The sequence below is a fragment of the Primorskyibacter flagellatus genome, from assembly GCF_048268605.1.
GTDB classification, from domain to species: Bacteria; Pseudomonadota; Alphaproteobacteria; order Rhodobacterales; family Rhodobacteraceae; genus Primorskyibacter; species Primorskyibacter flagellatus.
On sequence record NZ_JBLWVF010000001.1, the window covers coordinates 169,187 to 394,907 of the forward strand.

Annotated in this window: 214 protein-coding genes and 2 tRNA genes (1 of these 216 only partly in view); 122 read left to right on the forward strand and 94 right to left on the reverse strand. The window is 60.7% G+C overall.

The window, feature by feature from the left end; translation table 11 throughout:
* The 3 genes from ACN0WV_RS00835 to ACN0WV_RS00845 all read right to left on the reverse strand — a co-directional run.
* Window positions 1-633 carry the start of a sensor histidine kinase gene (locus ACN0WV_RS00835; protein ID WP_417603042.1) on the reverse strand. Its footprint begins 1,023 nt before the window's first position, so 633 of the gene's 1,656 nt are visible here — the first part of the coding sequence; its start codon is at window positions 631-633; the stop codon falls past the left edge of the window.
* A 20-nt stretch (window positions 634-653) separates the two neighbouring features.
* Complete coding sequence (locus ACN0WV_RS00840; RefSeq protein WP_417603044.1) at window positions 654-1,031, reverse strand: response regulator; 378 nt, start codon at window positions 1,029-1,031, stop codon at window positions 654-656.
* A gap of 92 nt (window positions 1,032-1,123) precedes the next feature.
* Window positions 1,124-1,747: a J domain-containing protein gene (locus tag ACN0WV_RS00845; RefSeq protein ID WP_084352470.1), complete on the reverse strand. Its 624-nt coding sequence runs from the start codon at window positions 1,745-1,747 to the stop codon at window positions 1,124-1,126.
* A gap of 74 nt (window positions 1,748-1,821) precedes the next feature.
* Between ACN0WV_RS00845 and ACN0WV_RS00850 the strand changes: the two genes are divergently transcribed.
* Window positions 1,822-2,079 (forward strand): BolA family protein, encoded by a 258-nt coding sequence (locus tag ACN0WV_RS00850; RefSeq protein WP_084352468.1) that lies wholly within the window; start codon window positions 1,822-1,824, stop codon window positions 2,077-2,079.
* A 129-nt stretch (window positions 2,080-2,208) separates the two neighbouring features.
* Here ACN0WV_RS00850 and ACN0WV_RS00855 read toward each other — a convergent pair whose 3' ends face one another.
* Window positions 2,209-3,030, reverse strand: coding sequence for a DUF4177 domain-containing protein (locus ACN0WV_RS00855; protein WP_417603047.1), 822 nt, complete (start codon window positions 3,028-3,030; stop codon window positions 2,209-2,211).
* Window positions 3,031-3,273: 243 nt separating this feature from the next.
* Window positions 3,274-4,785: an Asp-tRNA(Asn)/Glu-tRNA(Gln) amidotransferase subunit GatB gene (gatB, locus tag ACN0WV_RS00860; RefSeq protein ID WP_417603049.1), complete on the reverse strand. Its 1,512-nt coding sequence runs from the start codon at window positions 4,783-4,785 to the stop codon at window positions 3,274-3,276.
* 306 nt (window positions 4,786-5,091) lie between these two features.
* Here gatB and ACN0WV_RS00865 point away from each other — a divergent pair, with 306 nt between their 5' ends.
* Window positions 5,092-5,802: a transglycosylase SLT domain-containing protein gene (locus ACN0WV_RS00865; protein WP_084352724.1), complete on the forward strand. Its 711-nt coding sequence runs from the start codon at window positions 5,092-5,094 to the stop codon at window positions 5,800-5,802.
* Between the two features lie 12 nt (window positions 5,803-5,814).
* Here ACN0WV_RS00865 and ACN0WV_RS00870 read toward each other — a convergent pair whose 3' ends face one another.
* Both ACN0WV_RS00870 and pepN read right to left on the reverse strand, forming a co-directional pair.
* A complete protein-coding gene (locus tag ACN0WV_RS00870) occupies window positions 5,815-6,693 on the reverse strand; it encodes a lysophospholipid acyltransferase family protein (RefSeq protein ID WP_417603811.1) in 879 nt (292 codons plus the stop codon).
* Window positions 6,694-7,010: 317 nt separating this feature from the next.
* On the reverse strand, window positions 7,011-9,647 hold the full coding sequence (pepN, locus tag ACN0WV_RS00875) for an aminopeptidase N (RefSeq protein ID WP_417603052.1): 2,637 nt from the start codon (window positions 9,645-9,647) through the stop codon (window positions 7,011-7,013).
* 112 nt (window positions 9,648-9,759) lie between these two features.
* On the opposite strand from pepN, the gene ACN0WV_RS00880 reads away from it, so the two are divergent.
* A complete protein-coding gene (locus ACN0WV_RS00880; RefSeq protein WP_417603055.1) occupies window positions 9,760-9,957 on the forward strand; it encodes a hypothetical protein in 198 nt (65 codons plus the stop codon).
* Window positions 9,958-10,187: 230 nt separating this feature from the next.
* Window positions 10,188-12,329 (forward strand): malate synthase G, encoded by a 2,142-nt coding sequence (locus ACN0WV_RS00885; RefSeq protein ID WP_417603058.1) that lies wholly within the window; start codon window positions 10,188-10,190, stop codon window positions 12,327-12,329.
* Between the two features lie 166 nt (window positions 12,330-12,495).
* Here the strand turns inward: ACN0WV_RS00885 and ACN0WV_RS00890 are convergent, their stop codons facing one another.
* A complete protein-coding gene (locus tag ACN0WV_RS00890; protein WP_417603813.1) occupies window positions 12,496-13,647 on the reverse strand; it encodes an amidohydrolase in 1,152 nt (383 codons plus the stop codon).
* Window positions 13,648-13,941: 294 nt separating this feature from the next.
* Between ACN0WV_RS00890 and ACN0WV_RS00895 the strand changes: the two genes are divergently transcribed.
* Window positions 13,942-14,715: a gamma-glutamyl-gamma-aminobutyrate hydrolase family protein gene (locus ACN0WV_RS00895; RefSeq protein ID WP_084352456.1), complete on the forward strand. Its 774-nt coding sequence runs from the start codon at window positions 13,942-13,944 to the stop codon at window positions 14,713-14,715.
* A gap of 32 nt (window positions 14,716-14,747) precedes the next feature.
* Here the strand turns inward: ACN0WV_RS00895 and kynU are convergent, their stop codons facing one another.
* Entirely contained in the window at window positions 14,748-15,941 is a 1,194-nt protein-coding gene (gene kynU / locus ACN0WV_RS00900; protein ID WP_417603062.1) for a kynureninase, read from the reverse strand.
* Complete coding sequence (locus ACN0WV_RS00905; protein ID WP_417603064.1) at window positions 15,938-16,690, reverse strand: SDR family NAD(P)-dependent oxidoreductase; 753 nt, start codon at window positions 16,688-16,690, stop codon at window positions 15,938-15,940. The genes kynU and ACN0WV_RS00905 overlap by 4 nt, the downstream gene beginning before the upstream one ends.
* A 115-nt stretch (window positions 16,691-16,805) precedes the next feature.
* On the opposite strand from ACN0WV_RS00905, the gene ACN0WV_RS00910 reads away from it, so the two are divergent.
* The 7 genes from ACN0WV_RS00910 (at window position 16,806) to ACN0WV_RS00940 (ending at window position 23,984) form a co-directional block, all read left to right on the forward strand.
* Entirely contained in the window at window positions 16,806-17,756 is a 951-nt protein-coding gene (locus ACN0WV_RS00910) for an MBL fold metallo-hydrolase (protein ID WP_417603066.1), read from the forward strand.
* Between the two features lie 49 nt (window positions 17,757-17,805).
* Window positions 17,806-18,255, forward strand: a complete 450-nt coding sequence (locus ACN0WV_RS00915; protein WP_417603068.1) for a methyltransferase family protein — start codon at window positions 17,806-17,808, stop codon at window positions 18,253-18,255.
* Between the two features lie 140 nt (window positions 18,256-18,395).
* Window positions 18,396-19,967, forward strand: coding sequence for a Re/Si-specific NAD(P)(+) transhydrogenase subunit alpha (locus ACN0WV_RS00920; RefSeq protein WP_417603070.1), 1,572 nt, complete (start codon window positions 18,396-18,398; stop codon window positions 19,965-19,967).
* A 12-nt stretch (window positions 19,968-19,979) separates the two neighbouring features.
* On the forward strand, window positions 19,980-21,413 hold the full coding sequence (locus ACN0WV_RS00925) for an NAD(P)(+) transhydrogenase (Re/Si-specific) subunit beta (protein WP_084352444.1): 1,434 nt from the start codon (window positions 19,980-19,982) through the stop codon (window positions 21,411-21,413).
* Window positions 21,414-21,596: 183 nt separating this feature from the next.
* Window positions 21,597-22,037 (forward strand): putative quinol monooxygenase, encoded by a 441-nt coding sequence (locus ACN0WV_RS00930; RefSeq protein WP_417603072.1) that lies wholly within the window; start codon window positions 21,597-21,599, stop codon window positions 22,035-22,037.
* Between the two features lie 78 nt (window positions 22,038-22,115).
* Window positions 22,116-22,472, forward strand: a complete 357-nt coding sequence (locus ACN0WV_RS00935; RefSeq protein WP_417603074.1) for a VOC family protein — start codon at window positions 22,116-22,118, stop codon at window positions 22,470-22,472.
* Between the two features lie 234 nt (window positions 22,473-22,706).
* The gene (locus tag ACN0WV_RS00940) at window positions 22,707-23,984 is read left to right on the forward strand and encodes a DUF3422 family protein (RefSeq protein WP_417603076.1); all 1,278 of its coding nucleotides are present in this window, start codon (window positions 22,707-22,709) and stop codon (window positions 23,982-23,984) included.
* Here ACN0WV_RS00940 and ACN0WV_RS00945 read toward each other — a convergent pair.
* The 4 genes from ACN0WV_RS00945 to ACN0WV_RS00960 form a co-directional block, all read right to left on the reverse strand.
* Window positions 23,920-25,002, reverse strand: coding sequence for a YeeE/YedE family protein (locus tag ACN0WV_RS00945; RefSeq protein ID WP_417603078.1), 1,083 nt, complete (start codon window positions 25,000-25,002; stop codon window positions 23,920-23,922). The genes ACN0WV_RS00940 and ACN0WV_RS00945 overlap by 65 nt on opposite strands.
* 213 nt (window positions 25,003-25,215) lie before the next feature.
* On the reverse strand, window positions 25,216-26,178 hold the full coding sequence (locus ACN0WV_RS00950) for an ABC transporter permease (RefSeq protein ID WP_417603080.1): 963 nt from the start codon (window positions 26,176-26,178) through the stop codon (window positions 25,216-25,218).
* A complete protein-coding gene (locus tag ACN0WV_RS00955) occupies window positions 26,171-27,178 on the reverse strand; it encodes an ABC transporter permease (protein ID WP_417603082.1) in 1,008 nt (335 codons plus the stop codon). Before ACN0WV_RS00955 ends, ACN0WV_RS00950 begins: the two co-directional genes overlap by 8 nt.
* Before the next feature lie 117 nt (window positions 27,179-27,295).
* The gene (locus tag ACN0WV_RS00960; protein WP_417603084.1) at window positions 27,296-28,999 is read right to left on the reverse strand and encodes a peptide ABC transporter substrate-binding protein; all 1,704 of its coding nucleotides are present in this window, start codon (window positions 28,997-28,999) and stop codon (window positions 27,296-27,298) included.
* Window positions 29,000-29,233: 234 nt separating this feature from the next.
* Between ACN0WV_RS00960 and ACN0WV_RS00965 the strand changes: the two genes are divergently transcribed.
* The 3 genes from ACN0WV_RS00965 to ACN0WV_RS00975 all read left to right on the forward strand — a co-directional run bounded on the left by ACN0WV_RS00965 (window position 29,234) and on the right by ACN0WV_RS00975 (window position 33,327).
* Window positions 29,234-31,054 carry an ABC transporter ATP-binding protein gene (locus tag ACN0WV_RS00965; RefSeq protein ID WP_417603086.1) on the forward strand — a complete coding sequence of 607 codons (1,821 nt, stop codon included), beginning with the start codon at window positions 29,234-29,236 and terminating at the stop codon, window positions 31,052-31,054.
* Window positions 31,055-31,062: 8 nt separating this feature from the next.
* A complete protein-coding gene (gene argE, locus ACN0WV_RS00970) occupies window positions 31,063-32,229 on the forward strand; it encodes an acetylornithine deacetylase (RefSeq protein ID WP_417603088.1) in 1,167 nt (388 codons plus the stop codon).
* A gap of 300 nt (window positions 32,230-32,529) precedes the next feature.
* The gene (locus tag ACN0WV_RS00975; RefSeq protein WP_417603090.1) at window positions 32,530-33,327 is read left to right on the forward strand and encodes a glycosyl transferase; all 798 of its coding nucleotides are present in this window, start codon (window positions 32,530-32,532) and stop codon (window positions 33,325-33,327) included.
* A 121-nt stretch (window positions 33,328-33,448) separates the two neighbouring features.
* Here the strand turns inward: ACN0WV_RS00975 and moaA are convergent, their stop codons facing one another.
* Window positions 33,449-34,456 (reverse strand): GTP 3',8-cyclase MoaA, encoded by a 1,008-nt coding sequence (gene moaA / locus ACN0WV_RS00980; RefSeq protein ID WP_116597258.1) that lies wholly within the window; start codon window positions 34,454-34,456, stop codon window positions 33,449-33,451.
* A gap of 84 nt (window positions 34,457-34,540) precedes the next feature.
* On the opposite strand from moaA, the gene ACN0WV_RS00985 reads away from it, so the two are divergent.
* On the forward strand, window positions 34,541-35,020 hold the full coding sequence (locus ACN0WV_RS00985) for a hypothetical protein (protein ID WP_084352418.1): 480 nt from the start codon (window positions 34,541-34,543) through the stop codon (window positions 35,018-35,020).
* A 113-nt stretch (window positions 35,021-35,133) separates the two neighbouring features.
* Here ACN0WV_RS00985 and glmS read toward each other — a convergent pair whose 3' ends face one another.
* Both glmS and glmU read right to left on the reverse strand, forming a co-directional pair.
* A complete protein-coding gene (glmS, locus tag ACN0WV_RS00990; RefSeq protein ID WP_417603093.1) occupies window positions 35,134-36,957 on the reverse strand; it encodes a glutamine--fructose-6-phosphate transaminase (isomerizing) in 1,824 nt (607 codons plus the stop codon).
* Entirely contained in the window at window positions 36,958-38,313 is a 1,356-nt protein-coding gene (gene glmU, locus ACN0WV_RS00995) for a bifunctional UDP-N-acetylglucosamine diphosphorylase/glucosamine-1-phosphate N-acetyltransferase GlmU (RefSeq protein WP_417603096.1), read from the reverse strand.
* Between the two features lie 116 nt (window positions 38,314-38,429).
* Between glmU and ACN0WV_RS01000 the strand changes: the two genes are divergently transcribed.
* The 3 genes from ACN0WV_RS01000 to ACN0WV_RS01010 all read left to right on the forward strand — a co-directional run bounded on the left by ACN0WV_RS01000 (window position 38,430) and on the right by ACN0WV_RS01010 (window position 42,015).
* Window positions 38,430-39,104: an HAD-IA family hydrolase gene (locus ACN0WV_RS01000; protein WP_417603098.1), complete on the forward strand. Its 675-nt coding sequence runs from the start codon at window positions 38,430-38,432 to the stop codon at window positions 39,102-39,104.
* Between the two features lie 79 nt (window positions 39,105-39,183).
* Window positions 39,184-40,377, forward strand: a complete 1,194-nt coding sequence (locus ACN0WV_RS01005) for a DegT/DnrJ/EryC1/StrS family aminotransferase (protein ID WP_417603100.1) — start codon at window positions 39,184-39,186, stop codon at window positions 40,375-40,377.
* 57 nt (window positions 40,378-40,434) lie between these two features.
* Complete coding sequence (locus ACN0WV_RS01010) at window positions 40,435-42,015, forward strand: toll/interleukin-1 receptor domain-containing protein (RefSeq protein ID WP_417603101.1); 1,581 nt, start codon at window positions 40,435-40,437, stop codon at window positions 42,013-42,015.
* Between the two features lie 171 nt (window positions 42,016-42,186).
* On the opposite strand, the gene ACN0WV_RS01015 is transcribed toward ACN0WV_RS01010, so the two are convergent.
* The gene (locus tag ACN0WV_RS01015) at window positions 42,187-42,642 is read right to left on the reverse strand and encodes a CreA family protein (RefSeq protein ID WP_084352406.1); all 456 of its coding nucleotides are present in this window, start codon (window positions 42,640-42,642) and stop codon (window positions 42,187-42,189) included.
* Window positions 42,642-43,121 (reverse strand): pyridoxamine 5'-phosphate oxidase family protein, encoded by a 480-nt coding sequence (locus tag ACN0WV_RS01020; RefSeq protein ID WP_417603103.1) that lies wholly within the window; start codon window positions 43,119-43,121, stop codon window positions 42,642-42,644. The genes ACN0WV_RS01015 and ACN0WV_RS01020 overlap by 1 nt, the downstream gene beginning before the upstream one ends.
* A 146-nt stretch (window positions 43,122-43,267) precedes the next feature.
* Here ACN0WV_RS01020 and ACN0WV_RS01025 point away from each other — a divergent pair, with 146 nt between their 5' ends.
* The 31 genes from ACN0WV_RS01025 (at window position 43,268) to ACN0WV_RS01175 (ending at window position 71,751) form a co-directional block, all read left to right on the forward strand.
* Window positions 43,268-44,431 carry an isovaleryl-CoA dehydrogenase gene (locus ACN0WV_RS01025; RefSeq protein WP_417603105.1) on the forward strand — a complete coding sequence of 388 codons (1,164 nt, stop codon included), beginning with the start codon at window positions 43,268-43,270 and terminating at the stop codon, window positions 44,429-44,431.
* A 79-nt stretch (window positions 44,432-44,510) separates the two neighbouring features.
* On the forward strand, window positions 44,511-46,118 hold the full coding sequence (locus ACN0WV_RS01030; protein ID WP_417603107.1) for a carboxyl transferase domain-containing protein: 1,608 nt from the start codon (window positions 44,511-44,513) through the stop codon (window positions 46,116-46,118).
* A gap of 194 nt (window positions 46,119-46,312) precedes the next feature.
* The gene (locus ACN0WV_RS01035; protein ID WP_417603109.1) at window positions 46,313-48,265 is read left to right on the forward strand and encodes an acetyl/propionyl/methylcrotonyl-CoA carboxylase subunit alpha; all 1,953 of its coding nucleotides are present in this window, start codon (window positions 46,313-46,315) and stop codon (window positions 48,263-48,265) included.
* Window positions 48,266-48,639: 374 nt separating this feature from the next.
* The gene (locus ACN0WV_RS01040; protein ID WP_084352401.1) at window positions 48,640-49,005 is read left to right on the forward strand and encodes an NADH-quinone oxidoreductase subunit A; all 366 of its coding nucleotides are present in this window, start codon (window positions 48,640-48,642) and stop codon (window positions 49,003-49,005) included.
* Entirely contained in the window at window positions 48,996-49,613 is a 618-nt protein-coding gene (locus ACN0WV_RS01045) for a NuoB/complex I 20 kDa subunit family protein (protein ID WP_235866583.1), read from the forward strand. Before ACN0WV_RS01040 ends, ACN0WV_RS01045 begins: the two co-directional genes overlap by 10 nt.
* 61 nt (window positions 49,614-49,674) lie before the next feature.
* A complete protein-coding gene (locus ACN0WV_RS01050) occupies window positions 49,675-50,283 on the forward strand; it encodes an NADH-quinone oxidoreductase subunit C (RefSeq protein ID WP_417603112.1) in 609 nt (202 codons plus the stop codon).
* On the forward strand, window positions 50,283-50,456 hold the full coding sequence (locus ACN0WV_RS01055) for a hypothetical protein (protein WP_179141447.1): 174 nt from the start codon (window positions 50,283-50,285) through the stop codon (window positions 50,454-50,456). The genes ACN0WV_RS01050 and ACN0WV_RS01055 overlap by 1 nt, the downstream gene beginning before the upstream one ends.
* Window position 50,457: 1 nt before the next feature.
* Window positions 50,458-50,592: a hypothetical protein gene (locus ACN0WV_RS01060; RefSeq protein ID WP_417603114.1), complete on the forward strand. Its 135-nt coding sequence runs from the start codon at window positions 50,458-50,460 to the stop codon at window positions 50,590-50,592.
* Window positions 50,592-51,821: an NADH-quinone oxidoreductase subunit D gene (locus ACN0WV_RS01065; protein ID WP_417603116.1), complete on the forward strand. Its 1,230-nt coding sequence runs from the start codon at window positions 50,592-50,594 to the stop codon at window positions 51,819-51,821. The genes ACN0WV_RS01060 and ACN0WV_RS01065 overlap by 1 nt, the downstream gene beginning before the upstream one ends.
* 10 nt (window positions 51,822-51,831) lie before the next feature.
* Complete coding sequence (locus tag ACN0WV_RS01070) at window positions 51,832-52,119, forward strand: hypothetical protein (RefSeq protein ID WP_417603118.1); 288 nt, start codon at window positions 51,832-51,834, stop codon at window positions 52,117-52,119.
* Complete coding sequence (locus ACN0WV_RS01075) at window positions 52,116-52,418, forward strand: hypothetical protein (RefSeq protein WP_417603120.1); 303 nt, start codon at window positions 52,116-52,118, stop codon at window positions 52,416-52,418. The genes ACN0WV_RS01070 and ACN0WV_RS01075 overlap by 4 nt, the downstream gene beginning before the upstream one ends.
* Before the next feature lie 8 nt (window positions 52,419-52,426).
* Window positions 52,427-53,752: an NADH-quinone oxidoreductase subunit E gene (locus ACN0WV_RS01080; RefSeq protein ID WP_417603123.1), complete on the forward strand. Its 1,326-nt coding sequence runs from the start codon at window positions 52,427-52,429 to the stop codon at window positions 53,750-53,752.
* Between the two features lie 32 nt (window positions 53,753-53,784).
* Complete coding sequence (locus tag ACN0WV_RS01085) at window positions 53,785-54,801, forward strand: endonuclease (RefSeq protein ID WP_417603125.1); 1,017 nt, start codon at window positions 53,785-53,787, stop codon at window positions 54,799-54,801.
* 15 nt (window positions 54,802-54,816) lie between these two features.
* Window positions 54,817-55,041 (forward strand): DUF5337 domain-containing protein, encoded by a 225-nt coding sequence (locus tag ACN0WV_RS01090; RefSeq protein ID WP_084352389.1) that lies wholly within the window; start codon window positions 54,817-54,819, stop codon window positions 55,039-55,041.
* Window positions 55,042-55,048: 7 nt separating this feature from the next.
* Window positions 55,049-56,347, forward strand: coding sequence for an NADH-quinone oxidoreductase subunit NuoF (gene nuoF / locus ACN0WV_RS01095; RefSeq protein WP_417603814.1), 1,299 nt, complete (start codon window positions 55,049-55,051; stop codon window positions 56,345-56,347).
* A gap of 4 nt (window positions 56,348-56,351) precedes the next feature.
* A complete protein-coding gene (locus tag ACN0WV_RS01100) occupies window positions 56,352-56,681 on the forward strand; it encodes a hypothetical protein (RefSeq protein ID WP_417603127.1) in 330 nt (109 codons plus the stop codon).
* A gap of 130 nt (window positions 56,682-56,811) precedes the next feature.
* Window positions 56,812-57,207: a DUF5333 domain-containing protein gene (locus ACN0WV_RS01105; protein WP_417603130.1), complete on the forward strand. Its 396-nt coding sequence runs from the start codon at window positions 56,812-56,814 to the stop codon at window positions 57,205-57,207.
* Between the two features lie 5 nt (window positions 57,208-57,212).
* Window positions 57,213-59,228 carry an NADH-quinone oxidoreductase subunit NuoG gene (gene nuoG / locus ACN0WV_RS01110; RefSeq protein ID WP_417603132.1) on the forward strand — a complete coding sequence of 672 codons (2,016 nt, stop codon included), beginning with the start codon at window positions 57,213-57,215 and terminating at the stop codon, window positions 59,226-59,228.
* Window positions 59,225-59,635 carry a hypothetical protein gene (locus ACN0WV_RS01115; protein WP_417603134.1) on the forward strand — a complete coding sequence of 137 codons (411 nt, stop codon included), beginning with the start codon at window positions 59,225-59,227 and terminating at the stop codon, window positions 59,633-59,635. Before nuoG ends, ACN0WV_RS01115 begins: the two co-directional genes overlap by 4 nt.
* A 7-nt stretch (window positions 59,636-59,642) precedes the next feature.
* Window positions 59,643-60,680 carry an NADH-quinone oxidoreductase subunit NuoH gene (gene nuoH, locus ACN0WV_RS01120; RefSeq protein WP_417603136.1) on the forward strand — a complete coding sequence of 346 codons (1,038 nt, stop codon included), beginning with the start codon at window positions 59,643-59,645 and terminating at the stop codon, window positions 60,678-60,680.
* Window positions 60,681-60,728: 48 nt separating this feature from the next.
* On the forward strand, window positions 60,729-61,223 hold the full coding sequence (nuoI, locus tag ACN0WV_RS01125; RefSeq protein ID WP_084352375.1) for an NADH-quinone oxidoreductase subunit NuoI: 495 nt from the start codon (window positions 60,729-60,731) through the stop codon (window positions 61,221-61,223).
* A gap of 16 nt (window positions 61,224-61,239) precedes the next feature.
* A complete protein-coding gene (locus ACN0WV_RS01130; protein WP_417603138.1) occupies window positions 61,240-61,665 on the forward strand; it encodes a DUF4259 domain-containing protein in 426 nt (141 codons plus the stop codon).
* Entirely contained in the window at window positions 61,662-62,069 is a 408-nt protein-coding gene (locus ACN0WV_RS01135) for a carboxymuconolactone decarboxylase family protein (protein ID WP_084352371.1), read from the forward strand. The genes ACN0WV_RS01130 and ACN0WV_RS01135 overlap by 4 nt, the downstream gene beginning before the upstream one ends.
* On the forward strand, window positions 62,066-62,668 hold the full coding sequence (locus tag ACN0WV_RS01140) for an NADH-quinone oxidoreductase subunit J (RefSeq protein WP_417603140.1): 603 nt from the start codon (window positions 62,066-62,068) through the stop codon (window positions 62,666-62,668). Before ACN0WV_RS01135 ends, ACN0WV_RS01140 begins: the two co-directional genes overlap by 4 nt.
* A 169-nt stretch (window positions 62,669-62,837) precedes the next feature.
* Entirely contained in the window at window positions 62,838-63,143 is a 306-nt protein-coding gene (nuoK, locus tag ACN0WV_RS01145) for an NADH-quinone oxidoreductase subunit NuoK (RefSeq protein ID WP_084352367.1), read from the forward strand.
* A 5-nt stretch (window positions 63,144-63,148) separates the two neighbouring features.
* Window positions 63,149-65,443, forward strand: a complete 2,295-nt coding sequence (gene nuoL, locus ACN0WV_RS01150; RefSeq protein ID WP_417603142.1) for an NADH-quinone oxidoreductase subunit L — start codon at window positions 63,149-63,151, stop codon at window positions 65,441-65,443.
* Window positions 65,443-66,984, forward strand: a complete 1,542-nt coding sequence (locus ACN0WV_RS01155; RefSeq protein ID WP_417603144.1) for an NADH-quinone oxidoreductase subunit M — start codon at window positions 65,443-65,445, stop codon at window positions 66,982-66,984. Before nuoL ends, ACN0WV_RS01155 begins: the two co-directional genes overlap by 1 nt.
* Before the next feature lie 12 nt (window positions 66,985-66,996).
* On the forward strand, window positions 66,997-68,439 hold the full coding sequence (nuoN, locus tag ACN0WV_RS01160) for an NADH-quinone oxidoreductase subunit NuoN (protein WP_084352361.1): 1,443 nt from the start codon (window positions 66,997-66,999) through the stop codon (window positions 68,437-68,439).
* A 111-nt stretch (window positions 68,440-68,550) separates the two neighbouring features.
* Window positions 68,551-69,303 carry a biotin--[acetyl-CoA-carboxylase] ligase gene (locus tag ACN0WV_RS01165; protein ID WP_417603146.1) on the forward strand — a complete coding sequence of 251 codons (753 nt, stop codon included), beginning with the start codon at window positions 68,551-68,553 and terminating at the stop codon, window positions 69,301-69,303.
* A gap of 1 nt (window position 69,304) precedes the next feature.
* Window positions 69,305-70,078, forward strand: a complete 774-nt coding sequence (locus ACN0WV_RS01170) for a type III pantothenate kinase (protein ID WP_417603148.1) — start codon at window positions 69,305-69,307, stop codon at window positions 70,076-70,078.
* Window positions 70,079-70,083: 5 nt separating this feature from the next.
* Entirely contained in the window at window positions 70,084-71,751 is a 1,668-nt protein-coding gene (locus ACN0WV_RS01175; RefSeq protein WP_417603150.1) for a ribonuclease J, read from the forward strand.
* Between the two features lie 125 nt (window positions 71,752-71,876).
* Here ACN0WV_RS01175 and ACN0WV_RS01180 read toward each other — a convergent pair whose 3' ends face one another.
* The 4 genes from ACN0WV_RS01180 to ACN0WV_RS01195 all read right to left on the reverse strand — a co-directional run bounded on the left by ACN0WV_RS01180 (window position 71,877) and on the right by ACN0WV_RS01195 (window position 78,118).
* On the reverse strand, window positions 71,877-73,391 hold the full coding sequence (locus tag ACN0WV_RS01180) for a DEAD/DEAH box helicase (RefSeq protein WP_417603152.1): 1,515 nt from the start codon (window positions 73,389-73,391) through the stop codon (window positions 71,877-71,879).
* Between the two features lie 351 nt (window positions 73,392-73,742).
* Complete coding sequence (locus ACN0WV_RS01185; protein ID WP_417603154.1) at window positions 73,743-74,693, reverse strand: glycosyltransferase family 2 protein; 951 nt, start codon at window positions 74,691-74,693, stop codon at window positions 73,743-73,745.
* Entirely contained in the window at window positions 74,686-76,431 is a 1,746-nt protein-coding gene (locus ACN0WV_RS01190; RefSeq protein WP_417603156.1) for a glycosyltransferase family 2 protein, read from the reverse strand. The genes ACN0WV_RS01185 and ACN0WV_RS01190 overlap by 8 nt, the downstream gene beginning before the upstream one ends.
* 79 nt (window positions 76,432-76,510) lie before the next feature.
* The gene (locus ACN0WV_RS01195; RefSeq protein WP_417603158.1) at window positions 76,511-78,118 is read right to left on the reverse strand and encodes a peptide chain release factor 3; all 1,608 of its coding nucleotides are present in this window, start codon (window positions 78,116-78,118) and stop codon (window positions 76,511-76,513) included.
* A 139-nt stretch (window positions 78,119-78,257) separates the two neighbouring features.
* Here ACN0WV_RS01195 and ACN0WV_RS01200 point away from each other — a divergent pair, with 139 nt between their 5' ends.
* The 3 genes from ACN0WV_RS01200 (at window position 78,258) to ACN0WV_RS01210 (ending at window position 81,389) form a co-directional block, all read left to right on the forward strand.
* Window positions 78,258-79,037: an SDR family oxidoreductase gene (locus ACN0WV_RS01200; protein ID WP_417603160.1), complete on the forward strand. Its 780-nt coding sequence runs from the start codon at window positions 78,258-78,260 to the stop codon at window positions 79,035-79,037.
* 4 nt (window positions 79,038-79,041) lie between these two features.
* Window positions 79,042-80,193: a hypothetical protein gene (locus ACN0WV_RS01205; protein WP_417603162.1), complete on the forward strand. Its 1,152-nt coding sequence runs from the start codon at window positions 79,042-79,044 to the stop codon at window positions 80,191-80,193.
* Window positions 80,194-80,300: 107 nt separating this feature from the next.
* Window positions 80,301-81,389, forward strand: a complete 1,089-nt coding sequence (locus ACN0WV_RS01210) for an ABC transporter ATP-binding protein (RefSeq protein ID WP_084352340.1) — start codon at window positions 80,301-80,303, stop codon at window positions 81,387-81,389.
* Between the two features lie 35 nt (window positions 81,390-81,424).
* Here ACN0WV_RS01210 and ACN0WV_RS01215 read toward each other — a convergent pair whose 3' ends face one another.
* Window positions 81,425-82,090: a helix-turn-helix transcriptional regulator gene (locus ACN0WV_RS01215; protein WP_084352338.1), complete on the reverse strand. Its 666-nt coding sequence runs from the start codon at window positions 82,088-82,090 to the stop codon at window positions 81,425-81,427.
* Window positions 82,091-82,313: 223 nt separating this feature from the next.
* Here ACN0WV_RS01215 and ACN0WV_RS01220 point away from each other — a divergent pair, with 223 nt between their 5' ends.
* Genes ACN0WV_RS01220 through ACN0WV_RS01235 form a run of 4 tightly spaced genes read left to right on the forward strand, consistent with a single transcriptional unit; the run spans window position 82,314 to window position 84,744 of the window.
* Window positions 82,314-82,538: a twin-arginine translocase TatA/TatE family subunit gene (locus ACN0WV_RS01220; protein WP_084352336.1), complete on the forward strand. Its 225-nt coding sequence runs from the start codon at window positions 82,314-82,316 to the stop codon at window positions 82,536-82,538.
* 3 nt (window positions 82,539-82,541) lie between these two features.
* Entirely contained in the window at window positions 82,542-83,033 is a 492-nt protein-coding gene (gene tatB / locus ACN0WV_RS01225; protein ID WP_084352334.1) for a Sec-independent protein translocase protein TatB, read from the forward strand.
* The gene (tatC, locus tag ACN0WV_RS01230; RefSeq protein ID WP_417603164.1) at window positions 83,030-83,902 is read left to right on the forward strand and encodes a twin-arginine translocase subunit TatC; all 873 of its coding nucleotides are present in this window, start codon (window positions 83,030-83,032) and stop codon (window positions 83,900-83,902) included. The genes tatB and tatC overlap by 4 nt, the downstream gene beginning before the upstream one ends.
* Window positions 83,899-84,744 carry an ATP-binding protein gene (locus ACN0WV_RS01235; RefSeq protein WP_084352330.1) on the forward strand — a complete coding sequence of 282 codons (846 nt, stop codon included), beginning with the start codon at window positions 83,899-83,901 and terminating at the stop codon, window positions 84,742-84,744. The genes tatC and ACN0WV_RS01235 overlap by 4 nt, the downstream gene beginning before the upstream one ends.
* 135 nt (window positions 84,745-84,879) lie before the next feature.
* On the opposite strand, the gene ACN0WV_RS01240 is transcribed toward ACN0WV_RS01235, so the two are convergent.
* The 8 genes from ACN0WV_RS01240 to ACN0WV_RS01275 form a co-directional block, all read right to left on the reverse strand.
* Window positions 84,880-86,112: a LysM peptidoglycan-binding domain-containing M23 family metallopeptidase gene (locus ACN0WV_RS01240; protein ID WP_412780601.1), complete on the reverse strand. Its 1,233-nt coding sequence runs from the start codon at window positions 86,110-86,112 to the stop codon at window positions 84,880-84,882.
* Between the two features lie 21 nt (window positions 86,113-86,133).
* On the reverse strand, window positions 86,134-86,778 hold the full coding sequence (locus ACN0WV_RS01245) for a protein-L-isoaspartate(D-aspartate) O-methyltransferase (RefSeq protein WP_084352328.1): 645 nt from the start codon (window positions 86,776-86,778) through the stop codon (window positions 86,134-86,136).
* Window positions 86,775-87,560: a 5'/3'-nucleotidase SurE gene (gene surE, locus ACN0WV_RS01250; RefSeq protein ID WP_417603167.1), complete on the reverse strand. Its 786-nt coding sequence runs from the start codon at window positions 87,558-87,560 to the stop codon at window positions 86,775-86,777. Before surE ends, ACN0WV_RS01245 begins: the two co-directional genes overlap by 4 nt.
* 206 nt (window positions 87,561-87,766) lie before the next feature.
* Complete coding sequence (locus ACN0WV_RS01255; protein WP_417603169.1) at window positions 87,767-88,432, reverse strand: SDR family oxidoreductase; 666 nt, start codon at window positions 88,430-88,432, stop codon at window positions 87,767-87,769.
* A 62-nt stretch (window positions 88,433-88,494) separates the two neighbouring features.
* The gene (locus ACN0WV_RS01260) at window positions 88,495-88,758 is read right to left on the reverse strand and encodes an amidophosphoribosyltransferase (protein WP_235866582.1); all 264 of its coding nucleotides are present in this window, start codon (window positions 88,756-88,758) and stop codon (window positions 88,495-88,497) included.
* A 127-nt stretch (window positions 88,759-88,885) separates the two neighbouring features.
* Complete coding sequence (locus ACN0WV_RS01265) at window positions 88,886-89,836, reverse strand: mechanosensitive ion channel family protein (RefSeq protein ID WP_417603172.1); 951 nt, start codon at window positions 89,834-89,836, stop codon at window positions 88,886-88,888.
* 113 nt (window positions 89,837-89,949) lie between these two features.
* A complete protein-coding gene (gene purF, locus ACN0WV_RS01270; protein ID WP_417603174.1) occupies window positions 89,950-91,407 on the reverse strand; it encodes an amidophosphoribosyltransferase in 1,458 nt (485 codons plus the stop codon).
* A 198-nt stretch (window positions 91,408-91,605) separates the two neighbouring features.
* Entirely contained in the window at window positions 91,606-93,342 is a 1,737-nt protein-coding gene (locus ACN0WV_RS01275; RefSeq protein WP_417603176.1) for a trypsin-like peptidase domain-containing protein, read from the reverse strand.
* Window positions 93,343-93,500: 158 nt separating this feature from the next.
* On the opposite strand from ACN0WV_RS01275, the gene ACN0WV_RS01280 reads away from it, so the two are divergent.
* The 8 genes from ACN0WV_RS01280 to glmM all read left to right on the forward strand — a co-directional run bounded on the left by ACN0WV_RS01280 (window position 93,501) and on the right by glmM (window position 104,372).
* Window positions 93,501-94,430, forward strand: a complete 930-nt coding sequence (locus ACN0WV_RS01280; RefSeq protein WP_417603178.1) for a glycine--tRNA ligase subunit alpha — start codon at window positions 93,501-93,503, stop codon at window positions 94,428-94,430.
* A gap of 129 nt (window positions 94,431-94,559) precedes the next feature.
* A complete protein-coding gene (locus tag ACN0WV_RS01285; RefSeq protein ID WP_417603815.1) occupies window positions 94,560-95,078 on the forward strand; it encodes a DUF6446 family protein in 519 nt (172 codons plus the stop codon).
* A gap of 147 nt (window positions 95,079-95,225) precedes the next feature.
* A complete protein-coding gene (gene glyS / locus ACN0WV_RS01290; protein ID WP_417603180.1) occupies window positions 95,226-97,505 on the forward strand; it encodes a glycine--tRNA ligase subunit beta in 2,280 nt (759 codons plus the stop codon).
* A gap of 67 nt (window positions 97,506-97,572) precedes the next feature.
* The gene (locus ACN0WV_RS01295; RefSeq protein ID WP_417603182.1) at window positions 97,573-100,140 is read left to right on the forward strand and encodes a putative PEP-binding protein; all 2,568 of its coding nucleotides are present in this window, start codon (window positions 97,573-97,575) and stop codon (window positions 100,138-100,140) included.
* Window positions 100,141-100,287: 147 nt separating this feature from the next.
* Window positions 100,288-100,947: a cell wall hydrolase gene (locus ACN0WV_RS01300; protein WP_084352311.1), complete on the forward strand. Its 660-nt coding sequence runs from the start codon at window positions 100,288-100,290 to the stop codon at window positions 100,945-100,947.
* Between the two features lie 109 nt (window positions 100,948-101,056).
* Window positions 101,057-101,980, forward strand: coding sequence for a dihydroneopterin aldolase (locus ACN0WV_RS01305; protein ID WP_417603184.1), 924 nt, complete (start codon window positions 101,057-101,059; stop codon window positions 101,978-101,980).
* Window positions 101,981-102,019: 39 nt separating this feature from the next.
* On the forward strand, window positions 102,020-103,039 hold the full coding sequence (gene folP / locus ACN0WV_RS01310; RefSeq protein WP_417603186.1) for a dihydropteroate synthase: 1,020 nt from the start codon (window positions 102,020-102,022) through the stop codon (window positions 103,037-103,039).
* Window positions 103,029-104,372: a phosphoglucosamine mutase gene (gene glmM / locus ACN0WV_RS01315; protein ID WP_417603188.1), complete on the forward strand. Its 1,344-nt coding sequence runs from the start codon at window positions 103,029-103,031 to the stop codon at window positions 104,370-104,372. The genes folP and glmM overlap by 11 nt, the downstream gene beginning before the upstream one ends.
* 145 nt (window positions 104,373-104,517) lie before the next feature.
* Here glmM and ACN0WV_RS01320 read toward each other — a convergent pair whose 3' ends face one another.
* Window positions 104,518-105,447, reverse strand: coding sequence for a DMT family transporter (locus tag ACN0WV_RS01320; protein ID WP_179141445.1), 930 nt, complete (start codon window positions 105,445-105,447; stop codon window positions 104,518-104,520).
* Between the two features lie 126 nt (window positions 105,448-105,573).
* Window positions 105,574-106,596: a ketol-acid reductoisomerase gene (gene ilvC, locus ACN0WV_RS01325; RefSeq protein ID WP_417603190.1), complete on the reverse strand. Its 1,023-nt coding sequence runs from the start codon at window positions 106,594-106,596 to the stop codon at window positions 105,574-105,576.
* A gap of 131 nt (window positions 106,597-106,727) precedes the next feature.
* On the opposite strand from ilvC, the gene ACN0WV_RS01330 reads away from it, so the two are divergent.
* The 3 genes from ACN0WV_RS01330 (at window position 106,728) to ACN0WV_RS01340 (ending at window position 108,863) form a co-directional block, all read left to right on the forward strand.
* A complete protein-coding gene (locus tag ACN0WV_RS01330) occupies window positions 106,728-107,183 on the forward strand; it encodes an Lrp/AsnC family transcriptional regulator (protein ID WP_417603192.1) in 456 nt (151 codons plus the stop codon).
* A complete protein-coding gene (locus tag ACN0WV_RS01335) occupies window positions 107,180-107,638 on the forward strand; it encodes an Lrp/AsnC family transcriptional regulator (RefSeq protein ID WP_417603194.1) in 459 nt (152 codons plus the stop codon). Before ACN0WV_RS01330 ends, ACN0WV_RS01335 begins: the two co-directional genes overlap by 4 nt.
* 88 nt (window positions 107,639-107,726) lie before the next feature.
* Window positions 107,727-108,863, forward strand: a complete 1,137-nt coding sequence (locus tag ACN0WV_RS01340; protein ID WP_417603196.1) for an aminotransferase class V-fold PLP-dependent enzyme — start codon at window positions 107,727-107,729, stop codon at window positions 108,861-108,863.
* Window positions 108,864-108,995: 132 nt separating this feature from the next.
* Here ACN0WV_RS01340 and ACN0WV_RS01345 read toward each other — a convergent pair whose 3' ends face one another.
* Window positions 108,996-110,192 carry a UbiH/UbiF family hydroxylase gene (locus ACN0WV_RS01345; RefSeq protein ID WP_417603198.1) on the reverse strand — a complete coding sequence of 399 codons (1,197 nt, stop codon included), beginning with the start codon at window positions 110,190-110,192 and terminating at the stop codon, window positions 108,996-108,998.
* Between the two features lie 85 nt (window positions 110,193-110,277).
* Window positions 110,278-110,922: a pyrimidine 5'-nucleotidase gene (locus ACN0WV_RS01350; protein WP_084352296.1), complete on the reverse strand. Its 645-nt coding sequence runs from the start codon at window positions 110,920-110,922 to the stop codon at window positions 110,278-110,280.
* 99 nt (window positions 110,923-111,021) lie between these two features.
* On the opposite strand from ACN0WV_RS01350, the gene ACN0WV_RS01355 reads away from it, so the two are divergent.
* Window positions 111,022-111,672 (forward strand): GntR family transcriptional regulator, encoded by a 651-nt coding sequence (locus ACN0WV_RS01355; RefSeq protein ID WP_417603200.1) that lies wholly within the window; start codon window positions 111,022-111,024, stop codon window positions 111,670-111,672.
* Window positions 111,673-111,754: 82 nt separating this feature from the next.
* Here the strand turns inward: ACN0WV_RS01355 and ACN0WV_RS01360 are convergent, their stop codons facing one another.
* Together ACN0WV_RS01360 and carA are read right to left on the reverse strand one after the other, a co-directional pair.
* Window positions 111,755-113,656, reverse strand: a complete 1,902-nt coding sequence (locus ACN0WV_RS01360; protein ID WP_417603202.1) for a glycosyltransferase family 2 protein — start codon at window positions 113,654-113,656, stop codon at window positions 111,755-111,757.
* An 86-nt stretch (window positions 113,657-113,742) separates the two neighbouring features.
* Window positions 113,743-114,897, reverse strand: coding sequence for a glutamine-hydrolyzing carbamoyl-phosphate synthase small subunit (gene carA, locus ACN0WV_RS01365; protein WP_417603204.1), 1,155 nt, complete (start codon window positions 114,895-114,897; stop codon window positions 113,743-113,745).
* A gap of 185 nt (window positions 114,898-115,082) precedes the next feature.
* Here carA and ACN0WV_RS01370 point away from each other — a divergent pair, with 185 nt between their 5' ends.
* Window positions 115,083-115,544: a GatB/YqeY domain-containing protein gene (locus tag ACN0WV_RS01370; RefSeq protein ID WP_084352287.1), complete on the forward strand. Its 462-nt coding sequence runs from the start codon at window positions 115,083-115,085 to the stop codon at window positions 115,542-115,544.
* Between the two features lie 34 nt (window positions 115,545-115,578).
* On the opposite strand, the gene ACN0WV_RS01375 is transcribed toward ACN0WV_RS01370, so the two are convergent.
* The 3 genes from ACN0WV_RS01375 to ctaD form a co-directional block, all read right to left on the reverse strand.
* On the reverse strand, window positions 115,579-116,490 hold the full coding sequence (locus ACN0WV_RS01375) for a hypothetical protein (RefSeq protein WP_417603206.1): 912 nt from the start codon (window positions 116,488-116,490) through the stop codon (window positions 115,579-115,581).
* Window positions 116,491-116,492: 2 nt separating this feature from the next.
* Complete coding sequence (locus tag ACN0WV_RS01380; protein ID WP_417603816.1) at window positions 116,493-116,999, reverse strand: DUF2244 domain-containing protein; 507 nt, start codon at window positions 116,997-116,999, stop codon at window positions 116,493-116,495.
* Window positions 117,000-117,242: 243 nt separating this feature from the next.
* Entirely contained in the window at window positions 117,243-118,916 is a 1,674-nt protein-coding gene (gene ctaD, locus ACN0WV_RS01385; RefSeq protein ID WP_417603208.1) for a cytochrome c oxidase subunit I, read from the reverse strand.
* Window positions 118,917-119,213: 297 nt separating this feature from the next.
* Between ctaD and ACN0WV_RS01390 the strand changes: the two genes are divergently transcribed.
* Window positions 119,214-119,447 carry a hypothetical protein gene (locus ACN0WV_RS01390; protein ID WP_417603210.1) on the forward strand — a complete coding sequence of 78 codons (234 nt, stop codon included), beginning with the start codon at window positions 119,214-119,216 and terminating at the stop codon, window positions 119,445-119,447.
* A 144-nt stretch (window positions 119,448-119,591) separates the two neighbouring features.
* Here the strand turns inward: ACN0WV_RS01390 and lipB are convergent, their stop codons facing one another.
* Window positions 119,592-120,272, reverse strand: coding sequence for a lipoyl(octanoyl) transferase LipB (gene lipB / locus ACN0WV_RS01395; RefSeq protein WP_417603212.1), 681 nt, complete (start codon window positions 120,270-120,272; stop codon window positions 119,592-119,594).
* A gap of 148 nt (window positions 120,273-120,420) precedes the next feature.
* Here lipB and ACN0WV_RS01400 point away from each other — a divergent pair, with 148 nt between their 5' ends.
* The 3 genes from ACN0WV_RS01400 (at window position 120,421) to ACN0WV_RS01410 (ending at window position 122,298) form a co-directional block, all read left to right on the forward strand.
* Window positions 120,421-121,332 (forward strand): diacylglycerol/lipid kinase family protein, encoded by a 912-nt coding sequence (locus ACN0WV_RS01400; RefSeq protein ID WP_417603817.1) that lies wholly within the window; start codon window positions 120,421-120,423, stop codon window positions 121,330-121,332.
* A complete protein-coding gene (locus ACN0WV_RS01405; RefSeq protein ID WP_084352275.1) occupies window positions 121,329-122,135 on the forward strand; it encodes a metallophosphoesterase family protein in 807 nt (268 codons plus the stop codon). The genes ACN0WV_RS01400 and ACN0WV_RS01405 overlap by 4 nt, the downstream gene beginning before the upstream one ends.
* 77 nt (window positions 122,136-122,212) lie before the next feature.
* Window positions 122,213-122,298 (forward strand) — tRNA-Leu (locus ACN0WV_RS01410).
* A 350-nt stretch (window positions 122,299-122,648) separates the two neighbouring features.
* Here ACN0WV_RS01410 and ACN0WV_RS01415 read toward each other — a convergent pair.
* Genes ACN0WV_RS01415 through ACN0WV_RS01425 form a run of 3 tightly spaced genes read right to left on the reverse strand, consistent with a single transcriptional unit; the run spans window position 122,649 to window position 125,918 of the window.
* Window positions 122,649-123,899 (reverse strand): sulfatase family protein, encoded by a 1,251-nt coding sequence (locus ACN0WV_RS01415; RefSeq protein WP_417603215.1) that lies wholly within the window; start codon window positions 123,897-123,899, stop codon window positions 122,649-122,651.
* On the reverse strand, window positions 123,896-124,906 hold the full coding sequence (locus tag ACN0WV_RS01420; protein ID WP_417603217.1) for an ABC transporter ATP-binding protein: 1,011 nt from the start codon (window positions 124,904-124,906) through the stop codon (window positions 123,896-123,898). The genes ACN0WV_RS01415 and ACN0WV_RS01420 overlap by 4 nt, the downstream gene beginning before the upstream one ends.
* Window positions 124,899-125,918: an ABC transporter ATP-binding protein gene (locus ACN0WV_RS01425; RefSeq protein ID WP_417603219.1), complete on the reverse strand. Its 1,020-nt coding sequence runs from the start codon at window positions 125,916-125,918 to the stop codon at window positions 124,899-124,901. The genes ACN0WV_RS01420 and ACN0WV_RS01425 overlap by 8 nt, the downstream gene beginning before the upstream one ends.
* Before the next feature lie 207 nt (window positions 125,919-126,125).
* Here ACN0WV_RS01425 and ACN0WV_RS01430 point away from each other — a divergent pair, with 207 nt between their 5' ends.
* On the forward strand, window positions 126,126-127,244 hold the full coding sequence (locus ACN0WV_RS01430; RefSeq protein WP_417603221.1) for a mandelate racemase/muconate lactonizing enzyme family protein: 1,119 nt from the start codon (window positions 126,126-126,128) through the stop codon (window positions 127,242-127,244).
* Window position 127,245: 1 nt separating this feature from the next.
* On the forward strand, window positions 127,246-128,661 hold the full coding sequence (locus ACN0WV_RS01435) for a sulfatase-like hydrolase/transferase (protein ID WP_417603223.1): 1,416 nt from the start codon (window positions 127,246-127,248) through the stop codon (window positions 128,659-128,661).
* On the opposite strand, the gene ACN0WV_RS01440 is transcribed toward ACN0WV_RS01435, so the two are convergent.
* Window positions 128,642-129,310 carry a GntR family transcriptional regulator gene (locus ACN0WV_RS01440; RefSeq protein ID WP_417603225.1) on the reverse strand — a complete coding sequence of 223 codons (669 nt, stop codon included), beginning with the start codon at window positions 129,308-129,310 and terminating at the stop codon, window positions 128,642-128,644. The genes ACN0WV_RS01435 and ACN0WV_RS01440 overlap by 20 nt on opposite strands.
* Before the next feature lie 280 nt (window positions 129,311-129,590).
* Between ACN0WV_RS01440 and ACN0WV_RS01445 the strand changes: the two genes are divergently transcribed.
* The 4 genes from ACN0WV_RS01445 to ACN0WV_RS01460 all read left to right on the forward strand — a co-directional run bounded on the left by ACN0WV_RS01445 (window position 129,591) and on the right by ACN0WV_RS01460 (window position 133,634).
* Entirely contained in the window at window positions 129,591-131,162 is a 1,572-nt protein-coding gene (locus ACN0WV_RS01445) for an ABC transporter substrate-binding protein (protein WP_417603227.1), read from the forward strand.
* 107 nt (window positions 131,163-131,269) lie between these two features.
* A complete protein-coding gene (locus ACN0WV_RS01450; RefSeq protein WP_084349779.1) occupies window positions 131,270-132,217 on the forward strand; it encodes an ABC transporter permease in 948 nt (315 codons plus the stop codon).
* On the forward strand, window positions 132,207-133,094 hold the full coding sequence (locus ACN0WV_RS01455) for an ABC transporter permease (RefSeq protein WP_417603229.1): 888 nt from the start codon (window positions 132,207-132,209) through the stop codon (window positions 133,092-133,094). The genes ACN0WV_RS01450 and ACN0WV_RS01455 overlap by 11 nt, the downstream gene beginning before the upstream one ends.
* A gap of 96 nt (window positions 133,095-133,190) precedes the next feature.
* Complete coding sequence (locus ACN0WV_RS01460; protein ID WP_417603231.1) at window positions 133,191-133,634, forward strand: DUF1801 domain-containing protein; 444 nt, start codon at window positions 133,191-133,193, stop codon at window positions 133,632-133,634.
* On the opposite strand, the gene ACN0WV_RS01465 is transcribed toward ACN0WV_RS01460, so the two are convergent.
* From ACN0WV_RS01465 to ACN0WV_RS01475, 3 genes are read right to left on the reverse strand one after another with little or no spacing between them, the layout of a single operon-like run.
* Window positions 133,606-135,093, reverse strand: coding sequence for a M81 family metallopeptidase (locus tag ACN0WV_RS01465; RefSeq protein ID WP_417603233.1), 1,488 nt, complete (start codon window positions 135,091-135,093; stop codon window positions 133,606-133,608). The genes ACN0WV_RS01460 and ACN0WV_RS01465 overlap by 29 nt on opposite strands.
* An 18-nt stretch (window positions 135,094-135,111) precedes the next feature.
* On the reverse strand, window positions 135,112-136,617 hold the full coding sequence (locus ACN0WV_RS01470) for a sulfatase family protein (RefSeq protein WP_417603235.1): 1,506 nt from the start codon (window positions 136,615-136,617) through the stop codon (window positions 135,112-135,114).
* Between the two features lies 1 nt (window position 136,618).
* A complete protein-coding gene (locus ACN0WV_RS01475; RefSeq protein ID WP_417603237.1) occupies window positions 136,619-137,650 on the reverse strand; it encodes a succinylglutamate desuccinylase/aspartoacylase family protein in 1,032 nt (343 codons plus the stop codon).
* 219 nt (window positions 137,651-137,869) lie between these two features.
* On the opposite strand from ACN0WV_RS01475, the gene ACN0WV_RS01480 reads away from it, so the two are divergent.
* The 4 genes from ACN0WV_RS01480 to ACN0WV_RS01495 all read left to right on the forward strand — a co-directional run bounded on the left by ACN0WV_RS01480 (window position 137,870) and on the right by ACN0WV_RS01495 (window position 141,379).
* Complete coding sequence (locus ACN0WV_RS01480; protein WP_417603239.1) at window positions 137,870-138,802, forward strand: cation diffusion facilitator family transporter; 933 nt, start codon at window positions 137,870-137,872, stop codon at window positions 138,800-138,802.
* 200 nt (window positions 138,803-139,002) lie between these two features.
* Window positions 139,003-140,187: an HPP family protein gene (locus ACN0WV_RS01485; protein WP_143514451.1), complete on the forward strand. Its 1,185-nt coding sequence runs from the start codon at window positions 139,003-139,005 to the stop codon at window positions 140,185-140,187.
* 2 nt (window positions 140,188-140,189) lie between these two features.
* Window positions 140,190-140,846 (forward strand): 5-formyltetrahydrofolate cyclo-ligase, encoded by a 657-nt coding sequence (locus ACN0WV_RS01490; protein ID WP_417603242.1) that lies wholly within the window; start codon window positions 140,190-140,192, stop codon window positions 140,844-140,846.
* Window positions 140,847-141,028: 182 nt separating this feature from the next.
* Window positions 141,029-141,379, forward strand: a complete 351-nt coding sequence (locus ACN0WV_RS01495; protein WP_084349788.1) for a DUF488 domain-containing protein — start codon at window positions 141,029-141,031, stop codon at window positions 141,377-141,379.
* A 270-nt stretch (window positions 141,380-141,649) separates the two neighbouring features.
* On the opposite strand, the gene ACN0WV_RS01500 is transcribed toward ACN0WV_RS01495, so the two are convergent.
* From ACN0WV_RS01500 to ACN0WV_RS01515, 4 genes are all read right to left on the reverse strand, one after another.
* Window positions 141,650-143,266 (reverse strand): GMC family oxidoreductase, encoded by a 1,617-nt coding sequence (locus tag ACN0WV_RS01500; RefSeq protein ID WP_417603245.1) that lies wholly within the window; start codon window positions 143,264-143,266, stop codon window positions 141,650-141,652.
* Between the two features lie 57 nt (window positions 143,267-143,323).
* Window positions 143,324-143,767 carry a sugar dehydrogenase complex small subunit gene (locus tag ACN0WV_RS01505; protein ID WP_417603248.1) on the reverse strand — a complete coding sequence of 148 codons (444 nt, stop codon included), beginning with the start codon at window positions 143,765-143,767 and terminating at the stop codon, window positions 143,324-143,326.
* A gap of 284 nt (window positions 143,768-144,051) precedes the next feature.
* Window positions 144,052-145,710, reverse strand: a complete 1,659-nt coding sequence (locus tag ACN0WV_RS01510) for an alpha/beta hydrolase (protein ID WP_417603250.1) — start codon at window positions 145,708-145,710, stop codon at window positions 144,052-144,054.
* A gap of 143 nt (window positions 145,711-145,853) precedes the next feature.
* The gene (locus tag ACN0WV_RS01515) at window positions 145,854-146,264 is read right to left on the reverse strand and encodes a SufE family protein (RefSeq protein WP_417603252.1); all 411 of its coding nucleotides are present in this window, start codon (window positions 146,262-146,264) and stop codon (window positions 145,854-145,856) included.
* Between the two features lie 133 nt (window positions 146,265-146,397).
* Here ACN0WV_RS01515 and ACN0WV_RS01520 point away from each other — a divergent pair, with 133 nt between their 5' ends.
* Complete coding sequence (locus ACN0WV_RS01520) at window positions 146,398-146,904, forward strand: hypothetical protein (RefSeq protein WP_417603254.1); 507 nt, start codon at window positions 146,398-146,400, stop codon at window positions 146,902-146,904.
* A 111-nt stretch (window positions 146,905-147,015) separates the two neighbouring features.
* On the opposite strand, the gene ACN0WV_RS01525 is transcribed toward ACN0WV_RS01520, so the two are convergent.
* From ACN0WV_RS01525 to iolC, 4 genes are all read right to left on the reverse strand, one after another.
* The gene (locus tag ACN0WV_RS01525; protein ID WP_417603256.1) at window positions 147,016-147,804 is read right to left on the reverse strand and encodes an SDR family oxidoreductase; all 789 of its coding nucleotides are present in this window, start codon (window positions 147,802-147,804) and stop codon (window positions 147,016-147,018) included.
* Window positions 147,805-148,077: 273 nt separating this feature from the next.
* Window positions 148,078-148,917 (reverse strand): class II fructose-bisphosphate aldolase, encoded by an 840-nt coding sequence (locus ACN0WV_RS01530; protein ID WP_417603258.1) that lies wholly within the window; start codon window positions 148,915-148,917, stop codon window positions 148,078-148,080.
* Complete coding sequence (locus ACN0WV_RS01535) at window positions 148,914-149,756, reverse strand: 5-deoxy-glucuronate isomerase (protein ID WP_417603260.1); 843 nt, start codon at window positions 149,754-149,756, stop codon at window positions 148,914-148,916. The genes ACN0WV_RS01530 and ACN0WV_RS01535 overlap by 4 nt, the downstream gene beginning before the upstream one ends.
* A 14-nt stretch (window positions 149,757-149,770) precedes the next feature.
* Complete coding sequence (iolC, locus tag ACN0WV_RS01540) at window positions 149,771-150,751, reverse strand: 5-dehydro-2-deoxygluconokinase (RefSeq protein ID WP_417603262.1); 981 nt, start codon at window positions 150,749-150,751, stop codon at window positions 149,771-149,773.
* Window positions 150,752-150,883: 132 nt separating this feature from the next.
* On the opposite strand from iolC, the gene ACN0WV_RS01545 reads away from it, so the two are divergent.
* Genes ACN0WV_RS01545 through ACN0WV_RS01555 form a run of 3 tightly spaced genes read left to right on the forward strand, consistent with a single transcriptional unit; the run spans window position 150,884 to window position 154,084 of the window.
* Window positions 150,884-151,987 (forward strand): Gfo/Idh/MocA family protein, encoded by a 1,104-nt coding sequence (locus ACN0WV_RS01545; RefSeq protein WP_417603264.1) that lies wholly within the window; start codon window positions 150,884-150,886, stop codon window positions 151,985-151,987.
* A 21-nt stretch (window positions 151,988-152,008) separates the two neighbouring features.
* The gene (locus ACN0WV_RS01550) at window positions 152,009-152,899 is read left to right on the forward strand and encodes a sugar phosphate isomerase/epimerase family protein (protein WP_417603266.1); all 891 of its coding nucleotides are present in this window, start codon (window positions 152,009-152,011) and stop codon (window positions 152,897-152,899) included.
* A gap of 51 nt (window positions 152,900-152,950) precedes the next feature.
* Window positions 152,951-154,084 carry a Gfo/Idh/MocA family protein gene (locus ACN0WV_RS01555; protein ID WP_417603268.1) on the forward strand — a complete coding sequence of 378 codons (1,134 nt, stop codon included), beginning with the start codon at window positions 152,951-152,953 and terminating at the stop codon, window positions 154,082-154,084.
* Between the two features lie 33 nt (window positions 154,085-154,117).
* Here ACN0WV_RS01555 and ACN0WV_RS01560 read toward each other — a convergent pair whose 3' ends face one another.
* Window positions 154,118-155,119 (reverse strand): LacI family DNA-binding transcriptional regulator, encoded by a 1,002-nt coding sequence (locus tag ACN0WV_RS01560; protein ID WP_417603270.1) that lies wholly within the window; start codon window positions 155,117-155,119, stop codon window positions 154,118-154,120.
* A 337-nt stretch (window positions 155,120-155,456) separates the two neighbouring features.
* On the opposite strand from ACN0WV_RS01560, the gene ACN0WV_RS01565 reads away from it, so the two are divergent.
* Window positions 155,457-156,083, forward strand: a complete 627-nt coding sequence (locus ACN0WV_RS01565) for a LysE family translocator (protein ID WP_417603272.1) — start codon at window positions 155,457-155,459, stop codon at window positions 156,081-156,083.
* A 42-nt stretch (window positions 156,084-156,125) separates the two neighbouring features.
* Here the strand turns inward: ACN0WV_RS01565 and ACN0WV_RS01570 are convergent, their stop codons facing one another.
* Entirely contained in the window at window positions 156,126-156,878 is a 753-nt protein-coding gene (locus ACN0WV_RS01570) for a hypothetical protein (RefSeq protein ID WP_417603274.1), read from the reverse strand.
* A 147-nt stretch (window positions 156,879-157,025) separates the two neighbouring features.
* Between ACN0WV_RS01570 and ACN0WV_RS01575 the strand changes: the two genes are divergently transcribed.
* Window positions 157,026-157,901, forward strand: a complete 876-nt coding sequence (locus tag ACN0WV_RS01575; protein WP_417603276.1) for a glycosyltransferase family 2 protein — start codon at window positions 157,026-157,028, stop codon at window positions 157,899-157,901.
* Window positions 157,902-157,966: 65 nt separating this feature from the next.
* On the opposite strand, the gene ACN0WV_RS01580 is transcribed toward ACN0WV_RS01575, so the two are convergent.
* Together ACN0WV_RS01580 and ACN0WV_RS01585 are read right to left on the reverse strand one after the other, a co-directional pair.
* On the reverse strand, window positions 157,967-159,346 hold the full coding sequence (locus ACN0WV_RS01580) for a M20/M25/M40 family metallo-hydrolase (RefSeq protein WP_417603278.1): 1,380 nt from the start codon (window positions 159,344-159,346) through the stop codon (window positions 157,967-157,969).
* 66 nt (window positions 159,347-159,412) lie between these two features.
* On the reverse strand, window positions 159,413-159,745 hold the full coding sequence (locus tag ACN0WV_RS01585) for a 5-aminolevulinate synthase (protein ID WP_084349805.1): 333 nt from the start codon (window positions 159,743-159,745) through the stop codon (window positions 159,413-159,415).
* A gap of 290 nt (window positions 159,746-160,035) precedes the next feature.
* Here ACN0WV_RS01585 and hemA point away from each other — a divergent pair, with 290 nt between their 5' ends.
* From hemA to ispG, 3 genes are all read left to right on the forward strand, one after another.
* Window positions 160,036-161,259 carry a 5-aminolevulinate synthase gene (hemA, locus tag ACN0WV_RS01590; RefSeq protein ID WP_084350270.1) on the forward strand — a complete coding sequence of 408 codons (1,224 nt, stop codon included), beginning with the start codon at window positions 160,036-160,038 and terminating at the stop codon, window positions 161,257-161,259.
* Between the two features lie 127 nt (window positions 161,260-161,386).
* Entirely contained in the window at window positions 161,387-162,610 is a 1,224-nt protein-coding gene (locus ACN0WV_RS01595; protein ID WP_417603818.1) for a helix-turn-helix domain-containing protein, read from the forward strand.
* Between the two features lie 82 nt (window positions 162,611-162,692).
* Entirely contained in the window at window positions 162,693-163,823 is a 1,131-nt protein-coding gene (gene ispG / locus ACN0WV_RS01600; RefSeq protein ID WP_417603280.1) for a flavodoxin-dependent (E)-4-hydroxy-3-methylbut-2-enyl-diphosphate synthase, read from the forward strand.
* Window positions 163,824-163,946: 123 nt separating this feature from the next.
* Here ispG and ACN0WV_RS01605 read toward each other — a convergent pair whose 3' ends face one another.
* Genes ACN0WV_RS01605 through ACN0WV_RS01615 form a run of 3 tightly spaced genes read right to left on the reverse strand, consistent with a single transcriptional unit; the run spans window position 163,947 to window position 166,734 of the window.
* Window positions 163,947-164,633: a hypothetical protein gene (locus tag ACN0WV_RS01605; RefSeq protein ID WP_417603282.1), complete on the reverse strand. Its 687-nt coding sequence runs from the start codon at window positions 164,631-164,633 to the stop codon at window positions 163,947-163,949.
* Entirely contained in the window at window positions 164,626-165,381 is a 756-nt protein-coding gene (locus ACN0WV_RS01610) for a DsbA family protein (protein ID WP_417603284.1), read from the reverse strand. Before ACN0WV_RS01610 ends, ACN0WV_RS01605 begins: the two co-directional genes overlap by 8 nt.
* Window positions 165,382-165,414: 33 nt before the next feature.
* Entirely contained in the window at window positions 165,415-166,734 is a 1,320-nt protein-coding gene (locus ACN0WV_RS01615) for a M48 family metalloprotease (protein ID WP_417603286.1), read from the reverse strand.
* 60 nt (window positions 166,735-166,794) lie between these two features.
* Between ACN0WV_RS01615 and ACN0WV_RS01620 the strand changes: the two genes are divergently transcribed.
* From ACN0WV_RS01620 to ACN0WV_RS01640, 5 genes are all read left to right on the forward strand, one after another.
* Window positions 166,795-167,949, forward strand: coding sequence for a pyridoxal phosphate-dependent aminotransferase (locus ACN0WV_RS01620; protein WP_417603288.1), 1,155 nt, complete (start codon window positions 166,795-166,797; stop codon window positions 167,947-167,949).
* A gap of 131 nt (window positions 167,950-168,080) precedes the next feature.
* Complete coding sequence (locus tag ACN0WV_RS01625; RefSeq protein WP_417603290.1) at window positions 168,081-169,307, forward strand: N-acetylmuramoyl-L-alanine amidase; 1,227 nt, start codon at window positions 168,081-168,083, stop codon at window positions 169,305-169,307.
* Between the two features lie 107 nt (window positions 169,308-169,414).
* Complete coding sequence (locus ACN0WV_RS01630; protein WP_417603292.1) at window positions 169,415-171,937, forward strand: penicillin-binding protein 1A; 2,523 nt, start codon at window positions 169,415-169,417, stop codon at window positions 171,935-171,937.
* A 145-nt stretch (window positions 171,938-172,082) separates the two neighbouring features.
* Window positions 172,083-173,207, forward strand: a complete 1,125-nt coding sequence (gene prfB, locus ACN0WV_RS01635) for a peptide chain release factor 2 (RefSeq protein ID WP_084349814.1) — start codon at window positions 172,083-172,085, stop codon at window positions 173,205-173,207.
* A 179-nt stretch (window positions 173,208-173,386) separates the two neighbouring features.
* Entirely contained in the window at window positions 173,387-174,199 is an 813-nt protein-coding gene (locus ACN0WV_RS01640) for a DUF2189 domain-containing protein (RefSeq protein WP_417603295.1), read from the forward strand.
* Window positions 174,200-174,236: 37 nt separating this feature from the next.
* On the opposite strand, the gene ACN0WV_RS01645 is transcribed toward ACN0WV_RS01640, so the two are convergent.
* Window positions 174,237-174,998, reverse strand: a complete 762-nt coding sequence (locus tag ACN0WV_RS01645; RefSeq protein ID WP_417603297.1) for a helix-turn-helix domain-containing protein — start codon at window positions 174,996-174,998, stop codon at window positions 174,237-174,239.
* A gap of 298 nt (window positions 174,999-175,296) precedes the next feature.
* Here ACN0WV_RS01645 and ACN0WV_RS01650 point away from each other — a divergent pair, with 298 nt between their 5' ends.
* The gene (locus ACN0WV_RS01650) at window positions 175,297-175,641 is read left to right on the forward strand and encodes a hypothetical protein (RefSeq protein ID WP_084349817.1); all 345 of its coding nucleotides are present in this window, start codon (window positions 175,297-175,299) and stop codon (window positions 175,639-175,641) included.
* Window position 175,642: 1 nt separating this feature from the next.
* Here ACN0WV_RS01650 and ilvN read toward each other — a convergent pair whose 3' ends face one another.
* Both ilvN and ACN0WV_RS01660 read right to left on the reverse strand, forming a co-directional pair.
* Entirely contained in the window at window positions 175,643-176,203 is a 561-nt protein-coding gene (gene ilvN, locus ACN0WV_RS01655; RefSeq protein WP_084350271.1) for an acetolactate synthase small subunit, read from the reverse strand.
* Window positions 176,204-176,291: 88 nt separating this feature from the next.
* A complete protein-coding gene (locus tag ACN0WV_RS01660; protein WP_084349818.1) occupies window positions 176,292-178,046 on the reverse strand; it encodes an acetolactate synthase 3 large subunit in 1,755 nt (584 codons plus the stop codon).
* Between the two features lie 342 nt (window positions 178,047-178,388).
* Between ACN0WV_RS01660 and ACN0WV_RS01665 the strand changes: the two genes are divergently transcribed.
* A complete protein-coding gene (locus tag ACN0WV_RS01665) occupies window positions 178,389-179,369 on the forward strand; it encodes a YihY/virulence factor BrkB family protein (RefSeq protein ID WP_417603301.1) in 981 nt (326 codons plus the stop codon).
* A gap of 248 nt (window positions 179,370-179,617) precedes the next feature.
* On the opposite strand, the gene ACN0WV_RS01670 is transcribed toward ACN0WV_RS01665, so the two are convergent.
* The 4 genes from ACN0WV_RS01670 to ACN0WV_RS01685 all read right to left on the reverse strand — a co-directional run bounded on the left by ACN0WV_RS01670 (window position 179,618) and on the right by ACN0WV_RS01685 (window position 182,166).
* Window positions 179,618-180,436, reverse strand: coding sequence for an arginyltransferase (locus tag ACN0WV_RS01670; RefSeq protein WP_417603303.1), 819 nt, complete (start codon window positions 180,434-180,436; stop codon window positions 179,618-179,620).
* 86 nt (window positions 180,437-180,522) lie between these two features.
* Window positions 180,523-180,969 (reverse strand): RDD family protein, encoded by a 447-nt coding sequence (locus ACN0WV_RS01675; RefSeq protein ID WP_084350272.1) that lies wholly within the window; start codon window positions 180,967-180,969, stop codon window positions 180,523-180,525.
* Between the two features lie 97 nt (window positions 180,970-181,066).
* Complete coding sequence (locus ACN0WV_RS01680) at window positions 181,067-181,504, reverse strand: DUF2852 domain-containing protein (RefSeq protein ID WP_417603306.1); 438 nt, start codon at window positions 181,502-181,504, stop codon at window positions 181,067-181,069.
* Between the two features lie 191 nt (window positions 181,505-181,695).
* Window positions 181,696-182,166 (reverse strand): YbaK/EbsC family protein, encoded by a 471-nt coding sequence (locus ACN0WV_RS01685; protein WP_417603308.1) that lies wholly within the window; start codon window positions 182,164-182,166, stop codon window positions 181,696-181,698.
* 101 nt (window positions 182,167-182,267) lie between these two features.
* Here ACN0WV_RS01685 and ACN0WV_RS01690 point away from each other — a divergent pair, with 101 nt between their 5' ends.
* Together ACN0WV_RS01690 and ACN0WV_RS01695 are read left to right on the forward strand one after the other, a co-directional pair.
* Entirely contained in the window at window positions 182,268-185,075 is a 2,808-nt protein-coding gene (locus tag ACN0WV_RS01690) for a [protein-PII] uridylyltransferase family protein (RefSeq protein ID WP_417603310.1), read from the forward strand.
* Complete coding sequence (locus tag ACN0WV_RS01695; protein WP_084349822.1) at window positions 185,065-185,337, forward strand: hypothetical protein; 273 nt, start codon at window positions 185,065-185,067, stop codon at window positions 185,335-185,337. The genes ACN0WV_RS01690 and ACN0WV_RS01695 overlap by 11 nt, the downstream gene beginning before the upstream one ends.
* On the opposite strand, the gene ACN0WV_RS01700 is transcribed toward ACN0WV_RS01695, so the two are convergent.
* The 3 genes from ACN0WV_RS01700 to edd form a co-directional block, all read right to left on the reverse strand.
* Window positions 185,329-185,859, reverse strand: coding sequence for a hypothetical protein (locus ACN0WV_RS01700; protein WP_417603312.1), 531 nt, complete (start codon window positions 185,857-185,859; stop codon window positions 185,329-185,331). The two genes, ACN0WV_RS01695 and ACN0WV_RS01700, sit on opposite strands and share 9 nt — an antisense overlap.
* Before the next feature lie 109 nt (window positions 185,860-185,968).
* Entirely contained in the window at window positions 185,969-186,610 is a 642-nt protein-coding gene (gene eda / locus ACN0WV_RS01705) for a bifunctional 4-hydroxy-2-oxoglutarate aldolase/2-dehydro-3-deoxy-phosphogluconate aldolase (RefSeq protein WP_417603819.1), read from the reverse strand.
* A 166-nt stretch (window positions 186,611-186,776) separates the two neighbouring features.
* A complete protein-coding gene (gene edd / locus ACN0WV_RS01710) occupies window positions 186,777-188,582 on the reverse strand; it encodes a phosphogluconate dehydratase (RefSeq protein ID WP_417603314.1) in 1,806 nt (601 codons plus the stop codon).
* An 888-nt stretch (window positions 188,583-189,470) separates the two neighbouring features.
* On the opposite strand from edd, the gene ACN0WV_RS01715 reads away from it, so the two are divergent.
* The 3 genes from ACN0WV_RS01715 to ACN0WV_RS01725 all read left to right on the forward strand — a co-directional run bounded on the left by ACN0WV_RS01715 (window position 189,471) and on the right by ACN0WV_RS01725 (window position 191,622).
* The gene (locus ACN0WV_RS01715; protein WP_143514454.1) at window positions 189,471-189,719 is read left to right on the forward strand and encodes a hypothetical protein; all 249 of its coding nucleotides are present in this window, start codon (window positions 189,471-189,473) and stop codon (window positions 189,717-189,719) included.
* 167 nt (window positions 189,720-189,886) lie between these two features.
* Window positions 189,887-191,083 (forward strand): RSP_2647 family RNA methyltransferase, encoded by a 1,197-nt coding sequence (locus ACN0WV_RS01720; protein WP_417603316.1) that lies wholly within the window; start codon window positions 189,887-189,889, stop codon window positions 191,081-191,083.
* Window positions 191,080-191,622, forward strand: a complete 543-nt coding sequence (locus ACN0WV_RS01725; protein ID WP_417603318.1) for an RSP_2648 family PIN domain-containing protein — start codon at window positions 191,080-191,082, stop codon at window positions 191,620-191,622. The genes ACN0WV_RS01720 and ACN0WV_RS01725 overlap by 4 nt, the downstream gene beginning before the upstream one ends.
* Window positions 191,623-191,795: 173 nt before the next feature.
* Here the strand turns inward: ACN0WV_RS01725 and ACN0WV_RS01730 are convergent, their stop codons facing one another.
* The 8 genes from ACN0WV_RS01730 to ACN0WV_RS01765 all read right to left on the reverse strand — a co-directional run bounded on the left by ACN0WV_RS01730 (window position 191,796) and on the right by ACN0WV_RS01765 (window position 198,335).
* Window positions 191,796-192,479: a M48 family metalloprotease gene (locus ACN0WV_RS01730; protein WP_084349828.1), complete on the reverse strand. Its 684-nt coding sequence runs from the start codon at window positions 192,477-192,479 to the stop codon at window positions 191,796-191,798.
* Between the two features lie 62 nt (window positions 192,480-192,541).
* Window positions 192,542-192,970, reverse strand: a complete 429-nt coding sequence (locus ACN0WV_RS01735; protein ID WP_417603320.1) for an OsmC family protein — start codon at window positions 192,968-192,970, stop codon at window positions 192,542-192,544.
* Between the two features lie 87 nt (window positions 192,971-193,057).
* Window positions 193,058-194,242: a vWA domain-containing protein gene (locus ACN0WV_RS01740; protein ID WP_417603322.1), complete on the reverse strand. Its 1,185-nt coding sequence runs from the start codon at window positions 194,240-194,242 to the stop codon at window positions 193,058-193,060.
* A 6-nt stretch (window positions 194,243-194,248) separates the two neighbouring features.
* Complete coding sequence (locus ACN0WV_RS01745; protein ID WP_417603324.1) at window positions 194,249-194,416, reverse strand: apolipoprotein acyltransferase; 168 nt, start codon at window positions 194,414-194,416, stop codon at window positions 194,249-194,251.
* Window positions 194,413-195,780, reverse strand: a complete 1,368-nt coding sequence (locus ACN0WV_RS01750; protein WP_417603326.1) for a DUF2927 domain-containing protein — start codon at window positions 195,778-195,780, stop codon at window positions 194,413-194,415. The genes ACN0WV_RS01745 and ACN0WV_RS01750 overlap by 4 nt, the downstream gene beginning before the upstream one ends.
* Window positions 195,780-196,235, reverse strand: a complete 456-nt coding sequence (locus tag ACN0WV_RS01755; protein WP_417603328.1) for a GNAT family N-acetyltransferase — start codon at window positions 196,233-196,235, stop codon at window positions 195,780-195,782. The genes ACN0WV_RS01750 and ACN0WV_RS01755 overlap by 1 nt, the downstream gene beginning before the upstream one ends.
* 247 nt (window positions 196,236-196,482) lie before the next feature.
* Window positions 196,483-197,376, reverse strand: coding sequence for an AEC family transporter (locus ACN0WV_RS01760; RefSeq protein WP_417603330.1), 894 nt, complete (start codon window positions 197,374-197,376; stop codon window positions 196,483-196,485).
* Between the two features lie 119 nt (window positions 197,377-197,495).
* On the reverse strand, window positions 197,496-198,335 hold the full coding sequence (locus ACN0WV_RS01765) for an AAA family ATPase (RefSeq protein WP_084349834.1): 840 nt from the start codon (window positions 198,333-198,335) through the stop codon (window positions 197,496-197,498).
* Window positions 198,336-198,516: 181 nt separating this feature from the next.
* On the opposite strand from ACN0WV_RS01765, the gene dksA reads away from it, so the two are divergent.
* The gene (gene dksA / locus ACN0WV_RS01770; RefSeq protein ID WP_084349835.1) at window positions 198,517-198,939 is read left to right on the forward strand and encodes an RNA polymerase-binding protein DksA; all 423 of its coding nucleotides are present in this window, start codon (window positions 198,517-198,519) and stop codon (window positions 198,937-198,939) included.
* A gap of 75 nt (window positions 198,940-199,014) precedes the next feature.
* Complete coding sequence (locus ACN0WV_RS01775; protein ID WP_417603332.1) at window positions 199,015-200,196, forward strand: FAD-dependent monooxygenase; 1,182 nt, start codon at window positions 199,015-199,017, stop codon at window positions 200,194-200,196.
* A 70-nt stretch (window positions 200,197-200,266) separates the two neighbouring features.
* Here the strand turns inward: ACN0WV_RS01775 and xth are convergent, their stop codons facing one another.
* A complete protein-coding gene (gene xth, locus ACN0WV_RS01780; protein ID WP_417603334.1) occupies window positions 200,267-201,046 on the reverse strand; it encodes an exodeoxyribonuclease III in 780 nt (259 codons plus the stop codon).
* A gap of 386 nt (window positions 201,047-201,432) precedes the next feature.
* On the opposite strand from xth, the gene ACN0WV_RS01785 reads away from it, so the two are divergent.
* Genes ACN0WV_RS01785 through ACN0WV_RS01795 form a run of 3 tightly spaced genes read left to right on the forward strand, consistent with a single transcriptional unit; the run spans window position 201,433 to window position 204,145 of the window.
* Window positions 201,433-202,089 (forward strand): hypothetical protein, encoded by a 657-nt coding sequence (locus tag ACN0WV_RS01785; RefSeq protein ID WP_417603336.1) that lies wholly within the window; start codon window positions 201,433-201,435, stop codon window positions 202,087-202,089.
* Window positions 202,090-202,145: 56 nt separating this feature from the next.
* Window positions 202,146-203,228 carry a DUF6902 family protein gene (locus tag ACN0WV_RS01790; protein WP_084349838.1) on the forward strand — a complete coding sequence of 361 codons (1,083 nt, stop codon included), beginning with the start codon at window positions 202,146-202,148 and terminating at the stop codon, window positions 203,226-203,228.
* A complete protein-coding gene (locus tag ACN0WV_RS01795) occupies window positions 203,225-204,145 on the forward strand; it encodes a DMT family transporter (RefSeq protein WP_417603338.1) in 921 nt (306 codons plus the stop codon). The genes ACN0WV_RS01790 and ACN0WV_RS01795 overlap by 4 nt, the downstream gene beginning before the upstream one ends.
* On the opposite strand, the gene ACN0WV_RS01800 is transcribed toward ACN0WV_RS01795, so the two are convergent.
* The gene (locus tag ACN0WV_RS01800) at window positions 204,113-204,436 is read right to left on the reverse strand and encodes a HesB/IscA family protein (RefSeq protein WP_084350279.1); all 324 of its coding nucleotides are present in this window, start codon (window positions 204,434-204,436) and stop codon (window positions 204,113-204,115) included. The genes ACN0WV_RS01795 and ACN0WV_RS01800 overlap by 33 nt on opposite strands.
* A gap of 77 nt (window positions 204,437-204,513) precedes the next feature.
* On the opposite strand from ACN0WV_RS01800, the gene ACN0WV_RS01805 reads away from it, so the two are divergent.
* From ACN0WV_RS01805 to ACN0WV_RS01840, 8 genes are all read left to right on the forward strand, one after another.
* Window positions 204,514-205,677 carry a deoxyguanosinetriphosphate triphosphohydrolase gene (locus ACN0WV_RS01805; RefSeq protein ID WP_417603340.1) on the forward strand — a complete coding sequence of 388 codons (1,164 nt, stop codon included), beginning with the start codon at window positions 204,514-204,516 and terminating at the stop codon, window positions 205,675-205,677.
* A 107-nt stretch (window positions 205,678-205,784) separates the two neighbouring features.
* Window positions 205,785-207,635, forward strand: a complete 1,851-nt coding sequence (locus ACN0WV_RS01810) for a cation:proton antiporter (protein WP_417603342.1) — start codon at window positions 205,785-205,787, stop codon at window positions 207,633-207,635.
* Window positions 207,636-207,687: 52 nt separating this feature from the next.
* Window positions 207,688-209,433, forward strand: coding sequence for an arginine--tRNA ligase (gene argS / locus ACN0WV_RS01815; protein WP_084349841.1), 1,746 nt, complete (start codon window positions 207,688-207,690; stop codon window positions 209,431-209,433).
* A gap of 77 nt (window positions 209,434-209,510) precedes the next feature.
* Window positions 209,511-210,440 (forward strand): SPOR domain-containing protein, encoded by a 930-nt coding sequence (locus tag ACN0WV_RS01820; protein ID WP_417603345.1) that lies wholly within the window; start codon window positions 209,511-209,513, stop codon window positions 210,438-210,440.
* Window positions 210,416-211,450 carry a beta-N-acetylhexosaminidase gene (gene nagZ, locus ACN0WV_RS01825; RefSeq protein ID WP_417603347.1) on the forward strand — a complete coding sequence of 345 codons (1,035 nt, stop codon included), beginning with the start codon at window positions 210,416-210,418 and terminating at the stop codon, window positions 211,448-211,450. The genes ACN0WV_RS01820 and nagZ overlap by 25 nt, the downstream gene beginning before the upstream one ends.
* The gene (locus ACN0WV_RS01830; RefSeq protein WP_417603349.1) at window positions 211,450-212,247 is read left to right on the forward strand and encodes a segregation and condensation protein A; all 798 of its coding nucleotides are present in this window, start codon (window positions 211,450-211,452) and stop codon (window positions 212,245-212,247) included. Before nagZ ends, ACN0WV_RS01830 begins: the two co-directional genes overlap by 1 nt.
* Window positions 212,244-212,915, forward strand: coding sequence for an SMC-Scp complex subunit ScpB (gene scpB, locus ACN0WV_RS01835; RefSeq protein WP_417603351.1), 672 nt, complete (start codon window positions 212,244-212,246; stop codon window positions 212,913-212,915). The genes ACN0WV_RS01830 and scpB overlap by 4 nt, the downstream gene beginning before the upstream one ends.
* A 69-nt stretch (window positions 212,916-212,984) precedes the next feature.
* A complete protein-coding gene (locus ACN0WV_RS01840) occupies window positions 212,985-213,200 on the forward strand; it encodes a hypothetical protein (RefSeq protein WP_417603353.1) in 216 nt (71 codons plus the stop codon).
* 75 nt (window positions 213,201-213,275) lie between these two features.
* Here ACN0WV_RS01840 and ACN0WV_RS01845 read toward each other — a convergent pair whose 3' ends face one another.
* The 9 genes from ACN0WV_RS01845 to ACN0WV_RS01885 form a co-directional block, all read right to left on the reverse strand.
* Window positions 213,276-213,938: a DUF1236 domain-containing protein gene (locus ACN0WV_RS01845; protein ID WP_417603355.1), complete on the reverse strand. Its 663-nt coding sequence runs from the start codon at window positions 213,936-213,938 to the stop codon at window positions 213,276-213,278.
* 179 nt (window positions 213,939-214,117) lie between these two features.
* A complete protein-coding gene (locus tag ACN0WV_RS01850) occupies window positions 214,118-215,191 on the reverse strand; it encodes a 2'-deoxycytidine 5'-triphosphate deaminase (protein WP_417603357.1) in 1,074 nt (357 codons plus the stop codon).
* Between the two features lie 70 nt (window positions 215,192-215,261).
* Window positions 215,262-215,338: transfer RNA gene (locus ACN0WV_RS01855), tRNA-Pro, on the reverse strand.
* Window positions 215,339-215,416: 78 nt separating this feature from the next.
* Complete coding sequence (locus ACN0WV_RS01860; RefSeq protein WP_417603359.1) at window positions 215,417-216,469, reverse strand: MerR family transcriptional regulator; 1,053 nt, start codon at window positions 216,467-216,469, stop codon at window positions 215,417-215,419.
* Window positions 216,470-216,479: 10 nt separating this feature from the next.
* Window positions 216,480-216,782 carry an integration host factor subunit alpha gene (ihfA, locus tag ACN0WV_RS01865; protein ID WP_084349849.1) on the reverse strand — a complete coding sequence of 101 codons (303 nt, stop codon included), beginning with the start codon at window positions 216,780-216,782 and terminating at the stop codon, window positions 216,480-216,482.
* 83 nt (window positions 216,783-216,865) lie between these two features.
* Window positions 216,866-217,837 (reverse strand): beta-ketoacyl-ACP synthase III, encoded by a 972-nt coding sequence (locus ACN0WV_RS01870; RefSeq protein WP_417603362.1) that lies wholly within the window; start codon window positions 217,835-217,837, stop codon window positions 216,866-216,868.
* The gene (plsX, locus tag ACN0WV_RS01875) at window positions 217,834-218,940 is read right to left on the reverse strand and encodes a phosphate acyltransferase PlsX (protein WP_417603364.1); all 1,107 of its coding nucleotides are present in this window, start codon (window positions 218,938-218,940) and stop codon (window positions 217,834-217,836) included. Before plsX ends, ACN0WV_RS01870 begins: the two co-directional genes overlap by 4 nt.
* A gap of 21 nt (window positions 218,941-218,961) precedes the next feature.
* Complete coding sequence (rpmF, locus tag ACN0WV_RS01880; protein ID WP_084349852.1) at window positions 218,962-219,168, reverse strand: 50S ribosomal protein L32; 207 nt, start codon at window positions 219,166-219,168, stop codon at window positions 218,962-218,964.
* Between the two features lie 170 nt (window positions 219,169-219,338).
* Complete coding sequence (locus tag ACN0WV_RS01885; protein WP_417603366.1) at window positions 219,339-219,896, reverse strand: YceD family protein; 558 nt, start codon at window positions 219,894-219,896, stop codon at window positions 219,339-219,341.
* Between the two features lie 86 nt (window positions 219,897-219,982).
* Between ACN0WV_RS01885 and ACN0WV_RS01890 the strand changes: the two genes are divergently transcribed.
* From ACN0WV_RS01890 to ACN0WV_RS01900, 3 genes are all read left to right on the forward strand, one after another.
* On the forward strand, window positions 219,983-220,444 hold the full coding sequence (locus ACN0WV_RS01890) for an outer membrane protein assembly factor BamE (RefSeq protein ID WP_235866498.1): 462 nt from the start codon (window positions 219,983-219,985) through the stop codon (window positions 220,442-220,444).
* 59 nt (window positions 220,445-220,503) lie between these two features.
* A complete protein-coding gene (locus tag ACN0WV_RS01895; RefSeq protein WP_417603368.1) occupies window positions 220,504-221,160 on the forward strand; it encodes a GNAT family N-acetyltransferase in 657 nt (218 codons plus the stop codon).
* A gap of 221 nt (window positions 221,161-221,381) precedes the next feature.
* Complete coding sequence (locus ACN0WV_RS01900) at window positions 221,382-223,208, forward strand: ABC-F family ATP-binding cassette domain-containing protein (protein ID WP_417603370.1); 1,827 nt, start codon at window positions 221,382-221,384, stop codon at window positions 223,206-223,208.
* A 45-nt stretch (window positions 223,209-223,253) separates the two neighbouring features.
* Here ACN0WV_RS01900 and ACN0WV_RS01905 read toward each other — a convergent pair whose 3' ends face one another.
* The gene (locus tag ACN0WV_RS01905) at window positions 223,254-224,333 is read right to left on the reverse strand and encodes an AbrB family transcriptional regulator (protein ID WP_417603372.1); all 1,080 of its coding nucleotides are present in this window, start codon (window positions 224,331-224,333) and stop codon (window positions 223,254-223,256) included.
* Window positions 224,334-224,450: 117 nt separating this feature from the next.
* On the opposite strand from ACN0WV_RS01905, the gene ACN0WV_RS01910 reads away from it, so the two are divergent.
* The gene (locus tag ACN0WV_RS01910) at window positions 224,451-225,569 is read left to right on the forward strand and encodes an acetoin utilization protein AcuC (RefSeq protein ID WP_417603374.1); all 1,119 of its coding nucleotides are present in this window, start codon (window positions 224,451-224,453) and stop codon (window positions 225,567-225,569) included.
* Window positions 225,570-225,721 lie beyond the last annotated feature (152 nt).

A 225,721-nucleotide genomic window follows, 5' to 3' on the forward strand; every position in this document is an offset into this window, starting at 1 on the left:
ACTCATCGTGGCAAAATCGGCGTCCGCATACAGCAAGCTGCCATCGAATTCGATACGAATGGAAAAGTCGTTTCCGAAATGCGGATTGTCGTCCAGCAACAGCAATTCGCGCTGCCATTCCTCGGCGTTGAAGGCGACGGAAACAAGCCCCCGGAAATCTTCGCCTCGGTGGATCGGGATATAAGCGACAAAGCCCCGCCCGGAACCGTCATACAGATCGACCGCGCCGGACAGGGTGATTTCGCCGCTGTCGCGCGCCAATTCGGATGCGCGCAGTTGTCTTGCACCCAGCGCTGTCAGAGGAACTCCGGTATCGGGAGGCTGATCCGCTGGTGTCACAAACTTGACGACAAGGGTTTCGTCGATAAAGCGCACGGATCTGATGCCGGGGAACTGGTCGATATAGTCTTGGGTCTCTGCTGTGAACTCGTCTGAACCGGCATCGGACTTGCGCCACAATGCTGCAATGTGGCGGATCGCATTGACGCGAACCTTGACGTCCCGAGCAAGCGCGCGAAGCCGAAAGTCGGTTTCAATCTGGGCCAGGTCCCGAAATCGCAGCTCGCGCTGCTTGTCCAGCAAAAACCACGTCAACCCGGCAACAAGGGCGCAAAGTACAAACGCCGACATCATGTCGATTTGGCGTTTTCTTGTCACGAGGGCCGCAACTCCGCGTTGAGGGCGGCGTAGTCGACAAGGGCGTGTAAATCTTCAAGAGGCACGGGCTTGCGCAACATCCAGTCCACGCAGGGTGCCAGGATGCTGGCTTCGCCATTGGGAAACACGCCGGACCCCGTCAGCAGGATGATCCGCGCATCAGGACACGCCACACAGGTGTATTCTGCAACCGGCAGGGAAACGCCATCGGGCAGGTAGTAGTCCAGAATCACCAAGCCATAACCACGCCCGCGCAGACGGTCGATCGCGCTATTGATATCGAAGGCTTTGTGGACCTCGTGACCAGCATCACGAAGCGATGTGGCGAACACATCGCAAAGAACGCGATCATCCTCCACAACCAGGATCTTCATGGCCACACCTGCATTTTTACCACTGCGGCAACGCTATCCTTCTGACTGTTAACGTATCGTTAACCGTGCGTTCGGCGGTGGCGGGATCACGCCTATTTGAAATTGCGGCTTTCCTTGATCTGATCCCAAGCCCAGACCACTTCCTGAAGCTGGTCCTCCTGACTGCGGTCGCCGCCGTTCATGTCAGGATGCAGCACTTTGATAAGCGCCTTGTAGGATTTGCGGACGTCGGCCTTTGACCAGTTGTCACGCGCGTCGAGGATCTCGATCGCGCGTCGTTCGGTTGGCGGCAGACGGCGGGTGCCGACCCCTTGCTTGCCGGGATTGCGCGTCGCGTTGTTGCCCAGCACCTGATGCGGATCCTCGATGCCCAGCCGTGCCCAGGCGCGTGCCTCGGGGTCGCGGAAATCCTTGGTCTCGCGTTCCCAAACCTTGTCCTTGGTCGCCTGAGCGTTCAACTCGGCTTCGGTTTGGCCCTGGAAGAAGTTCCACTTCAGGTTGTATTCGCGTACATGGTCCTTGCAGAACCATTTGTATTCATCCAAGACATCAGGCGCTTTGGGCGCACGGAATTTTCCGGGCAGTTCGCAGCCTTCGTGCTCGCACAGACGGGTAGAGGTTTCGGACGCACCGGACATGCCGCGCCGTCCGCGTGGGTTCTTTTTCTTCGCGGTTGATACAGACATATCGAACCCGAAGGGATCTGGTTTGCTCATAGGAACACCTTTTCGACTCGGACGACCAACTCTAGACTATCCACCGACAGAGTGTAGGGGGCAGGCAGGAAAAAATGACCAGAACAGAAGAAATTCGCCAACGGCTGCAAAAGGCTTTCGCGCCAAGAGAGCTTGACGTCGTTGATGACAGCGAGAAGCATCGCGGACATGCGGGTTATCAGGAGGGCGGCGAAAGTCACTTCTCGGTGCGGGTGCGCAGCGAGGCGTTTGACGGGCTGTCCCGCATTGCCCGGCATCGCGCGGTGCATGAGGCGTTGGGGGCGACACTGATGTCGCAGATCCATGCCTTGTCGCTTGATCTGAACAGTTAGGCGGCTTTTGGCTGTATTTGCGGGAATCGCCTTTAGGTGGTTTTACGCTGACGTTCAGGCGACCTGTTCGCGCGGCTTGCAAATATCTGTGACAGAAAGCAGCGGTCCAACTGGACAGGAGCCGAACGATTATTCCTTCGCAAGACCGGAAGCGCGCGCCCGGATTTGTGCAGCCCGGCTGCGCAGGGCCGGGCCGGGATCTGTCTTGGGCGCAGTGCCGATGCGTGATGCGTCTGGCGATAGCGCTCTTGACGCGACTGTCGACGGGGTTTCGGTTTGGCGCGGGGCAGCGGGTACCGGGGCGGCCCAGGCTGACAGGTCCAGGGCGGGTACTGCAAATCTCTTTAATGACAAGATGTCTGATTTGGCGTCACCCGGTATCGGGGTGTTCATCTGCGCGCGGCCTTGGTCGGGCGTAGCGGTTCCCGTCACCAGCGTCGGTTTGCCATCGGGCCGGTCTATCGGCGTTGGTGGCGACGCTTTGCGTTGTGCCTGCGCTGCTTCATCCGTTCCCGCCGCAGTATGCGTCTTTGGCTGCGTCGCCAAAGGCGCATCAGGCGCATGACCGCCCGCCGGTTCGATAGATGTCGCATCTGCCGGTCCTTCTGGTTGTGAAAGCAGCATTACATTCGGCTGCGATGTGTCATCAGTCACCAACTGGCGCTTTAACAAAAGCGGCGCGCGGGGGGAGACATCCCGTATTGTCCTGCGCACAGCTTTCAGACGGCGGCGGAAAATCAGGACGTTGCAAAAGACCTGCGAGGTTGATGCCGCATCCAACGTCGGATCCACGGGCAGGACTTCAGCGCGCTGATATTCCCACCCTTCGGCACCAAGAGCATTCATCACCTGTGCAAGGGCGCGGGCATAGCGTTGCTCGGCACCGTCAGAGCCGTCTGCCTGTGCCTCTTCGAATGGGGCGGGAACAACCTTGTACTCAAATGCAGTCATGCTGGCTCCGCGATAGCGTTGCCAAAAACTAGCAATCCGAAGCCGATCCGCCAAGTCAGACGGCACTCATCGGCGTAACCCTTCGATATTGTGGCCGCAGACGCACAAAACAGGGGGTTTCAGACAGGTATTGACGATTTTCAGCGGCGCATATCCGCTTGGAAAGCGCGTCCGCACGCATAAGGCTCGGCTGGTCTGGGCTGCCGTTTCCTTTCTACAGCGCCGGAATTGGGTGCGCCCGGCCTATTGGCCGAGCTTTGTTGCCACGATCTCGTTCACGGCCTTGGGGTTGGCCTTGCCGCCGGTGGCCTTCATCACCTGCCCGACGAACCAGCCCGCAAGTTTTGGATTGGCCTTGGCCTTTTCGACCTGCGCGGGGTTGGCGGCGATGATCTCGTCCACCGCGGCCTCGATGGCGCCGGTATCGGTGACCTGCTTCATGCCGCGATCTTCGACGATCTGGGCCGGGTCGCCACCATCGGTGTAGACGATCTCGAACAGGTCCTTGGCGATCTTGCCGGAAATGTCGCCTTTCTGGATCAACTTGATGATGCCTGCCAACTGGTAGGGCGAGACCGGGCTTTCCTCGATGGAATGGTCTTCTTTCTTGAGGCGTCCGAACAGCTCGTTGATGACCCAGTTGGCGGCAAGCTTGCCGTCGGTATCGCTGGCGACTTGCTCGAAATAGCTGGCATTGGCAGTGTCGGCCGTCAGAACCGACGCATCATATTCGGACAGGCCGAAATCCTTGACGAAACGCGCCTTCTTGGCATCGGGCAGTTCGGGCAATGAGGCGGCAATATCATCCACCCAGCCCTGCTCGATTTCCAGCGGCAGCAGGTCGGGATCGGGGAAGTAGCGATAGTCATGCGCTTCTTCTTTCGACCGCATCGACCGGGTTTCGCCCTTGTCGGGATCATACAGCCGGGTTTCTTGGTCAATTTCCCCGCCCGCTTCCAGAATGGCGATCTGACGCTTGGCCTCATAATCGATCGCCGCCTGAATGAACCGCATGGAGTTCATGTTCTTGATCTCGCACCGGGTGCCGAGATGGCTGAAATCCTGCGTGTCCTGATATTTCTCATATTGGCCCGGCAGGCAGACCGACACGTTGACATCCGCGCGCAGGTTGCCGTTTTGCATGTTGCCATCGCAAGTGCCCAGATAGCGCAGGATCTGGCGCAGCTTGGTCACATAGGCGGCGGCCTCTTCGGGGCCGCGAATGTCGGGGCGGCTGACGATTTCCATCAGCGCAACGCCGGTGCGGTTGAGGTCCACGAAGGACATGTTCGGATCCATGTCGTGGATCGACTTGCCGGCATCCTGTTCGATATGGATGCGTTCGATCCGCACCAGTCGCGCGATGCCGGGTTCCATATCGACCAGCACTTCGCCTTCGCCGACGATGGGGTGGTAAAGCTGGCTGATCTGGTAGCCCTGCGGCAGGTCGGGGTAGAAATAGTTCTTGCGGTCGAACGCCGATTTCAGGTTGATCTGTGCCTTGAGGCCCAGCCCGGTGCGCACCGCCTGTTCGACGCAGAATTCGTTGATGACGGGCAGCATGCCGGGCATCGCGGCATCCACGAAGGCGACGTTGGAATTGGGTTCGGCGCCGAATTTGGTCGAGGCACCGGAAAAGAGCTTGGCCTTGCTGGCAACCTGGGCGTGGACTTCGAGTCCGATCACCAGTTCCCAGTCGTGTTTCGCCCCGGCGATCACCTTGGGCTTGGGGGCCTCATAGCTCAGATCCAGCATGGTCTATATCCTTCCAGAAGGGTCGATGCGGGTTCTAAGTCAGAGCCGGGACAGGAGCAAGAGGCAGTGCAGACGCGTCGAGAGGCGCAATCCGGTTGGTTGCGGTCCTGTGGTGGTGCAACTGGTGCCGGGCAAGGCTGATAGGCCCGGACAGAGGTCCCGGCGCAAAGGCCGGGACGCGGCTTGCGTAGGGCGGTGGTTGCGCATCTGCGGGTCGAAGGCGCGCTATCGGGTACAAACCGTGGTCGGATGCTTGCGCGTCGGGTGGCGTTTGGGCATTCTGTCACGATGCTCAGGTGCCTCATCATGTTGGGAGTATTGGCCGGACCGCTGCACGCGGCCGATACGGTGTTGCCTGATAAACCTGTGGGTGTCGCGCTGCTGCGGTCCGCGACGGTTCAGGGGAATATTGTAACGGCATCGGTGCTTGCGCCGACACGGTCATTGCGCCCCCAGCGCCGCATCGACCGTCTTCCTGCAACGCGCTGGCAAGATGTGAACAAGGGGCCGACATGGTCGCGCGCGGCCCTGTCGGCACTGTCCGCGCATGCCGAGCCGCTGGCCCGCACTGTGCCGCAAGATGTGGTCGATTGGTGTCCGGGCTACGCCAGTGCAAGTCTGGCCGATCGGCGGGCATTCTGGGTGGGGTTCCTGTCGGCGCTGGCCAAACATGAAAGCACCTACCGGCCCGAAGCTGTGGGCGGCGGCGGGCGCTGGTATGGATTGTTGCAAATTCTGCCGGCAACCGCGCGTGGCTATGGCTGCAAGGCCCGGACCGGAGCGGCGCTGATGAATGGTGCGGCGAACCTGTCCTGCGGATTGCGGATCATGACCCGGACGGTCCGCCGGGACGGGGTGATTTCGCGCGGAATGCGCGGTGTCGCCGCCGATTGGGGGCCCTTCCACAGTGCCGCGAAGCGCCGTGATATGGCGACTTGGTTGCGCAGGCAGAGCTACTGCAAATCGGTGCCATATGTGCGTCCGGTTGCCCGACCGGTTGATCTTGCGTCGAACTGACCGTTGGATTGCTCAGTTAGGCGTTACACGCCGTCTCATCCAGAACGGCCTGCGCGAGCTGTCCACCAGCGACACGGTCGGGGCATGCGCGCCGCCAAGCGCCAGAGTTGCGCGACGAAGAAGCTTTATCCCTTCGTCCGACCGGGCCGGAAGGGCGGCGGCAGAAATAGCCTCGCCGATGGTGATACGATACGGTTGGCGATGCTTGTTCAGCGTTTCGTGGAACAGGGTAATGTCGCGTAATGTCGGGTGGATCAGGTCAAACAGATAGAACATCGCCGAGTTGCGCGCCTGAATATTGACCGGGATCACCGGCAGATCGAATTTGCGCGCGATCATAGCCGCCGATGGCATCCACGGCCGTTCGTGCAGGCGCAGACCGGACCGTTTTGCCAGCCTGCCTGATGGAAAGATCACGCCCAGCCGATCCTCCGCCACAGCTTGACGCGTATAGGCCATTGTTTCGCGGGTCTTGCCGTGGCTGCGCTTTTCCGGTCGCCATTCCACTGGGGCGATCATGTCCTGCATCTGCGGCAGCACCCGCAGGATGTCGTGATTGGCGAAATAATACGCATCGGGGCGAATCCGGGCCAGTGCAGCGTGCAGGATGATGCCATCGGCAATTCCGGTCGGGTGATTTGCCACGACCATGGCTGCGCCTTGCCGGGGAATATTGTCCAGTCCGGCGACGACCACATCGCGCGCCAGCATCTGTGCCATCTGTTGCATGATCCGGGCGCTCGGTGTGTCGCGGAAACTCTCCGCCAGCGAAACGGTGCGCTTGTATGTCAGCAAGGTGTTCAGCGCCGCACGGGCCGGACGCGTGCCAAGCCGCCCGGAGAAAAGCCAAGGCGCGCGTTCCTCGATAAGGGGATCTATCCGGTCATACATGTTGACCTGTTCACGGTTCTGCGGCGTCAATTGGGTAAGATTGGCCCTGCGCTGCGTTTTTTCAAGTTCTGGAGCGAACTGAACGATTTTATCAGCGGGAAACGGCCTTTTAAGGGCACGCGCGTTGCGAGGCCGTACCCGCTATTGAGGTGATTAACGTCCAGCACCCTTTCTTGCGATCGTCTATGTAACAAGGGCGGTATTTTCAGACAGCGACCGCCGGACCGGTGCGGCAACCTTTCGGGTGCCCCCGTTGTGTTCCACTTGGGTACGAAGCCCACCGATGCCCGTGCGGGCACCGATGGTCCTGAACGTGTTCATCCCAGGATGCGTCCTACCATTTCGGCGGTGTCCCGGCTGAGATCGGATTTGGCCGCGATACGTTCGAGGTTTTGCCGCATAAGCGCCTGCCGATCTGCATCGTACCGGCGCCAGGCCTGAAACACCGAGCACATCCGCGCCGTGGTTTGCGGATTCAGCGCGTCAAGTCGGATCAGCCAATCCGCAAGCAAGGCGTATCCGTCCCCGTCGGCGCGGTGGAACCCGGCATGGTTCATCGCCAGAGCGCCCATCGTCGCGCGGAACCGGTTGGGGTTCTTGAGGTCAAAGTCGGGATGTTCGGTCAGCGTCTTGGCGACATCCGCTGCGCGGGCCGGATCCGCCTCTGCGATTTGCAGCATGAACCACTTGTCGATCACCAGCCGGTCGTCTTTCCACCGGTTGTAAAACGCGGCCAACGCATCCTCGCCTCTGCCGGATCGGATCAGGCAAGCCAGTGCCGTGAGTTGCAAGGTCATGTTGTCGGCATTCGTGTATTGCCGCGCTGCCTGCGCACCTCCGTCCAGCCGTGTCGTCAACCCCAGAAGCTTGCCGGCAAGCGCGCGACGGCCGGCGGGGCCGGCATCGGGCGAATATGCCCCCTCGACCGTCATCTCTGCCTGCAAGCGGGGCAGGGCATCCTGCAACGTCTCCGCCAGTTGCTGCGCGACGGTCTCGCGCGCCTGCCAGATGGCATCCGGGTCCGGGGTGGTACCCTGTTCATGCAGGGCTTGTGCCAGCTCGGATTCTGCTGGAAGCGAGAGCATAAGTGCCCGGAAAGCCGGGTCCGCCGAATCGTCCCGGACGACGCGGCTCATGCCTTCCAGCCAGCGGTCGTCGGTAGGGGAGCCGTTGCGGATCATCGCGATCAACCCGTCACGAGCAAGCTGTCTGCCGGCTTCCCAGCGGTTGAACGGGTCGGTGTCATGCGCCAGCAGAAAGGCGCGCTCGTCGGCGCTGGTTTCGCGTTCCAGCACAACCGGCGCAGAAAATTCGCGCAGGATCGAGGGGATTGGCCGCGCCGACAGCCCGGTGAACTCGAAGCTTTGTTTGGCTTGCGTCATCTCCAGCAGCGTTGTCGCCGAGACCTCGTCGCCATTCGGGCCCAGAAGGCCAACAGCGATGGGCAGCACCTGTGGTTCCTTCTCGGTCTGACCAGATCCCTCCGGGGTGTGCTGTTCGAATGTCAGCGTGTAAGTGCCGCTTGGGGTGTCCCCGCCCCGGACCTGATCCGGGGCCTCGGGGTTGTCCGCAAGGTCCCGGCTCGGGGGCCGGGACGCGTCGTCTGCGGCTGCCCAGCCTTCCGTAACCGTCAGGCGTGGCGTGCCAGACTGGGAATACCAGCGCTTGAATTGCGTCAGATCGCGGCCTGTTGCATCTTCGAACACCCGCAACCAATCTTCGATCGTGGCCGCGTCGCCATCATGCCGCTCGAAATAGAGGTCGAGAGCCTTCGCATAGGCCTCATCCCCCACCAGCCGTTTGAGCATGCCGATCACTTCGGCACCCTTTTCGTAGACAGTGGCAGTGTAGAAGTTGTTGATCTCTTGAAAACGCTCGGGCCGGACCGGATGGGACAGCGGTCCCTGATCCTCGGGAAATTGCCGCGCGCGCAGGTCAATCACGTCGCTGATCCGCTTGACGGGGGCGGATCGCATGTCGGACGTGAATTGGCTGTCGCGATAAACCGTCAGCCCTTCCTTCAGGCATAGTTGGAACCAGTCGCGACAGGTGATCCGGTTGCCGGTCCAGTTGTGGAAATACTCATGCGCGATGATCGCCTCTATCCGTTCAAAGTTGGCGTCGGTCGACGTTTCGGGACTGGCCAATACGGCAGAGGAGTTGAAAATGTTCAGCCCCTTGTTTTCCATCGCGCCCATGTTGAAGTCATCGACCGCGACGATGTTGAAGATGTCGAGATCATATTCGCGGCCGTAAACGTCCTCGTCCCATTTCATCGACTTCTTCAGCGCTTCCATCCCGAAGGCGCATTTGTGCAGATCACCGGGACGGACCCAAATGTTCAGTTCCACGTCGCGGCCCGACATGGTGGTAAAACGATCAGGATGGTTGACCAGATCGCCTGCGACAAGTGCAAACAGATAGCTGGGCTTTTTCCACGGATCATGCCATTCGGCCCAACCCTCACCTTCAGCCACCGGGTTGCCGTTTGACAGCATCACCGGCAGATCGGCCTCGATCCGCACCGTGAATGGGGCCATCACGTCCGGCCGATCGGGATAATAGGTGATCTTGCGAAACCCTTCGGCCTCGCATTGAGTGCAATACATGCCGCTGGACATGTACAGCCCCTCAAGCGCGGTATTCGTCGCCGGGCTGATCTCGACCTCGGCCTCCCAGGTGAAAGGGCCGTCTGGGACGTCGCAACTCAGCCCCTCTTCCGTGATCGTGGGCGTGACCGCCACGCCGTCGATATGGCTGGAGATCAGCACCAGATCCTCGCCATGCAGAAAGAACGTCTGATCCACCCTGTCCGGATTGGGCGCAAAACGTATGCGGCTGATCACGCGCGTGGTTTTGGCGGCAAGCCGAAAGGTGAGATGCACATCCTCCACCAACCAAGCGGGCGGGGTGTAGTCCTTCAGATAAATCGTCTGAGGGGGGGAGTCTCTCATGCACACATCTCCGTGAGAACTGAATTTTCGCCGAACTTTTGCACCACCACGCTGTTGACCAAGTAGCGCGCGCAAAGCCGCGAAATGTTGACGCCAAATACAGGAGCATACGATGTCAGCCCCCAAAACGAATGTCGAGACCCAGGAAAAAAACCATCGCCCCGCTTTGGGCGGGATGAAATTCGCGGTTGGCGCAGCGTTGGTGCTGTTCACCGCGTTCGTTATCTGGGTGTTTGCCGCCGCTGACGATCCGGAAGGCGCAGAGACCCAGATTGACGGGCGGACCGGGGAGGCTGTCCAATCCGACTGATCGACAAGACGGACCCATGACGGGCTTGACCCGTCATCTTGTGGCCTCAGGCCTCTCAGAACGGATCTGATGCCCCAAGGCAGTTTGCGGACTTCCGGGCTCAGGGCTACGATCTACGGTGCGACCGCGCATCGGATGGATACCTCCATGTTGCCTAACGGAAATTTTTGTCCTACTCGTTTTTGCACAATTGCCGGGGCGCGTGCCTCGCGTAGGCCAAGAGGTTTTCCATGACACATCGCATCGACCGCAATGGTCTGCAAATCGACGAAGTTCTGTACAATTTCATTGAGGACCGCGCGCTGCCAGGAACGGGCATTGCCGCCGATGATTTCTGGGCGGGGCTGTCGGATCTGCTGCATGAGAAAGGCCCCGAGAACCGCGCACTTCTGGACAGACGTGACGAATTACAGGCCAAGATTGATGCTTGGCATATAGCGCAACGCGGGCAGACGCTTGACCTGCCGACCTACAAGGCGTTTCTGGAAGAGATCGGTTATCTTCTCCCGGAAGGCGGCGATTTTGAAATCGACACCGCAAATGTCGACCCAGAGATTGCGTCTGTGCCCGGTCCCCAACTTGTCGTCCCGATCACAAATGCGCGGTTTGCCCTGAATGCGGCGAATGCGCGTTGGGGTTCGCTGTACGATGCGTTCTACGGCACCGATGCGATGGGACATGCCGCGCCCAAAGGCCCCTATGACCGGGGGCGCGGTGCGCGGGTTGTCGCAAGGGCGCGGGTGTTTCTGGATGATGCTTTCCCGATCGAAGGTGGCTCACATGCAGATGCGCGGCGCTATCACATCAGTGATGGCGCGCTTCTGGTGGATGATATGCCGCTGGCGCAACCGGAAAAATTCGTCGGCTATCGCGGCCACCCCAAAGCACCGGAGGCGCTGCTGCTGCGCAATAACGGCTTGCATGTGGAACTGGTCTTCGACCGCACACATTTCATCGGTGCGCGTGATCAGGCAGGCTTGGCGGATGTCGTGATGGAATCCGCCGTGACCGCGATCATGGATTGCGAAGATTCCGTGGCCTGCGTCGATGCCGAGGATAAAGCACAAGCCTATGGCAACTGGCTTGGCCTGATGAAGGGCGATCTGGAGGCCAGCTTCACCAAGGGTGGCAAGACCCTGTCGCGCAGGCTGAACAAGGATCAAAGCTACACCGCGCCGGATGGCAGCGAGCTGGTCGTGAAGGGCCGCGCTTTGCTTTGGATCCGCAATGTCGGGCATCTGATGACCAACCCGGCCATTCTCGACAAGGATGGAAACGAGGTTTTCGAAGGCCTGATGGACGCGATGATCACGGTGCTGATCGCCATGCACGACCTGAACCGCGACGGTGGCAATTCGCTGAGCGGGTCTGTGTATGTGGTCAAACCCAAGATGCACGGGCCCGAGGAAGTCGCCTTTGCCAGCGAGACTTTCGATCATGTCGAAAAGGTGCTGGGCCTGCCCGCGAATACCGTGAAGATCGGCATCATGGACGAAGAGCGCCGCACCACGGTCAACCTCAAGGAGTGCATTCGCGCGGCACGCCATCGTGTCGCCTTCATCAATACCGGGTTTCTTGACCGCACGGGCGACGAGATCCACACCTCGATGGAGGCCGGGCCGTTCAGCCGCAAGGATTTTATCAAGCGCAAGGCATGGATCGGCGGGTACGAGAACCAGAACGTGGATATCGGGCTGGAATGCGGGCTTCAGGGCAAGGCGCAAATCGGCAAGGGCATGTGGGCGATGCCCGACGCCATGGCCGCGATGCTGGAAGCCAAGATCGAACACCCGAAATCCGGTGCCAACTGTGCCTGGGTGCCGTCGCCAACGGCGGCCACGCTTCACGCGTTGCATTACCACAAGGTCGATGTCTTCGCCGTGCAGGACAAGCTGAAGGCAGGCGGGCGGCGCGCCTATGTCGAAACGATCCTCGATATACCGCTGGCCAGCTACCGGATGTGGTCCGAGGCACAGATCCTGCAAGAGGTCGAAAACAACGCCCAAGGCATCCTTGGCTATGTTGTGCGCTGGATCGATCAGGGGATCGGATGCTCCAAGGTGCCCGACATCCATGACGTTGCCTTGATGGAGGACCGCGCCACGTGCCGGATTTCCGCCCAGCACATCGCCAACTGGTTGCACCACGATGTGATCAGCGCAGAGCAAGTGACCACGGCAATGGAAAAGATGGCCGCCGTGGTGGACCGGCAAAACGCAGAGGATCCTTCCTATGCCCCAATGGCGCCGGGTTTTGACGGTGTCGCCTATCAGGCCGCCTGTGATCTGGTGTTCAAGGGACGCGTGCAGCCTTCCGGCTATACCGAGCCGGTTCTGCACGCCCGCAGGCTGGAAAAGAAAGCAGCCGGTTGAGCCGGGCAACTCGGTCGAAGCTATTCAGTGATCGCGTCCAGGCCATTTCTTCTGCCGGATCGTGCCTCTGCGGGTGCAGGGACAATCCGGCAGGTAGATCCAATCTTTCCGTATTCGTTCGTTTCGGACCACGTTCCAGAACGTGCCCGCGTTGATCACCCGGTTGTCACGCTATCCCGAGAAGGTCGCGCGCGATCCGTTCGAATATCGCAGCGCCGATCGGAATAAGGTTGTCGTCAAAGTCATAATCGGGGTTGTGCAAGGCCGCGCAGTCTTTCCCTGTGCCAAGACAGAGCATTGCAGCCTTTGCATTCCAGCCGAACACGCCGAAATCCTCTGAGGCGCGCATCGGCAAACCGTCCTCGCCATTTGCCACGTCGATTGCGGTCATTGCGGCGACTGCGACAGCGGTTGCATCGGGGTCGTTGATCGAGGCGGCAAAGTCGTCGCAGATCTCGAACGAAATAGTCAGCCCATCACGTCCGGCGATTTTCTCGGCAACGATGCGTGCCTTTCCTGCCATGCTTTCCAGTGCATCATCACTCGCGCTGCGCAGGGTCACATGGATCACCGCGTCACCCGGGGCGACGCCAAAGGTCGGCTCGCCGACGCGGACATGTGTGACGGTGGCCAGTCTGAATGCATCGTTCAGCGCGCCTCCGGCGCCGAGGGCGCTTAAGGCAGGGATCAGTTCAGCGACGGCGCGTGCCGGTGACATGCCGTCCTCGGGGTTGGCCGCGTGGGCGGTCTTTCCCTTCAGCTTTATCGCAAGACCGCGAGAGGCGCAGTTGATCAGGCCGGCCCGCGTTGCAACATGGCCAAATTCGCGGCCGGGCTCGTTATGGATTGCGAAAGCCCAATCCGGCGCGATGTCAGCGAAGGTCGGGTCCGCAACTACGGCGCGGGCACCGCTCCCGTCCTCTTCGGCGGGTTGAAACATCAGGACGACCCGTCCTGACGCGACCGGTTTGCGTGCGATCAGCCGCCCCAGCGCCAGCAGCATGGTCATATGCCCGTCATGCCCGCACAGGTGGCCTTGGCCGGGGATCTGGGACACCCAGGCCTTGTCCGACTGCTCTTGTATCGGCAGGCCGTCCAGTTCTGCCCGGAACAGGACGGTCGGGCCGTCAACGGCACCTTCGAAGACCGCAGCGACCCCGTGCCTGCCCAGATTTTGCAGAATTCGGTCCGGGGAGAGCGATTGAAGCGCTGCGACGATGGAACGGGCCGTTTCGACCTCTTGCCCGGATAATTCCGGGCGTCTGTGAAGGTCTCGGCGGAAGCGCGTCAGTTCAACAAGGTCAGCGTTTGTCAGCATCGGTTCGCCTGCATTTATCATTACCAAGACAGTAGGCATGGTTTCAAAATTGGTCAAAGCGGTCCTTGGGTGGTGATGTTCAGGCGCGGCAGGCAACATCTCAACGGCGCGCCATTTTCTGCGCCGCAGAGGGGGCGTTGGTTACGGGTGCGTTAAAGGGCGACCGACTGCCTTGAAACCGGGCAGCGCGGCCCATCTTGGGTGTGTGTCCGCCTCAAACTGTAGCATCCGGGCTTTTCTCTTATCCCTGAGAGCATTAGATTGACGCAGAAGCGTTCCGGAGACCTGTCCAATATGACACGACCCATTGTCGGCATTATCGGCAACCAGCATTTGCTCAACGATGACTATCCGGCCCATGCCGGTGGGGCGATGAACTCTGAGGCGGTTGCCTGTGTTTCAGGGTGCATTCCGTTGCTGATCCCGGCCGATCCGCGTTTCGTGACGGTGGCGGAATTGATGCAGACATGCGACGGCTTTCTGCTGACAGGTGGGCGGCCCAACGTCCACCCCGAGGAATACGGCGAGACACCGACCGAAGCGCATGGCGCGTTCGACCGGGCGCGCGATGCCATCACCCTGCCGCTGGTGCGGGCTTGCGTCGAGGCGGGCCAGCCGTTTCTTGGTATCTGCCGTGGTTATCAAGAGGTGAACGTGGCGATGGGCGGGACGCTTTATCCCGAAATCCGCGACCTGCCGGGCCGGATGAACCACCGCATGCCGCCCGACGGCACGATCGAAGAGAAATTCGCGCTGCGCCACAAGGTCACTTTTACCGAAGGCGGCGTCTTTCATCGGTTGTTGGGCACGTCCGAGGTGATGACGAATACGCTGCACGGGCAGGGCGTCAAGACGCCCGGCGCGCGTTTCGTGATTGACGGGCTGGCCCCCGATGGCACGGCCGAGGCCGCCTATATCAAAGGTGCGGCGGGCTTTACCCTGTCGGTGCAGTGGCATCCTGAATGGGACGCGGCCAATGATCCGGTGTCGCGCCCGCTGTTCACCGCCTTTGGCGATGCGGTACGGGCATGGGCGAGCGGTGCGCGCGCCGCGCTGAGAACTGCCTGAGCCACCCGACTTGCAGCGCGTCGTGCCCGCGTTCAGGTCACGGCGGCGCGCTTGTGATATTCAGGCCGGTCCCAAAGCTTTTGGTCCAGAATCTCCGCAAGGATCGTTGCGGCGGCGCTGACATCGTCCTGCGATATATAAAGCGGCGTGATACCGAACCGCAAAATGTCAGGGGCACGGAAATCGCCGATCACGCCTCTGGCGATCAGGGCCTGCATGACCGCATAGCCCTGTGGGTGACGAAAGCTGATCTGAGAGCCGCGCATCGCATGTGCCTCGGGCGTGGCGAGCGTCAGGTCGGGGCAGCGGGCGCGCATTTCGGCGATGAACAGATCGCCAAGCACCAAGGAGGCCTTGCGCAGCGCCTGCATATCCACCCCGTCCCAGATATCGAGCGCGGTCTCCAGCGCGGCCATCTGTAATACGGCAGGCGTTCCGACACGCATCCGCTCGATCCCCTGACCGGGGCGGTAATCCGCGTCGAAGGCAAAGGGCGCTTCATGCCCAAGCCAGCCGGACAGGGCCGGTTGCGCCGTGTCTGCATGCTGTGGAGCCACATAGATGAAGGCAGGCGCGCCGGGGCCGCCATTCAGAAACTTGTAGGTGCAGCCACAGGCGAAATCGGCTTTGCCCGCCGTCAGATCCACCGGCACAGCGCCCGCCGAATGCGCCAGATCCCAGATCGCCAGCGCGCCTTTCTCGTGCGCCTTGGCAGTCAGCGCGGGCATGTCGTGGCGGCGACCTGTGCGATAGTCGACCTCTGTAATCATCAGTGCCGCGACCTCTTCGGTGATGGCGTCCGCCACCTCCTCTGGTGCAACAACCCGCAGCTCATGGCCCTTGTCCAGCCCGGCGATCAACCCCTGTGCCATATACAGATCCGAGGGGAAATTGCCGCTGTCCGACAGGATGACCTTGCGATTCGGGCGCATGTGCAAAGCAGCGGCGAGGGCCTGATAGATCTTGACCGACAGCGTGTCGCCCAGCACCACGCTTCCCGTTGGCGCGCCCAGCAACGTGCCGATGCGATCGCCCAGAACCGAGGGTTGCGCCATCCATCCGGCGCGGTTCCAGCCGGTGATAAGCATCTCGCCCCATTCGTCCTTCACCGTCCGCGCGACCCTTTCAGTGGCAGCTTTCGGCAGAGGGCCCAGTGAATTTCCGTCCAGATAGATCACGCCTTCGGGTAGGTCGAACATCGCGCGGGTTGCAGAAAAATCCATCACATTTCACCTCCGGCGATCTGGATTGCCTGTCCGTTGATACTGCCGGAATTGTCACCGCAGAGCCAAAGTGCGGCCTCGGCGATCTCTGCCGGGGCGATCAGGCGGCCATGCGGATTGGCACCGACCATGACCTTGCGGGCGTCATCCTCTGACATGCCGGTGCGGGCCATGATGCGGTCAATATTTTGCGGCACGATATTGGTGTCCACATAGGCCGGGCAAAGCGCGTTGAACGTGTAGGGTTTGCCAAGATAATCGGCGGCCAACGCGCGGATCAGCCCGATCATGGCGTGTTTCGAGGCGCTGTAGCAGGGCGCGCCTTTCAGGCCACGAACACCGGCAATTGACGACACCGCGATGACGCGCCCCCAGTCGGTCTGATGCATGGAGGCAAGACATTCGCGGATCGTCAGAAAGGCACCATCAAGATTGGTCGCCATCATATCGCGCCAGAACGTCATGTCCGTCTTGTGCAGGGCGCGACCCTCGGCAATGCCGGCATTGGGCACACAGATCTGGACAGGCCCATGGGCGGCAACGGCTCCTGCGATACCCTCCACGACCGATGCTTCGTCGCGGACGTCCATCTCCGCCGGATGCAGGATGCCGTCTGCAACCTTTTCCAGCACCGCGCGGCGACGGCCGGTAATCGTGACCACGGCACCCCGTTCTGCCAGCGCGCGGGCGATTGCAAGGCCAATCCCGGTGCCGCCGCCTGTGACGAGTGCGTGTTTTCCTGCGAGTGTCATGCGCGTCCTTTCTTTTCCGGGGCAGAGTAGCGCAGCCGGAGGCAGGAGCAAGGGGCCGCTTTACTTACGCATTCATTCCTGTGAATGTGACGGCGAAATTCGCAGGGAGAGTCGCATGAAAACCTTTTTGATCGGCGCGGTGGCCGCAGTATTAGCGCAGTCTGTTTGGGCCAGTGAGGATATTGCGGATCAATATCCGCAGTCGGAACTTTACTCCAAGCCGGTCGAGGTGATCCCGCATGTATTCTCGGCCATCGGGGCAACAGCACCGCCGACCTATGAGAATTCCGGCCATAACAACAACCTCAGCTTCGTGGTGACAGGCGATGGTGTTGTGGTGGTCAATGGTGGCGCCAGCGCGCGTCTGGCCGCCGCTTTGCATGATGAAATCCGCGCGGTGACGGACCAGCCTGTGCGGCTTGTCATCAACGAGAACGGCCAAGGCCATGCGATGTTGGGCAATTCCTATTGGGCCGATCAGGGCGTCGATATACTCGCCCATGTCGAAGCCATCGAAGAAATCGAGGAAAACGGCGACTTCATTCTGCAAGCCATGCAGGGCTACAACCGTGACAAGGCAGACGGCACGCGCGTGGCGGTGCCGAACATGTCGTTCGAGGACCGCAAAACCGTCGAGATGGGCGATGTGACGCTGGAAGTGCTTCACCTTGGCCCCGCACACGGGCCGGGCGACACGCAGGTGTGGATTCCGCAATGGAGCCTGATGATCGCCGGAGACATCGCCTTTCACGAACGGATGCCGCCGATCTTTGCCGATACCTGCACCTCTTGCTGGATCGAGACCTGGGAGACCGCGCTGGTGCCACTGAACCCGACCTATGTCATTCCGGGGCATGGGCATCCGACGAACCTTGCGCAGGTCACGCGTTACACGCACGATTATCTGGTGGATTTGCGCGCAAAGATCGGGGCGCATCTCGAAGAGGGGGGCGATCTGGCCGGGGCCTATTACGTCGATCAGACGAACTGGGCGCATCTGGATACGTTCGAGGAGTTGGCGACAAAGAATGCCGGCCGGGTCTTTGAGGAAATGGAATGGGAATAGGGGCAGCGGACGAGCGGGCACCGTCGCCTGCCGATGTCCGGAGTATGACATGAAATGGCTTGATCTACCGCCCGTCTGGTTGGTCGGTGCACTGGGTCTGGCCTGGGCGCAAAAGACATGGACACCGATGGCGCTGAGCTTTGGTCCGGTCTGGGCCGATCTGCTGGGCGGCATGCTGGTTGGCGGCGGGCTGTTGTTGATGGTGCTTGCCGTTTACGAGATGCGGTCGAAACGGACCACCGTCGTGCCGCACCGCATTCCGGACGCGCTGGTGACCACGGGCATTTTCAGCCGCACACGCAATCCGATCTATCTTGGCGATTCGATGATCTTGACCGGAATGATCCTGTATTGGGACGCCGTGCTGGCACTGCCTCTGGTCCCGATTTTCGTCTGGTTGATCGAAACGCGGTTCATTCTTCCGGAAGAGGCGCGTCTACGACGAAAGTTCGTTGCGCAATTCGCACGATACGCGCAACAAGTCAGAAGGTGGGTGTAACTTCTGCTCTTAATATGCTGTGTAGCAGCATTGAACGGCGGCATGGCTGCTTGTCGCGGGTAGGTCAGCACTGTAGACCGATCAAGATGCGGCATTGCCGCTAGGGAAATTGCCCGTTCTGACGCAAGGGGGACAGGAACTTGAAGATAGGAACGCCAAAGGAAGTGTTCGACGGCGAGAACCGGGTCGCGATGACTCCGGACTCGGCGCTTCAGCTGCAAAAGCTGGGGTATGATTGTGTAATTGAAACCGGGGCCGGACTGGCCGCAGGGTTTTCGGATGCGACCTATGAGGCCGCCGGAGTAAAGATCGCCGCGACCTCAGAGGAGTTGTGGCAAGAGGCCAACATCATCGCCAAGGTGCGGCCCCCCAGCGATGCAGAGGCCGAACGGCTGACTGCCGACAAAACCCTGATTTCGTTTTTCTATCCGGCCTCCAACAAGGAGCTGATGGATCTGTGCGCCTCCAAGGGTGCCAGCGTCATCGCGATGGACATGGTCCCGCGCATCAGCCGCGCCCAGAAGATGGATGCGCTGTCCTCCATGGCCAATATCGCGGGTTATCGCGCGGTGATCGAGGCAGGCAATAATTTCGGCCGCTTCTTCACCGGCCAGATCACGGCGGCGGGCAAGGTGCCCCCGGCCAAGGTTCTGGTTGTCGGTGCGGGTGTTGCCGGTCTGGCTGCCATCGGCACCTCGACTTCGCTGGGTGCGATCACTTATGCCTTCGACGTGCGCCCCGAAGTGGCCGAGCAGGTCGAATCGATGGGTGCCGAATTTGTCTACCTCGATTTCGAGGAAGAACAGCAGGACGGCGCGGCAACCGGTGGCTATGCTGCCGTATCCTCGCCCGAATTCGCAGCGGCCCAGCTTGCGAAGTTCCGCGAGCTTGCGCCCGACATCGACATTGTCATCACCACCGCCCTGATCCCCAACCGCGAAGCGCCAGAGCTTTGGACCGAGGATATGGTCAAGGCGATGAAGCCGGGATCTGTGATCGTGGACCTTGCCGCCGAACGCGGCGGCAACTGCAAACTGACCGTGCCGGACGAGAAGATCGTGACCGACAATGGCGTGACCATCATCGGCTACACCGATTTCCCCAGCCGGATGGCGACGCAATCCTCGACGCTTTATGCCACCAACATCCGTCACATGATGACCGACCTGACGCCTGAAAAGGACGGCAATCCGGTTCACAACATGGAGGATGACGTGATCCGCGGGGCAACCATCGCTCACGCATCCGAGGTGACCTTCCCGCCGCCACCGCCCAAGGTAAAGGCGATCGCGGCGCAGAAGAAAGACAAGCCCAAGGAACTGACGGCAGCAGAGAAGCGCGCCAACGAGGTCGCGGCCTTCAAGACACAGACCAAACAGCAGGTGACCCTGTTGGCGGTCGGTGGCGCCTTGGTGCTGGGTGTGGGGCTGATCGCGCCTGCCAGCTTCATGCAGCACTTCATCGTCTTTGTGCTGGCCGTGTTCGTCGGGTTCCAGGTGATCTGGGGGGTGGCGCACAGCCTGCACACGCCATTGATGGCCGTCACCAACGCCATCTCGTCGATCATCATTCTTGGCGCGCTGATGCAGATCGGTTCCGGGTCGTTCCTGGTGATCCTGCTGGCCGCGCTTTCGGTCTTCATGGCCGGTATCAACATTTTCGGCGGCTTCCTCGTGACACGGCGCATGCTCGCCATGTTCCAGAAGTCGTAAGGGGGCAGGGTTATGGAATTCGGATTTACAACAGCGGCCTATGTCGTCGCGGCTGTCCTTTTCATCCTCTCTCTGGGGGGGCTTTCAGGACAGGAAAGCGCAAAACGCGCTGTCTGGTACGGCATCGTCGGCATGGCGCTTGCTGTTTTTGCAACGCTGATCGGGCCGGGCTCGGGGTTGTGGCTATTGTCCCTGATCCTGATCGCGGCAGGCGGCACCATCGGCTGGATCATCGCCAAGCGCGTCGGAATGACCGAGATGCCGCAACTGGTGGCCGCGATGCACAGCCTTGTCGGTCTGGCGGCAGTCTTTGTGGGCTTCAACGCGCATTTCGAACTGGGTCGGGTGCTGGCCATGGACGAAACCGCGCGACTGGCTCTTGACGGCTTTGCGGCGCTGATCGCCAAGAAAGACGGCGTCGAGCAGGGCATCCTGCGGGTTGAGCTCTACCTTGGCATCCTGATCGGTGCGATCACCTTCACCGGGTCGATTGTGGCGTTCGGCAAACTGGCCGGCAAGGTCACCAGCGCGGCGAAGAAGCTGCCGGGTGGGCATCTGCTGAACATCGGGGCGGCGGTTCTGTCGCTGCTCTGCCTGATCTGGTACATGAATACGGGCGGTTTCTTCCCGCTGTTCTTGATGACCTTGGCGGCGCTGTTTGTCGGCTATCACCTGATCATGGGCATCGGCGGTGCCGACATGCCGGTGGTTGTCTCGATGCTGAACAGCTATTCCGGCTGGGCGGCGGCTGCGATCGGTTTCAGCCTTGGCAACGATCTTCTGATCGTGGTCGGCGCGCTGGTCGGCTCATCCGGTGCGATCCTGTCCTACATCATGTGCAAGGCGATGAACCGCTCTTTCGTTTCTGTCATCCTGGGCGGCTTTGGTGGCCCCGCGGGCGAGCAGATGGCGGTTGAGGGCGAGCAGATCGCGATTGACGCGGATGGCGTGGCCAACGCATTGGACGAGGCAGACAGCGTCATCATCATCCCGGGCTACGGGATGGCGGTCGCCCAGGCCCAGCAATCGGTGTCTGAACTGACCAAACGCCTGCGCGACAAGGGCAAGAACGTGCGTTTCGCCATTCACCCCGTTGCGGGCCGTCTGCCGGGTCATATGAACGTGCTGCTGGCCGAAGCCAAAGTGCCCTATGACATCGTGATGGAGATGGACGAGATCAACGACGACTTCCCCGATACGGACGTCGCCATCGTGATCGGGTCCAATGACATCGTGAACCCGGCCGCACAGGACGATCCCAACAGCCCCATCGCCGGCATGCCGGTGCTGGAATGCTGGAAGGCCAAGCAGGTCTTCGTGTCCAAACGCGGGCAGGGCACCGGCTATTCCGGCATCGAGAACCCGCTGTTCTTCAAGGACAACACGCGCATGTTCTACGGCGACGCCAAGGACAGCCTGAACGCGCTTCTCGCCAAGATTAGCTAAGCGCGCTCTTTCCAAACCTTCATCGTGAGGCCCCGCTTTGATCAGCGGGGCCTTATTGCGTTCTGGCGTTGCTTGCGACGCGGCTTTCGTTGCCGGAAACGCGCAATGATGTTAACCTTGGGTCACCGCCGTACAGTGCCTTTATAGCCCTGCTGCTGTCGTCCAGATTTTGGAGATCCACCGATGACCCGATATTTCCATGGTTTTTTATCTGCCGCCGGCGTGATGTTCGTGCTTGCCGGTGCGGCGCATGCGGAGGGCCATTCGGACGAAAGCGCCGATGATATTCAGCTGCTTGTCGAGGCGACAATCAAGGATGGGAAAGAGGAGGCGTTCCAGTCACTCATGGCCGATATGATCACCTCGACCCAGACCGAGGACGGAACGCTTCGCTACGAATTTCAACGCTCGGGTGATTTGGTGCATCTTCAGGATCGCTATGCTGACAATGCCGCAACTGTCGCCCATATGCAGACCTTTGGTCCAAATTTCGGCGCACGGTTTTCGGATGTGTTCACGTCCACGCGGCTGGTTGTCTACGGTCCCGCCAACGAAGCTGTGCGTGCCATCTTTGATCCGCTCGGCGCGGTCTACTTCGAACGCGTCGGTGGGTTTCGTCGCTGACGGCTTTGGTGTTCATGTGGGCACACTGGGCGGATCGGCGCGTTCCATGGCTGATATGATATTTTGGGGAAAACGATCATGCACAAGGTCAACGGCATCGGCGGAGTGTTCTTCCGGGCGAAAGATCCCGCAGCGCTGTCGCAATGGTATAGCCAGCATCTAGGCGTAGATCCGGTGACGGATGCGCCTTGGCGACAGCGCGAAGGCTATACGGTTTTTGCGCCGTTTCCGGCAGATACCGACTATTTCAGCCGCTCTGGCCAGCAGTGGATGCTGAATTACCGCGTCGATGATCTGGAGGGTATGATCGCGCAGCTGAAACGCGCAGGCATCGAAGTTGAGACCCGTGACGAATGGAACAGTCCCGAGGTCGGGCAATTTGCCCGCATCCACGACCCGGAGGGCAATCCGGTGGAGTTGTGGCAACCCGCCTGAGCGTTTGCGATGCTTTGGACCGCCTTGTGGAGCAGTCGCAAATCCGCGCCGCGTTGACTGATGCCGCTATCCCTTTGGAAAAGCGGTGGAATGCTGCGTTTCTGGGCCGCACAGGCGCTTTCGGTATACAGTTGTATTCCTGTAACTTGTGGAATTAATTGAATATTTCTGTTTACAGCGCCACGCGCTCTGCCTATGCGAGGGCAACTGACTTGATCTGGATCTGCTTCTCCGATGCCCATATCCGACCATGATTTGCGCTACCGTCTCGCCAATGAACTGCACGCCCGGCCGTTTCCGTTTTTGACCACGCCATGTCGTGCGGTGTTTCTGGCGGTCAAACGACCTGACGACGCCGCATCGCGGGACCGCGCCGCCGATCTGGCGCATCTGACGGATCTTCTGGATCGTCACGGTGCCGCGCATCCTCAGCCGGGGGCCACGCATTTCTCGGGTGAGATCGGCAAACACTCGATCAAATGGGAAAGTCATACGGAGTTCGTGACCTACACGGTGTTCCTGTCCGGGCTTGGGCAACGGCCATTCGATCCCACCGATTTTGACATCTTTCCCGACGACTGGTTGCAGGCGGCACCGGGGGTCCGGATGACCTCGGCGATGATCCAGGTGGAACGTCGCATTTCCGACGAAGATGTGGCGGCCAAGGTTAGTGACTGGTTTGTGCCGGAAAGCCTTGCCGTCAGTGACGTGCTGGACGGCGAGGTGGTTATCGCCGGCGATTTTCGCATCGACTCTGCGGGCCATTCCCGGTTCGCCGCCTTTGTGGGCGAACAGACCGGCGAGCGGCGGGTCGGGCGCGTGGTGCAGCGCCTGTGCGAGATCGAGACCTATAAGACGATGTCGATGCTGGGCTTCGCGCGGGTGCGCGAACTTGCGCCGCAAATGAGCGTGATCGACGCAGAACTTTCCGAGTTGATGGTTCAGATGACCTCTGGCGACGATCCCTCAGAGGCAACGCTGGGCGGGCTGCTGCGCGTCTCGGCAGAGCTGGAGTCCTTGTCGGCGCAATCGGCGTTCCGCTTTGGTGCCACCGGTGCCTATGAGGCGCTTGTCAGTCAGCGCGTCGAGGTGCTGCGCGAAGAGCGGTTCGGCGGCCGTCAGACTTTTGCCGAATTCATGATGCGCCGCTTCGATCCGGCCATGCGCACCGTCAAATCCAGCGAACGGCGGCTGGAGGCGATGGCCGACCGGGCGATCAGGGCGGGCGATCTGCTGCGCACGCGGGTCGAGGTCGAACGCTCTGCCCAGAACCAGAAGCTGCTGGAAAGCATGGACAAGCGTGCCGATATGCAATTGCGTCTGCAAGAGACAGTCGAGGGTCTGTCGGTCGTCGCGATCAGCTATTACGCCGTGTCGCTTGCAGGCTATCTGCTTTACCCGCTTGCAGAGCTTGTCGGGCTGAGCAAGGGGCTGCTTCAGGCGGCGGTCACTCTGCCGGTTGTTGTGCTGGTGTGGCTGGCAATCCGTCGGATACGCGCCCGGATGGAGTGACACCGCGCAGCGCGACATTGACCGCCAGCGCGCCGCCCGCAATCGACAGGATCGCGAGGATCGCGGCGAAGGACAGTGTGGGGACGCCCGACAGGCCTGCGCCCACGGTGCAGCCGCCTGCCAATACCCCGCCCACGCCCATCAGCGCCGCGCCCGTCAGGTAGCGGCCGGTCTGTGCGGCGCTTTCGAAACTTTGCCAGCGAAAGCTGCGGAAAACCAGCGAAGACGCCAATGCGCCCACCAGCACACCGCCCAGAAGGCCCACGCCGAACCCCGCAGGGATAGATGTCGAGGCGACCAGCCAGAACAGGCTGTCAGCAGAGGGCGAGGTAAAGGACAGGCTTTCCATCGCGATCGGGTCGAACTCGTCCAGCAGGATGAACCCGGTGCCCACCCAAGCGGCGGGTACAAGCAGACCCAGCAGCGCGGCCATCAACAGCGTCCCCGCGCCGTTGCCTGACCGCAAACCCACCGCCAGGGCTGCCAGACCGACAATAGCGGCCCAAAGCACTGCGCCGCCGGGCAGGGCCGCCAGGCTGACAGTTTCGCCCAGGGGCAGCGTCACTGCGCCAAGCGTCGTGCGGACAGGCGCCAGAACGCCTTTGAGCGTCGCATGGGCGACCACGCCAAACACCAGCAGGACCAGCAGGGCGCGCAGGTTGCCCGATCCGGTCAGCACCGTCAGCCGGGACACGCAGCCGCGCGTCAGGACCATGCCCGCGCCGAACATCGCACCGCCAGCGACGATGGCCAGCCATGGCAGGTCGGTGGCCATGAAACGATGTCCGTCAAAGTTGATCAATCCGTAGGCCACGGCGAGCTGCGTGCCGATCACGGCGACACCAAGCGCCGTCAGCCAGACACCAAGTGCAGCGCGACGGTCCTCGCCCACAAGCCCACGGCGAAAACAGAACTTCGTACGCTCGGCAAAGACGCCGAACAGCAGTCCGATGACCAGTGCCAGCACGACGCTGGCCTGTTTCGCGGTGGTTTCTTCAAAGCCGAATGATTCGAACATGGCGCGGCCCTTGTTTGGAAAACTGTCCGCATCTGGGCCAAATTTTTGCTGCAATCAAGCAAAAATTGGCCGTGTGGATGCGTGTGTTTGGAATGATGTTCTACATTGGCAGGCCGCGCGGTGTATTCGTCCGTGCCGAGCGAGCAGCACGAAACATGCGGACTGCAACGCTCGACTGTTGTGGGAAACTGGACCTTTCTGGCGTTGGCGCGCTTAACGCCCACGAATGCGCGGATCCAACGCATCGCGCAGCCCGTCGCCAAGGTAGTTCACGCTCAGCACCGTCAAGGAGATCGCCACGCCCGGCCAGATCACCCGCTCTGGATATTGCTGGAGGTAATCGACTGCGTCGAACAGCAACCGGCCCCAGGTGGGGAAGTCGGGCGGAAAGCCCAGCCCCAGAAAGGACAGCGCGCTTTCGGTGATGATCGCGTTGGCAATGCCCAATGTTGCGGACACCATGATCGGCGACATCACGTTGGGCAGTATGTGCCGGGTGATCATCTTGGTGTTGGTCGTCCCGATAGAGCGCGCGGCCAGCACGAATTCGCGTTCCTTCAGCGCCAGCACATCGCCGCGCACGATCCGGGCCGTGGGCATCCAGCTTGTGAGGCCAATGGCACCGACGATCAGGATGAAGATGCCGGTCTCGGGCCCGAAGGCCTCGTTGAGCGCGCCTCGGAACAGCATCACCATGACCAACAGCAGTGGCAGCAGCGGCAGGGCGAGGAAAAGATCCGTCAGTCGCATGAGCGGCCCGTCAAGTTTGCGGAAATACCCGGCGATGACCCCCACGAAGCTGCCCAGCACCAATGCCAGCGCCATCGCCGTGATGCCCACCGCGACAGAGGTTTGCCCACCCGCCATCATCCGCGCCATCGTGTCCCGGCCCAGTTGGTCGGTGCCGAACGGATGGGCGAGGCTCGGGCCCTGATTGCGGGCGCGTATGTCGATGTAGCTGGCGTCGATCGACCAGAAAAACGGGCCTAGGAAAACCGCCAGAACGATCAGCATAAAGATGATCCCGCCCAGCAAGGCACCTTTGTGGCGCTTGAACTGGTCCCAGACATCGCGCCAGTGGCTGCGCGGCGGTGTGACCGGGATCGGGTCGGGCAATGCCCCCGCCGGGGTTGCCCCGCCTGATCCGGGAATGACCTTGGAGGTGGGCTCAGTCATAGCGGATCCTGGGGTCAAGCACGCCGTAAAGCACGTCCGCGATCAGGTTGAACAACACGATGAGCACGGCAAAGATGAAGGTCAGGGTCTGCACCATCGGCAGGTCATTGGCCTGAATGGCGGTGATCAGCAACTGCCCGATCCCGTTCACCTTGAACACCTGTTCGGTGATGATCGCGCCGCCAAAGACCTGCGGCACGCCAAGCGCGATCACCGTGACCACCGGGATCATCGAGTTGCGCAGCACATGGACCAGCACGACGACCCGTTCGGACAGGCCCTTGGCGCGTGCCGTGCGCACATAGTCCTGATTGAGGTTGTCCAGCATGGAGGCGCGCATGAACCGGCTGATCTGCGCGGCATTGAACAGCGCCAGCACAAAGACCGGCATCACCATCTGGCGCAGTTGCGCGACGAAGCTTTCCCATGAATTTACGACAAGCGTGGTATCGTAGATCGACGGGAACCAGCCCAGATGGACCGAGAAGATCACGATCAGTAGAACGCCGGTAAAGAAGGTCGGCACCGAAAAGCCCAGCATCGACACGAATGTGCCGATCTGGTCGAAAATGGAATATTGCCGGTAGGCGGAAAGAATGCCGATGGGCAGGGCGATCAAGACACCGACGATATAGCTCAGCCCCACCACCCACAGCGTTTGCGGCATGCGTTGGACCACAATGTCCATGATGGGCGAACGGGTTTGCCAGCTGATCAGCCGCTGCTTGCCTTCCGCGAAGGTGGTGCCGAACAGATGGTCAATCAGGACCTGCGGTTCGACCCAGAAGAATTGTACGATCCATTTCACAAAGCGCACATGCAGCGGCTCGCCCAGTCCCAACGCCTCGCGCAGACGCTCTCGGACTTCGGGCGGGATTGTCAGGGGTTGCGCAGCCGTGGGGTCGCCCGGTGCAAGTTCCAGCAGAAGAAAAATCACAAGGCTGATGAGCAAAAGCGTCGGGATTGACAGGACCAGTCGTCGGATCGTGAAGGTCAGCATGCACGGCGCCTTTGCGGGTCAGTCTTGCTGTCGGAGTGACTGAATTTGCGCCACAGGGTTGGGGCGTTGCGGCGGGTCAGTCATGGGGCGGGTTTTGGCCCGCCCCAAGGCATGAGATCACTTGATACGGTGCCAATCCGCAGCGTTCCAGATCTCGGAGTCCCATGTATTGAGCCGCACGCCGCCAAGGTCATTGGCATGTGCGGACACGCGACCACGGTCAACCAGTGGAACGATGGTGAAGGTCTCTTTGGTCAGCATGTCGTTCAGCTTCTTGGCCAGCTCCGACCGTTTAGCGATTTCTGCCGTTCTGGACAGCTCGTCGATCAACGTATCGTATTCGGGATCGCAATAGCGGTTGATGTTTTGTCCCTGCCACTGGTTGTCCGGCTGGGGTTCCTTGTCACAGCGATAGTTGGCCAGAAAAGCTTGCGGGTCGGTGCCGTCGAAATTGTTGGCGTACATTTCAACGTCGGCATAGAATTTCTGGAATGTGTCCGGGCTGCCCGGATCACCACCGAAAAACACCGAAGCGTCGATGTTGCGCAGCTCTGTCTCGACACCCAGTTCGGACCACCACTGCTTGATCAGCGCCTGAAAGTCCTGACGTACGGCATTGGTCGAGGTCTGGAACAGGATCGACAGTTCGACACCGTCCTTGTCGCGGATGCCATCGCCATTGCTGTCCACCCAGCCAGCCTCATCCAGCATCGCCTTGGCACCCTCGATGTCCTGGGTGAGACATCCGGTGTTGTCGGATGCATAGATCTCGGGGCCGGGGACCAGGTTGCATGTGGGCCGGCCAGCCTGACCATAGCCGATCTCGACCAGCAAATCACGGTCGATGGCCATCGACAGCGCCTCGCGCACGGCCTGATCCGTCAGGAACGGGTGCGGTGCCTCGCGTGTGGCGCGCATATCCGGATCCAGGTCGGGCGAGGGGTCGGTCAAGTTCATTTCCAGCCGTTCCACCAACGTGCCGAAGGCGGATACCAGCTTGCCCTTGCCGCCGTCCGCCATATCGGCCAGCACGTCTGGCGACAGTTGCAGATTCCATGCATAGTCGAATTCGCCGGTTTCCAGAACCGCCCGGCCCGCGGCCATGGCGTCGCCGCCGCCTTTGAAGGTCAGCGTTGCAAAGGCCGGTTTTTCGGGATCGCGGTAGTGGGGATTGGCCTTCATCTGGATAACGTCATTTGGCCGAAAGTCGGTGACAACGAAAGGGCCGGTGCCAATGGGCGCAAAATTTGCCTCGGTGCATTCCGGGGCCTTGGCACCCATGCAGCTTTCAAATTGCGCCTTCTGAATGATCGGCGACTGGTTGCCCATGAAGGCGGTGTAGGGGTAGGGCTTGGGTTCTTCGAAATTTACCTTGACGGTCAGCTCGTCGAGCACCTCGATATCCTTGATGCCGTCGAACTTGGCAAATTGCGAACAACCGCCTTCGGGATGCATGCAATATTCTGCGCTAAAGAGCACGTCCGCCGATGTGACCGGCGTCCCGTCAGACCATAGCAGGCCTTCTTTCAGCTTCCATGTGATCGACATCAGATCTTCGCTGACCCCGCCGTTATCCACCGTGGGAACAGTTTCCGCGAGAAAGGGAACCAGTTGCCCCGTTGGATCAAAACGCGCCATCGGTTCACTGACCAGTGATGCCGATTCGATGTCCTTTGTGCCGTTCGACAGATAGGCATTCAGGATCGACGGTGCCTGCCAGTAAATGATCCCGACATGGCCATCCGCGCCACGCTCGGCCATGGCCATCGGCGCAAAAACGGTCGTTGCCGCGGCACCGATAAGGAAGGTTTTCAGTGTCATTTCATAGCTCCGAGTTGAACTTTTGGAGAGAATGCCGCGGTGCGGTTGTAAAAAGCAGGACGGGTCGCATTTGCCGTTTTTCCAATCGTTGCAATCGGTTTCGATCCCTCATCTACCTATCGAAACAGACTTTCGCAAAAAATCAAGACTTGGCTGCGGGGAATACCTGTCCGGATTTGACACAACATGTTCTCTGTCGCTAGCGTCGGGCTCTGCGAAACCCGGAGACGTGTCATGCTCGACCACGCTATTGCCCGCATCGAGAATCTGCGGGTTACGTTCGAGACCAAGGGCGGTACCGTGGTCGGGGTGGAGGATATGTCATTCGACATCAACCCCGGAGAGACCGTCTGCGTCGTGGGAGAGTCGGGATCCGGCAAATCTGTGTCTTCGCTGTCGTTGATGCGGCTGGTGGAATACGGTGGCGGAACCATTGCCGGCGGGCACCTGCTGTTTGATCCCAAGGACGGGGACAAAATCGATCTGGCGCACGCCGATCAGGACCAAATGCGCGCGATCCGTGGCAATGAAATCGGGATGATCTTTCAGGAACCGATGACGGCGCTGAACCCTGTCTTCACCGTCGAGCGGCAACTGACAGAAGGGCTGCGCCTGCACAAGGACATGACAAAAAGCGAGGCCGTGGCAGAGGCACTGGATCTGATGCGGCAGGTCCGAATTCCGGAACCGGAAAGACGGCTGAAGCAGTATCCGCATGAATTGTCCGGGGGCATGCGCCAGCGCGTTGTCATTGCCATGGCGCTGGCCTGCAAGCCGCGCCTGCTGATCGCGGACGAGCCGACAACCGCGCTGGATGTGACCATTCAGGCCGAGATCCTTGCCCTGATGGACCGTCTGAAGCGTGAAACCGGCACGGCGGTGATGTTCATCACTCACGATATGGCGGTGGTGGCGCAGATGGCCGACCGGGTCGTGGTCATGTTTCGCGGCAACAAGGTTGAGGAAGGCACTGTCGAGGAAATTTTCGAGAACCCGCAGCACGCCTATACCAAGGCGTTGCTGGCGGCGGTTCCAAAACTGGGCGAAATGCGCGGGACGGCCTGTCCTGAACCGATGCGCCTGTTGGGCGATGACCGCTTTGCCGCCAAGCCGATCCATGGAAGCAACGAGGTGTTGTTGAAAGTGCGCGGCCTGACCACGCGTTTCCCGGTCAAGGGCGGCTTCTTTCGCCGCACCATCGCCAATGTGCATGCGGTCGAGGATCTGTCTTTCGACCTCAATCGCGGCCAGACGCTTAGTCTGGTGGGCGAAAGCGGGTGCGGCAAATCCACCGCCGGACGGTCGATCCTGCGGCTTGTCGAACCGCTGTCCGGCGAGATCGAGATTGACGGCAAGGACATCGTGGCGCTGAATGCGGGTGATCTGCGCAAGGCGCGGCTGGACATGCAGATGGTGTTTCAGGACCCGTTCGCTAGCCTGAACCCGCAGATGACGCTTGCGGATCAGGTGGCCGAACCGATGCGCAACTACACAACGCATTCCGGGCGCGCGCGGCAAGAGCGGGTCGAGATGCTGTTTGACAGGGTTGAATTGCCGCGCAGCTTCCTGCGCCGCTATCCGCACGAACTGTCAGGCGGGCAGCGCCAGCGCATCGCCATTGCCCGCGCGCTGGCGCTGAACCCCAAGCTGATCGTCGCGGACGAGGCTGTCTCGGCGCTGGATGTGTCAGTGCAGGCGCAGGTGCTGAACCTGATGATGGAGTTGCAGGCCGATCTTGGGCTGTCCTACCTGTTCATCAGCCACGATATGGCCGTGGTCGAGCGTGTCAGCCACCATGTCGGCGTCATGTATCTGGGCCGGATTGTCGAAATAGGCCCTCGCGCTGCGGTCTTTGAAAACCCGCAGCATCCGTATACACAGGCCTTGATGAACGCGGTGCCGATCGCCGATCCACGCCGCCGCAAATCCGAGCATGAGTTGAATTTCAAACCGATCCCGTCTCCGATCCACCCTGTCGGCCATGAACCCGGACCGTCGATCTATGCCGATCTGGGCGGAGGTCACAAGGTGCTGACATCGGATAGCGGGTATTGAGAGGGCAAATGACTGATATACTGTCACCACGCGCGATCATGGACAAATTGGTGGGGTTTCCCACCGTCAGCCGGGACAGCAACCTCGACCTGATTGACTGGGTTGAAACCTATCTGACCGGGCAGGGCATCACCTGCCATCGCCACTATAACGAGGATGGCAACAAGGCCGCGCTGTTTGCCCATGTCGGCCCGGAGGTCGAGGGCGGTCTGGTTCTGTCGGGGCATACCGATGTCGTGCCGGTCGATGGTCAGCCCTGGACGTCCGACCCCTGGACCGTGACGGAACGCGACGGGCGTCTTTACGGGCGCGGCTGCACCGATATGAAGGGCTTTGATGCGCTGGCGATCTGGGCGGTGGTCGAGGCGCATCAGGGCGGTGTCGCGCGGCCCTTGCAACTGGCGCTCAGCTATGACGAGGAAATCGGCTGCACGGGCGCGCCGCCACTGATCGAGGCGATGGCGGCCAAGCTGCCAAAAGCCAGCGCCGCGCTGATCGGCGAGCCGTCAACGCTTCGGGCCGTCACCGGGCACAAGGGCAGTCAGGGGTTTCACACCCGCGTGGTCGGGTTCGAGGTGCACAGTTCGCTGATGCATACCGGCGTGAATGCGATCATGGAGGCGGCGAAACTGATCGTCTGGGCGAATGAACGCAATGCCGAGAACCGCGCGCGCACACCATCGACTTTGGGCGCGATGTTCGATCCACCATGGACCACCTGCCATGTCGGAGAGATCGAAGGCGGCACTGCGCATAACATCACCGCCAAGCACTGTTGGCTGGGGATGGATTTTCGGGTGGTCCCCGGCGAGTCTCTGACGGATTGGAAGGACGCCTACCTGGCCCGTGTTCGTGAGATAGAGGCGGACATGCAGGCGGTCCGTCCCGAAACCCATATCGAGATCACCAAACGCTACGAAGTCCCCGGCCTTCAGCCCGAACAGGATGGTGAGGCCGAGGCACTGGCGCGCGCGCTGACAGGCGACAATGGCAACCACGTCGTCAGCTACGGCACCGAGGCCGGGCATTTCCAGAATGCCGGTTACTCGGCGGTTGTCTGCGGGCCGGGTGACATCGCACAGGCCCACCAGCCCGACGAATATATCACCGTTGAACAGTTCGAGGCGGGCCATGATTTCATGCGCCGTCTGTTGTCCCGCCTGAAGGAGGCCTGAGATGCCGTCAAGAACAGCATTCGCGATATAGTTGAAGATCAGCGAATGGTGCAGGATTTTCTATGCGCATCCCGGCTTTACGCATGACGTTCGCCGCGCGGTATGGACCATCGCCGGTACGCTGCGAACCGTTCAGCTGAGACGCGGTTCGCCCCCGTGCCGGCGTTGTTGAGATCATCAACGGCAAGTCCGATGGCTCTGGCAAGGTCATCGTGATTTGCCTGTGCAGCGGTGTCGCGCCTCTGGCATGCCGCATCGTTCCGGAGTAACACCCGCTGAAAGCCGCAGGAGGGTCCCAGCTTGGTCGCCAATATCATCTGTATCAAATGGGGCACGCTGTTCGGGCCGGAATACGTCAACCGCCTGTATTCAGGCGTGCGGCGCAACCTGTCCCAGCCGGTGCGGTTCTTTTGCATGACAGAAGAAACCGACGGACTGCACCCGGATATAGAGGTGCTGCCTCTGCCCGTCGAACCCTATGCAGAGCCGATGGCGGCAGCCCTCGCCGTGGCCAACCGGCAGGGTGCGATGCGCAAGGTCTCGCTGTTTCGGCCAGGTCTTGTGCCAGATCTGGATGGCCCATTCCTTGGGTTCGATCTGGATGTGGTCATCACCGGCGATCTGACGCCGATCTGGCAGATGCCCGCCGACAAGATCGCGATGCGCCATGACTGGACGGAAAAGCGCAAGGGCCGCCCGACCGGGCATGGCTCTGTTTTTCGTTTCGACCCGGCGCGGCACGGCTATCTGTATAATGACCTTGCCGCCAACCCCTATGCAGAGGTTGAAAAGGCGCGCGGATCGGAGCAGCGCTACACCTCGCACAAGGCGATGGACAACAGTGATTTTGCATATATCCTTGGCGAGCTGGTGGTCAGCTTCAAATATGATTGTCTTGGCCTGCCGCCGATCAACTACCTGCGCGATCCCATTCTGCCACCCGAGGCGCGCGTCGTCTGCTTTCACGGACGTCCAAAAATGTCAGAGGCTGTCACGGGGTATAACGGGTCGTGGATTCGCCATTCGCGGCCCTGCGCTTGGCTGAAAGACCATTGGATTGACCGCGCCAAGGCTGATCTGGGCCGGGACTGGGCCTGATCCTTTCAGCTTGTCGGACCGGATAGTGCTTTCAGATCACTGCCCGAAGCGCGTCTACGCTGAGCCCACCGCATACCATACCTGACTGGTGCCATGCCTCGCGACTCGCAAGGCGGCGTGTTCAGCCGCCGGTATGGCTCATATGGCGTGACATCTGGCCGTCCAGCGCCTGTCTGGAATAGTCAAAGTCGTGCCCTTTGGGCTTGTGCGCGATGGCGTCGCGGATCGCGTCCCGCAAGGCGGCGTTGCTGTCGGGATGGTTGCGCAGGGCGGATCGGAGGTCGGCATTGTCTTCCTGCCCCAGACACATGAACAACTCGCCCGTGCAGGTCAGCCGGACCCGGTTGCAGCTTTCGCAGAAATTATGGCTGAGCGGCGTGATGAACCCAATCTTCTGCCCGGTCTCTTCCAGCCGCACATAGCGCGCAGGCCCACCGGTGCGCTCCGGCAGATCGGTCAGCGTATAATGCTGGCCAAGCGTCTCGCGCAGGTCGGACAGTGCCCAATATTGCCCCAGACGGTTCTCATTGCCGATGTCACCCATCGGCATGACCTCAATCCAGGTCATGTCCATGTCTCGCTCGGCGCACCATTCTGCCAGTGGCAGCAATTCGTCCTCGTTGAAGCCTTTCAGCGCGACGGTATTGATCTTCACCCGCATGCCGACCTTCTGTGCCGCATCTATGCCCCGCAGAACCTGCGGCAGACGCCCCCAGCGGGTGATCTCGGCGAATTTGCCTTCGTCCAGCGTGTCGAGAGAGATATTCACCCGCCGCACGCCCGCATCCCAAAGCGGTTGGGCAAACCGTTCCAGCTGCGATCCATTGGTCGTCAGCGTCAATTCGCGCAGCGCGCCGCTTTCCAGATGCCGGGACATATCATTGAAGAAGGTCATAATGCCCTTGCGCACAAGAGGTTCGCCCCCGGTGATGCGCAGCTTTTCAACGCCCAGACCGATGAAGGTCGAACACATCCGGTCCAGCTCTTCCATCGTCAGAAGCTCTTTCTTGGGCAGAAAGGTCATGTTCTCCGACATGCAATAGACGCAGCGGAAATCGCACCGGTCGGTGACCGAAACCCGAAGGTAGGTGATCGGGCGCAGGAATGGGTCTATCAATGGCGTGTTCATGCAATCAAGGTAACGTCGCGGAGGTCCGCCTGCAAGGGCTGCGCGGTCTGGACGCGGGGCGACGTTGGTCCTATCTTCACGGCCATGAAAACACTCACGCTTCCAGTTTCCCTGCTTTGTGTCGTGGCCCTTGCAGGCTGCGTCGATGGCCTTACGGGCACGCCCGGAACATCCCGCGCGCCTGACGATGTTGCGCAGCGACCACAAGCGCGGCCCGCGCCGAAACCGCCTGCAAATGCGCGCACGGCCGAAGCCTTCGATACGGTCAGCCTTGAAGACCGCGCAGAAGCCGCGAAAGTCCCGTCGGGCGGCGAAAGCCGGTTGGGGACCACCGTTGCGTCGCTGGGCGATCCTTCGCAAAGCGGTTTGTGGATGAAGACGCCGCTTGTGAAGACCGCGCGCAAGGGCCGGGTGGTGTTTCCGGGGTCCGGAAAATCGGCGCAGGTGGATCTGATCCCGTTGGACGCGGCACCCGGATCAGGCAGTCAGCTTTCCTTGTCAGCCATGCAACTGATCGGCGCGCCCTTGACTGACCTGCCGACACTGGAAGTCTACGGGTCCTGACGTTTTGGCGTCCGCAGTTGCGGGCGAACTTTTCTTCAAGACTTGCCTGCCTCAGCCGTCAAAGAAGGCTGGATAGGCTTGCGTTTTTAGAGTGGCCAGCCAGCCTTCCGCTGTCATTCCACCGTCACCGATTTCGCCAGGTTGCGAGGTTGGTCAACATCCGTGCCCTTCGCGATGGCTGTATGGTAGGCCAGCTGCTGCGCGGGCAGGGCATAAAGGATCGGCGTCAGGATCGGGGCAACGCTCGGCAGGATGATCTGCTGCCACACACCATCGCCCGCGTCCCGAAGGCCCTCGGCATCTGTCACCAGAACGACCTTGCCGCCACGGGCCATGACCTCTTGCATATTCGATACCGTCTTGTCGAAGAGCGCATCGCGCGGTGCCATGACCACCACGGGAACGGTCTTGTCGATCAGCGCGATGGGGCCGTGCTTCAGTTCGCCTGATGCATAAGCTTCGGCATGTATATAGCTGATTTCCTTTAGTTTCAAAGCGCCTTCCAGAGCCAGTGGATACATCAGGCCACGACCCAGAAACAGCACGTCGCGGGCTTCTGCCAGCTTGCGGGCGACCTTGCGGACATCCTTGCCGCGATCGAGTGCGGCGTTCAGAGCGCCGGGCAATGCGCGCAGATCGGCCAGATGGGCGGCAAGCTCTTCGGCGGTTATCTCCTCCCGGTCCGATGCCGCCTTAAGCGCGAGCAACAAGAGCACCACCAGCTGACAGGTAAACGCCTTGGTCGAAGCCACGCCGACCTCTACGCCCGCGTGGATCGGCAGCGCCAGATCGCTTTCCCGCGCGATGGAGCTTTCGGGGACGTTGACCACCGAGACGATCCGCTCTGCCTTGCGCTGACAATAGCGCAGGGCGGCAAGCGTATCTGCGGTCTCGCCTGATTGGCTGACAAACAATGCAGTTGTGCGCGCGGGGATCGGCGGTTCGCGGTAGCGGAATTCCGACGCGATATCGACATCCACTGGGACGCGCGCATATTGCTCGAACCAGTATTTCGCGGTGAGGCACGCGTAGGACGCCGTGCCGCAAGCCACCATGGTCAGCCGGTCAACGGCGGTGAAATCAATCCCGTCGCCGGGTAGGGCGATGCCCTTGCCATCCGGTGTCAGGTAGGACCGGATCGCTTCGGCCAGAACCGTGGGTTGCTCGGCGATTTCTTTGGCCATGAAGTGCTTGTGGCCACCTTTGTCGACGCGCGCGGCGTCTATCCGGATTTTCTTGACGGGACGTTCGACCACTGCGCCCGTTTCGTCGCGGATCTCGATCTTGGAGCGCGTCAGAACGGCGCGGTCGCCTTCATCCAGATAGGTGATGCGGTCGGTCAGTGGCCCCAGCGCAATCGCGTCAGAGCCGACATAGACCTCGCCATCGCCATGCCCGATCGCAAGTGGAGAGCCTTTGCGGGTGGCAATCAGCAGATCATCCTCGCCCTCGAACAGAAACACCAATGCGAACGCGCCGTTCAGACGGTCCAGCGTTGCCATAGCCGCCTCAACCGGAGACTTGCCCTGGGCGATGTGGTGCTGCGTCAGAAGCGCCACGGTCTCCGTATCGGTTTCGGTGACAAACTTGATGCCCTGCTCGGCCAGTTCGGCGCGCAATTCACGGTAATTCTCGATAATGCCGTTATGCACCACAGCGACGGAGCCCGCGCGATGCGGGTGCGCGTTCACCTCTGTCGGGGCACCATGCGTGGCCCAGCGGGTATGGCCGATGCCGGCTTTGCCAACCAGTGGTTCATGCACAAGCAGATCCGACAGGTTGACCAGCTTGCCAACAGCGCGGCGACGCTCAAGTGCGCCTTCGTTGACTGTCGCAATGCCGGCGCTGTCATAGCCGCGATATTCCAGCCGTTTCAGGGCCTCCACTAACAGCGGGGCGGCCTCGTGTTTGCCTAGAACCCCAACGATACCACACATCTATGACGCCTCTTTTTTCTGCTTCGCCTTCTTGGCCTTGAGCATTTCAACCAGCTTTCGCGCCAAGCCCGGCTTGGTCTGCTGTTCGGCGCGCGCAATTGCCAGCGCCCCGTCCGGCACATCCTGCGTGATGACCGATCCGCTGCCGGTCATGGCCTCGTCGCCGACCGCGACAGGTGCCACCAGCATGGTGTTCGAGCCGATAAAGGCGCGCGCTCCGATCTTGGTCCGGTGTTTCATCACCCCGTCATAGTTGCAGGTGATCGTGCCCGCGCCAATATTTGCGGCGGCTCCCACTTCTGCATCGCCGATATAGCTGAGATGGTTGGCCTTGGCACCTTCGTGCAGATGCGCGTTCTTAACCTCGACAAAATTGCCGACGCGCACATTGTCGTCCAGTTCCGTGCCGGGGCGCAGGCGTGCATACGGCCCGACGATGGCCCCTTGGCTGACATGCGCGCCTTCGAGATGCGAAAAGGCGCGGATACGCGCCCCGGATTCCACGGTCACACCGGGGGCGAAGACCACATAGGGTTCGACCTCGGCGCCATTGCCGATCACGGTGTCGAAGGCAAAAATCACCGTGTCTGGGGCTTGCATGACCACGCCGTCCTCGATCAGTTCCGCACGGCGGCGGGTCTGAAAAGCGGCCTCTGCGGCGGCAAGTTCGAGGCGTGAATTGATGCCCAGTGTTTCGCCCTCGTCGCAGGTCACGGCGGTGGCATTCAGGCCGCGGTCGCGCGCGATGGCGACGATGTCGGTCAGGTAGTATTCCCCGCTCGCATTGTCATTGCCGACCGCGTCGATCAGATCAAACAGCGTGTCCGCATCGGCGCAGACCACGCCGGAGTTGCACAGGGTGATGGCGCGCTCTGCCTCGGTCGCGTCCTTGAACTCGACGATGCGGGTCAGGGTGGTGCCTTCCGTCACAAGGCGGCCGTAGCGGCCCGGATCGCTTGCCTCAAAGCCCAGTACCACGACATCGGCACGGGTGCGGGCCTCCAGCATCGCCAGCAGCGTGTCTTCCGAAATGAAGGGCGTATCCCCGTACAGGACGATCACGTCGCCGCCGAAGCCCTCAAGCGCCGTGCGCGCCTGCGCCACCGCATGTGCGGTGCCTAACTGTTCCGTCTGAAGAGCCACGCGGGCTTCGGGGTGTTGATCCTGTGCCGCGGCGGTGACGGCATCCCCACCGTGGCCTGCAACAACCACCGTATGCTCTGGGTCAAGGGCTGCCCCCGATTGCATGGCATGTGCCAAAAGCGGTGCGCCTGCCAGCTTGTGCAGCACCTTGGGAAGGTCGGATTGCATGCGGGTGCCCTTGCCTGCGGCAAGGATGACAAGTGCGATGCTCATGCGGTTTCTCTTTGTTATTTCTTGCGGCCCGTTTTATCGGTCTGGTGATGGACTGCAAGCAGCGTGGTATCACGTCTGATTGCGGGTTGTGACAGGTAATCGGGTAAGGGCAGGCAATGCGGACAGTGATTTTCGACCTTGATGGCACGTTGGCGGATACCAGCGCGGACCTGATCGCTTCGGCCAACCATTGCTTTCGGGCGATGGGGGCGGGCGATGTGCTGGATCCGGTGGCCGATGCCGCCACGGCTTTTCACGGCGGCCGGGCGATGCTGTCGCTGGGGCTGACGCGGCTGGAAAAACACTCGGACGGTGAGGTTGAGCGCTGGTATCCGGAACTTCTGGCGGCCTATGGCGCGGCGATTGACGTTCATACGACATTGTATCCCGGCGCGATGCAGGCTGTGACGGCCCTACGCGACGCGGGTGTGCGGGTGGGGATCTGTACCAACAAACCCGAAAGGCTGGCCGATACCTTGCTGACCCGGCTGGGGGTGCGCGACGCGTTCGCCTCGATGATCGGGGCCGATACCCTGCCGGTTCGCAAGCCTGATCCCGCGCCCTATGTCGCGGCGGTCGAGCGTGCAGGCGGGTCGGTGACGCAAAGCTGCCTGATTGGCGACACCACGACCGACCGGGAAACCGCCCGCGCCGCCGGGGTGCCTTGCGTGCTGGTGACCTTTGGACCCACGGGTGGGGATGTTGCTGCGCTGGAGCCGGAAGAGCTGCTTGCGCATTATGACGACCTGCCCGCGCTTGTCGCGCGTCTGCTGCCGGTCGTGGCGGCGTGACCTGCCGCCAGACTTTATCACCTGACCAACCGGCGCATTCCGTGATTGACCAATGCGCGCGCTGACGAGAGATTGCGGCATGAGCGAAATTTTCACCGGCAGTTTCACCCAGCAGGAACCGATCAGCGAAGAGGCCATCGCCGCCGCGCTGGAGGTGCTGCGCAGCGGGCGCCTGCACCGTTACAACGTGGCCGAGGGCGAGGCGGGCGAAACCGCGTTGTTGGAACAGGATTTCGCCCGCATGACCGGCGCGCGGTTTTGCCTTGCCGTCGCCTCGGGCGGCTATGCGCTGGCCACGGCGCTGCGTGCAGCAGGGGTGGCACCGGGCGACCGGGTGCTGACCAATGCCTTTACCTTGGCTCCTGTACCGGGGGCGATTGCCAGCGTCGGGGCGCGGCCGGTTTTCGTCGGCGTGACAGAGGATCTGGTGATCGACCTGGAGGATCTGCGCACCAAGCTGGACCGCGCCGATGTGCTGATGCTCAGCCATATGCGCGGGCATATCTGCGACATGGATGCGCTTATGGCGATCTGCAACGCGCACGGCGTGACCGTGATCGAGGATTGCGCGCATACGATGGGCGCGGACTGGGCGGGGGTGCCATCCGGTCGCCACGGTCTGATCGGCTGCTATTCCACGCAAACCTACAAGCATGTGAATTCCGGCGAGGGCGGCTTTCTGGTCTCCGATGATGCGGAGGTCATGGCGCGCGCGGTGATGCTGTCGGGGTCCTATATGCTGTTTGACAGGCACCTTGCCGGACCGCCGCCAGAGGCATTTGCCCAGGCGAAATACGACACGCCCAACATTTCGGGCCGAATGGACAATCTGCGCGCCGCGATCCTGCGGCCACAACTACAGCAGCTTGAGGCGCAGAAGAAACGTTGGAACGCGCGCTATGCGGTGGTCGAAGAAGGGCTTCGCGACACGGCGGGTCTGCGGCTGATCTTGCGGCCGGAACAAGAGGGCTTTGTCGCGTCGTCGTTCCAGTTCCTTCTGCTCGACTGGCCCGCAGAAAAGGTGACGGATATCTTGCGCCGCTGTGCCGCCCGCGGGGTAGAGATGAAGTGGTTCGGCGCGCCAGAACCCGCAGGCTATACCTCGCGCTATGACAGTTGGCGCTACGCGGATGCGGAAGCCATGCCCGCCACCGACCGCGTTCTGGCGGGGATCGTGGATCTGCGTCTGCCCTTGACCTTCAGTCTTGACGATTGCGCGCTGATCGCCCGTATCATCCGGGCCGAGGTCAGCGCGGTCTGGCAGGCTGCGTGACACTCTGCGCCTCATGCCACGCTTGTGCGCTACATCTCTCGCTGCTTTACTGAAGCGATGTTGAAAGAACTGGACCGGATTGACGTAGTCGTAAACGGCAAGACGCGCAGCATTGTTCTGGCGCAGGGCAATCTTGCACGCATTGATGCGGCGCAACGGGTTGATCTTCTGGTGATCTCGGCCTTTCCGGGCGATTATACGCCGACGCCGACCTCTATGGTCGGACAGTTGGCGCGCAACGGCGTGTCCGTGGCAGAGCTTGCCAGCATGAAAGCGATGGATCTGCGCGCCGAAAGCGGTGCGTGGCTGTCGCGCCCGGTGGAGGCTGCGGGCTTTGACCGGTTGGTCTGTTTCGAGCCACAAACGCTCGGCGCGCCGCCCGTCGTGGTCGGAGAGCTGTTCCGCGCATTGTTTCCGTTTCTCGAATCTTTGGGTGGTGACGAAAACCGCGATCACTCTGTTGCGATGCCGCTGCTTGCCACGGGGGATGCGGGCTGGAGCGACAGTCAGATGATGGCGCCGCTGCTGGAGGCCGCAACGCGCTGGCTGCAACTTGGGCTGCCGATCTCGACGCTGTATATCGTGGCGCATAACGCGCCAAAGGCAGCTGCTATGAAAGCGGCTTTTTCCGAGTTCAAGGAAGATGATCCGCCAGCCTCGGGGACGTTTGCGCCAGTCGCGTCGGAATTTGCGTTTGAAGACGATAACCTTAAGGAAGCCGACGTTCCGGTAAGCGGTCAGCAAGCCGGCTTCGACTCCGCCGTGTGGAGTTCGCATGGCCGCTCTCGCGGGTCAGTCAGCCTACAATTCGCGTTGTTGGTGGCGCTCGCGCTGTCTGGCTTGTCGTGGGTCCTGATCGGTGCCGATGCAGTTGACCTGCTGTCGTTGGGACTTCTCGGCGTGATGCTATTGGGTCTTTTGCCCGCATATCGACTGGAATTCCGCAGGAAGCGCGTATTCGGAATTGGGCAATCAAGAACCAAAACCCTTCTATTCGCGCTGATGACGATTGCTCCTTTTTTCCTCGTCGCAGTGATCGACCTGCAATACCGGTCCGTCTGGCCGCCATCCTGGACTGCGATCGTGTCGGCGGCGATCGGCGTAGGATTGGTGGTGTTTCTCTATGTCTGGTGGATCAGAGACAGTCTTTCCAGGCTCGGTCTGGTGCCGTCGTCGAACAGACAATTCGACAAGTTGGATGCGCACGAACTTATCGGGTCTGATAAAAAGATCTTTCTGAGTTATTCGTCAACGGACGCCAAAGCGGCAAGGCGGGTGCTTGATGGCTTCCGCGTGGCGTCGCCCGGCGTCAAGGTTTTCGAGTTCCGCCGCGACATTCCCATCGGCGTCTCCTATCAATCCCGCATCGATGAGGCGCTTGCCGAAAGCGACAGGGTCCTGTGCTTGCTCAGCCCCGAATATATCCAATCGCCGGAATGTCAGGAGGAGTTGATGGTGGCCCGCCTGCGCAACAAGCGCGCAGGGTTTGAGTTCCTCTGGCCGGTTTACTGGCGCGAGGTGCATGGCGGGTTGACGGACTGGCTGATGATCCTGAACCTCGCGGATTGCCGGGAATCCTCGGTGGCGCAGTTGGACCGGACAGTCACGCGGCTCGCCTCTGAACTGCTTAAAAACTGACGACGTTTCGCGCTGGCTGGCCGTGGTTGTCAGCCGTATGAGGGTAGGGTGCCAAACCAGCCCAGAACACCCTGGCGGTTCGCGCGAGGTCTGCGCATGACAAGGCAATTCGGGAAAAGACACAGAACTGTTCTTTTCCTTTAGGCCCTTTCCGGATGCAGTTTGCCGAACCTACTGGCCCGGTTGATACAGCGGCACGGTAGAGATCGCCACTTTTGCCGACCCGTCGGTCAACTCTGCTGCGTGGGCGACGTAGATCAATGTGCGGTTCGCCTCGTCATAGATCCGCTTGACCCGCAGGCTTTTCAGGATGATCGAGCGCGAGGTGCGGAACACGTCTTCGCCGCTCTCGTCACGATCAATGTCGCCCAGTGTGATCGGTCCGGTCTGGCGACACGCGATCGAGGCGTTTGACGGATCCTCAAACCAATTGCCCTTTGACAGACGATCAATCAACCCACGGTCGAAATAAGCGATGTGACATGTCACGCCCTCGACTTGCGGGTCGGCAACGGCCTCGATGATGATGTCATTGCCAACCCAGTCGACGCCGATCTCGCCCACCTGCTCTGCTTGGGCAAGCAGCGGCAGACAGGACAACAGGGCGGCAACGCGCAGGCGACCCATCAAAAGGTCACCGTGCCATGATCGCCCATATCGGGTTTCTCGTCGCTCATATGCGCTTTCGCAATCTCGTACAGGAAGCCTGCCGCGCCATCCGTGGCCCAGATCTCTGCCGTGGTGGGGGTCATTTTTATCAAGCGGACCTTATCATCGTCGCGGCCTTCTTCAAACCATGCCGCGACAACCGCGTTCCACAGCTCGTCAAGCTTCTGAGCGTCATCGACAATTTCCAGATGACCAATCACGCTGGCGTAGATATTCGCCTTTGGGTCCGCCACCAGAAACGTTGCCGAGCTTCCACGCACGGCGGCGTCCGCCACGTCTGTACCATGGGCGGTGATGAACCAGACGGCGTTATTGTCGCTGTCCGCCATGGGCGACATCGGAACCGCGCGACCGCCTTCAGCAGTCATCATGCCCGCCTGCACGTTCTCGATGCGGGTCCAGAAGTCGTTTTTCAGGTTCTTTTCCATCTGTGCCATTGCTGCTTACCTTTCATCATTCCCGTTTGGCATTCCAACGCGCCATGCAGCGTTGTGGTTCCTTTTGATCGACCAGAACGCTTGACCGGAAGACCCGGGGCGCGTAGTATTTGAACAAGTGTTCAATAAAGCGAGGGGAGGCGCCTGTGTACAACGCTGTCATGCAATACGATCTTGGTGAGGACGTGAATGCGCTGCGCGAGATGGTGCATCGCTGGGCGCAGGAGCGGGTCAAGCCGATCGCGGCCGAGGTCGACAGTTCCAACACCTTCCCGTCAGAGCTGTGGCGCGAGATGGGCGATCTGGGCCTTCTGGGGATCACCGTGCCGGAAGAATACGGCGGTGCAGGCATGGGCTACCTCGCGCATGTGATCGCGGTTGAAGAGATCGCCCGCGCCTCTGCCAGCGTCAGCCTGTCCTACGGCGCGCATTCCAACCTTTGCGTGAACCAGATCAAGCTGAACGGCACGGATGAGCAGCGGCGCAAATACCTGCCCGGCCTCATCTCGGGCGAGCATGTCGGCGCATTGGCCATGTCAGAGGCAGGGGCAGGGTCCGACGTTGTCAGCATGAAGCTGCGGGCCGAAAAGAAAAATGACCGGTTTGTGCTGAATGGCAATAAATACTGGATCACCAACGGCCCGGATGCCGAAACGCTGGTTGTCTATGCAAAGACCGATCCGGATGCCGGGTCGAAAGGCATCACCGCGTTCCTGATCGAAAAGTCGATGACGGGGTTCAGCACCTCGCCGCATTTCGACAAGCTGGGGATGCGTGGGTCCAACACGGCAGAGTTGATCTTTGATGGCGTCGAAGTGCCGTTCGAGAACATATTGGGCGAAGAAGGGCGCGGCGTGCGGGTTCTCATGTCCGGGCTGGACTATGAGCGCGTTGTTCTGGCCGGCATCGGCACCGGCATCATGGCCGCCTGTCTGGACGAGATCATGCCCTATATGGCAGAGCGCAAGCAGTTCGGCCAACCGATTGGCAGCTTTCAACTGATGCAGGGCAAGATCGCGGATATGTACACCGCGATGAACTCTGCCCGCGCGTATGTCTACGAGGTCGCGAAGGCCTGCGACCGGGGTGACGTGACCCGGCAGGATGCGGCGGCCTGCTGTCTTTACGCGTCCGAGCAAGCGATGGTTCAGTCGCATCAGGCCGTGCAGGCGATGGGCGGCGCGGGCTTTCTGCAAGACGCGCCCGTTGCACGGCTTTTCCGCGATGCCAAGCTGATGGAAATCGGCGCTGGCACGTCCGAGATTCGCCGCATGCTGGTGGGCCGCGAGATGATGGGGGCGATGGGGTGACCGGTGTCATGAATGATCGCGGGGGTGTCTCGAGTGCCGTCCATCAGTTCGCACCCCTGTCCGTAACGGAGACTGCACCATGAAGATTCAATCCCAAGCGATCCGGTCCTCGGACGCGTTCAAGGCCAACACAAGGGGCCATCTGGCGGCGCTGGAGGTTATCCGCGAGGCGGCGGAGCAGGCCGCCGCCGGCGGGGGAGAGAAGGCGCGGGAAAGGCACCTGTCGCGGGGCAAGATGCTGCCGCGGGACCGGGTCGCGAACCTGCTTGATCCCGGTTCGCCGTTTCTGGAAATCGGCGCGACGGCGGCGCATGGTCTGTATGATGGCGTGGCTCCGGCGGCAGGCGTGATCGCGGGGATCGGCCGGGTCGAGGGGTGCGAGGTCATGGTGGTGTGCAACGATGCCACCGTGAAGGGCGGCACCTATTATCCGATGACCGTCAAGAAGCACCTGCGCGCGCAGGAGATCGCCGAGGAAAACCATCTGCCCTGCATCTATCTTGTCGATAGCGGTGGCGCGAACCTGCCCAATCAGGACGAGGTGTTTCCGGATCGCGATCATTTTGGACGGATCTTCTACAATCAGGCGCGGATGAGCGCCAAGGGCATCGCGCAGATCGCTGTCGTCATGGGGTCCTGTACGGCGGGCGGGGCCTATGTGCCTGCCATATCGGATGTGACGATCATCGTGCGCGAGCAGGGCACGATTTTTCTGGCCGGTCCACCTTTGGTCAAGGCCGCGACCGGAGAGGTTGTCTCGGTCGAGGATCTGGGCGGCGGTGACGTGCACACGCGGCTGTCGGGCGTGGCGGATTATCTGGCCGAGGATGACGCGCATGCGCTGGCTTTGGCGCGTCGTGCCGTGCGCAGCCTTGCCGGACCCCAGAATGCGCCGTTTCTTGCGCTGCCGGGCGGGGCCGATCCGGCCTATGATCCGGCAGAGATTCTGGGTGTCGTGCCTGCTGACCTGCGAACACCCTATGACATCCGCGAGGTGATTGCGCGCGTCGTCGACGGGTCTTGGTTCGATGAATTCAAGCCGCGCTTCGGAGAAACGCTGGTTTGCGGGTTTGCCGAAGTCATGGGCGTTCAGGTCGGGATCATCGCCAATAATGGCGTGTTGTTTTCCGAGGCCGCGCAGAAGGGCGCGCATTTCATCGAGCTGTGTTCGAAGCGTCGTATCCCGCTGGTTTTCTTGCAGAATATTACCGGATTCATGGTCGGCCGGAAATACGAAAACGAGGGTATCGCGCGGCATGGCGCCAAGATGGTAACGGCGGTGGCCTCGACAAGCGTGCCCAAGATCACGCTGCTGGTCGGCGGATCCTTCGGCGCGGGCAATTACGGCATGGCCGGGCGCGCCTATCAGCCGCGCTTCCTGTGGAGTTGGCCCAACAGCCGGATCTCTGTCATGGGCGGGGAACAGGCGGCCGGCGTTCTTGCCACGGTCAAACGCGACGGGATCGAGCGGAAGGGCGGCACCTGGTCTGCCGAGGAGGAGGCGGAATTCAAGCGCCCGACAGTCGAGATGTTCGAGCGCCAGGCGCATCCGCTTTATGCCTCGGCGCGGCTTTGGGATGACGGCTGCATCGATCCGCGCAAGACGCGCGATATACTGGCGCTGTCGCTTTCGGCGGCGCTGAATGCACCGATCGAGGAGACGCGCTTTGGTGTCTTCCGGATGTGAGCGGTGGCACCCGTCGCCCCGGCACGGGCGCGCCCACCCGCCCACCCCGCGCCCGTGCCGGGGCTTTGCCCGGTCGGTCTGTGCCGCTCCTGTTGGGCAGAACGTTGCGGGACGGATCGCCGGGCGACGGTTGGGGGAACCTGTGTTCTGGCGGTATGAAAAGACAATTGCGTGAAGCGCGCGGAGGAAATGCGATGTTCGACACGATCCTGATTGCCAACCGGGGCGAGATTGCCTGCCGGGTGATACGCTCGGCGCAAGCGATGGGGCTTCGCTGCGTGGCGGTACATTCCGACGTGGATGCGGGCGCGGCGCATGTGGCACTGGCTGATACGGCCGTCAGCTTGGGCGGGGCTGCGCCTGCCGACAGTTATCTTCGCGGGGATGCGATCATTGCGGCGGCAAAGGCGACGGGCGCGCAGGCGATCCATCCGGGCTATGGCTTTCTGTCCGAGAACCCGGATTTCGTCGAGGCGGTAGAGGCGGCGGGGCTGGTCTTTATCGGTCCATCCGCAAAGGCGATCCGGGCGATGGGGCTGAAGGATGCGGCCAAGGCGCTGATGGAAAAGGCAGGCGTGCCCGTCGTTCCGGGCTATCACGGCGAGGATCAGAGGCCCGCGCGTTTGGTGCAAGAGGCGGAGCGGATCGGCTATCCGGTGATGATCAAGGCCGTGGCGGGCGGCGGCGGCAAAGGCATGCGCCTTGTCGAGCGGCCCAAGGACTTCGCCGATGCTTTGGCCAGTGCGCAATCCGAGGCGCGTGGCGCGTTCGGCAATGACGCGGTGCTGGTGGAAAAATTCGTGCAGCAGCCCCGGCATATTGAGGTGCAGGTCTTTGGCGACGGCAACCGCGCGGTGCATCTGTTCGAACGGGATTGTTCGTTGCAGCGCCGCCATCAGAAGGTGATCGAGGAGGCACCGGCCCCCGGCATGACACCAGAGATGCGCGCCGCGATGGGCGACGCGGCGGTGCGCGCGGCCGAGGCCATCGGCTATTCCGGGGCGGGTACGGTGGAGTTCATCGTGGACGGCTCGGGCGGGCTTCGGTCTGACGGGTTCTGGTTCATGGAGATGAACACGCGTCTTCAGGTCGAGCATCCGGTGACAGAGGCGATCACCGGTGTCGATCTGGTGGAATGGCAGATCCGTGTTGCCGCTGGCGAGCCACTGCCCGCCCGGCAAGAGGACTTGCGCATCAACGGCCACGCCTTCGAGGCACGGCTTTATGCTGAAGATGTCCCCAAGGGTTTCCTGCCCGCGACGGGACGTTTGTCGCATCTGAAATTTCCGGAAGGCGTGCGCGCTGACAGCGGTGTGCGGGCAGGGGACGAGATCAGCCCCTGGTATGATCCGATGATTGCAAAGCTGATCGTGCACGGTCCGACACGGGACGTGGCGCTGAAACGTCTGGCCCGCGCCATCGAGACTTGCGAAGTCGCCGGGACAGTGACCAACCTTGCGTTTCTGGGGCACCTGGCGCGTCATGCGGGATTTGCGGCCGGCGAGGTCGATACCGGGCTGATCGCGCGAGACATCGACGCGCTGACCGCCGTGCCCGAAGTGTCAGATGCCGTCGTGGCCGAAGCGGCGCTGGCCTTGCTTGGCTTGTTGGGGCCGGGCGATGCCGTCCAGGGTGTGCATCTTTGGACGCCGGTCGGCCGCAAGATCGACCTGGAGCAAGGCGAGACCGCGCATGCGGCGACAGTCGAGGTCCTGTCACGGGATCAACGCAGGGTGACGGTGAACGGATCCCAAATCCTTGCCACGCGCGTCGATGGGCAGTGGCGCTTTGACGGTCAGGCCGGGCATGGCAGTATCACCACCGGGCACGACGTCACCGTATTTGCCGATTATGGCCAGCGGTTTACGATGGTAGATCCGCTGGAGCGGGCGCAGGATGCGTCGGGTGGCAGTGATCTGGTCGAGGCGCCGATGCCGGGATTGGTCCGGATGGTTACGGCCCGTGTCGGCGAGGCGGTGACCAGAGGTGATCGTCTTGCTGTGCTGGAGGCGATGAAGATGGAACACGCCTTGCAGGCACCGCGCGACGGTATCGTTGCGGAGGTGCTGGTCGCCGAGGGGGATCAGGTCGCGGCAGGTGCCGCGGTGATCCGGCTTGAAGAGGAAACCGACGCGCCAGAAGTTTGACATTGCTTGCCGCGAGGTCGCGCAGGGCTGATTGACGCGATGCCAAGCGTCGGCACCGGCAATGGTGTGACCGGACAAACGCGTGGTTTACGTCTGGGCCAGCGCGTTGGTCAGCCCTGCGGGAATGTGCGTGCAGCCGGAGCAATGCGACCCCGACGCTGCGCGGCGATTTCGCGGTCTGGCTGACAATTTGCCGCAACCGATGTTGTCTGGCCGCGATTTCTTGGCCTAAGTCGATGAAATTCAAATTCGTTTCGGTGCCGTGAATATATGTGCCCGCGGTTGACCCTGACCGGTGCCGGGGCTAGAACCTGCTCTAGCCCATACCGTCTTGCGAAGGCGCGCTGCGGCGCGACCTGAAAGGAGCCTGTCACATGGAAGAGATGCTGAGGGAGTACCTCCCCATTCTCGTTTTTATGGCCATAGCGATCGGACTTGGCCTTGTGCTCATTCTTGCCGCGGTGGTTCTGGCCGTGCGCAATCCGGACCCCGAGAAGGTGTCGGCCTATGAATGTGGCTTCAACGCCTTCGATGACGCGCGGATGAAATTCGATGTCCGATTCTATCTTGTGGCCATTCTGTTCATCATCTTCGATCTGGAAATAGCCTTTCTCTTTCCCTGGGCCGTGGCCTTCAAGGATGTGAGCATGACAGGCTTCTGGTCGATGATGGTCTTTCTCGGCGTGTTGACCATCGGCTTTGCCTATGAATGGAAAAAGGGAGCCCTGGAATGGGAGTGACCGACGACAAGCCGCTTGTCACGGAGGTGCAGGGCGACGGCAAACAGGCGGACCGCATCAAATCCGGACCCTCCGCGCTGGCCCCTTACGGCAACAATACCGCCGGTGGCGATAACGAGGTCGCGACCCAGGCCCTGAACGCAGAGCTTCAGGATAAAGGGTTTCTGCTGACCTCGACCGAGGACATCATCAACTGGGCGCGTACCGGATCGCTGCACTGGATGACCTTCGGGCTGGCGTGCTGCGCTGTTGAAATGATGCATACGGCAATGCCGCGCTACGACCTTGAGCGTTTTGGCACCGCGCCACGCGCCTCTCCGCGCCAGTCGGACCTGATGATCGTTGCGGGCACGCTGACCAACAAGATGGCACCCGCGCTGCGCAAGGTTTACGACCAGATGCCGGAGCCGCGTTATGTGATCTCCATGGGGTCCTGCGCCAATGGCGGCGGCTATTATCACTACAGCTATTCCGTGGTGCGGGGCTGCGACCGGATCGTGCCGGTGGATGTCTATGTGCCCGGCTGCCCGCCAACCGCAGAGGCGCTGCTATATGGCGTGATGGCCTTGCAGAAAAAGATCCGCCGGACCGGGACGATCATGCGATGATTTCGACATCCGCATTCAGCGCCCGCTGCGGCAAATACCTTTCAGCACCGGAGGCATTCTGATGACCACCGCCCTGCAAGAGCTTGGCACCCATATCGAGATCAAGCGCCCCGATTGCGTGCTGTCCTGGAATGTGAGCTTTGATGAATTGACCGTGGATGTGGCCCGCGCCAACATCGTCGGCTTTGTCGAGTTTCTCAAAGCTGACCGGACGTGCCAGTTCTCGACCCTCGTTGATATCACCGCCGTTGATTATCCCGAGCGGGCGCAGCGGTTTGACGTGGTTTATCACTTCCTGTCGATGTATCAGAACCACCGCATTCGCCTGCGCGTCGCGGTGCGCGATGACGAGATGGTGCCGTCGATCACCGATGTGCATGCATCTGCCAACTGGTTCGAACGCGAAGTGTTCGACATGTTCGGCATTCTCTTTTCCGGTCATCCGGACCTGCGGCGCATCCTGACCGACTATGGGTTTCGGGGCTATCCGCTGCGCAAGGATTTTCCGACCACGGGCTATACCGAAGTGCGCTACGACGAGTCGAAGAAACGCGTCGTCTACGAGCCGGTCAGCCTTGTGCAGGAATATCGTCAGTTTGATTTCATGTCCCCCTGGGAAGGCGCGCATTACATTCTTCCGGGCGATGAAAAGCAGGAAGAGGCGAAGTAATGGGCGGTTTCTGGTGGCTTGTTCTGTCGGCATTGACGGCCATTCCGATGGTCAAGCTGCTGCCGTTCTTCGGCATAAACAAATACTGGGCAGCGGCCTGTCTTGTCCCCCTCGGCACGATTGCGCTGCTGTGGTGGATGGGCGTGAAGCTGCAAGAGTTGGAGAAGCGTTGAGATGATCCCGTTTCTGACCGAGATGATGCACTTGATCGCGGCCGGCCTTGTTCTAGCCAATGGTGCGATCGCCATGACCAAAGTTTCGCAACGACAGGCCGCCAAGACGCTTGTGATTGCACGGAGGACAGTTTGATGGACGGCTCCAAATTCGATGACGGCAGCACCGACGCGCAGTCGGGCGAGCAGAAGATCCGCAATTTCAACATCAACTTCGGGCCTCAGCACCCGGCGGCGCATGGCGTGTTGCGGCTGGTGCTGGAACTGGACGGTGAGATCGTCGAACGCTGCGACCCGCATATCGGCCTGCTGCACCGGGGCACCGAAAAGCTGATGGAAAGCAGGACCTACCTGCAAAACCTGCCATATTTCGACCGGCTCGACTATGTTGCGCCGATGAATCAGGAACATGCCTGGTGCCTGGCCATCGAACGGCTGACCGGGGTCGAGGTGCCGCGCCGCGCCAGTCTGATCCGGGTGCTCTATTCCGAGATCGGGCGCATTCTCAGCCACCTGCTGAACGTGACGACGCAGGCGATGGATGTGGGCGCGCTGACGCCGCCGCTCTGGGGCTTTGAGGAACGCGAAAAGCTGATGGTGTTCTACGAACGGGCTTGCGGGGCGCGCCTGCACGCGGCCTATTTCCGTCCCGGCGGCGTGCATCAGGATCTCCCACCACAACTGCTGGCCGACATTGACGAATGGGCCGATGAGTTCCCGAACGTTCTGGACGACATTGACGAACTGCTGACCGAGAACCGGGTTTTCAAGCAGCGCAATGCCGATATTGGCATCATTTCCGAGCAGGACATTCTGGATTGGGGATTCTCGGGCGTCATGGTGCGCGGGTCGGGCTTTGCCTGGGATCTGCGCCGCGCCCAGCCCTATGAATGCTACGACGAGTTCGACTTCCAGATCCCTGTCGGCAAGAATGGCGACTGCTTTGACCGTTATCTGGTGCGGATGGAAGAAATGCGCCAATCTCTGCGCATCATCAAACAGGCGATCGCAAAGCTGCAAGCCCCCGAAGGGCAGGGCGATATTCTGGCCCGCGGTAAGATCACGCCGCCCAAGCGCGGCGAGATGAAGACCTCGATGGAGGCGCTTATCCATCACTTCAAACTGTACACAGAGGGCTTTCACGTCCCCGCAGGCGAGGTTTATGCCGCCGTCGAAGCGCCCAAGGGCGAGTTTGGCGTGTATCTGGTGTCGGATGGCAGCAACAAACCCTATCGCTCCAAGATCCGTGCACCGGGCTTTCTGCATTTGCAGGCGATGGACTATGTGGCCAGCGGTCACCAACTGGCCGATGTGGCGGCGATCATCGGCACGATGGACGTGGTCTTCGGCGAGATTGATCGATGAAGGAATGACCATGACGCGACCGACGATCCTTTTGACCATTGCAGCGTTTGGCCTGACCGGCTGTCTTGCCCTGCCGCCCGACGGTGTGTCGGCCGAGCAGATTGCCGCATATGACGCGGCCGTAACCTCTATCGGCTGCGATATGGTGGCCGAAAGCGACTATCTGCCGGTGGAACTTCAGACCGGTTTGACGCGTGAGCAGGTGATTCAGGTCACCGAGTACAAGTTGGCCCGCGAAGAGGCGGTAAAACTGTCGGATGGCGGCGTGCGGCTGACCACGGGGGCCTGCGCGGCATGATCCGCATCGGCTGCATACTGGCTCTGTGTGCCGCGCCCGCGCTTGCCACGGAGGCCGGCAAAAGCGATTTTGTCTATGTGTCGGATCTGGCCGCGCAAGGCTTTGAACCTTTTGCTACAAGCAGCACCGGCGGCGCGACCTTCGGAATGCAGAAGGGCACGGATCTCTACCTGTGCTTCATCGCTGACAACATGACCGACTCTGCCATTCGCCAGCAAGCGCTGGTGGCCGAGCTGAACGGAGAAAACCCCGACCGGACTGTGCCAAACATTCCCGTCGCCTGCGTGCTGACGCAATAGGAACGACCATGCTGAGACGCCTGTATCACGACCAACCGCAAAGTTTCGCCTTCACAGATGCAAATCTGGCCTGGGCCGAAGCCCAGATCACCAAATACCCCGAGGGCCGACAGGCCAGCGCGGTCATCGCGCTTCTGTGGCGCGCGCAGGAACAAGAAGGCTGGTTGACCCGCCCTGCGATCGAGGCTGTCGCCGAGATGCTGGGCATGGCCTATATGCGGGTTATGGAAGTGGCGTCGTTCTACTTCATGTTTCAGCTGCAACCTGTTGGAACTGTGGCACATATTCAGATTTGCGGCACCACGTCCTGCATGATTTGCGGGGCGGAGGATCTGATGGCCGTGTGCCGCGAAAAGATTGCCGATAAGCCGCACGAGCTTTCTGCTGACGGCAAGTTCAGCTGGGAAGAGGTCGAATGCGCCGGGGCATGTGCCAACGCGCCGATGGCGCAGATCGGCAAGGATTACTACGAGGATCTGACGACCGAACGTCTGGCCGAAATTCTGGACGAACTGGCCGCGGGCAAGGTGCCGGTGCCGGGACCGCAGAATGGCCGTTTTGCCTCGGAACCGAAATCGGGGCTGACCAGCCTGAAGGAATATGACAGCGGCCATACCAAATATAACGCGAGCGCCCAGCTTGCGACGGATATCGGCGATACGATCAAACGTATCGACGGCACCGAAGTGCCCTTGCTGGCACCTTGGCAGAACAAGGTGGATAGACCGGTCCGGGATTCGGCTGGCCCTGCCAAGCAACCGAAACCCGGCGCGGATGAGACGATCGACGAGACGGGAATAGACAAGCGCGAGGCCGAAGCAAAGACCGTGGCCAAGCCCGTTGCCAGTGCGAAGGCGGCGGACTCGACCAAGACCAGACCCGCCGCAGAAAAAGGAACCGCGGATACGGACGGCCAGCCCGAGAAATCTGACACATCCGGCAAAGCGGCCTCCTCCGGGACAACCGACAGCAGTGATGCGCCAGCCAAGAAAGCGCCATCTGACGAGGCTGCGGCGACAGCGGATACGTCTTCCACCTCCGGCTCCCGGCCGGAAGCGTTGGAGGGGCCGCGTGACGGCAAGGCCGACGACCTCAAGCAGATCAAGGGCATCGGTCCAAAGCTTGAAGAAATGTGCAATTCGCTCGGATTTTATCATTTTGACCAGATCGCAAACTGGTCCGAGGCGGAAATCGCCTGGGTCGATGAGAACCTCGAAGGCTTCAAAGGGCGTGTGACCCGTGACGAATGGGTGTCGCAGGCAAGAACCCTGGCCGAGGGGGGAGAGACGGAATTTTCGGCGCGTGTTCAGAAAGGTGGCAAAGACGAAACGTAACCACCGCATAAGATTTTTCAGGGAGAGTCACGATGACCCAATCCGGTTCTGGATATAGCTGTCAGACCAAATGCTGGGCCTTGGCCGCGGCACTTGGTGTTGTCACACTGATACTGGCGCTCAGCGTCGGAGGATACGGGTGGGGCACATCGATCTTCCTTGGGGTGCTTGTGGTGGCTTTGTTGGGGCTTCTGCTGACTTGGCTGATGTGTCCAGACGTTCCCAAGTTGGGGCAGAGCATGCGTGCCAAAGGCATATCAAATGGACCGGGAACTGCCGGTGCTGGTAGCGGTTCCGACATTCCTATGTCCGTGGCGGGCGTGACCGGAACGGGATCTGCACGCCCGGCGGCCAAGTCGTCGACAACCGATGCCGGAGCGTCCAAGGCACCTGAACCAGCGCCAGCTGAAACGAAGGTGGTAAGCCAAACCGCCACCGATGCGTCAAGCGATGCCAACGCCGGAAACACGCAGGCTGAGGCAGCGAAAGCAGATAAAGCGCAGGCCAAAGCAAAAGACGATGCCACAGCCAAAGCCGAGAACGCAGATGTCACGACGCCGAAGACGGCCGCCGGTGATAAGACGGCGAACGGGTCCGTCGTGAAACCCTCTGCTGTCCTTTCGGGTGAGGCGGAGCTGTCCAGCCGCAAGGGCAGCTGGAAATATGAGGCCGCCAAGCCGGATGACGCAGGCAACCCGGCCAAGACTGAGCCGACATCGGCCGATAGCGGTGGTGATCATGACGGCGAAGACGCGCTTGAAGGCTCCAAGCCCGAGACGCTGACAAAGGCGCGCGATGGCGGTGCTGATAACCTGAAAGAAATCAAAGGCGTGGGGCCAAAGCTGGAAACCCTGCTGAATGAAATGGGCTTTTACCACTTCGATCAGGTTGCCAATTGGACGGCGGACGAGGTGGCGTGGGTGGATGCCAACCTGTCAGGCTTCAAGGGGCGCGTCAGCCGAGACGATTGGGTCGAACAGGCCAAAATCCTCGCTGCCGGCGGGGATACCGAATTTTCCAAACGCGTCGACAAGGGCGACGTGTACTGACGGATACTGAATACGATGGGACGTGACCAAGATCAGCAAACGGCGCGGCAGGGACGGTTTGTCGCCCTTGTCATTGCTGGCTCTATGCTGTTTTGGATTGCGGCCCAATGGGTGGGACCGATGTTGGGTTTGCCGGGACGGTATGCCCTGCTCATAGATCTCGCCGTACTGGCCGCGCTCTTCTGGGCGATGGTCGTGACATACCAGATCTGGCGGAAACGCCGGGACAATGAAGGATAGGCACGCGATGTTGCAGGATCAGGACCGGATCTTTACCAACCTCTACGGGATGCATGACCGCACGCTGAAGGGCGCGCAGGCGCGGGGCCATTGGGATGGCACGGCCGACATCATCAAGAAGGGGGCACCCTGGATCGTCGACACGATGAAGGCTTCTGGCCTGCGTGGTCGCGGCGGTGCGGGCTTTCCCACCGGATTGAAATGGTCCTTCATGCCCAAGGAAAGCGACGGGCGGCCGTCCTATCTGGTGGTGAATGCCGACGAATCCGAACCCGGCACCTGCAAGGACCGCGAGATCATGCGCCACGATCCGCATACACTGATCGAGGGCTGCCTGATTGCCTCTTTCGCGATGCAGGCGCATGCGTGCTATATCTACATCCGCGGCGAGTATATCCGCGAGAAGGAGGCGCTTCAGGCCGCGATTGACGAGGCCTATGACGCCGGTCTGGTCGGCAAGAACGCGGCCGGGTCGGGATGGGATTTCGACATCTACGTCGCGCATGGTGCCGGTGCCTATATCTGCGGCGAGGAAACAGCCCTGCTGGAATCGCTTGAGGGCAAGAAAGGCATGCCGCGCATGAAGCCGCCTTTCCCGGCGGGCGCGGGTCTGTATGGCTGCCCGACGACGGTGAACAACGTCGAATCCATCGCCGTTGTGCCGACGATCCTGCGGCGCGGCGCGGAATGGTTCGCGGGCTTCGGGCGTCCGAACAATGCGGGCACGAAGCTGTTTGCGATCTCTGGCCATGTCAACAACCCCTGCGTGGTTGAAGAGGCGATGTCGATTTCCTTCGAGGAACTGATCGAGACGCATTGCGGCGGCATCCGTGGCGGCTGGGACAACCTCAAGGCCGTCATCCCCGGCGGATCGTCCGTGCCCTGTGTGCGCGGCGAAAAGATGAAAGACGCCATCATGGATTTCGACTACCTGCGCGGCGAGCTTGGCTCTGGCCTTGGCACGGCGGCGGTGATCGTGATGGACAAGGACACCGACATCATCAAGGCGATCTGGCGTCTGGCGAAATTCTATAAGCACGAGTCCTGCGGACAGTGTACGCCCTGCCGCGAAGGCACGGGGTGGATGATGCGGGTCATGGAACGTCTGGTGCGGGGCGAGGCGGAGGTCGAGGAAATCGACATGCTGTTTGACGTCACCAAGCAGGTCGAAGGCCACACGATCTGCGCCCTCGGCGACGCGGCGGCCTGGCCCATTCAGGGCCTCATCCGCAACTTCCGCGACGAGATCGAGGACCGGATCAAGGCGAAACGCACAGGCCGCGTCAGCGCCGTGGCGGCGGAGTAGGCCAATGCGGACAATTCTGATCCTGACCTGTGTCGCGCTGACCTTGGGCGGATGCTCCAAGCTGCGCTCAAACCAAAGCGTGATCGACGGCCAGTATTTCTCGGGCAAGGCGCGCGGTTCGGGTGATGACAAGCACGACTTCACGGCGACGGCGCGTCCGGTCTCCAGCGGGTTGGACGCGGCGCGCGAAGCCGGGCGTCATCAGGGGACGAAATACTGTATCCGGTATTACGGCACGTCCAACATCGACTGGGCGATCGGCCCGGATACCCCGGCCGATCAGCTACGCGTATCCGACGATACGCTGACCTTTGTCGGACGTTGTGTTGAATGATAAAAGGGTATGTCATATCAGGTGGTTGCGGGGTCTGTTATTGTATAACAGGCAGCTGTGACCCCATGTCGCCAAGTGGTGGAGTCCGCGTTTCGCGCGGGCTTTCCAGGACATGGAAAGGAATAATGATATGGCACTGAAATTGCCCCTGATCCTCGCGCTGCTGGCGGCGGGAACGGCCTCTGCGGCCCAGCCGCCGCTGAGCTCGGTGAAGTTTGTGAATGACGGGTTGCGCAACATTGCGATCGCGGATGAGATCCGCAGCAATTGCGGGTCCATCGGGCCCCGGATGATTGCGGCGCTGCAATTCATCAACAAGCTGGAAAACCATGCGCAGGCGCAGGGCTACAGCAAGGACGAGATCGAGGACTTCGTGAAAAGCAAGGCGGATCGCAAACGTCTTGAGGCCGAAGCAAAGGCCTTTCTGGTGGCCAACGGGGCCACAAACGAGAGCGGATATTGCGCGCTGGGGCGCAAGGAAATCGCAAGGAACAGCCAGGTTGGCGCCTTGCTCAGAGCAAAGTGAGACCGATGTCGGACCTACGCAAGATCATCATCGACGAGCAGGAAGTTGAAGTGGACGGGGCAATGACCCTGATCCAGGCATGCGAGCAGGCGGGCGTGGAAATTCCGCGTTTCTGCTACCATGAGCGTCTGTCGATCGCGGGAAACTGCCGGATGTGCCTTGTCGAGGTCGTGGGCGGCCCGCCCAAGCCTGCGGCCTCCTGCGCGATGCAGGTCCGCGATCTGCGGCCCGGCCCGGAAGGCGCGCCGCCGGTGGTCAAGACCAACTCGCCTATGGTCAAGAAGGCCCGCGAAGGCGTGATGGAGTTTCTGCTCATCAACCACCCGCTGGATTGTCCGATCTGCGACCAGGGTGGTGAATGTGACCTTCAGGATCAGGCGATGGCCTACGGTGTCGATTTCAGCCGCTTCCGCGAGCCCAAGCGCGCGGTGGATGATCTGAACCTTGGTCCGCTTGTCGAGACACATATGACGCGCTGCATTTCCTGCACCCGCTGCGTGCGCTTCACGACAGAGGTCGCGGGCATCACCCAGATGGGCCAGACCGGCCGGGGCGAAGACAGCGAGATCACCTCCTATCTGGGCGAGACGCTGGATTCGAACCTGCAAGGCAACATCATTGATCTGTGCCCGGTGGGCGCGCTGGTGTCGAAACCCTATGCGTTTACCGCGCGGCCCTGGGAATTGACCAAGACCGAGACCATCGACGTGATGGATGCGTTGGGGTCGAACATCCGTGTGGATACCAAGGGGCGCGAAGTCATGCGCATCCTGCCGCGCAACCATGACGGCGTGAACGAGGAATGGATTTCCGACAAGACGCGCTTTGTCTGGGACGGGCTGCGGCGTCAGCGTCTGGACAAGCCCTATATCCGCGTGGACGGCAAGTTGAAGCCCGCGACATGGCCAGAGGCGCTGTCGGCGGCGGCAGAGGCGATGAAGGGAAAGAAGGTTGCCGGGCTGATCGGCGATCTGGCCCCGGTCGAGGCGACCTACGCATTGAAGCAGCTGATCGAAGGGCTGGGCGGCAGCGTGGAATGCCGGACGGATGGCGCAAAGCTGCCCGCCGACAACCGCTCTGCCTATGTCGGAACGGCCGCGATCGAGGACATCGACAGCGCCGATGCGATCATGCTGATCGGCACCAACCCCGAGATCGAGGCGCCGGTGCTGAACGCGCGTATCCGGATGGCGTGGCTGCGCGGCGCGAAGGTTGGCGTTGTCGGACCCAAGCTGGATCTGTCATACGAATACTGGCACGCGGGCGATGATCGCGCGGCACTTGAGAAAATGACAAACGACCATGAGGGCGAGGCGAAGGACAAGAACACGCTGGTGATTGTCGGGCAGGGTGCCTTGCAGGAAGCTGACGGTGCTGCGGTTCTGGCGCAGGCGATGAAATTCGCCGATGTCACCGGATCCGGCTTTCTGATCCTGCACACGGCGGCCGGGCGTGCCGGCGCGCTGGATGTGGGGGCTGTGACCGAAGGTGGCATGGACGCACTGAAAGACGCCGAACTGGTCTATAACCTTGGCGCGGATGAGGTCGACATCGCCCCCGGTGCCTTCGTGATCTATCAGGGCAGCCACGGCGATCGCGGCGCGCACCGCGCCGACATCATCCTGCCGGGTGCCGCCTATACCGAGGAAAGCGGGTTGTTCGTGAACACCGAAGGCCGCCCGCAATTGGCGCTTCGCGCAGGGTTCGCCCCCGGCGAGGCCAAGGAAAACTGGGCCATTCTGCGCGCCCTGTCAGCGGAACTGGACGCAAAGCTGCCCTTCGACAGCCTGGCGCAACTGCGCAGCGCGCTGGTCGAGGCGGTGCCGCATCTGGCAGAGATCGACTCTGTGCCGGAAAACGCGTGGACTCCGCTGGATCTGGGCGAATTGGGCGAGGCGACATTCCGTCACGCGCTTGGTGATTTCTACCTGACCAACCCGATCGCGCGGTCCAGCCAGTTGATGGCCGAACTGTCCGCAAACGCGGCGGCGCGTGCGAAAAAACCAATGGCAGCGGAATGAGCCGTCGTCGCTTGATACCCTTTTGCGCGCTGACGCTGGCCGGGACAGTCTCGGCCTGCGCCGCCACGGATACGGCCGATCTGGCCGAGCCTGCAGTCGCGCCTGAATATGTGGGAATTAAGACCGAGGCGCTGGATGATGATCTGGTGAATGTATTTGTCGCGCTGAAGGGCGGGCAGGGGCCGAAAGACATCGAGCGCTACGCCGAATGTGCCGTGTCGCGCTACACCCTTGACCGGGACTACGGTTTTGCGCGTCATTTGCGCACGAATGTGACAGAAGAGGGTGGCCTCTGGCGGGGAGATGCGGTTTACACCATCTCGCCAACGCTGCCGCGCGGGCTGATGACGATCGACGCCGAAGTCGTCGCCGAAGCCTGCGCTCAGAACGGAATACCGATGGTGTGAGGACCTGATGGCTGAATTCTTTTCCACCCCGCTGGGGATCCTGCTGATCATCGCCGCGCAATGCCTGGCGATGACCGGTTTCGTGATGATTTCGCTGCTGTTCCTCGTTTATGGCGACCGAAAGATCTGGGCTGCGGTCCAGATGCGCCGGGGTCCGAACGTAGTGGGCACGTTCGGCATTCTGCAATCGGTGGCCGACGCGCTGAAATACGTTCTCAAGGAAGTTGTCGTGCCTGCGGGTGCCGACAAGACCGTGTTCATTCTGGCACCGATGACCAGTTTCGTGCTGGCAATCATCGCCTGGGCGGTGATCCCGTTCAACGACAACTGGGTGCTGTCGGATATCAACGTCGCCGTGCTGTATGTTTTCGCTGTCTCCTCGCTGGAGGTTTACGGCGTCATCATGGGCGGCTGGGCCTCGAACTCCAAATACCCGTTCCTCGGCTCGTTGCGGTCGGCCGCGCAGATGATTTCCTATGAGGTCTCGATTGGCCTCATCATCATCGGGGTAATCATTTCGACCGGATCGCTGAACTTTGGTGACATTGTCCGGGCACAGGACGGCGATTTGGGCTTGTTCAACTGGTACTGGATCCCGCATTTCCCGATGGTGTTCCTGTTCTTCATCTCGGCGCTGGCAGAAACCAACCGCCCGCCATTCGACCTGCCAGAGGCGGAATCGGAACTGGTTGCGGGCTACCAGGTGGAATATTCCGCGACGCCCTTCCTGCTGTTCATGGCCGGCGAATATATCGCTATCTTCCTGATGTGCGCACTGACCTCGCTGCTGTTCTTCGGCGGTTGGCTGTCACCCATTCCGGGCCTGCCGGACGGGGCGCTGTGGATGGTCGGCAAGATGGCGTTCTTCTTCTTCCTCTTCGCGATGGTCAAGGCGATCACCCCGCGCTACCGCTATGACCAGCTGATGCGCCTTGGCTGGAAAGTGTTCCTGCCGTTCAGCCTGTTCTGGGTGGTCTTCGTCTCCTTCGCCGCAAAGTTCGGCTGGTTCTGGGGCATCTTCGCCCGCTGGTCGACGGGGGTCTAAGATGAACACGCTGGCAAACTGTTATAAAGCTGACCCAGAGGTGGTGCTATGACCCAGATCGACTACAGGCGGACCGCGAAATACTTTCTTCTTTGGGATTTCGTGATCGGCATGAAGCTGGGGCTGCGGTATTTCTTCGCTCCGAAGGCGACGCTGAACTACCCGCATGAAAAAGGCCCGCTCAGCCCGCGTTTCCGTGGCGAACATGCGCTGCGCCGCTATCCCAACGGTGAAGAGCGTTGCATCGCCTGCAAACTGTGCGAGGCGATCTGCCCGGCGCAAGCCATCACGATTGACGCGGAACCCCGTGACGACGGCAGCCGCCGCACGACACGTTACGACATCGACATGACCAAGTGCATCTATTGCGGCTTCTGCCAGGAGGCGTGCCCGGTGGATGCGATTGTCGAAGGCCCGAATTTTGAATTTTCGACGGAAACCCGCGAAGAGCTGTTCTACGATAAGGAAAAGCTGCTTGCGAATGGCGACCGGTGGGAATCAGAGATTGCCCGCAATCTCGAACTGGACGCGCCCTACCGCTAACGCCGGGAGAAACGACATGGGTGCCTGGGGCATCGGAATATTCGACAATGACGACGCGGCGGACTTCCTGGGGGAGTACGAGGCCGGGGGCGTCGGTGCCGTGATTGAGGCGTTTGAAGACGTGATCGCGTCTGCCTCGGCGGGCTATGTCGATGCCGATGTCGGAGCCATCGGTCTAGCGGCGGCCGAGATCGTCGGCACCAGCCTCGGGCAACCCTCGGATGACCTGGGTGAGGATGAGCGTAATGTGATCCGCCTGCACGAAGCGGATGTGGCGGGTTCGGCGGATGCGCGAGGTCTGGCACCCCGCACGGTTGATATTGTCGTGACGGATGACGGTACGTCAGAGCTTTACGATATGTGGACGGAGTCGGATTCGCTGGCCGAATGGCTTGGCGTTGTGAACGGGCTCAGGGAACGGTTGAATGGAGGCACGCTATGACGGATGCAAAGACCCCTTTCGAACTGATGATGGCTCAGGCGCAGGAAATGGCCAAGGCCTTCAATCCGGCGATGGAGACGTTCAATCCCAAGGGCTTCGAGAAGCTTTGGCCGACCATGCCCAAGGACAGCATGGAAATGTGGTTCGGGCGGGGCCTTAGCAAGGAAGGGCTGGACGCCAAGACGCGGCTTTTGTTGACGCTGGCAGGTCTGACCATGCAGGGCGCGCAGGCAGAAACCCCATTGCGCATGACCGTCCGACACGCCATGGAAGCCGGCGCAACCAATGACGAGATTGCCGAGACCATCGCCCAGATGTCGATGTTCGCGGGAATTCCGGCCATGACCCGCGCGATGGATCTTGCGCGCGCGGTGATGGAAGATAACAAGGATAACGAAACATGATGGTGTTCGCTTTCTATCTGTTCGCACTGTGCACGATTGCCGGTGGACTGTTCACCGTTGTCAGCCGAAACCCGGTGCATTCTGTGCTGTGGCTTATCCTGGCTTTCCTCAGCTCGGCCGGGCTTTTCGTTTTGCTCGGGGCAGAATTCGTCGCGATGCTGCTGGTCATCGTCTATGTCGGCGCGGTTGCGGTGCTTTTCCTCTTCGTCGTGATGATGCTGGACGTGGATTTTGCCGAACTTCGGGCCGAAATGGCGGGCTATATGCCACTGGCACTGCTGTTCGGGGTGATCATCCTGATGCAGCTTGGCATGGCGCTCGGGGTCTGGCAGACCTCCGAGGCTGCCGAAGGTATGCGCGCGGCAGTGATGCCCGACGGGCGGCACAACACCGAGGCTTTGGGCTTGCTGCTTTACGATCAGTATTTCCTGCTGTTCCAACTGGCCGGGCTGATCCTGCTGGTCGCCATGATCGGTGCCATCGTGCTGACTCTGCGCCACCGCAAGGATGTAAAGCGCCAGGATATTATCGCGCAGATGATGCGTGATCCGGCCAAGGCGATGGAACTGCGTGACGTGAAACCGGGGCAGGGGTTGTGATCTCGCGATCGCGCCCTGTCTGGAAACGAAAGGACATGTAATGTCGACAAATACAATAATCATTGTGGTGGTCGTTCTGATCATCGTGTTGGGCGGCTACTCCTTTCTGGGCTGACCGCCGGACGCCGAAACGACCCGGAAAACCGGGCAAGACTTCTTGAGGGACAAGATGATCGGACTTGAACATTACCTGACGGTCGCGGCGACGCTGTTTGTCATCGGCATCTTCGGGCTTTTCCTGAACCGCAAGAACGTGATCATCCTGCTGATGAGCATCGAACTGATGCTCTTGGCGGTGAACATCAATCTTGTGGCCTTTTCGTCCTTTCTGGGCGATCTGGTGGGGCAGATATTCACGCTGTTCGTCCTGACCGTCGCCGCGGCCGAGGCGGCCATCGGCCTTGCCATCCTCGTCTGCTTCTTCCGGAACCGCGGCACCATCGCCGTGGAAGACGTCAACGTCATGAAAGGCTGACCGACATGGAAACGATCATCCTCTTCGCGCCCTTGGTCGGTGCCCTGATCGCTGGTTTCGGCTGGCGTCTGATCGGCGAGCGTGGGGCCATGTGGATCACCACCGGTCTGCTGTTCGTGGCCTGTTTCTTTTCGTGGATCGTCTTTCTGACCCATGGCCCGGAAACACAACACATTCAGATCCTGCGCTGGGTCGAATCCGGGTCGCTGTCGACGGATTGGTCGATCCGTCTGGACCGTCTGACCTCGATCATGCTGATCGTTGTGACAACCGTTTCCGCGCTGGTTCATCTCTACAGCTTCGGCTACATGGATCATGATCCGCAATGGAAAGAGGGTGAAGTCTACAAGCCGCGTTTCTTCGCCTACCTGTCCTTCTTTACCTTTGCCATGCTGGCGCTGGTCACGTCCGACAACCTTGTACAGATGTTCTTTGGCTGGGAAGGCGTCGGTGTCGCCTCATACCTGCTGATCGGTTTCTACTACCGCAAGCCAAGCGCCAATGCCGCCGCGATCAAGGCCTTCGTGGTCAACCGGGTCGGTGATTTCGGCTTTTTGCTGGGGATCTTGGGGCTGTTCTACCTGACGGACTCGATCAGGCTTGACGACGTGTTTGCCGCCTCTGCCGGTCTGGCCGATACGCAACTGACCTTTCTGTGGACCGAGTGGAACGCGGCAAACCTGATTGCCTTCCTGCTCTTCGTCGGCGCGATGGGGAAATCGGCGCAGCTGTTCCTGCACACATGGCTTCCCGACGCGATGGAAGGTCCGACCCCTGTGTCGGCTCTGATCCACGCCGCGACGATGGTAACGGCCGGTGTCTTCCTTGTCTGCCGCATGTCGCCCTTGATGGAATACGCGCCCGAAACCTTGACCTTCATCACCTTCATGGGGGCGTCTACCGCCTTTGTCGCGGCGACGATCGGTCTGGTACAGAACGACATCAAGCGTGTGATCGCCTATTCGACCATGTCGCAGCTTGGCTATATGTTTGTGGCCGCCGGTGTCGGCGTCTATTCGGTGGCGATGTTCCACCTGCTGACACACGCGTTCTTCAAGGCGATGCTGTTTCTGGGGGCCGGTTCGGTGATCCACGCCATGCATCACGAACAGGACATGCGGAACTACGGCAACCTGCGCAAAAAGATCCCCTATACGTTCGGGGCGATGCTGATCGGCACGCTGGCCATCACCGGTGTCGGGATACCGCTGACCCATATCGGCTTTGCCGGATTCCTGTCCAAAGACGCCGTGATCGAGAGCGCCTGGGCCGGTACGCAAGGCGGCTATGCCTTCTGGATGCTGGTGGTCGCGGCACTTTTCACCAGTTTCTATAGCTGGCGGCTGATGTTCCTGACCTTTTACGGCAAGGCACGCGGCGACCGTCATACGCATGAACATGCGCATGAGTCTCCCAAAGTGATGCTGATTCCGCTGGGTGTGCTGGCGGTCGGTTCGGTGCTGGCCGGGATGGTCTGGTATAACAGTTTCTTCGGCGACCATAATACCGTTAACCGTTTCTTCGGTGTCCCGGCCCATGCCGAGGCGTCCGAGGGGCACGGCGAAACCGCCGCGACCGAAGATCATGCCGCCGATGCCGGTGCTGACGGATCGGTTGCAGGGGCAGAGGCCGACGAAGCGGCGTCCGATAACCAGGACGTCGCCGCCGACACCGCAAATTCCGAAGCCCCAACTGCTGATCAGGGCGTTGTTGCAGATGCCGGTGATGCTGAACCCGCGGCCGATGGCGAAACTGTTGCGGCGGAGGCTGCGCAAGGGGACGCTTTGGGTGATGAAGCGCATGGTGAGGCAGACGCGGATCATGCGCCCGTTGTTTCCGGGATGGCGCCGCAAGGCGCGATCTTCACCGGACCGGACAACCATGTCATGGACGACGCGCATCACGCACCCGTCTGGGTCAAGGTCAGCCCGTTCATCGCCATGCTGATCGGCTTTGTCGTGGCCTACTGGTTCTACATCGTGAACCCCGCCATGCCGCGCAAGTTGGCAGAGCAGCAACGTCCGTTGTACCTGTTCCTGCTGAACAAGTGGTATTTCGACGAGCTGTACGATGTGATCTTCATCCGCGCTGCAAAATCGCTTGGCCGCCTGTTGTGGAAGGGCGGTGACGGCAAGGCCATCGACGGGTCGCTGAATGGTGTCGCAATGGGGATTGTGCCCTTCTTCACACGGCTCGCGGGGCGCGCTCAGTCCGGCTACATCTTTACCTATGCCTTCGCCATGGTGATCGGGGTTGCGATCTTCATCACCTGGATGACGCTCAGCGGAGGAGCGCACTGATGGACAACCTTCTTTCGATTGTCACCTTCCTGCCCGCGCTGGCAGCGCTGATCCTCGCCGTGTTCCTGCGTGGCGGAGACGAGGCGGCGGATCGCAATGCCAAATGGCTGGCGCTGTTTGCGACTGGGGCGACCTTCCTGATTTCGCTGTTCATCCTGTTTCAGTTCAACCCCGCCGACACCGGCTTTCAGATGGTGGAAGAGGGTGCCTGGCTGCTTGGGCTGAAATACAAGATGGGCGTGGACGGGATTTCCGTGCTCTTCGTGCTGTTGACCACCTTCATGATGCCGCTGACCATCGCGGCAAGCTGGGGCGTCAAGACGCGCGTCAAGGAATACATGATCGCATTCCTGCTGCTTGAGACGCTGATGCTCGGCGTGTTCATGGCGCTGGATCTGGTCCTCTTCTATGTCTTTTTCGAGGCCGGCCTGATCCCGATGTTCCTGATCATCGGTATCTGGGGTGGCAAGGAACGCATTTACGCGAGCTTCAAGTTCTTCCTTTACACCTTCCTCGGGTCGGTCCTGATGCTGGTCGCCATGGTGGCGATGTTCGCAGAGGCCGGAACCACCGACATCCCGACGCTGATGACGCATCAGTTCTCGTCTGCGGGTTTCTCTGTTCTTGGGATCCATGTCGTCGGCGGGATGCAGACGCTGATGTTCCTGGCCTTCTTTGCCAGCTTCGCGGTCAAGATGCCGATGTGGCCGGTCCACACATGGTTGCCCGATGCGCACGTTCAGGCCCCGACGGCAGGTTCGGTCGTGCTGGCGGCGATCCTGCTGAAGATGGGCGGCTATGGCTTCCTGCGGTTCAGCCTTCCGATGTTCCCGGTGGGGGCCGATGTGCTGACCCCGCTGGTCCTGTGGATGAGCGCGATTGCCATCGTCTATACCAGCCTCGTTGCGCTGGTTCAGGAAGACATGAAAAAGCTGATTGCCTATTCGTCGGTCGCCCATATGGGCTATGTGACGATGGGGATTTTTGCGGCCAACCAGCAGGGCGTTGACGGGGCGATCTTCCAGATGCTCAGCCATGGCTTCATCTCGGGCGCGCTGTTTCTGTGTGTCGGCGTGATCTATGACCGGATGCACACCCGCGACATCGACGCCTATGGCGGGTTGGTGAACCGGATGCCGTCCTATGCGCTGATCTTCATGTTCTTCACCATGGCCAATGTCGGCTTGCCCGGTACGTCCGGCTTTGTTGGTGAATTCCTGACATTGATGGGCGTATTCCAGGTCAACACCTGGGTGGCTGTGGTCGCGACGTCAGGGGTGATCCTGTCGGCCTCTTACGCGCTGTGGCTCTATCGCCGGGTCGTGATGGGTGATCTGATCAAGGAAAGCCTGCGTTCGATCTCCGACATGACGCGCCGCGAGAAGTGGATCTTTGCGCCGCTCGTGACCATGACGCTTCTGCTGGGGGTCTATCCCAGCCTGGTAACAGACATCATCGGCCCCTCGGTAGAGGCGCTGGTTTCAAACTACGACACCGCACTGGCCGCGTCTTCCGACGCCGTCCAGGTGGCGTCGCACTGAGGGATCTTGGACATGCTACAGGCTGACCTGACAATCATCCTTCCCGAAATCGTGCTTTCGGTCTACGCGATGCTCGCGCTGCTCGGTGCGGTCTACACGGGCAAGGATGCGCTGGCCCCGATGCTGACCTGGGCCACGGCAGGCGTCTTTGTCCTGCTGGCCGCGTGGATCGGCACCAGTGGCGAGGGCATTCGTCCGGCCTTTGGCGGGATGTTCATCGACGACGGATTCGCGCGCTTTGCCAAGGTGACCTTGCTTCTATCGGCGGCGGCCGTTCTGGTGATGAGCCAGGACTACCTGTCGCGCCGCGGTCTGCTGCGGTTTGAATTCCCGTTGCTGATTGCCCTTGCGGTTGTCGGCATGATGATGATGGTGTCCGCGGGCGATCTGATGGCGCTGTATATGGGGCTGGAGCTGCAATCGCTGGCGCTTTACGTCGTTGCGGCCATTCGTCGTGACAGCGCAAAATCAACAGAGGCCGGGTTGAAATATTTCGTGCTGGGCGCGCTGTCCTCGGGCCTGCTGCTTTACGGCGCGTCGCTGACCTACGGCTTTGCGGGGACCACGCTGTTTTCCGGCATCGTGCAGACCGCGACCGAAGGCCATGTCTCGCTTGGCCTACTGTTCGGCCTGGTCCTGATCGCCTGCGGTCTGGCCTTCAAGGTCTCTGCCGTGCCGTTCCATATGTGGACGCCGGATGTCTACGAAGGCTCGCCCACACCGGTTACGGCCTTCTTCGCAACGGCCCCGAAGGTCGCGGCGATGGCCCTGTTCGCGCGGGTGCTGCATGATGCATTCGGCGGCGCTGTAGGGGACTGGCAACAGGTGATCGCCTTCCTGTCGCTTCTGTCGATGTTTCTTGGTGCGGTTGCGGCGATCGGACAGACCAATATCAAACGCCTTATGGCCTATTCCTCGATCGCCCATATGGGCTATGCGCTGATGGGTCTGGCCGCAGGCACAGCCTTTGGTGTGCAGGCGCTGCTGATCTACATGGCGATCTATGTGACGATGAATGTCGGCACGTTTGCGTTTATCCTGTCGATGGAACGCGATGGCCAGCCGGTCACCGACATCAGAAGCCTGAACATGTATTCGAAGAAAGAGCCAGCCAAGGCATTGGCCGTGCTGATCCTGATGTTCAGCCTTGCAGGCGTGCCGCCGCTGGTCGGTTTCTTCGGCAAGCTTTATGTTCTGCGCGCCGCCTATGAGGGCGGGTTGGCCTGGTTGGCGGTTGCCGGTGTGGTGGCCTCGGTCATCGGTGCATTCTATTATCTTCGGATCGTGTTCTACATGTATTTCGGAGAAGAGACCGACGATGCGCTGGATGGCGGACAATCAGCGATTCTTTCGGGTTTCCTGATGGTCTCTGCGGCGATCATGTTGCTGGGTGTCGTGAACCTTTTCGGAATAGAAGGGGCGGCTGCGGCAGCGGCTGCGACGCTTGTCAACTAAGCGACCCGCCCATACGGTTTTCGAACGTGGCGCGCCAAGGGCGCGTCGCTTTCGTTTTCCGGACGCGGTGAAGGTTCTGACTAGCCACGAGTTTCGCACGAGGCGCTGCCAATGAGCTGGCCCGCCGGATACGGACGACGCATTCTGCCAGAGCTTGACAGCACCAATGCCGAAGCGGTGCGGATCGCCGCAACTCTTGCGGGGCCAGAATGGATCTGCGCGCTGCGTCAAACCGCTGGCAAGGGACGTCGCGGCCGGGCATGGTCCGATCCACAGGGCAACCTTGCAGCGACGTTGGTGCTGCGTGTGGATGACGCGCCCGACGTCACCGCCCTGCGCAGTTTCGTGGCCGCATTGGCGCTGTTTGATGCCTTTGTGGTGTTGACCGGTCGGGTCGCACCGTTCTCGCTGAAATGGCCCAATGACGTGCTGCTGAACGGCGGTAAGGTCGCGGGGATATTGCTTGAAAGCTTTGAGGTCGGAGGCGTGCGGCATTTGGCAATCGGCACTGGTGTCAACCTTCGCAATGCCCCTGAGGCGGCGCAGGTCGAAGCACATGCCCTGCGGCCCGTCAGCCTTCAGGGAGAAACCGGGCTGGATGTGGCACCCGAGATTTTCCTTGATGCGCTTGCCACGTCTTATGCCGAACTGGAAGAACAGTTCGTAACACATGGGTTTGCCCCGATCCGCCGGGCTTGGCTGGACCGTGCGGCGCGCCTAGGTGAAACCATCACCGCGCGCACCGGAACAACCGAGACGACCGGCGTGTTCGAGACTGTAGACCAGGCGGGAAATCTGGTTCTGACCACGTCGCAGGGCAGAGTGGCCATCCCCGCCGCTGATGTCTTTTTCAAGGAGAGTTGAGATGCTTCTGGCGATTGATTGCGGTAACACCAACACGGTCTTCTCGCTCTGGGATGGCGCGCGTTTCATTGCCACCTGGCGGACCTCGACCGAGACCCAGCGCACGGCAGACCAATATTACGTCTGGCTGTCGACCTTGATGAAATTTCAGAAGATCGACGCCCAGATCACCGACATGATCATCAGCTCGACCGTGCCGCGCGTCGTGTTCAACCTGCGCGTTCTGGCGGATCGCTATTTCAACACCCGTCCGCTGGTGGTGGGCAAACCCGACTGCGCGCTGCCAGTGGGTGTGCGTGTTGATGCAGGCACCCAGGTTGGGCCGGACCGGCTGGTCAATACCGTGGCCGGGCATGATCTGTACGGCGGCGATCTTATCGTCGTGGATTTCGGCACGGCGACGACATTCGATGTGGTGGATGAAGACGGTGCCTATGTCGGCGGAGTGATTGCACCGGGGGTGAACCTGTCCCTCATGGCATTGCATCAGGCCGCCGCCGCCCTGCCGCATGTGGATATTACCAAGCCGCAGCAGGTGGTGGGCACCAATACCGTCACCTGTATGCAGTCAGGCGTTTTCTGGGGCTATGTCGGCCTCGTCCGCGAAATCTGTTCGCGCATCAAGCAAGAGCGCGAACGCCCAATGAAGATCATAGCGACCGGCGGGCTGGCGCCGTTGTTCCAGCAGACCGACGAGCTGTTCGATGCCGTCGAGGACACACTCACGATGCACGGGCTGACCGTCATCCATAAATTCAATCAACACGAGGACTAACTCATATGGTAGCGCAACGCGCCATCTACCTTCCCCTTGGCGGGGCTGGCGAAATCGGAATGAACGCCTATGTCTATGGCTACGGAAAGCCGGATCAGGAACGTCTGATCCTGGTGGATCTGGGCGTCACCTTCCCGGATATGGACGGCACTCCAGGTGTGAACCTGATCCTGCCGGATATCACTTGGCTGAAAGAACGCCGCGATCGGCTGGAGGCGATTTTCATCACCCACGCGCATGAGGACCATGTCGGCGCGGTCGGGCATTTTTATGAACAGTTGGGCGTGCCCATCTATGCGCGTGCCTTCACGTCAAACATCGCGCGCCGCAAGCTGGAAGAATATGGCATTGGTGCCGATGCGGTCAAAACGGTGGGGGCGTGGCCCGAAAAGGTGAAGGCCGGGCCGTTTGAGGTCTCGTTCCTGCCGATTTCGCATTCCATACCCGAAAGCTCTGCGCTGGTTCTGGATTGTCCGGACGGGCGGATCGTGCACACGGGTGACTTCAAGCTGGACCAGACCCCGCTTGTGGGCGAGGCATATGACCCGGCGCTTTGGGCTGAGGTTGCCAAACCGGGCGTCAAGGCGCTGGTCTGCGATTCCACCAACGTCTTTTCGCCCCATGCCGGACGGTCCGAAGCCACGCTTGGCCCCGATATTGAAAAGCTGGTCAGCGACGCGACAGGCATGGTGGTTGCCACCACATTCGCGTCCAACGTCGCGCGCGTCAAAACGCTGGCCGAGGCGGGCGACCGGGCTGGCCGCTCGATCTGTCTGTTGGGACGCGCGATGCGCCGGATGATCGAAGCCTCCATCGAAACCGGTGTTCTGACCAATTTTCCCAACGTGATCGGCCCCGAAGACGCGGTGCAGATGCCGCGTGAAAACGTGATGCTGCTGGTCACGGGCAGTCAGGGCGAACGGCGTGCGGCTTCGGCCCAGCTGGCGCGCGGAAAATATAACGGGTTGGTGTTGAAAGAGGGCGATACGTTCCTCTTTTCGTCCAAGACCATTCCGGGCAATGAACGGGGCGTGATCCGAATTATCAACCAGTTCTCTGAGTTGGGCGTTGATGTGATCGACGATTCAAATGGGCTTTATCACGTTTCGGGCCATGCCAACCGGCCGGATCTGGCGGCAATGCATGACATCGTCAATCCGCAGATGGTTATCCCGATGCATGGTGAGCATCGCCACTTGCGCGAACACGCCAAGCTTGCCGAATCCAAGGGGCGCGCAGGCATCGTGGCGGTCAACGGCATGATGCTGAACCTGTCGGGCAATGCGCCGACGGTTGCCGAATATGTCGAGACCGGGCGCACCTATCTTGACGGTTCCGTGCAGATCGGCGCGATGGACGGGGTCGTGCGTGACCGTATCCGGATGGCGCTGAACGGGCATGTGATCGTCACAGTCATCCTGGATGAAGAGGATGAACCGTTGGGCGACCCCTGGTGCGATGTCATGGGCCTGCCCGCGCAGGGGCGTGGAAACGCGCCTTTGGTCGATGTGCTGGAGGCGGATCTGAGCCAGTTCCTGGGCCGCGCAGGTGCCAAGACGCTGACCGATGACAGCAAGTTGGAAGAGGGGCTGCGTCGCACCGCGCGCCAGACCACCAATGACGAGGTCGGCAAAAAGCCAGAGGTCACCGTGATTGTCAGCAGGCTAGGGTAAGTCTGTCGGCGCCGTTTGTGAGGGATCACAAGCGGCGCCCCGCGCCTGCCTCGTCACTGTCGCGATGGAGTCCAACAAAAAAGGGCCGGTGAAAACCGGCCCTTTTTTCAAATTCAGTGTCGACCTTAGCTGGCGCGGCGTTCTTCAAAGCTGAGCGCGATAAAGCTGGGCAGGTGATCGCCCATGCCCACAACCTTGTTGTCCGAGCGTTTTTCTGGCCGCTTGTCAGACCGTTTGTCAGAACTGCGCGACGATCTGGACCGGCTGTTGCGGTCATTCCTATCGGCACTTTCCGCCTTCTCGGCAGGCTTTTCAGCAGGTTTTTCCACCGTCTCGACCACTTTCAGATCGGCCTGCACGGCAGGCGTTTCGGTGGCTTCGGTCGGTGCTGGCGTGGCCGATTTGGACGACCGGGACCGGCTGCGTGTGCGCGCGGGCTTTTTCTCGGTGGTGTCATCGGATGGAGGCGATGCGTCGCTCGGCTCGGACTTTTTCAGCGGATTGTCCAGGCGCGGGATGGCTTTCTGAAGCAGCTTTTCAATCGCGTCGAGGTTCTTCTCATCGCGCGGCGCACAGATCATCATCGCTTTGCCGTCGCGCCCGGCACGGCCGGTGCGGCCAATGCGATGCACGTAATCCTCGGCATGGCTGGGCACATCGAAGTTGAACACATGGCTGACCGAGGGCACGTCCAGACCGCGGGCCGCAACGTCCGAGGCGACAAGGATCTTCAGGTCGCCCGCGCGGAAACCGTCAAGGGTCTTGGTGCGCTGCGACTGGTCCAGATCGCCATGGATCGGAGCTGCGTCATAGCCGTTCTTCTTCAGTGACTTCGACACGATATCGACGTCCACCTTGCGGTTGCAGAAGACGATGGCATTGGTGCATTTTTCACCTTCGCCGTCGATCAGCGCCCGCAAAACTTCACGTTTTTCGGTGGCCTCGCGTTCACGGCGCGAGCCTTTGAACATGACCACACCCTGTTCGATGGTTTCAGAGGCCGAGGCTTGCCGTGCAACCTCGATCCGGGCCGGGTTCGACAGGAAGGTGTTGGTGATACGCTCAATCTCGGGGGCCATTGTGGCACTGAAAAACAGCGTCTGCCGGGTGAAGGGTGTCAGCGAGAAAATCCGCTCGATATCCGGAATGAAGCCCATGTCGAGCATCCGGTCAGCCTCATCCACCACCATGACCTGCACGCCGGTGAGCAGCAGCTTGCCACGCTCGAAATGGTCCAGAAGGCGGCCGGGGGTGGCGATCAGAACGTCAACGCCCTTGTCGATCAGGACGTCCTGTTCCTTGAAGGACACACCACCGATCAGCAAAGCTTTGGTCAGCTTTACATGCTTGGCATAGGTGTCGAAGTTTTCGGCCACCTGTGCGGCCAGTTCCCGGGTCGGGCACAGCACAAGGCTGCGCGGCATGCGTGCACGCGCACGGCCACGGGCCAGCATGGTGATCATCGGCAATACGAAACCGGCGGTCTTGCCGGTGCCTGTCTGGGCTATGCCCAGCACGTCACGGCCTTCAAGCGCCGGGGGGATGGCCCCGGCCTGAATTGGCGTGGGCGTTTCGTAGCCAGTTTCGATTACGGCTTTTAAAACCTTGGGGTTCAGGTTCAGGTCAGAGAATTTTGTCATCTGTATCCGATTATAACGGACACTGTCTGGCCCGTACTTCTGGTGAGGATCAGGCCCGTATGGCCCAGTGGTTTTCCACATGCGCGATCCACGCGCGGTATGTACCCGAAAAGCAGCTTTGGGGTCAATGCGGATGCGTTTCAGCAACAGTCATGCGCAGAAAGTTAGTCAGTTTGGGCGATAAGGCAACACAAATGCGGTTCGTTTTGCGCTAACAGTGGTTGATTGACCGGAAATCGGACAGCTACGGCGCGAATTCGATATGATGGGACAGGTGATCGTGGCCGGTGCCGCGATGGTTCTGGTCGTGCGTCGTAAACAATCTGTGGGTCAGGGGGAGTTTGGCGCACGTCAATGGCTCGGAAAATGCCGAGCGCGCTTTGTTGCCAAATCAAGACGCGCGCGCCGCAGCAAGCCTTCGCTTTGCAGGCGCTGGCACAAGGGTGCATTCGCGGTGCAGACCTCGTCGTAAAAGGCGCGCAGGCCTGCCGTGCCCGCGGTTGCTTCGATCTGGGTGAAAAGGTCATGCAGGTTGGGCGTTTGCGTGCCGGTGCGCACCTGCGGTTTCAGCTCTGCCCGGTAAGAGCCGCGTTTAAGTCGGAACCGGTAGGTGCGTTGCCAGTCTTCCCAGCTTTGGGCGTGCAAATGCAGCAGGTCCGTATCCGGCAAGGGCTGTTCTGCGGGGTTCTGGACGCCATCCACGATGACATTGTGGATTTTGATCTGGGGATCGTGAAGCGAGGAGCGGATGAACAGCTTGCCGGCAACATGGCTGAGGAACCCGCCCGACAGGTAGCGCCCCCAGGTCGGAAAGCACCGCTCGGACGCCGCTTGGCGCGCCTTCTGGTCAATGTGGAACGCCTTGAACGCGGTTTCGCCATCGGCGGTGCCAGTCCCCGGCGCCAATGCCTCGACCGGGCGGAGGCGGGCAACCATACACTCGGCGGGGAGGGCGTTGAGTTGCTCTGCCAAAGGCGTTGCGGGGTGCAGAAGTTCGTCCACGTCGATATGGGCCAGCCAGTCGACTTGGGTCTTGCGGTTGAACGCGTGGCGGGCATTGCGCGACTGGCGTGCCTGATGTTTGCCGGGACGCTGCGGCCCCTTTGCCCAGTACGCGGCATCGCAGGCCGTCACGCGAAGTTTCGGATGCGCGTTCAGGGTGGCAAACACTTGCGGCTCTGGATCGTCGAGATACAGAAACAGCCGATGCGCGCCCAGATCCAGATGCCAGGCGGCAAAATCGAGGATCTGCTCCAACGGCGCCTTGACGGTCGAAACGATGCCCCAGCGCATATCAGCCATCCGGCAACTCGCCGAAGACGCGGTCCACAGCGGCGTCGAGGTCAAGGTTGTGGGTCAGCAGCATGTTGTGGCTGGCCAGTCGGGCGCGCAGGTCCGCCGTGTCCAGGCAAAGCTCGTCGAACATCCGCCGCACCCCGTCTTCGCCGCTTTCATCGCGCAGGAAGTCAAGCAGCGGCGCCATGCCCAGACGGTTCGAATCGGGGCGCTCACGGTACGATCCTTTGGCGCGCCGAAACTCCAGATGCGCTCGGAAATGCGCCCAATCCGGTGCGTGAAGATGCCCCGCGAAGATGCCGGGAAGCAGGCCGGTACTGGCAAGGCGCGCGCCTTTGATCTTGAGGGAATGCACCCCCAACCGGGCGTCGTCGATGCCGGTGCGGGCAAAGACCTTGCCAGTCGTGTGGCTGATGAATCCATCGCGCAGATGCATGCCGAATGTCGGGTAAATCTCTTCGGCTGCCGCGACGGGTTGTCCTGCGGCTTCGCGCGTCAGTTTGAAGTGGCGGATGACGCCGTCGGGCGAGGACAGGACTTCGGCCGGCAGCATGCGAACCTGGCCGAACGTCTTGTGCGCGTCGCCAAGAGTGGTGGCAACCGGCGCGTTGGTCAGCAGAAACTCGTCCATGTCGATATGGCCCAGCCAGTCAAGATCGCTTGCCCGGTAGCTGAGCGTCGCATTATGGGCCTGGCGCAGCTGATGTTGCGGGGGGCGTTCCTTGCCGGTGGCTTGCCACCAGGCGTCATCGCAGGCGGTGATGTTCAGGCGGGGATGGGACAGCGCCGCAATCGTGGCAGGATCCGGGGCGTCGAGGTAAAGGTCGATCCGGTCTGCGCCCAGTTCGATGTGATGTGCCGCAAACCGGGCGATCTGGCGTAGCGGACCTTTCACCGTTGACACCAGGCCCCAGCGCGGGGTGTCGGCCGAAAGGCCCCGGCTCTGGGCCGGGGCGGGGGGTGGCGCTGACTTGGCCTCTGCTTTTTGGCGGCGACGGCGGTCCAGGCGGTGACGCATCATCGCAAGTCGCCGAAAGACGGTGCGTTCATCCGCGATCAACTGGTCCAGCAGGTGATGCGCCAGCGGGCGGATGACGGCGTCCCGGTCCGCATCCTGCCAGATTCGCCCCAGCATGTTCACATCCAGCCCGCCATAGGCCATGGAATAGGCATCCATTTGCATCGGCAGCGCCTCGGACGTCCTGGCCGCCAGTTTGAAGGGCCGGCCGGGCGCAAACCCGGAATACAGCCGCTCCGTCTCGTAGAGTTTCATCGTGCCGAACAGCACGGTCATCGCTTGCCCGGTTTGGCGTTGCGTATCCGTCAGCCCGTGATCGCCGAATGTCGTGATGGATGATACCAGCCAACGCAGATCGAGCCCCGCCAGCAGGTGATCGGCATGCTCGGCCCAGAGCCGGTGGAACAGCGCTGCGGTATGGCCGGGTTGCGCGCGTTTGCGCAGATGCGCGATCAGCAAGCCGTTCAGGGCGCAAAGCTCTGACGCTCCTGCAAGCTCTGCCCGGATCTCGCGGCGTTTGCGCTGATGCGACGAATTGAGCGGCGTTTGCTCGTCCGGGTCGCTTGCAGGGTCCAGAACCACGCGGTCCAACAGCACGGTAAGGTCGGTATCCAACGGCGGCAGCGCCTCGTTGCGACCGAAGGCCAAGGGCTTGCGCCGCCCATCCATCTGCCGAAGGATCGCCGGGAATCCGCCCGGATAGGTGCCGTTGTCCTGCTCGCTCATGGGCGCGAAGATGCCGCGCCGCGGAGCAACGCGCAAGCGTTGCGGGAGCACCACCCGCCTCGACCGGTCGTCGCGCCGATCAGACCATCATTTCCTTGGTGGCCGACAGGGTCACATCCGGATGGTCGCGGCCAATCCGGTCAATGTCCCATTGCAGGCGGGTCAGGTACACGATGTCGCCATCATTGTCATGGGCGATGTGCTGCTTGTTCGCGTCTATGAACTTGTCCAGCGCCTGTTTCGGACCCGACGCCCAGCGAGCAGAGGTGAATTGCGACGGCTCGAACCGCACGGGCAGGCCGTATTCCAGCTCGATCCGGCTGGCCAGAACCTCGAATTGCAGCGCGCCCACGACACCGACGATGAAGCCTGACCCGATCTCGGGTTTGAAGACCTTCGCGGCGCCTTCTTCGGCGAATTGCATCAGCGCCTTTTCCAGGTGCTTTGATTTCAGCGGATCGCCCGCGCGGCATGATTGCAGCAGTTCCGGCGCAAAGCTGGGAATGCCCGAGACGCGGATCGGCTCGCCTTCGGTCAGCGTATCGCCGATACGCAACTGCCCGTGGTTGGGAATGCCGATGATGTCGCCGGCCCAGGCCTCTTCCGCGAGTTCCCGGTCAGAGGCCAGAAACAGCACCGGGTTGGTGATTGACATTGATTTCTTTGATCGCACATGGGTCAGTTTCATACCGCGATGAAAGTGACCCGAGGCGAGCCGGACAAAGGCCACACGGTCGCGATGCTTGGGGTCCATATTGGCCTGCACCTTGAAGACAAAGCCGGTGACCTTCTTCTCATCCGGAGAGATCTGGCGCGGTTCGGCCCTCTGTACCTGCGGTTCTGGCCCGTAGGTGCCGATACCGTCCATCAGCTCCTTGACGCCGAAACTGTTGATGGCAGAGCCGAACCAGATCGGGGTCATATGCCCTTCAAGCACCGCCTGCGGGTCCAGTTTTGGCAGCAATTCTCGGGCCATCTCGACCTCTTCGCGCAACTGGTCAAGCAGATGCGCGGGTATGTGTTCGGCCAGCTTGGGATCCTCCAGCCCGTCAATCTCGATCGATTCCGCGACGCGGTTGCGGTCGGCGCGGTCCATCAGCTCCAGCCGGTCGCGCAGCATGTCATAGCAGCCCATGAAATCGCGGCCCACGCCGATGGGCCAGCTTGCGGGTGTCACGTCAATGGCCAGATTTTCCTGAATCTCGTCGACGATATCGAACGTATCGCGGCTTTCGCGGTCCATCTTGTTACAGAAGGTCAGGATCGGCAAATCGCGCAGGCGGCAAACCTCGAACAGCTTCTGGGTCTGGCTTTCCACGCCCTTGGCACCGTCGATCACCATCACGGCTGCATCCACCGCCGTCAGGGTTCGGTAGGTATCCTCGGAGAAATCCGAGTGGCCGGGCGTGTCCACCAGATTGAAGCGGAACTCGCGGAAATCGAAGGACATGGCAGAGGCGGACACGGAAATCCCGCGATCCTTCTCCATCTGCATGAAGTCGGACCGCGTGCGCCGCGCCTCGCCCTTGGCGCGCACTTGTCCCGCCATCTGAATGGCCCCGCCAAACAGCAGGAATTTTTCGGTCAGCGTGGTCTTGCCGGCGTCGGGATGCGAAATGATCGCAAAGGTCCGGCGGCGGGCAATCTCGGCGGGCAGGTCGGGGCGGTTTGGCAGGGCGTCTAGCATGTCCGCGCGTATAGGTCGGGGCCGGGGGCTTGGCAAGCTTGGGTCGTATCGACCTATGCGCGGTATTTTGCGGCGTTGTGCTGGCGTGCCGCGCGGCCCGGTGTTACGGATTTGCCTGAAAAGACAAAGGGAGACTGTCATGGATCTGGGAATCAAGGGCAAGCGCGCGCTGGTTTGTGCCTCAAGCAAGGGCTTGGGCCGGGGATGTGCCGAGGCGCTGGCAGAGGCTGGCGTCGATCTGATCATCAACGCCCGCAGCGAAGGACCGTTGGAGGAAACAGCGCAGGCGTTGCGCGATACTTACGGGGTCGAGGTGACGGCAGTGGCCGCCGACATCACCACCGAAGAGGGGCGCGCGCAGGTGCTGAAGGCCGCAGGCGCGGTGGATATTCTGGTCAACAATGCGGGCGGCCCGCCTCCGGGCATGTGGACAGATTGGGAGCGCGAAGATTTCATCAAGGCGCTGGATGCCAACATGTTGACGCCGATTGCGCTGATCAAGGCGCTGGTGCCGGGCATGATGGATCGCGGCTGGGGCCGGGTGGTCAACATCACTTCGCAATCGGTGAAATCCCCCATCGCGGTGCTGGGACTGTCCAATTCGGCGCGCGCGGGCCTGACCGGTTATGTCGCGGGCACGTCGCGTCAGGTGGCGGGCAAGGGCGTGGTTATGAACAACCTGCTGCCGGGTATCCATGCCACGGATCGCGCGAAGTCTTTGGACACTGGCGTCGCGGAAAAGGCAGGCATCACGCTGGAGGAGGCCGCAGCACAGCGGGCATCGGGAATCCCCGCCGGGCGTTATGGCACGGCGCAGGAATTCGGCGCGACCTGCGCGTTCCTGTGTTCGCAATATGCGGGCTACATGATCGGGCAGAACGTGCTGCTGGATGGCGGCGCGCTGAACGCGACGATGTAGGTCCGTGGCACGCGGACCGGATGGCAAGGGCGGCGGTGCGGGGTTCTCGCTCGCCGACCAGCTTTTCAACGCCGGATCCATCGGGGATCTGGCGTCTGAACTTGCGACAGGCATTCCGGGTTTCGACGCCGCGCGTTTTTCATCAGAGGTCATGGGCGGGCTGGCGGACCGCACGCTGCTGGCCCGCTTGGATTGGATCGCAGATTGCGCTGAGGCGCAATTGCCACAAGATTTCAATGCAATGGCGGACTGTCTTGAGGCATCCTTGCCGCCGCCATTGGACCCGGATCTGACCGACGATGATTTCGGGCGCTTCATCCACGGCATCTACGGCGTGTTGGCTGTGCGGCACGGATTGGAGGCGCATCACGAGCGCGCACTGGATCTGTTGCATGCCGCAACGCGCCGTTTTTCAATGGAATTCTATATCCGCCCCTTTCTGAACCGCTGGCCGGATGACACCCTGGCGCGGCTTGACCGGTGGGCGAAAGATGACAATTATCATGTACGGCGGTTGGTCAGCGAGGGGACGCGATCAAAGCTGCCTTGGGCGCGGGCGATCACGCTGGACCCGCTTGTGCCATTGCGTTTTCTTGATCTGTTGCACGCCGACCCGACCCGCTATGTGACAAGATCAGTCTCCAACCACTTGAACGACATTGCAAAAACCGCGCCAGAGGTTGTGGTGGATCGCTTGTCGCGCTGGCAGGCCGAGGGGCGGCAAGACAAGGCAGAGATGGCCTGGATGACGCGCCACGCGTTGCGCAGTCTCGTCAAGCAGGGGCATCCCGGCGCGTTGCAGTTGCTTGGCTACCGGACAAATGTGCCGGTACAGGCAACACTGAGGGTAACGCAGCCTGCGAAGATTGGCGGCGTGTTGTCGTTGGAGGCAGAAGTGAGTTGTGCCACCGACCTCCCGGTGATGGTCGATTATGTGCTGCATTTTCACCGCCCCAACGGCAAACCGGGCCGCAAGGTGTTCAAACTGAAGCAGGCAGAGGTGACGGCTGGAACGCCGCTTGTCTTGCTGCGTCGGCATCCGTTGAAAGGCGATGCCACGACCTTTCGCCTTCATCCCGGCCCGCACCGGGCAGAGCTTCAGGTCAATGGCCGCATCATTGCTGAAACGCCGTTCGATCTGGAGCAGGCAGAGTGACAGAGCTGATGCAAAGCCGCGCAGGCGCAGGGTTGCGATGCTTCGCGCGGGCTGATACGGCTCGCGCCAATTCCGATGCTTTTCATCGGGTTCCGTGAGAGGCAGAGGTGAGCGAACAGGCCCCCCCCCGACTTGAGGTTCGGCATCTGGTCCGTCGTTATGACGGCAAAGCTGTGGTGAACGACGTCTCCCTGTCCATTCAGCCGGGTCATGTGACCTGTCTGCTGGGGCCGTCGGGCTGCGGGAAATCGACAACTTTGCGGATGATCGCCGGCGTCGATATGCAGGATGCGGGCGAGATCTATGTCGATGGCAAGCTGGTCTGCGATACGGTCTTTCGTGTCCCGCCGGAACGCCGTGGCATCGGGCTGATGTTTCAGGATTTTGCGCTGTTTCCGCATCTCAGCGTCGGCGAAAACGTCGCCTTCGGGCTCAGCGGCAGCGGTGCTGCCAAACGCGAGCGGGTCAGGACGTTGCTTGATCGTGTCGGGCTGGTCCATTTCATCGACGAGTACCCGCATCAGCTTTCGGGGGGCGAACAGCAGCGCGTGGCCCTGTCCCGCGCCTTGGCACCGAAACCCCGGATCATGCTGATGGACGAGCCGTTTTCGGGGTTGGACAACCGCTTGCGCGACGGCATCCGCGACGAGACGCTGGCCTTGCTGAAAGACGAGGACGCCTCGGTCCTGCTGGTCACGCATGAGCCGGAAGAGGCGATGCGCATGGCCGACGAGATTGCCTTGATGCGCGACGGCCAGATCGTGCAACAGGGAGCCCCCTACAACATCTACAATGCGCCGGCAGACAAGGCGGCGGTCGCTTTTTTCAGTGACATCAACGCCCTGCGCGGCACGGTACAGGGCGCGCTGGCGCAAACCGCCTTTGGGCAGTTCCTGTGCCCCGGCGTGCCGGACGGCGCAGAGGTGGATATAGTCTTTCGCCCGCAGCATGTCGGCATCGACTTTGACCGCGATGGCCGTGGCCCCAACCCGACACCGCGCGAAGGAACGCCAGCCCGTGGATTTGTCGAACGGGCGCGGTTCATGGGATCCGAAAGCCTGATCGAGTTTCGCATGGCGCATGACGGATCCTTGTTGCGTGCGACCGTCCCGAACGTCTTTCTTCCCAAAAAGGGCCAGCCGCTTTGGCTGACCATTCGCCGGGACCGCTGTTTCGTGTTTTCCGCGAAGGATTGATCCGGTCCTCGCGCTGGTTTGCGTCGGATCGTTGGTCAGGTGTCTCTGGCTTCGAAATCGCTTAGGCGTTTGCCGGGTTCATCGACAAACAGGCCGGGCAGGGGCTGCAAGGTCTCAATCCGGTCGATCCGGCAGGTCATGAAATCGGACAGATCTTCGTTCCATGCAACGCAGGTCCAGACGCGGCCCCAGTAATCGAGTTTCAGCGGGCGAATGGTTTCCGGCGCGGCTGCATCGTCCCGTTTGATCCGAAGTTTTTGCCGCGCGCGTATCGCTGCGCGAAAGCCCGGCATGTGACGAAAGCCGCGCGCTGCGTCTGCGAACGGTCCGGTGGCAAAGCCAAAGCTTTGCGGCGCGCTGGACAGATCGGCCGGAAGCACCGCGTCGATCTTTTCCGACAGAGCCTTTGCCGCACCTCGCAATGTCTCGTCGCCCCCCTCGCCAACCACCGCCAGCCCAAGGTGCAGCGCTTCAAGCTCTGCCTCGGTCAGGTTCAGCGGCGGCAGGGTGATCGCGGCGCGTGCGGTATAGCCCAGACCGCGCTCACCCTCGATGGGGATGCCGGACGCGGCCAGCACGTCCATGTCGCGGTAGATCGTGCGGATGGACACGTCCAGACGTTTGGCCATGTCTTCGGCCCTGTGCAGCCTGCCATCCTTTAGAATCTCAATCAGCGCGTAAAGTCTGTCACTGCGTTTCATGCGGCCCTTTCCGACGTGCCTGCCTGTCCGGCGAGACCCGTATTCTGACAAAATTCTGACAACTGACAAGATGCTGACATAAAATGCATCAAACCGCGCAGCAAATCGGCTGATGGTGCTGTTTTGGCACTTTCAACTGGTCCCATGACTGTCGTAGACAACGATCAAAGTTGAGGGGGCGTTGTATGGACTGCGTGGCCTCGAAAGACGGGAGAATTGAAAGATGCTGAACAACATCGGTCTGCCAGGCCTGCTGCTGATCGCCGTTGTCGTGCTGGTGCTTTTCGGGCGCGGCAAGATTTCCTCGCTCATGGGCGAGGTTGGCAAGGGCATTACGGCCTTCAAGAAAGGTGTCAGCGATGGCACACAAGAGCTTGAGGACGAACGCTCCGAAGAGGCCAAGGACGTGACGCCTGAAAACGCTGAAGACCACAAAGACAAGGTCTGAACCATGTTCGGGATGGGCTGGACTGAAATTCTGGTCATCGGTGTTGTTGCGCTGATCGTGGTGGGTCCGAAGGACCTGCCTGTTCTGTTTCGCAATGTCGGTCGCTTTGCTGGCAAGGCGCGTGGCATGGCGCGCGAATTCAGCCGTGCGATGGAAGACGCGGCTGACGAGGCTGGGGTGAAGGACATTCAGAAATCCATCCGCACGGCGACCAACCCTGTCGGCAGCGCGCTGGACGGTGTCAAGGACGCCGCGCGGTCGATGACCGATTTGAAACTCGATCCGGAAAGCGAGACTGGAAAGCTGGCTGAAGAACGCGCCGAGGCCGCCCGCAAGATCAAGGCTGGTACGGCCCGCAAGGCCGCCGAACGCAAGGCCCGCGAGGCAGAAGACGCGCTTAAGGCCGCCGAGTTGGCAGAGGCCGAGCTTGCAACGTCCGAGGCTCCCAAGCCCGCGCCGGATGACACCCCGGCCAAACCGGCAGGTGACGCATGACCCAAATCGATCACGACGAGATCGAGGACAGCTCTGCCCCGCTGATCGAACATCTGGCAGAACTGCGCACCCGGCTGATGCATTCGGCCCTTGCCTTCGTTCTGGGCATGATCATCTGTTTCACCGTCTGGAACCCGATCTTCAACTTTCTGACGCATCCGCTGTGTGATGCGATGGCGGCGCGCGGCACGGCCGATTGCGGGCTGATCCTGATCAAGCTGCAAGAGGGCTTCTTTGTTGCGATTTCGATCTCGCTTATGGGCGGGCTGATGCTGTCTTTTCCGTATATCTCCTATCAGATGTGGCGGTTTGTGGCGCCAGGATTGTATAAATCCGAGCAGGGGGCGTTCCTGCCGTTCCTGATCGCCTCGCCCTTCATGTTCTTTCTGGGCGCGTCTTTTGCGTTCTACATCGTCACTCCGCTGGCCTTCGACTTCTTTCTGGGCTTCCAGCAACCGGGCACGGTGCTGAACGAAGAGGTGACCAATGGCACCGCAGGCATCGCCTTTCAGGGGTCCGCGCAGGAATACCTGAACCTGACGATCAAGTTCATCGTGGCGTTCGGGCTGTGTTTCCAGCTGCCTGTCCTGCTGACGCTGATGGGCAAGGCGGGGCTGGTCTCGGCCGAAGGCCTGGGCAATGTACGCAAATATGCCGTGGTTGCCATTCTGGTTCTGGCAGCCCTTGTCACGCCGCCCGATGTTATCACGCAGGTGATCCTGTTCGTCGTGGTCTACGGGCTTTACGAGATCTCGATCTGGCTGGTCCGCCGGGTAGAGACCAAGCGCGAGGCGCGTCTGCGCGCCGAAGGCTACTATGATGACGAGGACATCGAAGATCCGCTGATGAAGGACTTCGACGATAAATGAGAAAATCCAAGTCGCTGAAACGTATCGCCCAGGCGCTGGAGCGTATGGCACCTGCACCGCTGGATGCCCCGGATTTCGATCAGGCCGATGCGTTTGTCTGGCATGTCGCGCCTGATCGGTTGCAACCCGTCCCACGGGTCAACCGGGTGGATCTGTCGCTGCTGATCGGTGTTGACCGGTCGCGTGACACGTTGCTGGCTAACACGCTGCAATTCGCCCGCGGATTGTCCGCCAATAATGCGTTGCTTTGGGGCGCGCGCGGGATGGGGAAATCCTCGCTGGTCAAGGCGGTTCACGCGTCGGTTCTGGCAGACGGGCTGCCGCTGAAGATCGTCGAATTGCAACGTGAGGATCTGCCGTCGGTGGGGCGCCTTCTGGCGCTGCTGCGCGGCTCTGACCACCGGTTCCTGCTGTTCTGCGATGATCTGTCCTTCAGCCATGACGACCAGCATTACAAATCGCTCAAGGCGGTGCTGGACGGTGGCATCGAAGGACGCCCGGACAATGTGGTGTTCTACGCCACGTCAAACCGCCGCCACCTGATGCCGCGCGACATGATCGAGAATGAGCGTTCGTCCGGGATCAACCCGTCCGAGGCGGTCGAGGAGAAGGTTTCGCTTTCGGACCGTTTCGGGCTTTGGCTGGGCTTCCATCCGTGCAGTCAGGACGAATATCTCGCAATGATCCGGGGCTATTGTGACGCTTATGGCGTTGAGATCGACGACGAGACATTGCGTGCCGAAGCGATCGAGTGGCAAGCCACGCGAGGGGCCCGGTCGGGCCGCGTCGCCTGGCAATATTTCACGGATCTGGCTGGGCGCAGGGGCGTCGCTTACAGCTAATCCGGCCAGCTGTGCGGATTATAGACGCGGCACCAAAAGATCTGCCGCCTCGGTACCGTTTTTCTGAGAATGACCTTCGTTGCATGGCCTTTCATTCCTGAAATGCCATGCAGAAACTGGTTTAGCGGATCAATCTTAGCGCAGATACGGCGTCGGATCGACGCTTTCAAAGCCTTCGCGCACCTCAAAATGCACATAGGACGGGTTCCCCGACCGGATTTTGCCGATTGACTGACCACGGCTGACATTATCGCCCTTGGAGACGCTGATATCGTCCACCCGGATGTAAACCGTCATCAGGTTGTCTGGGTGTTTGACAACCACGATGGGGATATTGTTCTCGTCGGTGGTGATCGCCGCAACCTTGCCGCTTGCAGCCGCTTTGACCGGGGTGCCGGGGTTGGCAGAGATGTCGATGCCTTCGTATTTACCCTTGCTGTATTCGCGGATGATAGAGCCGTCGACCGGCATGCTCATCTTCGCATTCGACGTGGGCTGGGTGGTCTGCGCCGCAAGGTTTGGCGAGGCCGGAGCGGGTGTCGGCTTTGACGCCGCTGCCGGTGTTTCAGCCGGCAGCGGTTTGGAGGCGCTTGGCGGCGTTGGCGTCGGACTGCCGGTACCAGGAGCTTCGGTCGTTCGGATTGCCTGGCTGGAGGACGCGGATGCGGCAGAGCTTGGCGCTTGTGTGACGGGTGGGATCAGCAGGTATTGACCTTCCCGTATCGTGAATTCCCCATCGAGCCCGTTCCATTCCGACAGGGCGCGTACCGACACACCGTAAAGCCGCGATATGGTGAATGCGGTCTCGCCGCGTGCGACCTTGTGGCGGATCGGTTCCAGCCCGCTCTGGCCAGAGGCAGGCGAGGCGGTGGGACGCGCGGGCGTCGCGGGCGTGCTGTCGATTGCGGCACCTGCCAGTTCGGTCACACTGATTTGTCCGGCCGCGCTTGTCCCGGTGGCGGATGAGGGTTCCGCAACGCGGCGGGGCAGGGCGATGACTTCCCCACTACGCAGCGAGTCGCCGGGTTGGATGCCGTTGTGACGCGCCAGTTCGTCGGCAGGCAGGCCGATCCGGTTTGCGACGCTTTGCAGGGTGTCGCCGCGCCGGGCGATGGCAACCTGATAATTCGGATAAGAAATGATGCCGCGATCATCCGGCTTCGGCCTTGATGCGGTGGCCGATTGCGCGGCGTCCGATGTATCGAACGCGCCGCCGATCCTGCCGCGCAGGTCCAGATCCAAGGGGCGTTCGCAGGCGGTCAGCAGCACAAGGGCGCTGCTGGCAAGCAGTGCGGCGGGAAAGCGTCGGGTCGCGTAAAGCGTCATCTCGATATCCTCAATGCGCCCCTTGTTGGACCGGGGCGTCATGGCAATTAACTCAAGGGCTGGTCAGCCGTCCTTGCCCAGACCTTCAACCAGCGGCACAAACCGTACGGAGCGCAATTCATCATAGTCATACCCGTCTTCGTGGCGCGTCACCCTGATCAGGCTTTGCACCGTGTCAGACTGCCCCACCGGCAGCACCATGATACCGCCAATCTTGAGCTGCGCCAAGAGCGGTCCGGGGGGGTCCTCGGCCGCGGCAGTGACCAGAATCCGGTCAAACGGTGCCTGATCGGGCAGACCGAAGCTGCCATCCGCTGTCAATGTGGTGATATTGGACAGGGCGAGGCTTTCGAAAATCGCGCGGGCCTCTTGCACAAGTCGTCGGTGGCGGTCGATCGTATAGACCCTGCGGGCAAGCTGGCTGAGGATCGCGGCCTGGTAGCCAGAGCCGGTGCCGATCTCCAGCACCTTGTCGCGAGGACCAAGGTCGAGCGCCTGTGTCATCAACCCCACCACCGAGGGCTGGCTGATGGTTTGTCCGCAGGCGATGGGAAGTGGCATGTCCTCATAGGCGCGTTCGGAGAAATAGCCGCGAATGAAAGGTCCGCGGTCGATCTTTTCCATCGCGGTCAGAACCCGCGAGTTGGTCACGCCCTTGGAGCGCAGCGCGTAGAGGAACTGCATTTTCTGCGTGGCCTCTGCTGTCATGCGAAGACGTCTTTGAGCGGATCCAGAAGATCATGCGCCGTCAGATCCGCGCGCATTGGTGTTACCGAGATATAGCCGTCAAGATTGACGGCGGCATCCGCGCCCGCATCGGTTTGCGCCCGCTGGTCACCGCCCTTGATCCAGAGAAAACGACGGCCCGAAGGGCTGTCATGCGGTTCGACAGAGAAGGACGTATCGCGGCGCAGACCTTGTGGGGCGATGCGTGTGCCTTTGACATTTGCGGCGGGGACCGGCGGAAAGTTGACGTTGTAGAACGTCTGGTAGCCGGGCGTATTGGATGGTTTCGAATTGAGGATGCGGCGGATGGTGTCCGCGCCATGTTTTGCTGCGGCCTCGAATGGATTATCGAGCATATTGTTCTCGGGGCCGTAATATTGCGACAGTGCAATGGCGGGCAGGCCTTGCAGGGAGGCTTCGAGCGCGCCGCCGATTGTGCCCGAGTACAGCGTGTTTTCCGCCGAGTTGTTGCCCCGGTTCACCCCGGACAGCACGAGGTCGGGGCGGGTATCCTTCATCACTTCGTGCAGGCCGGCCAGCACGCAATCGGCCGGGCTGCCTTCGGCGGCAAAGCGGCGATCCTCCATCTGGATGACCATGAACGGGTGGGTGTAGCTGATGCAATGGCCAACGCCGGATTGCTCGAAGGCCGGGGCGACCGTCCAGACCTCGCCGTCGCCTCCTGCGATGTCTCTGGCGATGTCATGCAGAACTTTCAGACCCGGCGCGTTGATGCCGTCGTCATTGGTGATGAGAATACGCATGTTTTGCCCCCTGGTGCCTTTGGCACTCAATAGTAGAGGGGCGCGCGCGGGGCAAGCGGCGGAACGCCTTGCTCGGACAGCGCCCTCCCACCCTCCCTGCTGCCCTCGCAAGGCGTGCGCCCATTCGGGCGCGGCGTTGCGAAATCGGAGTTGCCAGGCATGAGGGGTGACAATGTGGTTTTTGGCGCGTTCGAATGTCTGACCGTTTACCGGATCTGCGCCAGTAGTCTGTCGGCTTCGTTTCGGGGACGCGCGAGGGGCGTTCGGTCCTCTCCGGGGAAAAACCGTGCCCGTGTTGCGGTGGGCATAGGTTGCGGGGTCAAAACGTGGACCTGTGGTCCGGTATTGACCGACTCCGCCGCCCAGGACCGGACAAGGGCCATCTGTGCCGCCTTGGTCGCGCCATAGGCTCCGAAGAATTTGCGCCCGGCTTGCGGATCGTCGAAGAACATCGCTTGCCCGTCACTGCCCAGCAGTGGTGCGATAAACGGGATCAGCGTCCCCATAACGGTCACATTCACGTCGACGGATTTGCCCCAATCCTTTGCATCCATATGCGAGGCCGGTGACAGGGGGGCGGCGTGGATCGCCGTGTGCGCCCAAAGTGCCACGGGACCCGCCCCGGCCTCCGAGCCGGGGCCCCACCGATCATAGATCGACCGGCACAGTTGGGCCATGGCATCGACATTGGTCACATCCATCGGTGCCAAGGTGGCACTGCCTCCCTTGGCCTGAATGCGGTCGTCCAGCTCTTCCAGCGCGCCGGTCGTCCGGGCAACCGCAACGATGTGATGCGTCTGGCAAAGCGCTTCGGCAAGAGCCGCGCCAAGTCCTCGAGAGGCACCGGTGATGAGGGCGATTTTCTGATCCATGGCTGCGTCTTGCGACAAGAGCACAGCGCGGTCAAGGGGGAGGCCCGCGCCCGTCCTGGCGATCAGGGCACCGCCAGCCAGTTGGTCTTGCCATTTTGCGCGAGGGCCAGCTTGCCTTCGTCAATGGCCAGCACCTTGGCACCGCCGATCTTGTCGCCGATGGCGACGCGCGCAACCCGTCCACTGGACAGTCGCAGCAATGCCTTGGGATTGTTTGCCGGCCCGAAGGTGCCGAGCAGGATCAACTTTCGCAGGTTGCTCTTGCTCTGCTCGGTCGCCTTGTCGAAGACAAATTGCGGCGTGGAGGTCGTTTCTGATTGAGCCATGTTCTTTGCTTGTGCTGATTGTGACTGACGGGATCTATGCTGCAACGCAGCATAATTAAACCCCGTTGGCTCAACCCGGCATCCGGATGGCGGGAAACCGCCGTCCGGTAAGGCAAAGCGTCCGGTTTCAGCCTTCGCTGGCCTCCATCCGCACGCGTTCGCGCGGTTTCGGGTCATCGCCCGTGGCGGGCCAACCTTCGCGCTGTTTTGCGCGGTCGCCGTCTGTTTCCTCGGTCTGATCGTGGAACAGATGCACCTGGGTCGGGTAGGGCATATCGATGCCAGCCTCGTCGAGCGCGATATAGACCGCTTGCAGCACCTCGCCAAATGTGTGGATCTGGGACGCGCGGTCGGATTTGGTCCACCAGCGCAGACGGACGACATTGGCCGAATCGCCCAGTTCCACGGGGATGGTTTCGGGCATTGGGTCGTCCAGCACCCCCTCGACGCCGCTTGCGGCACTGACCATCAGCTTGCGGGCCTCGTTCCAGTCATCATTACAGCCGATCCCGATATCATATTCGGAACGGCGCGTTTCGAAGGCCGTGTTGACGATCACGCTGGCGGTGTAGATCTCGGCATTGGGGATCACCACGCGGCGTCCGTCATAGGTCTTGATCAGGGTGGCGCGGGTTTCGATCCGTTCGACCGTGCCCTCATGCCCGCCGGAAACGATCTGGTCGCCGACTTCGAAGGGCTGACGCAGAAGAATAAGGATACCTGCCAGCATGTTCTGGAGGATGTCCTTGAAGGCAAAACCGATGGCGACCGAACTGACGCCAAGCCCCGCGATCAGGTCGCCGGGGGTCAGGCTGGGGGCCACGATGGTGACGGCGAGCATCAAACCGATGATTGTGACGGTCCAGCGTAGCAGGCTGCCACCGACATCGCCAAGACTGGGGCGGTCACGCTTGCGCGCGAACCGACGGAGCAGACCTCCAAGCCCAAGCGCTATTAAATAGAAGAGGACAAAGACCACGATGGCGACGGCAATGTTCGGCAGCAGGCGAAACAACCCGTCCAGCCACGCATCCAGTTTGTCGAAAATCAGTCCGGGGTTGGCGTCAACTTCTTCCAAAAACACTCTCCTGCTGTAAAGGCAGGAGTAAACGCGCCTGGTATCGGCAAAGTTCCGCCGGAAGCGCGCCGAGATGCGGGCGCGGCAGGTTCATCCGTGGCCAGAGCCCTGCCTTATTCGGCGGCCGTTTTCATCTTGAAGCCTTTTTCGATCATATCCGCAGGTTCGACCGGATATTCGCCCGAGAAACACGCATCGCAATATTGCGGTTGTTTGCGATCGCGGCCTTCGGCTTCGCCCACGGCGCGGTACAACCCGTCAAGCGAGATGAAGCGCAGCGAGTTGACCTGAAGATGTGCGCACATCTCGTCTTCGGACATGGTGGCGGCCAGCAGTTTTTCGCGCTGTGGCGTATCGACCCCGTAAAAGCATGGCCAAGCCGTGGGGGGCGAAGCGATGCGGAAATGCACCTCGGCGGCACCGGCATCAAGGATCATCTCCTTGATCTTGCGGCTGGTGGTGCCGCGGACAACCGAATCGTCGACCAGAATGACGCGCTTGCCCTTGATCAGCGCACGGTTCACGTTCAGCTTCAGCCGGACGCCCATGTTGCGGATCTGCTCGGTCGGTTCAATGAAGGTCCGGCCCATATATTGGTTGCGAATGATACCCATCGCATAGGGAATGCCCGTTTCCTGACTATAGCCAATGGCCGCCGGTGTGCCGCTGTCGGGCACGGGGCAGACAAGATCGGCGTCCACTGGTGCCTCGCGGGCCAGTTCCACACCGATCTGGCGACGCGTCTCATAGACAGATCTGCCACCGATGATCGAATCGGGGCGGCTGAAATAGACATGCTCGAAGATGCAAAAGCGGGGCTTGCGCGCGCGGAAGGGGCGAATGCTTTCGACCTTGTCGCCGGTGATCACGACCATTTCGCCCGGTTCGATCTCGCGCACATATTCCGCGCCGATGATGTCAAGCGCGCAGGTCTCCGAGCTTAGCGCCCAGCCGTCCCCGATCCTGCCCAGCACCAGCGGACGCACGCCCAGCGGATCGCGTACGCCGATCAGTTTCGTTCGGGTCATGGCGATCACGGAAAACGCACCTTCGACACGGCGCAGCGCATCTTCCATCCGCTCGGGGATGTTGCGTTGCAAGGACCGCGCCATAAGATGAATGATGCATTCGCTGTCGCTTGAGGACTGAAAGATCGAGCCGCGTTCGATCAGCTCGCGGCGCAGCGCGTCGGCATTGGTGATATTGCCGTTATGCGCGATCGCGGCACCACCCATCGAGAACTCGCCAAAGAAGGGTTGCACGTCGCGGATCTGCGCCGGCCCCTTCGATCCGGCGGTGGAATAACGGACATGCCCGATGGCCAGCGGTCCGGGAAGGGTTTCCATCAGCGATTGCGAGGTGAAATTATCGCGGACATAGCCGAAACGCCGGGCGGAATTGAACCCTTGCTCGGCGTCATGGCTGACGATGCCGCCTGCCTCTTGCCCGCGATGTTGCAGCGCGTGCAGGCCAAGCGTTACGAAGTTGGCCGCATCGGTGACGCCGACAACGCCAAAGATACCGCATTCCTCGCGAAGTTTGTCATCATCGAAAGGGTCAGTTGTGGGCATGATCTTGGACAAGACAGAAGGCTCCGAATCCCAGGTCAGATCTTGTGCCCCGTCTTAGAGGGTGATCTGCCGAGTGTCACGAAAGGATCACAAATAGATACGCCTAGCGGCGAATTAGCGGTAACATTGGCGCGAGAAGCGGTATTCATGTGTCTGGCGGCAATCTGGCGCAACCTGAGGGAGTTTGCGCCATGAAGGTCATTCCCAGCAGCTGACCAGGACCGTCATGCCGCTGGCCAGGCGGGTCAGATCTTCGGGTGCCATTGGTGTGGCGGCTGCCGCCGGGTCTACCGTAACGCCGAGCGTGCCGAAAAACTCGCGCAGGGCGTTGGCATCGGCGGCGAAGCTGACCTCATCGGGCAATTGTTTGCCACCTCCGGCACGCGGCAGAAGCATGCCCAGAACCGCACCGCCCGTGTCATAGACCGGGCCGCCTGCATCGCCGGGATGGGCGTTCACCGCCAGGCGCTCCAGCCGCTCGTCTCCGGACAGGCCGCGCAGATCCTGAAGCGTTCCATAGGTCAGGGTCGGCGCGCTGAGAACGCCGCCGAAACTGTAGCCGGAAATTGCCACTTCGGATTGCAACCGGGGAGGGGTCTGGCGGAAGGATGCCACCGAGATTGGTGCCAGCTGCGACGCAGGACGCAGCACGGCAATCCCAAGATCGGGGTCGCTGGCAATCACGGTGGCCTCATGTTCGCCATCCAGCGTGATGCGTGCGCATTGCTGCGTGGCCTCGCTGGTGGTGGCGACCGATCCATCGCGGCTGATATAGAAGCCCGAGCGCGAAATCTTCGGCCGACGTACGTTTAACCCTGCGACCAGATCAATGTTCTGCGCGTCATCCTTGAATTGAGCAGGGTCCAGCACGGCGGGGGTGGTGGCAAATGATTTCTGCATCTCGGCCAAGACGCGCGTGCGGCGTTCTTCGTCGCCTGCGGGCCAGACCAGGGTGAAGCCCTTGATGGTGCCATTCACGACGCGTGCTTCGGTATGGCTGGTGATGCGGGCGTTGCTGCCCGTCAGGGTAAAGCTGTTGCGCTGCCGTTCACGCGGGCCTTCCAGCGGCACGATCTCCAACGTCTGCATGATTTCGTACAGGCCATAAAGCGTGTCGCGGTCGCCGGGCTGCGAGATCAGGATGACGCGCGCGTCAAAGTCTGTCGTCGGTGCGTAATGGACGAACGGCGCTTCGTAATGATCGAATGCGACAATGCCCATTGGCATCTGCATGGTGATGCCCGCCTTGGATTCGGTCACTTGTCGCAAGCCCATCCCGTCCAGCACCGCATTATACTGTTTCAGCAGGTCGGCGCGCTGGCGCGTGGTCAGAATGCCGGTCGCCTCGAACCCGTTGTCACGTTGCCACTGCGCCATGGACCCACGGGTTCCGCGCCCGAAAGCACCGTCGATGCCTGCGTTGTAAACGCCGGCCCACCGCAAGGCGATCTGTAGCTCTTCACGCTCTGCGCGGGTCAGTTGCGCCTCGCTGGCGCGGGCCTGACGCGGGGTTTCGTCCACCACCGCCGGTGCCGTGGGTGTCTGCACGGTCTCTTGTGGTTGCTCTGGCGTTTCGACCTGCGGAACCGGCTGGGGGCGCGGCGCGTTCAGGGCGGCACCCACCGGCCAGAACTGACGTCCGTATTGGCCCGGCTCCTCGATATAGGAATCGCGCGGCACCTGACCATTCCCGCGCAGCTGCCGCAGCAATGCCTCGGCCTCTGCGCGCGGATAGGGACCAAGAGCCAACCCGTACCAGCCGCCTCCAAGCGAAAAGCCGTTCACATCATTCAGCACCGACGCGTAGTCGCGCGCGCGATCCTCGGCGCGTGTCAGGCTGGGTTGTGCTTCGATCTGGATATAGGCCATGTCCTGCGCGATAGCGGCCTGCGCCATGAAAAATGCTGCTACCAGCGAAAATATGAACTTTGGCATATGAATGGTAATTCCTGCTCTTCGTCTTTTTGGGTTTGGGCCTTTTTGGCAGTTTTATCAAATAGGACGGTGAGCGCACTACAAATTATGGTCAGACCCGTGATTGACGCTTGACGCACCTGAGAATAGGTAGGCCGTGGATCACAAAGGGGCAGGTCATGGACGCACGCTCAGGCAAACCGCGCAGTTTTCAAGAGATTATCCTGCGGCTTCAAAGTTATTGGGCCAGCAAGGGCTGCGCCATGCTGCAACCCTACGATATGGAAGTGGGCGCGGGCACGTTTCACCCGGCCACGACGTTGCGCGCTTTGGGGCCAACCCAATGGGCTGCGGCCTATGTCCAGCCCTCGCGCCGTCCGACCGACGGGCGCTATGGCGACAGCCCCAATCGTTGGCAGCACTATTATCAGTATCAGGTCATTATCAAACCCAGCCCGCCGGATCTGCAAGATCTGTATCTCGGCTCGCTGGAGGCGATCGGCATCGACATGGCACTGCATGACATCCGCTTTGTCGAGGATGATTGGGAAAGCCCCACTCTGGGTGCCTGGGGTCTGGGCTGGGAGGTTTGGTGCGACGGGATGGAAGTCAGCCAGTTCACCTATTTCCAGCAGGTTGGCGGGCATGATTGCCACCCCGTCTCGGGTGAGTTGACCTATGGGCTGGAGCGGCTGGCGATGTATGTTCTGGGCTTTGATGATGGCAACGTGATGCCGTTCAACGACCCGGATGCGCCGATCCCGCTGACCTATGGCGACGTGTTCCGCGAGGCAGAGGCACAATATGCGCGCTGGAATTTCGACGTGGCCGATACCGATGTCCTGATGCAGCATTTCAAGGATGCCGAGGCCGAATGTAACCGCATTCTGGCCCAGCCCGAGGACGACCCCAAGACCGGGCGGCGGATCGTGATGGCGCAGCCAGCCTATGATCAGTGCATCAAGGCCAGCCATCTGTTCAACCTGCTGGACGCGCGCGGCGTGATCTCCGTGACCGAACGTCAGGCCTATATCGGCCGGGTCCGCGCGCTGGCCAAGCAATGTGCCGATGCGTTCGTGCAGACCGACGCCGGGGGCTGGGCGGCCTGACGTCCCGGCAAGCCTGATGCCGTCCATGTCGAGTGGCGCGCGCCGCCAATCGAACCGGGGCACGCCGATGGGCGGACAATCCGCGAAACCAGGCATTCATTGCCTCAGAAGAGAGGACACGATTCGATGATGGGCAAGATTCTCGGCGCGGTCATCCTGCTGTCGGCACTCGCGGCCGGCATCGCAATCTACTATTTTCAGGTCTACGGCTTTTATACAGAGGTGGAGCCACGCGGCGCTGATGACGTGATGCTGACCTCCATGGCCTCTGGCGAGCGGGAGCCGATCCCGTACGACGCGTTCCGCGCGATCGACGCTGACAGTTCGCCAATCCGCTACCGCGCGTGTTTCTCGACCCGGCAAAGCCTTGACGAGTTGGACGGTGCCTTTGCCACCTATGAAGGCGCTGCCCCGCGCGTGGCACCGGGATGGTTTGACTGTTTCGATGCCGAGGAAATCGGCGATGCGCTGGCCGATGGCAGCGCGCTGGCCTTTCTGGGCCAGCGCAACATCGAATACGGCATCGACCGGGTGGTTGCGGTCTTTGACGATGGTCGCGGCTTTGTCTGGCACGAGATCAACGATTGCGGCGACAAGGCCTATGACGGCAGCCCGGTCGATGAAACCTGCCCTGACCGCCCGAACTGATGGCGAGGTGTGCGGGGCTTGCGCGGATGCGCATTGTCTGTGCGATTTTCTGCGCTTGCACTGGACCCTCGCCAGCCTTGCCGTTATCCAAACCGCGAATGAGGCGTCCTGCCGTGGGCAGGGGGCGATGACGCAAGGGTGCCACCGATGCCGGATCTTCTGATCGAACTGTTCTCCGAGGAAATTCCAGCGCGCATGCAGGCGCGTGCGGCAGAGGATCTGAAGACGCGGATGACGGATGGGCTGGTCGAGGCCGGCCTGACCTATGCAGGCGCGGCCGGATTTGCCACGCCGCGCCGTCTGACGCTGGCTGTCGAAGGCCTGACCGACCGCTCGCCCACACTGCGCGAGGAACGTCGCGGGCCGCGTGTCGATGCGCCCGAAAAGGCTGTCGAGGGGTTCTTGCGCGGTGCCGGCCTGACCCGCGACCAGCTGGAACAGCGCCAGGAGAAGAAAGGCACGTTCTTCTTTGCCGTGGTTGAAAAACCGGGCCGGGACGCGCCCGCGATTGTGGCGGAGGTACTGGAAAGTGTCGTGCGCAACTTCCCGTGGCCCAAGTCGATGCGCTGGGGCGATGGCAGCCTGCGCTGGGTGCGGCCGCTGCACCGGATCCTGTGCATCCTGACCACCGAGGCAGGCGCGGAAGTTGTCCCGCTGGAGATTGACGGGATCAAGGCGGCAGACGTGACAGAGGGCCATCGCTTCATGGCGCCGGGCGCGTTTTCCGTAACGTCGTTCGAGGATTACGCGGCGAAGTTGAAGCGCGCCAAGGTGATCCTGACGCCAGATGAGCGCGCCGAGCATATCTGGCAGGAGGCCAGCAACATGGCCTTTGCATCGGGGCTGGAAGTGGTCGAGGATCGCGGCTTGCTGGCCGAGGTTGCGGGGCTGGTCGAATGGCCGGTCGTGCTGATGGGCGCGATTGACGAGGCTTTTCTTGATCTGCCGCCCGAAGTGCTGCAAACCTCGATGAAAGAGCATCAGAAGTTCTTTTCGGTCAGGAACCCCAAGACCGGGCGGATCGAGCAATTCGTGACCGTCGCCAACCGCGAAACCGCCGATCACGGCGCGACCATCCTTGCGGGCAACCGGAAGGTTCTGTCGGCACGGCTGGCGGATGCGAAATTCTTCTGGGAGAATGACCTGCGCACGGTAAAGCGCGAGGGCATGACCGCTTGGACGGACCGTCTGGCGGATGTGACCTTCCATGCCAAGCTGGGCAGTCAGGCCGACCGGATCAGCCGCATCGCGGCGCTGGCGCGCGAGATTGCGCCGATGGTGGGTGCCGATGCCGATCTGGCCGAACAGGCGGCAAAGGTCGCCAAGGCCGATTTGTCGTCGGAGATGGTTTATGAATTTCCGGAACTTCAGGGACTTATGGGGCGCTATTATAGTGATGCCGCAGGCCTGCCGCCCGAAGTCGGTGCGGCCTGTCAGGAACACTACTCTCCCCTCGGCCCGTCCGACGACGTGCCAACCGCCCCGGTATCCGTCGCCGTATCGCTGGCCGACAAGCTGGACACGCTGGCCGGGTTCTGGGCGATCGACGAAAAGCCCACCGGTTCGAAAGACCCCTATGCCCTGCGGCGCGCGGCGTTGGGTGTTATTCGGTTGGTCTTGGTCAATGAATTGAGGATAAATTTAGAGGCGTTATTGCTGTCGGGCTTTGGTGCTTATGCTCCACACTTCAAGCGCCTCTCTTACGTTCTTGAAGATCAACTCTGGTATGAACTTTCTAGCGGTTTGGCAGCAGGTGCAAAACACGAAGTGCGCAACTTGATGGAATTCCTTTGGCAGCGGTTGTCAGTTGCTTTGGATGAAGAGCGGTTGGGTGAGGGAGTTATTCAAGCAGCGTCGACTAATACTGAGAAAGTGAGCGTGGACTATCTCCGTCGAGTTCACGAAGAGGCCAACCATAGGGGTGCTCGGTTGGGCTTGCCTCCGATGGAGTCGCCTTCCTACGACACAAATTTTGTCACTAGATCCGTCCCGCGCGCTGACAGCGACGACCTGACGCTATTGGTCAAACGGGCGCGGGCCTTGTCGGATGTTCTCAAGACCGAAGACGGGGCCAATCTGGTGCAGGGGTTCAAACGGGCGAATAACATCCTGACTCAGGCCGAGGAAAAGGACGGGGTCGAATACTCCTTTGGCGCGGACGTGAAATTCGCCGAGAGTGACGAGGAAAAGGCGCTGTTTGCCGCGTTGGATGCCGCCGATGCCCGGATCGGACCTGCGATGGCCGAGGAAGACTTTGCCGAGGCGATGGCCGCGATGGCCGATCTGCGCGCACCGATTGATGCCTTCTTCGAGGCCGTGCAGGTCAATGACGACAACGCGGTGCTGCGGCGCAACCGTCTGAACCTGCTCAGCCGGATCCGGCAGACCTGTCTGGCCGTCGCAGACCTTACGTCAATCGAAGGCTGAGCGTCTGCGATGACCGTAACACTTGGCATATGCCACTGGCGGCGTATGCTGCGCAGCAGATACAAGGATGCTGCATGTGCACAATGATGATCCTGCCGTCACCCTGATCACGCCGACCGCTCCGGTTTCGGCACCCACCCATGGCGGCCGCGCAAAATGCCTGCAACGGCTGGTGCGGCTTGATTTGCCGGTGCCCCGGACCGTGGCGCTGTCCTTCGATACCGTGCAGAAGATCGCGCAGGGCACTATGCCGGACGTGCCCGCCATTCTGGAAGAATTTCCCGAAGGCGCGCTGCTATGCGTGCGCCCGTCATCCGAAGACCCCGATTGGGGCGGGCCGGGGGCGGTGCTGAATATCGGCATGAATGACGCCCGCTTTGCCGATCTGACCGACAAGATCGGCCAGGATGCGGCGGCGCACCTGTATATGCGGTTCATTCAGGCCTATGCGGCGCATGTGGCGCGGCTTGATCCGGATATGTTTGACGGGATCGACGGGGCCGGGCCGCGCAGGCTGGCCCAGGCGCTGGCAGCCTATGAGGAAGAGGCCGAAGAGGCGTTCCCTCAATCGACCGCCGTGCAACTGGCCGAGGTGTTGCGATCCATGGCACGGGCCTGGGGCGGGACCACGGCGCGTTTGCTGCGCGAGGCCAAGGGCGCGCCGGTCGATGCCGGGCTGGGGTTGGTGGTGCAGGAAATGGCGCTTGGCGTGGGGCAGGCCGAATGCGGGTCGGGCGTGCTGCAAATGGTCAATTCCGATACCGGGCTGCCGCAGATCACCGGCCGTTATCTGAGCCAGAGCCAGGGACGCGAAGCCCTCTCCGGCCCCGAAGCGATTTTTCTGGAGAGGGACGGGCGCGGGCCGTCGCTGGAAGAGCTCGCACCCGAGGCATTTGCCGCGCTGAAGGTGAACGGGGCGTTGATGCGGCAGAGACTGCGCGAAGAAATGCAGATCGAGTTCACCATCGACAATGGCGCATTGTTCATCCTTGACGGGGTGCGGGTGCGGCGTTCGCCCCGCGCAGCGCTGCGGATCGCTGTCTCGTTGGCCAATGATGGCATCATCTCGCGCCAGGAAGCGCTGATGCGGGTCGAGCCGCGCGCGCTGAGCGAGTTGCTGCACCGTCAGGTTGATACAGCGGCCGCGCGTGACAGGCTGGGCAGGGGGATCAATGCCAGCCCCGGCGCGGCCACTGGAAAGATCGTGTTTTCAGCAAATGCCGCCCAGGCGAGTGCCGCGCGGGGCGAGGACTGCGTGTTGGTGCGCCGCGAAACCTCGCCCGAGGATATTCGCGGCATGCATGCGGCCAGCGCGGTGCTGACCGAACGGGGCGGCATCACCAGCCATGCCGCGGTGATCGGCCGGGGGATCGGGCTGCCTTGTGTCGTGGGCGCGGCGCGGATGCGGTTTCAGATCCGGCGCGGCATTCTGACGGCAGAGGACGGGCGCACCTTCCGCGAAGGCGATGTCATCACCATAGACGGCACCAATGGCGAAGTGCTTGCCGGGGCACCACCGATGATCGAGGCGGCCCTTGGCGAAAGCTTCAAGACCTTCATGGCCTGGGCCGACGCAGAGCGCGACATCGGCATCCGCGCCAATGCCGATACGCCCATGGATGCGCAGACAGCACGGAATTTCAACGCGCAAGGCATCGGGCTGTGCCGCACCGAACACATGTTCTTCGAGGCGGACCGCCTGACGGTGATGCGCGAGATGATCTTTGCCGATGCGCCTGACGACCGGCGCTCTGCGCTGGAGCAGTTGTTGCCGATGCAGCGTGCGGATTTCACCGAGCTGTTCCGCATCATGCAGGGTCAGCCGGTCTGCATCCGACTGTTCGATCCCCCCCTGCACGAATTTCTGCCGTCCGACCGTGCGGGCCTGCGCGATCTGGCCGAAGCGCTGGATCTGCCGGTCAGCGATGTAACGCGCCGGGTCGAGTCGATGGGCGAATATAACCCGATGCTGGGCATGCGCGGCGTCCGTCTGGGCGTCACCGTGCCGGAAATCTACGATATGCAGGTTCGCGCCATTTTCGAGGCCACGATCGAGGCAAGCCGCGACGGCGACCCGGTCGTGCCAGAGGTGATGATCCCGCTGGTGTCCGCCAGCCGGGAGGTCGAGCTGGTGCGCAAGCGGATAGATGCGGTCGCCGCCGCGGTGAAAGCCGAGCAGCAGACAGAGTTCGACTACCGGCTGGGCGTGATGGTTGAAACGCCGCGCGCCTGTTTGCGCGCTGCCGATATTGCGGCCCATGCGCAATTCCTGTCCTTCGGAACAAACGACCTGACGCAGATGACTTACGGGCTGTCGCGCGACGATGCCGGGCGCTTCATGTCGGAATATGTCCGTCAACAGGTATTCCCCGAGGATCCGTTCCACATTCTTGACATCGAAGGTGTGGGAGAGCTGTTGCGTCTGGGGGTTGAACGCGGCCGGAAAAGCCGGGCCGACATCACCTTGTCGGTTTGCGGCGAACATGGCGGCAACCCCGAATCGATAGCATATTGCCGTCAGCTTGGTGTGGATTATGTCAGTTGCTCATCATTTCGCGTGCCGGGTGCTCGGCTGGCTGCGGCACAACTGGCAATCCGGGATGCCATGAAGGCATCAAATATGCCGATTCCATAGGTTTTTGCGCAGCATTATTTCCGTCGGGCGGATAATTGCTGGTTCCCGTGCGTAAGCTGGACGGATCTAGACAAAATCTTTAGGCACACATCGTTTGATCGCGGCAGCGCCCGTGATCACCTGCTGCCCTGCCTGAGGACCTGACCGATGTTTCGCTGCCTGACAATTGCCTTTACCGCTGCATTTCTGACAACTCAACCCGCATTTGCTGAATTGAGTTCCAACGCTGCACATGAATTGATCCGGCTGGAAAAAACCAGCCTTCAGGGTGTAAACCGCGCCCGGTTGAAGTGGATGGTCACGCCGACACCGGCATCTGTGACCGAGACCTACAAGCCTGCGCCAAACGAGATCAGCTACAGCAGCAAATGGCTTGCCGGCCAACCGTCGACCCAGGGCGGTCCGCAATGGCGCTGCCTGGCCGAGGCGCTTTACTTCGAGGCGCGGGGCGAGACGCTGAAAGGACAGTTCGCTGTGGCCGAGGTGATCATGAACCGGGTCGACAGTGCGCGTTATCCCGATTCGGTCTGCGGTGTGATCAAGCAGGGCACAGGCCGTAAATTTGGCTGCCAATTCACCTATACCTGTGATGGCGTCGCTGAACATATCGGCGAACCAGCCGCGTTCCGCCGCGTCGGCAAGGTCGCGCGCGCGATGTTGGACGGCGCACCGCGGGATCTGACCGATGGTGCCACATTCTATCACACCTCTGCCGTCAGCCCGAAATGGGCGCGCAAATTTGCCCGGACCGCCACGATTGGCGTGCATCATTTCTACCGCCGGGGTACGCAGATCTCCAGCAACTGATCGCGGAGGCGGCCGCTTTGGGCGGCTGATCCGCCATCCGGTATTCGCGCTTGCCCGTCTGCTCTGTTCATGTGACACAACTTTATTGCTACACCGGAGCGTCTCGCGCATGTCAAACGAAGTCCGTCTTGCCTTTGCACATCCACAGGAACGCGCAGAGGAGAGTTCTGATCACGCTCCGCTGGACCGCATTTCGCTGCGCGACCATATTGCCGAGATCGAGATCGGTGCCTTTCAGGCAGAACGCGGCACCACGCAGCGCATCTGTTTCAATGTCGTGGTCGAGGTTCAGCCGCTGACCGGCGATGTCGATGACGACGTGGACCGCATTCTATCTTATGACCGCGTCACCGAGGCGATCGCACACGAGCTGGGTGCTGAACGCCTCAATCTTCTGGAAACTCTGGCAGAACGCATTGCCGAGCGGATCCTTCTGGAACCTCAGGCCATCCGCGTCTTTGTTCGCATCGAGAAGCTGGACCGTGGTCCCGGTGCCTTGGGGGTGGAAATCGTCCGCGCCCGGCGTGAGAGTTCGGCAAGACGGCCCTTGCCGGATGATATTCCGCATCCGCGCGTTGTCTATCTGTCCAACGCGGCGATGGCCGATCCGGATCTTGGCAAGATGATCGACAAATTGGTGGCGTCTGACGCCCCGCTGATCTTCTGTGTCGGTGTCCCGGATCAGGCCGGACCGGTTGCGCGCGTGCCTCTCGCGCAACGCCGAATCGATCTGCTCGCTATCGAGCAGAATGGCTGGGTGCTTGCAGGGCGTGATCGACGCTGCGTCGTGGTGGAAACCCGGACAGAGCTCGACTGGGCGATGAAAAATGGCCAGATCTGTGTATGGGCACCGTCGAAAATCGTTTTGGACGCGGTGGAAGGCCCAGTCACACAGCACAGCGAAGGCATTGCGCTTGCAGCATGGTTCTCGGGGCTGCTAGGCGCCTGCGAAATGCTGGTGATCGGCGAGACCCCGCCCAGCGACGCCCCCGTGCCGGTGCGCGCGCTCACCAATGGGGCAGAGCTTTTCTGATCCCTTGCCAAGCCCGTGAGTGTGACGCATTCAAGACCCATGAACGCATATTATCGACCGCTGATCTGCCGTAACGGCCCACGCCCTGACACTGCGCTTGATGTGGCGGGCGGCCCCTATTGGTTCTGCGAGGCCGAGATGCGGCTGCGCGACGGAACGCGGAAACGTGTGCCGTTGTCCGCGATGCCAGCGGCTTGGCAAACCGCAATCTCCGCGCCGCGTGCTGATGTGGCCGGGCTGGCCCTGGACAGGCCACGCCTGATGGGCATTCTCAACGTCACACCCGACAGCTTTTCCGACGGCGGACGACATGACGGTTACGATGCCGCGATCTGCCATGCGACCGCCATGCAGCAGGCGGGTGCCGATCTGATCGACATCGGCGGAGAATCCACGCGCCCCGGTGCCAAACCCGTTCCGATCGAAGAAGAAATCGCCCGCACCGCGCCTGTGATCGCTGCGCTGACAAAGGCAAGTATCGGCCCGATCTCCATCGATACACGCAAGGTGCCCGTTGCCGAGCAGGCCGTTGCGTCTGGTGCCGGGCTGGTCAACGATGTCTCGGGTCTGGACCATGATGCCGCTATGGCGGGGTATGTCGCGCGCACGAAGCTGCCGGTGTGCGTGATGCACAGCCAGGGCGACCCAGAGGTCATGCAGGACGATCCGCGCTACAGCGATGTGTTGCTGGATGTGTATGATTTTCTTGCCGCCCGCGTGGCGCGATTGGAACAACTCGGTGTGCCGCGGGGACGTATCGTCGTCGATCCGGGGATCGGATTTGGCAAAACCCAAGCCCACAATCTGGCGCTGCTGAACGGCATCGCATTGTTTCACGGGCTGGGCTGCGCCATTCTTCTGGGCGCATCGCGCAAGAAATTCATTGGCACGATTGGCGGCACGGCAGAGGCGGGCGCGCGGGTCGCGGGCTCGGTCGCGGTGGCGCTGGCAGGGGCGGCGCAAGGCGTGCAGATCCTGCGCATACATGACGTGGATGAGACACGGCAGGCACTGGCGCTCTGGTCGGCAATAGAACAAGGAGAGCAGCATGGGGCGTAAGCTATTCGGCACGGACGGTGTCCGGGGCAGGGCCAACAGCCATCCGATGACCGCAGAAATGGCGCTGGCCATCGGGGCCGCCGCCGGGCGCTATTTTCGCCGTGACAGGGATGGCGTTCACCGCGTGGTGATCGGCAAGGACACACGGTTGTCGGGCTACATGTTCGAAAACGCGCTGACGGCCGGGCTGACCTCGACCGGAATGAGCGTGCTGCTGCTGGGGCCGGTGCCAACGCCTGCGGTGGGCCTCCTGACGCCGTCGATGCGCGCCGATCTGGGGATCATGATCTCTGCCAGCCACAATCCCAGCCAGGATAACGGCATCAAGTTCTTCGGGCCGGACGGTTTCAAACTGTCGGATGACGCCGAAGCACAGATCGAGGCGATGGTCGCGTCGGGCGTCGATGTCGCCCCCGCGGACGAAATCGGCCGCGCGCGCCGGATCGACGATGGCCGCTTCCGCTATCAGGAACGCGTGAAATCGACGTTGCCGCAAGGATTGTCGCTGGACCGGATGAAAGTCGTTGTGGATTGTGCCAACGGCGCTGCCTACCGGGCAGCCCCTGAAGTCCTGTGGGAACTGGGTGCCACCGTGATTCCGGTCGGCGTGTCACCCAATGGCGAGAACATCAATCACGATTGCGGATCGACCAAGCCGCGCATCGCTGCGGAAACCGTGGTCGCACATGGGGCGGATGTCGGCATCTGCCTTGACGGTGATGCCGACCGGGTGATGATCATTGACGAGACCGGCACGGTCGCCGATGGCGACCAGATCATGGCGCTGATGGCCGCTCGCTGGGCCGAGGAACAGCGGTTGCGCGATGGCGTTCTGGTCGCAACGGTCATGTCCAATCTGGGGCTGGAACGGTTCCTCGACGCGCGCGGGCTAAGGCTGGAACGCACCGCCGTGGGCGACCGTTATGTGGTCGAGGCGATGCGCCGTGGCGGCTGGAACCTGGGCGGCGAACAGTCGGGCCATATTGTGATGACGGATTATGCCACGACAGGGGACGGTCTGATGGCAGGCCTGCAATTCCTTGCGGCGATGGTAAAATCCGGCAAACCCGCCAGCGAACTTGCACGGAATTTCGAACCGGTGCCGCAAATGCTCAAGAATGTGCGCTTCGCCGCGGACCGCGCCCCGCTTGAGGCTGCCAGTGTCCAAAAGGCCATCGCCGCGGCCGAAGCGGACCTGAAAGGCAATGGTCGGCTCTTGATCCGCAAATCGGGAACCGAGCCGTTGATCCGGGTGATGGCCGAATCCGAAGACGAGGGACTGCTGGACCGGGTGGTGAACGACGTCGTCGCCTCGGTCGAAGCCGTTATCTAAGGCCTGCGCGACATATCGAAACCTCGCCGTAACGCTCCTTCCCCCTTCTTCTTGGTCAAAATACTCCGGGGAGCGCGAGGGGCTGGCCCCTCGCTTCCATCGTGTCGCCAAAACACTGCCCCAAGAACAAGTACCCCCCAGCGCCTCAGCCGGATTTTTCGCCGGCGCGCCGGAACATGCGACGTAACGCACCGTATTGGCTCAGCGCGACGCCTGTCAGGATCAGCACAAGCGCCAGAAGCAGGGATCGGTGCAGCGGCTCTCCCAGAAGCAGGGCACCAAGCGTGACCGAACAAAGCGGCACGATGTAGTTCGTCAGGCTCATGAAGACCGGTCCGGCGCTGCGAATCACCAGGACCCGTAACAGGTTGGCACCTGCCGTGGGGATCAGGCCCAGCAAGGCAAGCAACATCAGGGTCCGGCCATCGGGCAGTGGCGGCGGCCCTTCGGCGATCCATGCCATGGGCACAACAAAGAGGCTTCCGAAGATCAGGGGCATCGCGGCCAGCCCGATACCGTCTATTGGTGGCAGCCGTCGCATCATGACAGAACTGATCGCGTAGCAAGCGGCGGCCCCAAGGCAGGCGACACGGCCCCAAGGCTCCAATGCCGCGCCGGTCGTGGCCAGTGCCTGTCCGCCGATCAACACGGCGACGCCAGCAAAGCCGATCAGAAAACCGATCGTGCGGCGCAGCGTCATCCGTTCTCCGGGCACAAGAAAATGCGCGAGTGGCAAAACCATCAGCGCCACCGCCGCCATCGACACGCCCGCAAATGCTGACGTGACGAATTGCTGCCCCCAGCTTAGCAGGGCGAAAGGAATGGCGGCGCTGAACGCACCGGCAAAGGCAAGGGCGGGCCAGTCTTTCTGTTCGGTCAGGAATAAAGGAAAGCCGCGCAAGCCCCAGACGGCCACCGTCAGAGTGGCGGCAAAAGCGATCCGCGCGGCGGCCAGCCAAAAGGGGGTGATGCCTTGCAACGCCAGTTCGATGACAAGGAAGGTCGCCCCCCAGACCACGCCCAGGGCCAGCACCATGAACCAACTTCTCGAAGTGATCTCGGCAGGTTGCGTCATGCGATGACCTTGTGGGCTTTTCGTGGGCTCCAAAATCTCAGCCAGTGAACCGAGGCATTGGCGCGGCGGAACGAAAAAGGGGCACCCGACAAGGGGCGCCCCTTCGCGCTGATCTTGTGGATCAGATCAGTTCTTTGCTTTGTCGACCATCTTGCCGGCAGAGATCCAGGGCATCATGCCGCGCAGCTTTTCGCCGGTGGCTTCGATCTGGTGCTCGTCATTGATGCGGCGCGTCGCCTTGAACGACGGCTGGCCAACGGCGTTTTCCAACATGAAGTCACGCACGAATTTGCCGGTTTGAATGTCGGTCAGAACCTCTTTCATCCGTGCCTTTGTTTCGGCATAGGGCAGGATGCGCGGGCCGGAAACATATTCGCCGTACTCGGCCGTGTTGGAGATCGAGTAGTTCATGTTCGCGATGCCGCCTTCGTAGATCAGGTCCACGATCAGCTTCACTTCGTGCAGGCACTCGAAATAGGCCATTTCGGGTTCGTAGCCGGCCTCGACCAGTGTTTCGAAACCCATGCGGATCAGCTCGACCAGACCGCCACACAGAACGGCCTGCTCGCCGAACAAGTCGGTTTCGCATTCCTCGCGGAAGTTGGTTTCGATGATGCCGGAGCGACCGCCACCGATGGCGGAACAATAGGACAGGCCGATTTCCAACGCCTTTCCGGTGGCGTCATTGTCAACGGCAACGAGGCAGGGCACGCCGCCGCCCTTGGTGTATTCGCCGCGCACGGTGTGCCCGGGGCCTTTGGGGGCCATCATGATGACGTCAACGCCGGGCTTGGGCTCGATCAGGCCGAAATGCACGTTCAGGCCGTGGGCAAAGGCAATGGCAGAGCCTTCTTTCAGGTTGTCATGGACGTATTTCTTGTAAGTATCGGCCTGAAGCTCATCGGGCATGGTGAACATGATCAGATCACACCAGGCGGCTGCTTCGGCGATGCCCATGACCTTGAGGCCTTCGCCTTCGGCCTTCGCGGCAGAGGGAGAGCCTTCGCGCAGGGCGACGACGACATTCTTTGCACCCGAATCGCGCAGGTTCAGCGCGTGGGCATGGCCTTGCGAGCCGTAGCCCAGAATGGCCACTTTCTTGTCCTTGATGAGATTGATGTCGCAATCGCGGTCATAGTAAACGCGCATGAGGAATCCTTCCTTGGAGTTGTTCTTGTGCGCACTCTACCCATCCTTCCGCGATAGTGTTTGCGTTATTCGCGATATTTTGCGAATTGTAGGAGGTTCCATTCGTCAATCTGGGTAAGTGCGAAAAAATCATGCTCGACGATATTGATAGACGCATTCTGCGGCACTTTCAGGCCGCGCCGGAAACGGCCGCGGCCGATCTGGCTGATCGGGCAGGGGTCACGTCCAGCACATTGGCGCGCCGGTTGGAGAGGATGCGCGCACGCGGGGTGCTGCGCGGCGCGCGGGCAGAGATCAACTGGCCGGTGCTGGGCTACACGGTCGAGGTCAGCTTGCGCGTGACGTTGGACAAGACACAGCCCCGCGCTTTTGACGATTTTATCGAGGCGGCGCGCGAGGTTCCCGAAGTGATCGAGATCCAGACCTTTCTGGGGCAGGTCGATGTGCGCCTCTCGGTGATCGCGCGCGACATGGGGCATTATCAGGACGTCTATCGCAGCCGCATCCTGACCTTGCCGCATATCTCGGATCTGGATGCGCTGATGCATGTGGCGCGGCTGAAAACGGATAAAACGCTGCCCTTATGATGGAGCTGGACGAGATTGATCGCGGGTTGATCCGCGCCCTTGCGCAAGATGCGCAGGCCAGTGCAGGTGCCCTTGGCCGGCAATTCGGCTTGTCGCAGCCTGCCGCGTGGCGGCGGATCAAGCGATTGCGCGAGGCGGGTGTGTTTCGCGGCGTGCGGCTGGATCTGGACAAGGCGGCACTTGGATTCAGTGTGACGGTGTTTCTGGGGGTCAAGCTGGCGACCAAGGGCCGCGTCAGCCTTGAGGATTTCGAACGCGCTGTCGCGGCCATCCCCGAGGTGCAGACGGTCGAACATGTGTTGGGCATGTATGATTATCGCTTGCGGGTGGTGGCGCGCGACATTCCTGATTTCGAGCGCGTGTTGCGACGGCGGCTGATGACCTTGCCGGGGGTGGGCAGTGTCGATGCCAATGTGTTGCTGAGTGAGGAAAGACGGCCCGGCCCGCTGGGTTGACGGTGTAGCCGCACGCAAGGCGCAGGTAGGCTTTGCCATTCCGGGCGCGACTTGCTAGCGCTAGTGGTAACGCTATGGAGGTCCAAAAATGGCTGCTTTGCTAGATACCGTCGATCCCGACGGGTTGCTTGAATTCTCGGTTGTCTTCACCGATCGGTCGCTCAACCATATGTCGAAAGTGTTCCAGCAGGTGATGCGGGACATCTCGGAGATGCTGCGCGAGGTGTATAATGCCGATGGCGTGGCGCTGGTGCCCGGTGGCGGCACTTTCGGGATGGAGGCCGTGGCGCGCCAGTTCGGGCAGGACGCCAAGGTACTGGTGGTGCGCAATGGCTGGTTTTCGTTCCGCTGGAGCCAGATTTTCGACGCGTCCGGCATTGCCAATGACACGACCGTGATGAAGGCGCGTCGCATGGGCAACGAAACACAGGCCCCGTTTGCACCCGCGCCGATCGACGAAGTAGTTGCCCGCATCCGTGCTGACCGGCCGGATATTGTCTTTGCACCGCATGTCGAGACATCCTCGGGTGTGATCCTACCTGACGATTATATTCGGCAGATGGCGAAAGCGGCACATGAGGTCGGCGCGCTGATGGTGCTGGATTGCATCGCGTCGGGTTGCATCTGGGTCGATATGAAGGCGACGGGCGTGGACGTGCTGATCTCGGCACCGCAAAAGGGTTGGTCCTCGACGCCTTGCGCGGGGCTGGTGATGCTGTCGGAACGGGCCGAGGCGCGGATGGCCGAGACCACGTCGGACAGCTTTGCCATTGATCTGAAAAAATGGCGGCAGATCATGCAGGCCTATGAGGGCGGCGGTCATGCCTATCACGCGACATTGCCCACCGATGGTCTGCGCGCCTTCCGTGACACGATGACAGAGACCAAACGACTGGGTTTCGCGAAGATGCGGGACGCGCAATGGGATCTGGGGACAAAGGTTCGAGCGGCGCTGGCTGCGCGCGGGATTGCCTCGGTTGCGGCGGACGGTTTTGCCGCGCCGGGTGTTGTGGTCAGCTACACCGGGTCGCCGGACATCCAGTCGGGCAAGGCCTTTGTCGCCGAGGGCGTGCAGATCGCGGCAGGCGTGCCGTTACAATGCGACGAGCCTGAGGGGTTTTCGACCTTCCGTCTGGGGCTTTTCGGACTGGATAAGCTGGCGGATGTCGATGCCACCGTCGCACGGCTGGAAACGGCGCTGGACGCAGTTCTGGCGAAGACCTGAGGCTGCCGGGTTTGACCGCAAGGTGCGCCCCTTGGCGGGGCGCGCCGGAAAGTTCGCGTTCGCACGCAGCAGGGGCTTGCGCCCCCGGTCGCCAAGGCGACCTCCCCCGGCGCAGGACCGTGAACGGGGCGCTTAACCCTGACGGGCACCCAGGCCCAGTTGCATCACGGATTGCCGGAGCGGTTTGAGATCGTAAAGCGCGCCAAGCCCGGCGGCCCGTGCGTTGCGCAGAAGCGGATTCGCCAGCATGGACGTGCGGTTGAGCAGCGTGATCCCGGCGACGCGGGCGCGAATGTCGCCGATGCGGGCGTTATGATAGCTGTCCAGCATCGTTGAACTGCCCAGCGATTCTGGTGCTGCTTCGGCCAGATCAAGCAGGGTGCTGATGTCGGTCAGGCTCATGTTCAGGCCCTGCGCACCGATGGGTGGCACGACATGCGCGGCTTCGGCCACCAGTGCCAGCCGTTCCGAGGCCAGCCGTTCGGCCTTTTGACTGATGATCGGCCAGATCGTCCGGCGTGAATTCAGCTTCAGCGGTCCGAACAGGTGGCACGATCGTGCGCTCATCTCTTCTTCGAAAGCCTGGTTGTCCAATTCCATCAGCGCCTTGGCTTTCGGGCCTTCCTCCATCCAGACAATGGCGGAAGAGGGGCGGCCTTCCCAATCGGGCAGGGGGACCAGCGTGAAAGGCCCGCCGGTGCGGTGGATTTCGGTGGAGACATTGCCATGCGGGATCGGGTGCGTGACGGCGAAGGCCAGTGCTTTTTGGCCGAAACGGGTGGTGTGTGACCGGATACCCGCCGCCGCGCGCATCGGAGAATTGCGTCCGTCGGCGGCAATCACCAACCGGGTGCGGATGCGATTGCCATCGCTGAGCGTGACGCGTGCCTCTGCCATCCGGGTGAACAGGACAGTGGCGCCGATGCCGGGACGAAATTCGACATTGGGCAGATCTTTCAGCGTCGCAAGGATTTCGCGGCGCAGCAGCCAGTTTGGCAGGTTCCATCCAAAGGGCTTGTCGGAAATATCTGCGGCGTCAAATTCCTTGATGAGGCGCGGCTCTGGTGCTGGGCCGCCTGCATCGACGATGCGCATTACCTGCAAGGGCGTGGCATGGGGCGCGAGCCTGTCCCAAAGCCCGATCCGGTCCAGAAAGGTCTGGGCCGGTTGCAAAAATGCGGTGCTGCGCAGGTCCGATCCGGCGGCATCGCGGTCAGTTATCGGCGCTGCGGGATCAACGCATAGCACAGAAAATCCGGCTTGCCCGAATCCGGCAGCCGCCACAAGGCCGGCAATTCCGCCGCCGCTGATAACAATATCGTAGTCCATATGCGCCTCCGTCTTGCCGTGTGCGAACCTAGCGCGGAGGGAAGGGGCCATCCATGCGACAGATCAGGCTTTTGGTCGCGCGGCGCTAGGTCAGCCGTGCCAGAAATGCGGCCAGATCCCCGGTGTGATGCTGGATATGTGGTGCCTCCAGCCGCTCCGGCGCGACATGAACCGTCCGCATGCCCATCGCATGAGGTTCGGCAAGGTTGCGCGGGTCGTCTTCGAACATCGCGGCGGCGCTTGGGGTGATGCCATCCATCGCGAACACGGCCTCGAAGGCGGCGCGTTCGGGCTTGGGCAGAAATCCGGCCTCTTCGACGCCATAGATCGCATCGAACGCGGCCTCCAGACCGCGGGCCTTGAGCACCTGTGCGGCATAGGGTGCGGTGCCATTGGTATAGACGATCTTGCGGCCGGGCAGGCGCGCAATGGTTTCGCAAAGATATGGATCAGGCTGAAGGCTGTCGAAGGAAATGTCGTGAACCTGTGTCAGATAGGGGCCGGGATCGACCTGATGTTCACGCATCAACCCGGCCAGCGTCGTGCCATATGTTGCCCAGTAATGTTTGCGCAGATGGTTGGCGCGGTCCTGCTCGACTCCAAGTGCCGACATCACGAAAGACGTCATCCGCGTTTCGATCTGCTCGAAAAGTCGGGCGGCGGGCGGATACAGGGTGTTGTCCAGATCGAACACCCATTGGCGGATATGAGAGAAGGCGGCGCGTGTCATCGGGCAAATGTAATGGTCCGCACTGAGGCGCGCAATGGGTGGCCTTGCTTGCGGCGAGCGGTTATCCTGACGCGCATTCCCGGAGGATAAGATCGCGCCATGAACCAGATTAAACCGCCGCAAAAGGATGCCTATTCGTTGATCCTCGATGCGATCGACGTTGGCGTGTTTCGCCCAGGCGACCGGTTGGTGGAAAGCGATCTGGCAGATCGGTTCGGCGTTTCCCGGACGCCGATTCGCGAAGCGTTGCAGCGGCTTGAAACGCAATCCCTGTTGGCGCGCGATGGGCGCAGCCTGATCGTGGCGTCACTCGATCATAACCAGATGGCAGAACTTTATGTCGTGCGCACAGAGCTTGAAGGGCTGGCCGCGCGGCTGGCTGCGCGACATGCAACCGAAGAAGAAGTGCAGGTCCTGCGCGATATGGTGATCGAAGATCGCGCGCTGCTGTCGGATCCGGCGGCACTGGCGCGCACCAATCGGCGCTTCCACAAGCAGATCCACCTGACTTCTCATAACCGTTATCTGGTTCAGCAGCTTGATCTGGTCTACCGGTCGATGGCGCTGATGGCGACGACCTCGTTGGCGGCACAGGGCCGGGGCGCGAATGCGCTTGAAGAGCATCTGGCGATTGTCGATGCGATTGCCCGGCGCGATGAGGACGCGGCCTACGCGGCGTTACGCGACCATATTTCAGCGGCTTTCGTGACACGGCTGAAACAGGACAGTCAGGGGTTGGCAGACGAGTAACCGATTGACGAGTCGCCCCGGTGCCGACAGCGTGGAAAGACCGTTGGTTTCGACAATTACATGCGTTTCCGTCTTGGTCAATTCAGCGTGCCGCGCCTGTTTTTTGGGCTGACCTGGACGGGGTATCTTGGCCGGCATCGGGGGGGGAATGACCATGGGCGGTCTTGTCCCAGTAAAAAGGCCGGACAAGCAGCTCATAGGCGGCCTTCGTCGCGGCAAGCCAGCCCATCATGTAGTAGATCAACAAAGTAGGCACCCACATCCACAACCCGCGATGTCGCGTTCGCGCAACTGCGGCAAGTCCGATGACAATCGCCAATGCCTCGGATGCCAGAAAAATGCCGGTGAGTACCCGCAATCCCGCATTGTCCAGAAGCGCGGACATCGGATGCGGCATGCCGAAGAGCACCAGCCAGAAGGACCACATGATCGGTGCCAGCAGAAACTGGCTGATCGTGGTCAGGAAAAACACCTGAAAACCGGCGAACTTCCACGGTCCCAACGTCCGCCAGAGTTTGCGGGGAGAGCGCATATGCGTGAGATATGTGATCATGTATCCCTTGAGCCAGCGCGAGCGTTGTTTGACCCAGGGCCAGAACCGGTTGTTGGCTTCCTCGCGTGTGACCGAGGCCAAAAGTTCGGTTTGATAGCCGTAGCGCGCCAGCCGGAAACCAAGATCGGCATCTTCGGTGACGTTATGGGCATCCCATCCGCCGACATGTTCCAATGCCTTGCGGCGGAAGAACACTGTTGTGCCGCCCAAGGGAATCGCGAAGCCCAGACGTGCGAAGCCGGGGAGCAGGATACGGAACCAGCTTGCATATTCGATGGAAAAGCAGCGCGACAGCCAGTTGGCGCGCGGGTTGTAGAAATCGAGAATGCCCTGAAGGCAGGCGGTCTTTGCGGGGGCACGGTTGAAATGCGCCACCACCCGATCAAGTTGGTCAGGGGCGGGGGCATCCTCGGCATCGTATATGCCGACAATCTCGCCCCGACAGAATCCCAGCGCGTAGTTCAGCGCGCGCGGTTTGGTGGTGACACTGCCGTCGGGGACTTCGATTACCCGCATCCAGGGTGGCAGCAGCGCCGGAACCAGTGCCTTGCGCGTGCGGTCATCCTTGGCTTCCAGCACCAGTACCACATCCAGCAATGCGCGCGGATAGGTTAGTCGTGACAGCCGCTTGACCAGCGTTCCGGCAATATCATCCTCATGATATAATGGCACCATTACTGAAACGGTCGGCCATGGGAATGGTGGTGGGTCGTGACGATGAACCGGCCTGTGGCGGAACTGCGCGACAAACGCTGCGCCTTTCAACAAGCCCGACAGGATCAATGCGACGATCGCCCAGCTTGCGAGACAGGCGAAAAACAGCCCCGGCATGAGTGCAAGCAACGAAAGCGCCCCAAGCCCCAGTAGACCGGCAAGAATGGCCCTGGGACATGTCATCAGGGCAAGGTCCCGGCAGCTTTCGTCGGCACGGACGCGCGTTTCGGCCGCGTGCATCAGGGCAGCGCCATGACGCGCGGCAATCTCCGCATGGATGTCGGCCTCGTGGGTCACAGCCATTTGGACCGAGCCGATACCGTCGGGAAGACGCGTGCGCAGGGTTTCGAACGCATCGGGGCGGGCGGTGGCAATCACCAATGTCTTGCCGATGCGCAGCCAAGGCAGGACCAGATGTTCCAGACAGAATTCAGCGCTGAGCATGTCACGTAAGTCGGGATCGGGCGGCTGATCGTCCCGGTCAAGCGCCATGACGCCCCAGTGACGCGCTTGCGCGGCCACGATCTGCGACGGATCCGCCAAGGCATCAGCCTCGCAGATGCGCGCAATCCTTGCGCCGCTGCGACCTTTTTCTGCAAGCGCATTCAACAGGTCGCCGGTTTCCAGCGCGCCTGCCTCCAGCAGCATTTGCCCCACTGGGCGACCGTGCTGAACCGGAAGCTCCGCGCGTGAAAGGTCTAGCTTCGGTTCACTCATCGCTGAGCCGCCACCCTGGTTTCTACCGTCCAAGTTTTGGCGGTAGAAACTTAAGGGAGGCTTAACCGGCCTTTAGAGAATGGCTTTCACCGGGCGGACATGTAGTCCGTAAACCGTTCGAAAAGGTAAAAACTGTCCTGCGGTCCGGGGCTGGCCTCGGGGTGATGCTGAACAGAGAACACCGGACGGTCCTTTACACGCAAACCGCAATTGGACCCGTCAAACAACGAAACATGCGTCTCTTCCACACCTTCCGGGAAGGTCTGGCTGTCGACGGCAAATCCGTGGTTCATCGAGGTGATCTCGACCTTGTCAGTGGTGTAATCCTTCACGGGGTGGTTGGCACCGTGATGGCCGTGGTTCATCTTGACGGTCTGTGCGCCAAGCGCCAGTGCCAGCATCTGGTGGCCCAGACAGATGCCAAAGATCGGCAGATCAGGCTGCTCCAGCAGGGATTTGATCATCGGCACGGCATATTCCCCGGTCGCTGCCGGATCGCCGGGACCGTTGGACAGGAACACACCGTCCGGTTCATGCGCCATGATCTCCTCGGCGGTGGCGGTGGCGGGCAGGACGGTCACATCGCAGCCCGCAGAGGCGAGACAGCGCAGGATATTGCGCTTGGCACCGTAATCCACCGCAACAACCTTGTGGCGCGGTGACTCTTGTTTGGCATAGCCATCGGGCCATGCCCACCGCATCTCATCCCAGCGATAACTTTGTGCGCAGGTCACATCACGGGCCAGGTCAACACCTTCAAGCCCGGCAAACCCGCGCGCCTGGGCGACCAGCGCCTCGGTGTCGAAATTGCCGTCCGGATCATGCGCCAGTGCGACATGCGGCGCGCCTTGCTGGCGGATCGCACGGGTCAGCCGCCGCGTATCAACGCCGCCGATCGCAATGCGTCCGCGCGCTGCCAGCCAATCGCCCAGTTCTTGAACAGCGCGCCAGTTGGAGGATTGCGTGGGCATCCATTTCACAACCATGCCAGCGGCGACCGGATCCGCAGTTTCGTCATCGTCAGGGTTGACCCCGACATTGCCGACATGCGGGAAGGTGAAGGTGACGACCTGCCCGGCATAGGAGGGATCGGTCATGATTTCCTGATAGCCGGTCATGGCGGTGTTGAAGCACAGCTCTGCCACCGTGACGCCGGTCGCGCCAAAGCCTTGACCGTAAAAAACCGTTCCATCCGCAAGCGCGAGGCAGGCGGTGGGCTTGGCATGGGACGAGGAGACCATGGCGCGACTCTTTCTCTGGCGTGGATTTGCGCGAACCTACGGGGGCTGGCGACGGTGGTCAAGTGGCAAGAGGCAAGATGATATTGTTTTAATTCAGTAGGTTATAAGAAATAACGAGCGGTTGCGCCTTGGGCGTCGATTAGGTATCTTCAGATTTCGCGTAAACCATGGGGATGGGATCGACAATGGAACTTCGTACGCGGGTCAACTCCGCCATGAAACAAGCGATGCGGGACAAGGCGACCATGCGACTTTCGACCCTGCGCCTGGTCAATGCGGCAATCAAGGACAAGGACATTGCGGCCCGAAGCGAAGGCGGAGATGACGGGGTGCCTGATTCCGAAGTGCTTGCGATCCTTGGAAAAATGGTAAAGCAACGGCAGGAAAGCGCACGCACCTACGAAGAGGGTGGCCGCGTGGATCTGGCAGAGCGGGAACTGGCCGAGATAGAAGTGATCGAGGAATTTCTGCCACGCAAACTGTCCGACAAAGACGTCGAGAAGGCCGTCAACGATGCAATGTCGGAAGTTGGCGCAGATTCAATCCGTGATATGGGCCGGGTCATGGCCGTGCTGAAAAGCAAGTATACTGGACAAATGGATTTTGGTGCCGTCGGCCCGATGGTCAAGCAACGCCTGTCAGCCTAGCGGCGCTGCGCAGGCTGATCTGGTGCCCTTATGATTAGAGGGCGGGGAAATCGGCCTTGATCGCTGCCAGTTCGGTGGGATCGTCTATTTGAAAACGGACAACGAAACGGGTCTTGAACCCGACACGCCCTCTGCGGGCACCGAAGTTTTCGCCGTGGTTCAGCACATAAAGCACCGAAGGTCGCGATAGCGGCTGCAATCTTTGTCCGGCCAAACGGGCAAGGTAGGGAAACATGCGATGTTCGTGCTGGGTCATCTCGCGCAGAAAGTCCACCATGCCGGGCAAAGACAGATCGAACCGCAACGCGGCGCAGGATCCGCAGAGCTTCCAGAACGGTTTGCGCAAGGGTTGCCTTAGATCCGGTGCATCTGCCAGCCCCACCGCGCCCGTTCTGGCATCCATCACATAGCCGGCTTGCACGAGATAGCCGCCTTTGACGTTCCGGCTCAGCATTTCTGCCACGGTGCCCTGGCGCAACAGATCGTCCGCATCAAAGCTCATGGCATAGCCCGAGTTGATGTCGAGGCTTGGCAAGTGATCGTACAGACAGGCGAGCTTGCGCCATTTGTCATTACCGGGTGCCGGGTCGTCGAAGGGCAGGTAGCTTATGCGCGGATCGTCGGGCAGGGCGGGGCGTTGCTGACAGCAGATCACAGCGCACCAGTTTGGATTGTCCTGCGCGATCAGACTGCTTAGCGTAAGGCGGAGCCGCAGCACCACAGCTTGCCAATCTCCGACATGATCCTGTCCGACCAGCGGGATCAGGAACACCACCTGTTGCGGAGCGGCCCATTCGTGTCCTTGTGCCGGTGCCCTGAGACGCAGCGCAGCACGTTCGGACGCGGCCTGCGCCTCGCCTCCACCGGCCCGCTTTGGACCCACGACCGCCGCCGCCGCCAGCAGAGCCGCGCGTTTCAATTTCGGAGAGGCCGGGGCCTGCGCCATGACTAATCTTTCTGAGACGACGTGATGCGTCGCATCCGGTCTGTGAGTTCGGAGTAAAGCGCCATTCTTTCGTTTTCGCTTAGAAACGCGCCGATTTCAACCTCGCGTCCCGCACCGGAGAGGGTGATGTAATGCGGCACCGGGCCATTTTGGGGATGCATGGTCAACTTTGCCCAGTACGGATTGCACTGCCATTCCTGCTCTGCGCCGCGCGGATTTTTCCGTACCAGGTGCATGCTGTCCGCGCCGATCGTCAAGGTTTCGAGAATCTCGCGATCAGCCTCGTTGCGACGCAGGGCGTACCACAAACCCGCAAGGGCAAGCATGCCAAAAGGCAGAAGGCCCCAAAGCAGAACCGTCCCCAAAAGACCGAAGAGTGGCATGCTGATCAGCAAAAAGGTTGCGAGGATGAACGCCGCGAATCCTTTGCGCGGAAGCGAGTTGTGCGGCCAGAGACGCAGTACGGTCTCGGCTGTGGGGCGCGGATTTTCTGACCAAGAATAGGGCATGGAGCCAAGAATAATACGTTTGAGCGTGATGTTAAGTGTCGCAAAGTCGATGGGCATTCTGCCGCACCCGTTGGCCTGGACTGCTGGCGGCGCGCAGTGAGGGTGTAGGCTCGACGCGTCCGGCGCAGGGCGGGCGGTGCCCTGATGTCCTGAAATATCAGGGGGTGCAGGATTGAGACTCAAAACGCAAAAGGCCCCGGATCAAGTCCGGGGCCCTTCGATTGCCTCAGTCGGGCGCTGCCACTAATGCGCGTGGCCCTTGTCCCAGTCTTCCTGCTTCGGAAGGATCTCGAACGTATGCTCGGGCGGCGGGCTGGGCAGGGTCCATTCCAGCGTATCGGCATATTCGTTCCAGGGATTCGCTGCGGTGCATTTCGGTCCAGAACGCAGAGAGTAGACCATGACACCGATGAAGAACACGAAGGACGCGAAGGACAGGAAGGCACCCCAGCTCGACACTGCGTTCCATGTGGCGAACGCCTCTGGATAGTCGATATAGCGGCGCGGCATGCCCTGACGGCCCAGGAAGTGCTGCGGGAAGAAGGTCAGGTTCGCGCCGATGAAGAAGGCCCAGAAGTGCAGCTTGCCTGCCCATTCAGGATACATCTTGCCGGTGAATTTGGGGAAGTAGAAATAGATCCCCGCAAAGATCGCGAACACGGCACCCAGGCTCATCACATAGTGGAAATGCGCCACAACGTAGTAGGTGTCATGATAGGCGCGGTCGACGCCTGCCTGGCTGAGAACAATGCCTGTCACGCCACCGACGGTGAACAGGAACAGGAAGCCGAACGCCCAGAGCATCGGTGTCTTGAAGTCGATCGACCCGCCCCACATGGTTGCGATCCACGAGAAGATCTTGACCCCTGTCGGCACCGCGATGACCATCGTCGCCAGCATAAAGTAGCTTTGCTGGGTCAGCGACATGCCGACGGTATACATGTGGTGGGCCCAGACAACGAAGCCCAGTGCGCCAATCGCGATAAGTGCCCAGACCATCGGCAGGTAGCCGAAGATCGGCTTGCGGGCGAAGGTCGCGATGACGTGGCTGATGATACCGAAACCGGGCAGGATCACGATGTACACTTCAGGGTGACCGAAGAACCACAGGATGTGCTGGTAGAGGATCGGGTCGCCGCCGCCCGCAGGATCAAAGAAGGTGGTCCCGAAGTTGCGGTCTGTCAGCAGCATGGTGATGGCACCGGCCAGAACCGGCAGCGCCAGAAGAATCAGCCAGGCGGTGACGAAGATTGACCACGAGAACAGCGGCACCTTGAAGAGGGTCATGCCGGGGGCACGCATGTTCAGGAAGGTGGTGATCATGTTGATGGCACCCAGGATCGAGCTTGCACCCGACACGTGAACCGCAAAAATCGCCAGATCCATCGACATGCCGCCTTCGCGGACCGACAGGGGCGGGTAAAGCACCCAGCCGACGCCGGAACCGGCCTGACCGTTGCCACCAGGGGCCAGCAGCGAACAGACTGCCAGCGAGGTGCCCGCGACATAAAGCCAGAAGGACAGGTTGTTGAGACGCGGGAACGCCATGTCGGGCGCCCCGATCTGCAACGGCATCAGATAGTTGCCGAAACCGCCGAACAGGGCCGGAATAACCACGAAGAACATCATCAGGATGCCGTGGCCGGTGATCAGCACGTTCCACAAATGTCCGTTGGGCGTACATTCGCCGGCTGCCGCAGCAATCAGCCGCGCGCCTTCCATGCACATGTATTGCACGCCCGGATCCATAAGCTCCAACCGCATGTAGACGGTGAATGCCACCGAGATGAATCCCGCAAGGCCGGAAACGATCAGGTAGAGTATCCCGATATCCTTGTGGTTCGTCGACATGAACCAACGCGTGAAAAAACCGCGCTCGTCCTCGTGTTCGTGGCCGTGAATGGCGGCGTCAGCCATGTCTTGCCTCCTGCTGGTATGGTGACAGGGGCGCGCACAGCCCGCACTCGCCCCGATAATCTATGCACGTTTTAGAATGCGGTGGCGGCATGGGCAATGTCAGACTTTGACGCAGATCAAACATTTTTGTCGCAGGCGGGTCTGGCGAAGGGCATGGATTCCCTTGCGCCAGTACATGCGACAGTCAGGAATACCTGACTGTCGGTTAATGCGGGCACTTGTTATTGTAATGTTAACGCAGGTTGCTGCCACAACCTCCGGGTCCGGACCAAACCGGGCCTGACCCAAGGGAGAAGAATGACGATGACGTATCAGGACAGTCTGAAGCCGGTATCGCGGCCCTTCTCCATATGGATGCCTGCTCGATTGGTTGGTTTTCTTCACGCCCTGCGATTTTCTTTGAGAACGCCGTTTGACGAACGCCACGATGCCCTCAGGACCGAAGTCGAACGGTTGCGGGCACTGGACGATGACGCATTGGCGCGGCTTGGCCTGCGACGCGCTGACATTCTTTGGCACGTTTTTGCCTGAAAGACATTTCGACAACAGATTTATCCTGTTCCCGATCTTACAACCAAGACCTTTTCAAGCACCCTTTGAACGTTTCTGATTTCACATGAAGGTAAAAGGCGCATCGCGGGATGCGCCTTTTCTTTTTCTGCCGGTGCGGGCCGTTCAAATGCGGTGCTGACCTTGGCGGCCGGGGATCTCGCCCACCACGGTGTCAAAACTGTGCTGAAGGGCGACGTCGAGATCTGCCATGGTCACCGGCAAGCCCAGATCAACCAGGCTGGTCACGCCATGTTCGGTGATGCCGCAGGGCACGATGCCACTGAAATCATCAAGCTCGGGCTCTACATTGATCGAAATGCCGTGAAAGCTGACCCATTTGCGCAAGCGGATGCCGATGGCGGCGATCTTGTCTTCCTGTTTGGCACCGGTGGCAGTCAACGGTTTGTCGTCGCGCTCGATCCAGACGCCGACCCGACCGTTGCGGATGTGGCCGCGCAGGTTGAATTCGTCCAATGTTGCGATAACCCAGTTTTCCAGCGTCTTGACGAATTGGCGCACGTCCCGTCCGCGGCGTCCGACATCTAGCATGACATACGCCACACGCTGGCCTGGTCCGTGATAGGTATACTGTCCGCCGCGTTTGGACTGGTAGACGGGGAAGCGGTCCGGATCGGTCAGGTCTTCGGGTTTGGCCGATGTCCCCGCTGTGTAAAGCGGTGGATGCTCCAGCAGCCAGACGCATTCGTCGGCAATCCCCGCCGCAATGGCTGCGACGCGGGCTTCCATGAAGGCGACCGCCTCTTCGTAATCAGTCAGCCCATCGGTGGTGATCCAGTCGACCATTTGTTGCGCTCCGCTGTGGCGACCTGCCGAAATTGCCGATCAACTCTTATTGAAGGCCAGAACAAAAAGGAACCCATAACGCTCCGTGGCGTTGGATGTACAGCATGGCAGGAGAGCACCGGTGTCAACGCATGAGGCGACAATGAAAATGGGACCGGACGGCAAGCCTGCCGCAGACGTCTGTGTCCTCCTTAATGCGTCGTCTGGACGAGGGGAAACCGATGCCACGATGGCGGCGTTGAAAACCGCCTTTGCGCGCCATCCCGGCATGTTTGAACTTCGCAAGATGGACGGCGGCAATCTGCTTGCCGATACCTGTCGCCGGGCCATGAAGGACGGGTTTCGTACAATTGTTGCTGCGGGCGGGGATGGCACGATCTCGGGCATTGCCGGACAGCTGGCCGGGTCCGGACGCACGATGGGCATCATTCCGCAAGGGACGTTTAACTTTGTTGCGCGGGGGCTGGGTATCCCGGAACAGATCGATGAAGCGATAGATCTGATTGCGGACGGGCAGTCGCGTGCTTTCACGCTTGGCGAGGTGAATGGTCGGCCTTTCGTCAACAATGCCAGTCTTGGGGTTTATCCCGAGGTGTTGAAGGAGCGCGAAGGCACCTACAGACGCTGGGGCAGATCGCAACTGGCGGCACATTGGTCGGTGCTGCGTGCCTTTGCCACGTTCCATTCCCCCCTGAGGATGAAAGTCACCGTGGATGGCAAGGTCCACCGCGCCAAGACTCCGCTGGCCTTTGTGGCACGGAGCGCATTCCAACTGGAACATTTTGGGCTGGACGGGGCCGAATGTATCCGGGACGGTGGGTTCGCGCTGTTTTTGGCACCTGACAGTACGCGTATGCAACTGTTGATCGGCGCGTTGAAGCTTGCACGCAGGGGGATGGACCCACAGCGTGACTTCGAGCTGATCTGCGGACATGACATCCAGATTGAAACGCTGCAACCGAGCCATGTGATCGCCATGGACGGCGAACGCTTTCCGATGAGCGGACCGTTCAATTTTCGGCTGCGGGATGATGCGTTGCGGGTGATCGCTCCGGCATGACGCGCATCGTTCATATCTCGGACCTGCATTTCGGCAAGGACCGGCCAGAACTTCTGGATCCCTTGGTGCGCTTCATCAACGGGTCAGGGGCGGCCCTTGTTCTGCTGTCCGGCGATTTGACGCAGCGTGCCCGCCATAGCCAGTTCAAGGACGCGCGGGCCTTTATTGACCGCTTGTCACCGCAAGTGCTGTCGGTGCCGGGCAATCACGACACGCCGCTTGATAACCTTCTTGTACGTTTTTTGTGGCCGTGGTCGCGCTTTCGCAAGCACATCGCCCGCGATCTGGAGCCTTGTTGGCAATCGGACGATGTTCTTGTTAACGGCATCAATACCGCCGATTCCCGTGCATGGCAGCGTGGCAAGCTGCGTCGGACCAGCCTGCGCCGGGTCTGCAATCATCTGCTGTGCGGCCCTGATGGACGCCGCGACGACCGCTTGGGCATCGTGATGATGCACCATCCGCCCGAACATCAACCGGACACCCATAAACGCCCGATGCGCAATGCCGAAGTCGGCTTGCGAGAGCTGAACAGCTGTGGTGCGGATATCGTTCTGTGCGGACACCTGCACACATGGAGCACGCGGATTCTGCGCGACGCCGAGGGCATCTTGCTGCTTCAGGCAGGCACTGGTCTGTCCAGTCGTGTAAGAGGCGAGCCGAACGACCTCAACCTACTGGAAATAGACGGAAAGCGTCTAACGGTGGAACGTCACACCGCAGACCTTGGTGTGCAGGATTTCAGTCGAATTTCACGCCAGATATATGAGAAAACTGACGGAACCTGGCAGCTTTGCAGATGATCGGTGGATTTTGCGCAAAAATGCCCTTCACATCGCGCGCGGGCTTGGATATACGGCGCGTCACTACCTGATCATGTGCGGTCGTGGCGGAATGGTAGACGCGCAGCGTTGAGGTCGCTGTGGGGTAACACCCGTGGAAGTTCGAGTCTTCTCGACCGCACCATCACCACCCAGGTAAGGTGGTGCCTTCCGGCAAGATCATTCTGGTCCGACGAGGTTGGGCGAAGATCGAGCGACAAGCCCCAATGAAAATGTGTAATATACGCTTTATCGCGTGTGACTTGAGCGTAAGGAATGATCGCGAAGTTACAAACGGGTCAGACGTATGAAATTTTCGGCCAATCTGGGATTTCTCTGGCGACGCCCATTAATTGAAAAAAGTGATTTTGTATCCCGAGCGGGACGTGCGGGGTGGCGCGGCAGCGATTTTCTATCGGGGCCAGGTCCGGGACGAGACTGCCATCTTAACCAATGATGCGACCGGGAAGCGCCGACAAACAGTCCCGTCTCGCGTCAGGCCGCCATTTCCAGAATCGCGAGGCCCTCCGCATCGTCGATGCGCTGCGCAAATTCCCGCGCGTCCCGCAGCATCGTTTCAATCACGGGTCGATAAGACGGATAATGGGTGTAGCGGTCGAAACCTGGATCGGAACGCGGCGTGATGAAAAGGTTCAGCTCTTCCTCGGGGTCGGCATGTCGGTTGTAAAGCTCGTGGTTGCCATCATCCGATGCGATGAGTTTCCATCCTTCAGACAGCCAGGCGCGTTGGTGCAGTGCGCTGACATGGGTGATGTTCTGAACGTAAAAACCGCGCCGCCAGTCCGGGGCAGGTATGCCATCGAGCAAGGGTTTGAGACTGTGCCCGTGGCATTGGTCCAGCGGTGGCGCGCCGGCAAAATCCAGTAAGGTTGGCGTTAGATCCTGCAACCCCACCAGGTCCGACCGCACGGCACCGGCGGCAATCGTGCCGGGCCATGAGATCAGCATCGGGATGCGGATTGAATCGTCGGTGCAGACGAATTTATGCTCGCCCTCGGCCCGGTAGCGGAAGGTCTCGCCGTGGTCGGAGTAATACAGGACAACGGTGTTTTCGCGCAGCCCTGTGGCCTCCAGCGTGTCCAGAATCCGCCCGATCTCATGGTCGAGTGCGGTGACGGCGGCATAATAGCCCGCGAAGGGCACGCCCTTATGGCGATAGGGTTCGTAGAAACGCGCGGGCGCAGTGAATGGGTCATGGGGCGGGTAGTAGCTTTGGACCATGACGAAGGGTTGGTCACTGTCCGCCTGTGCCTGATCTCGCAGAAAACCGATACAGGCATCGGTCTGCAAGGTGGGCCGGTATTGTCCGTCCAGCCGTCCGCCAACCCAATGTCCGACACGGCTGTTAAAGCTTTCTTCCCAGATGTCGAAGAACGGCGGGTGGCCTTCGCCCAGATGCCATTTGCCGAAATGCGCGGTCAGGTAGCCCGCATCCTGTAACTGGTCGAAGACTGTTCGTTTGACCGCGCCGACGCTCTGAAACGCGTTGTCGATGCCGTAGACATTGTCGATGATCTGATGCGCATGCGGGTAGACGCCGGTCCACATGGTCGCGCGGGCGGGGGTGCAGACGGGCCAGGGGGTATAGGCGTTCTGAAACCTGACGCCCTCTGCCGCCAGTCGGTCTAGGTTGGGTGTCTGAACGAACGCGCTGCCTGCGCAGCCCATTGCATCGGCGCGGTGCTGGTCGGAGAAGATCACGACGATATTGGGCGGTTTGGTCATGCGGTCTGTCCTTTTGCGGCGGGCAGGGCTTGGGCCAGCAGGTGGCAGTTGGCGCTGTGGTCCGGGCCAACAGTCGTTCGCGCGGGGGGCGTGCTTCGGCATATCCCCATCACATGCGGGCAGCGGGTGTGAAAGCGGCAGCCCGACGGCGGGTCGATGGGGCTGGGAATGTCGCCCTTGATGGCAAGTTCGGGGCGTTCATGGACACGGGCGCGCGGTACGGATTTCAGCAAAGCCTGGGTGTAGGGATGGGCGGGGTGTGCAAAAAGTTGCGCCTTGGGCGCGATCTCGACAATCTCGCCCAGATACATCACGGCAACATGGTCGGCGATGTGGCGGACGATCGCCATGTCATGGCTGATGAACAGATAGGTCAATTGGCGCTCGTGCTTGAGCTTTTGCAACAGGTTGACGATTTGCGCCTGTACGCTGACATCAAGGGCCGAAACGGCTTCGTCGCAGATCAGCAGATCGGTTTCCAAGGCAAGCGCGCGGGCAATGCCAACGCGCTGGCGCTGACCGCCCGATAGCTGGTGGGGGAAGCGCGCGGCGAAACTCTGGGGCAGGCCGACAAGGTCAAGCAGTTCGGCAAGACGCGCCCGCCGCGCTTTGGCGGTGCCGACAGAATGAATGTCCAGCGGTTCCATGATCGCCTGTCCGATCAGCATACGCGGGTTGAGCGAGCCGAAGGGATCCTGAATGACGATCTGCACGCGGCGGCGGAATTCTTGCATGGCTCGATGATCCAGGCCGCGAATCTCGGTTCCCGCAATCTCTATCTGTCCGGAGTCAGCCTCGATCAGGCGCAGCACCAGACGGCCGAGGGTGGTCTTGCCGCAGCCGGATTCCCCGACCACGGCCAGCGTCTCGCCGCGCGCTATTGAAAAAGATACGTTATCCACCGCCCGCACGACCGGACGTTTGCGCCCAAGCAGCCCGCCACGCCCGACCTGAAAGTGCTTTGTCAGGTTGCTGACACGCAGAAAGGGTATGGCGCGATCATCCATCACTAACCTCCAGCGGACCGTCAAAGAGGTAGTCTTTGGGCCGTATGCAGGCGGCGCGATGGCGGGCCTCAAAGCCCATCAGGCGCGGATCAGTCTGGTCGCAGATCTGACGAAAATGCGCGCAACGCGGACCAAACCGGCAGCCATTGGGCCGTTCATGCGGTTGCGGTACGGTGCCGGGGATGGTTGGCAATTCGTCCACATCACGATCCACCGGCGGATGGCTGCGCAAGAGGCCTTGTGTATAAGGGTGCAGCGCGTGTTCGAAGATCTGTGACGTTGTCCCGGACTCGATGATCCGGCCAGCATACATCACCGAGACATTATCGGCATAGCCTGCAACCACGCCCAGATCATGTGTGATCAGCAGGATGCCCATTCCCAACTCGCGTTGCAACTCGTGCAGCAATTCAAGGATCTGCGCCTGGATGGTCACATCCAGTGCCGTCGTCGGCTCATCCGCGATCAACAGTTTGGGCTGGCAGGCGATGGCGATGGCGATCATCACACGCTGCCGCATCCCACCGGATAGCTGATGAGGGTATTCGTCGATCCGCCTGTCGGCTGCGGGGATGCGGACCCATTCCAGCATTTCCAGTGCTCGTTTCCGGGCCGTGGCGCGATCCAGCTTCTGATGCACGCGCAAGGTTTCCACGATTTGTTCGCCCACCGGCAGCACCGGGTTCAGCGCGGTCATGGGCTCCTGAAAGATCATCGAGATTTCTGCCCCGCGCACGCGGCGCATCTCATGTGTGCCAAGTGAGGGCAACTCGCGCCCGTCAAAGGTGATGCGCTGTGCCTCTACGCGGAATTGCTTGGGCTCAAGCAGGCGCATGATCGCCATTGCCGAGACTGATTTTCCACTGCCTGACTCTCCGACCAGCCCGTGGGTCTTGCCCATCATCAGGTCCAGTTCGACTCCCTCAACCAGCGCCGCGCCGCCATAGCTGACACTTAGTCCGCGGACCGAAAGCAAAGGCGCGACCGCCATGTCGGATCTCCGAATCTGCATGTCGGCCATTATGCACATAGCCGCAAGAAAAGACGCGTTACAAAATAGCAGCTTGCGATCTTCGTATACGTTTATACAATCCGAAAAATGCGAGTCAACGTGTGCGATCCCTGCACAAGCGGCGGCGTTTTTCGGTCATTGATCCGGAAAGCTGCCGACATGGCGCGGATGGGCCTGCTGGGGCAAACAAAGATATTGGAGCCAGGAATGAAAATTACCGACGTTACCGCGATTTACCTCCGGCTCCCAGAGATCGAGGCGCGCACTGACAGTTCACAAGATGCGTTGCTGGTGCGGATTGACACCGATGCGGGTGTGACGGGTTGGGGGGAAGTGGACGGCTGCCCATGGGTGGTGAAGGCGATCATCGACGCGCCGATGTCCCACACCATCGTGACCGGCTTGCGCAACCTGCTGATCGGTGAGGACCCGATGGATGTCGCCCGGTTGTGGACAAAGATGTATGAGGGCACGCTGTATTACGGGCGCGAGGGCGCGGTCATTCAGGCGATGGCAGGCTGTGATCTGGCACTGTGGGACATCAAGGGCAAAGCGCTGGACCAACCGGTGTGGAAGCTTCTGGGCGGGCGCTACCGTGACAAGCTGCGGGTCTATTCCTCCAACATGTTCCAGTTCACGCCCGAGGACACGGCAGACCGGCTGCGGGCGGCCAAGGATGAAGGGTTCAGCGCCGCCAAATTCGGATGGGAGCCGTTCGGCAAGGACCCGGCCACCGATTGCGCCTATCTCGATGCTCTGCGCAAGGCTGCGGGCGACGATTTCGAGATCATGCTGGATGTCGGTCTGATCTGGGACGCGACCACCACGATCCAGCGCGCCAAGCTGTTCGAGCCGTATAACCTCGCATGGATCGAAGAGCCGGTGCATCCCGACGACCTGAATGGCTATCGCCGGATTTCCGAAAACATCACCCAGCGGCTGGCGGCAGGCGAGGAAGAATGTACCCTGCGCGGGTTTCAGCGGCTGATAGACGAAGGCGGCATCGGTCTGGCGCAGATTGATTTGACGCGCTGCGGTCTGACGCAGGCGATGAAGATCGCGCAATATGCCGCCGACAAAGGAGTGCTGGTCGCCAACCACAATTTCACCACGGATCTGAACACCGCCGCGTCGCTGACTTTTCTGGCGGCCGTGCCCAACGCCTATGTGCTGGAATATTGTGTTGAACCATCCGAGATTTCTCGCAATCTTGCGCGCGATCCGTTTGTACAGAAAGACGGGTTCATGGATGTGCCAGATGCGCCGGGGCTTGGCTTTGAGCCCAACTACGAGGTGATAGAGAAATTTGCCGTCAGCAGCCTCTGACATGAGCGGGCCTGCGCCGAATATCGTGGTGGTGCTGGTGGATCAGCTTCGCCGCGACGCGCTGGGCTTTTACGGCGACACGAATCTGCGCACGCCCGTCATCGACCGCATGGCCGCAGAGGGGTTGGTGTTTGATGCCATGTCCTCGACCTTTCCGGCCTGTGTGCCGTTCCGGTTTTCGTTCCTGACCGGAGAATATGCGCATAGCCGGATGGTGCCCGCGCTGGGCTACCGCATGTCACCGGCAGAACGCACGCTGGGCGAGGCCATGCAGGAATGCGGCTATCACACCGGTTATCTTGGCAAATGGCATCTGTATTCGCTTTACGGCATTGCCGGCGGGCAATCCCTGCAAGAGGCCAACCGGACGCCAATCCCGGCCAGCCACCGGCGTGGTTTTGCCGATTGGCAGGGATTCGAGCTGCGCAACGATTTCTACGACACCCATCTGTTCGAAGGAGAGGCGGATCAGTCTGTCCCGTTGGAGGGCTACCAGACCGACGCGCTGTTTCAGCGGGCGCGTGACTGGCTGTCCGTGCCGCGTGATGATCCGTCTTTTCTGATCCTTTCCGTGGAGGCACCGCACCCGCCCTTCACGGCACCAGAGGAGGCCATCCGGAGGGTGGCCTCCCGCGGGGGGTATGCCAGACGACCGAATGTCGATGTGCAGGCAATCCGCACCTTCCCGCCGGAATGGCAAAAAATGGCGAAGGAGGGATCCACGATCGATGCGGCCGGGGGCGCGGAACGCGATGCGATCTTTGTCGCAAACATGCAGATCTATTACGCGATGATCGAGGAGATTGACCGTAACATGAACGCGCTGCTGGAGACCGTGCAGGCGATGCCATCGGACCGGGAAACCATCGTCGTTTTCCTGTCCGATCACGGCGAGTTGGGCGGCAGTCATGGCATGCTGGGCAAGGGAGAGCCGTTCGAGGAATCCATCGGTGTGCCGCTTATCCTGTGGTCCACGGATGCAGGTCTGGTCGCGTCTGGACGCCGCAGCGACCTACCGCTGTGTACCGAGGATCTTTTTCCGACCTTGGTGGGCCTTGGCGGCGGGGCGCCGCCAAACCTGCCGGGGCTGGATGTCTCTGGCTTTGTGACCGGGCAGGGGGCGTTACCGGATCGCGATGGCGTTCTGTTGGAATTCACCGCAGAACTGCGCCCGAACCGGCGCTACCATGACGAGACGTGGCGCGGCATTCGCACGCGGGATACAAAATACACCGTGTTGGGTAACGCCACAAATGGGGTCCGGCCGTGGATGCTGCATGATCTTGCTACCGATCCGTTCGAGCAGCGCAACCTGATCGAGCAAGACCCCGAACGCGTCCGCGATATGCACCAAAAGCTGATCCGACTTCTGGCCGAGGCCGGGGATGATTACCCGATCACGGATCTTGCTTTTTGACGTTGTCGCGATTGGCGCGAAGTCGTTCGTAATTTACCGCATCGGGCACTTCGAGGATATGGGTTTGCATATTGCGTTCCAGCTCTTCGGGGGTGCCACTCTGTAGAATCCCCAGCAATTCTTCATGTTCCTCGACGATATTGACCAGTGTGGGTTGAAGAAAAGTCGAAAGCCCGATCACGATGGTCAGTTGTTGCGCCAGCGGTTCCCATGCCTGCATCAACGCGCGATTGCCCGGCACCTGACAGAGACGGCGATGAAATTCTATGTCGTGGATGGCGACGCGGTAATAATCCTTGGCACGGGAGGCATCGCGAAGCGATTGCACGCATTCGGCCAGTGGATTCAGAAGTTCGGGTTCCTTCTGCGCGCGGTTCTGAATCTCGGTCGCAGCCAGCATTTCCAGTGTCAGGCGAACTTTGCGCAGGCTGCGCATGCTGTCTTTGGAGACTTCCATGAGACGCATGCCACGATAGGGCGTGTTTTCCACCACGCCGCGGCTTTCCAACAGGCGCAGTGCCTCGCGCACCGGCACCCGGCTGACATTCAACTGGCGGGCAAGATCGGCTTCGATGATGCGGTCGCCGGGCAGGAATTGGCCCTTGGCCGCAGCCTCGACAATCGCATCGACAATGGTTTCTGCAAGCATCCTGGGCGCGATCGGAGCAAGCTGAGTCTTTATTATCGGCCGTGATGGCGGTTTCATTTTATCTTGATCCTCGTCGGTCTGCACATGGCCCGGGGCCAGCCTCGGGCCGGGTCTTGCCATGACATGCGCGCAATTGAAATCTATTCTCAAATATGGATTGCATCAAGCCCTCTATCGTATACGATAATACGAAAAATAAGGGCCGCTGCACTTTAAGGCCGCTGCACTTTTACGTTGCATGCTGATCGGGCTGAGCCGTGTTCAATCAGGGGAGAAAGCTATGCGTAAAAAGAGATGGATCACCAACAAGGCCAGGCTGCGCAAAGTGCTGGCGATTCCCGCTTTGGTGCTGGGCATCGCGGCCTCTCCGGTCGTGGGCCAGGTTGAGGGCGGCGAGCTTGTCTTGGCGCAAAGCGCAAACCCGCCCAGCCTTGACGCCATGACCTCTTCTTCGGAAACGGCGCGCAACATCAACATGAACATTTACGAGCCGCTGGTCGCCATAGATGAAAACGTCAATCCGATCCCGATGCTGGCCAAAAGCATCGAGCCCTCCGAGGATCTGCTGACCTATGTCTTTCCGCTGCGACAGGGGGTTCTGTTCCATAACGGCAAGGAAATGACGGCCGAGGATGTCAAAGCCTCGCTTGAACGCTACCGCGAGGTCGGGGCGACGCGCGGCATGCTGGACAAGGTCAAAGAGATCGAGATCACCGGCGATTACGAGGTGACGTTCCATATGTCAGAGGCGACGCCCACCTTTATCGAAGGGTTCTCCTCGCCTCGGGCACCTGCCGTCATCATCCCCGCCGAAGAGGCCACGAAACCCGCCAATGAGATTGAGATCATCGGAACCGGTCCCTTCAAATTCGTTGAATTTGTCCCCGACGATCATGTGACGTTGGAAAAGTTTGCCGACTATGTCCCGAACGAGGATTTCGACGGCCCCACTGGCTTTGGCGGCAAGAAAACCGCCTATCTGGACAGCGCCGTTTACCGGATTATCCCCGAGGCCGGCGCCCGCATCGCGGCGCTTGAGGCCGGAGAGGTGCAATGGGCCGACCAGATCCCGGTGCCCGCTGCCAAGCGGATGAGCGCAGATGAAAATCTGAACGTCTACGAGGCGCGGCAATGGGCCTTCATGACCTTCATCATGAACTGGAACCTGCCACCGACGGATGATGTGAATTTTCGGCGCGCGGTGCTGTATGCGATAGAGCCGGAAGAGGTGATGGCGATCGCCACCGAAGGCTTCTACGACCTCAATCATGGCTGGCAATATCCGGGCCGGACCTACAACGCGGGCGACATCGGCAAGGAAATCTACGAGAGCGCGCATATCGACAAGGCCAAGGAGTTTCTGGCGATGTCAGATTATGACGGCGAAGAATTCCTGATCCTCACCGATCCCAATTATGGCGAACACAGCCGTGCGGCTGTGGTGCTGGCAGAACAGTTGAAACCCATCGGCATCAATGCGGTGGTCAAACAACTGGACTGGGCGACTGTGCTGAAGATCCGCCTGACAGACGAGGGCTGGAATGGCTGGACGCTGATGCAGGGGCTGGAGCCGTTCCTGGGACCATATGGCATTGCCGCCAAGATGCGGGGCGACCAGACCCATATGCGCGGCACGGCGGATGTGTTCGAAGAAAGCTATAACCGCCTGATTACCGGCAAGACGGTAGAGGACCGGCAGACAGCCTTTGCCGAAATCCAGACCGCGATTTACGATCTGGTCCCGCAGATCAAGATCGGCGATGTTGGCCGGATGCAGGCAGGCTCGGCTCGGCTGAAAGGGTTCAAGCCGTTCCGTGCGCCGCGTCTGAACGACATCTGGCTGGAGGACTAGACCAGCATGATCATGCGCCCGCCGGAACCTCTGGCGCGTCTTGAAACGCCCGGACCGACAAGCGCGCGGCTGGCCGGGAAAGGAAACAGGCCCAGGAGACGCCTTTAGTGACGAGATACATTCTCTCCCGCGTGCTGTCAGCGGTCCCGGTGCTTTTCGTGGTGTCGCTTGTGACCTTTCTTCTGATGTGGCTTGTGCCCGGTGATGTCGCCTCTCAGATCGCCGGTCCGGACGCCACGGCAGCCGAGCTGGAGGCGATACGCCAACGTCTCCAGCTCGATCAACCTATCCATATTCAGGCTTTCCGCTGGTACGGGAACCTGTTGCAGGGCGATCTGGGCCAAAGTTACCTGTTGCACCGCTCGGTTGTGGACGCGGTGTTCGAGCGCCTGCCGGTCACGCTGTCGCTGGCCTTCATGTCGCTTGTGCTGGCCGTCATTTTCGGGGTTCTGCTGGGCGTGCTGGCGGCGACAAACCACAACAACTGGATTGATCAGGTCACCATGGCGGGGGCGCTGCTGGGCCTGTCGCTGCCGGATTTCTGGTTCGGTCTGGTGCTGATCTTCTTTTTCGCGGTCGGCATGGGGTGGTTCCCGACCGGTGGCTACACGCCGTTCACCGAAAGCCCGCTTGGCTGGCTGCGCAGCATGACCCTGCCGGCCTGCACGCTGGCCTTCACCCAGATGGGGGTGATCGCACGCATGGTCCGATCCAGCATGCTGGAGCAAATGGGCCAGGACTATATCCGCACCGCCAAGGCAAAGGGTTTGCCGCGCGGACTGGTGCTGTTCAAGCATGCGCTGCGCAATGCGCTGATCCCGGTGATCACGCTGGTGGGGATCATGACCGGGTTGCTGCTTGGCGGCACTGTGGTGATCGAGGTTGTCTATTCGCTGCCCGGCGTCGGGCGGTTGATCATCGGCGCGATCCAGAACCGTGATTACCCCATCGTGCAGGGAGGGTTGCTGATGACGGCGGGCATCTTTGTCTTCGTCAATATCGCGGTGGATATTCTGTACACAATCGTCGATCCGCGGGTGCGCAATGACCGCTGAAGCCGGGGTTCCCGACATAAGCGCGACGCGTGCCTGGGTGGCGCGTCTGAAGCTGGGCCTTGGAACAGCCGCGCGCCACCGGTCCATCCAGGTCGGCGGGGTGCTGTTCGGCTTCATCGTGCTGCTGGCGATCCTCGCCGACCTGATTGCGCCGTTCGATCCCAACAAGAACAACTTTCGTGCCTTGCTGAGCGCGCCTGATGCCGTGAACATCTTTGGCACCGACGCTTTCGGGCGCGACATCCTCAGCCGGGTGATTCATGGCACGCGCCTGTCGCTGCTGGTCGGGCTGCTTGTGGTTGTCGCCACGGGTATTCTGGGCGTCATCGTCGGGACATTTACCGGCTATGTCAGGTGGCTTGATGGCCCGGTCATGCGGGTGATGGACGGGTTGATGGCCTTTCCGGGGATCCTTTTGGCGATTGCCTTGGCGGCGGTTCTGGGGCCGTCGGTGAGCAACGCGGCCCTTGCGCTGACCATCACATTCACGCCGCGCACCGCCCGTATCGTGCGTGGGTCCGTGCTGGTCCTGCGCGAAATGCCCTATGTCGAGGCGGCAAAGGCCTGCGGTGCCAGCCATGCCCGCATCGTGCTGAAACACATACTGCCCAACGCCCTGCCACCGCTGATCGTGCAACTGACCTTCGTGTTCTCGGTCTCGATCCTGGCCGAAGCGGTGCTGAGCTTCATGGGCGTCGGTCCGCCGCCGCCGACGCCGAGCCTTGGCAATATCATCGCCGAGGGACGGTCCTATATTCAGGAAGCGCCCTGGGTTGCGTTGATGCCCGGCATTGCCATCGCGATGACCGTGCTGGGGTTGAATATCATTGGCGACGGGCTGCGCGATACGCTCGACCCGCGCTTGCGCAACCTTTGATATAGCCACGATGGCGATGGATATGTGCGCGGGCCGCCGGACGACGAGAACTGATGCGGCTTTGACAGGCCGCCCCGTGCCCCATAGCCTTGTCGCATGACAAATGCCGATCCCGCCTTTCAGACGCCGTCAGTCGCAGCCGCATTTGCTGCGTTTCCCGACGCGGCGCGCCCACATCTGCTGGATTTGCGTCGGCTGATATTGGAAACGGCGGCCCAGACGCCGGGCGTGGGGGCGTTGCAGGAAGTGCTGAAATGGGGCCAGCCTGCCTATCTGACGGCACAGAGCAAGTCCGGTTCCACCATCCGGCTTGGGGTGCCGAAAACGGGCGGGGTGGCGCTTTATACCCATTGCCAAACGACACTGATTTCGGATTTCCGCGCCATCCTGCCCGATGCGTTCCGATATGAGGGCAATCGCGCCATTCTTCTCGACACAGGCGAAGCTCTGCAAGAGGATCGGTTGCGCATGTTCATCGCCAGCGCGCTGACCTATCACCTGCGCAAGCGGCTCAGCGGAAAATCTCTATCTCCGGTGTGAATGTGTCGATGGGATCGAGCGGATACACCGGCCGCTGACACAGCTTGTGCCCCAGTGTCTCGACCCGAGCAGAGGTCGCGCCTTGCGCATCCACGGACACAACCGTATCGGCCCATGCGTCGAAATAACGGTGCTGGCAATGCGGGGACTTGACCACCGTGATGTCAAAATCGCGGGGGTCTTCGCCATGGCCGAAAAACAGCGACCGGTCGAAAAGCTGCACAGGGCGGGTCGAGGCGATCACGGTCAGATTGCCGCTGCGCAGCTTGGCACAGGGGCCGGCACTGTCCCACGTCCCCCAAGTCTCCATCCGGTACTGACCGTCCGAGAGCATCGCGACCTTGGCCTTCACCTTGACCGGCGCGAACCGTCTGTCGCAGCTTCCGCCGAGATGGAAACAGGCGGTCACACCGACGCCCAGTTCGAATGCGCGCGCGACGGTGGGAGCGTCGACAATGGGGGCGAGGATCGTAGCGGTCACATCGGCGTCCAGAAGCGCGTGGATCAGTTCAGCGCTGTCGCCCGATGCGCCGGAACTGGGGGCGTCAGCGGCGTCTTTCAATATCAGCGGAAATCGGCCGGCGCGGGCCAGCGCCACCGCGTCATTCAGCGAGACCAGATCGGCCTGCATGGTCGCGCGGTGATCGAAGAACCCGTCGGCAATGTCGCGCACCGCAGCCTCGGCTTTCTCCGCATCGCCGTCGCTGATGGCCAATACCTGACAGCACAGTTCCGGCACATCGGTGAAAGGATTGCCGATCATCACGGTGGCTGCAAGCAGCCCGTCCGAGCCGATACACGCCACCGCGCGGGCCATGTAGTGACCGTATAAGCCGGTCTCGGTGATGCACGCGTCGCCGCGCACCAGCATCGGAATGCGCAGCCGTGCCACGACAGGCGACAGGTCTTCGCGCAGCAGACGCAGCATCATCCGCGCCGCCCGCGCGCCGGTATCGGCAAAATCCACATGCGGATAGGTGCGCAACGTCTCGAATGCGGGGCAGGCGGAGATCATCCGCGCGGTCAGAATGCCGTGCAGATCCAATGACATGGCAAAGGCGGGCTTCGGGCCGACAAGCGCGCGCATGGCTTCCAGAATATCGCCCTCGGGGTCGGTCTCTGCGGTGGTGGCCATCGCGCCGTGCAGCAGGAACAGAATACCGTCGATGCCGTCAGCCAGTTGTGCGCGAACGGCGTCAAGCAGGGCCGCTTTCAGGGCGAGAAAGTCGTCATGCTGCAATGTCCCGGCGCTGCACGCGGTTGCGGAGTAGACGCAGACAGACGTCACATCCGCTGCACCATCCAGCACTTCCAGCGCGCCCCCCGCATAGGTGTCTGTGCCTGCAAAAGTCTGCCGCATGTTCTGGCCCAGATGCTCTTCGAAATCGGCGCGGGTGCCGCGCACCGGGTTGAAGCTGGAAACCTCCTGTTGCAGCGCGACGATCAGAATGCGTTTCATCGGCAACCCTTTCGGCAGTTATTTCACGACCGGCGGTTCCAGCCAGCTTTCGGCGGGATCAAGGCGCCGGACATGACGTTGGTCCGGCCGGGTTTGGCTGGCCCATTCGTGCAGGATGGCCTTCTCGCGTTCGCGGTTGCGGACCTCTTGCGCGATCTTGACGGGATCCCAGTCCTCCAGCACTTCGGCAGTCAGATGTGAGCGGATATCGGCAAGCTCTGGCACACCCGCCAAATCGTTGGCCTCTTCGGGGTCGGTTTCCAGATCGAACAGCATCGGTTCATAGCCATCAATGAAGATCAGCTTGTAACGCCCTTTGCGGATCATCCGCTGGCGCGTCGGTTCGGACCCGCACCAGTTGGCGGTTGCATCGGTGACATATTCCGAGAAGGTGACGTTGTCCCACCTTGGCGCGGGTGTCTTGCATATGCGCAGCAGGCTGCGCCCGTGCGAGGCGGGCAGGGCGGGCGCACCAGCCGCGTCGATCAGCGTCGCGCCGATATCCATCAGGTTCGTGACCTGGCCACGCGCGGCAGCTTCCGGCACCCTACCGGGCCAGGACAGGATCAACGGGACGGCGACCGAGTCTTCGTAGAAGGTGTTCTTCCACCAATGGCCGTGTTCGCCGATCTGTTCGCCGTGATCGGAGCAATAGACAATCAATGTGTTGTCACCGAGCCCTGCTTTTGCAAGCGCATCCAGAACCTGCCCGATCAGCCGATCCATCCGCATGACCAGCGCGTAATAAGCCGTGCGGGCGCGGGCCATATCCTCGACAGCGGTCTTTTCAAGGCCGCAATCCTTGCGCCATCTGGCCAGCCAGGGATGTTCCGGATCGGGGGCAGGCTGCGACGGTGGTGGCACCTTGCCGTCAAAGACCGCGTAATCCCTGGGGTCGGCGACGAAGGGGCAATGTGGCAACAGAAACCCGACCATCAGGCAGAACGGGTTACGGGTCTCGGCACCCTCATCCCCCTTGGCGGCAAGCCAGTCACAGGCAAGCGCCGCCGTTTCCTCGTCAACCGTCTGATAGCCAGACCGGCCGGCACCCGACCGCTGCAAGGATGTGGGCCCCGGCCCCTGCGCCCATGCCAACGGGCCAAGGCTTTGCGTCGGAGCGCCGGGCCAATTCGGTCCTGCGTCGCCGCCCAGTCGTTCGCAGAACCCGTGCATCTGGTCTGGACCGACAGAGTGCATGCGGCCGATCAGGGTGGGTCGGTATCCTGCCGCGCCAAGCGCATGCATCCAGGTCGGGCGGTCACTGCCCAGATGGTCCTGAAGCGTCCAGCAGCGCTGCTCATACGGGTACTGCCCGGTAAAAGCCGACATTCGGCTGGGGACGCAGATCGGGGACGGGCAGTAGGCGTTGTCGAAGCGCACACCGCGCGCGGCCAGCCGGTCCAGATTGGGCGTCCGGGCGACGGGATCGCCATAGCATCCGGCCACACGGCGGGAATGTTGGTCGGACATGATATACAGGATATTTGGTCGCTCGGACGCGACACTGCCAAGTTTGGTGGCCATGTTACGGCCAGTCATCGCGGAAATCTTCCATGAGGACCGCAACCGGATCACCGCGCGTCACGCGGCCCGGGCCCGCCCCCATCCAGATCACGCCCGAGCTTGGGTAATGCAGGACTTGGGCGGGCGTGTCGATATCTTCGGGGAAATGCAGATATCCCGCAATCTGCCCCGCAAACACCGTGGCACCATGATAATGTGTGGGTTCGAATATGCCGTTGCGTGGCGCGGTCAGATACGCATCGGTACCGCGCACCATCATGTGGCGCGTGACCGGGGTGCCGTCTTTATGCGTTACATTCGGAGTGCCCTCCAGAACGTTGAAGTGTTTCAGGATATTCCGGATGCCGCAGGAGCCGACCCGCACGCCGTCGATACTGACCCGGCCCCAGCCGCCCAGTTCCGTTCCCAACGACACCAGCCCGCGTGCCTCCACGCAGGAGGTGAAGGTCGCGCCCTCGTCAACGCCCGCGAAGACCACGTTGTATGGCGCGCCAAAGGCTTCGGCCGCCCTCAGGGTCTTGCGCAGCATTTCCGCGTCTTTCGAGTGATGCATGTTGGTCGATAAGGCGGAATCGCAGCTGTGGCCAGCAGTGTGCATATCAATGGACACATCGGCGTAGGGGAGCACGACGCTGTCCAGAAAATGCGCCAGCATCGGGCTGAATGTGCCGCGTGGATCGCCTGGAAAACACCGGTTGATGTCAAACCCGTCTATCGGAGAAAGCCGTGTGTCCGCCAATGCCGCAGGAACGTTTACGCAAGGCAGCATGATGACACGGCCCTGAACCTCGCCGGGGTCCAATGTCTGCGCGAGACGGGAAATCGCGATCTGGCCCTCATATTCGTCGCCATGCACGCCGCCGGTCAACAGAATTGTTGGTCCCGTGCCATTCTTGATGCTGATTATCGGTATCTCGATCACGCCCCAACCTGCTGTGTTGCGTGACAGCGGGGCGCGCGCATATCCTGCCTGCCGTCCATCCTTGTCAAAGTCGATCGGACAGCTAATTCGGCTGATGGTCGGTACGGCCAATCGAATGATCCTCTTATTAATTTCGTATGATTGTATACTATCTTTTCCGAGTCAATCGTGACGCATTACGGATGTCCATGAACGCGCGCTGTTAGGACGCGGGAACAATTGCATAAATCGCGCGTTTTATCCGCTTCATTCGAATGTTACTTTCAAATACGGGATTTGTCCGCATGTCCATTGGACATGCTGCCGGTGCGACCGTCTCAGAGAGCAAGTATGCCAAACGATCACAATCACGATCATTCCTCAGGTGACCACCATCATGCACCCAAGGTGCGTTCGGAAAACGAAAAGGTGGTGCTGGTCGCATTTCTGCTGACCTTCAGTTTCATGCTGGCGGAACTGATTGGTGGGCTGCTGTCCGGCTCGCTGGCGCTGATCGCCGATGCCGGGCACATGCTGACCGATGCGGGGGCGCTGGCTTTGGCCTGGGCAGGGTTCCGCTTTGGTCGCCGCAAGAGCGATGATCGCCGGACGTTCGGCTATATGCGGTTTGAGATTCTGGCCGGCTTCGTCAACGCGGTGACGTTGATTTTGCTCGTCGGCTGGATCGCGTGGGAGGCGGTGATGCGCCTGATAGCCCCCAGCCCGGTACTGGCCGGGCCAATGCTGGTGATTGCGGTGCTGGGCCTGGTGGTCAATATCGGCGTCTATTGGATGCTCCGCCGCGGCGACCGCGATCATGTCAATATCCGCGGCGCGATGGTGCATGTCCTGGGCGACCTTCTGGGCTCGGTTGCGGCAATTGTGGCGGCGATCACGATCTGGCTGACGGGTTGGACGCCGATTGACCCTATCCTGTCGGTGCTGCTGTCGGTGATTGTGCTGCGCAGCGCGTGGATGTTGCTCAAGGCGTCGATGAATGTGCTGATGGAGGGCGCGCCGAACAATCTCGTCGTGTCGGACATGCAGCAGACGCTGGTGGCCGACGTGCCGGGTGTCGAAGATGTTCAGCATGTGCATGTGTGGTCGATCACCTCCGGGCAGCCCGTCGCCACGATGGAGGTGCGCCTAAGCGACAGCGCTGATCCGGCCGCTACTACAGCCGCGATCAAGCACTGCCTGTCCACCACGTTCGGCATTGCACATGCGACGGTGGAAATTGATTGGGAACATCGCGAAGATGATTGCGTGCTGATACCGGATTGAAGCTACAGAGAAGGTCACAAGGCTGATTGCTGATCTTCGAAAGGGTCGCGACCGCGTTCACCGCACCCGAAAGATGTTTCTTAACCGTATCTTCAATATTTACAAATGGGTCGTTGCCCTGAATAAGCGGGCACTCGTGCGACGCTTGCCTTAGCAAGCACAGGTCGCGTTGAGGTTGCAAAATTCGCTGGGGTGGATCTTTGTCAAAACTTAGCTCATTTGGTCCAGCAGTCGCGGGCACATCTCCACTTGAAGCTGCGCGGGCGGGTCTTGGTGCCTTTGTCGGACTTGCGATCTGTGGGCTGTTGGTCCTGTCGTCCTCGGTTGATTTCAACCTGGGTCTGTTCCTCGTGGCACCATTCGGGGCAAGCTCTGTCCTTCTGTTTGCCGTTCCGAACAGCCCCTTGGCACAGCCCTGGTCGGCGATTGTCGGCAATTCGGTTGCCGCCGTCGTGGCCGTCGCTGTGTGTCTGATCGTCGCGGAACCGATGCTTCGTATCGCATTGTCCGTAGGGCTTGCCATCGCTGCCACAATTCTGTGCCGGGCGTTGCATCCCCCGGCGGGTGCAGTCGCGATGACCGTCGCAATGAGCCCCGACGCGGTTGATGAACTCGGCTTCATGTTCGCATTGACGCCGATTGCCCTGGGCACGGTTCTGCTTGTTCTGATTGCAATCGCATATGGAAGATTGACGGGTCGGCATTACCCGTTCCGGCAATTCGACGACCCGAACACGCACGGCACCTCTGACCCCGAACCGATGGAACGTCTGGGACTGTCCGAAGAAGAACTGACCAACCTTCTCAACCGGTATCGGCAGTCGTTCAACCTGGGCGTCGAGGATCTGGCCCGGCTGATCGGGGCCGCGGAAATTCAGGCGGCCACGCATCGGACGAACCCGATGGCAGCGGCCGACATCATGTCCCGCAATCTGGTGACGGTCCGCAGTAATACAAAATTGGCGGAGATTGCGGAGTTGTTCCGGCAGCACAGATTTACCTGTTTGCCGGTCATCGGCGCGGGCGATTATTATCTGGGTGTCATTTTCCAGATGCATCTGATCGACCGCGCCAGCCGGGAAACGAACCTGAGCCGACGCACCTTTCGGTCTGCCATGCGACGTTTGATGGACAGAACCGGAGATGCGCCGCTGACAGCATCCGACATCATGGCGGCTGACGGTCCCTGCGCGCGCCCATCGACATCTCTGGCGGCGCTTCTGCCGTTGATGGCGGATGGCGAGGTAGATGCCGTGCCGGTGCTGGAAGCTGACCGCATCATCGGGATCGTGACCCGCACGGACTTGATCAGCGCCCTCGCGCGAAGCACATTGAACGCACCGGCACCGTCGGACCAAAAAACCGTGGCTGCACAAGAGGGGTGAACATGGAAGATGACGGCGACAGCGGTGGGTCGGACCCATGCATGGCGCATCTTCTGGTTGATGGAAACCCCGTGGACCCGGCGACGATGCGGGATGTGGCCCGCTTTCGCAGCGCAGAGCGCGCTCGGCTGATGGACGCCCGGCGGAGCATTTCGACGCCGCAGCGCGCGGCGATGACCACAAAACTATCCCAGACGCTTGAGACCATTGTCGCGCCGGAACAAGGTATGCGCATCGCAGCCTATTGGCCCATTCGGGGCGAACCGGATCTTCGTGACTGGATGGGGCGGGCGCATGATGCCGGTGCCAATGTGCTTCTTCCGGTCGTGGTCAAAAAGAATGCACCGCTGATCTTCCGCGACTGGTCGCCGGGCTGTGCAATGGAACGCGGTGTGTGGAACATCCCGGTGCCTGCCAAAGGCGAGGCCATGAGGCCGGATGTCGTGATTTCACCATTGCTGGGCGCGGATGAGGCATGTTTTCGGCTTGGCAATGGTGGCGGTTATTACGACCGCACCTTGGCGCGGATCGACCCGATGCCAAAGGTGATCGGTGTCGGATTTGTCGATTGCATCATTTCGACGATTTTTCCGATGCCGTGGGATGTTCCAATGGATACTGTCGTTCTTGCTGACGGTTCCGTTTGTCACCGTTCCTGACATGACGCGGCCCAAGGCGGCAACAACAGATGCGCCAAACGCAATGACGGGCTGGCAGCTTTTCAGCGAGCCTGCCCGCAGCGCAGCGTCTCGATGTCTCGTCGGCCGGTTGAGACAGGTCGTGATTGGAACCTGAACCCTGCTGACGCCGTTCTTCAATCAGACAATAAAGGAGAACGGACATGACTCAAATCTGGTTGAGACGCGCCTATGACGAGGTCGGTGACGCAGACGGGCAGCGGATTCTGGTGGATCGGATCTGGCCACGCGGCGTTTCCAAGGAGGACTTGGAACTGGACGACTGGATGAAAGAGATCGCCCCAAGCGACGACCTGCGCGACTGGTTCGATCACGACCCGAACAAATGGGACGGGTTCAAGACGAAATATGCAAAGGAACTGGACGCCAACAAAGAGGACGTCGACGCCCTGCGCAAACGTGTTGATGCCGGGCGCGTCACGCTGATCTTCGCCGCGAAGGACGAAGAACACAACAATGCCGTTGCCTTGAAAGCGTATCTGGAAGCTGACTAGAGCGCACTTCAATTGCAGTTCCAAAGTATCACTCGCCCATTGCAGACTGTTATAATCAGCTGCGGGCAGGGTGGGCACACATGATGAAACGGACATCCACGGACCTTCAGGAAACACTCGGCAGCGTCTATTGCATATAAAGCTGCCGAGTTTTCCCGTTAATCAGGCCTGAAAAGCGGAATAGACCTGTTCGCCCGCACTCCGGTTCAGAGCAGCCGGACATTTGTATCAACCTTGCTGAAATGCACAGACTGGTCCGCCCATTTCGCTTTATGTGACGCTTGCTGCGATCACATCTACTGCGCGCAGCGATAGGGCAGCAATCGTAAGACTTGGGTTGGCGGTGGCAGACGTGGGAAACGTGCCTGACCCCAACACGAACAGGTTGCGATGGTCAAAGCTGCGCAAATCCGCATCCACCACTGCAGTTTTGGCGTCCGTGCCCATGCGTACCGTTCCGATGATGTGCCCCGATCCCTGGGCATCCGGAGAATGATTGATATTGGTCGCGCCCATTGCCGCAAACACTTCGTCATGCGCCTTTTGCGCGGCGTCCAGACCAGCACGGGTGTAATCGGAATAGTCATAGTTGATACGGGGCAGCGGCATCCCGTTGGCATCGCGTTTTTCAGGGTCGAGCGTCACCCGGTTCTCTGCGTCGGGCGATTGCTCGACCAGCGATGCCAGACGAACCTGGCGCGATGTTGCGTCCTTGATCGCCGCGTCCAGCTCGGCACCGCGCAGGCCGGATTTTGCCAGATCGTCAGCCGTCGACTGTGGCGCACCGGTGGGCCAGGCGTGGCCGTCATTGCCAAGCTCTATGCGGAAAGCCGCATAATCCTTCCGGAACTCTCCGTCGCGCAGATTTTCGATACCGGATGTTGAGAGAGGCCCGCGATATGGCCAGACCGGCTCTGGGGTTTCTGCCCAGCTGAGTTTGCTGGGATGGTCCATCAGGTTGCGGCCAACCTGGTCAGAACTGTTTGCGACACCGTTCGGGGCACCTTCCTGAGCGGAGTTCAGAAGAAGACGCGGGGTTTCAATCCCATGTGCGGCAACCACGACCACCTTGCCCGTGGCCGTTCCGGTGCTGCCATCGGCACGTTTGAAATCAACCGACTTGATGACACCGTCATCGCCCAGATTAAGATTTGTGGCTGTTGTTTCGTCGTAGACGACGGCACCGGCCTCTTCGGCTTGGAGCACATGAACCGTTGCATCATATTTCGCTTGGATAGGACAGATCGGGATGCACGACGCGTTACCGCAGCATTCCGGACGGTCTGCGTGAAAGGTCGAATTTCGTCCCTGAGGTGTCGCGCGCAGTTGAAATTTTGTGCCTTCAAGTGCCTTGCCAACCTGCTTGTCCAGATATGTTACCGGGATCATCTCCATTGGGAAATCGCCGGACCGTGGAGATCCCAGATCTTCGCTGCTGTCACCAGAGACACCGATTTCCTGCTCGGCTGCCAAATAGAACGGCTCCAGCGCGTCATAGTCGAAGGGCCAATCGACGCCGTGTCCGTAAAGCGAGTTGAGTTTGAAATCACCGGGCACGTTGCGCAGCGTCGTTCCCAGCCAATGCCACGTCGTGCCGCCGACGACCTTGATGTAGGTCGACTTGAAATCTTCCGGTCCCATCTGCTGGTAATAATCGCTGATGCGGTGGGTCAAAGGATGCGGCGCGGTGGGATCATTGGGGTAAGCCGATTCCGGCACCTTGATCTTCGCATTCCAGAAGGTCTCTACCGCATCAAATCTGTCAATACGCTTGCCGCTTTCCAGAAAAGCGACCTTCAGCCCCTTTTGCGCCAGTTTCGCACCAGCAATCGCGCCAGCGATGCCAGTGCCGATAATCAGAATATCTGCCGTGATGTCGTTTGCCATTTCTGGAATTCCTCGGGTCGTGAATTGGATCTAGGAGACAAGCGTTAGGGACAAGCGTTATGCGCTGGGTGGATCCGCCCAATAGCCCACTTCGCCGCCGCAATAGGCCATGGGTTTGGTGTAATCCATCGCCTGCCAGATCAACGCATCCGTATAGGTCAGCACCTGTAGATCGTCCTGATCGGGCGAAACGCCGCTATACCAGGATGCCACGACTGCATTTGCCAATGCCTCATCGGCTTCATCCTCGGCCAAAGCGGCAAGATCCTCTGCTTGACCTGTTGCGGAAAATGCCGCCAGCATGTCGGCTGCGATATCGGCGGACAGATCATCCTGCTGTGTCAATTTCTGCGATAGTGCAAGAAAGGCATCAACATCCAGATCCGCAGCGAATGCGCGACCGGGCCATTGAGAAAGAGACAGGACCGACATGGCAGAAACAGCAGACAAAAGCGTTCTGCGGGTAACGGTATTCGATGCTTTGGGATTGGCGGGGGGCATCAGGTTCTCTCCTTTGCGGTGTGTCTGTTTCTTCTCGGAAAGGGCCGATTGTGAATGACCAACGCGCGACGTCGAGCAAGGGTTCCATGAGCGTTCCCGAAAATGGCCCAAGGTTTATACTGCCCTGCAACCAACAAGGCTGCCAGGGCGTTGTCCTGAACGCATGTCACTAGGCACCGCGACGGTAACGTGAACGCGGTTGATGACCGGGCAAGCGAGAAGGCTGCCTATCCGGCACAGGAGAGATACGGCCAGCCGGTGCCTCGCACAGCGGCTTATGGGGGTCAGTCAGAGTTCCTGCACCCAAGCTTGAAGCCGCCATTGCAATGGGCGGCCAGTCTTGCGCTGTCAGCCTCGGACCAATTCTCGGGATTGGTGACGGCGACCCATGGGCGCACATAATCCGGCCCATAATAACTGTGTCCGTGTCCAGCAGGAGCGGTTGTCGCCAGCGCCATATCGACGGCCAACTGAAATTGCGTGACCACAGGCATGAATGTCATATGCGACGACACATCTTCGGCCGCAGGCTCGCGCATCCATTCAGGGCGACGAAACAACGAAGCAGGTTCGTAAAACACGATCGGGTCGCTTGAATATTGCAGATAGACAATCCGTATCGTACCCCAGCCATCGGGACCGCCCGCATCCTCTGTGTGAGAGGCGAAACGCACGATGCGCCCGTCTCCGATGGTTGGCCGCACATAGGGGCTGTCGGGATCCCTGTCGGCATAGACCCTGATCCACCGGTCCGACGGAAATGGCGGCCCGGCCCACAACGCGCCGTTGATCGGATCGTCCAGCAGGGCGAACAAGCCCGTTCCGTGCATCGACGACCATGCACCGAGGCTGAGACCATGTATATATAGCTTCGGGCGCGCGTCCTCGGGCAGGGTTTTCCAGTAGCTGTGCACGGCTGAAATCAGCGCGACCGCCTGATCCAGACCAGAGCGCGTTTCAAGGATAAGCGCCAGCGGCGATTGCAGATAGGAATATTGTACGGCAATCGTGGCGATGTCGCCGCCATGCATATATTCCACGGTATCGACCGCGCCGGGATCGAGCCATCCGGTGCCCGTCGGCAATGCGACGATCAGCACCTTCCGATCAAACCCACCAAGCCGCTTGAGTTCCCCCAACGCGATGTCCGCGCGCAACTGCGGCGTATCGGCTTGGGCCAGGCCCGCATAGACGCGGATTGGTTGCAAGGCATCCCGGCCCGTGAACCGTGCGATGTCAGCTGCGCTGGGGCCTCGTGTCACATAATCACGGCCGGGCTTGCCCATCGCATCCCAGTCTATCAGTGACGCTTTTCCTCCGACTGCTTCTTCATCGGTGGGGGCGGGCGGGGCGGTGTCGAACAGATCCTGCGCAATGGTTACCGATTCATCAAGATTGGCAATGACCCTGTCCAATATGCCGTCACGGGTGACGATTACCACAAGGATCGCCATCAGCGCGAGGCCAATGATATTGGCGGTGCGTGCGGGCATGAACAGATACAATCGACGTTGCAAAACGTTAAACGTGATGCGCATCAAAAAACCAAGCAGGAAGAGTGCGCCAAATACGGTCGCTGCGACCAATACCATCTGGACGGTTTGACTGCTGTCGGCCAGTTCCATACCCATGCGCGACCGAATGTCGTTCTGCCAAATATTGGATTGCCTCAGGCAGATGAACAGAAGGATCAGCACGGGAAGGGTGAGCACTGCATGGAAGATCGTCGCGGCTCGCCCTTTGAGCGTTGGCAATTCCATCACCCACCAGGCACCCATGATGATCCGCCCGATCAGATAGCCCAGTGCCGTGACCAAGCCACCAAGCACGCCCTGCACAACCCATTCGCGTGGGATAAGGGACGGGGTCAGCGATGCCGCGAAAAATAGCAGACCCAGCAGGAAAGGCAGTATTTTCAGGCCGGATCTATCGAAAATGCGCATCTCTTGCTTTCTGCTATTCTTGCGGTGCCGGCTCTCGCAAAGCAGACAGCCCGCCGTCCTGTTTTTCCGCCGTCCTGTTTTCTGTGACGCACCATGCCAACCGGCAAACTAAACGGGTCTTGGCTCAAGACAAAACAAGCGGTTCAGATCTGCGCTTCGTTGACGTCGCGGATTCTTTCGACCATTGCGCGCAAACCGTTCGAACGCTGTGCGGACAGATGATCGTTAAGCCCCAATCGGCCCAGTTCTGCGCGAGCGTCGACCTTCAGAACCTCTGCCGGCGACAGGCCGTTGTAGAGCGTACGCAATACCGCGATCAGGCCACGCACAATCATCGCGTCGCTGTCGCCGTCAAAGTGAAAGGTCTTTCCCTGCCAGTTGGGGAACAGCCAGACTTGGCTGGCACAGCCCTCGACCTTTGTGGCGGGGACTTTCAGTTCCTCGGCCAGCGGATCCATATCGCGGCCAAGTTCGATCACCATGCGATAGCGATCTTCCCAATCGTCGAGAAACTCGAAGTCTTCGGCGATATCCTCAAATGCGGTTTGCGCCATGGCGGACACCCTTTTTGCCTGTCTGTTTGTGACCTAAGTCGCGCATAGCCAAAGGTCCAGCCCGCCTTCACGCTTTTCAAGCGCTGCGCAATGCGGTAACCGGGTTGAGGACGGTAATAAAGGCAGGCAGCGCATGCAAAAGGCACTTTCGGCTCTGGTGGTTTCGGCTTTGGTTCTGACAAGCTGCGGCACGATCCGCGAGTCTCGTCTCAACCCGTTCAATTGGTTCGGGCGCAGTCAAGCCACGGTGGTGACGGATGGCACCGGTGCGGTCAATCCGCTGATCCCGCGCCGGCGCGCCTCTATCTTTCGGCCGGAGGCCGCGGCCTATTCCGGTCAACTGATCGGCGAGGTCTCGGAACTGTTGATTGAAAGGCGTCCCGGCGGTGCCGTGATCCGGGCCACGGGCGTGTCCGATCGGTTGGGGCCGTTCGAGGCGAAGCTGGTCAAGAATGACGATGAGACGGACGCAGATACGCTGACCTATGATATGCGCGCCTACCAGCCAGCAAATCCCACTACTCAAAGCGATTGGCCCCGGACCGTCACTGTCGCTGTTTACCTCACCGATCAGGAACTGCGCGACATTCGCGAGATCCGGGTGAAATCTGCCCGCAAAATTCAGACCAGCCGCCGATAGCGGGGCAGGTCTTTCCAAAGCCTGACCGTTTCTGATCTGGAATGGTTCGCATGTGTTGCAGGCAGTGTTGTCTTGCGACCGCCTGCGCAAGCGGGGTCCGAAACCCACGTCTCAGCTGCTGGCGTTGGGGGTTGCCGCACTGCCTGCCAGCAGGCCGCCGTCGATGTTCAATTCGGCACCTGTCATGTAGGCAGCCTCGTCAGATGCAAGCAGGACCGCGAGTGCAGCCACCTCCGCCGGATCGCCGAAACGGCGCAGCGGCGTGTCGGCGACAAAGGCGGCCATGCGCGCTTCGCGGTCCGGGCCGTCACCTAGCATCGGCTCCCACATCGGGGTCAGGACCGCCGCAGGATGGATTGAGTTGCAGCGGATGTTCAGCCCCTGTTCGGCACAGTACAGCGCCACGGATTTCGTATGATTGCGCACCGCCGCCTTGGAAGAGGCATAAGCAGCGGCTGCTGGAATGCCCACCAGACCAGACCGCGACGAGATATTGACGATCGATCCCGCGCCCTTGTCGCGCATCGCCCCGATTGCGTAGCGGCAGCCCAGAAATGTGCCGTCCAGATTCACGGCATGGACGGCGCGCCAGTCTTCAAGCGTGGCGTTTTCTGGATCATGCGGGCGCATTGCATCCTCGAACCCGGTGACGCCTGCGTTATTGACCAGCACATCGCAATGTGGAAACCCCGCCTTCAGCGCGTCCCAATCGGCCTCGGACGACACGTCGAGCCGCAGGAAGTGGCAGCCCAGTTCAGAGGCGACGGCTTTGGCGCTTTCGGCATGTCGGTCGGTGACAACCACCTTTGCGCCCTCGTTTGCGAAGGCGCGCGCGATGGCTGCACCAATGCCACGGCCACTGCCGGTCACGATGCAGATTTTTCCAGTCAGTCGGTTCATATGCGATCCGTTTTAAAAGCAGAATGTAGGTTCAGTCTGTGGCGGCCGATGCGCGGCGGGCAGTGCTGGCCCGTTTTCGAAGAATATTTCCTCGATTGTAGCCCATTGAGCATCGGCAAAACCAGCCTTGATCCGGTGATGCAAAGGCGCGCGTTGGCAATGCTGGCGCTGCTTTCGGACGGAAAGCCTCTGTCACCACGTGCGGGAAGGAGTCGGCCGACTGATACCAGCAGTTGCATGCCGCTTGCATGGCTTCATCGGCAAGACGAATGGCTATGACCGTTCAGGTCTCAGTGTGCGCAGGACCGTACGGGTGGCCGCGACCAAGGGGGCGTGCGTATCCGCCAGTATCGCATTCCTGTCAAACCGGGACGGGTCTGCGTTCACGGCCGACCGCAACGCTTCGCCAAAGGCCATGCGCAACACGGTGCCGATGTTGAACTTGCAGATCGCGGACGCACGCGCCAGTGCCTGCCGTTGCGCGACCGGCACGCCAGAGCCGCCATGGATCACCAATGGCACCTGCGTTACAGCCTCGATCGCGCGGATGCGCACCTCGTCCAGTCCGGCACCGGTTCTGTCCTGTTGCAAATGCACGTTGCCGACCGAGATTGCCAGCGCGTCCACACCGGTTTCGCGGGCAAAACGTTCCGCTTCTTCCGGGTCCGTTCCGGCAGAAGCTTCGCCATCCGCATAGCCGACAAATCCGATCTCGCCCTCGCAGGAAATTCCTGCCGCATGGGCCATCTGTGCAATCGCGGCGGTCTCGTCGATATTCTGCCGAAGCGGCTTGCGCGACCCGTCGTACATGACCGAGGTAAAGCCGCATTCCAGCGCCTGTCTGCACTCCTCCAGCGTATATCCGTGGTCGAGATGCGCGACGACAGGCACCGACGCGCCCTCGGCCAGATGACGGAACATTGCGGCCAGAACGGGCAGGGGGGTGTGCGCGCGGCATCCCGGACCGGCTTGAAGGATCACCGGCAGGCCCTCGGCCTCGGCCGCCGCCACGAAAGCGCGCATGTCCTCCCACCCCAACGTCACCAGCCCGGCCACGGCATAGCCACCTTTGAGTGCGGGCTGAAGAACATCGGCGAGCGTCACGAGTGTCATTTGAACTTCGCTATCATGTCCTTGATGCCGGGGATGGTTTCCAGCTGTGCCGCATGGGTCGGCTGAAAATACTGCACCAGCGACCGCTGGCTCAGCCCGCCAAGGATGGTGAAATAATACATTTCATAGCCCGGCAGAACCGCGCAAGGGTGATAGCCCTTGTCGATGCAGACCGTCGATCCGTCCATGATATGGTAGGCGTCGCCGGGCGTGTTGTCCTCGCGCTGGAGCATTTGCAAACCTGACCCGTAATTGGGCCGGAAACGGAAATTATAGGTCTCGTCATGCCGGGTCTCGGTGGGCAGGCGGTCCGTGTCATGCTTGTGGCTGGGGAAGCCCGACCAACCGCCCTGACCGACGGTATAAAGCTCGCTGACCAAAAGACGGCCCACCTTGTCATGCTGGTTGGCACCAAGGATATGCTTGATCTTGCGATGCGTCTTGGTGTCGTCCGATCCGTATTGCACAAGGTCGATGCCATCGGCGCGCACATCGAACGGGTCGAGTACCTTGTCGTATTTCGCGCCCGCGACAAACACCTCTGTCTCGTTCGAAACGCAGTTGAACGTCACCTTTGCGCCGGACGGCACATAGACCCCCTCGGGCTCGCCGTCCCAAACATCCACGCCGCGTTTGCCAAGGCTGGCGAATTTGACGCCTTCGACTTCCACATCCACGGAGCCTGTGGCCGGCACGATGCAGGTCTCGTATCCGGGGACCTGATATTCGAAAGCCTCGCCCTTCTTTAGTTTAACGATGTTGAAATAATTCAGCGGAACCAGCGCGTTGTCCACATCGACGATGGGCACATTCCGGTTGTCATGGGGGGCGATATGCATGTCTGTGATCCTATTCAGGGCGTTGTCCGGCCGGGATGCGAAGACAGGAACGCCTCCAGCTCGGCAGGGGTGGGCATGGCAGGCGCGCAGCCGACGCGGCCAACGACAATTGCGGCGCAGGCAGAGCCGCGCAGCACCGCGTCTTGCAGCGGCAGGCCGGCGGCAAGTGCGGCAATGAACCCGCCCATGAAGCTGTCACCGGCCCCGGTGGGTTTGAGCGCCTGAACCGGATAGATCCCGGTTCGAAATTCATCGTCTCGGGTGATGGTGATCGCGCCTTCTTCGCCCATCTTGTAGATGACGATCTGCGCGGACGTGGCCGCAAGTTCGCGCGCCTTGTCCAGACCCTTGTGGTAATCCCCGGCCATGAAGCCGAATTCCACATCGTTGCCGATGATGATGTCGCACATGGCCGCAGCGCGAGAATATGTTTCCGAGGCTATTTTGGCGGTGGGCCAGGAATAGGGACGGTAATCCACATCGAAGATCAGCGGCAGGCCGGCGGCACGGGCGAGGTCAAACGCGTGGAATGTTGCACTACGCGACGGCTCTGCCGCAAAGACGGTGCCGGTGGTGATAAGCGCCGCGTATCGCGCGTAGTCGACGGCAGCGACATCCTCTGCCGTCATCTCGAAATCAGCGGCGCCGTTGCGGTAGATCACTGATTGCGTGTCCTCCAGCCGGGTTTCCACAACGGCCAGCGAATTGCGCGCCTCGCCGCCCACGGGCCGGACATGGCTGCGGTCAATCCCGTAGCGGTCAAGCTGGTTCAGCGCAAAACGGCCAATCGCGTCATCGGACACACAAGTGACCAGCGCCGCCTGTCCGCCATGCCGCGTAATGGCCACGCTGATATTGGCCGAAGAGCCGCCAAGCGCAGTCGTAAACTGCGCCGCATCTTCGACCTTTGCGCCGGGCGGATCGGCATACATGTCCATCCCGGCACGGCCGAGAACGACAAAGCTGTTACCGCCGATGCGCTCAAGATCAGCCATCTTTCGTCCTTCATCCTTGGGTGGCACGGCTCGGAAAATCATGCAGCGAACCGATTGCCGCTTGCAGTGCGTCAACGTCCACGATACCGTTTTTGCAACCGGTTGCAAATGGAAAGCGGTGGGAGAGGGCGAATGCGGGACATCGGGATAGGGATTATCGGCGGCGGCTACATGGGCAAGGCACATGCGGTGGCGATGTCCTGCGTCGGGGCGGTGTTCGCAACGGCCCTGCGCCCGCGACTTGAATTGGTTTGCGCCACCAGTGAACAGAGCGCCGAACGCTACAGGCGAGCCTACGGATTTGCGCGGGCGACCGCTGACTGGCGGGTATTGGTCGCCGATCCGAAGGTCGAGGCCATTATCATCGCCTCGCCGCAGGGCACTCATCGGGCGGCGGCTGAGGCTGCGTTCGAACTGGGCAAGCCGGTGTTTTGCGAAAAACCACTTGGCGCGACGCTGGACGACAGCCGGACGATGGTGGCCGCGGCAGAGGCCAGTGGCGCGGTCAATATGGTGGGATTCAACTATATCCGCACGCCGGCAAGCCAATTCGCGCGCCAGTTGATCGCTGAAGGTGCCATCGGAGACATCACCTGGTTCCGGGGCGAACATACTGAAGATTTCTACGCCGATCCGCAGATGCCCGCGACGTGGCGCGCACAGGGCATGTCGAACGGGACGATGGGGGATCTTGCCCCGCATATGATCAATGGCGCGCTGGCGCTTGTCGGGCCGATCAGCCGGCTGATTGCCGAAATAGAGACCGTGCATGCCGAACGCCCCGGCGGACGCGTGACGAATGACGATCACGGCCAGATGATGTGCCGGTTTGAAAACGGTGCCATGGGGCAGGTGTATTTCAGCCGTGTCGCGACCGGGCGCAAGATGGGCTATGCTTATGAGATCTCGGGAACGAAAGGCGCGATCCGCTTCGATCAGGAGGATCAGAACGCGCTTTGGCTTTACCAGATGGAGGGGCCCGAGGCGACGCGTGGTTTCACAAAGATCCTGACCGGACCGGCACATCCCGATTATGAACCCTTCTGTCAGGGGCCGGGACATGGCACCGGCTATCAGGATCAGATCATCATCGAGGCGAAGGATTTTCTGACCGCCATCGACACGGGCAAGGCGATCTGGCCGACATTTCGCGACGGTATGGAGGTCAACCGTGTCATTGCCACGGCGCTTGCGTCGTCGGAGTTGAAAACCTGGCAGGACGTCTCGGCGTTCTGAACCTGTAAAGGGCTTTTTCACATGACCATTCGTATCGGCAATGCGCCCTGTTCCTGGGGCATTGAGTTTCCCAGCGATCCGTCTTATCCCAGCTGGCCGTCGGTCTCGGATCAATGCGCGGGGGCGGGCTATAGGGGGATAGAGCTTGGGCCCATCGGCTATATGCCCGAGGACCCCGCGATCCTTGCGCCCGCATTGGCAGAGCGTGATCTGGAAATCATCGGTGGCGTTGTCTTTCAGCCATTCCATGATCCGGCGAAATGGGACGCCGCGCAGGATGCCAGCCAGCGCACCTGCAAGGCGCTGGTCGCACATGGCGCGGAACATCTGGTGCTGATCGACAGCATCTCGCCGCGCCGTGCGCCCACGGCTGGCCGCGCGAATGAGGCGGAACAGATGGGCGCGACAGAGTGGGTCGCGTTCCGCGATCGCATCGCCTCAATCGCGAAACTGGGCACCGAGGAATACGGCCTGACCGTTGCCATCCACGCCCACGCGGCCGGTTTCATCGATTTCGAACCAGAGTTGGAGCGTCTGCTGGACGAGGTTGATGACAGCATCCTGAAGATCTGTTTTGACACGGGCCATCATTCCTATGCGGGGTTCGATCCCATTGCCTTTATGGACCGCCATATGGACCGTATTTCCTACATGCATTTCAAGGATATAGATCCGGTTGTGAAGGCAGATGTCGTCGCCAGACGCACTGATTTCTACACCGCCTGCGGGCAGGGGATCTTTTGCAATCTTGGGCACGGCGATGTGGATTTCCCAGCCGTCCACCAGCGCCTTCTGGACGCCGGTTTCAGCGGCTGGTGCACGGTGGAGCAGGACTGCGACCCTTCGCTGCCGGGCACGCCGCTTGAAGATGCGCGCGCCAATCGAGAATATCTGCAATCCATCGGATTTTAGCCGCAACACCGGGGCATAAGGCCTTGGCAATGTGCGAGGAAAGGCAAAGACATGGCAAAACTGAAATGGGGCATGATCGGCGGTGGCGAAGGCAGCCAGATCGGACCAGCGCATCGCTTGGGTGCACAGGCGGATGGTTTTTTCGAGTTCACGGCCAGCGCGCTGGATCACCGTGCGGATGTCGGCAGGGAATACGCTCGGCGGTTGGGTGTGGCCGCTGACCGTGCCTATGGCGACTGGACAGAAATGCTGGAGCGCGAACGGATCCGCGATGATCGGGTGGATCTGGTCACGGTCGCGACGCCGAATTCCACGCATTTCGAGATCACCAAGGCATTTCTTGAGGCCGGGTTCAACGTGCTGTGCGAAAAGCCGATGACGATGCAGGTCGACGAGGGCGAAGAGATTGTCCGTATCGCCGAAGCGACCGGCAAGATCTGTGCCGTGAACTACTGCTATTCGGCCTACCCGATGGTGCGGCAAGCGCGGGCGATGGTCGCGGCGGGCGAAATTGGCAAGGTGCGGCTGGTCGTGGCCAATTTCAGCCACGGCCATCACGGTGATGCCACGGATGCCGATAACCCTCGCGTGCGGTGGCGCTACGATCCGGCGATGGCCGGTGTCTCTGGCCAGTTTGCCGATTGCGGTATTCATGCGCTGCACATGGCCAGCTTCATATGCGATGACGCGGTGGAAAAACTCTCGGCCGATTTCGCATCGACCATTGCCAGCCGGGAACTGGAAGACGATGCGATGGTCAATTTCCGCATGTCGCGCGGCACGGTCGGGCGGCTTTGGACGTCATCGGTTGCCATCGGGCGTCAGCACGGGTTCGACATTCAGGTCTTTGGCGAGACGGGCGGGCTGCGCTGGCATTCCGAACAGCCCAACCAGTTGATCTACACGCCCGTTGGCGGGCGCACCCAGATCATCGAAAAGGGTGAAGTCGGCTTGCACGAGGATGCGCAGCGGTTATCGCGCGTGTCGATCGCGCATCCCGAGGGCTTCCCGCTGGCGGTGGCAAACATCTATTGCGATCTTGCCGATGCGATCCGGGGGCAGGTGCGCGACGGGCTGCCCGGTGCGACCGATGGGCTGCGATCCATGGCGGCAGTACACGCCGCCGTCGCCTCTGCCAAAGCGGACGGCGCCTGGGTGGACGCCCGCCCGCCGATGTTTCGCTGAAGCCAGCCGCAAGAAACCGGGTCTTCGCCCGGTTTAGGCAGGCATAGCGCGCAATGTTCCGCGCTCGATGATGTCGCAGGCAAAGATCCGGGCCTCCGGTGTCAGGTCCGGATCCGTCAACATGCCCACGATCAGCTCTATCGACGACGCTACGATTTTTTCAACGGGCATGTGGATTGTCGTCAGGTTGATGTTCTGCCAGCCGGCCATCGCCATGTCGTTCAATCCGATGATGCCAATATCACCGGGCACGGACAGCCCGCTTCCGCTGATCGCTGACAAGGCACCGATGGACAGCACATCGTCACCGCAGAAATAGGCCTGTGCGGCAGGACCCTTCAACAGGCGCAGCATCTCGTCGCGGCCTGCGGCAAATGAATAGGCCGCTGCAAAGGAATGGCTGGCGCTGATCCGGGGGTGCCGGGCAATTTCGGACATGAAGCCTTCGAGCCGGTCCTGGGTCGAGGTCGCGCTTTCCGGCCCTCCGAGAAAGCCAACCTGAGCGTAGCCGCGCGCGATCAGCGTCTGCGCTGCCATGCGCCCGCAGGCGATATTGTCGATACCAACGACATGCACCGCCGGCGTTCCGGATGGGCGGCCAAAGGCATGCACCACGGGCACACCCGCATCCCGGAACGCCCTTGAAAAGCCCGGCGGCAAGGTCGAGGACGCGACGACAACACCATCTACAGAATATTGCCGCAGCATCCTGACAGAGCTTTGCGGATCGGTCTCGTCCGAGAGATTAACCAGAAGCGGACGTAGCCCCTGATCCTGAAGGGCGCGGGTGAAAAGGTCAAAAACTTCCAGAAAAATGGGGTTCTTGAAGTTGTTGGATACCAGCCCAATCAGCTTTGTACGCCCGGTCGTCAGGCTGGAGGCCAGCGCGTTGGGGCTATAGCCAAGTTCCGTCGCGGCCTTTTCGACGCGGCTGCGCATCTTGGCGGAGACCGAGGCCCCATCGGTGAATGTCCGCGACACCGCCGAACGGGACACGCCCGCGCGTTCGGCGACGTCTTTGAGGGTCGCTGCCATGGCTGGCGGTGCTCCGGAACAGTTTCGCGAAGGGTATATTAGAAGACGTGAAGCCTATTGCAACGTGTTGCAATGGCTCAAAAAGCGCGGACCCGATGTTGTGTTGGCTCGGAACGCATCGACGTATCGGGATCTGTAGCGTAGCAGATCAAGGAAAGCCGACGTCGAAGCATCGGGCCTGCCGCACGGCAATGGGGCGTAGCCATTCACACATGCGGCGGCTGAAAGATGGGAATGTCCTGATCGAACACTGGTCGCGTTTCAGTGGGGCTGATACCAGACAGGACGCAGTCCGATAATCGACGGGCTTGTCCGGCCAGATGACAGGGGTTTACGCATGGACGCAACGACAGCGCTTCTGGGGTTTTCAGCCGCCGCGGCATTGATCACCATCACGCCGGGGCTGGATACGGCGCTGGTTTTGCGGACCGCAGCGGTAGACGGTCAGCGACGCGCCTTGTCGGCCAGTGCCGGAATTGTCACCGGGTTGCTGATCTGGGGGCTGGTTGTGGCGCTTGGGTTGGGTGCGCTGATCGCAGTTTCCGAATTGGGATACCGTTTGGTACAGATACTGGGCGCGGTCTACCTGATCTGGCTTGGCGGACAGATGCTATGGGCGGCACGCAAACCGGCGGCGCGCAAGGCCGGGCGGATTGACCGTGTTCCGAACTGGTTTTTGCGCGGTCTGCTGACCAACCTGCTCAACCCCAAGATTGGTGTCTTCTACGTCAGTTTCCTGCCACAATTTGTGCCCGCAAGTGCACCGGTCGCGGGCTTCACCATGTTATTGGCGTGCCTGCATGTCGCCATGAGTCTTCTCTGGTTTGGCGGGCTGACCTTGGCGACGCGCCCCTTCGCGCGGGCGCTGCAAGGGCCGGTCGTGCCGCGTTTCCTGGATGCTGTGACCGGTCTTGTGCTGATCGGGCTGGCGATAAAGCTGCTGCTGGAAAAGCGCGCGTTTTAAGCTTGAAATCAAATTCCCGAACGTCAGATCTAACATATAGCATCAAATGGCGTAGTCGTATCCCAACCCGCTTTCCATCACGGTATCGAGACAGGACAGCATGAATGCGCGATCCCCCGCGCTCATCCGGTTTGGCAGATCGGGGCGCGACGGGACCGCAGGTTTGAAGCGCGAACCCAGACGCTTGTTGACCGGTCGGAAGGGTGCGTCAGGCACAGGCAGGTGCAGCCCTGCGCACAGATCGGACAGGAACGCTTCGGGTGCGGCTTGCGCAGATTCCAGCCGTACGAAAACCACGCAACACTCGCGCTCTGCGAGCCCCAGAAGCCCCTCAAGTTTATGCCGCCGCAGGTCAAAAATATTGGCGAACCTGCGTCCGGTCAGCGGGTGCCGGTCCAGTTGCAGCGGAGCGCCCGCGCCGCCAAGCGCCTGGACCTGCGGGAAATAGCGCGGACGGTCGGCAATCGTGTCCCATTCAGCGCGGATGAATGCGTCAAAGGGCAGGGATTGCATCGCGGGGGTACAGTGCCAGGGTTTGGCGAACATCGACCGCGCCCAATCCACCGCATTGCGCACCACGCAGATCACCGCCACGTCGCGCGGAATGGCCGTCATATGCGGAAATCCATGCTTCCAGCCAAGATCCTCGATCGGTGTCAGGCCGGTATGGCGCCCGATCAGCCGATTGACGAAATTCGTGCCGGAGGATCGCTCTCCGAACACCTGAAACCGGGTGATCGGGGCGTCAAACCTGCGGATTTGCCATCCGGTCTGTCGAAATGTGTCGTCGATCACTGCCGTTTGCCTTGTTTCACACGCCGTCAAGCCTTTGGTGTCACGATAGCCGCACGGGCAGCAATTTGCGATTCTCTTATACAGCGTAATCCGTTAGGTTCTTGCAAAACGTCGCCTCAGCAGGCGGGCAGCGGAAGGCAGGGCAAAATGCAGACAGTGGCAGCCGCCGTGACGATGGTGCGGGACGACGCGTTTTTTCTAAAGGCGTGGCTGCGCCACTACGGCGAGGCGTTGGGGCGCGAAAATTGCTATATCGTCAACCATGGTCGCGGCGCAGAGGTGGCAGAGCTTGCCCATGGCTGCAATCTGATCGGCATCCCCGGCGACGCGCACAAGAACTTCGATATGAAACGCTGGCGGCTGCTGAACAACCTCGTGCACGGGCTGCGCAGCTATTACGATCATGTCATCATTGGCGATGTCGATGAATTGGTGGTGGTCGATCCACAAACCGGGCTGGGGCTGCTGGATTATCTGCGCGATCAGCCGATCCGGCGGGTGTTGACGCCGGTCGGGCTGGAAGTGATCCACCGCATAGATAAAGAGGATGCGCCCGTCACCGACCATATCCTTGGCCCGCGTCGGCATGTCCGGCTGGCACCGCATTATTCAAAGCCCTGTATCGTCAGCGTCGGCACGAAGATTGCGCGCGGCGGACATTTTACACAGGCCAGCAAGCTGTTCACGCCTGATCCGCTGTATCTGATGCATCTGAAATTCTGCGATTTCGGCAATTACGTGACGACGATGAATGCCCGGAATGCCGTCACGGCGCAGATCGGGGCGAGTGTGCAGGATGCCTCTATCGGCAGGCACTGGTTTGCCGAGGCGCGGGGCGAGGATCGCGCGGTTTTCGAGGCGTTCGCCGATCTGCCGATGGAGGAGGGGTTCGACCTTGGCTGGGTCCGCAAGCGCATGCACCGGACATGGAAAGAGCGTGGTGAGACGGGCTATTGGCAATTCGACCGGCCGGATATTGCCAGACAATACCTGTTGCCGGATCGGTTCAACGGTCTGATCTGAGCATTGGCCGCGATCCCCGGCAAGAACGTCCGGCAGGGGCCCTGATGTGCCCCTGCCGCATTGGTTCAGGCCTTTTTGGCCAGCGCATCCAGAATGCGTGCCCAACTGCGCGTGCCTTTGTGAAAGCTCTCAAGGTCGTATTTCTCGTTGGGTGAATGGATCTGGTCATTGTCCTTGGCAAAGCCGATCAGCATCGCATCCGTCCCGAGGATCTGCTTGAAATATCCCGCAATCGGGATCGACCCACCGCAGCCGGTATAGGCCGCGTCCTCTGGCCATTCGTCGGACAGCGCGCCACGCGCGGCTTCGAATGCGGGATGGTCTGTCGACATTTGCGAGGCGGGTGAGGCACCGTGGCCGTGGAAATCAGCCGTGCAATCGGGCGGAAGCATCGACTGCACATAGGCGCGGAAACTCTCGCGGATGGCATGCGGATCCTGCGTACCGACCAGACGAAAGCTGATCTTGGCCGAGGCTTGCGATGGCAGGACCGTCTTGAAACCCTCGCCGGTATAGCCGCCGATGATGCCGTTGACCTCGCAGGTGGGGCGCGACCAGATCATCTCAAGCGCGCTGCGGTCCTGCTCGCCCGCTGGCTGGGACAGGCCGACATCGCCCAGAAAACCCGCATGGTCGAAATTCAGCCCGCGCCACTGTTCCATGATCTCGTCGGGCAAGTCGGGTACACCGTCATAGAACCCCGGCACGGTCACGCGCCCCTGATCGTCGTGCAAGCCCGCAATGATGCGCGACAGCACGCGGATCGGGTTGATCGACGCCCCGCCATACATGCCGGAATGCAGGTCCTTGTCGGGGCCGGTGATCGTCAACTGCTCGCCCAGAAGCCCGCGCAGCATGGTCACGATTGACGGCGTTTTGGACTGAAACAGCCCGGTGTCGCAGATCAGCGCCACGTCGGATTTCAGCTCTTCGGCATTCTCTTTCATAAACGGCACAAGGCTGGGGGAACCCGATTCCTCTTCGCCTTCAAAGAAGAAGGTGATGCGGCAGGGCAATTTGCCTGTGACTTCATGATAGGCGCGGCAGGCCTCGACAAATGTCATCAACTGGCCCTTGTCATCGGAGGAACCGCGTCCACGGATGACCTTGCCTGCGGGCGTATCTTCGATCGCGGGATCAAACGGGTCACGATTCCACAGATTCAGCGGATCGACGGGCTGCACATCATAATGGCCGTAGAACAGCACATGCGGGCCGTCGCCCTCGACATGGCCCACGACCATCGGATGGCCAGGGGTGGGGCGCTTTTCCGCCTTTACGCCGATCGAGGCGAGATCGGCCACCAGCCAGTCCGCCGCGCGATCACACTCGGCCTTGTAAGCAGGATCGGTCGAGATCGAAGGGATTCGCAACAATTCAAGCAGGCGGTCTGTCGCGCCGTCGAGATCGGCGTCGATACGGGCCAGGACATCATCAAGTGACATGGGGGACGCTCCGTTCAAGTGAGGTTTTGCCGCAACGTATCAGCGACATACCCACTGTCCAGTGCATCAAAGCGAAATCGCCACCAATCCGCCCAGCACCATCGTTGCGCCAAACGCTTGCCGAAGGTTCAGCCCTTCGCCAATCCATGACGCATAAGCGAGGATCAGCAGCGTCTCGGCCGCCACGATGATGATATAGATCACCGACAGGTCGGCCCGGCGAAGCAGCACAATCTCGGCCAGGAACGCTATGGAAAACCCGATGATTCCCAAGCTGATACCGACCGGGGTAAACCCGTCTGATGCGGCTTTCATGCCGACCGTCGCGACCGCGTATCCGACAGCGGCCCCAACCACCAGAAGCGTCGCCGTCAGCGGGTGGATAAGGATCTGGGACATTGTAAAGTCCTTATGGATTTACCGAAAAGTCTTGGTGGTCAAATGGTGTTAGAGTTCGCAGAATAGGGTTTCAGTATATCTTGATGGGAGAAGCCCGGAAAGTAATGGATACCTTGCCTTTGACGGCGATTCCGGCGGCGCTTGATCTAAATCAAGGCTGCGACACCGGGTCATGGGTGAAAAGGTTGTCAGATGGACGCGCGCCCTATATCCATTCACTAACTTGAATGCGGAGCCTCTCTGCAAGCTATGCCGCTGACCGCGCCAGCGACCGAATGATGGAGGAGCCGGTGGACTACACCGCGAAGCTAGACGAAGCCCTGAATCACCTGCATGCCGAGGGCCGTTATCGTACCTTCATTGATATCGAGCGTAAGAACGGTCAGTTCCCGCACGCGACTTGGCGCAGGCCGGATGGGTCAGAGACCCCCGTGACGGTGTGGTGCGGCAACGATTATCTGGGGATGGGCCAGCATCCGGTTGTTCTGGCAGCGATGCATGAAGCGCTGGACGCGACGGGTGCCGGATCGGGTGGCACACGCAACATTTCCGGCACGACGGTTTACCACAAGGCGCTGGAGGCCGAACTGGCCGATCTGCATGGCAAGGAATCGGCGCTGCTGTTCACCTCTGCCTATATTGCGAACGACGCGACGCTTTCGACGCTGCCAAAACTGTTCCCCGGCCTGATCATCTATTCCGATGCGCTTAACCACGCCTCGATGATCGAAGGCGTGCGCCGCAACGGCGGTGCCAAGCGTATTTTCCGCCACAACGATGTGGAGCATCTGCGCGAGCTTATGGCGGCGGACGACCCGGATGCGCCAAAGCTGGTCGCGTTCGAGTCGATCTACTCGATGGACGGCGATTTCGGCCCGATTGAGGCGATTTGCGACGCGGCCGACGAATTCGGTGCGTTGACCTATATCGACGAGGTGCATGCGGTGGGCATGTACGGACCGCGCGGGGCAGGCGTTGCAGAGCGCGACCGTCTCATGCACCGGCTCGACATTATCAATGGCACGCTGGCCAAGGCCTATGGCGTGATGGGCGGGTATATTGCCGCATCGCATAAAATGTGTGATGCCATAAGGTCTTACGCGCCGGGGTTCATCTTTACCACGTCGCTGCCGCCCGCGGTTGCTGCGGGTGCCGCAGCTTCTGTCGCGCATTTGAAGCGTGATCACGGGCTGCGTGAGCAACAGCAGACACAAGCGAAAATCCTCAAGACACGGCTGAAGGCGATGGGACTTCCGATCATCGACCACGGTAGCCATATTGTGCCGGTGATCGTCGGTGATCCGGTTCATACAAAGAAATTGTCGGATCTTCTGCTGGAAGGTTACGGCATCTATGTGCAGCCGATCAATTTTCCGACAGTTCCCCGTGGCACAGAACGTCTGCGCTTTACGCCGTCGCCGGTTCATGGGCCGCGCGAAATGGACGCGCTGGTTTCCGCGATGGACGCCCTGTGGTCGCATTGTGCGCTGAATCGTGCCGAACTCAGCGCCTGAATCGTTCATCGGTGTAAATTTACTTGTGATATGCTATCTTGCCTCAAATAAAGTGCGCGAGACGAATCGAGTTTTGACGCGCTAAGATATGACAAGAACCACGAACCGTGGATTGGGGCAGCTGGGCATGATCGGAAGGAAATCACCTCCGGAACCAAAGCCGTTAGTAAGCGGCCCACGCAGTTTCGATGATTTCGATCTGCGTCTTGGCGATCTCATGCGTGGTGAACGCGCGACTCTCGGCAAATCACTTTTGGATGTGCAGCGCGAATTGCGTATCAAGGCCAGCTACATCGCCGCCATCGAAAACTGCGATCCTTCCGCGTTTGATACGCCCGGTTTCATTGCGGGTTATGTGCGTTCTTACGCGCGTTATCTGAACATGGACCCCGACGATACCTTTGTGGCTTTCTGTCAGGAAAGCGGGTTCGAGACCGCACATGGCATGTCCGACCGCGCTTCCAGCATCAAGAAGCAGGAAAAACCATCGCGTATCGGCAAGGACCCGTTTACCGAACCTGCGATGCCCTTTGCGCCGGTCGGTGCATCCGTGCTGTCGCAGATTGAGCCGCGCGCAATCGGCTCGACCTTTGTGTTATTGGCGCTGGTCAGCGGTATCGGTTACGGCGCATGGAGCGTTCTGCAAGAAGTACAGCGCGTGCAGCTTGCCCCGGTTGACCAGACACCCGTTGTCTTGTCCGATCTCGATCCGATCAGTGTGGCTGCGGCCCCCACATCTGACGATCCCGCCGTGGCGGGCGTTTTTGATCCGCCTCGCAACGATGCGCTTGACCGTCTTTACCGGCCCGAGGCACTGGATGTGCCGGTGCTGGTTGCCCGGGACGCACCCATCTCGACACTTGATCCTTCGACCGTGGGGGCCTATGCGCACCGGCTCCGGAAAGACGAGGTCGAGATCCGCGAGCAGGTCGATTTCGCAATGGCCGCACCGGATGTGGAATTGGCACCGAACGGCCCTAAAGTTCTTGAAGACGCGGTTCCAGGTGTGATGATGGTCGCCGTGCGTCCGGCATGGGTGCGGGTGCGTGCCGCTGACGGATCGGTGATTTTCGAAGGCATAATGAACGCGGGTGACACCTATGACGTGCCCAGCACGCAGAACCCCGCCTCGCTGCGCGTGGGCGATTCCGGCGCGGTCTATTTCGCCGTCAACGGGCAAACCTACGGTCCGGCAGGCCCGAATGGATCTGTTACGTCAAAGGTGGCGCTTTCGATTGACCACCTGACACAGACCTATGCCGTGGCAGCGCCGAATGCCGATTCCGATCTTGCGCGTGTCGTGGCAGAGCTTAACGCGGCTGAGGTCAATCCGCTGCAACCATCCCAGTAACATCAGCCCGCAAGGGTGGCAAACCGCCTGGTGCCGGACTACATAGGCTCAAGGACCGTCCACAACCCGGAATCACAGTGACATGAGCCTCAACCACATCCGCCCGTGGCGTAATATCTATCGCCGCAAATCCCGTCAGATCATGGTTGGCAATGTGCCTGTGGGCGGCGACGCGCCGATCTCGGTGCAGACCATGACCAACACCGACACAACCGATGTGGCCGCCACGGTGGCGCAGGTGCAGGCTGCGGCAGAGGCGGGGGCGGATATTGTCCGCATCTCGGTCCCGGACGAGGCGTCGTCGAAAGCCTTGGCAGACATCACGCGCGAAAGCCCGGTGCCGATCGTGGCCGACATCCATTTCCACTATAAGCGTGGCATCGAATCTGCACTTGCAGGGGCTGCCTGCCTGCGGATCAACCCCGGCAATATCGGCAGCGCCGACCGCGTTCGCGAAGTAATTGCCGCCGCGCGCGACAATGGCTGCTCCATACGGATCGGCGTCAATGCCGGTAGCCTTGAAAAACATCTGCTGGAAAAATACGGCGAACCCTGTCCCGATGCGATGGTGGAATCTGGCCTTGATCACATCCGTATCCTGGAAGACAATAACTTCCAGGACTACAAGATCAGCGTCAAGGCCAGCGATGTATTTATGGCCGCGGCCGCCTATCAGGGCATCGCCGAAGCCACCGACGCGCCTATCCACCTTGGGATTACCGAAGCGGGCGGGCTGGTGTCCGGCACGATCAAATCGGCCATCGGATTGGGCAACCTGTTGTGGATGGGCATCGGCGATACGATCCGCGTGTCGCTCTCGGCCGATCCGGTCGAAGAGGTCAAGGTCGGCTTCGAAATTCTCAAGTCGCTGGGCCTGCGCCACCGCGGCGTGAACATCATCTCCTGCCCCAGCTGCGCGCGCCAGGGCTTTGACGTCATTGCCACCGTGGCCGAGCTGGAAAAACGTCTCGAACATATCAAGACACCGATGAGCCTGTCGATCATCGGTTGTGTCGTCAATGGCCCGGGCGAGGCGTTGATGACCGATGTGGGCTTTACCGGCGGCGGGAACGGTGCAGGAATGGTTTATCTTGCAGGTAAGCAAAGTCACAAACTCTCGAACGCTCAAATGATCGACCATATCGTCGAGCAGGTCGAAGCGCGTGCCGCCCAGCTCGACGCCGCCGAAGAAAACGCCCACGCCGCCGAATAAAAAGACTGCGCTCTTACCCCAAACCGTCCATCTTCTTCTTGGCCAAAATACTCCGGGGAGCGCGAGGGGCTGGCCCCTCGCTCCGACCTCAGCCAAGGTCGCAATAGCCCGAAAGAATTCGCGCTATCTGTCGAAATAGCGTTCCAGAACGAAGACCGGCATCTGTCCGCGGATCATCATATCGGGCAAGACATAGCTTGGCGTTTTGTCCAACCCCATGCGCTCAAACATTGCCAGATCGGCATCTGCCTCAGCACTGTCCGGCTTCACTTCAATCGCAAGACCGCCAACAATCTCCGCAGCCGTGATTTCTGGTCGCTCCATGATTGTGTTCAGCGCGAGCAGAGCGGACCCATCCTGACGACGCGCAAGCGCGCGCAAAAGTCCTGGCCGTGTGTCTTCTGGTCCCGCCGGCAAAAGCAACAGATTGATCCGCAGATCGCGTCTTTCGACAAGCGCCTTCAGATCCGCCAGCACATCCGTGCAGCTTTCACAGCCCGGCTTCAGAAACACGGCCCAGACCGTACCAGCCTCCACCGAGCCCAAACCCGGCGCGTCGCGCGCAAACAGTTGCTGTGCGTAGCCGCCGATCATGGCAAGGTCGGCGGCTTTTTCAGCGGCATACGGATCAACCGGTGGCGGAGCGCTCAGGGCCGTCTCGACAATTTCAGGATGATCGGCAAGCACTGCCCGAAGCTCAGCGCCCAACGCTATTTGCGCGGCAGGCGTCTCGAACAAGCGCTCTGCTGCGCCGACGGATCCGGGCAGGCTGGCCAGCAGTGCAATGACCGCCAGCGATGTCTCAGCCATTTTCGCGAAGCGTCTCGACCACCTGTCGCATCCCGTCAATCGGAACATAGCCGCGCAGCATTTCGTCCTGCATGACAAAGGTCGGCGTGCCGTTGATTTGCAACCGCTGTGCCAGCGCGCGTGTTTCTTCGATCACCTTGCTTACCTCGTCGGCCTGCATCTGCGCGATGATCGGGTCGGCCTCCAGGTCCAATGTATCGGCGATACGGCGCAGGGCGGTTTCCGTCACTTCGCCCTTGAAATTCATCAGCGTGTCGTAGACCGCAGCATAGGCCTCGTCGCCGGCGATTTGCTTGGTCGCAATGGCAAAGCGCGACGACGTCACGGATTCTTCGCCAAGGATCGGGAGTTCCTTCACAATGTAGCGGATATTGCCGTCGCTGCTGACCAGTTCCTTGACCTCTTCATGCGCCTTGCGGCAGTAGCCGCAGCGGTAGTCCAGAAACTCGACCAGCGTCACATCGCCTTCGGGATTGCCACCCTCCCACGAAAATCCGTCATTGAAGAGCGCTTCGGCATTGACCTCGACCATCGTGCGATCGTCCATCGCGGCCTGTTCTGCCTGACGCGCTTCAAGCGTGTTGACCGCCTCGATGATGATTTCCGGGTTTTCCAGAAGATAGCTGCGCACTTCCTGGCGAAAGGTGTCGCGCTCGGCCTCGCTCATCGAGGTGATGTCAAAGGCCATCGCGGGGGCAGCCAGCGCAATCCCAAGGGCAAGGGTGGAAGCGGCGAGGGGTCGTTTCATGTCATTCTCCGATCGGTATGTCTGGGGTCGGGGCTACCGTTTCGTGGCGCGTTCCGCAGTCAATAGCACATCCTGTGCGCGTTGCCATGGGCCGGAACCACGCGGCAACAGGTCTACGGCACGTTTGGCATGTAGCCCTGCGTCTTTCATCCGGCCCTGAAGGGCATAGCGTTCCGCCGTAACCACCGAGGCCATGCCGGTCTGGCCGGTCTTGGCGTAGGCCACGGACAGGTCGCGCAGCACCCGCGCGTCGCGCCAGTCGCGGTCGCGGGCCTTTTCCAGCGCCGACAGGGCATCGCGGGGACGCTCAGCCGCCAGCAGGGAGCGGCCCAACCCGCCAAGGATCAACGCATTGCGCGGGGCAAGTTTCGAGGCCTGCGCATAGGTGTTGACGGCGGCACCCGCCTGCCGGCTTTCCAGCAGGATCTGGCCCTTGAGATCCATGTAGAACGGATCGCGCGGGCGCAGCTTCAACGCACCGTCGATGCTGGCCAGTGCGTTTTTCAGATCTGACTGGCGGTGATGGGCTGCGGCCTGACGCATAAGCGCGATATCCTGCGTGGCGCTGTCCTTTGCGCGGCGCAGCGTCCATCCCGGCGCGCGGGTAAAGGCCGACAACTTGCCCTGCGCGCGGGCAAACCAGTACAGCGCAGCATTGCTGTCGGGAAGGTCCTTGCCGTACGCCGCAACAAACCCCTGCATGGCCCGCATCCGGTCTCGGTTCAGCGGATGCGACAGCATGTAAGGATCCTGACGGCTGACGCTTAGCGCCTCTTGTCCCTTGAACATCTCGTGTACTTCGACAGCGCCTTGTGGGTTCACGCCCGCGCGCACCATATACCGGACAGAGCTTTGATCGGCAGAGGCTTCCTCGGCGCGACTATGGCCCAGCAGAACGCGGAGCGCCGAGGATTGCGTGCCTATGGCGACACCGGCTGCGGCCTGACCGCCACCTGCCGCAGCCGCAGCCGCGGCAAGGATCATGCCAAGGCCCGCAGCCGTCCGGGCGCTGGCGACGTTGCCGGCCCGGCGTGTCAGATGTCCGTTGGTGATATGGGCTGCCTCATGCGCGATGACTGCTTGCAGGGACCGTGCGTTGGGTAGCTTCAGTAGAAGGCCAGTGTGGATGAAAATATGCTGCGTGTCCGCCACAAAGGCATTCAGCGACGAATCATTGACCAATAACACCCGCACCTGCGCCGGGCTCAGCCCCGCTGCGCGTAGGATCGGATCGGCAAGTTGCGCCAAAGCGTATTCAATATCGGCATCGCGGATCAGCGACGCCGCCCGCGCAGGAACCGCTGCCAGCGCCATGACACCGATCGCGAGGCAAAGAGTTTTTATCAGATGCATTGACGCCCCGGTGTTTCGCTCGAATAAGAGCCTTTGGATACACAGTTTAGGGAGGTTGCGATGCAGAACTCAAGGCGTGGAGCGGTCGATCCCTTCATTGTGATGGACGTGATGGAGGCCGCGCGGGCCGCGGAGGCTGCCGGGCGCAGCGTGATCCACATGGAGGTCGGCCAGCCCGGAACGCCTGCGCCGGAAGGCGCGCGGCGCGCATTGGCGAAGGCACTGGAAGAGGATGCGTTGGGCTACACGGTGGCTTTGGGGCTGCCAGCATTGCGCGCGCGGATCGCGAAGCTCTATGGCGAGTGGTACAATGTCGATCTTGATCCGGCGCGGGTCGTGGTGACGCCGGGATCTTCAGGTGCCTTCCTTCTGGCGTTTACGGCGCTCTTCGATGCGGGCGACCGTGTGGCGCTTGGCAAGCCGGGATATCCGTCCTATCGGCAGATCCTGCGTGCGCTGGACCTGGAGCCGGTGGAGATCGAGACCAAGCCGGAAAATCGTTTGCAACCCGTGCCTGCCGAATTGCGCGACACGGCATTTGACGGGTTGCTGGTGGCCTCACCGTCAAACCCGACCGGGACCATGCTGAACAAGGACGCAATGGAAGCGTTGATCGGGCTTTGCGCCGACAAGGGCGCGGCCTTCATCTCGGACGAGATTTACCACGGCGTCGAATATGAGGCGAAGGCGGTCACGGCGCTGGAAGTGTCCGATGATGTCGTCGTCATCAACTCTTTCTCGAAATATTTCAGCATGACCGGATGGCGGGCGGGATGGATGGTCGTGCCCCCCGGCATGGTCCGGCAGATCGAAAGATTGGCGCAGAACCTGTTTATCTGCGCGCCGCATGCCTCGCAGGTGACGGCCTTGGCTGCGATGGATTGCGAGGACGAGTTGCAAGGCAATCTCGCGGTTTATGCCGCCAATCGAAAGCTGATGCTTGAGGGGCTGCCACAGGCCGGGTTCGACCGGATCGCACCGCCGGACGGGGCATTCTATATCTACGCGGATGTCTCGCATCTGACGGATGACAGCCGTGCATTCGCGGCAGAAATACTGGACGGGGCAGGGGTGGCCGTGACGCCGGGGCTGGATTTCGACCCGGCCCGAGGGACGGGAACGCTGCGCTTTTCCTATGCCCGTTCGACCGCCGACATCACCGAAGGGCTGGCGCGGCTGCAAAACTACATGGCCACGCGTCAGCAGAAACCGTAGCGGCTCCCGCCAAAGGGCAGAAAATCTCGCTTCTGGCGGCGTGGAAACTGCAAAAATTATTGCTTCGGTGTAGTGGCCAAAGCAACCCAACCGGGCGTATGGGTGTGTTTCAACCGGACGGGAAGAGACGGATGAGCAGTTTGAGAACATGGACCGCGGCGCTGGTACTGGCGGTGCTGGCACAGGTGGGATTCGCTCAGGATCTGCCGGGCCCTGTCCGGCTGGATCCGCGCAACAGCGTGATACAGAATCGGCTATTTGGCGGGGCCAATGTTGACCTGACGCTCAGCAAGGGCGTGCCGTACCGGGTCTACACGCTGGGTCAGCCAAACCGATTGGTGATTGATTTCGAAGATGTCGATTTGGGCGGTGTCGATCCCGACGCATTGTTGGATTCCGGCAGGTTTTCAAACCTTCATTTGGGGGCACCACGGCCGGGCTGGTCGCGCCTGACGGCCCGGATGGCGCGGCCGATGATCGTGGCACAATCGGCCATGACAATCGACGCGGGCACCGGCAAGGCGCGGCTGCATGTTCGGTTGGACAATGCCGATCAGACGGATTTCGATGCGCGGGCAGGCGATGTGCAAGACCCGAACCGGGATCTGCCGGTCGCGAACGGCGCTCAACAGTCACAAACCGGCAGCGGCACCCGTTTGCTTCGGGTAGTGCTTGATCCCGGCCATGGCGGGCTTGATCCGGGGGCCGAGGCGGATGGCACGACCGAGGCGCGACTGATGCTCACGCTTGCGCGCGAAGTGAAGGAAACGCTTCAGCGCGCGGGCGGATTCGAGGTGATCCTGACGCGCGATTCGGATGTTTTCATCTCGCTTGAGGCCCGCGTGGACATCGCGCATGACGAAGGCGCTGATGTTTTCATCTCGCTGCATGCCGACGCGCTGGAAGAGGGGGTGGCAACGGGTGCGTCGGTCTACACGCTGGCCGAGACAGCCTCGGACGCGGCCAGTGCCGCGCTGGCACAGCGTCACGACCGTGACAATCTTCTGTCCGGGCTAGACCTGACCGAGGCGGATGACCGGCTGACAAATGTCCTGATAGAGCTTGCTCGGCTGGACAATGCGCCGCGTTCTCGGGCGCTGTCGGGCCATTTGGTGACAGGCATCCGCAACGCTGTGGGCGAGGTTTACAAACACCCGCAGCGGCAGGCCGGGTTTTCGGTGCTGAAGGCCGCCGATATTCCCTCTGTCCTGATCGAGGTGGCGTTCCTGTCCACCTCGGGAGAGCTACGGAAACTTCGCGATCCGATGTGGCGGGCCAACATGGCGGCGGGGATCCGCGACGGGCTGAGCGCTTGGGCGGCAGAAGATGCCGCAACGTCACAGCTGCGCCGTCGCTGACGCCCGCCGCATTTGGGGGAAAGGCGCGCATCTTCAGGTGGATGTGTTTTGACCCTTTGCAGGGCTATGTATAGATAGGCACAACAATCAGACAGGGGGCCGCTCGCGTGCTCAGGTTCATCCTATCCTTTTTTGGCGGTATCTTCAGCGTTCTGACGCTGGGTGCGATGATTATCGCGCTGAGCCTTGGTGCGATTTTCTGGATTTACGGCCGCGATTTGCCCAGCCACGAATCCCTCGCGCAATACCGCCCGCCCACGATCAGCCGGATCTATTCGACCGAAGGGCGTATCATCGATGAATTTGCCAAGGAGCGCCGCCTGTTTGCCCCCGCTGAAGAGATTCCGGATCTGGTCAAGCAGGCGTTCATCTCGGCCGAGGACAAGAATTTCTACGAACATCAGGGCTATGACCTGCGCGGCATCGCCTCGGCCGCCTATGACGCCGTGCGCACCCGTGGCCGCGACGTGCGCGGTGCCTCGACCATCACCCAGCAGGTGATGAAGAACTTCCTTCTATCTGGCGACCGCCAGTTGGAGCGCAAGATCAAGGAAATCATCCTCGCCACCCGTCTGGAAGCGACGCTGAGCAAGGAAGAGATCCTCGAACTCTACATGAACGAGATTTACCTCGGGCAGAACTCCTACGGTGTGGCCGCTGCCAGCCAGACATATTTCAACAAGCCGCTCAGCGATCTTGCGCCGCACGAAGCGGCGTTTCTGGCGTCATTGCCCAAGGCGCCATCGGATTACCATCCGGTGCGCCGCAAGGAGCGGCTGACCCAGCGCCGCGATTTTGTGCTGAAAGAGATGTTCGAAAACGGTTACCTGACGGACGCTGTTTACAAGCAGGAAGTCGCGCAACCGTTGCGCTCTGTCCAGAATGGTGATTTCGAGAGCTTTCAGGCACAACTGCCGCCGCGCGACTATTTCACCGACGAGATCCGCCGCCAGTTGCAGGATGATTTCGGCGAGGGCGAGTTCTTTTCCGGTGGCCTGACCATTCGCGCCACGCTTGACCCGGAGATGCAGGTCGAAGCCGCCGAGGCGCTGCGACAGCAGTTGGAACAGTATGACCGGGGGCTTGGACGCTGGCGCGGGTCTGGCAAGAAGATCGCTGCCGACAATCTGAACAGCGAAGAAGCGTGGCGTGCCGCACTTGCCGATGTGCGGGTCGCGCGCGACATTGATCTGGAATCGGTCTGGCATCCGGCGGTGGTTCTGGGGATCGAGGATCAACAACTGCGCCTTGGCATCGAGGGTGTCACGGAAACGGCGGAAGAACCCTTTGTGGTGCCCCGCAACGACATCTCCTGGATCAAGGGCAACTTCTTCGACAATTTCGAAGTCGGCGATGTGGTGCATGTGCGCCGCATGGTCGAGGACGGCTCTGGTGCCTTCATCCGCTGGACGCTGCGGCAGGTGCCGCAAGTGCAGGGCGGGTTCATGGCGATGGACGTCAACACAGGCCGCGTTCTGGCGATGCAGGGGGGCTTCAGCTACCAGCATTCGGTGTTCAACCGCGCGACACAGGCCAAACGCCAACCGGGTTCGAGCTTCAAGCCCTTCGTCTATGCCTCGGCGCTGGATTCAGGTTATACGCCGGCCACGATCATCGTGGACGCGCCGATTGAGATCAACACGCCTCAGGGGGTCTGGCGGCCCAAGAACGCGTCGAACCAGTTTTACGGGCCGACACCCCTGCGCACTGGCATTGAACGCTCGCGGAACCTGATGACCGTTCGTCTGGCGCAAGAGGTCGGTATGAACGTGGTGGCAAGCTATGCCGAGCGGTTTGGCGTATACGATCATCTGCAACATGTTCTGGCCAATGCGTTGGGCAGTCAGGAAACGACGCTGTTCCAGATGGTCGCGGCCTATGCGATGTTCGCCAATGGCGGAGAGCGGGTCGAACCCACGCTGGTTGACCGGGTGCAGGACCGCTATGGCGAGACGCTCTACCGCCATGACCAGCGCGTCTGCGAGGATTGCGCCGATCCCTCCATCGCCGCAAATCGCAGCCCGCGCATCACCTCCAACCGCGAACGGGTCATGAATGCCGTGACGGCCTATCAGCTGACCTCGATGATGGAAGGCGTGGTGCAGCGCGGGACGGCCTCCAGGGTGGTCAATCTATCCGTTCCCACGGCGGGCAAGACCGGGACCACCAATGACGCTAAGGACGTCTGGTTCATCGGGTTTACCTCCAACATCGTCGCGGGTTGCTATATCGGATATGATCAGCCGCGCAGCCTGGGGCGCGGGGCGTCGGGCGGCGGCTTCTGCGGCCCGGTATTCCAGCGGTTCATGACAAAGGCCGTGGAAAAATACGGCGGTGCCGCGTTCAAGGTTCCCGATGCGTGTCAGTTCATCAATATCGACCGCACTACCGGTGCGCGCCTGTCGGATAGCGCACGCGGCGAGAATGTGGTTTCGGAGTGTTTCCGCCAAGGCGAAGAGCCGATCTTCGGCATCCAGTTCGACGGCGGCTTTGCGATGGGGTCAAACTTTGACCTGATCAGCCCGACCGGCGGCAGTGCGTCGCGTGAAGTTACCACCTCGACCGGCAAGAAGGCGATTGTCGGCCCCAAGGCGACCTTCGGCTCGATGAGCTCGGGCGGGCTGTATTAATAGACAGATGTTGCGGGCGACGGGTGGTCCCGTTTGCCTGCGGTGCCTGAGGCGCTGAACGGGCGGGCGCGTGTGCGGCCCGTCTTGTCCCGCCTCGCAACGCTTGCTATCACGCAGATCTGACACAGACAGGCAAGGGTCCCTCATGCGCGCAGACGTTCAGAATTCCGTCGAGAAGATCGAGAAGTCGCTCGAACTTTTGCGGCAGCGAATGAATTGGGAAACCGCGCCGCACCGGTTGGAAGAATTCAATGCGCGGGTTGAAGACCCGGACTTGTGGAATGATCCCGATGCTGCACAAAAACTGATGCGTGACCGTCAGATGCTGGTCGATGCCTTTGACACCCACAATGCCATCCAGCAGGATATGCGCGACAATATCGAGATGATCGAACTGGGCGAGATGGAAGACGATCAGGAGGTCATCACCGACGCCGAGGACGCGCTGCGCAGCCTTGAAAAGCGGGCTGCCCAGAAAGAGCTGGAGGCGCTTCTGGACGGCGAGGCCGACGGCAACGACACGTTTCTGGAGATCAACGCAGGGGCGGGTGGCACGGAATCCTGCGACTGGGCCTCGATGCTGGCGCGGATGTTTGTCCGCTGGGCCGAAAAGCATGGCTACAAGGTCGAGTTGCAATCGGAATCTTCTGGCGATGAAGCGGGGATCAAATCCGCGTCCTACAAGATTTCCGGCACCAATGCCTATGGCTGGCTGAAATCGGAATCCGGTGTGCACCGCTTGGTGCGGATCTCGCCATTTGATTCCGCTGCCAAACGGCATACTTCGTTTTGTTCGGTCTGGGTCTATCCGGTCGTCGATGACAATATTGATATCGAGGTCAACCCGGCTGACATTCGCGTCGATACCTACAGGTCGTCCGGCGCAGGCGGACAGCACGTCAACACCACCGATTCCGCGGTGCGGATCACACACACACCCACGGGCATTGTGGTGACGAGTTCGGAAAAATCTCAACACCAGAACCGCGATATAGCGATGAAAGCCCTGAAATCACGGCTCTACCAGATGGAACTGGACCGCCGGAACGCCGCCATAAACGAGGCGCATGAGGCCAAGGGAGATGCTGGCTGGGGCAATCAGATCCGGTCATATGTGCTGCACCCCTACCAGATGGTGAAAGATCTGCGCACGCAGGTCGAAACTTCGGACACCAAGGGGGTGCTGGACGGCGATCTGGATCAGTTCATGGCGGCGACGCTTGCGCAGAAGGTATCGGGCAAGAGCCGGTCAGAGGCGCAGGGCGAATAAATTGCGAGGGTTGTCTGCGCGACCGACGTCGTGCAGTTGAGTATTTGGACCAAGAAGACGCATAGGGCGTGTGGATGGGGCGATCCTGGGTGGGGCCAGCCGATGCCTCTTGATCCTCGCGTGATTTGACGCTCCAATAGATGTGGAAACAGCGCGCGCACCTATTGGGGGATGGTCTTATGCCAGAGACGCCACAATTGGGCTTGCCGCCCTTTGGTCCGATCGAATTTTCCATGTTGAGAGAGGCGCTGAGGCGCGGGTTTTCCGATATACTTCGGGCGCCGGGCTTTGCGCTGGTCTTCGCGGGGTTCTATGTGTTGGGCGGCTTGACAATGGCCTGGATCACCTGGACGACCGGGACCACGTTTTGGCTTGTGCTGGCAACGATCGCCTTTCCACTGCTTGGTCCTTTCGCGGCCGTTGCATTTTATGACGTCAGTCGCCGTTTGGAGCAGGGGCAACCGCTGGACTGGATGCAGATCGTCAGCGTCATCTTGCGGCAGTCACGCCGTCAATTGCCGTCGATATGCGCCATCATCGTGATGGTTTTCCTGTTCTGGTTCTTTCTTGCGCATATGATCTTTGCGCTGTTTCTGGGACTGAGCACGATGACCAATGTCTCAAGTTCGGTTGAGGTGTTTCTGACGACTCGCGGGCTTGCGATGCTGGCCGTCGGCACGTTGGTGGGGGCCGGCTTTGCCTTGTTGCTTTACATGATCACCGTGATGGCGTTGCCATTGTTGCTGGACCGGGAAGTCGATTTTGTGACGGCAATGATCACGAGCTTTCAGGTGGTCGCCCAGAACCCGGTGCCGATGCTGTGCTGGGGCGGGTTCATCGCGGCACTGACCTTTGTCGCGATGTTGCCGGCGTTTCTGGGCCTGTTCTTGGTGCTGCCCTTGTTGGGACATGCCACCTGGCATCTATATCGGCTGATGGTCGAGCGCGGAATAGCGGCTGAGGAAGGGACGGGCGCGCTAGTGTCTGCATGACGCCGATTGCATCGTGGCCCGCCCTGCGCCCCTGACATTACCTGAACGGATCGTTCACACGCAGATGGGTGCGGTGATAGGTCAGCAGATCTTCAGCGCGCACGAAGCCCGAGCCTCGCGCGGCTTTCAATACATCACGCAGATCCTGACCGAGATGTTCATAGACCTGACGCGCAACGCGGCGGCCGGACATCGATTCGCGCACTGTTCTTGTTGCGTAACCGATCCAGAAATTATTCTCGAAGGAGGGTTCGCGCGCGAGGAAGTTGAACGAAAAGGTAAGCGAGTTGCGGCGGCTGATCAGTGACGCGACGCCGCCTTCCTGGGGCACCATGAAACCACGAAATTCTCGGGTCCGTGCATCGGTGCTGAGACCCTGCTGGCGCATTGCCTCTTTTGCTTCGTAGCCACGGATAAACGTGTAATCGTCCTCGCGGTAGACATAGACCAAGCCTTGCACGAACATCTCGTCATCCGTGAAGCTGCGCCGGGTGAACCGATAGAAACCCGGCGGAAACATGGCTTCGTCAACCCTTGTGCTGCCCGCGCCGACAAAATCCGCGATCTCGGGATGGTTCAAAAGGTCGTGCTTCACAGTGCTGATCTGGCAGACGGGTTCCAGCAGGATGCGCGCGTCGACCCTGAAGAAGCTGCAAATCCTGTGCAGGACATCCGGTCGGGGAAAGCTTTCGCCGGTGAGGTATCTGTTGAATTGTGTCCGGTTGATCCCCAGATCCCTGCAAAGACCTGAAATCGACGCGGCTTCTTTGGTCAGCTGACGCAGGTTGGCACCCAGCATGTTGCGTAAATCGGACGGACTTGGTGCTGGATGCCCATTTCTCTTTGGCCTCGCCATCGGCTATTCACCCTCGGGTTGATTTGATAGATCGTAATTTAACCAATAGTTCTAAACTAATCATTTATACAGTAATTATTGACGTCATATAGCATCACATCTGTTGCTATATGGCACCAACCTTGAAGCCAAACGACACAAAAAGCAAGACCGCGACGCTTGGAAAATCATGTGCAGCCGCATCGAATTGTTCGAAACTTAAGAAAAGTTCGAAGGTATAGTAACAATGAGCTGTAAAAGCATGTTTGGAGTTGTTTTGTGGAGTGACGCGAAGGATCGCAAGGCAGTGATCTGGTGCGAGGATCACGGCGACTTGGCGTATTACGTCGGTGCCGACCAAAGTGCCTTGGACGGTGTGTCACTTGATGCAGGGGATTTGATACAGTTCGATATGCGTCAGGATGCGCATCTGCGTCTGGCGCGTAATCCGCAACTGGTGGTGGAGCAGGAATATCCTGATCTGGCAAGCAAGCTGTCCGCGCCGGTGGCACCCAGATCTCGGCAGCGCAACATGGACAGATTTGTTGCGAAGGCGTCGAACGTTGTTTCGATCGACACCTTCCGTGGCAATGTGGCGATGGCCTGACCTACAGGCCTCGCGACAGGGCAGCGACGCCCGTACGTGCAATTTCCTGTAGACCCAAGGGGCGCATGAGGTCCGCGAAAGCATCGATCTTGTCGGGCGCGCCTGTCAGCTGAAACACAAAGCTTTCCAACGTGCTGTCGACGACATGCGCACGGAAGATGTCTGCAAGGCGGAGCGCCTCGACGCGCTTTTCGCCACTGCCTTCGACCTTGAGAAGCGCCAATTCCCGTTCGACAAACGGTCCTTCGACGGTGAGGTCATGCACCTTGTGCACCGGAACGATCCGGCCAAGCTGTGCCTTGATCTGTTCAATCACCTGAGGCGTGCCAGTGGTCACGATGGTGATCCGGCTGAGATGGCCGGTATGGTCCACCTCTGCCACGGTCAGGCTTTCGATGTTATAACCTCGTCCCGAGAACAAGCCGATGACGCGGGCCAGCACGCCCGCTTCGTTGTCGACCAGAATGGCGAGCGTATGTTTTTCGGTAACATCCGAAAAGTTGGGACGCAGGTTATAGGCCGAATGCTTGTTCGAACCCTTCTTGATGTGTAGCGCGGACATATGAACTTCCTTTCCGGCGGGGGCCGCTTCCAAGGCTTTTTGCAACAAGCCCTGGAATGGTTTTCCTGAAAACTAAAGCGGTGCTGGATCAGACCAGCACGGCACCCTTGGTTCCGATGGCGTCCTTGAGTGAGACCTCACCCAGAAGCATCTTGTTATGCGGCTCGCCCGACGGGATCATCGGGAAGCAGTTCTCGTGCTTCTCGACAAGGCAGTCAAAGATGACCGGACCGTCATGGTCCAGCATTTCCATGATTGCGTCGTCAAGATCGGCCGGATCCTTGCAGATGATGCCTTTTGCGCCAAACGCTTCGGCGAGCTTCACGAAATCGGGCAGGGCTTCCGACCAGCTTTGCGAATAGCGTTCGCCATGCAGCAACTCCTGCCACTGACGCACCATGCCAAGGCGTTCATTGTTGAGGATGAACTGCTTGACCGGCAAGCGGTATTGCACCGCAGTACCCATCTCTTGCATGTTCATCAGCCAGGATGCTTCGCCGGCGACATTGATCACAAGCGCGTCCGGATGCGCGATCTGCACACCGATGGAGGCGGGGAAGCCGTAGCCCATCGTGCCCAGCCCGCCGGAGGTCATCCAACGATTTGGGTCCTCGAAATTGAGATACTGCGCAGCCCACATCTGGTGCTGGCCAACTTCGGTGCAGATATAGCGGTCACGATCCTTGGTCAGTGCCTCCAGCCGGGACAGGGCGTATTGCGGCTTGATGGTCTTTTCGTCCGAGGCGAACTTGAGGCAATTCACCTCTTTCCACGTCTCGATCTGACGCCACCATTTGGCCACGCCTTCCGAATTGACCTTGCGGCCACGGGCTTTCCAGACCTTCAGCACATCCTCAAGAACATGGCCGATATCGCCGACAATCGGCATGTCGACATGGATGACCTTGTTGATCGAGGATGGGTCGATGTCGATATGCGCCTTGCGCGATTTCGGGCTGAACGCGTCGAGCCTGCCGGTGATGCGGTCGTCAAACCGCGCGCCGACATTGATCATCAGATCGCAGCCATGCATCGCGAGGTTTGCCTCGTAGAGCCCGTGCATGCCCAGCATCCCCAACCATCCCTTGCCGGAGGCAGGATAGGCACCCAGACCCATCAGCGTGGAGGTGATCGGAAAGCCGGTCGCGTCCACCAACTCTCGCAAAAGCTGGCTGGCACCGGGACCGGAATTGATGACCCCGCCGCCGGTATAGAAAACCGGACGTTGGGCCGTTTCCAGCGCCGCAACCAGTTCCGTGATCGTTTCCATGTCGCCTTTGACCTGCGGCTGATAATGGCCGACGGGCGTCTTGGAGGGCGAGACATAGGCCGCGCTGGCAAATTGTACATCCTTGGGGATGTCGACCAGAACCGGGCCGGGGCGGCCGGATGTCGCGACGTGAAACGCCTCGTGGATCTTTGCCGAAAGATCGGCGGTATCCTTCACCAGCCAGTTATGCTTGGTGCAGGGGCGTGTGATGCCAACGGTGTCGGCCTCCTGAAAGGCGTCTGAGCCGATCATGAAGGTGGGCACCTGGCCCGTCAGAACGATGATCGGGATCGAATCCATCAGCGCATCTGTCAGCCCGGTGACCGCGTTCGTGGCGCCGGGGCCGGACGTCACAAGAACAACACCGGGCTTGCCGGTGGACCGGGCATAGCCTTCGGCTGCATGCACCGCACCTTGTTCGTGGCGCACCAAGATATGACGAATGGCATTTTGTTGGAACACCTCGTCGTAAATCGGTAGCACGGCGCCACCGGGATATCCGAATACTGTATCCACACCCTGGTCGATCAGGGCCTGAACCACCATTTTCGCTCCGGTCATCTCACGTGTCATTGCCTTGCTCCGTTTTGCAACGAGATCACTTCGTTTTCTTTACGCACAAAAAAAGCCCCCGAGGGTCAACCGGGGGCGCATGGGGAACCAACAAGGTTGCCGTTACCGGCCCATGCGCCTTTCATCTAGAATTACGACTAGCGATTCCATCCTTGGGGCCCTTTTTTCCACGTGCGGAACCTTATGCATTTGCAGCAAAGGGACGTCAACCTGCTGTGTGGATAAAATGTCGTCACGGCCGCTGGTTTCGCAACTTTATTTCCGCAGTGGCAGAGATTATCCTATGTCATTGGAACCTAAGGGCGGGCGGCGCGTTCGTTTACCAACGGAGAGATTCAAGACATGGACAGAGGCCACGACGCGCAAACCCCTACGCAAATCCCATTGCGGGGCTGGTGGGACATTCTCAAGCGCGTCTACAAGGGTATGCTGGAAGACAATCTGGGGCTAATCGCCGCCGGATGCGCTTTTTATGGATTGCTTGCATTATTTCCCGCGATCACGGCGATCATGGCGATTGCCGGGCTGGTGTCGCAGCCGGATATTGTCGTCGAGCAGTTAAGCGCCATTACCGAGGGTCTGCCGGAAAATGCGGCCAGTATCATGATCGATCAGGCCGCCGAGGTTGCGGGGGCAAGCTCGTCAGGGCTGACATTTGCTGCATGGATCGGTTTCGCGCTTGCTGTCTATTCCGCGTCACTCGCGGTTCAGGCGCTGATGCAGGGTCTGAACGTCGCTTTCGGAGAGGCTGAGAAGCGGTCGATCGTGCGGATATATTTCATGCGTGTCGTGCTGACACTGGGCCTTATTTTCGGATTTCTGATGGCGGTGGCGGCGGTCGTCGCGTTGCCGGTGGCGCTCAGCTATCTTGCGGTTGGGCCGGTCACGGACTGGCTGGCGCAGGTGTTGCGCTGGCCCTTGCTGCTGATCGCCGCGGGGCTTGGCATTGCGCTTCTGTTCCGTTGGGGGCCAAGCCGGACCCCGGCGCGGTGGCGCTGGATCACGCCGGGGGTCCTGCTCAGCTGCGTGTTGTGGGTCGCGGGCACTTTGGCGTTTTCCTACTACGCGCGCAACTTTGCCGGTTATAATGAAACCTTCGGGGCATTGTCGGGCGTCATTGTCCTGTTGATGTGGATGTGGGTTTCGGCCTTCATCATCCTTCTTGGCGCCGAACTGGACGCCGAGACCGAAGCGCAGACCGCGCAGGACACAACGGTGGGTCCGACTCGTCGGCTGGGACGTCGTGGCGCAAGGGCGGCAAATCGGGTGGGCGGTGTCGCTGTTGATAATGAGCCGCCGCCGGAACATATCGGGCAGGTGTGACCCGTCAGTCGGCGTTGGGGTTCGCCTAATGGCACCGGAGGCCATGTAACATTGGCGGCAGAGGCCCCGGGTCAAGCCCGGGGCGGGTATCGCGAGCGGGGCAGCGCGCAGAGCATCCCAAAGCTCGGGTGGTTGTGCGGACCTCTTGTTGTCTAGGCACCAAATTCGCGTTGGCTTTGCTATAGGTGGAAGCGCAGAGGCCGTCCTGAGCCGTGGCGGGCCGATGTTGTTGTGGCTCCGCCATGGGATCAGCGTTTTGCGGGACGCACACCGGGCAAAGCAATATTGGCAACCTGCTCGGCAATCGGCTCGGTCGACAAGGGATGGCTGTCGGCCTCTATCTGTTCGGGGTCGGGCACTTGTTGCCAGCGATTTTCGCGAAACACTTCCAGCCCGGAAAACCGCGCCTTGTAGCCCATCTTGGCGCTGCCCGGCACCCAGTAACCAAGGTAGACATAGGGCAGACCGGCCTCGCGCGCGATTTCGATGTGATCAAGAATCATGAATGTGCCAAAGCTGCGCCAAGCTTGTTCGGGACGGTAGAAGGAATACACCATGCTGACCCCGTCATCCAGAACGTCCGTCAGGCAGACTGCGGTCAAGGTGTCTTCTTCATCGGCATATTCGATGACCCGCGACCGGATCGGGGTTTCCTCGATCATTGCAGCGAATTCGAACACGTCCATATCGGCCATCCCGCCATCGGCATGGCGTTCGTCCAGATAGGCCCGGAACAGGTCGTATTGCTGTTCCGTGGCCCAGGGTGAGGTTGCCCGACGTTTGAGGTCGGCATTGCGCTTCATTGCCCGGCGTTGACTTTTCGACGGACGGAAAGAGGCGACGTCGATCCGTGCCGAAAGGCAGGCCGCGCAATCGGCACAGGATGGCCGGTACAGCACATTCTGAGAGCGCCGAAAGCCCTGTTTTGACAGGGCGTTGTTCAGTGTCTCGGCCGTCTCGCCCTGAAGGGCGGTGAACAGCTTTCTTTCCATCCGCCCCTCAAGATAGGGGCAGGGTTGAGGAGCCGTCACATAGAATTGCGGGGCGAGAGGAAGAGAGTGGCGCATGTGTGAAACTTCATAAGCTTGTCACAAAGACTAACAACAGTCTTTTCTGTCGCCAACCCCCTAGCGCAGGGACCTTTGGCACCGGGTCAAAGCGCCCGACGATTGATCGCCACCGAGCCCATGAAAATGTCGGTCAGGCCCTGCGCGCGGTCTGTGGTCAGCATCAAGACCATCGACACCAGTTGTGCAGGGGCGAAGGCCCAGGACAGGCTGTAGCCCAGCGTGTGCAGAAAGGCTTGACCAAAATCGAACCGGGCACCTTGTTGGTCGCGCAGTTCCATCGCCATCATCCGCATTCCCCATGTGGCAGAACCGCCGGACAGGGTTGCGACCCGGTAGACGAAGCCAACCACGAGGTAGAGGAAAGGCAGAAAAAACAAACCGGTGAAGGCGGTCAATACCACGGCGGGCACCATCAACGCGAGCGTGATGGCGGTATCGACAACCCAGGCCAATAGCCGTTTCGTCGGGATGCCGGCATAAAATTCCGGCTGCATCGCCGGATCGGGCAGGATGTATCGGGTTTGGGTCATCGTCATCTGTGTTCAGAGCCTCTGGTTTCAATGTACAGAGCGGATCGGCATGGCCGCGCTGGCCATGCCGGAGGGACATTTCGCACCTGGAGGGAGATCAGGCGTTTTCGTCCTCGGTCTTTTGGGTTTCCGCGACGCGACGCGAGCGGTCTTCCATGAACTGGTCGAACTCGGCCTTGTCCTTGGCTTCGCGCAGGCGTTCCAGGAAGCTTTCGAACTGTTCCTGTTCCTCTTCCAGACGGCGCAGCGTATCGGCCTTGTAGGCGTCAAAGACGGCGTTACCGGTTGTGCGCGAGGCCTTGAAGCCTTGGCTCAGCACGGTGCTGCGGGAATTGCGACAGGATTTTCCGAACATTCGTTTACTCCAGATCAGATAGGCAAAAAGGGCGAGGCCGACAGGCCAGAAAAAGATAAAACCGAGTACCATGACGGCAATCCAGGCACCCTTGCCCTTGCTGTCGAGCCACGCTTCGCTGCGCGACAACCAGCTCCGACCGGTGCTGGCATAGGGTTCATAAGCGGCGGCGGTGTTCATCTGTCTCTCCGTTTGCGTGTCAATGTGAAGTGTTTTTACATTATCTAGATTGGCATTGCGGAACGGCTTTGCAAGGGTTTATGTGAATGTGATTTACATTATAAATTTAACATATTGTTATAAATATGAAAAATGGAAAAAAACTAAAAGGACAAGCAGTTTTTTAGTCTGAAATACGTAAGAATATCTGCCTATATCTGGGTAAATTGTGCAGTTTCAGCCCCTGTCAGGCGCATAATCTCTGTTGGGTCGATCTGGAAAATGTGGCGCGGCGTGCCGGCTGCTGCCCAAACCTGATCGAACGCCAGCAGGCGTGGGTCCATCCAGGACCGGATCGGGTTCAGATGACCTACCGGCGCGACGCCACCGATCGCAAAGCCTGTTTGCGTCCGGATCAGCGCCGCATCCGCCTTGTCGAGCGCCTCGCCCGCGACCACACTTGCCTTGTCTGCGTCCACGCGATTGCCACCAGCGGTCAGGAACAACAGCACCTGACCGCTGTTTTGGCCGCGGAAAATGATGGATTTGACGATCTGGTCCACGGCGCAGCCAGCGGCATCTGCGGCTTCCTGTGCGGTTCGGGTCTGACCCATCTCCCGGATGTCCGGAGCGATGCCTGCGGCTTCCAGCGCGGCGCGCACGCGTTTCAATGATTTGGACATAATCCCTCCGGTTATCGCTTGATTGGATGCAATCTGACCCAGGCCGCGCATGGCGGCAAGGCGGATTGACCTCTTTGCACGCGCGGCGCATCTTGCCCGCCATGAGCTTTGCCAATCGGATCACCCGTTGTCCCATCCCGTTCGAGCCTGACCGCGGCACCGACGCCCTTGCATTGACCCCTTGGGCAAAGGGCGATGTCGCGCGGCTGATCGAAGGCACGGCGGGTTGTTCGCCCTATCTGGCAGGGTTGATCGGCAAGGAAACCGACTGGTTGCAAGGCGCGCTGGACGATGCCGAAGGTGTCGCCGGGGCCGAGATTGCACGGCTGAACGAAATGGCGCCCGATGTGCTGCCGGTTGAGCTGCGCCGCGCCAAGCGCCGCATCGCGCTATTGACGGCGCTGGCCGATCTTGGTGGCGTCTGGCCGTTGGAGACCGTCACGGGCACCCTGACTGATCTGGCTGATACGGCCTGCGCCACAGCTTTGCGCGCGACCGTGGGCGCCGAAATCAGGCGCGGCAAACTGCCGGGGCAGGGCGAGGACGATATTGCCACCGCAGGCGGCATGACGGTGCTGGCGATGGGCAAGATGGGCGCGGGCGAGTTGAACTATTCGTCCGATATCGACCTGATCTGCCTGTTCGACGAAACCCGCTATGAGCCGGATGATTTCCACGATGCCCGGTCCAGTCTGGTCCGCGCAACGCGTAAAATGGCGGCGATGCTGAACGATCTGACCGGCGACGGTTATGTCTTTCGCACCGATTTGCGGCTGCGTCCCGATCCGTCGGTCACCCCCGTCTGCATCGCGATGGAGGCCGCCGAACGCTACTATGAAAGCCTGGGCAGAACGTGGGAGCGTGCCGCCTATATCAAGGCGCGTCCCTGCGCGGGCGACATAGAAGCGGGCAACAGGTTTCTGGAGGTGCTGACCCCCTTTGTCTGGCGCAAACATCTGGATTTCGCGGCCATTCAGGACGCGCATGACATGCGGTTGCGCATCCGCGAACACAAGGGATTGGGCAGGGCGATCCGGCTGGAGGATCACAATATGAAACTCGGTCGCGGCGGCATCCGCGAGATCGAGTTCTTTACCCAGACGCGCCAGATCATCGCAGGCGGGCGCGATCCGGATCTGCGGGTGCGGGGCACGGTGCCGGGCCTTTCGGTGCTGTCCGACAAGGGGTGGCTGCCGCGCGATACCTCGGACAAGCTGGCCGCGCATTACCGAAGCCACCGGGAGGTCGAACACCGGGTGCAGATGATCCAGGATGCCCAGACCCATCTGCTGCCTAGTTCGGCGGAGGGGATGTCCCGGCTCGCAGCCTTCATGGGGATGGACGAGGCGGAGATGCGTCGCGAGTTGACGGACAGGCTGACAGAAGTCCACGAGCTGACGGAAGGGTTCTTCGCGCCTGACAGCGACCGGGGCGAAAGCTACCAGACGCAGTTCGAGAATGAAGCCGAGATCACCGCAGCCTGGCCGCGCTATCCTGCGTTGCGGTCGGGGCGCGCCATGTCGATCTTCAAACGCCTGCGCCCCGAGATCATGGCCCGGCTGGCCAAGTCCGGTCGCCCCGACGAGGCACTGGCCGCGTTCGACGGCTTTCTCAAAGGCTTGCCCGCCGGGGTGCAGCTATTTTCACTGTTCGATGCCAACCCGCAGCTTATTGATCTTCTGGTGGATATTGTCGGGACGGCCCCCGCGCTTGCCCGCCACCTGTCACGCAATTCGGGCGTTTTCGATGCGGTGATCGGCGGCGATTTCTTTTCCGTCTGGCCCGGAAAGGCGGCTTTGGTTCGCGAATTGCGCGACCATCTGGCCCGCGAAGACGATTATGAGCGTAAACTTGATGCCACCCGTCGCTGGGGCAAGGAATGGCATTTTCGCATCGGCGTTCACCTTCTGCGCGGGCTAAGCGATGCGGAGGAGGCCGCGCTGCAATATGCCGATCTGGCCGAAGCCTCGCTGTCGGGGCTTTATCCTGACGTGGTGGCGCAATTCGCCGCCAAACACGGCGATCCGCCGGGGCGTGGAGCGATGGTTTTGGGCATGGGGTCGATGGGAGCTGCGCGGCTGCATCCGACCTCGGATCTGGATGTCATCGTGATTTACGATGCCGACGGGGTTGAAAACTCTGATGGACGGCGACCACTGAATGCCCGCAGCTATTATGCCCGGCTGACACAGGCCCTGATCACCGCCGTGACCGCCTCGACTGCCGAAGGGCGGCTTTACGAAATGGATATGCGGCTGCGCCCTTCTGGAAAGCAGGGACCGGTGGCGACCAGTCTGGACAGTTTCAAGGCCTACCAGAGGGAAGATGCCTGGATCTGGGAGCATCTGGCCCTGACCCGCGCGCGTGCCCTGGCTGGGCCAGCTGAGTTGTGCCAGGATGTCGAGGCATTGCGGCGCGAAGTGCTGTCGTCGCCACCGTCGCAAGAGGTGGTTCTGGCGGAACTGGCAAAGATGCGCGCCCGGATTGCGTCAGCCAAATCAAAGGTCAGCGATTGGGATGCCAAGATCGGGGCCGGGCGGCTTCAGGATATCGAACTGGTGTCCCAAGCGGGCGCGTTGCTTGCCGGCAAGGGCCAGCGCCGTGTCCGCGAGGGGCTGAGCGGTGCTGCGAATAGCGGGTGGTTGACTGCAAAGGATGTCGTGACATTGCGCGAAGCCTACGCGTTGTGCTGGTCGCTGCAACTGGCTTCGCGACTGTTGTCGGAGGCACCACTGGATGTGTACGATCTTGGCGCTGGTGCCGGCACATTTCTGATGCGGCTGACAGAGGCGGACACCATCGCGGGTCTGCGCGACAAGCTGGACACGTTGACGGGGGCCGCCGCGAGGATCATAGACGAGGCGCTGCCAATGGTTGACGAAAAGGAAAGGCGTGACGATGAAGGGTGACGCGATTGACCCCAAGGGTCTGATACAGGAATCCTACCGGATTGAAGGCATCAGCTTGGAAGAATGCCGGTCCATCTTCATGGATTGGGCGTTGGCCCTGCCGGTGGACGCGGACACGTCTTCGAATATCGGACTGTTGCTTGACCGTTACGCGTCGGGCCGCGCGGATCATCCCATGACGCAGGTTTTGACCGAAGGCTTGGCAGAGAGGACCACGGCTCGGCGCCGGGGCGGATGGCGCGGGCGGCGTCAATCATCGTAAGGGGCGGCGGCTGCGCTCGATATGGTGCCTGAGGGAGGTCAGAAAGTTTTTGACGCGTCTCGGAACCGTCCCTGCGAGGATGCCGTCGATCCAGGCTCTGCTCCAATCGCCGTCTGGCTCACATTCCGCCAAAAGGTCAAGGCGCTTTTCGTTCTCCGCCTTGGAAAGTGGGAACCGACCTGCCGAGACCAGCATGGCCCGCAGCGACTGTACCTCGCGGGCGTTGCGGAAAGTCTGCATCATCGGGGCGAACTGGGCCGGGTTTTCGCGCCAGCCGCGCCCTTCAAACAGTTCTTGTGTCACAAGCTGCCCTGCGCCCAGACAATCATAGCGCGCACATCCTCCGAACCCCTCCTCTTCAAGGGACTCGTGGATGCTGCATAGATAGTCATCGCGCAGATTGGGGCAGGGCACATCTGCGGGCTTGTCGATTGCGAAATCGTCAGATGAATCGAAGGCGAACGCGACACAGCATAGCCCGACACAGTTCGCGCAATCCGCGCGGAAATCTCTTGCACTCAATACCATACAATACCTCTGATGATCGCAAAATAGACCGCGATCAGACTGAATAACTGTATGTGTTTTAACAAGAAGCGCTAATTTTGGTCAAGTATTCGGCAAATTGTCCTTAACGCGCCAGTGCCGCGGCCTCGCGTGCCAGTGCCTCGATCGCTGCCCAATCGCCTGCGTCAATCAGGTTGTTTGGCGCAACCCAGCTTCCGCCAACGCAAAGCGTGTTGGACAAGCCAAGATAGTCCGGCGCGTTTTTCAGTGACACGCCGCCGGTGGGGCAGAATTTCACTTGCGGGATTGGTGCCCCAATGGCTTTCAGCGCCGGGACGCCGCCATTGGCCTCGGCCGGAAAGAACTTCTGGACGGTGTAACCACGCTCCAGAAGGCGCATCGCTTCCGACGCGGTGGCAGCACCGGGCAGGGTGGGCAGATCTGCGGCTTCGACGGCATCAAGAATTCGGTCGGTCGCACCGGGCGAGACACCGAACCGCGCACCTGCCTCAATGGCAGCCGTGACATCTTCGGGCGTCAGCAGCGTGCCGACACCGACATGCGCGCCGTTGACCTTTGCCATCTCGCGGATCGCATCCAGCGCGGCGGGGGTGCGCAACGTGACCTCCAGCGCGGGCAAACCGCCCGCCACCAGCGCCTCTGCCAAAGGGCGGGCGATCTTGGCATCTTCGATCACCAAAACCGGAATGACAGGGGCGAGGCGGCAAACCTCTTCAGTGCGTTTGCTGGCGTCTTGAGGAGTCATCATCATTCAAACCTGTTGCTGTTGGAGGCAATTGGAATAGCGTTTACCGCAGGAGCGCGCGATGCTGGAAACTGACGAAAGTTTCATGTCTTGCGCGATTGAGAATTTGAAGGCAGCGTTAGCGGTTGCCTTCAGGCGTGTCAAATTTGCTGTGACGGCAAGAGGCTCATACAACAACCCCGGCACCGGTGGCGGCGATGCCCGCGTTACGGCGGAAAACCTCGAACAATTCGCGCCCGACGCCATGGCCGTTACCGGTAAGATCCGCGGTGACAACCTCGCGGCTGTCGAAATCGGGTGCAAGGCACTCGATCTTGCCATTGGTCGCATCGACGCGAATGATGTCGCCGTCGCGCACCTTTGCCAGTGGGCCGCCTGCGGCGGCTTCGGGGCTGATATGGATGGCGGACGGCACCTTGCCGGATGCGCCGGACATACGACCGTCCGTAACAAGCGCCACTTTCAACCCGCGATCCTGAAGCACGGCAAGCGTCGGCGTCAGCCCGTGCAGTTCAGGCATGCCATTGGCTTGCGGTCCCTGAAAACGCACCACGACAATCGTGTCGGTGGTGATCTCTCCGGCCTTGAAGGCGACCTTGACGCTGTCCTGATCGTGAAAGACGCGGGCAGGAGCCTCGATCACCCGACGTTCTGGCGCAACGGCTGAAACCTTCATCATGCCGTGACCAAGGTTGCCATACATCTGCGCAAGACCACCTGACGGCTGGAACGGGTCGGTCACAGGGCGCAGGATTCGCTCGTTCTGGCTTTCGCGCGGACCGGGTTCCCAAATGACGCGGCCATCCTTCAACTTGGGTTCCTGAGCGTAGAGCGCCAGACCATCGCCCGCGATTGTCTTTGTGTCGGGATGCAGCAGGCCCGCCTCCAGCAACTCGCCGATCATGTAGCCAAGCCCGCCGGCCGCGTGGAAATGGTTCACGTCCGCCAATCCGTTGGGATAGACCTTGGCCATCAGCGGCGTGACGGAAGACAGCTCGTCGAAATCCTCCAATGCCAGATGGATGCCAGCGGCACGCGCCATGGCGGGAAGGTGCAGCACAAGGTTGGTCGACCCGCCTGTTGCCATCAGGCCGACAATGCCGTTCACAAAGGCCTTTTCGTCCAGTACGTCGCAAACCGGACGGTAATCATTGCCAAGTGCGGTGATCTCCAGCGCACGTTCGGCACCCGCAACGGTCAGCGCATCGCGCAGCGGCGTGCCCGGATTGACGAAGGACGCGCCGGGCAGGTGAAGACCCATGAACTCCATCAGCATCTGGTTGGAATTGGCGGTGCCGTAAAACGTGCAGGTGCCGGGCGAATGATAGCTTTCCATTTCGGCCTTCATCAGCGCGTCACGGCCAACCTCGCCCGTGGCAAATTTCTGGCGGACCTTGGCTTTCTCGTCATTGGGCAGGCCCGAGGGCATCGGACCCGCTGGCAGGAAAATGCCGGGAATATAACCGAAGGTTGCCGCAGCGATCACCAGTCCGGGAACGATCTTGTCGCAGACACCCAGATAGACCGCCGAATCGAACACGTTGTGAGACAGCGCCACGCCGGTCGCCAATGCGATCACATCTCGCGAAAACAGCGACAGTTCCATCCCGACCTGGCCCTGCGTGACCCCATCGCACATCGCGGGCACACCACCGGCCACTTGCGCAGTGCCACCTGCGGCGCGGGCGGCATCCTTGATAATCGCGGGATAGGTCTCGAACGGTTGATGCGCGGACAGCATGTCGTTGTAGGCGGTGACAATGCCGATATTCGGCACGCGGCCAGCGGCCAGTGTGTCCTGGTCGGACAGGGCGGCAGCAAAGGCGTGGGCCTGATTGCCACAGGTCAGATGCGCGCGGCGCGGGCCTTCTTCGGCAGCACGACGCATCTTGTCCATATAGGCGGTGCGGTGATCGGCGGATCGGTCTTCGATCCGCTTGGTGACACGGGAAACGGTGGCGTTGAGGCTCATGTCGGGCTCCAGTGACAGGGGAGTTTTGCTGATGATCTAGTTTAGTTAGCGCTAACAGTAAAGGCAAAAGGGCATCGGCTGTGTCATCTATGCGGCAGTCGCGAAGAAACTGTCTTCACTTTGTGCTATTGCCAAGAGATGCGTGCCGCGTCGAACGATACGTTTACGATAAGTAATTAGAAGTCTCGTGATGGAGGTCAGTTTGATGACTGTTCAGGAATGTAACAATGATGCGGGCTCGGCGTCAGGCGATGTAGCCTGCCTCGCAATAGTCAGCCCGTGGCGAAATAACCGATGACCATTGCGCTAATCTGCTTCGATACAGTGCTTTCAGATCCGGTTGAAATTTCATCCACTTGTCGTAATTTTATCGGTGACGAAATGCGATCCTGAACATCCCATGGAATCCTAATTGACAGACGGTCGGTTAATAACGTCTTCGCGATGTCGGCCACGCATCAACTGTGAGAAAACTGCCATGACTCTAAGCTCGGTAAAACTGTCCAAACGCCTATTGCGCTGCAAGGCCGGGGTCTTTGCCTGTGCTCTGGTGGCTTCACCTGCCTTCGCTGGTGCCTTGTCCGACCCGGTTGTCGAGCCAGCGGTCACGGCACCCGCCGCAGTTCAAGCCGCGACGCACCCATGCGTCAGATATATTGATAACCTGGTCTGGTGGGACCGCGGCACACGGGCGTTTGTCACGCAAATCCAGACCAGAACCGGTGGCGACCGACGCACCGCAGCGCGGCTTGCACGTCAATATTGTCGCGAATCCAAGCTAAAAAACCCGTACGCACAACGCAATCTTGATGCGGGGATTGCGGCCGCAGCGATCGTCCCTTCCAACAGCTAGGCAAAATTTCGAGTAAACTAATGAGTGAGAGACACATGACAATAGTAACAAAGTCCGGACTGATGCTTGTGGGCGCGATCGCTTTGGCGGGATGCACTTCACCTGAATATTTCGAAACCGAACCGGTTCAGGTGCAGACAAAGCAAGGTGTGGTTACCTGCCAGCTTTACACAAAAGAGGTGCTGGATTGGGATCGCTCGATCAATCGACCCAGCACTATGTCTGTCGAGTTGGCAGATCAGGTTTGCAAGGCCGAAGGTGCTGCGCGCAAGCAAAACTCCTGATTGCACCGCAGATGGGCGTGTCATTGCGGTCATGTGATCGGATTTGGCATGCCTGTGTCGGCGGATGCTACATTCAGGCTGTGTTGCAAATCCACATTATGCAATCGGGAAAGCGCGGCGTGCCGGTTGGGCTTTCCCCCGCGCGCCGGCGCGCGTAAGAGGTGGGCATGACATTGCCCACATTGCCCGTAATCCGCCTTCGTCCCAACGCCAACGTCCGTGCGATCCGCCGCGGCGCGCCTTGGGTTTTTGCCAATGAAACGGTGCTTGACCGCCGGACCAAGGCGCTTGCGCCAGGAACCATCGCGGTGCTGGAGGATGCCGAGCGCGCGCCTCTGGCGATGGTCGCGGTCAATCCCGCGTCAAAAATCATCGCCCGGATTCTGGGGCCAGCCGATGCTCCGGTGCCGGATGTCGACTGGTTCGTGGCACGGCTGAAGCGCGCATTGGATTTGCGCATCCGGTTGTTCGATGCTCCGTTCTACCGCCTTGTCCATGCAGAAGCGGACGGCCTGCCGGGCGTCATCATCGACCGGTTCGGCGATACTTGTGTGATTCAGCCCAATGCCGCATGGGCGGACCTGCTTCTGGACGATCTGGCCGAAGCCTTGGTGCGCGTGACCGGTGTCACTTGCGTTCTCAAAAGCTCTGGTGGGCGCGGCAGACAGCTGGAGCGGCTGGACGATGTCAATGCCGTGTTGCGCGGATCCGCGCCAGACGCCGCGGTTCCGGTCGAGATGAACGGAGCCACTTATATGGCCGACCTCACCAGCGGGCAGAAGACCGGGCTTTTCTATGACCAACGTCCAAATCACGCCATGGCCGCGCGCCTGTGCCACGACGCACGGGTTCTTGATGTGTTCAGCCATGTTGGTGGCTTTGCTCTGGCAGGGCTGGCAGGCGGTGCGGCCTCTGCATTGGCTGTTGACGCGTCGGCCCCGGCATTGGCATTGGCTGCCGAAGGGGCGGAACGAATGGGCGCTTCGGACCGGTTCGCAACCCGGCGTGGGGACGCGTTTGAGACGCTTGCGGCCTTGGCGACAGAGGCTGAACGGTTTGATGTGGTGATCTGTGATCCACCCGCATTTGCGCCAAGCAAGCCGACATTGGAGGCAGGGCTGCGCGCCTATGAGCGCATTGCACGTCTGTCGGCGGCGCTTGTGGTAGAGGGCGGCTATCTGGTGCTGTGTTCGTGCTCCCACGCCGCTGATCTTGAGAAATTTACCGGTGCCTGCCTGCGCGGTATTGGCCGCGCCGGACGGCGGCCGGTTTTGCTGCATACCGGCTTTGCCGGACCGGATCATCCGCAACTGCCGCAGCTGATCGAAAGCGGCTATCTCAAGGCGTTGGTTTTCCGCCTGTGAGGGTACTGATCGACGCCTGTGTCCTGTATCCGACGGTGATGCGGGAAATGGTGTTGGGCGTTGCCGGACAGGGCGTATTCGAGCCGCAATGGTCGGCGCGATTGCTGGAAGAATGGGCGTTGGCCGCGCGGAAGCTGGGGCCCGAAGGCGAGGCGTTGGCGCGTGGCAAAATCGCGCTCTTGCAAGCGGCCTGGCCGCGAGCCGAGGTGAAGGTGCCTGAAGGTCTGATGCGCCGGTTATGGTTGCCGGATCCAAATGACATACATGTTCTTGCCGCCGCGATTGCAGGTTCGGCCGATGTGATCCTGACGATGAACGCCAAGGATTTTCCCTGTGGCTTGTTGGCCGAAGAGGGCCTGTCCCGCGCCGATCCGGACGGATTTCTGCTTGGCTGTTTCGAGGCGGAACCAGAGCCAGTTTGCAAGGTGGCTGACGCCGTGCTGGCCGAGGCGTGCCGTTTGTCAGGGGAGCATTGGGACACGCGTCGCTTGTTCAAGAAAGCCCGTTTACCACGTTTGGGTAAAGCGTTGGCGGCTTGACCGAAGCGACGGTTCGTTTCCGGAGACGGGGGGATCGGCGGCTTTGCGACGCGGTTTGCTAAGTTGACGGATGCGGTGATCTTGATGAATGGCCGAAGCGAGGGGCCAGCCCCTCGCGCTCCCCGGAGTATTTTTGCCAAGAAGAAGATGCAGACCGAATGTCGGGTATCTTTTCAGCCTTGCCAGCGAGACGACAGGCTTTGGATGGCGGCGATGCGTTCGGATGTTTTCGGGTGGCTCATCAGCCAGGCAGGGACCGCGCCGGAACGCGCAGCGGTGAGGGCATCGAGTTTTTCAAAAAGCGAGATTTGCGGGGCTGTGCCGATGCCGGTTTTGGTCAACAGGGCAGCGGCATAGGCGTCTGCCTCGTATTCGTCGCCGCGGCTGAGGCGTGCAGCAAGCAGGCTGGTCAGCGCATTTGCGATCATCACGCCGATACCGGGCAAGAAACGGCTGAGCAGCAACGCAAGAGCGGTGCGCAACGCGTTTTGACCGGAAAAATCGATCATTCGGCGGCGTGTGTGACCAAGGGCAACATGTCCCAATTCATGCGCGATGACCGAGGCGAGCTCCTCTGCTGTGACCTCGCCGGACTCGTATTTCCGGTAGAAACCTCGGGTGATGAAGATGCGTCCGTCAGGGGCGGCCAATCCGTTCACCGGGTCGATCTCGTAGATATGGACACGAATGCGCTTCAGATCGAGCGCGGTTGCCAATCGGTCCGTTATCGACTTGAGACGCGAGTCCGCCAATTCTGTCGATCTTGCGTCAAGCTCTTTGCGGGTGCGCCACGCCGAGAAATGGTACATCGCGAACGCGTAGAGCAAGGCAAGAAGGATCGGGGTGAACTTCAGCATAGTCCTGATATGGGGCGCGCGCGCCCTTGCGGCAAGCGTCAAATGGCGCGCGCGGGACTTCTTTAGATCAGTTTGGCATCCAGAGTGATCTCGGTGCCTTTGAACAGTTTGGAAATCGGGCAGCCTTCTTTTGCGGCGTTGGCGGCCGTTTTGAAGGCGTCCTCGTCCATATCGGGGATCTTGGCCGTCATATCCAGATGTACTTTCTTGACCGCAAAACCATCGCCGTCCTTGTCGAGCGAGACTGTGGCGGTGGTGTTGATCTCGTCGGCTGTGGCACCGTGATCTGCGAGAACAAGTGACAGCGCCATCGAGAAACAGCTGGCATGTGCTGCCCCGATAAGCTCTTCGGGGTTGGTGCCGGGCTGGCCGTCGAACCGGGTGTTGAAACCGTAAGGCTGATCGTCAAGCGCGCCGGATTCAGTCGAGACGTGACCCTTGCCGCTTTTCAGATCTCCGGACCATTTGGCGGATCCTTTTTTGGTAATCATCAGTACACTCCTTTTTTGGTAAATCGCTTGCAGTCGCAAGTTCAACGCCCGGAAGCGCGATACCGTTCCGGCGAGCGGCCGAATTGTTCAGCGCGTCAGGCTGCGCATCCCGCGTTCCAGCCCTTCAAGCGTCATCGGCACCATGTTGTCCTCGAATATTTCGCGGATCATCGCGATGGAATGCGTGTAATCCCACTGTCTTTGCGGCACCGGGTTGAGCCAGAGGTTGGAAGGCCATTGTTCGCGCGCGCGCGTCAGCCAGGTCTGACCGGATTCGGCGTTCCAGTGTTCGTTGGCACCGCCGGGATAGGCGATCTCGTACGGGGACATCGAGGCATCCCCGACAAAGATGCATTTGTAGTCCGACCCGTAGGTGCGCAGCACGTCCTGCGTTGGGGTCTGAGCGTTCCAGCGACGGCGATTGTCGCGCCAGACGCCCTCATAGAGGCAGTTATGGAAGTAGAAATATTCCATATGCTTGAATTCGGCCCGCGCTGCGCTGAACAGCTCTTCGACGACGCGGATATGCGCGTCCATGCTGCCGCCTACATCAAGAAACAGCAAAACCTTGACGGCATTGCGACGTTCCGGGCGGGTCTGCACGTCCAGATAGCCATGCTCGGCGGTCGACCGGATCGTGCCATCAAGGTCAAGCTCGTCCGCCGCGCCATCGCGTGCCCACCGGCGCAGACGTTTCAGGGCGACCTTGATGTTGCGTGTGCCCAATTCGATTGAATCGTCGAGATTGCGAAATTCGCGTTTGTCCCAGACCTTGACCGCGCGCTGGTGGCGGGATTTGTCTTGGCCGATGCGCACGCCTTCGGGGTTATAGCCATGTGCCCCAAAGGGCGAGGTACCGCCGGTCCCGATCCACTTGTTGCCGCCCTGATGTCGGCCCTGCTGCTCTTTCAGGCGCTCACGCAGGGTTTCCATCAGCTTGTCGAACCCGCCAAGCGCCTCGATTTCAGCGCGTTCCTCGGGCGTCAGGTGTTTCTCGGCGCGTTTTTCCAACCAGTCGGCGGGCAGGTCCACCGCTTCCAGAACCTGATCGAGGGTGATGTTTTCCAGCCCCTTGAAGGCGGCGGCAAAAGCGCGGTCGAACTTGTCGATGTTGCGTTCATCTTTCACCATCGCGCTGCGGGCGAGATAGTAGAAACCCTCGACATCATAGGTCGCAAGGCCCGCTTTCATCGCCTCCAGAAAGGTGAGATATTCACGCAGGGAGACCGGTACGCCCGCGTCCCGCAGCTTTTCGAAGAACGGAACGAACATGGTGCGCTATACGATAAAACGGTCGAGCAGTAGCGTCAGAATCAAGCCGACAAGCGAAAAAGCGATGAAGTAGACGGCGGCATATAGCGCAATATCCGCAGCCGCGCCCTTGCGCCGTTTTGCAATCAGCCCGCCAATGACCGCGCCGATGATGCCAAAGATGATGTAGATCATGATCCGCCCGTGTTATTCTTCAGCGGGTTGAGCGCGCTGATCTCGTACATCTTCGCGCGCACTGCCCAATCTTCCCCGAACCCGTATCGCGCCCAGCCCAGACTGTCCAGCCGCTCCGCCTGTGCCTCGGCGGTGCGGCCCTGAAGGTCCAGCGCTTCGACACGCAGCAAGATCAGGGTGGCCAAAAGCGCCGCATTCTCGTGGCGGGCAGCCGTGTCGAAATGCGGCGAGAGCAGCGCCAGAGCACGCTTTCCATCGGCTTGGCTGATTGCGCGGGCCGCAAGCTGTGCGGCGACATAAGCGCGGTGCAGTGCGGTTTGCGGGGTTCGGGCGTAGTAGCGATCCGCGAGTTTGAAATGCTCCAGAGCGTCATCCGTATCAATATCCAGCAACAGGCGCCCCATTGCGAAATGCGAAAAGGCGCGGCGGTGGTCGGTCCAGTGCAGGTCGCTGGCGATCGTAACGGCCTCTGCGCCCGCGTCCCGACGTTCGTTCGGGGAGGCGCCGGGACCAAGGGCGGTCTCGATAGCCGAGATCCAGTTGCGCGGAGTGGCTGGCAGGTGCCGGGGCGCGCGGGTTTCCCCTTGGGGATTGAGCTGGGCAAGAATGCCCGGCAGCTTCGCCGCGACCTCTTCACGGGTCATGCCGCTGTGAAGGGAGGTGTGGTAATAGGTCCGCAGGATCAGCATGTCATGCGCTGTCAGGACGGTGTGGACATTGTCATCGTTGAACACCGAATCCGGCAGGCGATAAAGGTCATTCAACGGCCCGATCGCCTGCGCCAGCTCTTCATGCAGGCAGTCGCGGATTTCTTGCGGGCTGACATCGTTGGGCACGAAAATCGCAAGGCGATCACGGCGTTTCATTCGGCTCCAGTTGATCCTGGTGCTGTGCTTCATGCGGCGGTACTGGGCCAATGACGTCACGTTCGGCGCAACGAAACACGCCGCTGTCGGCAAGACACGTTGGATGTCGTTCCGCGGCACGGCATGAATGGTGATTTCTGCCGACGACCGGTTGGTGGTTGAAATATCCAGCCCGGCCTCGCTGCGCAACCGGTACAGGAGACGACCCAGATCGCCGCCCAGAGAGGCCGACGGTGCGCCGGTGATACGAACACGGATCGGGCCTTCGAACCGGGTCAGCACCGGCAACGCGCGGCCCGATTCAAGCTGAAAGCTCAGATCCAGGAAATCCCGCGCGACATCCGCATTGGACAGCGGGGGCAGCATCCGGGGCTTTGTGATGAAATGGGTCATTGACGGAAATGCAACACTTTGTACCGCCGCATTTGCAGGCATGTCGCCGGGCAAAGGGACGCAGCCTGACAGGACGATCAGCACCGGCAGGAGAGCACGGCGCATTACGGACGCTGATACTTGATGAAGGGAGTCTGCCGTCCGACCTTGTCGTATAGTTTTCGGGCCGTGTGGTTGAAATCCTGCGTCAGCCAATAGACAGAGGGCGCGCCCGCGGCGTCCGCTTTCGCATAGACGGCTTCAATCAATGCGCGGCCAATTCCAGTGCCCCGCACAGACGGATCTGTGTAAAGATCCTGCAGATAGCAGACATTTTCGACTTTCCAGCCGTGGCGATGAAATAGGTAGTGCATAAGCCCCACCGGCGTGCCGTCAACAACAGCAATCATCCCGCTGAAGTTTTGCGGATCATCGCCCAGAAGGCGGGCGAAACTGCTGGCATAGACTTCTTCGGGCACCTCTGCCTCGTAATATTCAAGATAGCCGGTCCAAAGGCGCCGCCATTCAGATTCGTCCGAGATGCGCAGTGCGCGCACCGATACCTGCTTGTGTTGGGTCATGTCTGCCTGCCTGCTCGTCCGGATGTATTGGATCATCCGTGGTTTTGTCTGCCCAATGTTGCAGGCAGTATAGAACGAGTTTTTCAAACTTGCATATGATGACGGAACGGGATGAGCGGAATTTTGTCGGCAAAGGTCGTTTTTGTGTCATCTGCCACAGACATGACGTTTTGCAATGGCTTTGATGGCGGTCGGCGAAGCGTCACGCGCCCCGGACCTGATCCGGGGCCTTATGCCAGCCAGAACCTCATGCAAGCCATGACAAGGAGATCAGTGACAGGATACTTGTCCAGATCACCACCGGCGCAATGATATCGGTGCGGATGCCGTGCAGCATGGCCAAGGAAAAGGCCATTGCCCCAGATGGACCAGCGGCCGTCAGTACAAGAAGTGGTTGCCACGCGGTGTCAGCCTGCCCGAGTGTTAGCGCCAGCCAGACCAGCAGCGGAAACCCCAGCAGCTTCAGCCCGCTTATGCCGAGGATCACCGGCGAAGGCATCAACGCGTGCCGGGACAGAATTACACCCAAAGCCAGCAAGGTGAGCGGTGCCGCGCCAGCACCTGCGAAGCGCGCGGCCGTCAAAAGGGGCTCTGGCAAGGACAGGGCAACCAGGTTGACGATGGCCCCGAGCAGAATGGCGATGAGGACCGGGTTGCCTGCGACGCGACGCAGTGCGCCTTCGGACCGACCGGCCATGACGTCCGTGGTGATGATGAAGAACGCAAAGGAAAAAGCGGAATCCCAGGCGACGATGGCGGTGATCGGCAAAGCTGCGGCCTCGCCGTAGATCAGAAAAGAGATCGGCCAGATATAGAGCAACGTGTTCACGAAGACGACACACATCGCCAGCAGCCAGGATTCCAGATGCTCGCGGCCGAAGAGGCGTCGGGCGACCAGATAGGCCAGCGTGAACGCGATTGCCTGACACAATGCGTAGCCGGCTAGGGCAACGAAATCGAACTGGTGAAAATCCACGCTCGCGATCAACGGAAAGATCAGCGCGGGTTGCAGCACAAGAAAGGCGACCCGGTTGAGGGTGCGGGCCTCTTCAAAACTGATCCGGCCCGTGCGTCCGAGAAGGAAACCCAATGCCAGCATCGAGAAGACCGGCAGGATGTTGTGGGTGAGGACGTGGAGCACCTATGCCTCGGCGGGCAACCGGACGCCCCGGCTGCCTGCGGCAGCGGCCCGCCCTCCAGCCACGCCGAGTATTCTTCGCGGCGCGCTGAAGGAAAACGAAGTGGCCGGGATTAACAGGTTCATCTTTGACCGCGCGCCATGAAGGCAAGACGTTCGAACAGATGCACATCCTGTTCGTTCTTCAAGAGTGCTCCGTGCAATCTGGGAAGGGCGTTGGTGCCGTCACGCTTGAGGTCTTCGGGCCCAAGATCTTCGGCCAGCAGCAGTTTGAGCCAGTCAAGCACCTCGGATGTTGACGGCTTCTTCTTCAGCCCCGGTTGATCGCGCAGCTCGTAGAATTGCGTCAATGCCGTGGTCAGAAGCGCGTCCTTGATCGCGGGATGGTGAACCTCGACGATCTTGCGCAGCGTTTCGGGGTCGGGAAAGCGGATATAGTGAAAAAAGCAGCGCCGCAGGAAGGCGTCGGGAAGCTCTTTCTCGTTGTTCGAAGTGATGATCACGATCGGGCGGTGGCGCGCGCGAATGGTCTCTCCGGTCTCGTAGACGTGGAATTCCATCCGGTCGAGCTCTTGCAGAAGGTCGTTGGGAAACTCGATATCGGCCTTGTCGACCTCGTCGATCAGCAGCACGACTTTTCTGTCGGTCTCGAACGCCTGCCACAGCTTGCCCTTGCGGATGTAGTTGGCCACGTCATGCACGCGCTCTTCGCCCAGCTGGCTGTCGCGCAACCGGCTGACGGCATCATATTCGTACAGCCCCTGCTGTGCCTTGGTGGTCGATTTTATGTTCCATTCGATGATTTCCAAACCAAGCGCATCCGCCACTTGCCGGGCCAGTTCCGTCTTGCCGGTTCCGGGTTCTCCTTTGACCAGAAGGGGACGCTCAAGGGTAACCGCGGCGTTCACCGCCATGGTCAGATCATCGGTTGCGACATAGTCGCGTGTGCCTTCGAATTTCATGTGTTCCCGCCTGTTGGACCTGCGTTTGGTCGGCACCCTATCGCGGTCATAATTTCACCGCAACGCGATGCTATTGTGTAGTGACAAGCATTGGGGGTTGCGGTAAGTGCTGCGCGCAGAGGGGTGCCAGATGTCTGAAAATGTTAACTACTCAGATAATGGCCTGCATGAGGGAGCGAAGATGAAAGTGGAATCCTTTCTTCCCGACAATTATCAGCCGGCCGAAGATGAACCATTCATGAACGAACGCCAGCTTGAGTATTTTCGTGTGAAATTACTTGGCTGGAAAAATGATCTTCTCGCTGATACCCGGGACACGATCGAAGGTTTGCAGGACGGTACGCGAAACATTCCCGATGTGGCCGATCGCGCCAGTGAAGAAACCGACCGCGCGTTGGAGCTTCGCACGCGGGATCGTCAGCGCAAGCTGGTTGCCAAGATTGACTCGGCGTTGCGCCGCATCGACGAGGGCGAGTTCGGGTATTGTGAAGTGACCGGCGAGCCGATCAGCCTGAAACGGCTGGACGCACGTCCGATTGCGACGATGAGTCTGGAAGCACAAGAGCGTCACGAACGGCGTGAGAAAGTTCACCGCGACGACTGAGGCCGGGGTGTGATTTTGTAGTTTGGAAAGCGCCGGGGCTGTTGCTCCGGCGTTTTTTCATTGAAAGCTGGGCGCATGACGATTCAGGGCAGCAAAATCGCAATTGTTGGGGGTGGCATCGGCGGGCTTGCTGCGGCCCTCGCCTTGCGTGCGAAAGGAGCCGAGGTTTGCGTGTTTGAGCAAGCCGAGACGCTAAGTGAGGTCGGTGCTGGGTTGCAGGTCTCTCCCAATGGGATGCGCGTTTTGGAAGCGCTTGGTGTGGCGCATGCGCTGACAGACAGATCCATGCAAGCGCGTGCCATATCATTGCGTGATTTTCGTAGAAGTAACGAAGTGCTCCGGATCGATCTTAAGGCTTTGCCTGAAGATGAAAGCTATTGGTTCGTGCATCGGGCCGATCTGATCTCGGTGCTGGCCGAGGCGGCAGAAAATGCTGGGGTCATATTGCGCACAAGCCAACGTGTGACTGGTGTGATTGGGGCGGCTGGAACGGGTCTGGCCTTCGCCGACGGCAGCGATTTCGTATGTGATCTCGCCGTTGGTGCGGATGGAATCAATTCCGTTTTACGTCCAGTGCTGAATGGAGTTTCGGCACCATTCTTCACCGGACAGGTAGCGTGGCGCGCTGTGATCGACAATACGATCTGCCATCCGCCACATGCGCGTGTCCACATGGGGCCGGGACGCCATGTCGTCACCTATCCGCTGCGGGATGGGCGGGCGCTGAACGTCGTGGCCGTTCAGGAACGGCGCGAATGGGCTGCGGAAGGCTGGAATCATCCGGACGATCCGATCAATCTGAAACGTGCTTTTGCCGGGTTCGACGGGGAGGTTCATCAGATATTGGCGCAGGTCCAGAAGCCGATCCTGTGGGGCCTGTTCCGCCACCCGGTGGCCGCGGTGTGGGCACAAGAGGGTGTCGTACTATTGGGGGACGCAGCGCATCCGACGCTACCTTTCCTGGCACAGGGGGCCAATATGGCGCTGGAAGATGCGTGGGTTCTGGCAGATGCGCTGGACGCACCGGGCACGCTGGCAGATCGTCTTGCCAGTTACCAGGCGCGCCGATTGCCGAGGGTCAAACGGGTTGTCGGCGCAGCCAGTGCCAATGCGCGGAATTACCATCTGAAACCCGGACCTGTGCGCATTGCTGCGCATATCGGATTGCGCGCCGTAGGACGGCTGAAGCCTGATTTCATGTTGCGCCGTTTTGACTGGATCTATCGTCACGATGTCACAAAAGATGGTCGGGTCTGATCCAGCGGAGTGCGCGTTCCGCGCGCACTGAATGCGTGATTGGCACCCGGACGTGCCGGTTTGCCCCGACTTAATTGTCGAGTTCAATCCAGACGGGGACGTGATCTGATGGTTTTTCGCGGCCGCGCAGGTCTTTCTCGATCCAGCAGCCCGTCATCAGGTCGGCGCAGCCAGGTGTCAGCAGGAAATGGTCGATGCGGATGCCGTTATTTTTGTTCCATGCGCCGGCCTGATAATCCCAGAAACTGTAATGGCCCGGTCCCTGTGTCGTGGCGCGGAATGCCTCGGTGAAGCCGAGGTTCAGGATGCGGCGAAAGGCGTCTTGGGTCTGTGGCAAGAAGAGGGCGTCTTCTTCCCAGGCTGCGGGGCGGGCCGCGTCCTCGGCTTGTGGGATGACGTTGTAATCCCCAGCCATGAGGGCCGGCATCTCTGCATCCAGAAGCGCCTGTGCGCGGGTTTGCAGGCGCTTCATCCAATTGAGTTTATAGTCATATTTGGGGCCGGGCGCGGGGTTTCCGTTGGGCAGGTAAAGCCCGCAAAGCCTGACCGCAGTCTTGCCGATCACCGTCGCTTCGATCCAGCGGGCCTGTTCGTCATCGTCATCGCCGGGCAGCCCGCGGCTGATATCTTCGAGCGGGAGTTTCGACAGAATGGCGACGCCGTTGAAGCCTTTTTGCCCATGCGTTTCCACCTGATAACCGAGATCTTCCAGAGGTTCGCGGGGAAAGCCCTCGTCCACGGATTTGATCTCTTGCAGCAGCGCGACGTCAGGCCGGGCGTCACTTAACCAATCGGTCAAGGCCGTCATGCGCGCCTTGACGCCGTTGATGTTGAATGTGGCAATTTTCATGGCGTGACCTTCCGCGAATTACCCCTCTATCCCGCACCTGCGCATGGCACGCAAGGCGTGTTGCGATCTGGCGTCAGGACTGACGCCAGTTGGAGTCGGCCTGCGACGCAAATGGGTCAGGTGCCGAGAATCCGTTCCTGATGCTGACCGATTCGCGATACGATTCGGCCAAATGAAGGCTCAAAATCACGAATTTCTCAGTCAGACAGAAAAAAATTTGGGACAGTCAGGACCACAGTTTTCCGGATTTGTATCAGATTTCTACCTATCAGAGTTAATGTGGATAAGTCTGTGGATATGCAAGCATAGAAAGAAAAGGGGCTATGAAGTTCAATTTTTCCGTGCAAGCGTTAAGGGGCAAATTCTGCTCAAACGGAGAGACCAAAATGACTGCCTCAACAAACTTCAAAATCGCTGAAGCCTTTGAAACAAAAGATACATTCGAAGCAAGCATCCACGATGGAGATGCCACTGCGCTGTTCACTTCCGGCTCTGCCCCAGCGGGTGCCGATGCGTTTTTGGGTGATGCCGCTGACTTGTTCACCTCGGGCTCCGCACCCGTCACATCCGAAGCATTCGCCGGTGAAGCGACTGGTCTTTTCACATCCGGTTCTGCACCCGCAACGTCCTCGGCAGCCCTGATCGGCGACGCGGTCGAGATGTTCACTTCGGGTTCCGCCCCTGTGACCAGCGACGCGACAACCGGCGACGCGGTCGAGATGTTCACTTCGGGTTCCGCCCCGGTGACCAGCGACGCGACAACCGGCGACGCGGTCGAGATGTTCACCTCGGGTTCCGCGCCGGTGACCAGCGATGCGACAACCGGCGACGCGGTCGAGATGTTCACCTCGGGCTCCGCTCCGGTGACCAGCGACGCGACAACCGGCGACGCGGTCGAGATGTTCACTTCGGGTTCCGCTCCGGTGACCAGCGACGCGACAACCGGCGACGCGGTCGAGATGTTCACCTCGGGTTCCGCCCCTGTGGCCGACGCCCGCATCACGGACGGCGAAGCCACCGCGCTCTTCACCTCGGGTTCGTAAGCCAAGCCCAAACCGGGACGAAGCGCCAGTGGGCGCATAGACAAAGGAAATAAACCATGTCCAATGTTGTTCATCTGCGCGCTTCGTCCCAGTTTCAGCCTCAGGAGGCGCGGAATGCCGCGCTCCTGGCCTGCTTCGCCGAGCACCGTCGTTTTGGCGATGACGTGTTCTGGCTGAAGGAGAACGCGGAAATTCTTAACATTTTGGAAACTTCTGGTGCGGAAGTCGGAAATGGCGCGTTCGAGGCGCATGAAAATTTCTACGGAACTGTTGAAAAACGCCTTGGGTTCTTTCCGCAGTATTATCGCTTTCTTCTGTCAATCACGCTCGACCTGGAAGCGTTGGGAATGAAGGGCGACAAGGCCGCACAACTGGTGAAATGGGCCGATGATCAAGGGCTGGCGCAGGCTGAACTGTCAGATCTGCAACGTCTGGAGGCCCGCCGGTTGATGATGCGCCGCGGCGTCGATCCGCTGCCGCAAGATACCACGCTGGAGGATCGGACACGCGCCTTCACGGAACGTGCCGCGACCTTCGCGTTGCCAAACAAGAAAGCCGCGTACGAGCTGACACATATCATCTTCTACCTCAGCGAATATGGCCGCCGCGATCCTGAACTGGCACCCGAAACGCTGACCAGCCTGCACTATGCCGGGCTGCTGGCCTTCATCGACCAGAATGCCGACCTTTTGGCAGAGGTCTGCGTGGCGATGCGCTTTGCCGGTCAGACGCCACCCAGCGTTTGGGAAGCCTGGCTCGACCGCGAGACCAATCTTTATGGGGTGACCGCTGCCGAGGATGTGTCCATCGCGGACGATTACCACGAATTCCTTGTCTGTAACTGGCATCAGGCCATCGTGGGGGGACGCGCCTTCAACAAACCCCTAGAGCATGGGCGTATGCGATTTGACCGTGGCACGCACCGCGCCGGACCCTTGCGCGAGCTTTCGGAATGCATGTACCAACTGGACGATCAACGCTCGGGCGATTGGCATGTGATGCGCGATCTCGTCAATGACACACTGTCCGAGGATGCGCGTTTCGTGTTGGAGGCAGCCGAAACGTCGTCGGATCAATTTGCGGGATTCTTCGAGGGCTTTGCCCGCGCAGGAACCGCGAGCGCCGGACCTGCGCTATGAAAGGCGGGGTCGCAGTTGGGGCCGGGCTTGTTGCACTCTATACGCTGATGATCTCATCGGCGGACGGGATCACCAAGCTGATCGCGGGCAGCTATGCCGCGCCGCAACTGTTTGTCCTGTCCTCGGCGATCGTGATGGCGCTGTCCATCGGCTTCACCCGGCTGACCTCCGGGCGGGGCCGTTTGCGCGAAGGGCTGCGGACATCCGCGCCGCGCGCCATGGCGATCCGCTCTGGCTTGACCGTGCTTGCTTGTATCGCGTTTTTCAACGCGTTCCGGGATCTGCCATTCGCGGATGTATTCCTGTTTATCGGCCTGATGCCGATCATTGCCGGGCTGCTGAGCGGCCCGGTTCTGGGCGAACCGGTGCGACCGCAGGTCTGGGCAGCGCTCGTCGCAGGCGTCATCGGCATGCTATGCCTGATGCCGGGTGGCATTCACGGCGTAAGCACCGGCCACATTTGGGCGCTGACTGCGGCCGTGTCGGGAACCGGATCAATGGTGGCCGCGCGCTATATCGGGCGGTTTGAAACCAACGCGCTGGCGCAGGTTTTCTACCCAAATCTGGCGATCTTTGCGGCCATGTCTCTGGCGCTGCCATTTGTCATCGCACCGATGGGACTGGCGGATCTGGGTTGGGCGGTAGCCTATGCGGTGTTCCTGTTCGCCGCGCGCTGGGTCGTGGTGGTCGCACTTCGCCTGCTGCCGGCTTATGTGGCAACCCCGCTGATGAATCTGCAATTTGTCTGGATGGTCGCCATCGGTGCGCTGTTTTTCGGCGAGGTGCCAAGCGTCGGCACGTTGCTCGGGGTCGGAATCGTCATCGCGTCGGGCGTCTGGCTGCTTTACGACCAGATCGGGACGGCAGCGAAGACACCTGCAACCTCACATGGAAAAGCTCGTCCCGCATCCGCATGAACTGCTGGCGTTCGGATTTTCAATCACGAACCGGGCGCCGATCAGCTCTTCGGTGAAATCTATCACGGCGTTGGACAGGAACGGTAGCGACACTGAATCCACCACCACCCGTTCACCATTGCCTTCGAGCACCAGATCGTCGTCGGCGGGGGCGTCCAGCTTGATCTCATACTGAAAGCCCGAACAGCCGCCGCCTTCAACGGCAACGCGCAGGGCCTGACCCTGACCGGCGGCACCAATTTCCGACAGGCGCTCAAACGCGCGTTCCGTAACCTTTGGGGGCAGTTGCATCATATCCTCGGCGTTTCCATTTCCGCGTCTGTCAGTATATATGGGCGACAAGGACAGGCGACAAGGATTACAGGCAAATGCGTGCCCCATATGCCTCCGATCCGGAAAACAGCAAGGGACGGCTGTATCCGGAGGAGGAAAGTACTTTCCGGTCATGCTTTCAGCGTGATCGCGACAGGATCATTCATTCCAGCGCCTTTCGGCGTCTGAAACACAAGACACAGGTCTTTGTGGAGCATGAGGGTGATTTCTATCGCACCCGACTGACTCATTCCATCGAAGTGGCACAGGTCGCACGAACCATTGCCGGTGTGCTGGGCCTGAACAGCGAGCTGACAGAGGCCGTGGCGCTGGCGCATGACCTTGGTCACACGCCGTTCGGCCATACCGGGGAAGAGGCGCTTGCCGATCTGATGCAGGAGTACGGCGGGTTCGATCATAACGCTCAGGCCATCCGCATCGTGACCGCGCTGGAACGGCATTATGCCGAATTCGACGGGTTGAACCTTAGCTGGGAAGCCCTTGAAGGGATTGCAAAACATAACGGCCCGGTTGCGTCGCTTGGCGCGGATGGAAAGCTGGTAGGAGAGATCCCATATGCGCTGGCAGCCTATAACCAGCGGCACGATCTGGAACTGCACACCCATGCCGGCGCCGAGGCACAGGTCGCCGCGTTGGCTGACGATATTGCCTATAATAACCATGACTTGCACGACGGTCTTCGCGCAGAGCTTTTCTCGACCGATGAACTTGCCGACCTGCCGATCCTGCACGATTGTTTCGCGGCAGTGGACAAGAAATATCCCGGTCTCAATTACTACCGCCGTCGGCATGAGGCGCTGCGACGGTTCTTCGGCGTGCTGGTCGAGGATGTGATCGGCGTCGCCAATGCCAATCTGGCCCAGTTGCAGCCGCAATCGGTGGATGACATTCGCGCGGCAGGACGGATGATGATCCGCTTCACCCCGGCAGTTTGGGCGGACCTCAAGGTCACACGCGAATTTCTGTTTCATCGCATGTACCGCGCGCCGGAAGTCGTGGAAATGCGCAAGCAGGTCACGCAAGTTGTGCGCGACCTTTTCCCGCTGTTCATCTCGCGTCCGGATCTGTTGCCGAAACAATGGCGCAAGGACGTGGCCGAGGCGCAGGACGAAACCACCTTGGCGCGGCTGGTATCGGACTATATTGCTGGAATGACCGACCGATTTGCCCTTCAGGAGCATGAGCGATTGTTCTCCTGAAAGTCTTTTGCTGCGTTTCAGTGGGCTTCTCGGCGGTGATAGGTAAATGCAAACAGCACCGTTTGCGGTCGATTTGATCGTTTTTCGGGTGAACGAAGGGACGAATGATGGCGACACCCGCAGATGGCGCTTTGACGCCGGTGACGGCTTTTGCACTGGTCGGCGCGCTTGGTGTGGGCTCGCAATGGTTGGCCTGGAAGCTGCGGCTGCCTGCCATCGTGCTTATGCTGGCGGCGGGACTGTTGATCGGGCCGGTGCTGGGTGTTTTCGATCCGGTGCGCGATATTGGCCCGCTGATGACACCGATGATTTCCATTGCTGTGGCCATCATCCTGTTCGAAGGCGGCTTGACGCTGAATATCCATTCGCTGGTCGGTGCCGCCGAAGGGGTGCGACGACTCGTGGTGCTGGGCGCTCCATTGGGTTGGCTGACCTCCACACTGGCGCTGCATTACGTAGCGGGGCTGGATTGGGGCAGTGCGGCGGTGTTCGGTGGTATCCTGATTGTCACCGGACCTACCGTCATCGCACCGCTTTTGCGCACGGCACGGCTACAACGTCGCCCCTCGGCGCTGCTGCAATGGGAGGCGATCGTCAACGACCCCGTCGGGGCCTTGGCCGCCGTGCTGGCCTTCGAGGTGCTTGTCGTCACGCAAAGCGATCTGGAGGCGGGTCATGCAATCTGGGAGCTGGTGCGCGGCATCGGGTTTGCAACGTTAATCGGTGTTGCCGCCGGTTGGGGCATTTCGCAAAGTTTCAAACGTGGAAAAGTGCCGGAATACATGAAGGTGCCGGTGCTTTTTGCACTGCTTCTGGGCACATTCGCGCTGGCCGACACCATGTTGCACGAATCCGGGCTGCTGGCGGTGACGATCATGGGCATCTGGATCGCCAATGCCGATTTGCCATCCTATGCAGAGATGCGGCGGTTCAAGGAGCATGCCACCATTCTGCTCGTGTCGGGTGTGTTCATCCTTCTGGCCGCGAGCATGAACCTGGACACGCTTTCGGTGCTGACCTGGCGCGCGGGGCTTTTCGTTGTGGTCATCATCGTCTTGGCGCGGCCTGTTTCGGTCCTGTTGGCGCTGTCCTTCACCAAGGTGCCGTGGAAGGAACGTCTGCTGGTGGCCTTCACCGGGCCGCGCGGTGTCGTGCTGGTGGCCGTGGCGGGGCTGTTCGGCGAACGCATCACGGCGCTGGGGATGGAGGACGGGGCCATCATTGCGCCGCTTGCCTTTGTCATCGTGACGGCAACCGTGGTGCTGCACGGGTTCACGCTGGCACCGCTTGCACGGCTTCTGGGGCTGACGGCGGCAGGCCAGCCGGGCGTGGTGATCGTCGGCGGATCGCCCTTTGCGAAGGCCATGGCAGAGGTGCTGGACAAGCTCGATGTGCCGGTGCTGATTTCGGATTACAATCTCGCACGACTGCGCGCCGCGCGAAACGCCGGCGTCAAGACGTTCTACGGCGACATTCTGTCGGAAACGGCGGAATTCGGTCTGGACCTGATCGGCTATGAAAAGGTTATCGCCGCGACCGATAATGATGCCTACAACACTTTGGTGGCCACCGACCTTGCGCCGGAATACGGTCGGGAGAACGTGTTCCAGCTGCGACGCGACAATCCTGAAACCGGCCGTCACAGCCTACCCTCGACGCTGGGGGGCAAACGCTTTGTCGGCGGGCTGACCTATGGGGAACTGCAACAGAAAATCCGCGAAGGTTGGCAACTGCGCAGCACGCGGCTGAGCGACGAATTCACCATCGAAAACTTCCGCGACCGCAACCCCGACGGCATCCTTGTCGGCGAATTGCAGGACCGCAATGGCTTGCGGATTTTCGAGTTTAATCCCGATGAGGCACCCGAACCCAGCAAGGAAGCGCGGCTGATCCATCTTTCCCCGAAATCAGAGACGGCCTCGCGCCCCGCCGAGGATGAAGCCGCTGCGCAGGATTGACCTCGGGAACAAAGATGCTAGACCCACGCCGCCCCGTTAAGGAAAGTACGGTATGAACCTGTTTGCCGATATCCGCGCGCTTGTGAACGAAGCGCTTGCCTCGATGGCCGCCGAAGGCATGTTGCCCGAGGGGCTGGATCTTGCCAATGTCACGGTCGAGCCGCCCCGTGATCCGGCCCATGGTGACATGGCGACCAATGCCGCGATGGTGCTTGCCAAGCCGGCGCGTCTGAAGCCGCGCGATATTGCTGAAGCACTGGCCGCAAAGCTGACCGATGATCCGCGCATTGCCTCTGCCGAAGTGGCGGGGCCGGGCTTTCTGAATCTGCGGCTGGATGTATCGGTCTGGCAATCCGTGCCCAAGGCGGTGCTGACTGCCGGAACCGAATTCGGCCGGTCCCAGATGGGGCAGGGGCAAAAGGTCAATGTCGAATATGTCAGCGCCAACCCCACCGGTCCCTTGCATGTCGGCCACACGCGGGGCGCGGTCTTCGGGGATGCGCTTGCCAGCCTGCTGGCCTATTCCGGCCATGAGGTGACACGCGAATACTATGTCAACGATGGCGGGGCACAGGTCGATGTGCTGGCACGGTCAGTCTACCTGCGGTATCTCGAAGCGCATGGGCAGAAGGTCGAATTTCCGGACGGCACCTATCCCGGTGACTATCTTGTTGACGTCGGCGAGGCGCTGAAGGCGAAGGTCGGCGATGCCTATATCGGCAAGGGCGAAGAGGTCTGGCTGTCGGAGATCCGCGAATTTTCGACCGAATCCATGATGAACCTGATCCGCGCCGATTTGAAAATGCTGGGCGTCGAGATGGACAGTTTCTTCTCGGAGAAATCGCTCTACGGCACCGGGCTGATCGAGGCGGCGATTGCCGATCTGGACGCCAAGGGGCTGATCTATCGCGGCACGCTGGAGCCGCCCAAGGGCAAGGTTCCCGAAGATTGGGAACCGCGCGAACAGACGCTGTTCCGGTCCACGGCGCATGGCGACGATGTTGATCGCCCGATCAAGAAATCGGATGGCGGCTGGACCTATTTCGCGCCCGACATCGCGTATCATTATAACAAGGTGACCAGAGGCTTCGACGCGCTTATCGACGTGTTCGGTGCCGACCATGGTGGCTATGTCAAGCGCATGAAGGCGGCGGTTTCGGCGCTGTCGGAAGGTCGTGTGCCGCTGGATGTGAAGCTGACGCAGTTGGTCAAGCTGTACAAGAACGGCAAGCCGTTCAAGATGTCGAAACGGGCAGGGACCTTTGTCACCTTGCGCGATGTGGTCGAGCAGGTCGGCCCGGACGTGACCCGCTTTGTCATGCTGACGCGCAAGAATGACGCCACGCTGGATTTCGACTTTGCCAAGGTGTTGGAGCAAAGTCGCGAAAACCCGGTTTTCTACGTTCAATACGCCCATGCGCGGATCTGTTCGGTGCTGCGCAAAGCGGTAGAGGCCGGAATTGCGGTCGATGATGCCACATTGGCGGAGGCCGACCTGTCCGGACTGACGCATGCGTCGGAACTGGCTGTTGCAAAGAAGTTGGCCGAATGGCCGCGTCTGGTGGAAATCGCGGCCCGCACGCACGAGCCGCACCGCGTGGCCTTTTACCTTTACGATCTGGCATCGGATCTGCATGCGCTGTGGAACCGTGGCAACGAAGAGCCGTCGCTGCGTTTTCTGCAAGATGACGATGCCGCCGCCAGCCAGTCGAAAATCGCGCTGGCGCGGGCCGTTACGGTTGTTATTTCCGCCGGTCTTGGTATCTTGGGCGTAGCACCGGCCGAAGAGATGCGATGACAAAATCGCGCCATGGCCGGGTGAGGCAGTGCAAGTAACCCGCGGATCGCGCCAGCATCCGTGGCAGAGAGGCAGACATGGCGGAAATGCAGATGACCGGGCACGGCAACGGGCCCACGTCAGCCCATGGTTTTACAACGATGGCCAATTGGGCCGGCGCGGCAGTGTCGATGGCACTTCTGGTCGGCGTTGGGGTATGGGGCTACAAACTGATCATGCGCGACGTGAGCGGCGTGCCTGTGGTGCGCGCGGCCGAAGGGCCCATGCGTGTGGCACCGGACAATCCCGGCGGCAGTTCTGCGGCGCATCAGGGGTTGGCCGTCAATCAGATTGCCGGGACAGGCACCTCCGCTCCGCCGCCGGATCAACTGACGCTTGCGCCACGACCGCTTGATCTGGCGCAGGAGGACGCCCCGCAACCGATGCTGTCTGCCAGGGCAGACCGCGCGTCCGACCGTGACATGAACGCCCGGTTGCAGCTTGCAGAGGACAGCACCGCCGAGCCCGGTTCTGACTCCGCGATCCAGTCGCTGGCAGATCAGATTGCGGCGGATGCCGCAGCCAAACTCAACGCTGGTGCGGATGGCGGAGGCGCTGCGTTCGAGGTAGAAGAGGCTGCCGCCGCGCCGCGTTTCCCGGGATCCCTGACGCGTTCGCTTCGTCCACGCCTGCGGCCTCAGGACCTTCGGGCAGTGTCATTGGCGGCGGTGCCTGTCAGCCAAACGGTGACAGAGCTTTCGCCCGAAACCATCGCGACCGGAACACCTGTCGTGCAGCTTGGTGCCTTTGACAGCGCAGAGATTGCCCGCGCCGAGTGGGACCGGCTGAGCGGCCGGTTCAGCGATTTTCTGGAAGACAAATCACGGGTTGTTCAGAAAGCAAACTCGGGCGGGCGGACGTTCTACCGGCTGCGTGCGCATGGGTTCGTCGACATAAACGACGCGCGCAGGTTATGTGCTGCGTTGCAGGCCGGGAGAGCCGAGTGCATTCCGGTAACAACGCGCTGAGGCCCGTACCGACGGGCAAGGGGGCGGCCATCTTGGGCTGCGCCGGGACAGTCTTGCAGGCTGAAGAGCGTCGTTTTTTTGCGCAAGCCGATCCGTTCGGATTTATCCTGTTTTCCCGAAACCTAGAGACGCCGGATCAAGTCCGGCGTTTGTGCCGCGATCTTCGAGAGGTCGTCGGCCGGGACGCACCGATCCTGATTGATCAGGAAGGCGGGCGTGTACAACGACTGCGCGCGCCACTGGCCCGCGACTGGACGCCACCGCTTGATTTTGCCGCTGTCGCCGGTCCCCGCGCGACCGAGGCGATGCGCCTGCGCTATGCGATCATCGCGGCGGAACTGCGCGCGCTTGGCATCGACAGCAATTGCGCACCGATGATTGATATTGCCCGGCCGGACACGCATGCGTTTCTGCGCAACCGCTGCTACGGCGAGACCCTGAACACGGTGGTCACCCTCGGGCGCGCCGTGGCCGAGGGCACGCTGGCGGGCGGTTGCCTGCCGGTGGTCAAACACATCCCCGGCCACGGGCTGGCGCAGTTGGACAGCCATCTTGATCTTCCGCGCATCACCGCCGATCGCGCCACGCTTCAAGCGCAGGACTTTGCCGCGTTTCGCGCATTGTGCGACCTGCCGATGGGGATGACGGCCCATCTGGTCTATGAGGCCTATGACGAGGCACCTGCCACGATCTCGCCGTTGATGATGGCACTGATCCGTGGCGAGATCGGCTTTGGCGGGCTGATCATGACCGACGACATCTCGATGCAGGCGTTGTCTGGCAGCGTCGCAGACCGGGGGGCGGCGGCCCAAAAAGCAGGCTGCGATGTGATCCTGCATTGCAACGGTGAACTGGCGGAAATGCAGGCGCTGATGGGTGCGCTAACGCCGCTTGCCGGGCTGGCGAGGGATCGCGCAGTTGACGCGCTTGCCGCGCGGCCTGACGCCATGACGGTTGACATCGAAACGCTCAGCGCCAAGCTGGACGCGCTTCTTGAGGATGTCGCATAATGGCGGAAGAGGATCTCGAAAACACGACCGCGCATCTGAGCGTTGCGGAACGGCTCGCGTCAGAGGCGCTGATCGTTGACGTGGACGGGTTTGAAGGCCCGCTTGATCTGTTACTGACGCTTAGCCGGACACAAAAGGTGGATCTGCGCAAGATCTCGGTGCTGGATCTGGCGCGGCAATATCTGTCCTTTGTGGACAAGGCCAAGGCGCTGCGGATCGAACTGGCCGCCGATTATCTGGTGATGGCGGCGTGGCTTGCGTTTTTGAAATCCCGGCTGCTATTGCCGCCCGATCCCACCGAAGAAGGCCCCTCGGGCGAGGAACTGGCCGCGCATCTGGCCTTTCAACTGGAGCGGTTGCAAGCCATGCGCGATGCCGCAGCGCGATTGATGGCACGCGACCGTCTGGGGCGTGACATCTTCGTGCGCGGCCTGCCGGAAACCGTCGAACGCGTTCGCAAGGTGCATTACACGGCGACGCTTCTGGACCTGATGCAGGGCTATGCGAGGATCCGGACGCGCGACGAGTTCCGGCCCTTTGTGATGGATCGTGACCATGTGTTCACGATGGAACAGGCATTGGAACGCATGCGCGGCCTGATCGGGTTTGCCGGAACATGGACCGACATTTCCAGCTACATGCCTGATGGCTGGAGCGACGATCCCATCCGGCGGCGCTCGGCCACAGCGGCGACATTCGCTGCCTCGCTGGAACTGGCCAAGGAAGGCAAGGTCGAGATCCGCCAATCCGAAAGCTTTGCGCCTGTTCAGGTGCGACGAAGGGATCCGAGAGAATGAACAAAGAGGCCGAAGCGCCTGAAGAGGTAGAGAAAAGCCTTTTTGAAGCACCGCCAATTGCCGAACAGGAGCGGATGGTCGAGGCGATCCTTTTTGCCACGTCCGAACCCGTGACCGTGCGAGAGCTTGAGGCGCGCATGCCGCATGGGTGCGACCCCGCCGAAGCACTTGCGCATTTGCGCAAACGCTACGAGGGGCGCGGCGTGCGGGTGGTGCGGGTGGGCGATGCCTGGGCGGTCCGCACGGCCCCGGACCTTGCGTTTCTGATGCAGAAGGAAACCGTCGAGACCCGCAAACTTTCACGTGCCGCGATTGAGACCCTGGCGATCATCTCGTACCACCAGCCTGTGACCCGTGCGGAAATCGAAGAAATCCGAGGCGTCTCCGTCAGTCGGGGGACTGTCGATCAACTGCTGGAGATGGAATGGATCCGGTTCGGGCGACGCAAGATGACGCCAGGCCGCCCAGTGACCTTCGTGGTCACACAGGACTTCCTGGATCATTTCGGTCTGGAATCGGCTCGCGATCTGCCGGGACTGAAGGAACTGCGCTCTGCCGGATTGTTGGAAAATCGTCCGCCACCAAGCATGATGCCGCGAGCAGGCGAAGGCGACGTGGATGCCGAGGAAGAAGCCGCCGAGGGCCAAAGCGAGTTATTCGAAGATTAACCGCCTGCGTTATGCTAACAGACTGGCAGGGTCGACACGCCGGCATTCGCAACCGAACAGGAGAGTGACATGAATGCAGACCGGATCTTGCAGACGATCTTTCGGATGGTGACGCGTCGGCTGATCGGACGTGGTGTCAATGCGGGGATCGACAAGGCGATGGGGCCGAAAGAACCACAGGAACAATTGACGCCGGAAGAGCGAAAGCAGCGTCGCAAAATGCGTCAGCAGACAAGACAGGCCAAGCAGGCGATGCGCGCAACCCGGAAAATCCGGCGGTTTTGAACGACGTGGGATGCGAATAAGGGCGACGTCACGACGCCGCCCTGTTTGTATTGTCAGGTCACAAGTCGCTCAGCTTCAGCGGACAACCGTAACAATGCGGCGGTTTTCCGGGTTCACCAGAACATATTGCTCGTTCACGTTGATGTAGTCGTAGTCGCTCTCGGGCACAGAATAGAGTTCGACTTCCTGCGGGATACCCGCGCCAACAGCGACCTCACCGTTCAGATAGATCGGATCGACCGGATTCTTCTGCACATAGGTCACGGTCGTTTCATCAAGCGTGGAGGCAGCGCCCGTCAGGCCGCCAAGCACGGCACCTGCGGCAACTGCCGCCGGACCACCGACCAGCAGCGAGCCTGCTGCGGCACCCCAAGTTCCGCCCGCGGCGGCACCCACGGCCTTGTTGCCCTCTTCATGCTCGACAATGGCAACATCCATGTCATCCTGGTTTTCGTAAATCACCACTGGCTCATTCTCGACTGGCGTTGTCAGATACGCCGAATAAGCCCATCCGGTGGTGCCATCATAGCTGACCTCGCACCAATCGCCACTGTCGAGGCATCCCTCGACCGTCACTTCGTCCTCGGCCGCAATGACCTCTTCGATCTGGAATTGCGGGCCGGGCCCTGCGCGCAGGTTCAGATCTGTGGTGGCGGTCGCGCTGAGAGCTGCGGCAACAGGGGCTGCGGCCAAGCCTGTCAGGGCGGTGGTTGCGAGTGCGAGTTTCATCGGTTTCATTTTGGTCTCTCCTACTTTGGATCGTCCGAAAAGGGCATCGCCTTCTCGACGACCCAATGACGAGGAGCCGCTCGGTGTTCCTGAAGAATTCCGACATCTTTTTCGCAGCAGCAGGTTCTTGCTGAGACGTCCTTCAAGTGGCAAAGCTTTGCCGTATGGGTGGGCCGTCCGGAACCTGCTTAGCTGCGAAAGTGTTTGGCCAGCTTCAGCCCCTGACCTTGGTAGTTTGACTTTATGCCCTGACCATAAAGTTGTGCGGGTATCTCGGCCATTCTCTCATAGACCAAACGTCCGACGATCTGTCCGTGCTCCAGCACGAAGGGCGCTTCGTGGCAGCGCACTTCGAGCACGCCGCGTGCGCCGGCACCGCCCGCCAGCGCGTAGCCAAAGCCGGGATCGAAGAAACCTGCGTAATGCACGCGGAACTCTCCGACCATGGCCAGATAGGGTGCCATTTCGGCGGCGTGGCTGGGCGGAATTGTCACGGCTTCGCGGCTGACAAGGATGTAGAACGCGCCGGGATCCAGAATGATGCGGCCATTGATGCTGCGCACATCCTCCCAGAACTCTGCCGGGTCGTAATGGTCGATCAAATCAAGGTCGATCACACCGGTGTGGGGCTTGGCGCGGTAGCCGACCAGATCGCCGCTGTCTGGCTTAAGATCGACCGAAAAGCCCAGGCCTTCATCGATCACCGGCGGACAATCCACCAGCGGGCTGTCATCATGCAGCGCGCGCAGGGCGTCATCGTCCAGCACCGCCTGACCTTCACGGAAGCGGATCTGGTTCAGTCGCATACCGGGGCGCACCAGAACCGAAAAACTGCGCGGGCAAATCTCGGCATAAAGCGGGCCGGCATAGCCTGTGGGGATGCGATCAAACTCGGTGCCGCCATCGGTAATCGCGCGGGTCAGCAGGTCCAGCCGTCCGGTAGAGCTTTTGGCGTTTGCCACGGCCTGAACGTCATCGGGCAGGGCAAGCCGTTCCATCAGCGGTACGACATAGACGCAGCCCTTTTCCAACACAGCGCCGCTGGTCAGGTCGATCTCGTGCATCTTGAATTCGTCGATCCGGTCAGTGACCTTGCGTCCATGCCCAGCAAGGAAAGAGGCGCGCACGCGGTAGGCGACAGTGCCCAATCGCAAATCAAGGCTGGCAGGCTGCACCTGGCCATCCAGAAATTCCGTGTTGGCGGCAATCGCGCCGCTGTCGATCATGTTCTGGATCTGCTGGCTGGGAATAACGCCGGTCATGTGCTTCTCCGAGAAATGCTCTGGCTCTTATAAAAAACGCCCGGGCCAAGAAGCCACGGGCGATTTTGTTTGGTCGGGCTAGCAGGACTCGAACCTGCGACCTTCCGTCCCCCAGACGGACGCGCTACCAGGCTGCGCTATAGCCCGACATAGGGCGCTTCTTACTGTTTCTGGCGCTGTGAGCAAGCCCAAAATCCCGGCTTTGTGAAAAACCATGGCCCGGTGTCAGTGGTTGAAGGAACGGTTATTGATCTCGCGCAGTCGCTCGGCGACGTCGTTGATCTTCACGGCGTCTTCCAGTGTCAGGCGATGGAGACGCGACAGAAGCGTCAACGCGCCGGGCCGCGCCTCGATCTTTGCATCCGGCGGGACAAAGGCGACTTCGGCAATCTGTGCCCGGGGGGCTGGTTCTGGGTCGTGCTGCGGATCAGGGATGACATCCTCAATATGATCTGCGTCTTCCGGTGCATCGGCAAGCTTTGGCTCTTCCGCGACAGGGGCTGGCGTTTCGGGGGGCAAATTCGGCTCTGCGTGTTCTGGGCCGGAATCGGAAAAGGTCGGGCTGGTCAGAAATTCCGGCAAGTCGGCCGTGTCAGCGGGTATCGCGGTTTCTTGCAAAGGCTCATCCCTTTGCGCGGCTTTCATATCCGTCGGAAGATCCGGTCGGTGTTCAGGGGCCACCAAAGGCGGGGAGTCCTCATTTGGTCCAGAGGTCCGTTCGGCTTGCGCTGGCGGTTGTGCAACCATTTGCGGCTCCGGCGACGGAGCTTCCTGGGCGACAGGTGCGGGACCAGCCATCTCTGTTGGAATGTCCACAGGAGCTGACGGCGCTTGCGCCTCCGGGGTGGGCGGCTCAGTCAGCGGGGAGGGAAGACCCGCGCCGGTTTCAGGAGGTGATGCACCATGGGAAGGCGTCTCGCGCACACCGAAGGGCACGACGGTGCCCTCGGCTTCGGCCATCTCGTGAAACGGAGCAGGCTCGACTTCGGGTTCCATTGTATCATCAATGGCTTGCGACAGTTGTGAAACCTTCCGCACACCCTGTTCGCGCAGCAATTTCTGCACACCCTTGATGGTCATGCCATCGTCGTGCAGCAGTTTTTTGATGCCGCCGATCAGTTCCATATCGGCGGGACGATAATATCTGCGTCCGCCGGCGCGTTTGACCGGTTTCACTTGGGTGAATTTACTCTCCCAGAATCGCAGCACATGCGCGGGTGTATCCAGCCACTCGGCGACTTCGCTGATCGTGCGGAACGCGTCGGGCGATTTGCTCATCGCTCAGGCCTCAGCTTTTGTTGCCTGCGGCGACGCGATCTTTCATCAGATGCGAAGGCCGGAAGGTCAGCACGCGGCGCGGCTGGATCGGCACTTCTTCGCCGGTTTTCGGGTTGCGACCGATGCGGGCAGCCTTGCCGCGCACGCTGAATGTCCCGAATGACGAGATTTTGACCTGCTCGCCCTCGACCAGCGAGTCAGAGATATGACCCAGCACGCTTTCAACAAGTTCAGCAGATTCATTGCGTGACAAGCCGACTTCGCGGAAAACCGCTTCGCTCAGATCCATCCGCGTTAGTGTTTTTTCGCTCATCACATCCCTCCGGTTTCCGCCGAGAATGCGGCAGAGCATTTTCCGAGTCAATATCAATGGGTTGCAGAGATGCGTTTACGCGCCTACCAGCGCAGCACAACCGACCCCCATGCCAGGCCTCCGCCAATCGCCTCGGTGACCAGAAGATCCCCGGTCTTGATCTGTCCGCGCGCCTTGCCGACCGACAGTGCCAGCGGGATCGACGCGGCCGAGGTGTTGCCATGGTCCTGCACGGTAACGACCACGTTATCCATCGATAGACCCATCTTGCGGGCGGTGCCCTGAATGATGCGGATATTCGCCTGATGCGGCACGATCCAGTCAATATCGCTGCCGTCCAATCCGATCTTCCCAAGCGCGGTATCGGCGGTGGCGGCGAGCTTTTCGATCGCGTGGCGAAAGACCTCTTTGCCTTCCATGCGCAGATAGCCGGTCGTATTCGTCGAAACGCCACCATCGACATACAGAATATCGCGGTAATTCCCGTCAGAGTTCAGATCGACAGACAGGATGCCCCGGTCGGCATTGTCGCCGGTGCCGTCCTGCGCTTCGAGAATCAGTGCACCCGCACCATCGCCGAACAGCACACAGGTCGAACGGTCGGTCCAATCCATGATCCTGCTGAACGTTTCGGCACCGATCACCATGATCCGTTTGGCCTGACCGGCCACGATCAGTGCATTGGCATTGGCCATTGCAAAGACAAAGCCCGCACAGACGGCCTGAACGTCAAAGGCAAACCCCTGGCGCATGCCAAGTTGGGCCTGCACCATCGTCGCGGCCGAGGGGAAGGTGAGGTCAGCGGTGGATGTTGCAACGATCACCGCATCAATGTCGCCTGGGGTCAGCCCGGCATCATCCAGGGCAGCCTGTGCCGCGCGCGTTGCGAGATTCGAGGTCGTCTGGCCTTCGGCGGCGAAATGTCGCCGCTCTATCCCCGACCGCGCGCGAATCCATTCGTCGGAAGTGTCGAGCGATTTCTCGAATTCCGAATTGGGCACTACCCGTTCGGGCAGGTAGTGGCCGACCCCGGCCACTACGGCGCGCTTTGTCATGGTGTCTTTCCGTTTTCTGCGTCGTCTGGTGGCGCATCGTGGGCTTGCGGGGCGGTAGATGCAACCCGTGCGGCGAGTTTGTCGGAAAAACCGGAAAGTGCGAGCTGTTCAGCCAGCCGCACAGCGGCCGCAACACCGGTGGCATCCGCAGCCCCGTGTGATTTCACAACCGTGCCGTTGAGGCCCAGAAAGACACCGCCATTCACCCGCCGCGGGTCAATACGCTTGCGCAGCCGCTTCAGCGAGCTAAGCGCGAGGATCGAGGCCAGCCGTGAAAGAAGCGAATACGCAAAGGCTTCTTTCAGCAGATCACCGATCAGGCTGGCGGTGCCTTCCCCGGTTTTCAGGGCAACATTGCCGGTAAATCCGTCCGTGACGATCACGTCAGCGACATCGCCGGGAAGATCGCCGCCCTCGACGAATCCGACGAAGGTGAAACTGGCCTCTTCGGCCTGTGCGCCGATCAGGTCATGGGCTTCTTTCAGCTCTGCACGGCCCTTGTGTTCCTCGGTCCCCACATTCAGCAGCCCGACGCGGGGATGAGCTATGCCCATGCCGTTGCGGGCGTAAGAAGTGCCCATAAGTGCGTATTGCAGAAGGTCATGCGCGTCGGCGCGAATATCGGCACCCACATCCAGCATCACGTTGAATCCGGACGCGCTGCGCGAGGGCCAGAGCACGGCAATGGCAGGGCGGTTGACGCCGGGCAGCTTGCGGAGGCGCACCATCGACAGCGCCATCAGCGCGCCGGTGTTGCCGCAACTGACGCAAACAGTCGCTTCGCCCGCGCGCACCGAATCAATTGCAGACCACATCGAAGTGTTCTTGCCGTTGCGCATCACTTGGGCGGGCTTGTCTTCCATGGTGACAATGCCGGTCGCGTCGCGAATCTCGCAACGTCCCGCCAGATCCTTGCGCTTGGCGACCAGTCGCTCAAGCTCTTCGGCGGGGCCATGCAGAAGAAACCGCAGGTTCGGGCTTTTGTCCGCAGCCAGAGAAATACCGGCGACAACTGCCGCCGGTCCCCGGTCGCCACCCATGGCGTCGATCGAAACAACGGTCGGCCCGGATCCGTCTCCGGTTGTGTCGTGCAAACCGGTCATGAAGGGCCGCGGGTCCTGACGTTAAGCTGCGTCGTCTTCCAGGTCGATCTCGTCCGCCTGCGCGATCACTTCGCGCTCGGCGTAGTGGCCACATGCGGGGCAGACGTGGTGCGGACGCTTGAGTTCGCCGCAGTTGTCGCATTCGTTCGGGTTTGCTGCAACCAACGAGTCATGCGCGCGACGATTGTTGCGGCGCGATTTGGATACTTTGTTCTGTTGGACGGCCATGTCTCAACCTCGGTCTATATTCGGGGGCATGGCGGTCATGCCCGGTGTCATTCAACTGTGCCGCGCCTCTTAGTGTGGAAGCGGGGTCTGGCACAAGCCCTGAAATCGGGTGAAGGCGCGAAAATACAGTGAAATCACCCGCGCGCAAGGGATTCGTGCCATTGCGGTGACTATTCTTTGTCCTTGAGCTTGTCGCGCAGGCCGGCAAGGCCTGCAAAGGGTTTGACGTCCTCATCCGACATCGGTGCGACGCCCGGCTCGGCAAAGACCGCGCGTTCCAGCTCTGCATCGGCGGCGCGGGGATAGGGGGGCAGGGCCAGAGACAGGGCCTCGGCCATCACCGCGCCTGCATCTATGACATCGCGCAATGGTTCGATCGTGTCATCTTCGGGCATTTCGAGTTCGGACCCTGATTCTGGCTGATCGTCGGCGGAAGCGGGTTCGTATTGCCGCAACACCGGCTCGTCGATGCGCGTGGTGACAGGCCTCAGCGTCACAATGCATGATTGCACGACCGTCGCGCCCAGCTTGCCTTCCAGCCGCCAGCCGCGTCGTCCGATGGGCGCAAGGCTGCCCGCAAAGGTCAACTTGCGGATCGCTTCGATGCCCAGTGCCTGCGCCAATTCGGCGCGGGCCGCAGCGTCGGGGGTCAATGAAAATGGTGTCGGGTGCCGGGTTGAGAGTGCTGCCGCACGAAAAATCCCTGCGTCTTCCGGATGATCTGCCATGAAAGCGTGCGCTTCCTTTCTTGAACGGGGTGCATTCCTTCTGTAATCGGGATAGAAGGGCAGACGGGCCAAGGCAAGAGGGCAGAATGCAAGGCAGGATTATCGGGCTGAAAGCGGCAATGGGCGGCGCAGCACTTCTGTTTCTCGGGGCTTGCGTGGCGCAGCATCGCAGCCATGGTTACGTGCCGCCGGAGGACGTGTTGTCAGAAATCGTGGTTGGGGTGGATACCCGGGCCACGGTCGAGGATGTGGCTGGCGTGCCGTCAACGACCGGCGTGCAGAATGACAGCGGCTTTTATTACGTTGAAAGCGAAGTGCGGCGTTTCGCTTATAAGAAGCCCGAGGTGATCGACCGCACCGTACTGGCGATTTCCTTCGATCAGGCGGGCGTTGTCACGAATATCGAACGCTACGGTCTGGAAGACGGCCGTGTCGTGCCGCTGACGCGCCGCATTACCCGAACCACCGATGGCGATATCAGCTTCATTCGCAAGCTCTTCGGTAATGTCGGACGTCTGTCGGCTGCGGATCTGCTCGGCGACGGCTGAGGACCTGCGCTGCCGGCTCGCCGTATGATCGGCGTGTGCCTTTCGCGTGCGGAGGGAGTGTGAGTGATAGGTTGATGAAGATGATCCGCTGCGGACGCTATCAGGTGAGGATTGCCGAAACCCCGGAAGACATTCGGTCGGCACAGGCGCTGCGGCATCTGGCGTTTCGCGGTGGTGCGGCAACAGACGCTTGGGATGAAGATATCTTTGACACGGTATTTTCGCATATGCTGGTCGAGGAGCAGGTGACCGGGCAGGTGGTTTGCTGTTACCGTTTTTTACTGCTGCAATCCGGGGCGGAAATCCAACAGGGCTATGTGGCGCAGTTTTACGATCTGTCCGCGCTGTCGCGTCTTGACGGTCGGATGATCGAGATGGGTCGGTTTTGCAGCCTTCCCGGCCTGTGTGATCCGGACATTTTGCGCTTGGCATGGGCCGCGATAACGCGTCTGGTAGATCAGCACGATGTCACGTTCTTGTTCGGTTGTGCGTCTTTACCTGGGACAGAGGCGGCGCTTCATCGCGACAGTCTGGCCGTTCTGGCAGCGCGGTATGTGGCACCAGACCGCTGGCGTCCGGGTTGCAAGGCAGCAGAGGTCGTCAGGTCGTGGCCTGACGACGGGGGGGATTCGACGAACAGTCGGGGTTGCAGCGAATGCCGTCCCTGCTGCGAAGCTATCTGCAAATGGGCGGAAAGGTCAGCGATCATGCCGTGATCGACCGCGACATGAACACGCTGCATGTGTTCACGGGTGTCGAGATCAGCGCCATTCCGGCCGCACGAAAACGGTTATTGCGGGCGATGGCGGGCTAAACTGATTTGTCCGTGGCGAGTGCCGCTTTCAAATTCGGGCAGGCGGCCGACTTGCTGGCTTACGAATGTGCTGACACCATGAGCGGCCTTGACCTTTCCACCTTGCGGGCCTAGCGGAGCGGCATGGCACAAGCTCCTCTTTTACAACTCTCCGATATCGCGCTGACTTTTGGCGGCGACCCGGTTTTCGACGATCTTTCGCTGGTGGTTCACCCCGGTGATCGCGTGGCACTGGTCGGGCGCAACGGGTCTGGAAAATCCACCTTGATGAAGGTCATGGCCGGGCTGGCCGAGGCCGACACAGGCACCCGTGTCGTCAGTCCCGGCGTCAGCGTCGGATATATGGAGCAGGATCCGGACCTGTCGGGTTTCGAAACGCTGGGTGATTTTGCGGCGCATGGGCTGGAGCCGGGCCAGATGTATATGGTGGAACGCGCGGGCGAGGGGCTGAAATTTGACCCCGATCGCCTGGTCAGGTCTGCCTCTGGCGGCGAACGGCGGCGTGCAGCATTGGCGCGACTGATGGCGGATACGCCGGAACTGATGCTGCTGGATGAGCCGACCAACCATCTGGATATCGAGGCGATCGGCTGGCTGGAGGCAGAACTGAAATCCACCCGCGCTGCCTTTGTGCTGATCTCGCATGACCGTCGTTTTCTGACCGAATTGACCCGCGCGACCTTGTGGATCGACCGGGGGCAGGTGCGGCGGCAGGAAACCGGTTTTGGCGGGTTCGAGGCGTGGCGCGACAAGATCTGGGAGGAAGAGGACCAGAGCCGCCACAAGCTGAACCGCAAGATCAAGGCCGAGGCGCGTTGGGCCGTCGAGGGCATCAGCGCCCGACGCAAGCGCAATATGGGCCGGGTTCGTGCGCTTCAGGACCTGCGGGCAGAACGCGCCGGGATGATCCGGCGGCAGGGTACGGCGGCGATGGATCTGGCTGCCGGGCCGAAATCCGGCAAGAAGGTGATCGAGGCCGAGGGAATCGCCAAGGCGTTCGGAGATGTGCCGATTCTGCGGGGCTTTGATCTGAAGGTGCAGCGCGGCGACCGTGTGGCTTTTGTCGGGCCAAACGGGGTGGGCAAGACCACGTTGATCCGCATGCTGACCGGAGAGATCGAGCCGGATGCCGGCAAGGTGTCGCTGGGCACCAACCTCGCCATGGCGGTGTTCGATCAGACCCGCGCGCAGCTTGATCCGAACATGACGCTATGGGACAGCCTGACCGGCGATCCCGATATGCGCGTCAGCGGCAAGGCCGATCAGATCATGGTCCGCGGACAGCCGAAACATGTGGTGGGCTATCTCAAGGAATTCCTGTTCGATGATGCGCAGGCGCGCGCGCCCGTCCGGTCCCTGTCGGGGGGCGAGAAGGCGCGGCTGTTGCTGGCCAAGATCATGGCGCGGGAATCGAACCTGCTGGTGCTGGACGAACCGACCAACGATCTGGATGTCGAAACGCTGGATCTGTTGCAGGACATCCTTGGCGACTATCCGGGCACCGTGCTGCTGGTCAGCCACGACCGGGATTTCATCGACCGGGTCGCCACGACCACCGTCGCGATGGGAGGCGACGGACGCGCCACCATCTATGCAGGCGGGTGGAGCGACTATCAATCCCAGAAGGCAGGCTCTGATGGCGGATCCGTTTCAGGGGGTGCGAAGCAGAAGAACAAGCCGAGCAAGCCTGCCGCCGGCGCTTCAAGATCCGCGCCCAACCAACTGAGTTTTACCGAAAAGCACCGGCTGGACGCGTTGCCAAAACTGTTAGAGCGTCTGGAAGCCGAGATCGCCAAGCTGGAGGAATACCTTTCCGCGCCAGATCTGTTCACGGCTGAGCCGCTGAAATTCAAGAAGGCAACCGAAGCCTTGGCAGAACGTCAGCAGGCGCTTGCTTCGGCAGAGGAAGAATGGCTGGAACTGGCCGAGAAGGCGGAAAGCGGAAAATAATTCTGGATCGGTGGTTTGTGAGGCGCTTCTGACGTGTTCATCCGGCTATGGCATGCGTTGGCTTAAATTCAACCGACGGGCAACAAGGCTGAGTTCCAGCACTGTCAGCAGGATGCGGATCAGATGGTGTATGCTGACCAGCGCCGGATTGGCCGAAAGGCTGAGAGCCACCAGCGACATCTCTGTCACACCGCCTGGCGCAAAGCTCAGCAGCATATGCTCGAACGGAATGTCGGTGGCGGCATGTAACGCCCATGCAAATCCCGCGCCGATCACCATCATATAGGATACCGATAACAGGCTTAGCCCCACAGATCGTGTCAGCATCCGCCCGGTCACGCCGACAAACCGCATGCCAAGCCCGACCCCGACCACCACCTGCGCCACGCCGATGACCCATCCCGGCAGATGCAGTGGCATCAACCCCGTCACGTTAAGCGCGCCGGTCAGAACCAGCGGCCCGATCAGCTGTGCGGCCGGCAGCCGTATGCGGCGTCCGACGGCCTGGCCCAGAAATACCAAAAGCACCATCAGCGCCAACCCGGCCCAAAGCGGCAGATCCTCGGCCGTGTGGCCAATCGGTGCCATCCCGGCGGCGCTGCCAACCGGTGCGCCTCGCCAGATCGAAAATCCCAGAGGCAGAAGACCCACCACCAGAATGATCCGCAGGAACTGCTGAATCGACAACACCCGGATATCGGCACCAGAAGCATCGCCAAGCGCAATGCTTTCCATCAGCCCGCCGGGCGACCCGCTGAAGAAGGCGGTCGATTTCTCCATGCCGCCGATATGTCGGAAAATCAGGTAGTTGCCACCATGTGCCAGAACGACGAACAGCGCCAGGGCGATCACACTGAGCGGTAGAAACCCAAGATGTGCGATCATCTCTGGTGACACCTGGGTGCCGATCATCACGCCGATCACGCCTGTGAAGGTCTCTCGCAACCTGCGCGGAAAGACATAGTCGCCGAGTATCCGATCAGGTGTCGTGGCCACGATCACGGCAATTGCCGCGAGGCTGCCCAGCATCCACGGCATCGGCAGATGTACGCTCGCAGCCAGAATGCCCCCGGCAGCGCCAGCCAGAAGCATGATCCAGGTGATGAGTAGGAATCGCGGTCTCATATCCCGCGCCGGTTCTTGAACATGCTCTCCGAATATCGCCATGGCCGGTGGCTTGCAATCGGGGCTTGGCTGGTTGCGACCTTGGCAAGCGCGGGCAGGGCGCTAATCTGCGTCTACATGCAAAAACCTTTGTTCATCGGTTCGAATATCTATCGCGGCTCCACCTACGGGCCGATGCACCCGCTGTCCATTCCGCGCGTGCCGACAGTGATGGACCTCGCCCGCGCCATGGGATGGCTGCCGCAAGCGCAATACAGGGTCTCGCCGCGCGCACGGCCTGCGGGGCTGACGACGTTTCACACTCCGGCCTATATCGCCGCCCTTCAGGCAGCAGAGACCGCCCAGGCCGTGGATACACAAACACGGGCGCGTCACGGGCTGGGAACCCTGTCGAATCCAGTCTTTCCCGAGATGTTTCGCAGGCCGGCCACCGCTGCGGGCGGGGCGCTCCTTGCGGCCGAACTGCTGGTCCACGGCGGCACGGTCTATAATCCCGGTGGCGGCACGCATCACGGCATGGCGGACCGGGCAGGCGGTTTTTGCTATCTCAACGATCCGGTTCTGGCCATTCAACGCCTGCTTGCCCTGGGCTGCGGGCCTGTCGTCTATATCGACATCGACGCGCATCATTGCGACGGCGTCGCCAGTGCCTTTGACGGTGCCGAGGATGTGCGGATGATCTCTGTCCATGAAGAAGCGCGCTGGCCCTTCACCGGCGCATTGACGGATGTGGCAGGGGGGGCGGCGCTGAACCTGCCGGTGCCGCGCGAATTCAACGACGATGAGTTCTCGCTGGTGCTGCACGAGGTCATCTTGCCTGCCGCTGCGGCGTTCCGGCCCGGCGCGATTGTGCTGCAATGCGGTGCAGATGCGGTGGCCGAAGATCCGTTATCGCGGCTGTCACTGTCCAATAACGCGCATTGGCAGACCGTCACGAGGCTGCGTAATCTCGCACCACGGCTGCTTGTCCTGGGGGGCGGGGGATATAATCCGTGGTCGGTGGGACGCCTTTGGACGGGGGTTTGGGCGACCCTGAACGGGCACGCGATCCCGGACCATCTGCCGCCCGAGGCAGAGACGGTGCTGCGCGGTTTAACCTGGAGCCGCGCCGCCGGTCGCAACCCGCCCGAGCATTGGTCTACCACCCTGCGCGATGCGCCGCGCAATGGCCTGATCCGCGAAGAGGTTCGTATGCGTGCAAAAGCTCTGACAGCGCGGCTGCTTGTGCAGGTTTGACATGCGGTTAACGCGCTGGCGGGGTTCAGATACGCAGGATTTGCGCTAGGAGCGTTGAAGCGGGTGACGAAAAACCAACCTTCGCCCGGAGCTTGGAAAACATGTGTTCCAGGCCGGATTACCGCTTTTTTGTCGTGGGTTAGGTGGGTTTA

Excerpts from the sequence above, each read along its gene's own strand:
- ACN0WV_RS01610 (WP_417603284.1), bottom strand. The coding sequence starts at position 165,381 with ATGAAACGACCCCTCGCCGCTTCCACCCTTGCCCTTGGGATTGCGCTG.
- ACN0WV_RS01460 (WP_417603231.1), top strand. The coding sequence starts at position 133,191 with ATGACAAATGCCGATCCCGCCTTTCAGACGCCGTCAGTCGCAGCCGCA.
- ACN0WV_RS01185 (WP_417603154.1), bottom strand. The coding sequence starts at position 74,693 with ATGGCTGATATGCGCTGGGGCATCGTTTCGACCGTCAAGGCGCCGTTG.
- ACN0WV_RS01810 (WP_417603342.1), top strand. The coding sequence starts at position 205,785 with ATGGCGACACCCGCAGATGGCGCTTTGACGCCGGTGACGGCTTTTGCA.
- ACN0WV_RS00910 (WP_417603066.1), top strand. The coding sequence starts at position 16,806 with ATGAAAACCTTTTTGATCGGCGCGGTGGCCGCAGTATTAGCGCAGTCT.
- ACN0WV_RS01010 (WP_417603101.1), top strand. The coding sequence starts at position 40,435 with ATGTTGAAAGAACTGGACCGGATTGACGTAGTCGTAAACGGCAAGACG.
- rpmF (WP_084349852.1), bottom strand. The coding sequence starts at position 219,168 with ATGGCCGTCCAACAGAACAAAGTATCCAAATCGCGCCGCAACAATCGT.
- ACN0WV_RS00950 (WP_417603080.1), bottom strand. The coding sequence starts at position 26,178 with ATGACTGAGCCCACCTCCAAGGTCATTCCCGGATCAGGCGGGGCAACC.
- tatB (WP_084352334.1), top strand. The coding sequence starts at position 82,542 with ATGTTCGGGATGGGCTGGACTGAAATTCTGGTCATCGGTGTTGTTGCG.
- ACN0WV_RS01840 (WP_417603353.1), top strand. The coding sequence starts at position 212,985 with ATGAATGCAGACCGGATCTTGCAGACGATCTTTCGGATGGTGACGCGT.
- ACN0WV_RS01695 (WP_084349822.1), top strand. The coding sequence starts at position 185,065 with ATGAAGGGTGACGCGATTGACCCCAAGGGTCTGATACAGGAATCCTAC.
- ACN0WV_RS01240 (WP_412780601.1), bottom strand. The coding sequence starts at position 86,112 with ATGACGCCCCGGTCCAACAAGGGGCGCATTGAGGATATCGAGATGACG.
- ihfA (WP_084349849.1), bottom strand. The coding sequence starts at position 216,782 with ATGAGCGAAAAAACACTAACGCGGATGGATCTGAGCGAAGCGGTTTTC.
- ACN0WV_RS01795 (WP_417603338.1), top strand. The coding sequence starts at position 203,225 with ATGAAAGGCGGGGTCGCAGTTGGGGCCGGGCTTGTTGCACTCTATACG.
- ACN0WV_RS00880 (WP_417603055.1), top strand. The coding sequence starts at position 9,760 with ATGTCAGCCCCCAAAACGAATGTCGAGACCCAGGAAAAAAACCATCGC.
- ACN0WV_RS01400 (WP_417603817.1), top strand. The coding sequence starts at position 120,421 with ATGGGACCGGACGGCAAGCCTGCCGCAGACGTCTGTGTCCTCCTTAAT.
- ACN0WV_RS01425 (WP_417603219.1), bottom strand. The coding sequence starts at position 125,918 with ATGCAGATTCGGAGATCCGACATGGCGGTCGCGCCTTTGCTTTCGGTC.
- ACN0WV_RS00940 (WP_417603076.1), top strand. The coding sequence starts at position 22,707 with ATGCCCATATCCGACCATGATTTGCGCTACCGTCTCGCCAATGAACTG.
- scpB (WP_417603351.1), top strand. The coding sequence starts at position 212,244 with ATGAACAAAGAGGCCGAAGCGCCTGAAGAGGTAGAGAAAAGCCTTTTT.
- ACN0WV_RS01215 (WP_084352338.1), bottom strand. The coding sequence starts at position 82,090 with ATGAAACGCAGTGACAGACTTTACGCGCTGATTGAGATTCTAAAGGAT.
- ACN0WV_RS01085 (WP_417603125.1), top strand. The coding sequence starts at position 53,785 with ATGACCCAATCCGGTTCTGGATATAGCTGTCAGACCAAATGCTGGGCC.
- ACN0WV_RS01455 (WP_417603229.1), top strand. The coding sequence starts at position 132,207 with ATGACCGCTGAAGCCGGGGTTCCCGACATAAGCGCGACGCGTGCCTGG.
- ACN0WV_RS01220 (WP_084352336.1), top strand. The coding sequence starts at position 82,314 with ATGCTGAACAACATCGGTCTGCCAGGCCTGCTGCTGATCGCCGTTGTC.
- ACN0WV_RS01785 (WP_417603336.1), top strand. The coding sequence starts at position 201,433 with ATGACTGCCTCAACAAACTTCAAAATCGCTGAAGCCTTTGAAACAAAA.
- ACN0WV_RS01885 (WP_417603366.1), bottom strand. The coding sequence starts at position 219,896 with ATGGCAGATCATCCGGAAGACGCAGGGATTTTTCGTGCGGCAGCACTC.
- ACN0WV_RS01170 (WP_417603148.1), top strand. The coding sequence starts at position 69,305 with ATGCTTCTGGCGATTGATTGCGGTAACACCAACACGGTCTTCTCGCTC.
- xth (WP_417603334.1), bottom strand. The coding sequence starts at position 201,046 with ATGAAAATTGCCACATTCAACATCAACGGCGTCAAGGCGCGCATGACG.
- ACN0WV_RS01285 (WP_417603815.1), top strand. The coding sequence starts at position 94,560 with ATGGGCAAGATTCTCGGCGCGGTCATCCTGCTGTCGGCACTCGCGGCC.
- ACN0WV_RS01245 (WP_084352328.1), bottom strand. The coding sequence starts at position 86,778 with ATGACAGCAGAGGCCACGCAGAAAATGCAGTTCCTCTACGCGCTGCGC.
- ACN0WV_RS01070 (WP_417603118.1), top strand. The coding sequence starts at position 51,832 with ATGACGCGACCGACGATCCTTTTGACCATTGCAGCGTTTGGCCTGACC.
- ACN0WV_RS01260 (WP_235866582.1), bottom strand. The coding sequence starts at position 88,758 with ATGGCTCAATCAGAAACGACCTCCACGCCGCAATTTGTCTTCGACAAG.
- ACN0WV_RS01690 (WP_417603310.1), top strand. The coding sequence starts at position 182,268 with ATGAGCTTTGCCAATCGGATCACCCGTTGTCCCATCCCGTTCGAGCCT.
- gatB (WP_417603049.1), bottom strand. The coding sequence starts at position 4,785 with ATGCTGGATCTGAGCTATGAGGCCCCCAAGCCCAAGGTGATCGCCGGG.
- ACN0WV_RS01335 (WP_417603194.1), top strand. The coding sequence starts at position 107,180 with ATGATGGAGCTGGACGAGATTGATCGCGGGTTGATCCGCGCCCTTGCG.
- ACN0WV_RS01585 (WP_084349805.1), bottom strand. The coding sequence starts at position 159,745 with ATGTCCCAGATCCTTATCCACCCGCTGACGGCGACGCTTCTGGTGGTT.
- ACN0WV_RS01505 (WP_417603248.1), bottom strand. The coding sequence starts at position 143,767 with ATGCCCCCCGCCAATCCCAAAGCATCGAATACCGTTACCCGCAGAACG.
- ACN0WV_RS00855 (WP_417603047.1), bottom strand. The coding sequence starts at position 3,030 with ATGACTGCATTTGAGTACAAGGTTGTTCCCGCCCCATTCGAAGAGGCA.
- ACN0WV_RS01675 (WP_084350272.1), bottom strand. The coding sequence starts at position 180,969 with ATGACCCAAACCCGATACATCCTGCCCGATCCGGCGATGCAGCCGGAA.
- ACN0WV_RS00865 (WP_084352724.1), top strand. The coding sequence starts at position 5,092 with ATGTTGGGAGTATTGGCCGGACCGCTGCACGCGGCCGATACGGTGTTG.
- ACN0WV_RS01020 (WP_417603103.1), bottom strand. The coding sequence starts at position 43,121 with ATGGCACAGATGGAAAAGAACCTGAAAAACGACTTCTGGACCCGCATC.
- prfB (WP_084349814.1), top strand. The coding sequence starts at position 172,083 with ATGCGCGCAGACGTTCAGAATTCCGTCGAGAAGATCGAGAAGTCGCTC.
- ACN0WV_RS01845 (WP_417603355.1), bottom strand. The coding sequence starts at position 213,938 with ATGAAACCGATGAAACTCGCACTCGCAACCACCGCCCTGACAGGCTTG.
- ACN0WV_RS01800 (WP_084350279.1), bottom strand. The coding sequence starts at position 204,436 with ATGCAACTGCCCCCAAAGGTTACGGAACGCGCGTTTGAGCGCCTGTCG.
- ACN0WV_RS01370 (WP_084352287.1), top strand. The coding sequence starts at position 115,083 with ATGGAACTTCGTACGCGGGTCAACTCCGCCATGAAACAAGCGATGCGG.
- ACN0WV_RS00985 (WP_084352418.1), top strand. The coding sequence starts at position 34,541 with ATGAAAACACTCACGCTTCCAGTTTCCCTGCTTTGTGTCGTGGCCCTT.
- ACN0WV_RS01045 (WP_235866583.1), top strand. The coding sequence starts at position 48,996 with ATGGGAGTGACCGACGACAAGCCGCTTGTCACGGAGGTGCAGGGCGAC.
- ACN0WV_RS01910 (WP_417603374.1), top strand. The coding sequence starts at position 224,451 with ATGCAAAAACCTTTGTTCATCGGTTCGAATATCTATCGCGGCTCCACC.
- ACN0WV_RS01535 (WP_417603260.1), bottom strand. The coding sequence starts at position 149,756 with ATGCATATCGCCCCCCATGACAACCGGAATGTGCCCATCGTCGATGTG.
- ACN0WV_RS00930 (WP_417603072.1), top strand. The coding sequence starts at position 21,597 with ATGACCCGATATTTCCATGGTTTTTTATCTGCCGCCGGCGTGATGTTC.
- nuoG (WP_417603132.1), top strand. The coding sequence starts at position 57,213 with ATGTCGGACCTACGCAAGATCATCATCGACGAGCAGGAAGTTGAAGTG.
- ACN0WV_RS01390 (WP_417603210.1), top strand. The coding sequence starts at position 119,214 with ATGACGATGACGTATCAGGACAGTCTGAAGCCGGTATCGCGGCCCTTC.
- ACN0WV_RS01275 (WP_417603176.1), bottom strand. The coding sequence starts at position 93,342 with ATGCCAAAGTTCATATTTTCGCTGGTAGCAGCATTTTTCATGGCGCAG.
- ACN0WV_RS01530 (WP_417603258.1), bottom strand. The coding sequence starts at position 148,917 with ATGACACTCGTGACGCTCGCCGATGTTCTTCAGCCCGCACTCAAAGGT.
- glyS (WP_417603180.1), top strand. The coding sequence starts at position 95,226 with ATGCCGGATCTTCTGATCGAACTGTTCTCCGAGGAAATTCCAGCGCGC.
- ACN0WV_RS01000 (WP_417603098.1), top strand. The coding sequence starts at position 38,430 with ATGCGGACAGTGATTTTCGACCTTGATGGCACGTTGGCGGATACCAGC.
- argS (WP_084349841.1), top strand. The coding sequence starts at position 207,688 with ATGAACCTGTTTGCCGATATCCGCGCGCTTGTGAACGAAGCGCTTGCC.
- ACN0WV_RS01345 (WP_417603198.1), bottom strand. The coding sequence starts at position 110,192 with ATGGACTACGATATTGTTATCAGCGGCGGCGGAATTGCCGGCCTTGTG.
- ctaD (WP_417603208.1), bottom strand. The coding sequence starts at position 118,916 with ATGGCTGACGCCGCCATTCACGGCCACGAACACGAGGACGAGCGCGGT.
- carA (WP_417603204.1), bottom strand. The coding sequence starts at position 114,897 with ATGGTCTCCTCGTCCCATGCCAAGCCCACCGCCTGCCTCGCGCTTGCG.
- ACN0WV_RS01360 (WP_417603202.1), bottom strand. The coding sequence starts at position 113,656 with ATGAGTGAACCGAAGCTAGACCTTTCACGCGCGGAGCTTCCGGTTCAG.
- plsX (WP_417603364.1), bottom strand. The coding sequence starts at position 218,940 with ATGACCGGTTTGCACGACACAACCGGAGACGGATCCGGGCCGACCGTT.
- ACN0WV_RS01235 (WP_084352330.1), top strand. The coding sequence starts at position 83,899 with ATGAGAAAATCCAAGTCGCTGAAACGTATCGCCCAGGCGCTGGAGCGT.
- ilvC (WP_417603190.1), bottom strand. The coding sequence starts at position 106,596 with ATGCGCGTTTACTATGACCGCGATTGCGACATCAATCTCATCAAGGAC.
- ACN0WV_RS00890 (WP_417603813.1), bottom strand. The coding sequence starts at position 13,647 with ATGCTGACAAACGCTGACCTTGTTGAACTGACGCGCTTCCGCCGAGAC.
- glmM (WP_417603188.1), top strand. The coding sequence starts at position 103,029 with ATGGGGCGTAAGCTATTCGGCACGGACGGTGTCCGGGGCAGGGCCAAC.
- ACN0WV_RS01510 (WP_417603250.1), bottom strand. The coding sequence starts at position 145,710 with ATGCGCATTTTCGATAGATCCGGCCTGAAAATACTGCCTTTCCTGCTG.
- lipB (WP_417603212.1), bottom strand. The coding sequence starts at position 120,272 with ATGGTCGACTGGATCACCACCGATGGGCTGACTGATTACGAAGAGGCG.
- purF (WP_417603174.1), bottom strand. The coding sequence starts at position 91,407 with ATGCCCACAACTGACCCTTTCGATGATGACAAACTTCGCGAGGAATGC.
- ACN0WV_RS01575 (WP_417603276.1), top strand. The coding sequence starts at position 157,026 with ATGCAGACAGTGGCAGCCGCCGTGACGATGGTGCGGGACGACGCGTTT.
- nuoK (WP_084352367.1), top strand. The coding sequence starts at position 62,838 with ATGATCGGACTTGAACATTACCTGACGGTCGCGGCGACGCTGTTTGTC.
- ACN0WV_RS00870 (WP_417603811.1), bottom strand. The coding sequence starts at position 6,693 with ATGTATGACCGGATAGATCCCCTTATCGAGGAACGCGCGCCTTGGCTT.
- nuoI (WP_084352375.1), top strand. The coding sequence starts at position 60,729 with ATGACCCAGATCGACTACAGGCGGACCGCGAAATACTTTCTTCTTTGG.
- ACN0WV_RS01350 (WP_084352296.1), bottom strand. The coding sequence starts at position 110,922 with ATGACACGCGCCGCCTTCTCTCATATCCGCCAATGGGTGTTCGATCTG.
- ACN0WV_RS01500 (WP_417603245.1), bottom strand. The coding sequence starts at position 143,266 with ATGGCAAACGACATCACGGCAGATATTCTGATTATCGGCACTGGCATC.
- ACN0WV_RS01060 (WP_417603114.1), top strand. The coding sequence starts at position 50,458 with ATGATCCCGTTTCTGACCGAGATGATGCACTTGATCGCGGCCGGCCTT.
- ACN0WV_RS01115 (WP_417603134.1), top strand. The coding sequence starts at position 59,225 with ATGAGCCGTCGTCGCTTGATACCCTTTTGCGCGCTGACGCTGGCCGGG.
- ACN0WV_RS01180 (WP_417603152.1), bottom strand. The coding sequence starts at position 73,391 with ATGACAAAATTCTCTGACCTGAACCTGAACCCCAAGGTTTTAAAAGCC.
- ACN0WV_RS01065 (WP_417603116.1), top strand. The coding sequence starts at position 50,592 with ATGGACGGCTCCAAATTCGATGACGGCAGCACCGACGCGCAGTCGGGC.
- ACN0WV_RS01750 (WP_417603326.1), bottom strand. The coding sequence starts at position 195,780 with ATGCGCCGTGCTCTCCTGCCGGTGCTGATCGTCCTGTCAGGCTGCGTC.
- ACN0WV_RS01280 (WP_417603178.1), top strand. The coding sequence starts at position 93,501 with ATGGACGCACGCTCAGGCAAACCGCGCAGTTTTCAAGAGATTATCCTG.
- ACN0WV_RS01075 (WP_417603120.1), top strand. The coding sequence starts at position 52,116 with ATGATCCGCATCGGCTGCATACTGGCTCTGTGTGCCGCGCCCGCGCTT.
- ACN0WV_RS01445 (WP_417603227.1), top strand. The coding sequence starts at position 129,591 with ATGCGTAAAAAGAGATGGATCACCAACAAGGCCAGGCTGCGCAAAGTG.
- ACN0WV_RS01190 (WP_417603156.1), bottom strand. The coding sequence starts at position 76,431 with ATGAGCGAGCAGGACAACGGCACCTATCCGGGCGGATTCCCGGCGATC.
- ACN0WV_RS01375 (WP_417603206.1), bottom strand. The coding sequence starts at position 116,490 with ATGGCGCAGGCCCCGGCCTCTCCGAAATTGAAACGCGCGGCTCTGCTG.
- ACN0WV_RS01720 (WP_417603316.1), top strand. The coding sequence starts at position 189,887 with ATGACATTGCCCACATTGCCCGTAATCCGCCTTCGTCCCAACGCCAAC.
- ispG (WP_417603280.1), top strand. The coding sequence starts at position 162,693 with ATGAGCCTCAACCACATCCGCCCGTGGCGTAATATCTATCGCCGCAAA.
- ACN0WV_RS01640 (WP_417603295.1), top strand. The coding sequence starts at position 173,387 with ATGCCAGAGACGCCACAATTGGGCTTGCCGCCCTTTGGTCCGATCGAA.
- ACN0WV_RS01490 (WP_417603242.1), top strand. The coding sequence starts at position 140,190 with ATGGAAGATGACGGCGACAGCGGTGGGTCGGACCCATGCATGGCGCAT.
- ACN0WV_RS01050 (WP_417603112.1), top strand. The coding sequence starts at position 49,675 with ATGACCACCGCCCTGCAAGAGCTTGGCACCCATATCGAGATCAAGCGC.
- ACN0WV_RS00845 (WP_084352470.1), bottom strand. The coding sequence starts at position 1,747 with ATGAGCAAACCAGATCCCTTCGGGTTCGATATGTCTGTATCAACCGCG.
- ACN0WV_RS00840 (WP_417603044.1), bottom strand. The coding sequence starts at position 1,031 with ATGAAGATCCTGGTTGTGGAGGATGATCGCGTTCTTTGCGATGTGTTC.
- ACN0WV_RS01715 (WP_143514454.1), top strand. The coding sequence starts at position 189,471 with ATGACAATAGTAACAAAGTCCGGACTGATGCTTGTGGGCGCGATCGCT.
- ACN0WV_RS00965 (WP_417603086.1), top strand. The coding sequence starts at position 29,234 with ATGCTCGACCACGCTATTGCCCGCATCGAGAATCTGCGGGTTACGTTC.
- ACN0WV_RS01755 (WP_417603328.1), bottom strand. The coding sequence starts at position 196,235 with ATGACCCAACACAAGCAGGTATCGGTGCGCGCACTGCGCATCTCGGAC.
- ACN0WV_RS00935 (WP_417603074.1), top strand. The coding sequence starts at position 22,116 with ATGCACAAGGTCAACGGCATCGGCGGAGTGTTCTTCCGGGCGAAAGAT.
- ACN0WV_RS01030 (WP_417603107.1), top strand. The coding sequence starts at position 44,511 with ATGAAGATTCAATCCCAAGCGATCCGGTCCTCGGACGCGTTCAAGGCC.
- ACN0WV_RS01790 (WP_084349838.1), top strand. The coding sequence starts at position 202,146 with ATGTCCAATGTTGTTCATCTGCGCGCTTCGTCCCAGTTTCAGCCTCAG.
- ACN0WV_RS01435 (WP_417603223.1), top strand. The coding sequence starts at position 127,246 with ATGAGCGGGCCTGCGCCGAATATCGTGGTGGTGCTGGTGGATCAGCTT.
- ACN0WV_RS01520 (WP_417603254.1), top strand. The coding sequence starts at position 146,398 with ATGCAAAAGGCACTTTCGGCTCTGGTGGTTTCGGCTTTGGTTCTGACA.
- ACN0WV_RS01415 (WP_417603215.1), bottom strand. The coding sequence starts at position 123,899 with ATGACCAAACCGCCCAATATCGTCGTGATCTTCTCCGACCAGCACCGC.
- ACN0WV_RS00925 (WP_084352444.1), top strand. The coding sequence starts at position 19,980 with ATGGAATTCGGATTTACAACAGCGGCCTATGTCGTCGCGGCTGTCCTT.
- ACN0WV_RS01545 (WP_417603264.1), top strand. The coding sequence starts at position 150,884 with ATGCGGGACATCGGGATAGGGATTATCGGCGGCGGCTACATGGGCAAG.
- ACN0WV_RS01860 (WP_417603359.1), bottom strand. The coding sequence starts at position 216,469 with ATGAGCAAATCGCCCGACGCGTTCCGCACGATCAGCGAAGTCGCCGAG.
- nuoH (WP_417603136.1), top strand. The coding sequence starts at position 59,643 with ATGGCTGAATTCTTTTCCACCCCGCTGGGGATCCTGCTGATCATCGCC.
- ACN0WV_RS01830 (WP_417603349.1), top strand. The coding sequence starts at position 211,450 with ATGGCGGAAGAGGATCTCGAAAACACGACCGCGCATCTGAGCGTTGCG.
- ACN0WV_RS01670 (WP_417603303.1), bottom strand. The coding sequence starts at position 180,436 with ATGCGCCACTCTCTTCCTCTCGCCCCGCAATTCTATGTGACGGCTCCT.
- ACN0WV_RS00915 (WP_417603068.1), top strand. The coding sequence starts at position 17,806 with ATGAAATGGCTTGATCTACCGCCCGTCTGGTTGGTCGGTGCACTGGGT.
- ACN0WV_RS01355 (WP_417603200.1), top strand. The coding sequence starts at position 111,022 with ATGAACCAGATTAAACCGCCGCAAAAGGATGCCTATTCGTTGATCCTC.
- ACN0WV_RS01745 (WP_417603324.1), bottom strand. The coding sequence starts at position 194,416 with ATGATCTACATCATCTTTGGCATCATCGGCGCGGTCATTGGCGGGCTG.
- ACN0WV_RS01165 (WP_417603146.1), top strand. The coding sequence starts at position 68,551 with ATGAGCTGGCCCGCCGGATACGGACGACGCATTCTGCCAGAGCTTGAC.
- edd (WP_417603314.1), bottom strand. The coding sequence starts at position 188,582 with ATGAGCCTCAACGCCACCGTTTCCCGTGTCACCAAGCGGATCGAAGAC.
- ACN0WV_RS01660 (WP_084349818.1), bottom strand. The coding sequence starts at position 178,046 with ATGACACGTGAGATGACCGGAGCGAAAATGGTGGTTCAGGCCCTGATC.
- ACN0WV_RS01580 (WP_417603278.1), bottom strand. The coding sequence starts at position 159,346 with ATGTCACTTGATGATGTCCTGGCCCGTATCGACGCCGATCTCGACGGC.
- ACN0WV_RS01175 (WP_417603150.1), top strand. The coding sequence starts at position 70,084 with ATGGTAGCGCAACGCGCCATCTACCTTCCCCTTGGCGGGGCTGGCGAA.
- ACN0WV_RS01130 (WP_417603138.1), top strand. The coding sequence starts at position 61,240 with ATGGGTGCCTGGGGCATCGGAATATTCGACAATGACGACGCGGCGGAC.
- folP (WP_417603186.1), top strand. The coding sequence starts at position 102,020 with ATGAACGCATATTATCGACCGCTGATCTGCCGTAACGGCCCACGCCCT.
- ACN0WV_RS01090 (WP_084352389.1), top strand. The coding sequence starts at position 54,817 with ATGGGACGTGACCAAGATCAGCAAACGGCGCGGCAGGGACGGTTTGTC.
- ACN0WV_RS01620 (WP_417603288.1), top strand. The coding sequence starts at position 166,795 with ATGCAGAACTCAAGGCGTGGAGCGGTCGATCCCTTCATTGTGATGGAC.
- iolC (WP_417603262.1), bottom strand. The coding sequence starts at position 150,751 with ATGGCTGATCTTGAGCGCATCGGCGGTAACAGCTTTGTCGTTCTCGGC.
- ACN0WV_RS01330 (WP_417603192.1), top strand. The coding sequence starts at position 106,728 with ATGCTCGACGATATTGATAGACGCATTCTGCGGCACTTTCAGGCCGCG.
- ACN0WV_RS00955 (WP_417603082.1), bottom strand. The coding sequence starts at position 27,178 with ATGCTGACCTTCACGATCCGACGACTGGTCCTGTCAATCCCGACGCTT.
- moaA (WP_116597258.1), bottom strand. The coding sequence starts at position 34,456 with ATGAACACGCCATTGATAGACCCATTCCTGCGCCCGATCACCTACCTT.
- ACN0WV_RS01905 (WP_417603372.1), bottom strand. The coding sequence starts at position 224,333 with ATGAGACCGCGATTCCTACTCATCACCTGGATCATGCTTCTGGCTGGC.
- ACN0WV_RS01380 (WP_417603816.1), bottom strand. The coding sequence starts at position 116,999 with ATGCCCTATTCTTGGTCAGAAAATCCGCGCCCCACAGCCGAGACCGTA.
- ACN0WV_RS00945 (WP_417603078.1), bottom strand. The coding sequence starts at position 25,002 with ATGTTCGAATCATTCGGCTTTGAAGAAACCACCGCGAAACAGGCCAGC.
- ACN0WV_RS01525 (WP_417603256.1), bottom strand. The coding sequence starts at position 147,804 with ATGAACCGACTGACTGGAAAAATCTGCATCGTGACCGGCAGTGGCCGT.
- ACN0WV_RS01740 (WP_417603322.1), bottom strand. The coding sequence starts at position 194,242 with ATGTTCGTTCCGTTCTTCGAAAAGCTGCGGGACGCGGGCGTACCGGTC.
- glmU (WP_417603096.1), bottom strand. The coding sequence starts at position 38,313 with ATGAGCATCGCACTTGTCATCCTTGCCGCAGGCAAGGGCACCCGCATG.
- ACN0WV_RS00895 (WP_084352456.1), top strand. The coding sequence starts at position 13,942 with ATGACACGACCCATTGTCGGCATTATCGGCAACCAGCATTTGCTCAAC.
- ACN0WV_RS01155 (WP_417603144.1), top strand. The coding sequence starts at position 65,443 with ATGGACAACCTTCTTTCGATTGTCACCTTCCTGCCCGCGCTGGCAGCG.
- ACN0WV_RS01495 (WP_084349788.1), top strand. The coding sequence starts at position 141,029 with ATGACTCAAATCTGGTTGAGACGCGCCTATGACGAGGTCGGTGACGCA.
- ACN0WV_RS00850 (WP_084352468.1), top strand. The coding sequence starts at position 1,822 with ATGACCAGAACAGAAGAAATTCGCCAACGGCTGCAAAAGGCTTTCGCG.
- ACN0WV_RS01305 (WP_417603184.1), top strand. The coding sequence starts at position 101,057 with ATGTCAAACGAAGTCCGTCTTGCCTTTGCACATCCACAGGAACGCGCA.
- ACN0WV_RS01035 (WP_417603109.1), top strand. The coding sequence starts at position 46,313 with ATGTTCGACACGATCCTGATTGCCAACCGGGGCGAGATTGCCTGCCGG.
- ACN0WV_RS01480 (WP_417603239.1), top strand. The coding sequence starts at position 137,870 with ATGCCAAACGATCACAATCACGATCATTCCTCAGGTGACCACCATCAT.
- ACN0WV_RS01440 (WP_417603225.1), bottom strand. The coding sequence starts at position 129,310 with ATGCTTGCAGAAACCATTGTCGATGCGATTGTCGAGGCTGCGGCCAAG.
- ACN0WV_RS01055 (WP_179141447.1), top strand. The coding sequence starts at position 50,283 with ATGGGCGGTTTCTGGTGGCTTGTTCTGTCGGCATTGACGGCCATTCCG.
- ACN0WV_RS01625 (WP_417603290.1), top strand. The coding sequence starts at position 168,081 with ATGAGCAGTTTGAGAACATGGACCGCGGCGCTGGTACTGGCGGTGCTG.
- glmS (WP_417603093.1), bottom strand. The coding sequence starts at position 36,957 with ATGTGTGGTATCGTTGGGGTTCTAGGCAAACACGAGGCCGCCCCGCTG.
- ACN0WV_RS01100 (WP_417603127.1), top strand. The coding sequence starts at position 56,352 with ATGCGGACAATTCTGATCCTGACCTGTGTCGCGCTGACCTTGGGCGGA.
- ACN0WV_RS01560 (WP_417603270.1), bottom strand. The coding sequence starts at position 155,119 with ATGGCAGCGACCCTCAAAGACGTCGCCGAACGCGCGGGCGTGTCCCGT.
- ACN0WV_RS01605 (WP_417603282.1), bottom strand. The coding sequence starts at position 164,633 with ATGGCTGAGACATCGCTGGCGGTCATTGCACTGCTGGCCAGCCTGCCC.
- pepN (WP_417603052.1), bottom strand. The coding sequence starts at position 9,647 with ATGAGAGACTCCCCCCCTCAGACGATTTATCTGAAGGACTACACCCCG.
- ACN0WV_RS01820 (WP_417603345.1), top strand. The coding sequence starts at position 209,511 with ATGGCGGAAATGCAGATGACCGGGCACGGCAACGGGCCCACGTCAGCC.
- ACN0WV_RS01005 (WP_417603100.1), top strand. The coding sequence starts at position 39,184 with ATGAGCGAAATTTTCACCGGCAGTTTCACCCAGCAGGAACCGATCAGC.
- ACN0WV_RS01420 (WP_417603217.1), bottom strand. The coding sequence starts at position 124,906 with ATGGATGATCGCGCCATACCCTTTCTGCGTGTCAGCAACCTGACAAAG.
- ACN0WV_RS01295 (WP_417603182.1), top strand. The coding sequence starts at position 97,573 with ATGCTGCATGTGCACAATGATGATCCTGCCGTCACCCTGATCACGCCG.
- ACN0WV_RS01595 (WP_417603818.1), top strand. The coding sequence starts at position 161,387 with ATGATCGGAAGGAAATCACCTCCGGAACCAAAGCCGTTAGTAAGCGGC.
- ACN0WV_RS01765 (WP_084349834.1), bottom strand. The coding sequence starts at position 198,335 with ATGAAATTCGAAGGCACACGCGACTATGTCGCAACCGATGATCTGACC.
- ACN0WV_RS01300 (WP_084352311.1), top strand. The coding sequence starts at position 100,288 with ATGTTTCGCTGCCTGACAATTGCCTTTACCGCTGCATTTCTGACAACT.
- ACN0WV_RS01195 (WP_417603158.1), bottom strand. The coding sequence starts at position 78,118 with ATGCTAGACGCCCTGCCAAACCGCCCCGACCTGCCCGCCGAGATTGCC.
- ACN0WV_RS00885 (WP_417603058.1), top strand. The coding sequence starts at position 10,188 with ATGACACATCGCATCGACCGCAATGGTCTGCAAATCGACGAAGTTCTG.
- dksA (WP_084349835.1), top strand. The coding sequence starts at position 198,517 with ATGAAAGTGGAATCCTTTCTTCCCGACAATTATCAGCCGGCCGAAGAT.
- surE (WP_417603167.1), bottom strand. The coding sequence starts at position 87,560 with ATGCGTATTCTCATCACCAATGACGACGGCATCAACGCGCCGGGTCTG.
- ACN0WV_RS01650 (WP_084349817.1), top strand. The coding sequence starts at position 175,297 with ATGTTTGGAGTTGTTTTGTGGAGTGACGCGAAGGATCGCAAGGCAGTG.
- nuoN (WP_084352361.1), top strand. The coding sequence starts at position 66,997 with ATGCTACAGGCTGACCTGACAATCATCCTTCCCGAAATCGTGCTTTCG.
- ACN0WV_RS01680 (WP_417603306.1), bottom strand. The coding sequence starts at position 181,504 with ATGAACACCGCCGCCGCTTATGAACCCTATGCCAGCACCGGTCGGAGC.
- ACN0WV_RS01735 (WP_417603320.1), bottom strand. The coding sequence starts at position 192,970 with ATGATTACCAAAAAAGGATCCGCCAAATGGTCCGGAGATCTGAAAAGC.
- ACN0WV_RS01730 (WP_084349828.1), bottom strand. The coding sequence starts at position 192,479 with ATGCTGAAGTTCACCCCGATCCTTCTTGCCTTGCTCTACGCGTTCGCG.
- ACN0WV_RS01080 (WP_417603123.1), top strand. The coding sequence starts at position 52,427 with ATGCTGAGACGCCTGTATCACGACCAACCGCAAAGTTTCGCCTTCACA.
- ACN0WV_RS01550 (WP_417603266.1), top strand. The coding sequence starts at position 152,009 with ATGACCATTCGTATCGGCAATGCGCCCTGTTCCTGGGGCATTGAGTTT.
- ilvN (WP_084350271.1), bottom strand. The coding sequence starts at position 176,203 with ATGTCCGCGCTACACATCAAGAAGGGTTCGAACAAGCATTCGGCCTAT.
- ACN0WV_RS01565 (WP_417603272.1), top strand. The coding sequence starts at position 155,457 with ATGGACGCAACGACAGCGCTTCTGGGGTTTTCAGCCGCCGCGGCATTG.
- ACN0WV_RS01775 (WP_417603332.1), top strand. The coding sequence starts at position 199,015 with ATGACGATTCAGGGCAGCAAAATCGCAATTGTTGGGGGTGGCATCGGC.
- ACN0WV_RS01870 (WP_417603362.1), bottom strand. The coding sequence starts at position 217,837 with ATGACAAAGCGCGCCGTAGTGGCCGGGGTCGGCCACTACCTGCCCGAA.
- ACN0WV_RS01105 (WP_417603130.1), top strand. The coding sequence starts at position 56,812 with ATGGCACTGAAATTGCCCCTGATCCTCGCGCTGCTGGCGGCGGGAACG.
- ACN0WV_RS01900 (WP_417603370.1), top strand. The coding sequence starts at position 221,382 with ATGGCACAAGCTCCTCTTTTACAACTCTCCGATATCGCGCTGACTTTT.
- ACN0WV_RS01470 (WP_417603235.1), bottom strand. The coding sequence starts at position 136,617 with ATGGCCACCAAACTTGGCAGTGTCGCGTCCGAGCGACCAAATATCCTG.
- ACN0WV_RS01200 (WP_417603160.1), top strand. The coding sequence starts at position 78,258 with ATGGATCTGGGAATCAAGGGCAAGCGCGCGCTGGTTTGTGCCTCAAGC.
- nuoF (WP_417603814.1), top strand. The coding sequence starts at position 55,049 with ATGTTGCAGGATCAGGACCGGATCTTTACCAACCTCTACGGGATGCAT.
- ACN0WV_RS01255 (WP_417603169.1), bottom strand. The coding sequence starts at position 88,432 with ATGGATCAGAAAATCGCCCTCATCACCGGTGCCTCTCGAGGACTTGGC.
- ACN0WV_RS00960 (WP_417603084.1), bottom strand. The coding sequence starts at position 28,999 with ATGACACTGAAAACCTTCCTTATCGGTGCCGCGGCAACGACCGTTTTT.
- ACN0WV_RS00905 (WP_417603064.1), bottom strand. The coding sequence starts at position 16,690 with ATGACACTCGCAGGAAAACACGCACTCGTCACAGGCGGCGGCACCGGG.
- ACN0WV_RS01405 (WP_084352275.1), top strand. The coding sequence starts at position 121,329 with ATGACGCGCATCGTTCATATCTCGGACCTGCATTTCGGCAAGGACCGG.
- ACN0WV_RS01340 (WP_417603196.1), top strand. The coding sequence starts at position 107,727 with ATGGCTGCTTTGCTAGATACCGTCGATCCCGACGGGTTGCTTGAATTC.
- ACN0WV_RS01665 (WP_417603301.1), top strand. The coding sequence starts at position 178,389 with ATGGACAGAGGCCACGACGCGCAAACCCCTACGCAAATCCCATTGCGG.
- ACN0WV_RS01850 (WP_417603357.1), bottom strand. The coding sequence starts at position 215,191 with ATGACCGGCGTTATTCCCAGCCAGCAGATCCAGAACATGATCGACAGC.
- ACN0WV_RS01645 (WP_417603297.1), bottom strand. The coding sequence starts at position 174,998 with ATGCTGGGTGCCAACCTGCGTCAGCTGACCAAAGAAGCCGCGTCGATT.
- ACN0WV_RS01555 (WP_417603268.1), top strand. The coding sequence starts at position 152,951 with ATGGCAAAACTGAAATGGGGCATGATCGGCGGTGGCGAAGGCAGCCAG.
- ACN0WV_RS01320 (WP_179141445.1), bottom strand. The coding sequence starts at position 105,447 with ATGACGCAACCTGCCGAGATCACTTCGAGAAGTTGGTTCATGGTGCTG.
- ACN0WV_RS01015 (WP_084352406.1), bottom strand. The coding sequence starts at position 42,642 with ATGGGTCGCCTGCGCGTTGCCGCCCTGTTGTCCTGTCTGCCGCTGCTT.
- ACN0WV_RS01615 (WP_417603286.1), bottom strand. The coding sequence starts at position 166,734 with ATGCATCTGATAAAAACTCTTTGCCTCGCGATCGGTGTCATGGCGCTG.
- ACN0WV_RS01685 (WP_417603308.1), bottom strand. The coding sequence starts at position 182,166 with ATGTCCAAATCATTGAAACGCGTGCGCGCCGCGCTGGAAGCCGCAGGC.
- ACN0WV_RS01135 (WP_084352371.1), top strand. The coding sequence starts at position 61,662 with ATGACGGATGCAAAGACCCCTTTCGAACTGATGATGGCTCAGGCGCAG.
- tatC (WP_417603164.1), top strand. The coding sequence starts at position 83,030 with ATGACCCAAATCGATCACGACGAGATCGAGGACAGCTCTGCCCCGCTG.
- ACN0WV_RS01430 (WP_417603221.1), top strand. The coding sequence starts at position 126,126 with ATGAAAATTACCGACGTTACCGCGATTTACCTCCGGCTCCCAGAGATC.
- ACN0WV_RS01465 (WP_417603233.1), bottom strand. The coding sequence starts at position 135,093 with ATGAAACGCATTCTGATCGTCGCGCTGCAACAGGAGGTTTCCAGCTTC.
- ACN0WV_RS01140 (WP_417603140.1), top strand. The coding sequence starts at position 62,066 with ATGATGGTGTTCGCTTTCTATCTGTTCGCACTGTGCACGATTGCCGGT.
- ACN0WV_RS01805 (WP_417603340.1), top strand. The coding sequence starts at position 204,514 with ATGCGTGCCCCATATGCCTCCGATCCGGAAAACAGCAAGGGACGGCTG.
- argE (WP_417603088.1), top strand. The coding sequence starts at position 31,063 with ATGACTGATATACTGTCACCACGCGCGATCATGGACAAATTGGTGGGG.
- ACN0WV_RS01890 (WP_235866498.1), top strand. The coding sequence starts at position 219,983 with ATGCAAGGCAGGATTATCGGGCTGAAAGCGGCAATGGGCGGCGCAGCA.
- nuoL (WP_417603142.1), top strand. The coding sequence starts at position 63,149 with ATGGAAACGATCATCCTCTTCGCGCCCTTGGTCGGTGCCCTGATCGCT.
- ACN0WV_RS01040 (WP_084352401.1), top strand. The coding sequence starts at position 48,640 with ATGGAAGAGATGCTGAGGGAGTACCTCCCCATTCTCGTTTTTATGGCC.
- eda (WP_417603819.1), bottom strand. The coding sequence starts at position 186,610 with ATGACTCCTCAAGACGCCAGCAAACGCACTGAAGAGGTTTGCCGCCTC.
- ACN0WV_RS01515 (WP_417603252.1), bottom strand. The coding sequence starts at position 146,264 with ATGGCGCAAACCGCATTTGAGGATATCGCCGAAGACTTCGAGTTTCTC.